Source organism: Pseudobacillus sp. FSL P4-0506 (assembly GCF_038003025.1).
Classification (GTDB): domain Bacteria; phylum Bacillota; class Bacilli; order Bacillales; family Domibacillaceae; genus Pseudobacillus.
Genome location: NZ_JBBOOI010000001.1, coordinates 3,761,545 through 3,992,230, shown reverse-complemented (window position 1 = coordinate 3,992,230; position 230,686 = coordinate 3,761,545). Strand labels below are relative to the sequence as shown.

The 230,686-nt window shown below is 40.7% G+C and carries 235 protein-coding genes and 3 riboswitches (2 of these 238 running past the window's edge); of the genes, 190 read left to right on the top strand and 45 right to left on the bottom strand.

Translation table 11 applies throughout. The annotated features are described in order from the left end of the window. The 5 genes from MKZ02_RS19755 to MKZ02_RS19735 all read left to right on the top strand — a co-directional run. A protein-coding gene (locus MKZ02_RS19755; RefSeq protein WP_340855650.1) for a phage portal protein crosses the window boundary here: on the top strand, window positions 1–1,010 show its 3' portion. Its footprint begins 331 nt before the window's first position; the window shows 1,010 of its 1,341 coding nt (coding positions 332–1,341); its start codon lies beyond the left edge, outside the window; it ends in the stop codon at window positions 1,008–1,010. Window positions 1,011–1,443: 433 nt separating this feature from the next. Next, a complete protein-coding gene (locus tag MKZ02_RS19750; RefSeq protein ID WP_340855649.1) occupies window positions 1,444–1,695 on the top strand; it encodes a hypothetical protein in 252 nt (83 codons plus the stop codon). 73 nt (window positions 1,696–1,768) lie between these two features. Next, on the top strand, window positions 1,769–2,233 hold the full coding sequence (locus tag MKZ02_RS19745) for a hypothetical protein (protein ID WP_340855647.1): 465 nt from the start codon (window positions 1,769–1,771) through the stop codon (window positions 2,231–2,233). 74 nt (window positions 2,234–2,307) lie between these two features. Further along, a complete protein-coding gene (locus tag MKZ02_RS19740; protein ID WP_340855646.1) occupies window positions 2,308–2,652 on the top strand; it encodes a hypothetical protein in 345 nt (114 codons plus the stop codon). A gap of 162 nt (window positions 2,653–2,814) precedes the next feature. Continuing rightward, complete coding sequence (locus MKZ02_RS19735) at window positions 2,815–3,411, top strand: hypothetical protein (protein WP_340855645.1); 597 nt, start codon at window positions 2,815–2,817, stop codon at window positions 3,409–3,411. 311 nt (window positions 3,412–3,722) lie between these two features. Here the strand turns inward: MKZ02_RS19735 and MKZ02_RS19730 are convergent, their stop codons facing one another. From MKZ02_RS19730 to MKZ02_RS19710, 5 genes are all read right to left on the bottom strand, one after another. Then, a complete protein-coding gene (locus MKZ02_RS19730; protein WP_340855643.1) occupies window positions 3,723–4,931 on the bottom strand; it encodes a site-specific integrase in 1,209 nt (402 codons plus the stop codon). Between the two features lie 30 nt (window positions 4,932–4,961). Then, a complete protein-coding gene (locus MKZ02_RS19725) occupies window positions 4,962–5,168 on the bottom strand; it encodes a hypothetical protein (RefSeq protein WP_340856481.1) in 207 nt (68 codons plus the stop codon). Window positions 5,169–5,292: 124 nt separating this feature from the next. Further along, window positions 5,293–6,513, bottom strand: a complete 1,221-nt coding sequence (locus MKZ02_RS19720; protein WP_340855640.1) for a type I restriction endonuclease — start codon at window positions 6,511–6,513, stop codon at window positions 5,293–5,295. A 331-nt stretch (window positions 6,514–6,844) separates the two neighbouring features. Further along, the gene (locus tag MKZ02_RS19715) at window positions 6,845–7,306 is read right to left on the bottom strand and encodes an ImmA/IrrE family metallo-endopeptidase (RefSeq protein ID WP_340855638.1); all 462 of its coding nucleotides are present in this window, start codon (window positions 7,304–7,306) and stop codon (window positions 6,845–6,847) included. 19 nt (window positions 7,307–7,325) lie between these two features. After that, on the bottom strand, window positions 7,326–7,787 hold the full coding sequence (locus MKZ02_RS19710; RefSeq protein ID WP_340855636.1) for a helix-turn-helix domain-containing protein: 462 nt from the start codon (window positions 7,785–7,787) through the stop codon (window positions 7,326–7,328). 159 nt (window positions 7,788–7,946) lie between these two features. Here MKZ02_RS19710 and MKZ02_RS19705 point away from each other — a divergent pair, with 159 nt between their 5' ends. From MKZ02_RS19705 to MKZ02_RS19540, 34 genes are all read left to right on the top strand, one after another. Next, window positions 7,947–8,183 (top strand): helix-turn-helix transcriptional regulator, encoded by a 237-nt coding sequence (locus MKZ02_RS19705; protein ID WP_340855634.1) that lies wholly within the window; start codon window positions 7,947–7,949, stop codon window positions 8,181–8,183. Between the two features lie 18 nt (window positions 8,184–8,201). Next, on the top strand, window positions 8,202–8,372 hold the full coding sequence (locus MKZ02_RS19700) for a hypothetical protein (RefSeq protein ID WP_340855632.1): 171 nt from the start codon (window positions 8,202–8,204) through the stop codon (window positions 8,370–8,372). A gap of 90 nt (window positions 8,373–8,462) precedes the next feature. Then, on the top strand, window positions 8,463–9,164 hold the full coding sequence (locus MKZ02_RS19695; protein ID WP_340855629.1) for an ORF6N domain-containing protein: 702 nt from the start codon (window positions 8,463–8,465) through the stop codon (window positions 9,162–9,164). Continuing rightward, window positions 9,164–9,403 carry a helix-turn-helix domain-containing protein gene (locus tag MKZ02_RS19690; RefSeq protein WP_340855627.1) on the top strand — a complete coding sequence of 80 codons (240 nt, stop codon included), beginning with the start codon at window positions 9,164–9,166 and terminating at the stop codon, window positions 9,401–9,403. The genes MKZ02_RS19695 and MKZ02_RS19690 overlap by 1 nt, the downstream gene beginning before the upstream one ends. A gap of 56 nt (window positions 9,404–9,459) precedes the next feature. Then, a complete protein-coding gene (locus MKZ02_RS19685; protein WP_340855625.1) occupies window positions 9,460–10,107 on the top strand; it encodes a hypothetical protein in 648 nt (215 codons plus the stop codon). Further along, window positions 10,104–10,352 carry a hypothetical protein gene (locus tag MKZ02_RS19680; protein ID WP_340855622.1) on the top strand — a complete coding sequence of 83 codons (249 nt, stop codon included), beginning with the start codon at window positions 10,104–10,106 and terminating at the stop codon, window positions 10,350–10,352. Before MKZ02_RS19685 ends, MKZ02_RS19680 begins: the two co-directional genes overlap by 4 nt. 286 nt (window positions 10,353–10,638) lie before the next feature. Further along, window positions 10,639–10,851 (top strand): YqaI family protein, encoded by a 213-nt coding sequence (locus MKZ02_RS19675; protein WP_340855620.1) that lies wholly within the window; start codon window positions 10,639–10,641, stop codon window positions 10,849–10,851. A gap of 97 nt (window positions 10,852–10,948) precedes the next feature. Then, a complete protein-coding gene (locus MKZ02_RS19670) occupies window positions 10,949–11,143 on the top strand; it encodes a hypothetical protein (RefSeq protein ID WP_340855619.1) in 195 nt (64 codons plus the stop codon). Then, window positions 11,144–11,317 (top strand): hypothetical protein, encoded by a 174-nt coding sequence (locus MKZ02_RS19665; protein WP_340855616.1) that lies wholly within the window; start codon window positions 11,144–11,146, stop codon window positions 11,315–11,317. It begins immediately after the preceding gene. Further along, the gene (locus MKZ02_RS19660; protein WP_340855614.1) at window positions 11,314–12,240 is read left to right on the top strand and encodes a hypothetical protein; all 927 of its coding nucleotides are present in this window, start codon (window positions 11,314–11,316) and stop codon (window positions 12,238–12,240) included. Before MKZ02_RS19665 ends, MKZ02_RS19660 begins: the two co-directional genes overlap by 4 nt. Continuing rightward, window positions 12,182–12,991 carry a PD-(D/E)XK nuclease-like domain-containing protein gene (locus tag MKZ02_RS19655; RefSeq protein ID WP_340855613.1) on the top strand — a complete coding sequence of 270 codons (810 nt, stop codon included), beginning with the start codon at window positions 12,182–12,184 and terminating at the stop codon, window positions 12,989–12,991. The genes MKZ02_RS19660 and MKZ02_RS19655 overlap by 59 nt, the downstream gene beginning before the upstream one ends. 163 nt (window positions 12,992–13,154) lie before the next feature. Continuing rightward, window positions 13,155–13,919, top strand: a complete 765-nt coding sequence (locus MKZ02_RS19650) for a DnaD domain protein (protein WP_340855610.1) — start codon at window positions 13,155–13,157, stop codon at window positions 13,917–13,919. Beyond that, window positions 13,804–14,709 carry an ATP-binding protein gene (locus tag MKZ02_RS19645; protein ID WP_340855608.1) on the top strand — a complete coding sequence of 302 codons (906 nt, stop codon included), beginning with the start codon at window positions 13,804–13,806 and terminating at the stop codon, window positions 14,707–14,709. The genes MKZ02_RS19650 and MKZ02_RS19645 overlap by 116 nt, the downstream gene beginning before the upstream one ends. After that, window positions 14,709–14,894: a hypothetical protein gene (locus tag MKZ02_RS19640; protein ID WP_340855606.1), complete on the top strand. Its 186-nt coding sequence runs from the start codon at window positions 14,709–14,711 to the stop codon at window positions 14,892–14,894. The genes MKZ02_RS19645 and MKZ02_RS19640 overlap by 1 nt, the downstream gene beginning before the upstream one ends. Continuing rightward, the gene (locus MKZ02_RS19635; RefSeq protein WP_340855604.1) at window positions 14,894–15,061 is read left to right on the top strand and encodes a hypothetical protein; all 168 of its coding nucleotides are present in this window, start codon (window positions 14,894–14,896) and stop codon (window positions 15,059–15,061) included. The genes MKZ02_RS19640 and MKZ02_RS19635 overlap by 1 nt, the downstream gene beginning before the upstream one ends. Window positions 15,062–15,063: 2 nt before the next feature. After that, window positions 15,064–15,666 carry a dUTP diphosphatase gene (locus MKZ02_RS19630; RefSeq protein ID WP_340855601.1) on the top strand — a complete coding sequence of 201 codons (603 nt, stop codon included), beginning with the start codon at window positions 15,064–15,066 and terminating at the stop codon, window positions 15,664–15,666. Beyond that, complete coding sequence (locus MKZ02_RS19625) at window positions 15,666–16,118, top strand: DUF1064 domain-containing protein (RefSeq protein WP_340855599.1); 453 nt, start codon at window positions 15,666–15,668, stop codon at window positions 16,116–16,118. The genes MKZ02_RS19630 and MKZ02_RS19625 overlap by 1 nt, the downstream gene beginning before the upstream one ends. After that, window positions 16,096–16,572, top strand: coding sequence for a hypothetical protein (locus MKZ02_RS19620; RefSeq protein WP_340855597.1), 477 nt, complete (start codon window positions 16,096–16,098; stop codon window positions 16,570–16,572). The genes MKZ02_RS19625 and MKZ02_RS19620 overlap by 23 nt, the downstream gene beginning before the upstream one ends. A gap of 34 nt (window positions 16,573–16,606) precedes the next feature. Then, the gene (locus tag MKZ02_RS19615) at window positions 16,607–16,753 is read left to right on the top strand and encodes an IDEAL domain-containing protein (RefSeq protein WP_340855594.1); all 147 of its coding nucleotides are present in this window, start codon (window positions 16,607–16,609) and stop codon (window positions 16,751–16,753) included. Beyond that, window positions 16,750–16,932 (top strand): hypothetical protein, encoded by a 183-nt coding sequence (locus MKZ02_RS19610; protein ID WP_340855592.1) that lies wholly within the window; start codon window positions 16,750–16,752, stop codon window positions 16,930–16,932. The genes MKZ02_RS19615 and MKZ02_RS19610 overlap by 4 nt, the downstream gene beginning before the upstream one ends. Further along, complete coding sequence (locus MKZ02_RS19605) at window positions 16,922–17,161, top strand: hypothetical protein (RefSeq protein ID WP_340855590.1); 240 nt, start codon at window positions 16,922–16,924, stop codon at window positions 17,159–17,161. Before MKZ02_RS19610 ends, MKZ02_RS19605 begins: the two co-directional genes overlap by 11 nt. 142 nt (window positions 17,162–17,303) lie before the next feature. Beyond that, window positions 17,304–17,495 (top strand): hypothetical protein, encoded by a 192-nt coding sequence (locus tag MKZ02_RS19600; RefSeq protein WP_340855587.1) that lies wholly within the window; start codon window positions 17,304–17,306, stop codon window positions 17,493–17,495. Further along, window positions 17,492–17,914 carry a YopX family protein gene (locus tag MKZ02_RS19595; RefSeq protein WP_340855585.1) on the top strand — a complete coding sequence of 141 codons (423 nt, stop codon included), beginning with the start codon at window positions 17,492–17,494 and terminating at the stop codon, window positions 17,912–17,914. Before MKZ02_RS19600 ends, MKZ02_RS19595 begins: the two co-directional genes overlap by 4 nt. A 185-nt stretch (window positions 17,915–18,099) precedes the next feature. Beyond that, window positions 18,100–18,498 carry a hypothetical protein gene (locus MKZ02_RS19590; protein WP_340855582.1) on the top strand — a complete coding sequence of 133 codons (399 nt, stop codon included), beginning with the start codon at window positions 18,100–18,102 and terminating at the stop codon, window positions 18,496–18,498. Window positions 18,499–18,573: 75 nt separating this feature from the next. Then, entirely contained in the window at window positions 18,574–19,113 is a 540-nt protein-coding gene (locus tag MKZ02_RS19585; RefSeq protein ID WP_340855580.1) for a DNA translocase FtsK, read from the top strand. Window positions 19,114–19,148: 35 nt separating this feature from the next. Further along, a complete protein-coding gene (locus MKZ02_RS19580) occupies window positions 19,149–19,304 on the top strand; it encodes a hypothetical protein (protein WP_340855578.1) in 156 nt (51 codons plus the stop codon). Window positions 19,305–19,340: 36 nt separating this feature from the next. Beyond that, entirely contained in the window at window positions 19,341–19,529 is a 189-nt protein-coding gene (locus MKZ02_RS19575) for a hypothetical protein (RefSeq protein WP_340855577.1), read from the top strand. A 1-nt stretch (window position 19,530) separates the two neighbouring features. After that, the gene (locus MKZ02_RS19570; RefSeq protein WP_340855575.1) at window positions 19,531–19,698 is read left to right on the top strand and encodes a hypothetical protein; all 168 of its coding nucleotides are present in this window, start codon (window positions 19,531–19,533) and stop codon (window positions 19,696–19,698) included. 68 nt (window positions 19,699–19,766) lie between these two features. After that, entirely contained in the window at window positions 19,767–19,898 is a 132-nt protein-coding gene (locus tag MKZ02_RS19565) for a hypothetical protein (RefSeq protein ID WP_340855571.1), read from the top strand. Between the two features lie 319 nt (window positions 19,899–20,217). Beyond that, window positions 20,218–20,412, top strand: a complete 195-nt coding sequence (locus tag MKZ02_RS19560; RefSeq protein ID WP_340855569.1) for a DUF3954 domain-containing protein — start codon at window positions 20,218–20,220, stop codon at window positions 20,410–20,412. Between the two features lie 289 nt (window positions 20,413–20,701). Then, window positions 20,702–21,085, top strand: a complete 384-nt coding sequence (locus tag MKZ02_RS19555) for an ArpU family phage packaging/lysis transcriptional regulator (protein WP_340855567.1) — start codon at window positions 20,702–20,704, stop codon at window positions 21,083–21,085. Window positions 21,086–21,262: 177 nt separating this feature from the next. Then, window positions 21,263–21,826 carry a cupin domain-containing protein gene (locus MKZ02_RS19550; protein WP_340855565.1) on the top strand — a complete coding sequence of 188 codons (564 nt, stop codon included), beginning with the start codon at window positions 21,263–21,265 and terminating at the stop codon, window positions 21,824–21,826. 62 nt (window positions 21,827–21,888) lie between these two features. Next, window positions 21,889–22,125 carry a hypothetical protein gene (locus tag MKZ02_RS19545; protein WP_340855562.1) on the top strand — a complete coding sequence of 79 codons (237 nt, stop codon included), beginning with the start codon at window positions 21,889–21,891 and terminating at the stop codon, window positions 22,123–22,125. A 232-nt stretch (window positions 22,126–22,357) separates the two neighbouring features. Further along, the gene (locus MKZ02_RS19540; protein WP_340855560.1) at window positions 22,358–22,516 is read left to right on the top strand and encodes a hypothetical protein; all 159 of its coding nucleotides are present in this window, start codon (window positions 22,358–22,360) and stop codon (window positions 22,514–22,516) included. Between the two features lie 29 nt (window positions 22,517–22,545). On the opposite strand, the gene MKZ02_RS19535 is transcribed toward MKZ02_RS19540, so the two are convergent. Next, window positions 22,546–22,818 carry a CRISPR-associated protein Cas2 gene (locus MKZ02_RS19535; RefSeq protein WP_340855557.1) on the bottom strand — a complete coding sequence of 91 codons (273 nt, stop codon included), beginning with the start codon at window positions 22,816–22,818 and terminating at the stop codon, window positions 22,546–22,548. 89 nt (window positions 22,819–22,907) lie between these two features. On the opposite strand from MKZ02_RS19535, the gene MKZ02_RS19530 reads away from it, so the two are divergent. From MKZ02_RS19530 to MKZ02_RS19375, 32 genes are all read left to right on the top strand, one after another. Beyond that, a complete protein-coding gene (locus MKZ02_RS19530) occupies window positions 22,908–23,114 on the top strand; it encodes a hypothetical protein (RefSeq protein WP_340855555.1) in 207 nt (68 codons plus the stop codon). 184 nt (window positions 23,115–23,298) lie between these two features. After that, window positions 23,299–23,961 (top strand): hypothetical protein, encoded by a 663-nt coding sequence (locus tag MKZ02_RS19525; protein WP_340855553.1) that lies wholly within the window; start codon window positions 23,299–23,301, stop codon window positions 23,959–23,961. A 1-nt stretch (window position 23,962) separates the two neighbouring features. Then, complete coding sequence (locus tag MKZ02_RS19520) at window positions 23,963–25,726, top strand: DNA packaging protein (protein ID WP_340855551.1); 1,764 nt, start codon at window positions 23,963–23,965, stop codon at window positions 25,724–25,726. Between the two features lie 3 nt (window positions 25,727–25,729). Continuing rightward, on the top strand, window positions 25,730–27,271 hold the full coding sequence (locus tag MKZ02_RS19515) for a phage portal protein (RefSeq protein ID WP_340855549.1): 1,542 nt from the start codon (window positions 25,730–25,732) through the stop codon (window positions 27,269–27,271). Continuing rightward, window positions 27,268–28,176, top strand: coding sequence for a phage minor head protein (locus MKZ02_RS19510; protein WP_340855546.1), 909 nt, complete (start codon window positions 27,268–27,270; stop codon window positions 28,174–28,176). Before MKZ02_RS19515 ends, MKZ02_RS19510 begins: the two co-directional genes overlap by 4 nt. 11 nt (window positions 28,177–28,187) lie before the next feature. Next, complete coding sequence (locus MKZ02_RS19505; RefSeq protein WP_340855543.1) at window positions 28,188–28,397, top strand: hypothetical protein; 210 nt, start codon at window positions 28,188–28,190, stop codon at window positions 28,395–28,397. An 11-nt stretch (window positions 28,398–28,408) separates the two neighbouring features. Continuing rightward, entirely contained in the window at window positions 28,409–29,056 is a 648-nt protein-coding gene (locus MKZ02_RS19500; protein ID WP_340855541.1) for a hypothetical protein, read from the top strand. Between the two features lie 17 nt (window positions 29,057–29,073). Then, window positions 29,074–30,258, top strand: a complete 1,185-nt coding sequence (locus MKZ02_RS19495) for an XkdF-like putative serine protease domain-containing protein (protein ID WP_340855538.1) — start codon at window positions 29,074–29,076, stop codon at window positions 30,256–30,258. A 15-nt stretch (window positions 30,259–30,273) separates the two neighbouring features. Further along, window positions 30,274–31,197, top strand: a complete 924-nt coding sequence (locus MKZ02_RS19490) for a P2 family phage major capsid protein (RefSeq protein ID WP_340855536.1) — start codon at window positions 30,274–30,276, stop codon at window positions 31,195–31,197. Between the two features lie 14 nt (window positions 31,198–31,211). Beyond that, window positions 31,212–31,370: a hypothetical protein gene (locus tag MKZ02_RS19485; RefSeq protein WP_340855533.1), complete on the top strand. Its 159-nt coding sequence runs from the start codon at window positions 31,212–31,214 to the stop codon at window positions 31,368–31,370. Between the two features lie 6 nt (window positions 31,371–31,376). After that, entirely contained in the window at window positions 31,377–31,766 is a 390-nt protein-coding gene (gene yqbG, locus MKZ02_RS19480) for a protein YqbG (protein WP_340855531.1), read from the top strand. Further along, window positions 31,763–32,116 carry a DUF3599 family protein gene (locus MKZ02_RS19475; RefSeq protein ID WP_340855528.1) on the top strand — a complete coding sequence of 118 codons (354 nt, stop codon included), beginning with the start codon at window positions 31,763–31,765 and terminating at the stop codon, window positions 32,114–32,116. The genes yqbG and MKZ02_RS19475 overlap by 4 nt, the downstream gene beginning before the upstream one ends. A 2-nt stretch (window positions 32,117–32,118) precedes the next feature. Beyond that, window positions 32,119–32,598, top strand: a complete 480-nt coding sequence (locus MKZ02_RS19470; RefSeq protein WP_340856463.1) for an HK97 gp10 family phage protein — start codon at window positions 32,119–32,121, stop codon at window positions 32,596–32,598. Window positions 32,599–32,609: 11 nt separating this feature from the next. After that, window positions 32,610–33,050, top strand: a complete 441-nt coding sequence (locus tag MKZ02_RS19465) for a phage portal protein (protein WP_340855526.1) — start codon at window positions 32,610–32,612, stop codon at window positions 33,048–33,050. Continuing rightward, window positions 33,047–33,253, top strand: coding sequence for a hypothetical protein (locus tag MKZ02_RS19460; RefSeq protein WP_340855523.1), 207 nt, complete (start codon window positions 33,047–33,049; stop codon window positions 33,251–33,253). Before MKZ02_RS19465 ends, MKZ02_RS19460 begins: the two co-directional genes overlap by 4 nt. Then, window positions 33,250–34,590, top strand: a complete 1,341-nt coding sequence (locus tag MKZ02_RS19455) for a phage tail sheath family protein (protein ID WP_340855521.1) — start codon at window positions 33,250–33,252, stop codon at window positions 34,588–34,590. Before MKZ02_RS19460 ends, MKZ02_RS19455 begins: the two co-directional genes overlap by 4 nt. Window positions 34,591–34,610: 20 nt before the next feature. Further along, complete coding sequence (locus MKZ02_RS19450; protein WP_223663309.1) at window positions 34,611–35,054, top strand: phage tail tube protein; 444 nt, start codon at window positions 34,611–34,613, stop codon at window positions 35,052–35,054. A 59-nt stretch (window positions 35,055–35,113) separates the two neighbouring features. After that, entirely contained in the window at window positions 35,114–35,545 is a 432-nt protein-coding gene (locus MKZ02_RS19445; RefSeq protein ID WP_340855513.1) for a phage tail assembly chaperone, read from the top strand. Between the two features lie 172 nt (window positions 35,546–35,717). Further along, window positions 35,718–39,539 carry a phage tail tape measure protein gene (locus MKZ02_RS19440; RefSeq protein WP_340855511.1) on the top strand — a complete coding sequence of 1,274 codons (3,822 nt, stop codon included), beginning with the start codon at window positions 35,718–35,720 and terminating at the stop codon, window positions 39,537–39,539. Next, a complete protein-coding gene (locus MKZ02_RS19435; protein ID WP_340855509.1) occupies window positions 39,532–40,302 on the top strand; it encodes a LysM peptidoglycan-binding domain-containing protein in 771 nt (256 codons plus the stop codon). The genes MKZ02_RS19440 and MKZ02_RS19435 overlap by 8 nt, the downstream gene beginning before the upstream one ends. A gap of 9 nt (window positions 40,303–40,311) precedes the next feature. After that, window positions 40,312–41,727 carry a C40 family peptidase gene (locus MKZ02_RS19430; RefSeq protein ID WP_340855506.1) on the top strand — a complete coding sequence of 472 codons (1,416 nt, stop codon included), beginning with the start codon at window positions 40,312–40,314 and terminating at the stop codon, window positions 41,725–41,727. 20 nt (window positions 41,728–41,747) lie between these two features. Then, window positions 41,748–42,062, top strand: a complete 315-nt coding sequence (locus tag MKZ02_RS19425) for a DUF2577 domain-containing protein (protein ID WP_340855503.1) — start codon at window positions 41,748–41,750, stop codon at window positions 42,060–42,062. A 14-nt stretch (window positions 42,063–42,076) separates the two neighbouring features. Then, window positions 42,077–42,499: a DUF2634 domain-containing protein gene (locus MKZ02_RS19420; protein WP_340855501.1), complete on the top strand. Its 423-nt coding sequence runs from the start codon at window positions 42,077–42,079 to the stop codon at window positions 42,497–42,499. Next, on the top strand, window positions 42,499–43,548 hold the full coding sequence (locus MKZ02_RS19415; RefSeq protein WP_340855498.1) for a baseplate J/gp47 family protein: 1,050 nt from the start codon (window positions 42,499–42,501) through the stop codon (window positions 43,546–43,548). Before MKZ02_RS19420 ends, MKZ02_RS19415 begins: the two co-directional genes overlap by 1 nt. After that, window positions 43,541–44,305, top strand: coding sequence for a putative phage tail protein (locus MKZ02_RS19410; RefSeq protein WP_340855496.1), 765 nt, complete (start codon window positions 43,541–43,543; stop codon window positions 44,303–44,305). Before MKZ02_RS19415 ends, MKZ02_RS19410 begins: the two co-directional genes overlap by 8 nt. A 14-nt stretch (window positions 44,306–44,319) precedes the next feature. Then, window positions 44,320–44,709, top strand: coding sequence for a hypothetical protein (locus MKZ02_RS19405; RefSeq protein WP_340855494.1), 390 nt, complete (start codon window positions 44,320–44,322; stop codon window positions 44,707–44,709). Window positions 44,710–44,725: 16 nt separating this feature from the next. Beyond that, on the top strand, window positions 44,726–45,076 hold the full coding sequence (locus MKZ02_RS19400; RefSeq protein ID WP_340855492.1) for a hypothetical protein: 351 nt from the start codon (window positions 44,726–44,728) through the stop codon (window positions 45,074–45,076). 15 nt (window positions 45,077–45,091) lie between these two features. Next, window positions 45,092–48,298 (top strand): DNRLRE domain-containing protein, encoded by a 3,207-nt coding sequence (locus tag MKZ02_RS19395; RefSeq protein WP_340855489.1) that lies wholly within the window; start codon window positions 45,092–45,094, stop codon window positions 48,296–48,298. Window positions 48,299–48,311: 13 nt separating this feature from the next. Next, on the top strand, window positions 48,312–48,506 hold the full coding sequence (locus MKZ02_RS19390) for a hypothetical protein (protein ID WP_340855487.1): 195 nt from the start codon (window positions 48,312–48,314) through the stop codon (window positions 48,504–48,506). 13 nt (window positions 48,507–48,519) lie between these two features. Further along, window positions 48,520–48,651, top strand: a complete 132-nt coding sequence (locus MKZ02_RS19385; RefSeq protein ID WP_340855483.1) for an XkdX family protein — start codon at window positions 48,520–48,522, stop codon at window positions 48,649–48,651. A gap of 94 nt (window positions 48,652–48,745) precedes the next feature. Continuing rightward, window positions 48,746–49,234: a phage holin family protein gene (locus MKZ02_RS19380; RefSeq protein WP_340855479.1), complete on the top strand. Its 489-nt coding sequence runs from the start codon at window positions 48,746–48,748 to the stop codon at window positions 49,232–49,234. Then, the gene (locus MKZ02_RS19375) at window positions 49,231–50,073 is read left to right on the top strand and encodes a peptidoglycan-binding protein (protein ID WP_340855476.1); all 843 of its coding nucleotides are present in this window, start codon (window positions 49,231–49,233) and stop codon (window positions 50,071–50,073) included. The genes MKZ02_RS19380 and MKZ02_RS19375 overlap by 4 nt, the downstream gene beginning before the upstream one ends. A 116-nt stretch (window positions 50,074–50,189) precedes the next feature. On the opposite strand, the gene MKZ02_RS19370 is transcribed toward MKZ02_RS19375, so the two are convergent. Together MKZ02_RS19370 and MKZ02_RS19365 are read right to left on the bottom strand one after the other, a co-directional pair. Next, window positions 50,190–50,672, bottom strand: coding sequence for a hypothetical protein (locus tag MKZ02_RS19370; RefSeq protein ID WP_340855473.1), 483 nt, complete (start codon window positions 50,670–50,672; stop codon window positions 50,190–50,192). A 93-nt stretch (window positions 50,673–50,765) separates the two neighbouring features. Then, entirely contained in the window at window positions 50,766–50,975 is a 210-nt protein-coding gene (locus MKZ02_RS19365; protein WP_340855471.1) for a helix-turn-helix domain-containing protein, read from the bottom strand. Window positions 50,976–51,893: 918 nt separating this feature from the next. Here MKZ02_RS19365 and MKZ02_RS19360 point away from each other — a divergent pair. Beyond that, complete coding sequence (locus MKZ02_RS19360) at window positions 51,894–54,578, top strand: lipase/acyltransferase domain-containing protein (protein WP_340855468.1); 2,685 nt, start codon at window positions 51,894–51,896, stop codon at window positions 54,576–54,578. A gap of 12 nt (window positions 54,579–54,590) precedes the next feature. Then, window positions 54,591–55,127, top strand: coding sequence for a hypothetical protein (locus tag MKZ02_RS19355; protein ID WP_340855466.1), 537 nt, complete (start codon window positions 54,591–54,593; stop codon window positions 55,125–55,127). 643 nt (window positions 55,128–55,770) lie between these two features. On the opposite strand, the gene MKZ02_RS19350 is transcribed toward MKZ02_RS19355, so the two are convergent. Further along, a complete protein-coding gene (locus tag MKZ02_RS19350; protein WP_340855462.1) occupies window positions 55,771–56,745 on the bottom strand; it encodes an S-layer homology domain-containing protein in 975 nt (324 codons plus the stop codon). A gap of 543 nt (window positions 56,746–57,288) precedes the next feature. Here MKZ02_RS19350 and MKZ02_RS19345 point away from each other — a divergent pair. From MKZ02_RS19345 to pstB, 7 genes are all read left to right on the top strand, one after another. Next, window positions 57,289–59,004, top strand: coding sequence for a DUF262 domain-containing protein (locus tag MKZ02_RS19345; RefSeq protein WP_340855460.1), 1,716 nt, complete (start codon window positions 57,289–57,291; stop codon window positions 59,002–59,004). Then, the gene (locus MKZ02_RS19340) at window positions 59,001–61,151 is read left to right on the top strand and encodes a DUF262 domain-containing protein (RefSeq protein ID WP_340855457.1); all 2,151 of its coding nucleotides are present in this window, start codon (window positions 59,001–59,003) and stop codon (window positions 61,149–61,151) included. Before MKZ02_RS19345 ends, MKZ02_RS19340 begins: the two co-directional genes overlap by 4 nt. A 236-nt stretch (window positions 61,152–61,387) precedes the next feature. Continuing rightward, window positions 61,388–62,215, top strand: a complete 828-nt coding sequence (locus MKZ02_RS19335) for a methyl-accepting chemotaxis protein (protein WP_182917104.1) — start codon at window positions 61,388–61,390, stop codon at window positions 62,213–62,215. 333 nt (window positions 62,216–62,548) lie between these two features. Then, window positions 62,549–63,391: a phosphate ABC transporter substrate-binding protein gene (locus MKZ02_RS19330; protein WP_340855453.1), complete on the top strand. Its 843-nt coding sequence runs from the start codon at window positions 62,549–62,551 to the stop codon at window positions 63,389–63,391. 61 nt (window positions 63,392–63,452) lie between these two features. Continuing rightward, complete coding sequence (gene pstC / locus MKZ02_RS19325) at window positions 63,453–64,367, top strand: phosphate ABC transporter permease subunit PstC (RefSeq protein ID WP_340855450.1); 915 nt, start codon at window positions 63,453–63,455, stop codon at window positions 64,365–64,367. 1 nt (window position 64,368) lies between these two features. Then, window positions 64,369–65,193 (top strand): phosphate ABC transporter permease PstA, encoded by an 825-nt coding sequence (gene pstA / locus MKZ02_RS19320; protein WP_120036540.1) that lies wholly within the window; start codon window positions 64,369–64,371, stop codon window positions 65,191–65,193. Window positions 65,194–65,264: 71 nt separating this feature from the next. After that, a complete protein-coding gene (gene pstB / locus MKZ02_RS19315; protein ID WP_340856462.1) occupies window positions 65,265–66,035 on the top strand; it encodes a phosphate ABC transporter ATP-binding protein PstB in 771 nt (256 codons plus the stop codon). Between the two features lie 104 nt (window positions 66,036–66,139). Here the strand turns inward: pstB and MKZ02_RS19310 are convergent, their stop codons facing one another. Further along, complete coding sequence (locus tag MKZ02_RS19310; protein WP_340855447.1) at window positions 66,140–66,940, bottom strand: DeoR/GlpR family DNA-binding transcription regulator; 801 nt, start codon at window positions 66,938–66,940, stop codon at window positions 66,140–66,142. 354 nt (window positions 66,941–67,294) lie between these two features. On the opposite strand from MKZ02_RS19310, the gene MKZ02_RS19305 reads away from it, so the two are divergent. After that, window positions 67,295–68,509 carry a metallophosphoesterase family protein gene (locus MKZ02_RS19305; RefSeq protein WP_340855443.1) on the top strand — a complete coding sequence of 405 codons (1,215 nt, stop codon included), beginning with the start codon at window positions 67,295–67,297 and terminating at the stop codon, window positions 68,507–68,509. Between the two features lie 249 nt (window positions 68,510–68,758). Here MKZ02_RS19305 and guaD read toward each other — a convergent pair whose 3' ends face one another. Further along, window positions 68,759–70,123, bottom strand: a complete 1,365-nt coding sequence (gene guaD, locus MKZ02_RS19300) for a guanine deaminase (RefSeq protein WP_340855441.1) — start codon at window positions 70,121–70,123, stop codon at window positions 68,759–68,761. 452 nt (window positions 70,124–70,575) lie between these two features. On the opposite strand from guaD, the gene MKZ02_RS19295 reads away from it, so the two are divergent. Continuing rightward, the gene (locus tag MKZ02_RS19295) at window positions 70,576–72,972 is read left to right on the top strand and encodes an immune inhibitor A domain-containing protein (RefSeq protein ID WP_340855440.1); all 2,397 of its coding nucleotides are present in this window, start codon (window positions 70,576–70,578) and stop codon (window positions 72,970–72,972) included. A gap of 76 nt (window positions 72,973–73,048) precedes the next feature. Here MKZ02_RS19295 and MKZ02_RS19290 read toward each other — a convergent pair whose 3' ends face one another. Together MKZ02_RS19290 and MKZ02_RS19285 are read right to left on the bottom strand one after the other, a co-directional pair. Next, window positions 73,049–73,222 (bottom strand): small, acid-soluble spore protein, H family, encoded by a 174-nt coding sequence (locus MKZ02_RS19290; RefSeq protein WP_340855437.1) that lies wholly within the window; start codon window positions 73,220–73,222, stop codon window positions 73,049–73,051. Window positions 73,223–73,243: 21 nt separating this feature from the next. Then, window positions 73,244–73,492: an alpha/beta-type small acid-soluble spore protein gene (locus MKZ02_RS19285; RefSeq protein ID WP_120036545.1), complete on the bottom strand. Its 249-nt coding sequence runs from the start codon at window positions 73,490–73,492 to the stop codon at window positions 73,244–73,246. A 113-nt stretch (window positions 73,493–73,605) separates the two neighbouring features. Between MKZ02_RS19285 and MKZ02_RS19280 the strand changes: the two genes are divergently transcribed. Both MKZ02_RS19280 and MKZ02_RS19275 read left to right on the top strand, forming a co-directional pair. Beyond that, window positions 73,606–73,797, top strand: a complete 192-nt coding sequence (locus MKZ02_RS19280) for a YbxH family protein (protein WP_120036546.1) — start codon at window positions 73,606–73,608, stop codon at window positions 73,795–73,797. A gap of 436 nt (window positions 73,798–74,233) precedes the next feature. Beyond that, on the top strand, window positions 74,234–74,491 hold the full coding sequence (locus tag MKZ02_RS19275; RefSeq protein WP_120036547.1) for a hypothetical protein: 258 nt from the start codon (window positions 74,234–74,236) through the stop codon (window positions 74,489–74,491). Between the two features lie 204 nt (window positions 74,492–74,695). Here MKZ02_RS19275 and MKZ02_RS19270 read toward each other — a convergent pair whose 3' ends face one another. Then, window positions 74,696–75,493 (bottom strand): DUF2268 domain-containing protein, encoded by a 798-nt coding sequence (locus MKZ02_RS19270; protein ID WP_340855429.1) that lies wholly within the window; start codon window positions 75,491–75,493, stop codon window positions 74,696–74,698. 165 nt (window positions 75,494–75,658) lie between these two features. Here MKZ02_RS19270 and MKZ02_RS19265 point away from each other — a divergent pair, with 165 nt between their 5' ends. The 3 genes from MKZ02_RS19265 to MKZ02_RS19255 all read left to right on the top strand — a co-directional run bounded on the left by MKZ02_RS19265 (window position 75,659) and on the right by MKZ02_RS19255 (window position 77,231). Next, window positions 75,659–75,883: a YppG family protein gene (locus MKZ02_RS19265; protein ID WP_340855426.1), complete on the top strand. Its 225-nt coding sequence runs from the start codon at window positions 75,659–75,661 to the stop codon at window positions 75,881–75,883. Window positions 75,884–75,964: 81 nt separating this feature from the next. Next, on the top strand, window positions 75,965–76,678 hold the full coding sequence (locus MKZ02_RS19260) for a class I SAM-dependent methyltransferase (RefSeq protein WP_340855423.1): 714 nt from the start codon (window positions 75,965–75,967) through the stop codon (window positions 76,676–76,678). Window positions 76,679–76,964: 286 nt separating this feature from the next. After that, window positions 76,965–77,231: a phage holin gene (locus tag MKZ02_RS19255; protein ID WP_120036551.1), complete on the top strand. Its 267-nt coding sequence runs from the start codon at window positions 76,965–76,967 to the stop codon at window positions 77,229–77,231. A gap of 155 nt (window positions 77,232–77,386) precedes the next feature. Here MKZ02_RS19255 and MKZ02_RS19250 read toward each other — a convergent pair whose 3' ends face one another. After that, on the bottom strand, window positions 77,387–78,028 hold the full coding sequence (locus tag MKZ02_RS19250) for an NIF family HAD-type phosphatase (RefSeq protein WP_340855419.1): 642 nt from the start codon (window positions 78,026–78,028) through the stop codon (window positions 77,387–77,389). 585 nt (window positions 78,029–78,613) lie between these two features. On the opposite strand from MKZ02_RS19250, the gene MKZ02_RS19245 reads away from it, so the two are divergent. Both MKZ02_RS19245 and MKZ02_RS19240 read left to right on the top strand, forming a co-directional pair. Then, on the top strand, window positions 78,614–79,105 hold the full coding sequence (locus MKZ02_RS19245; protein WP_340855416.1) for an RNA polymerase sigma factor: 492 nt from the start codon (window positions 78,614–78,616) through the stop codon (window positions 79,103–79,105). Beyond that, entirely contained in the window at window positions 79,105–80,016 is a 912-nt protein-coding gene (locus MKZ02_RS19240) for a sigma factor regulator N-terminal domain-containing protein (protein WP_340855413.1), read from the top strand. Before MKZ02_RS19245 ends, MKZ02_RS19240 begins: the two co-directional genes overlap by 1 nt. Window positions 80,017–80,156: 140 nt before the next feature. Here MKZ02_RS19240 and MKZ02_RS19235 read toward each other — a convergent pair whose 3' ends face one another. The 3 genes from MKZ02_RS19235 to MKZ02_RS19225 all read right to left on the bottom strand — a co-directional run bounded on the left by MKZ02_RS19235 (window position 80,157) and on the right by MKZ02_RS19225 (window position 83,487). Then, window positions 80,157–81,557 carry a S8 family peptidase gene (locus MKZ02_RS19235; protein WP_340855410.1) on the bottom strand — a complete coding sequence of 467 codons (1,401 nt, stop codon included), beginning with the start codon at window positions 81,555–81,557 and terminating at the stop codon, window positions 80,157–80,159. 268 nt (window positions 81,558–81,825) lie between these two features. After that, entirely contained in the window at window positions 81,826–82,950 is a 1,125-nt protein-coding gene (locus MKZ02_RS19230; RefSeq protein ID WP_340855407.1) for a DUF4179 domain-containing protein, read from the bottom strand. Window positions 82,951–82,962: 12 nt separating this feature from the next. Continuing rightward, the gene (locus tag MKZ02_RS19225; protein ID WP_340855405.1) at window positions 82,963–83,487 is read right to left on the bottom strand and encodes a sigma-70 family RNA polymerase sigma factor; all 525 of its coding nucleotides are present in this window, start codon (window positions 83,485–83,487) and stop codon (window positions 82,963–82,965) included. Window positions 83,488–83,982: 495 nt separating this feature from the next. Here MKZ02_RS19225 and MKZ02_RS19220 point away from each other — a divergent pair, with 495 nt between their 5' ends. From MKZ02_RS19220 to MKZ02_RS19210, 3 genes are all read left to right on the top strand, one after another. Next, entirely contained in the window at window positions 83,983–84,744 is a 762-nt protein-coding gene (locus MKZ02_RS19220) for an SDR family NAD(P)-dependent oxidoreductase (protein WP_120036558.1), read from the top strand. Between the two features lie 473 nt (window positions 84,745–85,217). Continuing rightward, window positions 85,218–86,171 carry an oxygen-dependent tRNA uridine(34) hydroxylase TrhO gene (gene trhO / locus MKZ02_RS19215; RefSeq protein WP_340855400.1) on the top strand — a complete coding sequence of 318 codons (954 nt, stop codon included), beginning with the start codon at window positions 85,218–85,220 and terminating at the stop codon, window positions 86,169–86,171. 119 nt (window positions 86,172–86,290) lie between these two features. Next, entirely contained in the window at window positions 86,291–86,542 is a 252-nt protein-coding gene (locus tag MKZ02_RS19210; protein WP_120036559.1) for a DNA alkylation repair protein, read from the top strand. Window positions 86,543–86,597: 55 nt separating this feature from the next. Here MKZ02_RS19210 and MKZ02_RS19205 read toward each other — a convergent pair whose 3' ends face one another. From MKZ02_RS19205 to MKZ02_RS19190, 4 genes are read right to left on the bottom strand one after another with little or no spacing between them, the layout of a single operon-like run. Beyond that, window positions 86,598–87,365 (bottom strand): IucA/IucC family C-terminal-domain containing protein, encoded by a 768-nt coding sequence (locus MKZ02_RS19205; protein ID WP_182917106.1) that lies wholly within the window; start codon window positions 87,363–87,365, stop codon window positions 86,598–86,600. Beyond that, complete coding sequence (locus MKZ02_RS19200) at window positions 87,349–88,176, bottom strand: ABC transporter ATP-binding protein (RefSeq protein WP_120036561.1); 828 nt, start codon at window positions 88,174–88,176, stop codon at window positions 87,349–87,351. The genes MKZ02_RS19205 and MKZ02_RS19200 overlap by 17 nt, the downstream gene beginning before the upstream one ends. 18 nt (window positions 88,177–88,194) lie before the next feature. Further along, window positions 88,195–89,250: a FecCD family ABC transporter permease gene (locus MKZ02_RS19195; protein ID WP_340855394.1), complete on the bottom strand. Its 1,056-nt coding sequence runs from the start codon at window positions 89,248–89,250 to the stop codon at window positions 88,195–88,197. Beyond that, window positions 89,247–90,251 (bottom strand): FecCD family ABC transporter permease, encoded by a 1,005-nt coding sequence (locus tag MKZ02_RS19190; RefSeq protein WP_120036562.1) that lies wholly within the window; start codon window positions 90,249–90,251, stop codon window positions 89,247–89,249. The genes MKZ02_RS19195 and MKZ02_RS19190 overlap by 4 nt, the downstream gene beginning before the upstream one ends. A gap of 164 nt (window positions 90,252–90,415) precedes the next feature. Between MKZ02_RS19190 and MKZ02_RS19185 the strand changes: the two genes are divergently transcribed. From MKZ02_RS19185 to MKZ02_RS19160, 6 genes are all read left to right on the top strand, one after another. Then, window positions 90,416–91,420, top strand: coding sequence for an ABC transporter substrate-binding protein (locus tag MKZ02_RS19185; protein ID WP_120036563.1), 1,005 nt, complete (start codon window positions 90,416–90,418; stop codon window positions 91,418–91,420). Between the two features lie 185 nt (window positions 91,421–91,605). Next, window positions 91,606–92,958 carry a glycosyltransferase family 2 protein gene (locus MKZ02_RS19180; protein ID WP_340855390.1) on the top strand — a complete coding sequence of 451 codons (1,353 nt, stop codon included), beginning with the start codon at window positions 91,606–91,608 and terminating at the stop codon, window positions 92,956–92,958. A 495-nt stretch (window positions 92,959–93,453) separates the two neighbouring features. Beyond that, window positions 93,454–94,323: an iron uptake system protein EfeO gene (efeO, locus tag MKZ02_RS19175; protein ID WP_340855387.1), complete on the top strand. Its 870-nt coding sequence runs from the start codon at window positions 93,454–93,456 to the stop codon at window positions 94,321–94,323. Between the two features lie 5 nt (window positions 94,324–94,328). After that, complete coding sequence (gene efeB, locus MKZ02_RS19170; protein WP_340855384.1) at window positions 94,329–95,600, top strand: iron uptake transporter deferrochelatase/peroxidase subunit; 1,272 nt, start codon at window positions 94,329–94,331, stop codon at window positions 95,598–95,600. A 12-nt stretch (window positions 95,601–95,612) separates the two neighbouring features. Continuing rightward, window positions 95,613–97,331, top strand: a complete 1,719-nt coding sequence (locus MKZ02_RS19165; protein WP_340855381.1) for an FTR1 family iron permease — start codon at window positions 95,613–95,615, stop codon at window positions 97,329–97,331. Between the two features lie 704 nt (window positions 97,332–98,035). Further along, window positions 98,036–98,194, top strand: coding sequence for a hypothetical protein (locus tag MKZ02_RS19160; RefSeq protein WP_182917107.1), 159 nt, complete (start codon window positions 98,036–98,038; stop codon window positions 98,192–98,194). A gap of 152 nt (window positions 98,195–98,346) precedes the next feature. Here MKZ02_RS19160 and MKZ02_RS19155 read toward each other — a convergent pair whose 3' ends face one another. Beyond that, on the bottom strand, window positions 98,347–98,901 hold the full coding sequence (locus MKZ02_RS19155) for a helix-turn-helix domain-containing protein (RefSeq protein WP_340855377.1): 555 nt from the start codon (window positions 98,899–98,901) through the stop codon (window positions 98,347–98,349). 113 nt (window positions 98,902–99,014) lie between these two features. On the opposite strand from MKZ02_RS19155, the gene MKZ02_RS19150 reads away from it, so the two are divergent. The 6 genes from MKZ02_RS19150 to MKZ02_RS19125 all read left to right on the top strand — a co-directional run bounded on the left by MKZ02_RS19150 (window position 99,015) and on the right by MKZ02_RS19125 (window position 104,588). After that, window positions 99,015–99,599, top strand: coding sequence for a LysE family transporter (locus MKZ02_RS19150; RefSeq protein ID WP_120036568.1), 585 nt, complete (start codon window positions 99,015–99,017; stop codon window positions 99,597–99,599). Between the two features lie 111 nt (window positions 99,600–99,710). Continuing rightward, complete coding sequence (locus tag MKZ02_RS19145) at window positions 99,711–100,514, top strand: VOC family protein (RefSeq protein WP_259455819.1); 804 nt, start codon at window positions 99,711–99,713, stop codon at window positions 100,512–100,514. Window positions 100,515–100,708: 194 nt separating this feature from the next. After that, the gene (locus tag MKZ02_RS19140; protein WP_120036570.1) at window positions 100,709–101,965 is read left to right on the top strand and encodes a cytochrome P450; all 1,257 of its coding nucleotides are present in this window, start codon (window positions 100,709–100,711) and stop codon (window positions 101,963–101,965) included. A gap of 150 nt (window positions 101,966–102,115) precedes the next feature. Continuing rightward, window positions 102,116–102,676 (top strand): TetR/AcrR family transcriptional regulator, encoded by a 561-nt coding sequence (locus MKZ02_RS19135; protein WP_120036571.1) that lies wholly within the window; start codon window positions 102,116–102,118, stop codon window positions 102,674–102,676. Window positions 102,677–102,777: 101 nt separating this feature from the next. After that, a complete protein-coding gene (locus tag MKZ02_RS19130) occupies window positions 102,778–103,245 on the top strand; it encodes a GNAT family N-acetyltransferase (RefSeq protein WP_340855372.1) in 468 nt (155 codons plus the stop codon). Next, window positions 103,242–104,588: an MATE family efflux transporter gene (locus tag MKZ02_RS19125; RefSeq protein ID WP_340855370.1), complete on the top strand. Its 1,347-nt coding sequence runs from the start codon at window positions 103,242–103,244 to the stop codon at window positions 104,586–104,588. The genes MKZ02_RS19130 and MKZ02_RS19125 overlap by 4 nt, the downstream gene beginning before the upstream one ends. A gap of 67 nt (window positions 104,589–104,655) precedes the next feature. On the opposite strand, the gene guaC is transcribed toward MKZ02_RS19125, so the two are convergent. Both guaC and MKZ02_RS19115 read right to left on the bottom strand, forming a co-directional pair. After that, window positions 104,656–105,639 (bottom strand): GMP reductase, encoded by a 984-nt coding sequence (gene guaC, locus MKZ02_RS19120; protein ID WP_120036574.1) that lies wholly within the window; start codon window positions 105,637–105,639, stop codon window positions 104,656–104,658. A gap of 541 nt (window positions 105,640–106,180) precedes the next feature. Further along, window positions 106,181–107,344, bottom strand: a complete 1,164-nt coding sequence (locus MKZ02_RS19115) for an acyl-CoA dehydrogenase family protein (RefSeq protein ID WP_340855367.1) — start codon at window positions 107,342–107,344, stop codon at window positions 106,181–106,183. 194 nt (window positions 107,345–107,538) lie between these two features. On the opposite strand from MKZ02_RS19115, the gene MKZ02_RS19110 reads away from it, so the two are divergent. From MKZ02_RS19110 to MKZ02_RS19035, 16 genes are all read left to right on the top strand, one after another. Beyond that, window positions 107,539–108,291, top strand: a complete 753-nt coding sequence (locus tag MKZ02_RS19110; protein ID WP_340855365.1) for an amino acid ABC transporter ATP-binding protein — start codon at window positions 107,539–107,541, stop codon at window positions 108,289–108,291. Window positions 108,292–108,309: 18 nt separating this feature from the next. Further along, on the top strand, window positions 108,310–109,158 hold the full coding sequence (locus MKZ02_RS19105) for a transporter substrate-binding domain-containing protein (protein ID WP_340855362.1): 849 nt from the start codon (window positions 108,310–108,312) through the stop codon (window positions 109,156–109,158). A 95-nt stretch (window positions 109,159–109,253) separates the two neighbouring features. Further along, entirely contained in the window at window positions 109,254–109,952 is a 699-nt protein-coding gene (locus MKZ02_RS19100) for an amino acid ABC transporter permease (protein ID WP_120036578.1), read from the top strand. Between the two features lie 26 nt (window positions 109,953–109,978). Continuing rightward, window positions 109,979–110,707, top strand: a complete 729-nt coding sequence (locus tag MKZ02_RS19095; protein WP_340855359.1) for an amino acid ABC transporter permease — start codon at window positions 109,979–109,981, stop codon at window positions 110,705–110,707. Between the two features lie 232 nt (window positions 110,708–110,939). Continuing rightward, window positions 110,940–113,876, top strand: coding sequence for a formate dehydrogenase subunit alpha (gene fdhF, locus MKZ02_RS19090; RefSeq protein ID WP_340856461.1), 2,937 nt, complete (start codon window positions 110,940–110,942; stop codon window positions 113,874–113,876). After that, a complete protein-coding gene (locus tag MKZ02_RS19085; RefSeq protein WP_340855357.1) occupies window positions 113,869–114,426 on the top strand; it encodes a DUF1641 domain-containing protein in 558 nt (185 codons plus the stop codon). The genes fdhF (MKZ02_RS19090) and MKZ02_RS19085 overlap by 8 nt, the downstream gene beginning before the upstream one ends. A 109-nt stretch (window positions 114,427–114,535) precedes the next feature. Beyond that, the gene (locus MKZ02_RS19080) at window positions 114,536–115,798 is read left to right on the top strand and encodes an L-lactate MFS transporter (protein ID WP_120036581.1); all 1,263 of its coding nucleotides are present in this window, start codon (window positions 114,536–114,538) and stop codon (window positions 115,796–115,798) included. Between the two features lie 191 nt (window positions 115,799–115,989). Then, window positions 115,990–116,235 (top strand): SDR family oxidoreductase, encoded by a 246-nt coding sequence (locus tag MKZ02_RS19075; protein WP_340855351.1) that lies wholly within the window; start codon window positions 115,990–115,992, stop codon window positions 116,233–116,235. Between the two features lie 263 nt (window positions 116,236–116,498). Continuing rightward, window positions 116,499–116,762 carry a CD3324 family protein gene (locus MKZ02_RS19070; protein ID WP_120036582.1) on the top strand — a complete coding sequence of 88 codons (264 nt, stop codon included), beginning with the start codon at window positions 116,499–116,501 and terminating at the stop codon, window positions 116,760–116,762. Between the two features lie 140 nt (window positions 116,763–116,902). Then, window positions 116,903–117,544, top strand: a complete 642-nt coding sequence (locus tag MKZ02_RS19065) for a FusB/FusC family EF-G-binding protein (RefSeq protein ID WP_120036583.1) — start codon at window positions 116,903–116,905, stop codon at window positions 117,542–117,544. 254 nt (window positions 117,545–117,798) lie between these two features. Then, window positions 117,799–119,499, top strand: a complete 1,701-nt coding sequence (locus tag MKZ02_RS19060; RefSeq protein WP_340855348.1) for a molecular chaperone HscC — start codon at window positions 117,799–117,801, stop codon at window positions 119,497–119,499. After that, complete coding sequence (locus MKZ02_RS19055) at window positions 119,499–120,992, top strand: tetratricopeptide repeat protein (protein WP_120036585.1); 1,494 nt, start codon at window positions 119,499–119,501, stop codon at window positions 120,990–120,992. Before MKZ02_RS19060 ends, MKZ02_RS19055 begins: the two co-directional genes overlap by 1 nt. 16 nt (window positions 120,993–121,008) lie before the next feature. Next, a complete protein-coding gene (locus MKZ02_RS19050; RefSeq protein ID WP_340855344.1) occupies window positions 121,009–121,668 on the top strand; it encodes a DUF1266 domain-containing protein in 660 nt (219 codons plus the stop codon). A 440-nt stretch (window positions 121,669–122,108) separates the two neighbouring features. After that, window positions 122,109–123,368: an ethanolamine utilization protein EutH gene (gene eutH, locus MKZ02_RS19045; RefSeq protein ID WP_120036587.1), complete on the top strand. Its 1,260-nt coding sequence runs from the start codon at window positions 122,109–122,111 to the stop codon at window positions 123,366–123,368. A gap of 276 nt (window positions 123,369–123,644) precedes the next feature. Beyond that, window positions 123,645–123,914, top strand: coding sequence for a hypothetical protein (locus MKZ02_RS19040; protein ID WP_120036588.1), 270 nt, complete (start codon window positions 123,645–123,647; stop codon window positions 123,912–123,914). A gap of 336 nt (window positions 123,915–124,250) precedes the next feature. Then, window positions 124,251–124,338: riboswitch (cyclic di-GMP riboswitch) on the top strand. Between the two features lie 109 nt (window positions 124,339–124,447). Further along, window positions 124,448–126,154, top strand: a complete 1,707-nt coding sequence (locus tag MKZ02_RS19035; protein ID WP_340855340.1) for a HAMP domain-containing methyl-accepting chemotaxis protein — start codon at window positions 124,448–124,450, stop codon at window positions 126,152–126,154. 37 nt (window positions 126,155–126,191) lie between these two features. Here MKZ02_RS19035 and MKZ02_RS19030 read toward each other — a convergent pair whose 3' ends face one another. The 4 genes from MKZ02_RS19030 to MKZ02_RS19015 form a co-directional block, all read right to left on the bottom strand. Beyond that, complete coding sequence (locus MKZ02_RS19030; RefSeq protein WP_340855337.1) at window positions 126,192–127,364, bottom strand: MFS transporter; 1,173 nt, start codon at window positions 127,362–127,364, stop codon at window positions 126,192–126,194. Window positions 127,365–127,695: 331 nt separating this feature from the next. Continuing rightward, window positions 127,696–128,925, bottom strand: coding sequence for a Zn-dependent hydrolase (locus tag MKZ02_RS19025; protein WP_120036591.1), 1,230 nt, complete (start codon window positions 128,923–128,925; stop codon window positions 127,696–127,698). 466 nt (window positions 128,926–129,391) lie between these two features. Then, window positions 129,392–129,781, bottom strand: coding sequence for a hypothetical protein (locus tag MKZ02_RS19020; RefSeq protein WP_340855333.1), 390 nt, complete (start codon window positions 129,779–129,781; stop codon window positions 129,392–129,394). Then, window positions 129,778–130,320, bottom strand: coding sequence for a hypothetical protein (locus MKZ02_RS19015; protein ID WP_340855331.1), 543 nt, complete (start codon window positions 130,318–130,320; stop codon window positions 129,778–129,780). Before MKZ02_RS19015 ends, MKZ02_RS19020 begins: the two co-directional genes overlap by 4 nt. 389 nt (window positions 130,321–130,709) lie before the next feature. Here MKZ02_RS19015 and MKZ02_RS19010 point away from each other — a divergent pair, with 389 nt between their 5' ends. The 5 genes from MKZ02_RS19010 (at window position 130,710) to MKZ02_RS18990 (ending at window position 136,678) form a co-directional block, all read left to right on the top strand. Next, window positions 130,710–132,095, top strand: coding sequence for an NAD(P)-dependent oxidoreductase (locus tag MKZ02_RS19010; protein ID WP_340855328.1), 1,386 nt, complete (start codon window positions 130,710–130,712; stop codon window positions 132,093–132,095). A gap of 32 nt (window positions 132,096–132,127) precedes the next feature. After that, window positions 132,128–133,396 (top strand): NAD-dependent dihydropyrimidine dehydrogenase subunit PreA, encoded by a 1,269-nt coding sequence (preA, locus tag MKZ02_RS19005; RefSeq protein WP_120036595.1) that lies wholly within the window; start codon window positions 132,128–132,130, stop codon window positions 133,394–133,396. Between the two features lie 21 nt (window positions 133,397–133,417). After that, the gene (gene hydA, locus MKZ02_RS19000) at window positions 133,418–134,827 is read left to right on the top strand and encodes a dihydropyrimidinase (RefSeq protein WP_120036596.1); all 1,410 of its coding nucleotides are present in this window, start codon (window positions 133,418–133,420) and stop codon (window positions 134,825–134,827) included. Between the two features lie 127 nt (window positions 134,828–134,954). Next, window positions 134,955–136,421 carry an NCS1 family transporter gene (locus tag MKZ02_RS18995; RefSeq protein WP_120036597.1) on the top strand — a complete coding sequence of 489 codons (1,467 nt, stop codon included), beginning with the start codon at window positions 134,955–134,957 and terminating at the stop codon, window positions 136,419–136,421. Between the two features lie 29 nt (window positions 136,422–136,450). Continuing rightward, window positions 136,451–136,678, top strand: coding sequence for a hypothetical protein (locus MKZ02_RS18990; RefSeq protein WP_120036598.1), 228 nt, complete (start codon window positions 136,451–136,453; stop codon window positions 136,676–136,678). A gap of 103 nt (window positions 136,679–136,781) precedes the next feature. On the opposite strand, the gene MKZ02_RS18985 is transcribed toward MKZ02_RS18990, so the two are convergent. From MKZ02_RS18985 to fdhF (MKZ02_RS18970), 4 genes are all read right to left on the bottom strand, one after another. Next, on the bottom strand, window positions 136,782–137,339 hold the full coding sequence (locus MKZ02_RS18985) for a hypothetical protein (protein ID WP_120036599.1): 558 nt from the start codon (window positions 137,337–137,339) through the stop codon (window positions 136,782–136,784). Window positions 137,340–137,524: 185 nt separating this feature from the next. Then, window positions 137,525–138,334 (bottom strand): ABC transporter ATP-binding protein, encoded by an 810-nt coding sequence (locus MKZ02_RS18980; RefSeq protein WP_120036600.1) that lies wholly within the window; start codon window positions 138,332–138,334, stop codon window positions 137,525–137,527. Between the two features lie 246 nt (window positions 138,335–138,580). Beyond that, entirely contained in the window at window positions 138,581–139,063 is a 483-nt protein-coding gene (locus tag MKZ02_RS18975; RefSeq protein ID WP_120036601.1) for a DUF1641 domain-containing protein, read from the bottom strand. Between the two features lie 18 nt (window positions 139,064–139,081). After that, the gene (gene fdhF / locus MKZ02_RS18970) at window positions 139,082–142,009 is read right to left on the bottom strand and encodes a formate dehydrogenase subunit alpha (RefSeq protein ID WP_340855322.1); all 2,928 of its coding nucleotides are present in this window, start codon (window positions 142,007–142,009) and stop codon (window positions 139,082–139,084) included. 310 nt (window positions 142,010–142,319) lie between these two features. Between fdhF (MKZ02_RS18970) and MKZ02_RS18965 the strand changes: the two genes are divergently transcribed. Together MKZ02_RS18965 and fdhD are read left to right on the top strand one after the other, a co-directional pair. Beyond that, a complete protein-coding gene (locus MKZ02_RS18965; RefSeq protein ID WP_041098779.1) occupies window positions 142,320–142,664 on the top strand; it encodes a DUF2294 domain-containing protein in 345 nt (114 codons plus the stop codon). 12 nt (window positions 142,665–142,676) lie between these two features. Continuing rightward, window positions 142,677–143,489, top strand: coding sequence for a formate dehydrogenase accessory sulfurtransferase FdhD (gene fdhD, locus MKZ02_RS18960; RefSeq protein ID WP_041098777.1), 813 nt, complete (start codon window positions 142,677–142,679; stop codon window positions 143,487–143,489). 99 nt (window positions 143,490–143,588) lie between these two features. Here the strand turns inward: fdhD and MKZ02_RS18955 are convergent, their stop codons facing one another. Then, window positions 143,589–144,890 (bottom strand): hypothetical protein, encoded by a 1,302-nt coding sequence (locus MKZ02_RS18955; RefSeq protein ID WP_041098775.1) that lies wholly within the window; start codon window positions 144,888–144,890, stop codon window positions 143,589–143,591. Window positions 144,891–145,148: 258 nt separating this feature from the next. Between MKZ02_RS18955 and MKZ02_RS18950 the strand changes: the two genes are divergently transcribed. The 17 genes from MKZ02_RS18950 (at window position 145,149) to MKZ02_RS18870 (ending at window position 167,997) form a co-directional block, all read left to right on the top strand. After that, window positions 145,149–145,664 carry a flavin reductase family protein gene (locus MKZ02_RS18950; protein WP_052475209.1) on the top strand — a complete coding sequence of 172 codons (516 nt, stop codon included), beginning with the start codon at window positions 145,149–145,151 and terminating at the stop codon, window positions 145,662–145,664. A gap of 77 nt (window positions 145,665–145,741) precedes the next feature. Next, window positions 145,742–147,205, top strand: a complete 1,464-nt coding sequence (locus MKZ02_RS18945) for a 4-hydroxyphenylacetate 3-hydroxylase family protein (RefSeq protein WP_340855317.1) — start codon at window positions 145,742–145,744, stop codon at window positions 147,203–147,205. Window positions 147,206–147,233: 28 nt separating this feature from the next. Further along, window positions 147,234–147,806, top strand: a complete 573-nt coding sequence (locus MKZ02_RS18940; RefSeq protein ID WP_041098769.1) for an FAD synthetase family protein — start codon at window positions 147,234–147,236, stop codon at window positions 147,804–147,806. 58 nt (window positions 147,807–147,864) lie between these two features. Further along, the gene (locus MKZ02_RS18935) at window positions 147,865–148,311 is read left to right on the top strand and encodes a RidA family protein (RefSeq protein ID WP_041098767.1); all 447 of its coding nucleotides are present in this window, start codon (window positions 147,865–147,867) and stop codon (window positions 148,309–148,311) included. 97 nt (window positions 148,312–148,408) lie between these two features. Next, complete coding sequence (locus tag MKZ02_RS18930) at window positions 148,409–149,098, top strand: DUF1028 domain-containing protein (protein ID WP_041098764.1); 690 nt, start codon at window positions 148,409–148,411, stop codon at window positions 149,096–149,098. Window positions 149,099–149,841: 743 nt separating this feature from the next. After that, window positions 149,842–151,284: an amino acid permease gene (locus MKZ02_RS18925; RefSeq protein ID WP_340855315.1), complete on the top strand. Its 1,443-nt coding sequence runs from the start codon at window positions 149,842–149,844 to the stop codon at window positions 151,282–151,284. A gap of 47 nt (window positions 151,285–151,331) precedes the next feature. Continuing rightward, complete coding sequence (locus tag MKZ02_RS18920) at window positions 151,332–152,450, top strand: class II histone deacetylase (protein WP_041098762.1); 1,119 nt, start codon at window positions 151,332–151,334, stop codon at window positions 152,448–152,450. 81 nt (window positions 152,451–152,531) lie between these two features. Then, window positions 152,532–153,902 carry a purine-cytosine permease family protein gene (locus tag MKZ02_RS18915; protein WP_340855311.1) on the top strand — a complete coding sequence of 457 codons (1,371 nt, stop codon included), beginning with the start codon at window positions 152,532–152,534 and terminating at the stop codon, window positions 153,900–153,902. A 147-nt stretch (window positions 153,903–154,049) separates the two neighbouring features. Beyond that, the gene (locus MKZ02_RS18910) at window positions 154,050–155,429 is read left to right on the top strand and encodes an aminotransferase family protein (protein ID WP_041098758.1); all 1,380 of its coding nucleotides are present in this window, start codon (window positions 154,050–154,052) and stop codon (window positions 155,427–155,429) included. A gap of 84 nt (window positions 155,430–155,513) precedes the next feature. Then, window positions 155,514–156,995, top strand: coding sequence for an aldehyde dehydrogenase family protein (locus MKZ02_RS18905; protein ID WP_340855310.1), 1,482 nt, complete (start codon window positions 155,514–155,516; stop codon window positions 156,993–156,995). A 197-nt stretch (window positions 156,996–157,192) separates the two neighbouring features. Beyond that, window positions 157,193–158,638 carry a Na+/H+ antiporter NhaC gene (gene nhaC / locus MKZ02_RS18900; RefSeq protein WP_041098754.1) on the top strand — a complete coding sequence of 482 codons (1,446 nt, stop codon included), beginning with the start codon at window positions 157,193–157,195 and terminating at the stop codon, window positions 158,636–158,638. Window positions 158,639–159,015: 377 nt separating this feature from the next. Beyond that, window positions 159,016–159,483, top strand: a complete 468-nt coding sequence (locus tag MKZ02_RS18895) for a RidA family protein (RefSeq protein WP_041098752.1) — start codon at window positions 159,016–159,018, stop codon at window positions 159,481–159,483. Window positions 159,484–160,055: 572 nt separating this feature from the next. Next, window positions 160,056–161,342: a Zn-dependent hydrolase gene (locus MKZ02_RS18890; RefSeq protein WP_052475207.1), complete on the top strand. Its 1,287-nt coding sequence runs from the start codon at window positions 160,056–160,058 to the stop codon at window positions 161,340–161,342. A gap of 361 nt (window positions 161,343–161,703) precedes the next feature. Continuing rightward, window positions 161,704–163,143: an aspartate ammonia-lyase gene (aspA, locus tag MKZ02_RS18885; protein ID WP_406908852.1), complete on the top strand. Its 1,440-nt coding sequence runs from the start codon at window positions 161,704–161,706 to the stop codon at window positions 163,141–163,143. Between the two features lie 168 nt (window positions 163,144–163,311). After that, window positions 163,312–164,979: an FMN-binding glutamate synthase family protein gene (locus MKZ02_RS18880; protein ID WP_120036610.1), complete on the top strand. Its 1,668-nt coding sequence runs from the start codon at window positions 163,312–163,314 to the stop codon at window positions 164,977–164,979. Window positions 164,980–165,063: 84 nt separating this feature from the next. Beyond that, window positions 165,064–165,150: riboswitch (cyclic di-GMP riboswitch) on the top strand. Window positions 165,151–165,199: 49 nt separating this feature from the next. Beyond that, complete coding sequence (locus tag MKZ02_RS18875) at window positions 165,200–166,102, top strand: amidase (RefSeq protein ID WP_120036611.1); 903 nt, start codon at window positions 165,200–165,202, stop codon at window positions 166,100–166,102. A 182-nt stretch (window positions 166,103–166,284) separates the two neighbouring features. After that, window positions 166,285–167,997, top strand: a complete 1,713-nt coding sequence (locus MKZ02_RS18870) for a methyl-accepting chemotaxis protein (protein WP_340855294.1) — start codon at window positions 166,285–166,287, stop codon at window positions 167,995–167,997. A gap of 390 nt (window positions 167,998–168,387) precedes the next feature. Here the strand turns inward: MKZ02_RS18870 and MKZ02_RS18865 are convergent, their stop codons facing one another. Then, entirely contained in the window at window positions 168,388–171,354 is a 2,967-nt protein-coding gene (locus tag MKZ02_RS18865; protein ID WP_340854104.1) for a Tn3 family transposase, read from the bottom strand. A 147-nt stretch (window positions 171,355–171,501) separates the two neighbouring features. Here MKZ02_RS18865 and MKZ02_RS18860 point away from each other — a divergent pair, with 147 nt between their 5' ends. Together MKZ02_RS18860 and MKZ02_RS18855 are read left to right on the top strand one after the other, a co-directional pair. Beyond that, the gene (locus MKZ02_RS18860) at window positions 171,502–172,077 is read left to right on the top strand and encodes a recombinase family protein (protein ID WP_340856460.1); all 576 of its coding nucleotides are present in this window, start codon (window positions 171,502–171,504) and stop codon (window positions 172,075–172,077) included. Window positions 172,078–172,191: 114 nt separating this feature from the next. Then, entirely contained in the window at window positions 172,192–173,037 is an 846-nt protein-coding gene (locus tag MKZ02_RS18855; protein WP_010731423.1) for an AraC family transcriptional regulator, read from the top strand. A 159-nt stretch (window positions 173,038–173,196) separates the two neighbouring features. On the opposite strand, the gene MKZ02_RS24030 is transcribed toward MKZ02_RS18855, so the two are convergent. Together MKZ02_RS24030 and MKZ02_RS18850 are read right to left on the bottom strand one after the other, a co-directional pair. Continuing rightward, window positions 173,197–173,397, bottom strand: coding sequence for a helix-turn-helix transcriptional regulator (locus tag MKZ02_RS24030; protein WP_445324332.1), 201 nt, complete (start codon window positions 173,395–173,397; stop codon window positions 173,197–173,199). Between the two features lie 116 nt (window positions 173,398–173,513). After that, window positions 173,514–173,948: a hypothetical protein gene (locus MKZ02_RS18850; protein ID WP_340855292.1), complete on the bottom strand. Its 435-nt coding sequence runs from the start codon at window positions 173,946–173,948 to the stop codon at window positions 173,514–173,516. Between the two features lie 131 nt (window positions 173,949–174,079). Between MKZ02_RS18850 and MKZ02_RS18845 the strand changes: the two genes are divergently transcribed. Further along, entirely contained in the window at window positions 174,080–175,039 is a 960-nt protein-coding gene (locus MKZ02_RS18845) for a carbon-nitrogen hydrolase family protein (protein ID WP_340855290.1), read from the top strand. 304 nt (window positions 175,040–175,343) lie between these two features. Next, the gene (locus tag MKZ02_RS18840) at window positions 175,344–176,210 is read left to right on the top strand and encodes an HD domain-containing protein (protein ID WP_120036615.1); all 867 of its coding nucleotides are present in this window, start codon (window positions 175,344–175,346) and stop codon (window positions 176,208–176,210) included. Between the two features lie 221 nt (window positions 176,211–176,431). Here the strand turns inward: MKZ02_RS18840 and MKZ02_RS18835 are convergent, their stop codons facing one another. Next, the gene (locus MKZ02_RS18835) at window positions 176,432–178,420 is read right to left on the bottom strand and encodes an S-layer homology domain-containing protein (protein WP_340855286.1); all 1,989 of its coding nucleotides are present in this window, start codon (window positions 178,418–178,420) and stop codon (window positions 176,432–176,434) included. 306 nt (window positions 178,421–178,726) lie between these two features. On the opposite strand from MKZ02_RS18835, the gene MKZ02_RS18830 reads away from it, so the two are divergent. From MKZ02_RS18830 to MKZ02_RS18820, 3 genes are all read left to right on the top strand, one after another. Next, window positions 178,727–179,062, top strand: a complete 336-nt coding sequence (locus tag MKZ02_RS18830; protein WP_340855285.1) for a hypothetical protein — start codon at window positions 178,727–178,729, stop codon at window positions 179,060–179,062. 294 nt (window positions 179,063–179,356) lie between these two features. Further along, a riboswitch (cyclic di-GMP riboswitch) is annotated at window positions 179,357–179,444 on the top strand. A gap of 443 nt (window positions 179,445–179,887) precedes the next feature. Next, window positions 179,888–181,387, top strand: coding sequence for a class I adenylate-forming enzyme family protein (locus MKZ02_RS18825; RefSeq protein ID WP_340855282.1), 1,500 nt, complete (start codon window positions 179,888–179,890; stop codon window positions 181,385–181,387). A 370-nt stretch (window positions 181,388–181,757) separates the two neighbouring features. Further along, window positions 181,758–183,200 (top strand): aldehyde dehydrogenase family protein, encoded by a 1,443-nt coding sequence (locus tag MKZ02_RS18820; RefSeq protein WP_340855279.1) that lies wholly within the window; start codon window positions 181,758–181,760, stop codon window positions 183,198–183,200. 128 nt (window positions 183,201–183,328) lie between these two features. Here the strand turns inward: MKZ02_RS18820 and MKZ02_RS18815 are convergent, their stop codons facing one another. Continuing rightward, on the bottom strand, window positions 183,329–183,745 hold the full coding sequence (locus MKZ02_RS18815; RefSeq protein ID WP_120036620.1) for a PaaI family thioesterase: 417 nt from the start codon (window positions 183,743–183,745) through the stop codon (window positions 183,329–183,331). Between the two features lie 265 nt (window positions 183,746–184,010). On the opposite strand from MKZ02_RS18815, the gene MKZ02_RS18810 reads away from it, so the two are divergent. From MKZ02_RS18810 to MKZ02_RS18785, 6 genes are all read left to right on the top strand, one after another. After that, window positions 184,011–185,081, top strand: coding sequence for a type III polyketide synthase (locus MKZ02_RS18810; RefSeq protein ID WP_340856459.1), 1,071 nt, complete (start codon window positions 184,011–184,013; stop codon window positions 185,079–185,081). Further along, window positions 185,078–185,593, top strand: coding sequence for an isoprenylcysteine carboxyl methyltransferase family protein (locus MKZ02_RS18805; RefSeq protein ID WP_340855275.1), 516 nt, complete (start codon window positions 185,078–185,080; stop codon window positions 185,591–185,593). Before MKZ02_RS18810 ends, MKZ02_RS18805 begins: the two co-directional genes overlap by 4 nt. Window positions 185,594–185,759: 166 nt before the next feature. Further along, a complete protein-coding gene (gene yyaC / locus MKZ02_RS18800; protein ID WP_340855273.1) occupies window positions 185,760–186,365 on the top strand; it encodes a spore protease YyaC in 606 nt (201 codons plus the stop codon). 153 nt (window positions 186,366–186,518) lie between these two features. Beyond that, complete coding sequence (locus MKZ02_RS18795; protein ID WP_340855270.1) at window positions 186,519–187,205, top strand: GntR family transcriptional regulator; 687 nt, start codon at window positions 186,519–186,521, stop codon at window positions 187,203–187,205. A 591-nt stretch (window positions 187,206–187,796) separates the two neighbouring features. Further along, window positions 187,797–189,248, top strand: a complete 1,452-nt coding sequence (locus tag MKZ02_RS18790; RefSeq protein ID WP_120036624.1) for a hypothetical protein — start codon at window positions 187,797–187,799, stop codon at window positions 189,246–189,248. Between the two features lie 110 nt (window positions 189,249–189,358). Continuing rightward, complete coding sequence (locus MKZ02_RS18785; RefSeq protein ID WP_340855268.1) at window positions 189,359–190,054, top strand: NAD(P)-binding domain-containing protein; 696 nt, start codon at window positions 189,359–189,361, stop codon at window positions 190,052–190,054. 72 nt (window positions 190,055–190,126) lie between these two features. Here MKZ02_RS18785 and MKZ02_RS18780 read toward each other — a convergent pair whose 3' ends face one another. Both MKZ02_RS18780 and MKZ02_RS18775 read right to left on the bottom strand, forming a co-directional pair. Continuing rightward, window positions 190,127–191,509, bottom strand: a complete 1,383-nt coding sequence (locus tag MKZ02_RS18780) for a hypothetical protein (protein WP_340855265.1) — start codon at window positions 191,507–191,509, stop codon at window positions 190,127–190,129. A 453-nt stretch (window positions 191,510–191,962) separates the two neighbouring features. Further along, the gene (locus MKZ02_RS18775; protein WP_120036626.1) at window positions 191,963–192,298 is read right to left on the bottom strand and encodes a hypothetical protein; all 336 of its coding nucleotides are present in this window, start codon (window positions 192,296–192,298) and stop codon (window positions 191,963–191,965) included. Window positions 192,299–192,554: 256 nt separating this feature from the next. Here MKZ02_RS18775 and MKZ02_RS18770 point away from each other — a divergent pair, with 256 nt between their 5' ends. From MKZ02_RS18770 to MKZ02_RS18685, 18 genes are all read left to right on the top strand, one after another. Then, entirely contained in the window at window positions 192,555–192,887 is a 333-nt protein-coding gene (locus MKZ02_RS18770; protein ID WP_120036627.1) for a 2Fe-2S iron-sulfur cluster-binding protein, read from the top strand. 69 nt (window positions 192,888–192,956) lie between these two features. Next, a complete protein-coding gene (locus MKZ02_RS18765; RefSeq protein ID WP_340855261.1) occupies window positions 192,957–193,748 on the top strand; it encodes a creatininase family protein in 792 nt (263 codons plus the stop codon). Window positions 193,749–193,932: 184 nt separating this feature from the next. Beyond that, the gene (locus tag MKZ02_RS18760) at window positions 193,933–194,661 is read left to right on the top strand and encodes a TenA family transcriptional regulator (RefSeq protein WP_120036629.1); all 729 of its coding nucleotides are present in this window, start codon (window positions 193,933–193,935) and stop codon (window positions 194,659–194,661) included. Between the two features lie 165 nt (window positions 194,662–194,826). Then, window positions 194,827–196,293, top strand: a complete 1,467-nt coding sequence (locus MKZ02_RS18755) for an aldehyde dehydrogenase family protein (protein ID WP_340856457.1) — start codon at window positions 194,827–194,829, stop codon at window positions 196,291–196,293. Between the two features lie 25 nt (window positions 196,294–196,318). Beyond that, window positions 196,319–196,798: a GlcG/HbpS family heme-binding protein gene (locus MKZ02_RS18750; RefSeq protein WP_340855259.1), complete on the top strand. Its 480-nt coding sequence runs from the start codon at window positions 196,319–196,321 to the stop codon at window positions 196,796–196,798. 107 nt (window positions 196,799–196,905) lie between these two features. Further along, window positions 196,906–197,502 carry a chromate transporter gene (locus MKZ02_RS18745; protein WP_120036632.1) on the top strand — a complete coding sequence of 199 codons (597 nt, stop codon included), beginning with the start codon at window positions 196,906–196,908 and terminating at the stop codon, window positions 197,500–197,502. Then, on the top strand, window positions 197,499–198,029 hold the full coding sequence (locus MKZ02_RS18740) for a chromate transporter (protein WP_120036633.1): 531 nt from the start codon (window positions 197,499–197,501) through the stop codon (window positions 198,027–198,029). The genes MKZ02_RS18745 and MKZ02_RS18740 overlap by 4 nt, the downstream gene beginning before the upstream one ends. A gap of 40 nt (window positions 198,030–198,069) precedes the next feature. Then, window positions 198,070–198,432, top strand: coding sequence for a GntR family transcriptional regulator (locus MKZ02_RS18735; protein ID WP_340855257.1), 363 nt, complete (start codon window positions 198,070–198,072; stop codon window positions 198,430–198,432). Beyond that, a complete protein-coding gene (locus MKZ02_RS18730; RefSeq protein WP_340856455.1) occupies window positions 198,405–198,752 on the top strand; it encodes an FCD domain-containing protein in 348 nt (115 codons plus the stop codon). The genes MKZ02_RS18735 and MKZ02_RS18730 overlap by 28 nt, the downstream gene beginning before the upstream one ends. Window positions 198,753–198,855: 103 nt before the next feature. Further along, a complete protein-coding gene (locus MKZ02_RS18725; protein WP_340855254.1) occupies window positions 198,856–199,206 on the top strand; it encodes a 2Fe-2S iron-sulfur cluster-binding protein in 351 nt (116 codons plus the stop codon). A 62-nt stretch (window positions 199,207–199,268) separates the two neighbouring features. Then, window positions 199,269–199,472 carry a hypothetical protein gene (locus MKZ02_RS18720; RefSeq protein WP_120036636.1) on the top strand — a complete coding sequence of 68 codons (204 nt, stop codon included), beginning with the start codon at window positions 199,269–199,271 and terminating at the stop codon, window positions 199,470–199,472. Window positions 199,473–199,721: 249 nt separating this feature from the next. Further along, window positions 199,722–200,738 carry an NAD(P)/FAD-dependent oxidoreductase gene (locus MKZ02_RS18715; RefSeq protein WP_340855249.1) on the top strand — a complete coding sequence of 339 codons (1,017 nt, stop codon included), beginning with the start codon at window positions 199,722–199,724 and terminating at the stop codon, window positions 200,736–200,738. A 21-nt stretch (window positions 200,739–200,759) separates the two neighbouring features. Next, complete coding sequence (locus MKZ02_RS18710; protein WP_120036638.1) at window positions 200,760–201,008, top strand: ferredoxin; 249 nt, start codon at window positions 200,760–200,762, stop codon at window positions 201,006–201,008. A gap of 24 nt (window positions 201,009–201,032) precedes the next feature. Continuing rightward, entirely contained in the window at window positions 201,033–201,515 is a 483-nt protein-coding gene (locus tag MKZ02_RS18705; protein ID WP_340855247.1) for a RidA family protein, read from the top strand. A 95-nt stretch (window positions 201,516–201,610) separates the two neighbouring features. Next, complete coding sequence (locus tag MKZ02_RS18700) at window positions 201,611–201,973, top strand: Na-translocating system protein MpsC family protein (RefSeq protein WP_120036639.1); 363 nt, start codon at window positions 201,611–201,613, stop codon at window positions 201,971–201,973. Between the two features lie 133 nt (window positions 201,974–202,106). Next, a complete protein-coding gene (locus MKZ02_RS18695; protein WP_340855244.1) occupies window positions 202,107–203,129 on the top strand; it encodes a Nif3-like dinuclear metal center hexameric protein in 1,023 nt (340 codons plus the stop codon). Window positions 203,130–203,149: 20 nt separating this feature from the next. Beyond that, window positions 203,150–204,274: a hypothetical protein gene (locus MKZ02_RS18690; protein WP_340855241.1), complete on the top strand. Its 1,125-nt coding sequence runs from the start codon at window positions 203,150–203,152 to the stop codon at window positions 204,272–204,274. Window positions 204,275–204,554: 280 nt separating this feature from the next. Continuing rightward, window positions 204,555–204,755, top strand: coding sequence for a hypothetical protein (locus tag MKZ02_RS18685; RefSeq protein ID WP_120036642.1), 201 nt, complete (start codon window positions 204,555–204,557; stop codon window positions 204,753–204,755). Between the two features lie 241 nt (window positions 204,756–204,996). Here the strand turns inward: MKZ02_RS18685 and MKZ02_RS18680 are convergent, their stop codons facing one another. From MKZ02_RS18680 to pxpB, 3 genes are read right to left on the bottom strand one after another with little or no spacing between them, the layout of a single operon-like run. Next, complete coding sequence (locus MKZ02_RS18680; protein ID WP_340855239.1) at window positions 204,997–205,749, bottom strand: LamB/YcsF family protein; 753 nt, start codon at window positions 205,747–205,749, stop codon at window positions 204,997–204,999. Next, window positions 205,746–206,750, bottom strand: coding sequence for a 5-oxoprolinase subunit C family protein (locus tag MKZ02_RS18675; RefSeq protein ID WP_340855237.1), 1,005 nt, complete (start codon window positions 206,748–206,750; stop codon window positions 205,746–205,748). The genes MKZ02_RS18680 and MKZ02_RS18675 overlap by 4 nt, the downstream gene beginning before the upstream one ends. Continuing rightward, window positions 206,731–207,477 (bottom strand): 5-oxoprolinase subunit PxpB, encoded by a 747-nt coding sequence (gene pxpB, locus MKZ02_RS18670; protein WP_340855234.1) that lies wholly within the window; start codon window positions 207,475–207,477, stop codon window positions 206,731–206,733. The genes MKZ02_RS18675 and pxpB overlap by 20 nt, the downstream gene beginning before the upstream one ends. A 182-nt stretch (window positions 207,478–207,659) precedes the next feature. On the opposite strand from pxpB, the gene MKZ02_RS18665 reads away from it, so the two are divergent. The 11 genes from MKZ02_RS18665 to MKZ02_RS18615 all read left to right on the top strand — a co-directional run bounded on the left by MKZ02_RS18665 (window position 207,660) and on the right by MKZ02_RS18615 (window position 220,982). Continuing rightward, window positions 207,660–208,088, top strand: coding sequence for a cell wall hydrolase (locus MKZ02_RS18665; RefSeq protein ID WP_340855232.1), 429 nt, complete (start codon window positions 207,660–207,662; stop codon window positions 208,086–208,088). Between the two features lie 211 nt (window positions 208,089–208,299). Beyond that, window positions 208,300–210,273, top strand: a complete 1,974-nt coding sequence (locus MKZ02_RS18660) for a methyl-accepting chemotaxis protein (protein ID WP_340855230.1) — start codon at window positions 208,300–208,302, stop codon at window positions 210,271–210,273. A 189-nt stretch (window positions 210,274–210,462) separates the two neighbouring features. Beyond that, window positions 210,463–212,061 (top strand): PucR family transcriptional regulator, encoded by a 1,599-nt coding sequence (locus MKZ02_RS18655; RefSeq protein ID WP_340855227.1) that lies wholly within the window; start codon window positions 210,463–210,465, stop codon window positions 212,059–212,061. Window positions 212,062–212,211: 150 nt separating this feature from the next. Then, complete coding sequence (locus tag MKZ02_RS18650; RefSeq protein WP_120036653.1) at window positions 212,212–213,669, top strand: CoA-acylating methylmalonate-semialdehyde dehydrogenase; 1,458 nt, start codon at window positions 212,212–212,214, stop codon at window positions 213,667–213,669. 199 nt (window positions 213,670–213,868) lie between these two features. Then, the gene (locus tag MKZ02_RS18645) at window positions 213,869–215,212 is read left to right on the top strand and encodes an aspartate aminotransferase family protein (RefSeq protein ID WP_340855225.1); all 1,344 of its coding nucleotides are present in this window, start codon (window positions 213,869–213,871) and stop codon (window positions 215,210–215,212) included. A gap of 189 nt (window positions 215,213–215,401) precedes the next feature. Further along, window positions 215,402–216,238: an STAS domain-containing protein gene (locus tag MKZ02_RS18640; RefSeq protein ID WP_340855223.1), complete on the top strand. Its 837-nt coding sequence runs from the start codon at window positions 215,402–215,404 to the stop codon at window positions 216,236–216,238. Window positions 216,239–216,291: 53 nt separating this feature from the next. Then, window positions 216,292–217,515 (top strand): YbfB/YjiJ family MFS transporter, encoded by a 1,224-nt coding sequence (locus MKZ02_RS18635; protein ID WP_340855220.1) that lies wholly within the window; start codon window positions 216,292–216,294, stop codon window positions 217,513–217,515. 150 nt (window positions 217,516–217,665) lie between these two features. Further along, window positions 217,666–218,061, top strand: a complete 396-nt coding sequence (locus MKZ02_RS18630; RefSeq protein ID WP_120036660.1) for a hypothetical protein — start codon at window positions 217,666–217,668, stop codon at window positions 218,059–218,061. Between the two features lie 271 nt (window positions 218,062–218,332). Next, complete coding sequence (locus MKZ02_RS18625; RefSeq protein ID WP_340855217.1) at window positions 218,333–219,844, top strand: glycine betaine uptake BCCT transporter; 1,512 nt, start codon at window positions 218,333–218,335, stop codon at window positions 219,842–219,844. Window positions 219,845–220,126: 282 nt separating this feature from the next. Beyond that, window positions 220,127–220,492 (top strand): YidH family protein, encoded by a 366-nt coding sequence (locus MKZ02_RS18620; protein WP_120036664.1) that lies wholly within the window; start codon window positions 220,127–220,129, stop codon window positions 220,490–220,492. Between the two features lie 136 nt (window positions 220,493–220,628). Beyond that, window positions 220,629–220,982, top strand: coding sequence for a rhodanese-like domain-containing protein (locus MKZ02_RS18615; RefSeq protein ID WP_120036666.1), 354 nt, complete (start codon window positions 220,629–220,631; stop codon window positions 220,980–220,982). Window positions 220,983–221,094: 112 nt separating this feature from the next. Here MKZ02_RS18615 and MKZ02_RS18610 read toward each other — a convergent pair whose 3' ends face one another. Next, entirely contained in the window at window positions 221,095–221,487 is a 393-nt protein-coding gene (locus MKZ02_RS18610; protein ID WP_120036668.1) for a hypothetical protein, read from the bottom strand. Window positions 221,488–221,848: 361 nt separating this feature from the next. Here MKZ02_RS18610 and gltB point away from each other — a divergent pair, with 361 nt between their 5' ends. The 4 genes in view from gltB to asnB are tightly spaced (at most 47 nt apart) and all read left to right on the top strand, a layout consistent with a single transcriptional unit that may run on beyond the window. Further along, window positions 221,849–226,363: a glutamate synthase large subunit gene (gene gltB, locus MKZ02_RS18605; protein WP_340855210.1), complete on the top strand. Its 4,515-nt coding sequence runs from the start codon at window positions 221,849–221,851 to the stop codon at window positions 226,361–226,363. A gap of 37 nt (window positions 226,364–226,400) precedes the next feature. Continuing rightward, window positions 226,401–227,885: a glutamate synthase subunit beta gene (locus MKZ02_RS18600; RefSeq protein WP_340855208.1), complete on the top strand. Its 1,485-nt coding sequence runs from the start codon at window positions 226,401–226,403 to the stop codon at window positions 227,883–227,885. A 29-nt stretch (window positions 227,886–227,914) separates the two neighbouring features. After that, the gene (gene glnA, locus MKZ02_RS18595; protein WP_340855206.1) at window positions 227,915–229,249 is read left to right on the top strand and encodes a type I glutamate--ammonia ligase; all 1,335 of its coding nucleotides are present in this window, start codon (window positions 227,915–227,917) and stop codon (window positions 229,247–229,249) included. A 47-nt stretch (window positions 229,250–229,296) separates the two neighbouring features. Next, window positions 229,297–230,686, top strand: partial view of an asparagine synthase (glutamine-hydrolyzing) gene (gene asnB / locus MKZ02_RS18590; protein ID WP_340855203.1) — the 5' portion only. The gene runs 461 nt beyond the window's last position; only the first 1,390 of its 1,851 coding nucleotides appear in the window; it begins with the start codon at window positions 229,297–229,299; its stop codon lies beyond the right edge, outside the window.

The window sequence follows — 230,686 nt, the reverse complement described above, 5'->3', positions numbered from 1 at the left end:
TGAACATGAAGATTCTCGATAAAGTATTGAAGTATGGGGAAGCGTACGAGTATTTATATATGGACAATGGAATGATTAAGAGTAAGATTATTGGTGCTGATGAAGGTTATCCATTGTATAACGAAGAGAATGAGATGATTGCATTTGTTCAAATGTTTGTGAATGATGGAATATCATACTATACAGTTTTTACAGATGATGTTGTAGAAAGATATGATAATAAAGGTGGCGAGTTAAGACTAACGGCTAGATATGCTAACTTATCAGGATTGCCAGTAGCTTATACATCTGATAATGAATTAAGTGAAACAGAAGGACGCAGCGAGTTGTCTGATTGGGTTTCTATATTAGATAATATGGAATCGTTATTAAGTAAACATACCGAAGCGACTGAAGTTTTCCTTGACCCGATATTTTTATCAATTGGACAACAGATTAAAGAATCATTGCCTGCTGATATTGTTGGGAAAGGTATACATTTAGATGACGGTGGAGAAGCAAAGTATCTTCAAGCCCAATTAGATGTAAAGAGTTTTGAGAATACATATAAGACATTACAATCAGCCCTACTTGATATTTCAAGCACCCCTGCTGTTAGTATGGGTAAGACCGACATAAGTAACCTTTCAGAAGTCAGTATTCGTTTATTGTTCTCGTTAGCTAATGTAAAAGCCGGAGTAAATGAACAGTTTATGAGAGAAGGTATTGAACAACGATTCGATAAGATTAGAACATTGTTGAAATATAAAGGGATAGAGTTTAGTGATGATGATTTTGATACGTTAGATCATGTGTATCATTATGCTCAACCTGCAAATGATAAAGAGATTATTGAGAATCTAAAAGTGTTGAAGGATATGAATAGTATTAGTACGGAAACAGTGATTAGTAAGACACCTTATATTCAGGATATTGCAGGAGAATTAGATAAGTTGAAGAGTGAAGGTGTATTGAATAGGAATGATAATATGAGTGAGGATAAAAGGAAGGATAACGCTTTAGTCAAGTAAAGGATTATATGTGATTAGTGGAGTGTGAGTATATTTGATGGAAACATTGATATGATACGCTTTAGTATAGTGAAGTATATATCACACTTCACGCACCTGTTATTATAGTTGACTTCCTTAAAAATATAATGTATTATTGTAAACTAGATGGAACGCTAAAAAGTTTGAAAAGTAGCGTCACATCAATACTTGTGGCAGTATACAAATCAACTTCTCATAACATACATTATGTAAACTAGTTGATAAAATGGTATATAATGAGTCTTATATGCCGGTTATTTTGAAATTTTACAAGTGATTATTAACCTACTGGATACCCCAATGTTGCAAAAAGTTTCCCAAACATACCAATCTTCACACCCACGAAAATTTTACTATAAATAGCAGGAAACACCTTCCAATTGTCGAACCATGATAATAGGGGGTGTTTTTTGTGTTTTATGTAGAGTTTTATGATTATGAGACAAAGCATTTATTTGCCGTTTTTCCTGACCTAACATTAAGAGAAGCATTAGATTGTATTCGTATTTATAAGCGAGAAGATCATTCATATTATGATTATGAAAAGAAAATAATGATGTGTCAGCGGTATATAAGTAGTAATCGGTTTGTTAAACGAAAGGGAGATAAAACAATAAAAGGTTTTCAATTATTCCTTGAAGCATATCCAGCACAAACTAGTTAGAAATATTATCCTCTTTTGGAAGGTATGGTTCTCCTTTGTGTCGAAAGTAATAGGAAATGAAGGGGGATTAATCATGAAAAATATGTATATAGTCATGAGTTTATTGTTTTTATTTCTTATTGCAGGATGTAATAATCAAACTAAGGAAGAAGTTAATGCAAAGGAAGAACCGAAAAAGGAAATAGTTAAATTTGAAAGTGTTGAGGATGCAGAAGCTTATTTATGGGAGGGTGCTAAAGAAAGTAAATCTTATTCAGAGATAGAAAAGATTATTGCCGACAATTCATTTGTTTCTGAATCTGACTATGACAAAGTTGTAAATTGGTATAAAGAGTTAGTAAGAATAAATGAGATAGTTAGAGCGCAGCATAAAGATTTGGCTGATTCAGAGGTAGAGGATTTAATGTTTATAAAAAAAGACGGTGGAATTATTACTAGAAGTCGATCAAATGAAACTGGTGGATTTAAAGGCTATGAACTTGAATTTATTAGTGAGGATGATACATATAAACTAGAAAAGCTTACAATGCTTCAATAAATTTTAACCGAAACTAACACTGTCCAATTATGGATGGTGTTTTTTATTTGTCTAAAAGAAAGGAATTGATATAAATGAATAATTTGCAACGGCTTCAATTAGAAACTAAGGGAATCTCTCTTGAGCAAGATGAATTAACGATTTACCTGCAAGAGAATGAATTGAAACCATTTGATGAATACAATCCTCAATCAGCAACTAATAAGAAGAGGATTTATCAATCGGCTCTATCTGTACTTGAATCTATTGCCAATAATCCTGCTCTTATGAAGTCAGTTAAATTGGATGATATGACTGTTAGTGATTTTCATGAGAATTTGATGAATCGTATAGATCAATTGGAAAGAAAGATAAGAAAACTGAAAACAGATGAACAAGTAGCCAATAATTCTAATGTATTTATTCTGTTTAATAATTAACTTTTAAAGAAAAAAGCCAAACAAAAAGCCTTCCTCTACTCACAATAGAAGAAGGCGACGCATGAAGCGTTAAGCTCACAAGGTTAGGGGATAGAAAGTTTATTCCCTAACTAATATCTAATATATACCATATCTTTTAAATATATGCAAGGAGGTATTTACATGTTTGAAATGACGGATATTGAATCAATTTTTAACATGGCAGCCGTAAACGTTAAAGTGAATGACATTGACAAGAAAGCAATCATAACTAATCCGGCAATCAATGAATTTGAAGAAAGATATATACATACTCTTGATGTTATCGGTCAGGGCGATAAAGTTACATATGAGAGTGAACATTATCTTGTAATTGCTGAAAGTGTTACTAAGCGTCATGGAAAGTTTAAAACACTTATGAGACATTGTAATCATGTGTTTGAGATTCCGGGGGAAGTAACAGAAGTTTTAGTAAGAGATGAGAATGGAAAAGTTGTTTTAGATGATTATGGTATGCCGGAATATGATTATATTCAAGGTGAGCCTACTTTAGTTCCTTCTATCATAGATAATAAAAATTTCTCTATTGATGGAAAGCAATTAAGAGTGCCAGTTAATGAGATAATCATAGTTGTTCAGGATAACGAGAAGAATCAGAAGGGTTTTGTAGTCAATAAAGAGTTTGATTTGATGGGGAAACGTTGGAAGGTGTTGAATCAGGATTATACAAAGGTAGGATTGATTATATTAACGTGTGAGAGAATTGCTTCTAAGGCATAGGAAGATTAACCACTTTACATTTCTAAATAGTCACTTTATAATGAAAACTATCAATTACTATTGTGAAGTGTATTCTATTCTATAAACATTGACTTAAATCATTGATACATAATGATTCTGATTTTAGACACCTTGACAGGGTAGAGGTCGCTGGTTCGAACCCAGTCGGAATCATACCAAAAGAAAGAGCGAGAATCCTTAGTATATAAGGGTTTTCGCTCTTTTTTGTTGCTTTGATTATCAATAATCATCAAAGAAGCACGCTTGTTTTGCCGACATTCTGCCGACCAAACGTGATAACATAATGATTTTTAATGGTTTTCTTTGGTTCCTAATAGTGCAGAATCTAATTTTTGTGTAGCAATTTCGTCGGCCTGTTTTAAGGCATGGCCATAAATATTCATTGTGGTCGTAATATCAGAATGGCCTAAGCGTTCCGAAATAATTTTTGCGTGAACACCCTCATTAATGAGAAGGGTGGCTGATGTATGTCTCAAAGCATGAATGTTAATATATTTCAACTTATGACGCTTAATAAATCGTTCCCACCAATTTTTCAAAGACTCCGGATGATACGGCTTTCCGTTTTCATCAGCCAACAAAAAATTATGTTTTCCGTCTTTCCATAGAATCTTCGCTGCAAGTCGTTCTTTCTTTCGTTGTAATTCTAAACTTTTTAAAGGCTCTATCAGAGTTTCAGATATAACAATATCCCGCTTCTTTGCGCTCCTACTGCCTTTCTTTATTTCATGAACTTGATAACCCTCTGCTTTTGAATAGGTGAGGGCTTGTCTAACATGAACGATTTTCTTTTCATAGTCGATGTGTTTAAATTCCAGGCCAAATAATTCAGATCGGCGCATCCCTGTAGTAATGGCAAGTTTAATAATAATTTGCCAATGTAGCAATTCCGCGTCTAGGCACTTTAACAATTCGCTTGCTTCTTCCAGTGTGTAAACCTCTACTTCTTTGTACTCAACTTTTGGTTTATCTATTTCTTTTACAGGTGATTTCTCAACGATCCGACATTTAACAGCAAAGTTAAAGATGTTATTTAAGATTCGATAGTTATAAAAAACTGTGGAACTGGAGAGCTTTCCTTTTTTTCCGTCCAGGCGCATACCATTCTCTTGAAGATTATGAAGAAAATCGATAACATGCATCGGTTGAATTTGATCCATTCGCAAGTATTGAAAAGCGGGAAGTATCCTGGTTTCTAAGTGTTGAAGAAATGTTGCTCTAGTTGTATGAGAAAGATGTTTGTCGGCATGTTTGGGAAGCCATTCATTTTTTACAAAGTCAACAAACATCATTTTTTTAGGCTCAAAATAATTTTCTCCTGTTACTTCTACAACGAACTTGGCTAACTCTAATTCTGCTTCTCGAGAACCCTTTGCCTGCACTGTTTTATATTTTTTATTTCGCTTCTTCTTTTTCGTTGCCGGATCAACGTAAGAGCCAAGGTCAACTTCGAGCTGCCATTTATTTTTACCTCTTGATCTAAAATGTCCTTTAGCCATATATGCTCACTCCATTCGTGAAATTAAAAATTAATCCTTACTAGGCTGAAAATCCTCAAGATTATACTCACTGAGCTTCCTTGGGATGTCCTCTCCTCTAATCTTGTAGAATAATTCGCCGTCTTTTTCGTAAATTCGTTCAAAGATCGGAATACGAATCAACTTATGTTTATTTGGATTTTTAAATGCTTTTTGCTGTAATTTGTCAGCTCTTTTAATTTCAAATTCAGACAACATATTTGAGGGCTCCTTTTATGCGAATGTATGTTCTTTTTTGTGGGTGAAAGAAAAGCCCAAAGAGGGCCAAACAACTTTCTATAAAAAATCCTTTCGATAATTCTATTTCAGATTTGAAATAGAATTATTGAATACTGTTGAAGAATGCATCGATATTCTCAACTTTTGATACAAGGTTTGGGATATCTCTAAACGAAAGATTTGTCAAACAACTCTTTAGATAGTAAGTTTTTTCATTAGTAATTTTATTTGTTCGAGACCCAAGTCGCGCATTGATAAATCCAGTTTCTTTAACCACGGGATTTTCTTCCAAAAAGTTAGCAATCTCATTAGATTTTACTGTATATAGCGTAGTGTCGGTTTGGTTATTGTAATACTGACCGATGAGATAACCGACAATTGCGTTTCCTTGTGTAAGGACTGACGAAACAAAAAAGTCACTTAAAGGATTTCCTCTTTCGACTGAGTATTCTTCTACAGGAATTTTTAGTTGGTTCCTATAAGATTCCGGATTTGGTAGCACTACCTTGACGCCTCCGAACTCTTCAAAAGTACCTAATGATTCAAGTTCTTCTGGAGAATAACGAATCTTCTTGTCTTCTTGCTGTATTTCTTCAACCTCTGGGGCTACTTCCCTCATTGCTTGGTTGACATCGAATTTTTCGCTAATGATTTCAGCTAACGATTCTTGAATACACTTTTGAACTAAGGGACGAGCAGTATTTATAAACTGTTGAGTGACTTTAAATTTGAAACGTTCTTTTATCACAAATTTAATAAAATCATCATTTGGGTTCTCAAAGATCTCCTTAATAACTGATTTGAAAGCTTGAGAGTACATCATAGACTCAGCTAGAGCCTTTATACTTTCGTAATCATATAGATTCTTAGAAAACTTAATTAGGTAACTGAAATCTTCCTCGTTGTAGTTGGTTATATTAAAAATAAAAAATGGCTTGGAATCCATTATGTTAGCATTATTTAAATCAGTAAAAAAATGATATTCTATCCCGTTTGTTAGGATACCTAGTCGTACACTAGGGAAGGTGCTGAAATATCTACTTAACTGAGGAGCGCTTTTAGTAATTTTGCTTGTGACTGGCTTAGCTTCAAGGAAAATTTTTAGTTCGCCATTTATGAAAATAGCGTAATCTACTTTCTCATTTTTTTTATGAAAATCAGCAGTGAATTCGGGTGTAACTTCTTGTGGGCTATAGGTATCGTAACCTAGCCCTCTAAGCAATGGTAAAATTAAAAATTGTTTTGTTGATTCCTCATTTTTTATTAAGTCTTTATTGTCAGTAGCAACTTTATTTAACATCTCTAGTGTTTCTTTTAAGTTCATTGTTAAATACTCCTTTCTCGTCCTCCTAGTTATTAAATGAGTGGTATGTCATGTGAAAAAAGAACCTATATGTAGGTAAAAAATTATCTTACCTAGGTAGATGAGTTGTTTTTCACTGCTAAATAGACAATTAGAAACATTAATCCTAAAATGATCACGATAGAGATTTTTCCCCACCAATAGGGCCAAAAGGCGATACTAAGGATAATAAAAATAATTAAACTTATAAAACCTAAACAACCATTAAAGCAACCAAAAAAGTACTTTGATGATCCCACCTGTGATTATCCTCCCTTTTCTTGATGTATACATATCTTGAAAATGGTACCAGTCAAAAAACGAAAAATTTTTGGTGTCCCTCTAAAGTTTTTAAGTGGGATAACTCTTTAGGAACACCGAATATTTTGCAAATTTCGCACAAGGATAGATTAGTATACTTATATTCATAGATTTTTTCATCGGGCATCAATAATTCAACAGCAAAAGTGTTAGCCTCTACTTCGATTTTATCGACAGAAAATAAAGTACCTCTTTTCAGAAAAGGGGTATTTACTCGGGGATGTAGCTCAGAGTGCCCTAACTCGTGCGCACAGGTAAAAAACTTTGATTCCTGGCGTAAGTTAGAGTTAATAAAAATAAATTTATTTCTTCTTATGTATTTGTAAAATCCGAATATACTCTCGTGAAGATTCTGTTCCATAATAATAATGTTTTTAGCTGCAGCGATCTCATACGGATTATTTGAGTTGTATTTTTTCACTAACTCTTTAGTGACTTCTTTGATTCGAGACATATTTATACCCTCCTAAAGCTTAATCTTTATCTCTATGCTTTTTGGGTATGTATTTTTTATTTGCAAGAGTAGCTATACGCTCAGCATGTTCTAAAGCTTCTAACAAGGATTCAATTGCCTCCGGGCTCATTGGTTCCCCCATATAATTTAAGCCGTCACCGTCTGCCTTTGCTTCTGTTAGGTCCTCTCTCATTTTCTTCATTCGTTTTGCGATATCGCGTTCGTCTTTCTCAGTTAATTGAGGCATGCTTTCAGGTCTATAAGAGCTAATTGACTGCTCTCCTGTTATCAAAAAGTCCGTTGTTACATCATAAAGAACAGCAATCTTGGCCAGCATATCTTTGTCTGGTTGTCTAATTCCGTACTCCCAGTTAGCATACGTAGAGACTGTTTTGATTCCTAGCCGTCTTGCTACTTCTGTTTTAGACCATCCTTTTTCTTCACGTAACTGTTGTAGTATTTTCGGAGTTATATTTTCCATATGAACACCTTTTTCCAATTTAATATCTTTATACTAACATGTTTTACACAGAGAAAATAAAAAGTTACACAAAAAGAATAAAAAATAGTTGACTTACACATAATGAGTAATGTATGATGATATCAATAGTTACACAATTTGAGTAAGGAGGTGTCAATTATGACATTAAACAAACTTCGTCAAACACGTCTATCACAAGGGAAATCGCAAACGTTCATGGCTAAAAAGCTTGGATACAAGTTCCCCAGCGGATATGCAAATATCGAGATGGGGCGAACAAAACCCTCTCTTGAGAAAGCAAAATTAATTGCCGATGTATTAGGCGTAGATGTAGAAGAACTTTTTTTTGAACAAAAGTTACACAAAAAGAGTAATAAATCAAAAGAAGTCAGCTAACAAAAGGAGGCACATCATATGGATTTATCCCAAAAATGTACCTGGGCTGAAATTAAGTTCAAGGTCCTCCAAACAGCTGTCATGCTCCAAGATGATTGCAGTAAAGAGGAAGTGCTGAAAGAACTTCTAGCAATCGTCGACATACTAGAAAATACGGAACATTTAGTGACTACAGCTAAGCTAGATTGAAAATTAATTGCTGCTTTTTTGAAATTCCACTTGGAAACGGAGTGGAGGTCGCTATAATTTCTTAAATCAAATTAAGGAGGAATTAAAGCAATGAGTCAAATTCAACCAATCATTCAAAATGACCAACTAGTTTTAACTACATTACAACTTGCAGAAGCATACGGAACGGATATTCAAATTTTAGTAAACAACTTCAATCGTAATAAAGATCGTTATAAAGAAGGTAAACATTTCATTTTACTTACTGGCGATTACCTAAGAGAGTTCAGAGCAAAAAATCAAATTGATTTTTCGCCAAACCTTAACCGTTTGTATCTCTGGACTGAAAAAGGTGCTTGGATGCACGCGAAGTCACTTAATACAGATGAAGCATGGAATGCTTACGAAGCATTAGTAGATGACTATTACACAATTAAAAATAATGTTATTCCACTTTCAAAGGACCAGGCTCTTGTAACAGTTCTTCGGACAACTGCTGACCTGGTGGAAGATACTCAAGCAATTAAAGAAGAGCAACATGAAATTCGGAAGTTGGTTACTCAGATTGATCAAAAAGTCGAAGAACAAATTACTCTTACGTCTGGTGAGCAAAGACGCTTACAAAAAGCAGTTGCCGCAAAAGTGTATGAAGTTGAATCAAATCCAGAGCACCGACCTCAGTTATTCCGTGAGTTATATCGAGAAATAAAAGACCGCTTTGCTGTTGCTTCATATAAGGATGTGAAGCAGAAAGAATTACAATCAGCGATTAGATATGTAGAAAATTGGATTCCTAGAAAGGTGGTGTCGTAATGGAAACTCTAACTACAAAAGAAGCGGCCAAGTATATCGGCGTTTCTATTGGGACAGTTAGAAAATATGTTCATGAAGAAGGGCTTCCGGTTCTTCGTTTTCCAGGTCGTCGTAAATGGCTTTTTAAGAAAGACTTAATCGATCAGTGGGTCGAAGAGAGATCGCAACCAATGATCATAAATCAACCTGCTGCAAAGCAAGAAAAAGAATATGGGAAACTAAGGGTTTTAGCTCCATGAATTAACTTTATAAATCAATTGTACCTTTGAAAACTAAATGATTGGAGGCGAACAAAGTGTCGAACACTTTAACGCAAGTATGTTTATATTCCCCCTCACAGATAGGGGAGATATTAAAAATCGCAAGAGAAAGAGCCTGTCAAGAGGAACGGCGAACGAAGCGGTTTATTTCAGAGCACTTAGGCATTACCTTGCAACGCTTAAATAACATTGAAGCGGGATATTCGAAACCGGAATTTGAACTTGCTTATGATTGGTGCCGCTTGGTTGAGGATGAAACAGCGCTGGATAAGATTAAACACATTTACCAAGTTGATTTACCAGCAACTGATCCAAGGCTTTTGGAATCAGTGGACCGCCAGTTAACAAACTTAATCGATCAGGCAAAAGGTGCAATATCTGCTGCTGAAAAACTCCAAAAAATTAGTAAAGATATGCGGCCTGGTCGGTCTTTAACAGAGCAAACCAACTTAGAAATATTGAATTTGGCAGAAGAGATATTGGATCTAAAACAAGCTGCCACTGCTACATTAACATCGATGCGAATTAATTGGGATTTGGATACTGGCAAGGTAGTGAAAAATTGGATTCAAGAGGCCTTGGCTGATCAAGTTATTGTTCCGTCTGTTAGTAAATTTGAAGAAATTCGAAGAGAGGGATTCTTTCAAACAAGATCACGTGCTATGAAGGTGGGCAGATCATGAGCAATATTATCAAACAGGAAATCGCTGAACGCAAATGCGCACATAGTCTCATTTATCGCATTGAAGAATGCGTGGTAGCAGGAGATTTAAAAGAGGCAAAGCGTTCTATAAAGGATTTGGAAAAATCAATTGAAGAACTAGAAAAGATGCAGAACGCAAAAGAGAATCGGAAACGGCTAGAGGAAGTAGTTCAACATTTGAACAAGCAAGGGGTTTTAACAGAAAGAATAATCAAGGTTGTATAGGAGGGTGAGACGTGACCACAGCATTATTAATCTTTGTAGCACTTACAGGTGGATATTATTGGGGATTAGCCAACGGGGAATCAGAAAAAGATCAAAAATAAAAGCGGCAAGCTTTGGGCAGCTCACCGCATTAGACCACTGAACAACCTTATTATAACACATTTTCCAACTGATGGGCACTTATTTAGGTGCTCATCGTCAGCGGCCAGAACGGGCTTCTCCCCCTGTGCCTGATGGTTCGGGCTGCTGACGATGGACATTAAGCCATCAGAAAGAGGTGAAGCAAATGAATATCGAACATCCAGCAATTACTCAAACTATGGAAACAGGTTATGCAAACATAATCAGTCAGCCAGAACACGTTGGCATTGATGCTATGGGCGATGAAATTCTTGCAGGAGATGAAATCATCGAAATCAACGGTGAAATCATCCTGGAAAGTAACTTGGAGGATTATCTGATTGAATATTGCGGAGCGCAGTATAAAACAGCGGAATGAAAAAGACTCGCTTAGCAGAGCGAGTCAGGTCTTTAACAAAATTAATTTATTCTATTGTACCGAACTTTGAAAATTGAATCAAGAGGAGCGAATCCAAATGAACATCTGTTTAGAGGCTCACTTTGCCAAGGTAAAGCGGACTTTTCCGGATATGGACGATAAGAGAGCGTTGGACTCTGTGTATATAGGGATAAGTCAAGCGGTTGCTGGAGTGGGTACACACGAGGATTTGAAGGAACTTGTGAAGCAATATAACGCTTTACTATCAGGAATCATGAAGGAGGCTATCTAAATGCCAAAGTTCATCATTAGTGAAATTAAAGAAACGGTTATTGAAACAGAAGTAGAAGCAACAGATGCTCATACAGCTATTTCTAGATATAAACAACGTGGCGATACAAATACACTCACTCTTTCAGAGGAAACTCACATTACTGTAAAAGAAGCGAAGGAGGATATCCAGTGAATCAGTTAACAGAACAATTTAATCAGCAGCAACAACCAAGCGTACTTGGACAAGTATCTGCATCCCGTGAAATGGAAGAGGTTAAAGGTGCGATCTTCCTAGCCAAACAATTTCCACGTAACGTTTTCCAGTCCGAACAACGTATTTTAGATTCTTGCAAGCGACCTGCCTTAGCGCAGGTTGCCATGTATCAATATCCGCGTGGAGGAACAAAGGTTACCGGACCTTCTATTCGATTAGCTGAAGTACTTGCTCAAAATTGGGGCAACATTTCATTTGGTGTGAAGGAGTTAGAACAGCGTCCAGGAGAATCAGTTGCTATGGCTTATGCATGGGACCTTGAAACAAATGTCCGTCAGGAAAAAGTATTCACTGTTCCACATTCTATGAAAGCAAAGGGATCTATTAAGAAGTTAGATGATCCACGTGATATTTACGAGAAAGTAGCAAATGACGGTTCGCGCCGCTTGCGTGCTTGCATCTTGGGAATTATTCCAGGTGACATCGTTGATAAGGCGATTGCTGCCTGTGAGGACACACTTCGAGGAAATAGCAAAGGGCCGTTAAAAGATAGGGTAGCAAGCGCGTTGAAAACTTTTAAAGAGCAACACCGTGTCACGCAAGAAATGATTGAAGATAAGTTCGGCTACAACGCAGATTCTTTCACTGAATACGACTACCTGGAACTCATTAAAATCTTTAACTCCTTAAAAGATGGAATGTCAAAAGTGGAAGACTGGTTCGATAAAGGTGCTTCTAAAAAGAATAAGCAAAGCGATCTGGCTAAGTCTTTCGAAAGTGAGAATAAGGAGACAGCCGCTTCTGAAAAAGAAGAGGCCAAACCAGAAAAAGAGGTGAAGCCAAGTGCCGAAGACACAGCAATGGACTTTGACCAAGGAGAACTATCATTCGAACAAAGCTGATCAGGAATTCTTCTCCGTTTCACAATTTAAAAACTTTGTAGAGTGTGAAGCAAAAACAATGGCAAAACTGAGTGGGGCTTATACAGAGCCCTACTCCAACGCCTTATTAGTTGGCTCCTATGTTCATGCAGCTTTTGAGAGTAATGAGGCATTTGAAAAATTTCTTGAAGAAAACAATGGAGCAATCTTCAAGTCACGTGGTGGCAAGTATTCGGACTTTGAAACAGCCGACCGAATGATTGAAACATTGAAGGCTGATCCCTTCGCTATGTTTGCTATGGAAGGCGACAAAGAAGAGATTTACACAGCTCATTTATTTGGAGCAGATTGGAAAATCAAAGTAGATAGCATTCATCATGGCCGCCGCGCATTCAGTGATTTGAAAACGACACAGGACCTTTATAAGCGTCACTGGTCAGTTAAATACGATAACTGGGTTTCTTTTGTGGAGGCCTGGGACTATGTGCTCCAGATGGCGCTGTATAGGCGTGTTTTACAGGAGGTCACAGGAACCACTTATACACCTTATATCGTTGCTGTGACAAAGGAAAACCCGCCGAATAAGGCAGTGCTACACTTCGATGCAACCCGCTTCGATTTTGAGTATGAATATATTGAAATGAAAATGGAACGGATGATTGAAGTGAAGGCTGGGAAAGCAGATCCGATTCGGTGCGAGAAATGTGATTTCTGCCGAATGACTAAGCAACTCAACGACACGATAGAGATTGGCGAGTTGATCTGGCAATGATCATACAAACCCGCGTCCTTCTTCCTCAGAGGCTATGGAATGAAGCTCAAAATAAGGAGCAGCTGAAACAATTAATCTTGCAATATATGAAAAAGTGTTACCCAAACTATGAAATTAAAAGAGTGGAGAAAGGCTTCGCTATTTGTGAAAGGAGGGAGTAAGCGTGAACTACATCAGAGAAATGAACGCATTCTATGATTGGCTCGAAATAAATGAACTGTCACCATCAGCAATTAATTTATGGTATGCACTCATGCACATAAATAATAAGGCTGGATGGGCAGAAACATTTACGGTGGCTGAATCGGTGTTATGCGTCAAAACAGGATTAACAGATCGCACCCTCCGAAAAGTGAGAAATGAATTGAAGCAAAAAGGTCGAATTGACTTTGCTTCTAGAAAAGGAAAAGCACCTACTTACAAGATCATTTCCTTTGAAAGAACGGAAAATAATTCCGAACTTCCTCAAAGGTCGGAAAATATTTCCGCACTTCGTTCCGCAGTTAGTGCCGAGGTTAGTTCCGCACCTAGTTCCGCATTAATTAAACTAAATAAAACTAAACAAAAAGATACAGAAGATGATGAAGAAGATGCGCGCGTGTCGGTTAATCCTTTTCATTTTTACGAACAAGAAGGGTTTGGCCAACTTAGCGGATTTGTAGCAGATACGTTAGGAAGCTTGATTGACGATTATGGAGAAGCTTTAGTTTTACATGCAATGGGTGAAGCAGTTTTATATGGTGCCCGCAACCTGAAATATGTGGAATCCATTTTGAAGAATCCTAACAAAAACAAAAAACGGGGTGAAGAGAGTGGCCAGAAAGTTTACCAGCATCGCAGAAGTTATGGCGGATCTACAGCAAAAGGCAAATCAACGGATGATGTCTATCGAGAACTCGAAGAATCCAGAAGAGCCTGGGGCGGATGAGTATGAATGCCCTATTTGCAAGGATACGGAACTAATTTACTACCAAAAGAAATCAACGAACAACTTGATGTATACCTTCTCTAAACCTTGTGAGTGTCAGGAGAGAAAAGCCTGGAGACGCCGGTTCAAACAGTCCTTGATTCCAGAGGAGTTTACCCAAGCGAACTTTGAAAACTATGAAACTACCTCGCCCATTCAGAACGAAATGTTGGAATTAACCAAGGAATATCGATCACTCTTTAAGATCACCAAAAACGGTGACAAGAAAGAAAAAGTGATTCCGTCTAATAATTTCGGGTTACTCGCAGTCTTTGGGGAACAGCGAATGAAAGACATGCCTGCTGCCGAACGAGCTGCCTTGAAACAAAAACATAACAATTACGGCATTGGTAAGACTCATTTACAAATTGCTTTGGCTAAACAACTGATCAAAGAAGGGTTTAATGTGCTGACAGTATCGGATGTAACCTTCATGGAAGAACTTATGCAAGCGAAGAAGATGGATGATGGTGGAGAAACGTATAACCGCCTCTTAAACGGTGCTTTATCAGCAGATGTACTCATTTGGGATGATATTGGAAAAGTCAATTGGACGGAGCCACGCGAGCGAATGTACTACACGATTATTAACGAGCGGTACCGCAAGAAAAAACCCGTGGTTTTCAACAGTAATGAAGATCGAGGGACGCTTGCTGACAAGATTGGATATGCAGGGGCCAGCCGGCTGATCGGGGAATGCGGAAAATATCTGTTGGATGCAGAAGGAATTGACTGGAGGTTGAAAAGATAATGTGTGAATTGTGCGAAGGTACTTATGTTGATAAAGGCGGCAGCGGCTCTTTGAGTTTTGTCCAACCTTGTCCGAAATGTGGACCAATGCCGAAAGAAATTCGGGAGAAAAATTGGGCTGATTTTAAAAAGAGATTTCAGGAAGCTAAGCGCCAGGCTGCACCTGCTAAGAAGGAAGTGAGCTGATGAGAACTAAAGAGAAAGTAACTGTTCAGGAATTGAAACGACAGTCTGTCATTGAACAATTACAAGACATGGGGATCAGTCAAAGTGAGGATGTTTCTATCCACGAAATGAGATACATCGAACTACGGCGATTACTTACGGTAGCGGTATTAAAAAGGGGGATTTGATTATGAATTTAGAAAAGTTGGTTGCTATGCAGCAAGAGTTGGATGCGCATATCACTAAAGAAAAGGGGCTTGAAGAAACAGGTAACACCTCGTGGAAAACACTTGCTTTGGTTGTTGAAATCGGAGAACTAGCAAACAATTGGCGTGGCTTTAAGAAATGGAGCAATGATCAGAAGCCGAGAATAGCTGTTACGAGATACGAGAGACATGGAGAGCCGCCAGTAACAAGGAACTTGCTCTTAGAAGAATACGTGGATTGCCTTAGCTTCTTCTTATCCATCGCCAATGAAAAAGGCTGGCAAGAATCCCTTTATATTCATCAAGAAGCAGTACTGGATATTCAACGTGAAGGGTTCCAGGGTGGACTGACCGGTGCATTTAATGAAATGACTTACCTTCTTCTAAAGTCGTACATGGAAATTGATCGAGATGAAAAGATCGAACAGTATTTTGCTATTACAAAGCAAGAATTTAACTTCAAAAGTGCTTGGTTCCTATTCGTTGCAATCGGGTTGGTTGGCTTTAAATTCACAGAAGAGCAGATCGAAGAAGCGTACATGAATAAGAATGCCGTGAACCATACCAGACAGGAGAATGGATATTAATGACGGTTAATCAAAAATCCAAGTACGGAAATAAGAAAGTGGAGCGAGACGGTCATGTTTTTGATAGTCTCGCAGAAGCCAAATACTATGACCAGCTGAAATGGCTGCAAGCAAATAAGCAAATTCTTTTCTTCCGGATCCAGCCGAGGTACTTGCTACAAGAAGCTTTTAAAAAGAACGGGGTAACACACCGGAAAATTGAGTATATAGCTGATTTCGAGGTCCACAAGAGGGACGGAAGTATTGAAGTGGTGGACATTAAAGGAGTGGAAACCGAAGCCTTTAAGATTAAGAAAAAACTGTTTGAGTTTAAATATCCCCACACATTGAGCCTGCTTACATACAGCCAGGACCACAAGGGCTTTTTACCAACAAAAGAGTATCAGGCTTACAAAAGAAAGAAAACGGCATCGAGAGGGGGAAGAAAGCGTGCTGCAAGGAAGGTGCGTTGATCCGGAGCTTTCCGGTGAGTTTCCTAAAACCGTGTATCTTTTTCCAAACGGACCGTTAAACTATTATGTTTCCCGCTTTCCGAACAAAGACGCTCACATGGGATGCTTTCAAGCTGACAAATTCCAGCCTTTTGAGGGATGGCCGCCTGAACCGAGTGCTGCTGATCTTCCCTCATTAGAGCCAGGCAAGATGTACAGCGCGCAATTTATCTGGAAGCCGGAGAAACAGTTTACGTATCACAAATTAAAGGATCGGTATTTTATCCTTCCGAAAGCCAATCAGAAAAACGCGACTTTTTATAAAGATCGGGAATGGAAGCAGCTGGGTGGATGTTTCCCTCTTCATTGGTTTACCGATTTTCAATTGGTTGAGGAGGAAGCATTGGAAGAGTCTTTTGAAATGAAGCTTGTTGAGGAAGAGGCAGCTAATTTTGAGCAGATGTCGTTGTTTTGATAAATAGTCTCTGAAAATAAGGGAGGGCTCACCAATGGAGAAGGAAGCCTGGAAATATACCAAGTTAACAGCAGAGGACTTAGCAGAATTGAAGCAGCTGCATATCAATATGGCACTGGATACAAATGATCGGGAATGGTTTCAGTCACTCACAAATGAAGCGTTGGAGGGGAGCAAATGAGCGGGTTAACTCCTAAACAATACATGGAACAATGGCTTGATTTAAGCAGAAAAATTAACCCTAAACCGGCACCGGAAGAGCGGGAGCGGTTACTGTCACAATACAGGGCAAAACGTAAGCGAGCAGAGTTTGAACAATGGGCTACGGAGGAAATGGAGGGGACGCAAAGTGAAACGTAAACAAACATCATGCAGCCAAGTTGCAAGGGCTGTTAAAGAGGCAGCTGCCGGAGGTAATTCATTTGCTCAGTTTCTTATCCAATCGGTGGACTACTTTAGAAAAGAGAATGAAAAGCATCGAAAAGAACGTGTGAGGGCTTCTCTAGAAAGGAAACTAGCTTATACCAAACATTCAAAGTGTCGGCGGAAGATCGAGCGGCAACTGGAAAGAATGAGGGAAGCGAAATGAAGTTACTTAAAGCTATACAGGAGTTTGAAATAACTTTGTCTGGCGGCTTTGCCCTCTATGCCCTGTATTGCATGTTATTCGTTACACTCTTAGGCATTATTCAAACTCTAAATTGGTTATTTCGATAGCAGGAGAGGATCGAATGAGGCACCTTATTGTAAAAGCTTATATGCGAGATGGTTCTGTTTATACAAATAAACATTCACTTAGAAATGTCGATGAAAATGAGTTTGAAGTGGTCGATCTTGTTGTTGAAGAGAAGGATGCGGAGCGGTTTTGTGAAATGTTCGCTGAAGCTAAGCAGCAACAGCAACTGGAGGAGGAAGCAAAATGAGAGAGATTAAGTATCGAGGGCTGGTGATCGAGCCTTTAGTAAGTGGAGAAAAGTGGATTTCATTAGATGAAGAATACCATGAGGTTTATATCAATCGAGCTGAAAAAACAGCTTATATCAACGGGCATGAAGTAGTTTATGAGTCTGTTAGTGAATACACCGGATTAAAGGACAAAAACGGTGTGGAGATTTATGAAGGGGATATTGTTTTCTTTGATTTATATGGCAACGAAGAAACAGAAAAAGGCATAATCACATTCCATAACGGTTCCTTTGTTGCTCAAACAGATTTTAGTCCAGCTCTAGATGGGACACATCTAGGTAATGTTTTAGCTTACGAATTAGGAAAACTGATTAGGAATGAGAGAGATGTTAAAGTCATCGGTAACATTTACGAAAACCCAGATTTATTGGAGTGAAAATAGATGTTCAGCTTTTTTCATAAATGGGCAATCGCAAACATAGCAGGCGCCCTCTATCTTGTCTTAGCATCCGGCCTGCTGCAGGATTGGGCGATCATGACTGCTAGTGCTGTTAAAGCTATAGGATGGGCGGTTTTGGCTAGTGAATCGCAGTAGACACAAAATGCGAAGGGGTGAAAATCGTGGATCTAAACGAGAAAATCCAGTTTTGGAAAACTGAAATAGAACGCGCAGAAGAGTATGGTTTTTTCTTTGATACTCAATCAATGAAAGAAGTCGTTAATACAGTCGAACAACAGCAAGTGGAAATAGAAAAGCTTAAACGCCAGTTTGAATGGTCTATGAGCGGATCGGCCATAAGTTTGGAAAAGTCTGTAGAACATGCTAGAGAGTGGTTTGCTAATCAAACCGAACTGGCAGAAGAGATTCACGAATTGAAAAAGCAGGTTGAACGGTATGAGCAATTCATTAGAGCCTGTCAGTATGCTGGTGAAGGTGGTCTGCCAACTCTAAGAAAGCATGCTAATCAATTATTGCGTGGGGATTTGCGAGAAGTAGATTTATCACAGATTTTACGTTGAATAAGCGCAGCATGTCTCTGCAACTAAAATACAATTTCTTTGGAATTTGGCAACCGTTGAGAAGGAGGAAGCTCAATGAATGACTTAGAGGAAGAACAATACCAAAAGGCAGTAGAGTTCTTGGCTGTAATTAAAGATTTACCGTTTACCTATCCTTCCGTATCGCTTTTCTCAAGAAAATTTAGGATTGGATATACAACTGCAGCAAGGATCGTTGAACGACTAGAAAAAGAAGGATATATCAGTGAATTCGTTGGCGGTAAGCCCCGGCAGGTCTTAAAAACAAAATTGGAGGGAAAACCCATGAAAAAATTTGAAGTAGAACTGTCTATCACTAAGACATTCACCACAAAAGTAATTGTGGAGGGTGAGTTCAAAGATAAAAGTGATCTTAGTATTGATAAAGCTGCCAAATATGCTGCAGATAACATGAATCATGAGCATTGGGACTATAACAACACTGAATTTGAAATCAACGATGTAAAAGAACTTCCTGCTAATCTTTCTTCTGATCATATTGACTTGCTAAGATGCGGTTATTCACTTGACGTGATAAAGGACTATTCAGAAGAAGATGCCCGTGCCGAGTTGGATGCTATAGCAAGTTCATTATAGGAATATTTAAGGTCACAGTTCGTGAAGGTGATGAGATGGAGAATCCTAAGATATGCAACTGCCCTTATACCGATTGGTGCCATGAGGTACGCCAATGGCTAAGAGATAAATTTCGTAAAGAGAGACAGGAAAGCAAAGTAGAGGATTGTGATTTTTATAAAATGATTCAAGAAAAAGAAGCAGAAGGTTAATGCACAGTTCGTTGGAAATGCGAAGGAGGGTTTTAAATGAGCATTTTACTAGAATCGCAGATTAAGAGCCTTCGGACTGAGGGACTAATTCTCCTGGTGGAAGATGCAGAAAGGCGTATTGGCTCTCATGTTGCCGGTGGCGATCCAGTTGAGGAGTATGTTCAAAATCAGCGTTACATATTGGACTTGGTTCAGGAAGAATTGAAAAGAAGAGGAGCGAATTGATATGTATTTAGTTATTGCCACACAGCCTTTCAGTGGCTGCAGAGTTGGAAAGTACGAAACGATAGATGAGGCAAAGGAAGTTGTAAAAGAATTAGTAGCTGCTGGACAACGGGATGTAACGATTGCTCAAGAAATTCCGATGAAACTAAAGGTGGAAGTGGAAATTTAAAATAGAAAAAAAGCCAGGGAAGCCCTGGCACAATGATCAGCCTGTATATGTTCTAAGGGGGATTACAGATGGTTGCCACTTTAAACATTATTTCCAAATCGGACGAAAATATACAAAAAAGCCGGACATTCGCCCGGCTGATCAAGGTCTATGCCATGGGTGTACACAGATATAAAAGAGAGAACCTTGATTACGATTAATTTATCCAAAGATAAAGGAAATATACAAAAAAAAGCCAGACTTTGCCTGGCTCATCAATAGTCTTATTCAATTAAGTAATAGAGGAGTACCATTGAATATAAAAACAGTTTATTCAAGGACAAAATAAATGTGAAAAAAGCCAGGAAAAGCTCCTGGCCAGTCAAGGTGTAATTCGTACAGTATGAAAGAGATGGTGGAGTGACCTTGATTGCTTATAATATACCCACAAATGAACTGGATATACAAAAAAATCCAGGAAAGCTCCCGGCCCTTTAAAAAATGCTGACAATATTATTTTAACAGATCGGGGGCGTCTTGGTGAAAGATTCTAAACTTAAAACCACAGCAGAAATCGACTTGATGGAAAATGCAGCGTATGTAGTTATCGACGGACAATTGACGAAAGTGACGCCTAAACAATTCGGAGAAGACACAATCATCTGGAAGGATGGGAAGGTGCTTGATGTGATAAGAAGCCAGCGGGTTAGGGTGTCTGGCCAGGATGTTATTTGACACAAAATGCGAAATAAGGGGGAAGCGAGATGAAATACGAAAATTGCAAGACTGTAAATCATGAAAAAGCTAATTTTTGCAAAATATGCGGCAATCCGTTAAACGAAATTGCAAGACAACATTTTCCGGAAATGATTAAACAGAAGAAAAATTAATGTTGCAGTTCGTTGAAAATATAACAGTTCAATAGATAGCCTAACGGAAAAACCGAGGGCACCAAAACTTTAAGGCAGGTTGCAGCTGCTTTATTGTTTGGTGTCCTCTTTTATTTTTATAGGGGGTAAGGGATATGGATGCAAAACAATTAAAATTCTTTAGAGATATAGATGAAAAAGAAGTACAAAACTTGATTATCGGGGAGCTGAGAGAATATCGGGCGCTGAAAGTTCAAATAGAGAATAAAAAAGAACAAGAAGCAGCCGGTGTTATTAATTTGTTTCCCTCTGTACGGCAGCAGGATCGGCTCAATGAATTGAAAGTGAAGCAAATCGAACGCGCTTTAGAGAACAGTCTGGACTTCATTGAGCGGAGAATCATTGAAATGAAGTATTTTACTTCTCAGGAGACGAAGGACATTAATATTTATCTAGAACTGGGCTTGAAGAAAGGCAAATACTATGAGAAGAAAAGAGCGGCCATATATCGACTTGCTACAGCATTGGGGATCATTTGAGGGGTGTGTTGGCTGGCCATAAAGTTATTGAACTGCCCATTTTCCGATTCACATAATTGGAGGAAGTCTTTTAAGCTTACAAAGAACTTCCTTAAATTAAGACATTATGAATCGAAGTACATTCCCTAAACATATTGCATAGAATAATTTTATAAAAATGTGAAGGGACTGGGATAAATGTTCTATACTCTTTATACGCCTCCGTATCCTTATTACGTTAACGTGCCAATGTATAGGTATGAAAGGCAGCCTGTTTACTGGCCTGTTCCTCATGAGACAGAGCATGTAAACCGATTTGCTTCTCTGCACTCTTCAAACCATGAAGGTGGCATTTTATTAAAGGATTATGGAAAAGAACCATTTGTCATTAATATCAATGAAGCAACGAAGCAAAACAATACGTACCGTTCTGCTTTATGGACAGGAACACATTTACAAGTTACTTTGATGAGTATCAATGTTGGCGAAGATATCGGTTTGGAAATACATCCTAACGTGGATCAATTCTTACGCATTGAACAAGGTCAAGGGATTGTTCGAATGGGAAAGAGTAAAGAAAATTTAAACTTTGTAAGAAATATTTATGATGATTCTGCAATCATGGTACCTGCTGGAACATGGCACAATGTAACCAATACAGGTAATATTCCACTAAAACTTTACTCGATATATGCTCCTCCCAACCACCCATTTGGTACAGTTCATAAAACGAAAAAAGATGCAATGGCAGCTGGAGATTAACTAAATAAAAAGTTTAAACGACCCTATTTTAACCCCGTCCTAAAATCAGAATGGGGTTATACATGTTGGAAGATTTAAAATTATATAATTTAATTGTCGCTGTTCTTATTGTTTTTTTGGAATGTAACCGAACAAAAACCGGACAAATTCCGGACAAAAATCGAACAAAATGGGTACCATTTTGGGTACCTTTTTATTTTTCTATTGACGGTAAGATTTTCTTATCAGCTAGTTATTTGGCTGGTAGGAGACGCATCTTTCCTTTATCAATGATGTACTCGGGTGTATCGAATGACTGAGAAGGTTGCCGGCAGAAGTTACGAGGGGAGCAACTGGAGTCTAGCTGTATTGCGTGCGATAGCCACGGGGAAGCAAAGTGTGAGATTCCTTTGCAAAACGACCGATTGTCGATGTGGACAACGACCGTTGCTGCAATCCTAGCCAGCCTCTCGGGTGATTGTGTACGAACGGGATATTTAAAAAATATAAAAGCAAATAGCATAAGGCGGTGCTTACTGAGGAGTCGATATTATGAAAGCGACAAATAACACGTCGATAGAAACGAAGAAGAAACCAGCAGCTGTTTCAAGTGAAGAAAAAGATCCTTCTTCCAGAAAGGATTGGGAAGAGCTTATGGATAAACACCGTCCTACGTTTAAACGGGTAGGCGGTAGAATGAGAAGGAAATAAAGGCTTACTATTTCAGCAAGCCTTTATTTTTACGCATTAAGGGATTTCTTCAAAGCCTCTGTGCCGCATATAACATTAATCCAAGCTGCTTCTCCACTCAATCTAGCTACGAGTAATCGGTCATTTTCATCAATAAACCTTTTTAAGTTGTCTCGAACATCGACACAGCTTTGATCATTGTTAATGACCCAGCAGGATTCGGTAATCTTAACACAGTTTGGATAACGTTTTATTTCAGCGATAAGAAGCTGATAATTTTGTCCTGGAGAATCCAAGTCGTAAGTGATAATTTTTGCTGACATGCATTCCACCCCCTTTTGTTACAATATTCAACAAGGCAGGAGGTAAAACCTCCCTATTTGTGGAAATGTAAGGAAAAGGAGGTGTTATTATGAAATTAGTTGTAAACCTTAAAGGTGATGAGAAGCAAGAAGTGGACCTCGGCACTGAAGAAGAATTAGAAAAATTTGATTATATAGTTGAGAACATTAGAACCGCAATGGTTAATAAAAGTGAATTTGAATTTAAAGGCAATCATATTAAAGAGCCTCAAATCAGAAAGTATGAGGACGTAGTGTCATTCGAAATTGTTTTATAGAAAAAATACAGGCATCCTTATGGGTGCTTTTTTCTTTGCTCTAAAACAACCTGTAACGTTACAAAAATGAGAGATAAAAACAGCTGATGAAAAAATTGCTTCATCTAATGTCCAGACAGCTGTTGCGCTTGTAACGTTAAAACTTAGCGTTACAGTCGTTACAGAAGGGGGGTGTAACGTTACAATGGCACGCCAATCAAAAATAGAGAAATTCGGATGCGAGGAAATCGTTTTGAGGGGCATCCGCTCAGATCCACCGAAGTCTACCAGGGAGATTGCAAAAGAGTGTTCTGAATGGGCGGGAGAAGCTATTTCACATACTGCTGTAGCCCGTTATGTTGAATCGCTTAATCAAATGCAGCAACAAAAGAAAGAAGTCATCAAGCAGGATCAACGGCGTGTATTGAAACATGTCAATCAAGAGTTTGATATTATCCAAATGCAATATCAGACTACTGAGCGCCTGTTCAAGCGGTTTGAACTGATAGACGATCTACCTGAATATTTTAAGGACCAGATGGATGAAGTCATTGATAAAATTGTTGAAGGCGGAGCGGACCCGGAATACTTAGAAATGTGGCGCGAAGATTTTGAAAGAGAATTAAAACGGAAAGTATATGAAATAACAACTTTAAATAGAGAACTGCGAGAAAACGGGAAATTCCTTGCAGACCTTCGAGAGAGGGCTTTTGAATTTAGTTTAGTTCAGGAGTATCTCTCTTTATTTATGGACATTTTTAAAGAGGCATCCCCGGAGGCATACACGCTTGCAATTCGAAAGATAGCAGCTAATCCCCGGATGCAAAAGATAGTGGAACAACAAGAGCTTTTAAGGGGTGACGGCTAATGTGTTAGCTAAAATTCACAATCAAATCCTAGCCGATGCAGAAATATCCGCTCCAAAAGAAGAAAATAAATGGAATGATCTTTCCTATATTCGTCTTGCACAGGAGCATGAGCGGAAACTGGCCACATTAGAGCCAGGTAGTGTTAAGGACCTGAAACTAACACTAAACGACTTTGAGCGCTTTTGTAATAAGTGCTTAAAGATCAAAACCAAAAGCGGTGAATTGCTGCCGTTCTTGCTTAATGAGGCACAGAAGAAGTTTGCTGATATCGTCCTAAAAGGATTGATCTCTGGCAAGCCTGTTCGTGTCATCATTCTTAAAGCCCGCCAAATGGGTTTTTCTACAGTGACAGAAGCCATTATTTATTACCTGTCGTCTCTCCAGGAAGCGAAAAATGCTTTCATTGTGGCGCAGGATTCAGCTGCTTCTGAAAACTTATATGATATGTTCCGTCTCTATTATGAGAATATACCGGACAACATCAAACCAATGCGTAAGCGGAACAATGCGCGTCGCTTAACCTTTGAAAATCCCTCTATTAAAGAGGATGAGCGGAAGAAGAATCCAGGATTAAAATCAAAAATCACGGTTGCATCCGCTGAAAATAAAGTTCTGGCTCGTTCTGAAACGATTCATTATCTGCATGCCTCTGAGTATGCTTTCTGGCCAGCCAGTAAAAAGAAGAAGCATTCCACTTCCTTATTTGCCGCTCTTTCTAAGGAGCCTGGCACAATAGGGATCATTGAGAGTACAGCAAATGGTATGGAAGACTTCAAACAAATGTGGGATGCAGCAGAGAAAGGCGAGAATGAATATACGCCGCTCTTCTTCCCTTGGTTTGCAATGCCGAGCTATCGGATGCCGGTACCGGACGATTTCGAACTAACAGCAGAAGAAGAGGAATTAAAAGAGCAGTACGGGTTGGACAATGAGCAGCTGCAATGGCGTCGCTATACGATTCGAAATGATTTTAACGGTGATGTCCGGCAGTTCCGTCAGGAATATCCTTCTATACCGGAGGAAGCTTTCCTTTTGTCCGGTGAAGGTGTATTTGATAACGAAGAGATTCAGCGCAAGATGAACTCAATCACTGAAGTTCCAACCCATTATGATGTTGATATACCGAAAAAGCAGGTTGCCGAAAAGAAAAAAGGTAAGTTGCTTATTTTCCGTTTGCCAGAAGAGGGAAAGCGATACGTCATCGGAGCGGATACCTCAAAAGGAACGTCTACGGGTGACTATCAAGCTGCTTATGTGATTGAATGGCGGACCGGTGAAATGTGTGCTGCTTTACATGGGCACTGGGACACTGACCAATACGGTAAGCGATTGGATGTTCTGGGTCGCTATTACAACACGGCTTTACTTGCTGTAGAGGAAAACAATACCGGCCATTCAGTGATCAACACCTTAGAAAATACATGTCAATATCCACTCATGTATATCTATAACAAGCAAGATTATGGATGGAATACAAACAAAGCAACACGCCCAATTATGATGAGTGACTTTAAGGAAGCCATACGGGATGAGCTCTATGCCATTTACGATGTGGAACTGTTTAAAGAGTGCTTAACCCTTATTGACAACAACGGCAAAGAGGAAGCAGATACCAGTTGTCATGACGACCGGATTATGGCGTATGCTATTGCTCTCCAGGTCCGCCAAGTGGCTGCAAGGTATTTTGAATGGTATGACGAGCGGTATGGAAGAAAGGAACGAGAACGGCCTAGCCGTAAGAGACCGAAAAGAGAAAGGAGGTAGGCGATGGCTAACAAAATGAAAGCCCGGGTTATTAAAGCGGAGGACGCTTCTACTACAACAAAACAGATTTATGATGATCCTTTTCAATCATCGTATGGAGACGATGTGATTGAGCCCCCTTATAATTTAAAAGAGCTGAAACTGATTGGCGAGTATTCAACCATACTGCAACAATGTGTAGAAGCATACCGCGTAAACATTTTAGGTTTTGGTATGGTGCCAGATTATCGATTTGACTACAATGCGAAAGATACGCCAGACGAACAGAAGAAAGCAGCTGATGTTGAATGGACTAGACTTGAAGAGTTTTACCGCTATCTTAATTACGACGAAGAAGCAGAAACGATTCTAGGATATGCCTTAGAGGACCGCGAGAAGATGGGTAATGGCTACGTGGAAATATTGAGGGACGGATTAAATCGACCGGCTGGCATGGAATATATAGATGGCCAATATGTCCGCGTTTGTAAGCGGACAGTGCCGGAAGAAGTAGAATACACAATTACAGAAAATGGTCAGCCGAAAAAAATAAAACGGTGGCGGACGTTTCGTAAGTTTGTCCAGATGATTAACGGAAAGAAAGTGTACTTCAAAGAGTATGGAGATCCGCGAATCATGAATTTGACCAATGGGAAGTTTGATGAAAGTACACCGGAAAACTTACGGGCAACAGAAATCATTCATTTTAAGATTGGCAGCGGCACATACGGAATTCCACGCTGGGTAGGGCATATTGTTCATCAATATGGTGCCAGGAAAGCAGAAGAGTTGAACTATCTGTATTTTAAACAAGGCAGGCACACGCCAGCAGCTATTACTATCTCAAACGGTATGCTGACAGAGGACTCTTACACACAACTCCAAGAATACATGAATGATATACAAGGAGTTGACAATGCTCATAAGTTTCTTGTGTTAGAAGCTGAGGGGATTACACAGAAGGGATTAAAGCCAGGGGATGAGTCTACTACCCCGGTGAAAGTTGAAATCAAATCTTTGGCCGAGATTCTGCAGCAAGACGCTCTTTTCCTTGAGTATGATACAAAAAGCCGTGATAAGCTGCGCTCTGCTTTTCGTCTGCCACCGATCTATACGGGAGAATCAAAGGATTATAACAAAGCGACCGCAGACACCGCTCGAAAAATCACAGAAGAGCAGGTCTTTGAACCGGAGCGGCAAGCCATTACAGGGAAGCTGAATACACTTTTTCTTCCGGATTTAGAGATTTATTATGTTAAAGCTGCGCTAAAAGGTCCAAACTTTGGTGATCCGATAGAAACAGCCAATGCATTAACCCCGTTTATTAACGCTGGAGCTGCTGTTCCTAACGATTTAAGGGACTTGCTAGGGCAAGTGTTAGGGAAAGAGCTTGAGGCGCTTCCTGACGAATATAATGTGCCATTCCCAGTGGTCTTAAACAGTTTGCAGCAAGCTCAGCAGTCGAATCCATTTATAGCCTTGGCAAAGTCGAAGGCTGCACCAAACAATGAATTAATCAACATCATGAAAGACTTACGTGATGTTCTTGAGGAAATAAAGTCATGAGCAAGGTTGATAAGTTGTTGAAAAGCCTCAATGAGTACATTGCTAAAGCCGAGGAAGACGAGGATGAAAAGCTGACGGATGTTGTTCCTGACTTCCCCGGTTTAGAAAGTATACCTGGCTATGTTGAAGATTATGAGAAAAAGATAGCTAAACTGCTAAGGAAGCAGCGGAAACACTTTCTGGATGGTGTGAAATCCTATGTAGGGAAAGATATTACATTGCAGGCTCTGCTGATCTATCTGACAGCCAATCTATTTGCAGAGGATGAATTTGCCGAAGAAATGGAGGAAGAGACATCCGCCTTTCTTCAGTTAACAGTAGCGGGATTAGCCGCCGAGTTAATGGATTCAATAGATAAAGACGTACCTTTTGAAGTGTTATCTAATCGAAGCATCACTTGGATCGAAGAATGGTCCAAGGATTTGGGCGAATTGATGAAGCTGAATACTCATGAAGCGCTTGAAAGGGAATTAAAGAAAGTTATTGAAGAAGGCGGCTCTATTCAAGATGCTGAGCTGGCCATAAAGGATTTGCCTCAGTTTGATCGGCAGCGTGCACGAACAACAGCTATAACAGAAGTATTGACCGCTTCTTCTGTTGCTCAAGTTGAGTCCTATCGTCAAAGCCCAGCGGTGGAGAAAAAACGGTGGAGACATTCAGGATCAAAGAAAAATAAGCCGCGTAAAGAACATCAAGACTTAGACGGGGAGGAAATCCCTGTGGATGAAAAGTTTGATGTAAACGGCCATGAAGCGGATTATCCAAGAGATCCCTCATTGCCAGCCAGTGAACGGATAAATTGCCACTGTGTGCTTTCGCCTGTAGTTAGCGAATCCATTCTTGGATTGAGCAAGGAAGAAAAAGAAGAGATGCGGCGGCAGGTGTTGGAAGAGTTGGATAGTTAGGAGGAGATTCAATGAGCGTTTCCGATGAGAAATTGAAAAAGATTCAGGATATACACGATTTATGGAGAGGGAATTTTATAAGAGATTATTCCGCTCTTTCACAGATCGGTGACGTATTAAAAGAAAAGCATGTTGAAATGAAAAACGTGAAACTTATGAACACAGATACTGGTGAATGTATCGCTGAATTTGAAAGCGGAATGGCCATTGTAAATCAATAAGGGGAGGGCGAATGATGTATTATACACGTAGAGTTGGAGAATGCGAGGAAACATTTGAGGGAACGCCGGAAGAGATTATTAAAATAATAAATAAGGTCGAAGGCATCAATGAGAGTGAGCAAAAAGAAGCAAAGCTTGCTGCTCATCGTTTTCTTTTATTGAATGGTTATTCTCATGCAGATATTAAAAAGCTTGAGAACGAGAAAGTTATCCCTTTGGTTGTGGCTTCTGCAGTAAATTATTTTCAGGAAGAAGTGGAGAAAACATCGAATGATAAGGAATTTCGGGCTGGCAAAATACCTCTAGAAGTAGATGTGTGGAAAGAGATAGAAGGTTATTTAAAGACGGGATTTAAGGACATTTTAAGGCTTCGTTATGATTATTCTGCAGATAAACAAAGCACAACAATCCATATCAGTCATCCCAAAGATGACAAGATTGTAAAAGAGAAGATTGAACTTGGGGCAGCAGAATCCGACGAACTAGTTATGCTGTTGTGCAAAAGGTTTAATATCCCGTCACATAATTTGTATGGCTTATTTTTTACATTAAACGCGACAGAGGTTCCTACTTTTTCGATTCGTCTTTGGCCGTATGTCGATGATGAATCAACCTTAGATAAATCTAAAAGTAGATTTGAGCCATTAACAATCGATTGAGAGGAGGTGAAAAATAAATGGGAAGAGAATTAATTAATGCTAACATCACACATGTTTCTTACGTTGACAAAGGAGCCAATCAGAAGCAATTCTTTTTCACAAAATCGGCTAAGCAGCCAGACTTCCAAAAAGAAGTGAAGCTTTTCATTAACAAAGAAGAAGAGGAGCAGCAACTTGTTTACGGTCTTGTGTACGAGCCGGACGTTGAGGATTCACACGGTGACTTCATGACCGCTGCTGAAATTGAAAAGGCTGCTCATGGATTCATGAAGGATGCTCGAAACATCGACAAGCAGCATGATTTTAATGCAGGTGTTGGGGAAGTAGTTGAGTCCTACATTGCGCCAGCTGACTTTACGATTGGAGAGCAAACAATTACAAAGGGTTCCTGGGTACTTGTAACAAAAGCATCTGATGAAGTCTGGGAAGAGATTAAAAAAGGAGCTATCACTGGCTATTCAATGGCTGGTACTGCTGAGACAATTGAAAAACAGAACGAAAAGCCCGCTGTTATCCCAGATAAAGGAGAAGCCGGGCTTTTTAATATGCTTAAAAGCTTTTTTACAGGTGAGCAGGTTCAAAAAGGCGCTGTTCGGGATGACTTTGAGCGAAAAAAGAAGCACCGGGATTTCTGGGCCGCACAAAGTAGCTTCGAAAGTGCTATCCGCTCTTATAACTGGAGAACAGATGATTTTGAATTTGAAGCAGATGAAGCAAAACTTCGCGAAGCAATAGAAGATTATGTCTCAATTCTCAACGATATTTTATTGACTGAAAATGTTGCAAAGTCCATCGGTGAACCGCCTGAGAATATCGAAAAAGCAGGTAAGAAAATCTCAGCCGCTCGCATGGATAAAATTAATGCTGCTTTTGATGCTCTTAACGAGTTAAAAGCAGAAGTGGAAGAAGAGGAGGAAGAAGAAGTGAAAAAAGAGGATATCGCAAAAATGTTAGATGAAAAGCTGTCACCGATCACGAAACGATTAGATGCAATTGAAAAAGAAGAGGGTAATGTCGCTGAACCGTCTGCTGAAGAGGAGTTGTTAAAACAGTTCTCAGCTGCATTAGATGAAAAGCTGACACCAATTACTGACCGTTTGGAAGCGGTAGAGAAGGCGCGCGGCATTTCTAAGCAGGCTAATTCTGACCCTGAGCAAGAGCATATTCAAAAGGACTCACATTATTTACAAGGGATTCTATAAGAGGAGGACTGTTCAATGACAACTAATCAACAAATTATGAAAAATACGATCACTACAGGAAGTATCACATCCGGCCTACTAAACCCGGAACAATCTCAAAAGTTTATCCAGCAAACCTTCGAATCTACTGTCCTTGGAGGACTTATTCGCAAGGAAATGCGCCGTGCAAAGACAGGTGAGATTGATAAGATCGGCATTGATTCTCGTATTCTTCGAAAGAAAACGGAAAATACAGATGACGGCTACCGCCAGAAAGCAAATTTTGACAAGGTAGAATACGCTACGACTGCTGTTCGTCTCCCTTGGGAAATTACAGAAGAATCCTTGCGTGAAAATATTGAGGGACAAGGATTTGAAGATACAGTCACAAAGCTTATGACTACTCAACTTGGTATTGATCTTGAGGATTTATATATTAACGGAGACGAAGCGACTCTCGACACAGATCCGGATTATGACTTCTTGAAAATTAATAATGGCTGGCTTAAGCAATTAACAACAGGATCGCATGTTGAGGATCGTTCCGCAAAAGAAGCCGGCGCCATTTCTCTTAATGTATTTTATGATGCATTAGCTCAAATGCCGGACAAATATAACAATGGTACCTTACGTTGGTTAATGGCTCCATCCACAAAACAAAAGTGGGAGCATTACCTGTTGAATGAAAATATTAAAAATGGTGGTGGGCTCTCTGAATCTATTTTAAATGCACCTGCCAGCATCCCGGCAGTAGCTGTTCCAAGAATGCCGAAAGATAAAATTGTTCTCACTAACCCTAAAAACTTGATCGTTGTTAACTCCTATGATGTGAAAATTCGTAAGACGGTTGAAGGTAAAGATGCGATCATGCAAGATAAGCGTTTTTATGTTGTTCATTTGGACTTTGATCCAATCATTGAGGAAAAAGATGCCGCAGTTCTTGTTACAGGCTTGGCATAAGGAGGGAGCTTTCTATGGTTAAACTAAAACTGAAGAATGCTTTATCCTACAGCGGGATTGTGAGTGCAGATGCTCGCAATCCCATTGTTGAGGTTAAAACAAAAAAGGAAGCAGAAGAAGCGGTTAAAACAGGTTACTTTGAAATTGTAAATGAAGAAAAAGAAACGGAGTGATAGCCTGTGCTGATCACTCCTGATGACGTTATAAGCTATTCAGTCTTTGAACAGGTAAAAAGTAGAGACACAAAGTTACTAGAGCAAGATATTTTGGAAGCTGAAATAGAGGTTAGAAGAATAGCAGGCCACGATTTTTCCGATTCAGAGTATACACCGCTGCCGGCAGAAGTGAAGCTCGCTTTGCAGAAGCTTGCCCAGTATTACGCGTTGGTTAATTCGGATGAATCCTTGTCTAAAGGAATCAAAAGCGAAAAGATCGGGGACTATTCTTATACTGCATCAGAGGAGAGCGGTAATGCTAAGCCGGATATATCAGCTTTGCTTTCTGCCTTTATCAAAAAGGATGAACCAGCAGATCCGGGTACTGCTCGAATGAGGTTGAGGTCCTTATGAGTTATCGTAGTCTCCTTACCCATGAATGCGATATTTACCATTTAGTGAGGGCAGAAAGTGAAGGGGCATGGGGGATACCGGGAGAGGACTTAGAAGAAGAATTCTCCTATAGCAATGTCCCAGACCTTTCCGCTGTTCCTTGCTACTTTACGGAAAAGAATCAAACCATCGTGCAAGGTGAACCGGATCCAAAGGTGATCCAATCATTCCTTATTCACTTTTTGCCGACCGCTGATGTCCGATTGAATGACAAAGTAATTTGGAACGGAATCGAATTTACATTACAGATTCCAAAAAAGATCAAGAATCATCATATCGAAGTCACAGCTATTCGGAGTGAACGCCTATGAGCATAAAGATACGCGGCTTAAAACAATTTATGAAACAGGTGGAAAAAGCAGCTGATAGGGACTTGAAAAAAGAGTTTGGCTTATGGCTAGAAGGCATGGGGATGGATTTTCTTGCTTTGATTCAGGATGAGATTATCCGAACAGAAACAGTAGATACACGAAGATTATTAAACTCTTTTAGCCGAGGGGACTCTGAAAGTGTTTGGTCCATAAATTCAGGCGGATTAACGTTGGAAATTGGAACGAACTTGAAGTATGCCGGTTACGCAAACGACGGTCACTTTCAACGAAAACGCTTTGTGCCTGGATATTGGAGAGGCGATCGATTTGTTTACGATCCAGGAGCTAATACCGGCATGATGCTAAGAGAAAAGTGGGTAGAAGGCTCTCATTATTGGGACAATGCTCTTGTTATTTTCGAAAGGATTTTTGAAAGAAGTCTGGAGCGTCGCCTGCAACAGTGGTTAGATACAACATTTTAGGAGGAGATGCCTTGAATCCGGAAGCTGCATCAATCATGGCTTATTTCTATAAGTTATTTCCCTGTAAAGTTTACACAAAAGAAGTGCCGGAAAGTTTTGCTGTTCCGAGTATGTACTTCCCTCCTCCGTTTGCTCTTAACGGTAACGACACCTTATCAACTTTTCTAAAGACTTATAGTTTGCCGGTGAAGTTGTTTCATGAGGACTCACAACAGGCAAATAACGAAGCAGAGCGAATCGCTGACGCTGTTAATAGTAAAAAAGGGCTTATACCCCTAGTTGATAAAACAGGGGCTGTAACAGGCGAATACGTGCGAATAAATCGTGCTGAAACTCGAATAGCAGATACAGGAGTAGCGATTATCCACTTAACATGGGATAGTCGCTATTTTTATGAAAAAGAAGAATACACGCCGCTTCAAAATATTGGCGTGGACAGTGGGGTGAAATGATGGCAAAAGAAAAGACAACTGAAACAGCAGGTAATGAACCTACTTTTTACTTGCACGAATTGCGAGAGCACTCTCAAAAACTATTTGGTGTAAAACCAGAAGTATTTGATGGTGCTGTTTTTGGTTTTAAGGAAATTCAAATGACAAAGAAAGAGGCTGAATCACGCATTAAGGCCTTTTTGAATAAGGAGGTTAAACAATGAATGGCGGCACATTTACACCTGGCGTAGAAAAAGAGCGGGCAGGGATTTATTTTCGCTTCACTTCCGCAGCGAATGACCGCTTGGCTGTTGGCGAACGTGGGCGTTTAGCTCTTCCGCTCACACTTGGTTGGGGAGAACCAAAGAAATTTACTGAGGTCACTAAAGCCGAAGATGTTGAGAAAAAGCTTGGATTGGATATTAATGATCCCTCACTTCTTTTGCTGCGTGAAGCTAAAAAGAAAAGCAAAACGGTTCTTGTTTATCGAGTGAATGAAGGCACAAAAGCAAAAGGAACATTAGCGACAGATATTACTGCAACGGCGGCATTTGGCGGCACAAAAGGCAATGATATCACTATCAAAATAGCAACAAATGTGTTGGAAAGTACTAAAAAAGATGTAACAACTTTTATCGGTGCAAAAGCGGTCGATAAACAAACGGTTGCCAATGCAAGCGAACTAAAAGCAAATGCTTGGGTAACGTTTGCGAGTGCTGGAGAATTAACCGATTCAGCCGGAATTAAATTAACTGGTGGATCAGACGGCGTTCCAACCAACCTAGATTACACAGATTTTCTAGACGCTGCTGAAACAGAGTATTTTGACGTCATTGCCCTTCCGGTGGATGATGAGCAGTTGAAAACAGCATTCGTCTCATTTGTTAAGCGAGTGCGTGAGCAACAAGGTGTGAAAATTCGTGGGGTTCTGGCTAATTATGCGGGTGATTATGAAGGGATTGACAATGTAACTGTAGGAGCAGTACTTCCGGAGAAAACATTAACACCAGCCGAAACAGTTGCTTGGGTGGCAGGTGCTGCTGCAGGAGCTACAATTTATCAATCATTAACATTCGTGGAATATGAAGGAGCAATCGATGTTACCCCACGGCTTGATAATGATGAGATTATTGAACGGTTGGCTAAAGGCGAATTCATGCTAACGTTTGATGCTCGTGATAAAACAGTAACAGTCGAAAAAGACATTAACTCTTTTGTTTCCTTCACCAAAGAAAAAGATAAAAAGTTCCAAAAGAATAAGATCATTCGTATTCTTGATGCAATTAATAATGATCTTACACGTGAGATCAAACAAGAAATTAAGTTAAGAAAAGAGCGCGGTACAGATATTCCAGTAAATGATGATGGTGTTCAGATTCTTAATACACTCGCAACCATTTATATGAATGCCCTCCAAGCAGGAGGCGCTCTTAAAAACTTTGATTCAAAGAATGATATTCAAATTGCTATCAATGAAGACGGCGATGGCTTCTTCATTAACATTGGTGTACAACCGACCGATAGTGCAGAGAAATTCTATTTCGGAATGGAAATCCGATAAAAAAAGGAGGGAGATAACTTATGGCTTTTCGTTCAGGTAATACAATTAGCGGAAAAGAAGGCCGCTTATTCCTAGATGGAGAGGAACTAGCGTATGTTAAGGCGTTCGAAGCAAACATTGAGAAAAACAAAACAGAAGTGCCGATAATTGGCCGCCGTATGACAGGGCATAAAACTGTCGGAGCAAGCGGTACTGGAACTTTAACTGTTTACAAAGTTACATCCAGGTTTGTCCGTCTTATGATGGACTATGTGAAAAACGGTGAAGACAAATACTTCACATTCCAGGAAGTTCTTGATGACAAATCTTCTGGCCGTGGAACAGAGCGTGTGACGATTTATGATGTGAACTTCGACAGCGCTAAAGTTGGCGGATTGAATGCAGAGGGTGAAGTGTTAGAGGAAGAGCTTCCATTCACATGGGAAGATATCGACATGCCGGAAGAATTAAGAGACGACTTTTAATAGTCGCTCTTTTTCTTTTGAAAATAAAAAATTAAACAATTAATTGGAGGAATATAAAAATGACAAAACGTGATATGAATTTCTTTATGGCAGGTAAAGCACAGGCAGTAACAGAGGAAGAAGTATTTGTTACCAAACGCTATAAGGACGATCAAGGTAAAGTAATTCCTTTTGTGATGAAGCCTATTACAACTGAGCGGATTGAAGAGCTTGAGAAAGATTGTGTTGAGCCAGTGAAAGAGAACGGCAAAAAAGTAGGAGAGCAACTAAACCGTGCTCGCTGGATCGCCCGTATGGGAGTCGAGTCAACGGTGTATCCGGACTTTAAAGATAAAGAACTCCTTAAATCCTATGGCGTAGTAGATCCAGTGGAGGCAGTAAAAAAAGTATTGTCAGTAGGTGGAGAGTTTGCAGAGTGGATGAATGCCACACAGCGTATTAATGGATACGATGAAGATTTCGAGGAGTTAGTTGAAGACGCAAAAAACTGATTGAGGATGGAGATCGCGATGCGGTCTACATCCATTTTTTGATTCACAAGAGGAATTACAAACCTCGTGATCTGCGCGACTTATGGGAAATGCCAAAGGAAAGAAAAGCATTCCTTTATGCATCAGTTGAAAAATACTTAAAAGATCATAAGCCGAAAGGAGGGTGATCGCTTTGGCCAAATTAACAGCTGTCTTTGAAATGAAGGATAATATTTCAAGAAGGTTAAGGGGGCTGCATGGCAACCTAGAAAGTATTGAATCAATCACTGAATCTACAACTACAGCTATGCGAAGACTTGATAGAGCTAGAGCGAATCCCCGCCTTGAGGTGATTGACACAGCAACAGGCACTATTCGGGTTGTAGAGAGAAGAATTTCAACACTAGACAGCACAACCGCTGCTCCAACTATAGAGGCAATTGATCGTTTGACCGGTACACTAGATCAAATAGATCGGCGGCTGGATAGTGTTGATAGCGCACGATCTACAGCAGAAATTGCAGCTGTTGATAAATTAAGCAGTGTTTTAGAGCGGATTGAGCGACGATTAGACGGCGTGGATAGCGAGCGGGCCACAGCAGAAATCACTGCAGAGGATCAGGCTTCTTCAGTAATTGAAAACATTCAAGGGCGTTTAGATCAGCTTAAGGGGACAGTTTTAACAATCGGTGCTGCAGCCGGGATTTCAGGAGCTGGTGTTCTTGGCAGCGGAAGTTCCTCTATGGAACAAAATGCTCGGACCAGTGCAGTGACGGGCATTGATGTGGCAACTATCAAAAAAATGACTAATGATATTTTTTACAAAGAAAAGGCTGGAAATTCAAGAGAAGAAGTGTCCCTATCAATTCGAAATATAGCACAACAAACCGACCTGAAAGGCAATCAGTTAAAAACTGCATCTGAAATCTCTAATAAAATCGCAATGATTCACGAAAAAGATGTTCCTGAAGTAGATCGCTCATTATCTAGTATGATGAAAAACTTCAAGATCGATTCTACAAGAGCAGGAGATAATATAGCTTATGTATTTAAAAATGCAGGGGATCAATACGAGGACCTTTTAGATACGTTTAATGAGTACAGTTCAAGCTTCGTGGACATGTCTTTAAAACCTGAGCAGGTTTCTGCGGCATTTGTGGCAGGAACAAAAGGTGGGGCCCGAAACTTTGATGACATGGCGGATGCGGTGCGTGAATTTAATATTAAGCGTCTGGAAGCGAGTGACGAACAGGTAGCCGCTTTTAGTAAAGCATTAGGGCCTGCAGAGACTAAGAAAATGTTTAAAGGATTCAAAGAAGGGGCCTACTCTGGGGAAGAGGCCTTGTATAAATTGGCGCATGGTCTTTCTAAAATTAAAGATGAAAGCAAACGCGCTGAAATGGCCACAGCTCTTATTGGCACAAAGTATGAGGATTTAAAACAACCTATCTTGGATATGGCCAGTGCAATAAATGATCCTATATATGCGACCGGTGAACTCAATAAGCAGTTCCACGATATGAGAAATAATAACCCTATGACACCGATTAGTGATGCAGGGAGAAGGCTGAGCCAAGTCATGTCAGAGATTGGAACTGGAATTATCACAAATGTAGCTCCTGCTTTTGAAAAACTCAATGAGTGGATGGATTCAAAGGAAGGTCAAGAAGCTATTGAAAATATGACCACAGCTATTAGTGACTTTGCAGAAAAGGTGGGGAGTGTCCTTGTACCGGCGATCCAATTTGGTATTGAACACTTTAAAGTAATAGCTCCTATAGTTGGAGGAGCTGCTATAGCGATCACAGGTCTAGGTGTTGCCCTTGCAACAGTTCTTCCTGCGGTTAAAGCCTTTAGATTTGCTAAAGGGCTCTTAACACGCCCGCCAAGGGATAACGGATTAGACGATATAAATGACAGCATGAGCCGCATGGATCGCCGCTCAAGAAGAGGAGCCCGCGGTATTAGAGGCTTAACAGACAAGTTAAAAGACCTCTTTAAAGTACGCCCACCTGCAGACAACCCGCTCTTTGGTGATGATACCCGGACTGGTAGAAATAGAAATACACGTTCAGGCAGACGCGGAGGAGGAAGAGGGTTAGGCGGAGCTGGCAAGGGACTCGGAATTCTTGGCACATTTGCAGCCTTCATGGCAGTAGATCAGGCAGGAACTGGTATTGGAGATTGGTTGTTCGGCCATAAAGCTGGACAGGAAAAGTTTAATGGCTTGCTCAGTAATCCTTTTAAAGATGCTGGAACATACGCGGAAGACCGACAAGGCGCCCTATCAAAACTCTTTTTCGGAGATAAAGAGAACAAGGAAAATAAACCAGCCGCACAGCCAACAGCAACTAATGATGGCAAAACTCAAGGCCAGGCTTTCGGTACAAACTTCATGGCTGGTCTAAACTCAGCGCCAATGAACGTGACGAGCTGGTTAAACGAGAAAGTCTACAAACCTGTAGGAAGTGCCGCAACTAACTCAAAGAATTTAGGCTATGCTTTTTCTGCCGGATTTGTTGCCGGTTTGAGCAGTGCTCCCGTAAATGTATACTCCTGGATTAATCAAAATATTTATGTGCCCTTTGGCAGTGCCGCGAAGAATGCTCAGCATCTGGGTTACGCTTTCTCCTACGGTTTTGTAACAGGATTAAATAGCGCTCCTGTGAATGTGTATTCGTGGATCAACCAACAGATTTATATTCCAGTAGGAAGTGCAGTGAAGAGCGCCCAGCATTTTGGCTACGCGTTCAGCTATGGCTTTGTCTCAGGAATGAAGAACAGCCCGCTGTCTGTGAGTTCGTGGGTCACTTCAAATATTTATCAACCACTTAATCAAGCAGCTGCAGGGGCAAAACTATATGGGTCTTCCTTAGTTCATAGTTTCAAAAATGGCATTAAAGCAGTGCCAGTGGGAATGAGTGTGTGGCTGAATAACCATGTAGCCCAGCCTATGTTGAAGTTTATCCCAAGCGGTCAGGGGTTCGGCCAAGGAATGATAGGCTATTTTATTACCGGTATGAGAAACAAAAAAGCGGATGTATCGGCCGAAGCCAAATCACTGGCCAAAGCAGTAGAAAGTGCTTTCCGTAAAGAACTAGGCATTCATTCACCTTCCCGTGTCATGGCTGATCTCGGTTATTGGTCAGCGATGGGAGTTGTAAAAGGGTTTAGTAGTGTGGATGTCTCTAAGATTGCTAAAAACAAAGCTGGCGAGTTGATGGGGTCATTCGGAAACTTTAGTGGCGGTGGAGCAGCAATGGCGCGCAGTGCGATTATGCAGGCGTTGCAGATCACTGGTATGCCTATGAGTTGGCTAGAGCCGCTTATGTGGGTCGCTCAAAAGGAATCTGGATTTAATCCAAATGCAATTAATAATTGGGATATTAATGCTCGGCGTGGTGATCCGTCTGTTGGTCTATTCCAGATCATCGGAGAGACATTTAAGCGATGGAAACTCCCAGGCATGAATGATAGAAGAAATCCACTCCATTCAGCAATCGCGGCCATTCGCTATATTAATGGACGTTATGGAGGAATTCAAAATCATCCGGGTGTTAAATCAAGATCCCGCGGGGGCGGTTATAAACCGTACAAGCGGGGCGGTGTTATTACGCATGATCATATTGCCCGTGTTGGTGAAGGAAATAAGAGAGAGGTCATCATTCCGCTTGAACAGTACCGTAACCGGGCCCTGGGGTTATTGGAGTATGCTCAAAATGCACTTGGTGTATCTCCTCAGCCGACTCTAGTAGGAGCAGATACTGCAGATATGGGGAACTCAGCGCCAGTTGTTCTGCCTGAAGAAGAAAAGCAAGCCGTCCGAAATGTCATGAGCCGTCCTATGCAAACAATGAAGCAGGGGATACGTGATGTTATTGTGCAGATCATGGGAGAAAGTCATTATCACAATGAAATGGACGCTGAAAAGGTTGGAAAGATTGCGGTAAAAGCGGTGGAACAACAATTAGAAGAAGAATACTTTGCTGGAGGGGAGATGGCGGTGTATGACTAAAAGTGTATATGAAATTTGGCTATCCTGGCAGAATGGAAAAGAAAAATTCCAGCTGCCTGTCCTCCCTTCTTCAATCGAGATCAGCAACTCCTCAAAAAATGAAAGTATAGACCTTGCCGGTTTTGGCGAGATAACAATATTACAGGAGCCAGCGGCGAAAACATTTCAGTTTTCGTCTTTTTTTCCGGCGAAATGGAGTCCGCTTTGCGAGGTCCGGCCAACAAAACTCTCTTTGCCCTGGAATTATGTGAAAAGGTTGGAAGCATGGCAAGAGAGTAAACTGCCTATTCGCTTTCTTGTAACCGGCACTCCAATTAATTTTGCTGTATCCATCGATGATTTTTCTTGTAAAGAAGGAGATAAAGACATTGGAGATCTTGATTACAGTATTACATTAAAAGAGTATACCTTTGTCACTTCTCGAAAGATTGATACAAAGAAGAAGAAGCCAAGTGCTAACGGGGGCAATAAGCAAAGACCTGATACGAAGCCGATACCAAAAACTTATAAGGTGAAAAAAGGGGATACTCTAACAGGAATTGCAAAAACACTTTATAAAAATAGTGCGGAGTGGAAAGCCATTTGGGAAGCTAATAAACAAATGCTCATCAAGAGGGACAAACGGAATGTAAAGCATCCGGGCCGCTATATTTATCCTGGCCAGGTCTTGCAAATTCCACAAAAGAAAACGGGTACAGGCGTAACTGGAGCGAGTCCTAGAATTGCTCAGGATGGAACTGTATCTGTAAACCTTCGCAAATGAGGTATGAGCATGATTGAATTGTTTTTAGTTAAACCAAGTTATATGATGGCCATTCCAGTTTCGACCGTCACATGGTCCGGTCAGAGGTATCAGGCAGCCCGTAAACTTGAAGCGAATATATTGTATAGCGACACAGGTCTACACTTTTATCAGCAGGTGATAGAGGGAGATACAGTGCTTTTTAAGTGGAAGGGAAATGAGTTGTTTCGCGGCACCGTTTTTAACCGTTCTCGTAGCAAAAGCGGTATGCTCACACTAACGGCTTATGATATGCTGCAATACTTTTTGGAAAATAAGGATATCTACAACTTCTCCGGAAAGCGGCTGGATGAAATTTTATTACGTATGTGTAAAGACTTCGAAGTCCCACATGGCTCTTTTGTGAATACGAAAGAAAAGGTAGGAAAGATAATTGATCAGGAAACGCCTCTTTACGATATTGCACTTCGAGCAATGATCGATACGCATAAAGCCTCTAAAAGAAAGTTTCATATCTACTCCCGGCTTGGAAAGATACACCTAACTGAATTGAAAGCACAAGACATTCAATGGGTATTAGAAGTTGGAAATAATGTGATTGATTATACTTACAATACCTCTATTGAAGAAACTGTTACTCGAGTGAAAGTAGCATCTGGAGAAGGCAGTAAAACAGTCACAGCCGTTGTCACAGACGAGGAAGGCAAAAAGCAATTCGGTGTGCTGCAGCATTATGAAAAAGTTTCTGAAACCTTAAGTAAGTCGGCCTTGATCAAAAAAGGAAAAGAGATTCTGAACGAGAAAAAAGGAGTTAAAAAGAAACTGGACTTAGAGGCTTTAGGCATTGAATCTGTAACAAGTGGTAATGCTATTTATGCCATTATTGATGACATTCGTGTGAAAAAGACCATGTATATTGATACGGATGTTCATACATTCGATAGAAATAAACACACGATGAATTTAAGTTTAATAGAAACTAATGACTTCCCTGAAATGGAAGAGTTAACTTCTTCATCATCTTCAGGTTCAAGTACAAGTACAGGTGCAACAGGAGGATCTCCGAAAGCACAAGAAGTTGTTACCCTTGCTAAAAGCTATGTTGGTCGCCTCAAATATGATTTTGGAGGAAAGAATATTGCTAGAGGAAGCGGTGACTGCTCTGGATTTACGAAGTTTATTTATAAAAAGGTCGGCATAGACATTGGGGACGGTACAGCCAATCAAGTGAAAAGAGGAAAGAAAGTTGGAGTCAACGAAGCACAACCGGGCGATTTGGTTTTCTTTAAGGGAACTTATCGGACGGGTGTTTCGCATGTTGGTATTGTCACAAAACCTGGTTATTGTGTGAGCTTAGGAAGCAGCGGATGCAAAGAACATGGATATTTACGAAGTAATAATACTTATTGGGGACCTAAGTTTATGCAAATTAATCGTGTACTTTAAAGGAGGGAGCAAGCAAGAAAATGACGTTAGGGAACACTATTAAGAAGATAGCTAATGATGCTAATAAAGCAGAGAGCCCTGTCAGGATTTTAGATGCGGATGTTATTTCCGATTCTCCTTTAAGTATCCGGCTAATGAAAAATAACAAGCTGGTTTTTTCCGAAGAGTTTTTTATCATTCCAGAATCTCTTACTGACCACACTGTACAAGTACAAACGCCCCGAGGAACAGAAACCCATACAATATTAAATGCTTTAAAAGCGGGTGACGAGCTCACTGTTGTTTCAATTCAAGGGGGTGGGTCTTATTATATTTTGGGCCGCAAAGGAAAATAAAGGTGTGGTGACGTATGGCATTATCTCCTGAAATAAATATTGAACAGACAGAAGAGATTAGTATAAATGAGCTTTTGGAATTGAAGACTTACCGTTTTGATTTTGAAACCAAACGGTTGACGAGTGAACTAATAAGCGGACTAGAAGCAATTAAGCAATTTATTCTGTTTGCATTATATATTCCACGGTATGCTCACTCAATTTATTCAAGCGAGACCGGGAATGAATTGACAGATATGTTAGCTGATAATGAGACAACCATTGCTTTTAAAATTATGGAGATTGAGCGCCTTGTGACAGAGGCGCTTATTTATGATCCGCGAATTGAACAAGTCTATGATTTCGTTATTGAGCATATTGATGACGCTTTTCATGTGAATTTTAAAGTAGATACAGCGCTTGGAGAAATAGAGATAAAGGAGGTGTTATCAGCCTGATGTTTGAACAATACACTTCTGAGTACCTTTTGCAAGAAATGATCAATGACACAAAGCCTGAATTTGATGTAAGTGAGACATCTCCTCTTTATGCATCTTATGCTGCTAGTGCCAATCAAACAGCAAAGGTTTATCGGTATTTGGAAAGAGTGCTAGAGCTGGTTTTTGCCTCAACGAGTGAGGGGGACTATCTAGAAAAGAGAACCTCTGAAATGGATGTTTATTATAGAGATGCAGTGGCAGCCATACGCAGAGGAGAGTTCAATATTTCGGTTCCCGTGGGGAGCCGTTTTTTTGTGGAAGATGTTTATTTTGTAGTATCAGAGAATGAAAACGGCATCCAGTTGTTATGCGAGGAAGAAGGAGAAATAGGAAATACGTTCCCTGCAGGAACAGAATTACTTCCTGTTGAAACAATCGAGGGACTAGAAACGGCTCTGCTGGGAGAAATCATTATTCCAGGGAGAGAGAAAGAGAAAGAAGAATCCCTATTTGTCCGGTATCAAGAGAAGGTAGCTGAACCAGCGACAAGCGGAAATATCGGTCACTATAAAGAGTGGGTGCGAGAATTTGAGGGAGTAGGCGCTGTCAGAGTATTTCCGAATTGGGATGGTCCAGACACGGTTAAAGTGGTTATTGTTAACTCTGAATTTATGCCGGCTTCTCCTGAATTAGTGCAGATGATTCAGACCGCTTTAGACCCCGTGCCTGGTCAGGGAGAAGGATTGGCTCCTATTGGTGCTTTTGTAACTGTGGAAAGTGCTCCGGCATACACCGTAAACGTTTCAGCAACAGTAGAAATTAACTCTTCTACAACAATAGAAGAGGTGAAAGTGAAATTTGAACAGTTGCTAGCAGAGCACTTGAAAACTATTTCTTTCAAAGAGGATGTTGATCCAATTGTACGTGAGCGGGTAGTTGGTTCACTATTGTTTGGAATCCCTGGGGTGATTGATTATTCCAATATATTAATTAACGGCCAAGCGGCTAATATTATTCTGTCTGCAAGTGAAGTGCCAGTTGTGGGGCAGGTGACACTAAGTGTCTAGCCAAGAAGAAATGCTTACAGATTTACCGGCTATTCTTCGTGAATCTCCGGAATTTCAGGAAATGGCCAGAGTGCAGGGGAAAATCTTTGATCGTTTGGAAGGTCATATCGATGAAGTGTTCAATAACACATTTATTGATGATGCTACATGGGGCATTACGATTATGGAAAAGGAGTTTAAGATTCCCACAGAAATCGATAAGCCACTTGATCAGCGCCGTTCTGCATTGAAAGCGAAAAAACGCGGCATAGGCAGAGTGAGCGCTAGTTTAATAAAAAGAGTAGCTGAGTCTTTTCAAAATGGTTCGGCTGAAGTAAAGGCCATAAAAGGAAAATCGAGAATAATTGTTAAATTTATCGATGCTCAAGGTTTTCCGCCTAATTTGACAGACGTACAGAGGTCTATTAGGGAAATACTACCGGCCCACCGGCAATATGTGCTAGGCTTGTTAATTCATCTTCCGATGGGCCCGGTGATGACCACGGGACAAAAGTTAAAACTAGGTTATTCTGTCGTTTACGATCAAGAGCAAACCAGCAGCATAAGAATGAAGGTACGTGCTTCCTATCTTGTGCCTAGCAAATATTCAGTAGATCCCGTTGATGGGTTATTTTTGGATGGTTCTTTTCGTTTGGACGGTCAAAATGTCCTTGACGGAAGGGCACCTGGCGGAAAGCATTACTATCTTAATCAGTCTGAGAGCTTAACGATCAAGACATATAAAGACGGTGATTTAATTGAAACAGTCACAGTATAAAGGAGGCTTTTCTTATGGCAAGCATAAAAACGAATAAAGGTCGCGAGAAGATGGCTAAAGCACATAATGGGACGGCCTCACTTCCCGCCGTAGTCACTATGGTCTTTGGTACAGGGGGAGTAGACAGCAGCGGGAAGCCCCGCGATTTGAAAGGTTCAGAAACAGCTCTTTTCTCAAAAGCAATTGAAAAGACCGGCGCACAGGTGATAAAAACATTTCCTACGCCGTACACGGCTCGCTATACGTGCACGTTGGACGCCGATGTTGACCAGTTGATCGGTAAGAATATCAATGAAGTGGGCTTGATTGATGCGGACGGTGATCTAATTGCTATGAAGACTTTTACTAATAAGGGTATGGAAACTCGTACTGTTATCGAATTTGATTATGACGCGGAATTTTAAGAAAGGGGGCTAATGTATGCCTATCGATGAAACGAAGCTGCAGCCCCTAACAGGCAGCAGACAGAACGCAGTTAGAACGACGATTGACGGCTTTACAACTTCGACGGATGCGCACGCGGATTATTTTAATCACGTTTTTCAGCAGCTTGTAGATAATGACGCGACTCTCGAAGGCGACACGCTGCAGGCGATCAAAGACCTTCGGCGGAATATGGTAGACCTGGCGCTGGAAACTGAGCTACTAAAGGGGGCTACTCTTAACGGAATGACGTCGAATATGTTCATAGAAAACTTTACGAGTGTTCTAGATATTAACCTTACAGCTGGGATTCATGACCCAGGGAATACAATGCTAGTCATTAAATAATGAGGGGGTGAGGAAGTGCCTGTAATTAAATTAGATTATAACAATACGAAAATATCGGATACTTACCTAAACAAATCCGCCCCTACTTCTCAGTACAGTACAGCGGGCGGTCTGAGTGTAGGCAAAGACGCTACAGAATCGCTAATTAAATTCGATCTAGGTCTAATCCCAAACGACGCTATTATAACGTCGGCTGTGTTAGCTATCACATCTACAAACACTAACAGGGACTTGCCGCTAAAAATACTCGCTGTGGGTCAATCCTGGGCACCGTCAACCGCTACATGGAACAATAAACCAATTTATGAGGAAACAGTATACGCGACTGCTTTAACTGTAGGATCAGGACCCTTAAACATTGACTTGAAATCTTTAGTACAAGAATGGGTAAATGGCAAACCTAACTACGGAATAGCTATATTAAACGAGTCTACTACGGGCTGGGGCTTTCATTCAAATGAAAGCTCGACTACGACAGGCAGACCAGTTTTAACGATCGAATATTCTTTACCCGAAACAAAAAAGACACAGGTCGAATTTGTAAGTATGAATAATTGGTCCCCGTCTTCTATAGGTAAAGATAACGTGGTGACTTTACCTACAGCTATTCAGGCAGGTGATGTTCTTTTTTCTTACGTAGAATACGCAGGGAATGTAAATCTAGTAATGCCAGAAGGTTGGAACTTACTTTCAGACGACATATTTGCTACTAGTACAAATCATTTCGCTATTCTGTGGAAAAAAGCGGACGGTACAGAAACTACACTGACATTATCTTTTGATGTAGCGCCTGTGCAGTTATTTTCATCACAGCACGTTTTTAGAAATGTAAGAAATGTAATCGACTTGGGGCCTGCAAACATAATTGAGTCAAGTAACTTTCCATATCCAAACCCTGTAAACGGCTTACGTAAAAAATCTTACGTACTCACAGCAACAGCACAAGCAGCGAGCGCGAACGGTTCTCCTGCGCTCAGCTTTAAAGAATTGACGGACGTCGCAGGAAGTACGCGGTCGATATATGTACAAGGAACTTACAATCATGATAAAACGAGCTATGAAAACAGTGATTGGTCTATCACTATTCCTAATACGACAACCTCAGCAAATAAGGCTATTTTATTAGAACCTATTACAAACCAGGCACCGAACACGCCGCCGATCAACAACCCGAAAGGTACACAAGCAGCCCCGGCGATTCTCACGACGTCGACACCGACGCTTGACTGGTCTTTCAGTGATCCTGATGCTGGGGACAAGCAAGGGGGGTTTGCATTACGAATTAAAAAAGCGTCGGATGGGTCAATCATTCATTACTCAGGGTGGCAGAGTGGGGATGTGACTGACTACACTGTCCCAGCTGGAATAATACAGAAAAATGTCCTGTATTATTGGGAAGTTCAAACATATGACATGATGGCCGAGCCTAGTTCCTGGTCTAGCCCTGAGTATTTTAAACTGACGGACCAGGCTATGTTAGGCGATGTGTTCACGTTTAATTACACAGGCGCAGCTCAGCCGTTTACGGTTCCTGGGAATGTAATGAAGATCAAACTAGAAGCCTGGGGCGGTCAAGGCGGCACATCTTCGAAAGCAGGTACGTTAACCGTAGGAGGTAAAGGCGGTTACGCGAAAGGTGAACTAGCCGTAAACGGCGGACAAGTATTGAACATTTACGTCGGAGGAAAAGGCGGCATCAGTCCGACAGATACAGCGATGGGCGGCGTAGGTGGATGGAACGGCGGCGGAGAAGGTGGGAGAACAGGCACAACGTCTTATGGCGGCGGTGGCGGCGGTGGCGCGTCCGATGTACGTACAGCTGCTACACTAGAAAGTCGAATACTTGTCGCAGCAGGAGGCGGCGGGGCGGCTGCTGGAACAAGCGTCACATTAAATGGCGGCGCGGGCGGCGGTCTTGTAGGAGAAACGAACCCAAATCACACATATTCAGGCTATGGGGCAACTCAAACTGCTGGCGGAGAGAAAGATGGTAAGCTAGGTATCGGCGGGTCAGGGTATAGCTCAACTGCAGGTAATACTGCAGGCGGCGGTGGCGGTGGCGGCTACTATGGTGGCGGCGGTTCTCGCAGTTCAACTTCGCCAGGCGGTGGCGGTTCATCTTACATCGGTACGTTAAGCGGCGGAGAAACGCTGTCCGGTCAACGCGAAGGCGATGGGCTTGTCAAAATTACTATTTTAGAGGTATCCAACCCGCCGACAGTCATTAATCGCGAGCCTGGAAGTCTAGATCAGCTGCAGCCAGAAGGGGCGAGCATGGCGCCGCTCTTTACCTGGGATTATTCGGGCGACTTCATTCAAGCAAAGTATCAAGTCAAAGTTTTTGACAACAAAGAGCTGCTTGTACATGACTCAGGTCTGGTCACATCGACAGAAAAGTTCTATCAAGTACCTAGCGGGACGCTCGAAGGCGGCAAGACTTACAGCTGGGAATTGACTGTAACCGATGTGAACAACGTTTCTTACCCGACCCCGCGCCTGTACTTCATTACAAACCAACCGCCGGGCGCTGTTGTTCCTGAGAACCCGGTAGACAATTACAGGACAGGCTTACGCCCTACCTTCTGGGGAACGATCGGGAACGACGTCGAAGACGACCCGCAAAAGTTCGTTATTCAGATCGCAGAGGACAGCAGCTTCACACAGAACGTCCAAGAACGCAACAGTGAAACATCTGCGGGCGATTGGCAGGTCAAAACAAAAGACGGCGTGTATGGACCTTTTCCAGCTGAGGGGGTCGGCGCTGAGTATGAAGGCGGCACCATCAAATATACTTGGTCCGCTGAGCTAACAGAAGGAAAGACCTATTACTGGCGCATGGCAGGCATTGACGCCACAACAGGCGCACGCGGTACGTGGTCCGCTGTCCGACGTATCCGCGTAGGAAATCGCATCGACGTCAGTCTTAAGAATCCGGTCACGACGACCGCCGCTATCCATAGGCTTCTCATTCGAGCACAATATACGCTGGCAACCGACGGCGCGAACCCTGCGACGGTCAAATTTGAGGCGTGTAATAATGCGTTCGACGAAAACCCGACCTGGGAAGACGTCACAGACGACATAAAAACAGGCGAGTATCACATTTTTACCAACGATCAGAAGACGGCTGAAAATTGGGGCTTTAATATTCGGGCGATCTTCGAGGCAAACGACAGCTTAGACCCGATCGAATTTTACGGCTTCGGGATTAGCTTTGATTAAGGGGGGCTTCAGGATGAAACCATTAAAACAAACTGACCTACAGGAAGTACGGCGCGAGCAGGGTATCCAAAAACAGCTTCCGAACGATGTAGAAAGTATGGGGACGGCGCTTGTAAAAGAGCGCATCGCCCGCCTGCAATCCGATAAAAAGATGGCAGAAATGGGGCAGCAGCTCGTTGATTTAAAATTAAGTATTTTATCGAAATAGGGGGCGTGCATCTATGGACTTCTGGAAATGGGCGTATGAAAATAAATATGCTGATAAAGAAGACTTAAAAATGGCGGTAATGCTGAGCGATCTTACAGAGGAAGAATACAAAACATTGACCGATGAAGAATACAGCCAGGCTTAAAGCACCTAACAGAATAGGTGTATTTTTTATGCAAAGAAAAGGGATATGTGAGGGGAACTTACGAAAGGAGTTGCCCAGAATGGGAGGAAAACGAATGCAGCACAATACAGATACTTTATGGAACACAGTAATGGGCGGCGCTTTTATGAGTGCTGCCTATTTATTTGGAGGTATTGATCATTTTGTGATTGCCTTGATCATTATTATGTCCGCTGATTATCTTAGTGGGCTAATAGTCGCTTTCTTTTTCAAGAAAAATGTGGAGTCAAAGAAAGCATTCAAAGGATTAATGAAAAAAGCAGCTATGCTCTCGGCGATTATCGTAGCTAATCAGCTGGATCTCGTTGCCGGTAGCGGCGGTCATTTTATGAGAAACGCGATGATTCTTTTCTTAATCGGAATGGAAGGCATTTCTTTTATTGAGAATCTTGGTTATATGGGCGTAAAGGTGCCTAAACAAATCAGCGATGCCTTTGCTCAGCTTAAAGAGGAAAACGAAGAGGCAGCAGTGTCAAAGTTAGAAGTTACGACAACAACAGAAATTAAGCAAATAGAGGAGGAAAAAAGGGAGGGATTGAAATGAGTTGGGCTCCAACATACCATCAACGCAATCTTGGTAACCTTGCGGATCTGGCCCCGAATACAAAAGCGGCGGCGTTGAAGTGGTACCAGTATTGTATTGACAATAAAATAGATGTTTTGATTTATGAAACCATTCGAACAGAAGCGCAACAGCGTGAAAACGTAAAAAAAGGCGCTTCAAAAACAATGAAATCCTATCATCTTGTTGGACAAGCGCTTGATTTTGTACCTATTAAAAATGGAAAAGCTTTATGGGCAAAATCAGAATACGGGAAACGACCGTTTATCGATGCGATTAAATACGCAGAGAAACTTGGCTTTGAATCAGGTTATCGATGGGGTTGGGACGCTCCGCATCTTCAGTTTAATTACAAAGGATATGGAACAGATAAACATCTAACTACAGCTGCAGCCGTCCCAGTTAACACGCTAAGTAAAGAAGAGGTAAAAGCATTACAGGAAAAACTGGTTAAGCTGGGGTTAGATACAAACGGTATCGATGGCATTTACGGCAAAGGAACAACTAATGCTGTTATGATTTTACAACGCCGGACAGGGCTTGCGGTTGATGGAATTGCAGGGAAAGCAACGCTGGCAAAAATTGATCAAGTAATCAAAGAAAAAGGAGTGGTTGGTACTCCTGGTAAGTTCCGAGTTTATACTGGGGTATTTAGCACTCATGAAAAAGCAGAAACCGCAGCGAAAGAAATTGGCTTTAATGCCTTTGCAAAAGACTTGAGAGCATGGACCGGTATCTTTACATCACTGGAAGCAGCCGAAGAGGCTTGTGCTTATATCAATGGTAAGTATGGATACAATCCGAAGGTAAGAAAAGAATAGATAACAGCAAAGCCCCTGTCCGTTTGGATAGGGGCTTTTTTATTTTGGCTCTGTTAAAGTATGTTGTTGATTTTCAAGAGAAAAAAGCCTAACGAGGTTGTATTTCCTTTACTTTTTCATTCTTGCTTTCGTAAAGGTACACCGCAAGATTTGGCTTGAATATAGTATGCTTGTTCATATGTCGAGTTCAAATACCCTACATAATACGTATTTAAGTCTATAAGGTCGTTCAGGAAATCGGGAACACTGCAACTCCAATCTATATCGTCATTTTCGTAAGGGAAGTTGTCACTGTTAGGATTAGGTGTGTGAATATACACCGCATCCTGTCCTGCATCATCCATGTGAATATAAATCCAAGATTGATAGGGTTTTTTGATGGAATCTATTTGTGCCAGAAGACTTTTGTAAAAATTTAAATGTGCTTTTACATGTTCTTTCCTGAATTTCAATCTAACGTTGCCAATTCCTTCAAAATCAAGGTGTGTGTGCCAAAAGTCAAACCAAGCATCTTTATCAAGAGTAATATAACTGGTTTGTACATTTGCCAGCTCTTGCAAATTACGAAAATAACGTCTTTTGCCTCGGAATTTTCTCATCGTCCCCTCCAAGAATTTCATTATTGTAATAATAGAAAGACTATCCAAAAAAGCAACAACGTACTTTAACAGAGCCTTTATTTTAAGAGAAAATTACTCTTCCTCTTCCGTTACTTCAAATAAATCCTCTATGGGCAAATTTAGTGCTCTAGAAATAGCAAATAAATGGGCGGCTTCATGTCGGTTATTTTTATCAAATCGGCTAATTGACCCCTGGGGAACTCCAGACATTTCAGCAAGTTTCATTTGAGTAATCCCACGATTTTTAAGAATAAAGTTCAGCTTAGGTTTAACGATCAACATAACAAAATAACACCTCCATACTAGCTATTATTTATTATACGATATCAAATAATTTTAGTCAAAAACGTTTACATATATTATACGATATCGTATAATATAATTAGGAGGTGAGGGAAATGACCGAATGGATACTACTACTGATAGCAATAACGAACCTGATAACAGCGCTAATCAACTTAGCGGTTCTGATTGCTAAAGAGACAAAAGAAAAAGACACCGACGATTAAGCCGATGTCGAACTAATCAATGAGGGGTGCGGTGATTTGACGGTCGCCAATCCCCTCGATAAAAAGTATAACATAAAAACAGGAGGTGGCGTATTATGGATGGTTTAATTATTACAATCAGCTCCATAGCGCTAATTATTTCGCTGATCACGCTCGTCCTTGCATTAAGATCCCGAAAATAACAAAAATCCATTCGGTCATTCATAAGTGAACTATAATATGCAACAATTACCTGGCCCTTTATTTGTGGTCAGGTTTTTTCTTATGTATTTACCTTACAAGAGACATGAAAAAGTCCTTTTTGTTTGAGAGAGTTTTTTATTTTTAATTAGCGAAAGTATTTTGTGATTTTATGTAGAAATGTACCTACGCAATGATAAAAGGGGAGTGGAGGGTGGCTGAACAATATGCAAAAGATGCTGCTGCATCACCAACATTCAAAGAAATTTAAAATTGGATAAAAGCAAACGGCATTTCCGACGGAACATATCCGCAATGTCGAGTGACGAGAGAAGAAGTCTGGGTTATGTTACAGCACCTGAAAAATGTGAAATAAAAACCTGTCGATGATCGCGACAAATTACCTAAAAAATCTTTGGTGAAGCTGAATATTTTAATAAATTATGACTTATAAACCATTTTTTGTGATAATGTATAAAATAATTACTATCCAGAGATTTGGGGGATTAAGATGTCAGTAACTATTTTTGTTCCTGGGATAAAAGGGACTGAGCTTTATGAGGGAGATAATAAAAGATGGTTTCCAGCAACAGCTAGAGATTTGGAAGCATTATCACTTGAAAATGAGCTAGAACCACGTGAGATATTAAGCAAAGTTAACGCTTTCTTTTTTTTGTCTGAATCCTTGTATCAAGGTGTTATCGATAGTTTTATTAATGAAGATAATTTTTTTCCTTATACGTATGATTGGAGGCATTCATTAATTGAAACTGCGAAACCTTTCGTTCGCTTTATGATCAGCGTAGCAGAAGAAAAGAAGGATGATATTGTTCTTGTAGCGCATAGTATGGGTGGTCTACTATGTAAATTGGCTATATTAGAACTGGAGAAAATTGGACGAGTAGATATAATTAATAGATTAGTAACTATAGGAACTCCTTGGAAAGGCGCGCCGGATGCGTTTAAAGTTTTAGAGTATGGAGAACCTGGAATTTATGACAAATTCTCCCAAGTGTTTAGAGTTTTCGATGATAAAAAAACACGGACACTAGCAAGAAAACTGCCTTCTGTCTATCAATTAATGCCTACTGAAGAATATTTTAAATATCCTTATGGTAATTTTATTATTAGTGCAAAGACAGATGACTATACTTACGAGGATGTTAAAAGTAAAATTCAACATATTTACGATGAAGAAAACAAAAAAACAAAAGATGAAGCGGTATTTGATGTCTGGAAGAACTATATTGATCCATTACACAAAGCAATGAGTGAGCCTCTTCCAGTAGAGCATGATTGTTTAATAGGGATAGACGAGCCAACGTTCTACACTTTCCCGGAAAAAGGGTTCAGAACACTTAGGCTTTATAAAGCGAATGCTTTAATAAAGAATGGTGATGGTGTTGTGCCATTTAACAGTGCGTTACCAAATCATAAAGCAAATATTTACTATGTTAATTCTTTGCATAGAAATCAGTGTTCGCACCCATCTGTTTTGGATTTCATAAAATGGGTAAGGGAGGGTAAAGAAGGCTCAAGACCTCTTGGAATAGGAGAATTACCTGAAACTCATTTTGAGGAAAGAGCTTTGATTGAAAACACAAAACTAAAAAAAGGCATAGTAACACATATTATGTGTCCTGTTGAAACTACGATTTTGGACAATAATCAAAATTATGTGGCCGGCGTAATTGATCCAAGCGTGTCAGATTATAGTGACTTAGCAAAAAGCGAAAATCTTCGTTATTTACAAATCGGTGAAGCCAAATATCTATATCTTAATAATGGAGAGGAAACAGAAGAACTAAATTTTGATATTAATGCATATGAAGAAGGTATAGCTGAAATTGGTGTTGAAGTATTTGGTGAAGAAGAAACAGAATTGAAATTTAATACGATAATCGTTTCTCCAGAAAAAAATGCCAAATTAGCAATACGAAATATTGACAAAGACAATCATGACATTAAGGTAGAGTTGCTATATGATAAAAAACTTCTTAAGCCGAAAGTGAGAAAGAAGGATAGAGTATCGCGGCCAAACGCCGATAGTCCAACAATAGATATAAAAATTGAAAAAGCAGAAGAAACCATAAAGGCTTCGCACCGACCAACTTATTCCGGCCCTGTTAATTTAATTGTTAAATCTGATGAGCTGAATCAGGTAGAGGAGCTTATTTATTCAATAAATAACAAGATAATTGCACCGATTACGGAAGAGAAAGTACTATTAGATTTGGCTACGGGTACGTTTGATATTCAAGTATTCGGAAAAGATATTTTTAACAGGCCTATACAAAGTAAAAAAGTGACCATTAATATCGATCGTGGCGCTCCTTTCACAAGATTGAATCTAACAGTTACCCCGGAATTCTCAAATCTTTCTTTTGATGTAGTTACAGCCAAATCTAAGGCTAAAACGTTCTATCGCTTTATAGATAATGATTCGCAGCTCGATAAGGAAACACAGGAAGTTGGATGGAATATACTTGAGAAACCTGAAGATGAAGAAGTGGATGTTCCGTATTCAGTCATTAAAAGCCTTAGAGAGAACCGAAATAAATCTGTGTCGATTCAATATTTTTCAGAGAATGAATTTGGCTTAAAAGAAGAAATTAAGTCATTTGAATTTGCGTTTAGGGATTTAGAAACATTAATGTGGAGTGAACAAACCTCGGTTGTCACTGCAAAAATGATTTTTAGAAATGTAACAGGTAATACAAAGGCTATAGACGAAGCAAATGACATACAAATTCAACAAAGAGTACAAAGCAAGTATACTCCTTTGGACCCGACCGTAGACATAGGAGATAATGTGAGGTCTGTACTTTTCTTAACAAAGGATTTTCATTTAGAAGTATTTTTCTCAGAGAAATATGCACTTTATTTCAGTGGACCACCTACAGAATTGTTAGATATCGGGCAAAAGTATACTTTTTCATTCGAATTATTAACTGATAGATCAAAAGAAAAAGTTACAACAACAAATCCAGTTGCCCGGTTAAAACCAATACGGGTTGGGAGTCAATTAAAGGAAACAAAAATCCCGTTAGAATTAAAAGACGGAGTTTTCTATGGAAGTTTCACTGTTGATGAATTGTTTAGAAAATATAAGCACAAATTAATAATAACAGACATTAAAAATATTTCTCCTCCTCTTAGAGAAAGCACCTTGTTGTTAAGGGAGGAAGATGAATAGGGTGGAATTCAAATGCCGACATGGTTGATAATTCAATTAACTGTTGGTTTTGTATGGTTTATCTTTTGGGGATTAGTATATCAATTTAGGTTGTGGAAAGTGGGATTTCCACAAACACAGAAATCAATATTGCGATTCGTGTTTCTTTTACTTTTTCCTTTGAGTTGGTTTCTTTCGTTAATAATAGAGGAATTAATCTTTATAATTAATAATGATTACTTCTTCTTATCAATAACTAGGCTATTAATTCCTATGCTTTTAGGTATAATGCTATCAGTTCAGTATTTGTATCATAAACAGGAAAACACAGCTAGAGTAGAAATTACGAAAAAAATATCTGAGAAAAGACAGGAATGTTTGAAATGGTTTAGCAGATTTCCTTTTATTGAGAAAGGAAAGATAAATGTACAAATATATAAATCAAAGGATTCAATAGTAGGTAAAGCTATTGTCAAAGATGTAACAGAAGAACAAGCGATGGAATTAAAGTTATTTGAAGAATTTTTACCGGAAGATGTTTCTCTGATGGTTATAAAAAAAAATCTTTAGATGATAAAAATAGCTTAGATAGAAACGAGAGAAATTCTACGTCTAATAATGATTAATAAAAAAGCCCTTTTAGAAAGGGCTTTTTTATTTGACCTTAATGATAGGATATTGTAATTAAATATAAAAAATCAAATTATCAGTGTAGCTCAACCCGTTCGAAAGAATTTCTATTGCTATTTGAAAAAGGACGTTAGGAGAAGAAGTTATTGTGGAGGATATGTTTCATAATAATTTTATTAATTATCTTTTAGATGTTTTTTATAAATTCCTTGCCGGCGCTTTGCCGACATCTTGCCGACCAACATAATAATTCTTGATGATTCTTAATCTGTCATAATTGTTTAGAAGTATTGCTAAATAAGGCTTTTTATCCTTTATAAATTTATGAAAAAGCCTACATTGACACCTTGACAGGGTAGAGGTCGCTGGTTCGAACCCAGTCGGAATCATACGCAAGCGTCAAAACGTTATGAAAGTAGCGTTTCTGGCGCTTTTTTATTTGTGTGGGCTTGTTTGTTGAGCAAGATTTCTCATTTAGCGCACTATGATTCTCTTGACCAATTGATAAGGTACCCGAAGAACCTGCTTACTCTTCTTTAAAAATGGAAAAGCCCGTCTGGCAGCTAACCAGCGGGCTTGTTCATTAATTGATTTTCATATGTTTAATTGCATACTCAAGTCGATCATGGATACCCATGTATGTTTTAACTTCTCTAGAGCCTTGTTTGCCTACTTCGTAATAAGGATCCTCACTTTGACCTTGGTAACAATAATAATAGTTATTTATCTTTTTAATTAGATAGTAAGGTGCATCTTCAAAGAAGTTTTTCCATAAGGAAGCAGGAATGATATGAATCGATCCAGCGAATGGTGTATAGCCAAGATGAGTATCATTATTATAATAAAAGTTAACTGAAAACACTTTATCCTCATTTATACCTAATCCATCATCAAATACGACTTGAGATTTCATGTAGTTAGGCAATTCTAATTTAAAGTGGTATTTCTCATTAGAAAAAGTAAAGGTTTTAAAATTGTCATTTAAAGCTTTGGCTAGAAAAACAGAAAATTGAGCACGTGTAAGTGTTGTACTTGGTTTAAATGTTCCGTCTGGATACCCTAGAGTAATATTATTCTCAGCTAGAGCAGAGATGTATGGATAAGCCCAATAACTTGGAGGAACATCTTTAAAGCTAGTCTTTTTCGTTGATTTTAATTTAAATCCAGAAGTAAGCATTCTAGCCATTAATTCACGAGTCATCGGTTCATTTGGTTTTAAATACGCACTTTTTGGAAAGATTCCCTCATCTACAATAGCTGCCGCATATTTATAGCCGCTATTCATGGTGGATAAGTCTTTAAAGCCTGGATTTGGTCGGTTAGATAAATCTAGATTTAGAGCCCTCGCCATTAATATCATAGCTTGCAATCGAGTAACCGGTGCTTGCGGGCGAAATGAATTATCGTAAAAACCGTTAATGACTTTTTTGTCTGTTAAGTATGTAATTTCATCTTTTGCCCAATAATCACGGCTCACATCTTTAAACGCAGCCGAAGCAAAGGTAGTGCCTGTAAAAGTTAAACAACAAACTAACAGTAGACTAAATAATCTCTTCATTCAATTGGCCCCTTTTTATTTTCATAATTAAAGAGAATAAGATAAATATTGCTTTACATTTAAGACTCTTAATTCCTTAATTTGAATTGTAATCCATTTAGTGGATGATTATAGATTTATAATACCATGAAAATAGAAGGGCGGAATAAGTGGGGCATAGGAAAACTTATAAAGAGAAAGTGCTTAGCTAATTGCAAAGAGAGTGTTTTTATAGGATACGGTTTATTTTTTTCTCGTGTATGTTCTATATTGAAGTTTTTAAGCCAGGAGCCTTCACAAAAGAACCATTCATTTAAGCTGCCAGGGGAAGAAAATCCAGCCGATGGGCTGCTCGTTATCTGCTACAAATCAGGCTTCTTTATTAAAGAGGCTGAATCAAAAGGTTGTTGAAAAGCGGTCGGCGAAAAAACAGAAGGTTGGATAGGTTTGATTAGATAGTAAAAAAATATTGAATTAATTTTACTATTTATCTGGATGTTTTTTGAAATCCATGTATGATGAATTCATATAACTCCAATAAACAGGGTAATCGAGGTGGGGGACTTGGAGACAGTTCTGCAAGCTAAAGCAATTCAAGATTTGATGGAGTCAGAAGAAAAGTTTTATATTCCTTCATATCAGAGAGGATATCGTTGGTCTAAGTTACAGGTTAGAGAGCTGTTGGATGATTTATGGGAGTTTCATGAGCAGGATCCGGCAAAAGATGAGGTGTACTGGCTTCAGCCAATTATTGTGAAAAAGAATGAAGAAACTTGGGAAGTCATTGATGGACAGCAACGTTTAACGACAATTTTAATTTTGTTGCAATACATAAAGAAGCAAATTCCTTTTTTAGTAGATCACTATTTTTCGATTGATTATGAGACACGCCCAAAGAGTTCAGATTTCTTGAGGGATATAGCTGCCGGTGAGAATATGAAGGATGATAACATTGATTTTTACCACATGTATGAAGCCTATGAGATGATTCAGGAATGGTTTGCAGAGCATAAGCCCCAGGCTGTTATGTTTATAGCACAGCGGTTGCGTGAGCAGGTCAAAGTCATGTGGTATGAAGTGGATGATTCATATGATGCAATTGATATTTTCTCACGTATCAATATTGGAAGGATTCCATTAACCAATGCGGAGTTGATCAAGGCATTGTTCTTAAGCAAAAACCATTTAAGTCAGAATGAAGGCGATGAAGATATTGTACGCTTAAAGCAAATTGAAATTTCTAATGAATGGGATCGTATGGAATATGCTTTGCAAAATGATGAGCTATGGTATTTCTTACAAAACGATACGGATTCGGATTATCAGAACCGGATTGAGTGGCTATTTGATCTTATAGCCAGTGATTATAAGATGGGAGTCGAAAAGAATATCCCTTATTATACCTTCCATGTGTTCAATGAATGGATGAAGAATCAATCAGAAGCGGATAAATCAAAGCATGCTATTATTGAGTCGATTTGGTTAGAGGTTCAACAGCTTTACATGAAAGTGACGGAGTGGTATCAAAATAGAGAGCTCTATCATTACATTGGTTATTTGCTTGCGACAAGTGTATCAATGGAGAGCATCATTCAGAAGTCTAATAACATGAAGAAAGATGCCTTTGTGGAGATTTTAAAAGAAATGATTCGCAGCTCCTTCGAGGATGTTGATATTGTTGGATTAATGTATGAGGATAGCAAGCAGGTACGCCATGTGCTGCTGTTATTTAATATTTTGACATTGCAAAATGACGTGTTATCGAATCAGCGCTTTGATTTTGAACGTTACAAAAAAGAAAAATGGGATATTGAGCACATTCATGCAGTAAAATCGAAGAAGCCACATAGTACGGAAGCGCAGTCTCAATTTCTGAACGAAGCACTTCCATATGTGAAGGATGAAGAGCTTCGCCTGGCTATCAACTCTTTTTTAGCTGCCTATGACCAAGAGCAATTCGAAGGGTTATTTGAGCGCATAGTAGATGAATTTGGGGATGATGAGACGAATAACATTTCAAATTTAACACTACTTGATGCCACAACGAACCGTTCTTATAAAAACGCCATTTTCCCTAAAAAACGCCAAATCTTAATTGAACGTGATAAAACAGGTGTTTATATTCCGGCATGCACGAGAAATGTCTTCTTAAAATACTACAACCCTGACGTGACACAAATGAATTACTGGGGGAAGAAAGACCGGGAGCATTATATCAATGCAATGGTTACGGCGCTTAGTACCGTGATACCAAGCGTGAAGGAGAGTGCGTATATATGAGTAAAGCAAAGACATATGCATTTTGGAAGCTCATTCAAGAAGAGCACATTAACCGCATTGAGATTCCAATCATCCAGCGAGACTATGCGCAGGGGCGACAAACAAAAGATGTCGAGCAGGTACGTGACAGCTTTTTGAAGGTATTATTCAAGAGCCTTGAGACGAAGGAAACGATTGAGCTGGATTTCATTTACGGTACGGTAAATGCACAAGGGGTGTTTGCCCCTTTAGACGGTCAGCAGCGTTTAACAACACTGTACCTTCTGCATTGGTATAGTGCGATGCGTGAAGGAAGAATGGATGAAGCTCGTGGCATTTTAGCAAAGTTTTCGTATGAAACTCGCAGTAGCAGCAAAGCTTTTTGTCGTATGCTTGTGCAACTAGAAGGTATTGATTTTGATAAAGCGACCATTAGCAGGGAAATTCAAAATGTACCAGATTTCTTCTTAATATGGAATCAGGATCCGACTGTGAAGGCGATGCTTGTCGTGCTTGATGCTATTCATAAGTTGTATGAGAACAAGCTGTATGACACATTGACGAATGATTGCCCTATTCAGTTTAAATTTATCGACTTGGATACATTCCATTTAGAAGATACGCTTTATATTAAAATGAATGCAAGAGGAAAGCCGCTAACACCTTTTGAAAACTTCAAGGCGAAGCTGCAGGCATACATGGAGCAACTAGTGAGCCAAGACAAAATTACCACTCATTTTTCGAAACAACTTCTGTTGAAAATGGATAATCAATGGGCTGATTTCTTCTGGGAAAGCCAAAAGAAACTTTATAATCAGGCATATTTACAGTTTATTCAAGTTGTTATTACAAATCAATTGGCCTTACACAAAGAAAATAATGAGCGGGTATCAATGCTTGTCAGCCAAGAACATGCAGTGAGCTTTGAAGAGATTGTGAAGGCACAGTTGGATGACACAGATTGGTTATATAGATTAGAAGCAACAGTGGATGCATTCATTCGCAGGGAACAAGATCATATTCCAATGGCTGTTATAGATGGCGAACAATTAGTGCGTCGTTCAATGTCTAGTGAAATTACCTATGCGGATCGTCTGCGGTTATTTGCGTTTACGGTATATGCGTCGCAAGTGTCAGATGTTGATAAGGAAACTCTCAGCACCTGGATGAGATTTATACGTAATGTGACGGAAAGTACACTTTATAATTCTGTTACGGATTACATAAACTCGGCGCGTGCCATCCAGCAGCTTGCGTCACATATCGATGACTTCTATACGTATTTAGCAAGGCCTGCAACGAAGCTTCAAGGATTTTATGGAGCGCAACTTGAACAGGAGAGAAAAAAGGCCCAATTGCTATTATCGCATGCCGATTGGGGACCGTTACTCAAAAAAGCAGAGGATTATCCTTATTTTAAGGGAGACATCGGCTTTTTACTCGGATTTGCAGGGGTAACATCCGCAGCAGAAATTGCTGAATGGAGTGAGGGAACGCATGCAACGGCTCAAAAACAATTTATATTTTACTATGAGCGTGCGGTTGCTATTTTTGGATCAGAAAAACTAAATGTTGATAAGAATTTATTCACACGTGCGCTATTAACATTCGGTGATTACACATTGAAGAAGGGACGCAACTATAGTTTCTTAACAGAAGGGTTTGATCGTGATATTAGTTGGAAACGACTGTTGCGAGAGGAGAATGTATGTTATTTGAAAGACTTGTTCGATGTAGTAGATATACATAATATCGAGGCAAGTTTACAGAGTATCATAGAAAATTCCGATGTAGAAGATTGGCGTCGTTATTTCATAAACTATCCAATGATTTTGAATGAAACATGCGGTTCGAAAAGATTTATTCGTTATAACGATGAAAATGAGATTCTTCTATTAGAAAGCAGTGCAACGAATGGATATTGCCAAGAATATTACAGCTATGCACTGCATGCGGCGTTAGAAGAAAAAAATATTAAATCTGATTATTATCATTCTTTAGGACGCGATGGTGAAAAGTATGTAAATATCCCAAAATTGGGCTGGAACATCTCCTTTGAAAACGGCAAGTTTATTTGGAGAAATGATACGGATCAAGAGTGGGAAAGTGAATCTCTAGAGGATGTTGTGTCGGAGCTTGAAAAGGAACTAAATACATTGAAGGTATAGATAAGGGAGCCTCATGTAGTTGCATGAGGCATTTTACTTTTTTCGGCATTAAAGTGGAGAAGGCTCCCCCTTTACATCTTTTCAAGGGCAACCGTTCCGCACGAAATAGCTTTCATTGTGTTCTGAGTGATTGTCATTAAAAATTTACAAAAATCGGTCAAATGCTAAATGTTTTGGCCGATAAAAGAACAGTACATTTATATGCATACATTTACAGTAACAAAGGAGAATGGGAAATGAATAGCTTAGAACAAGCTTTGTCTGTGGCACCAATACTCACACAGCTGCTTAAGGACGAAGATTTTATCGTGGCGGTTACGGATACAGAGAAATACCTTTACGCGACGCCGGGCAAGTTTTTAGATCCGGGAATCGTAAGTGGACAGCCTTTCTTCGATCACGATTTATTTGGCCAAGTAAGAGAGAAGTTGAGAAGAGTAGAAATCTTAACTCCTCCTGAATATGGGGCGCCTTTTAAAGGGATTGGCTATCCTTTATTTGATGAAAATAGAAATTTTATTGGATCATTAGGCTTTGGCATTAGTTTGAAGAAAGAGTATGCCCTCAGAGACATTATTGCCAATCTAAATGGAATATCAAATGCCATTGGAGAAAGAACCCAAAACATTACCGCCCATGCAGAGGAGCTCTCAGCTACAATTGAAGAAATTTCTGCCTCTTCAGAGAATACGATGCAGCACGCGGAAGAAATGAATGATGTGATTTCTTTTATAGACAATGTGGCCCAGCAGTCCAACTTGCTCGGTCTAAATGCCTCCATTGAAGCGGCAAGGGCAGGAGAATATGGCAAGACGTTTTCTGTGGTGGCAACGGAAATAAGAAAACTGTCCAGTAACACAGGAGAAGCCTCCAAGAAAATTGGTACCTTCTTAGAAAATATGAGGGAACAGATCACAGCCGTAACGCAAAGTATTAGGGATATTGAGAAGTCATCGACTGAATTAAGCTCCAATACGGAAACGTTTACTCAGGTTACAGAAGAACTGAACGAATTAGGCCAAACTCTTGATAGTTTTATAAGCGGCTTGTTGAAGCAAAATTAAAAGCATTACAGCGAATGCTTGGATTCCTATGATTACCTTCTAATCCATATTGAGGAAGTCAAATGATTGGAAAGTAAAGAATATACAACAAAAATATTCAAAAAAAGGAACGGCTTAACTAAGTTAAGCCGTTCCTTTTTTTGAATAGCCGTAAGAAAACAGGCAAAAATCAACGGTTTGGAAATTGTTTGTATAAAGCCCTTAATTTTCTGAACATATTTACAAAACCTTTACAAAGAGTTCAATGGAAATTAACAAAAAGACGTTATTCTTAACAAAGAATCAACATTCAACAAAATTAACTTGCCAATAAATCATCTTGGGGGTAAAAACATGAGGCTTATAAAAAAAGCAACGAATAGATTAGTAATGCTAGCCTTAGTTGCCGTTTTATCAGCGTGTGGAATACAGAAAGACGATGAAATAGCGTCGGCAAATGAAGGGAAAGCTACAATCTCTATCTCGGGGTCTACGTCTGTAGGACCATTAGCCGAAAAGTTAGCGTTTAAATATGAAGAGAAGAACGATGTCAATATAGAGATTAATCAAATAGGATCTTCTGCGGGTATCACAAATGCAATCAACGGTGTGTCAGAGATCGGCATGTCTTCACGTGATTTGAAACTGGAAGAAAAAGCTAGCGGGCTGAAAGAGGTAGTCATTGCTTATGATGGAATCGTCGTCGTCGCCCATCCTAGCAACAAAGTTAATAATCTTACGACGGAGCAAGTAAAGCAAATTTTTACTGGAGAGATTACGAACTGGAAGGAAGTTGGAGGAGAGGACAAGGAAATAGTAGTCGTTTCTCGTGAAGACGGTTCGGGCTCACGTGATGCCTTCCAAGAAATTGTCGGCTACACTTCAGGCGAATTAGTGAGAAGTGCCATTATTGCAAGCGGCAACGGCAATATTAAAACGACTGTTGCGACAAATGAGCATGCAATAGGATTTATTTCTTTTGAATATATGGATGACTCTGTTTCCTCTCTAAAGATTAATGGAGTGGAAGCGACGGCGGAAAATGTCCTTCAACAGAAATATAGTCTGTCACGCCCCTTCTTATTTGTCCATAAGGAAGATCAGCTGACGGATGCAGGACAACAATTCGTTGATTATATTTTAAGTTCAGAGGGACAAGCTATTGTTTCCGAAACAGGGGCTATACCAGTAAATTAACGTTTATAGATTTTATATCTAACATCGTGGAAATCTAAAAGTGATCTGGGAGGAATGTAGCATGACAAGCCCGCTTATGGAAAAACCAATCATAGATAACGGTAAATCAAATAAAAATAAATATGTGATGGAGAAGGTTTCATCTAGAATTTTCTTGTTTTGTGCCCTTCTATCAGTCGTCAGTTTATTGCTAATCATTGGATTCGTATTTTATAAAGGCTCCTATCCATTTATAAAAGAAGGTTATAGCTTTATAGATTTCATTTTTGGAGTAGATTGGGTACCAAGTGAAGATAAATTCGGCATATTTCCAATGATTGTGGCATCAATCTATGCGACCATTGGCGCTTTAATGATTGGTGTGCCGGTCGGTCTGTTTACAGCGATTTTTCTATCAGAGATTGCCCCTAAAAACGTAGCAAAAATTATTTCGCCGGCTGTACAGTTGCTGGCAGGGATCCCGTCTGTTTTATATGGTGTATTCGGATTGGCTATTATCGTTCCTTTGCTGCAGAACAACCTGGGGTTAGTCAAAGGGCAAAGCTTATTGGCTGTCATTCTTGTGTTAGCTATCATGATGCTGCCAACGATTGTAACGGTAGCTGAAATAGCCATTCGCGCCGTTCCAAAAACATACCGTGAGGGGTCCTTGGCTCTTGGCGCTTCAAAAATTGGAACGATTTTTAAAGTAGTTGTACCAGCAGCCAAATCAGGAATTATGGCAGCCATTGTATTGGGATTAGGGAGAGCCATTGGAGAAACAATGGCTGTTATATTGGTCGCGGGGAACAGTCTAATCGTCCCTGCAAGCTTAACAGATAGTGTCCGCCCGTTGACGACAAACATTGCGTTAGAAATGGGCTATGCATCCGGCGTTCATCAAGAGATGCTGTTTGCGACTGGTATTATTTTATTCTCCTTTATCTTGTTGTTAAACTTCGTATTAGCAAAAATCAGTGCAAAGGGTGGTAAGTAAAATGAAAAGGTGGAAAGATAACTTGCTGCATGGGCTTCTCTGGTTCTCAGCCATCTTGACTGTTGCCGTCCTTGTGGTCATTGTAGGGTTCATCTTTTACAAAGGGGTTAGGCTAATTAACTTTGAGTTCATCTTTGGTGATTATTCACCAACGGGCGGTGGCGGTATTTGGCCGATGATTGTGACAACTATGTATACCATTATTATTTCATTAGTAATTGCAACACCAATCGGGATTTTGGCGGCCGTGTATCTGCAAGAATACGCTAAACAAGGCCGATTAGTAAATGTCATTCGTTTTGCTACAGAAAGCTTAACAGGGATTCCTTCTATCATCTATGGATTATTCGGAGCCGTATTCTTTGTCACTACGTTGAAATTAGGCATGTCGATCATAGCGGCCTCGCTGACTCTGACTATTATTGTATTGCCGGTCATCATCCGAACGACAGAAGAAGCCTTAAAGACGGTACCGCAGTCATACAGAGAAGGCTCTCTCGCATTAGGGACAACGAAGCTGCAAACTTTATATAAAGTGATTTTGCCAAGTGCCATGCCAGGGATCTTATCGGGAATTATTCTCTCAATGGGGAGGATTGTCGGTGAATCGGCTGCCATATTTTTAACAGCTGGAACGGTAGCAGCCATGCCTGAAAGTATTTTCTCATCTGCCAGAACGTTAACGGTCCACTCCTATTTGGTGACACAGGAGGCCGGAGACATTGAACTGGCAGCGGCCATTGGGATTGTACTAATTGTGATGATCGTGGTTCTCAACTTTGTGGCGACATTTATCTCAAAGAAATTAAATAAAGCTGACTATTAAATGAGGTGTGATATATGAGTGTAGCAATGATGGAGCGGAACGCAGAAGTAAAGGCGGAAAGGTTCCCGCCAATGAAACAGCATTCAGAGGGAACAACGAAAATTAGTGTAAAAGATTTGAACTTATTTTATGGAGAAAAACAGGCACTCTATAATGTGTCAATGAATATTGAAGAAAAGAAGGTGACAGCCTTAATCGGTCCTTCCGGCTGCGGGAAGTCCACTTTCCTGCGAACGTTAAACCGAATGAATGATTTGATCGCTGGAGTAAAAATTAGCGGTGATATTATCATTGATCATGAAAATATATATCAATCTAACGATGTGATTAAGCTCCGCACAAAGGTCGGAATGGTCTTCCAAAAGCCCAACCTATTTCCGATGAGCATTTATGATAATGTCGCATACGGACCCCGGGCGCAGGGAGTAACAAATAAAAAAGAATTGAATCGGATTGTGGAGGAAAGCTTACGCGGTGCGGCCATTTGGGACGAAGTGAAAGACCGCCTGAAATCCTCAGCTCTCGGACTATCAGGCGGTCAGCAGCAGCGTGTTTGCATTGCGCGTGCCATCGCAATGAAGCCGGAAGTGATATTAATGGATGAACCTACTTCGGCATTAGATCCGATTTCTACGCTGAAAGTAGAAGAATTGATTGCACAATTGAAGAAGAACTATACAATTGTTATCGTTACTCACAATATGCAGCAGGCAGCGCGTGTATCCGACAAAACCGCTTTCTTCTTAAATGGCGAAATTGTTGAATATGATGTAACCAATCATATTTTTTCACATCCAAAGGATCAGAGAACGGAAGATTATGTCACCGGCCGTTTTGGGTAATTAGAGAGGGAAGAATAAATAGTGAAATTCTTAGACTGCCAAGTGCCTGGATAATGAGGACTTGGCAGTCATTTTTTTGAATAGTAAAAGGAAGAGTCAATTAATCAGAAAACGACCTTTTCATCAGTCTTTATCCAATTTAATTCTTTCGTGCTCGCATCTTTTGACCATTGAGTCGGCATTTCTTGATCTGAAATGACAACATCGATAGATGACAAGGAATCAATATGAAACAAAGCCCTTTGATTAAATTTAGAAGAATCGGCCACAACATATATTTGCTTTGATCTCTTAATGATAATGGAAGAGGCAGTGGCTTCATCCACATCGAAATCACAAATTCCCTCCTGGCTTATTCCTCCACATGAGATAAACGCTTTATCAAAATAAAAATATTCTAGCAGCTGATTGGTAATGGAGCCGCTGATCGAACGTTGCTGTGGATTAGATGTTCCTCCAAGTATGATGACTTTCCCGTTAAAAGTGTTAGCTTCTAATCGATTATTTAAGATGACAGCTGCGGCTAAAGAATTGGTTACAATCGTGACATTTCTTACGTGTTTAATCGAGTTTGCAACATGTAAGGTGGTTGAGCCGGCATCAAGAGCAATGGTTTCGCCATCCTTAATAAAGGAAGCGGCGACTTCTCCTATGAGTTGCTTCTGATGATGGGCGATGCCAACTTTATGGTTGAAATCAGGCTCATTGCTTATCCCAGCATATTTAACCGCTCCACCATGGATTCTGCGTAATTTCTTTTTCTCCTCAAGGGCACTTAAATCTTTCCGAATGGTTTCAGGTGTGACGTTTAATTTTAAAGCTAGATCCATGACGTTGACTTTTATTTTCACATCAAGTTCTCGCAGAATGATTTTATGTCTTTCTGATAGTAAAGACTTATTCATACTATTTCTCCCACACTTCTACAATTTTCTTAGTCTTTCTTAATTGTAAAAACGAATTATAAAGAAAGATTTTCAGTTTCGTTAATTTTTCAAAAATATTTAGTAAAACAAAAGAGACATCAGCTGATTTATCTGTCTTTTCGACTATGAACATGATGGTTCCTAATTCTTAGAAAGGGTGCCATGATTGGATCCATGAATAGTTTGCTTTCTTTGATGCTTTTGTTTTCTTTACTTATTTTTTGGCTTAACTTCATAATCCACCAATATTAGTAGATTAAGCTTAAAGGGAGAAAAGAGGACAGAACACTCTATCAATGACAAGCAGGATGAAAGAATGGGGAGGTATGCTAAATGAGTAATGAAGAGATGAGTAAAGGGTTAGACAGAAGAAGTTTTATTAAAATTGGTGGGATGAGTACCCTTGCCTTAACCCTTGCCTCTGCTGGGATGCCGGGAGATTTATTCGGCAATGCGACAGCATTAGCCAAAGACAATCAAGCAGCCAAATTGAAATTTAATTCTGATGGAAGGTTTAAAATTGTGCAATTTAATGATCCACAAGACGATGAACGAATTGATCGCAGAACCATTCAGTTAATGGAAAAGGTTTTAGATGCTGAAAAGCCTGATTTTGTAGTGATCAATGGAGACATGTTAGCAAGCGGGCCTGATACTCCATTGGAAGTAAAGCAAGCGATTAATAATCTTGCTCAGCCAATGGAGAAGAGAAAGATTCAGTGGGCGGTGACATTCGGAAATCATGATGAAGATGCCACGCCAAAAAATGGCCTTGATGAGGAGGATATGCTCAAAATCTATATGTCGTATCCGTACAATAGGAACCAGCCGAGTGAAAAAGGTGTAACAGGAACAGGAAATTCCTATCTGCTTATCAATAATTCTAAAGGAACGACACCTGCCTTTAATTTATGGTTAATGGATAGTGGAAGATATGCGCCAAAGGAAATCGCCGGGCAGGATTTTGAAGGCTATCCTCATTGGGACTGGTTGCGCTTTGATCAGGTGAACTGGTATTATGAAACGTCTAAGAAATTAGAAAAAAGATTGAATCGCAAAGTTCCATCCCTTATGTTCATGCATATTCCTTTATGGGAACATCGCTATATGTGGTTTGCCAGCAAAGAGGAAATGTCAGAATCAAAGCATGCGTTAGCTGTGAAAAAACATAGTATCACAGGGGAAAGAAACGAAAATGAATGTCCAGGACCATTCAATAGTGGCATGTTTTCAGCCATTTTGCACCGCGGGGATGTAAAGGGCGTCTTCTGTGGACATGACCATATCAACACCTATGCAGGGAATTATTATGGAGTAATGCTTGGCTACGCGGGCAATTGCGGGTTCGGGGCTTACGGGCTTTCCGGGGTAGAAAGAAATAGACTGCGCGGGGCCAGAGTATTCAATCTAGATGAAAAGAAAGAAAATGTTCTCATCGATACATATATGGTTTTTGCAAAAGATTATGGCATTGATTTAACGGCCAACGATCAAAGTATCGATCCATTGCCATTGAAGGATAAGCCAAAAACTGTAACAAGCAAATAAATAGAGAAATAGCTCAAAAGGGGAAGTGAGGATTCACCTTCCCTTGTTAGATAGGCCGCTTCGGGATAGATCCAAGCGGTTTGTATCATGGTCAGTTAGAAGATTTATTTTTTAATCCCATAAGAGGGGTCCCGTACAATAAAAGCACCTGGATATATTCTGTTGTACTAACTTCCACATTTAGTTTAAAGATCAGAAGGCCGATCCACTTGGATTGGCCTTCTAAACTATGTCAAGGAGTAAGCAGGATTACTTTGAATGAACCTTTTTCCCCTGAACCCAGACTTCACGGATGTTTTCCGGACGGGCGAGATACATGATTTTTTGGAAGACATTATGCAAGTCTTCATTCACGTCGAAGATAGGCAGTTTGGCAGCTGCCGCTTTCGTATCGATGACTTGTACGTCCCACACATAGTTTTCCTGCAGGCGGCCGATGGGCAAGCTTAAACTTTCGCCGCCGCCAGCTGTTGCTAAATAGAAGGCTTCATTAATCGTAATACGTGATTGCGGCACACCGCGATCTTCAGCAGGCAGAGCGGGGTTCACACCATCTTCTAACATTCGCGATGAGATGATTGCTTGCCTTACATTATCAAACAGGCTAGGTGAAAAACCGCCAGAAATATCAGATCCTAAGCCAATCTCAACGTCCTTCGAGTGAAAGTGAGCGATGGGAATGACGCTGTTGGCAAAGTAAGCATTGGATATTGGACAGTGAGCGATGGCCGTTCCTGTTTCAGCAAACAATTCTGCATCATGATCATCTAGGAAGTTACAGTGGGCCATTACCGACTTATCATGCAACAGACCAAACTCATGCAAAGCAAAGGCATCATGTTTATCAAATCGGTCTTTCACGTACCCATGCGCCCAGTCACTTTCGCTGCAGTGTGATTGGACATGTGTATCATATTTGGCCGTCAATTCCCCTAAACCTTTTAGTGTGTCATTTGTACAGCTTGGGATAAAGCGTGGGGTCACCACCGGATAAACTCCTTGCTTAGCGGTCTTTGCTAACTCCTTAACAGCTAAAATAAACTCCTCCGTATCAGCTAGTGCTGTTTGCGTATCAGCATCACGATAATAGGTCGGCGTTTGTTCAGGATTGTCCATGACAACTTTCCCGACGAGCCCTCGTTGTCCTTTCTTCGCACAGATCTCAGCCAGCAGCACACTAGCCTCTTTGTGCACAGTCGCAAAATAAAGGGCGGTCGTGGTTCCATGCGCAAGCAAAGTGCTGACTAAGTCGTTATAGACATTTTCGGCGAAAGTCAGATCTGAAAATTTGGCCTCAAGCGGAAAGGTGTATGTATGTAACCAGTCATAGAGCGGGAGATCCAGCGCCGTTCCTGCTTGAGCCCATTGAGGGGCGTGCACATGTAAATCGATAAAACCCGGCAAGAAAAACTGCCCTTCAGCTAAATGATGAAAGTGATCTTCTCCTTCATAAGCATCCACCAGCTGTTGATAGTCCGCCTCTTCCGGTGCAACAATTTTTTCAATCATGCCGTCACTGTTAATACAGAAAAGATAATCTTTTAAAACTTGAATGTCTTTAGGAGACGTACTGGAAAAAGCTGTTCCTTGAAAAATATCCATATATTTTTTCATGATTATCACCTTAATGTTCGTTTTTATAGATTCATACTAGTGATTATAAGGGAAAAAAAATAGCAGGTCTAGAAGAAAACGAAGGAACCCCTTGTTTTCTCCCAATGACTGTTCATTTTAACGAATGCTCATTATCCAACGAATTTTTTATCGGGGAGAGAGAAAAAAAGAGGAGCAACAAGGCTCATTAGAGTCATAAATACTTGATAAGTAGAGGAACGGATTTTCATTTTTTAGAGGGCTTCTATTCCTTGTAATAACCGCCATCCAGCCTATTTACTTTTTATTTTAGCTAGTATAAATACCTGAAAAAGTTCAACTCTTCTCAACTATGCTAAGTATATTTTATCATTTTTTACCAAAATATCATTTGGATATTTACACCATTTATTAACGAGTTATATAATCAAATTGTTTCGACTATCAAAATAATAGCTTACTAGGGGGTAAACATGGGGAAAAAGAAGCGGAATTCAACGTTGCTTTCAAGTTGGGCTGCCAGTGCTATTGCAGCGTCGGCCATATTTACGGGAGGTTTTGTAAGCGCTAACATTCATCCTTCAGCTGCCTCTGCAGCGGCAATCGAGTCTCCAGACATAGATGTAAATATTATTAACGAAGATCGCATTGCCAAGAGTTTAAAAGATCAGGGACTGCTGGCGAAAAATGCTTCTTCGGCAGAAACTCAGAAGGCAGTAAAGCAATATATCAAGAAAAAGCAAGGGGAAAAACAGCCTGGCAATCATAAGAAATATACAGATGAAAAACACGAAAAATTTGACAAAAAAACGAAGGATTTTTTAACAAAGCAAAAAGATAAACTCGCGAAGCAGCTTAATAAAGGCCATGAAAACTTTAAAAAAGGAAAACCAAACGGCGCCGTGAAGGTAAATCCTGCCAAACAAGCAAACTATAATGGGAGCGTCCGCCAGGATAAAGTGTTGGTTCTATTAACTGAGTTTAGCGATTTTAAACATAATAATGTCGTTCAAGAAGATGGTTATATGTTTGCGGATGATTTTAATAAAGAGCATTATGAAAAATTAATGTTTGGCGATCAGGAATTTACTTTGTTTAACGGAGATAAAGTAAAGACGTTTAAACAATTTTACGAGGAGCAGTCCGGGGGCAGCTACACAGTAGACGGCACGGTATCTGACTGGTTAACACTTCCGGGAACGGCCAAGGAATATGGAGATGATAATCCAAACGGCGGTCATGATAATATGGATCCAAAAGGACCGCGTGACCTCGTGAAAGATGCTTTAAATGCAGCGGTCGCTTCGGGTATTGATTTATCTGAATATGATCAATTTGACCAATATGATCTCGACGGAGATGGAAACTTAAATGAACCGGATGGACTCGTTGATCATTTAATGATTATTCATGCAGGTACCGGTCAGGAAGCTGGCGGCGGCAAACTTGGTGACGACGCGATTTGGTCACACCGCTGGACGCTTGATGGAGTTTATCCTGTTCAAGGTTCGCAAGCGAAGGTGGATTATTGGGGTGGAAACATGGCTGCATTTGACTATACGATCCAGCCTGAAGACGGAGCTGTTGGTGTATTCGCGCATGAATTCGGTCATGATTTAGGGTTGCCGGACGAATATGATACCCAGTATACAGGGCATGGCGAACCGATCGCCTCCTGGTCGATTATGAGCGGCGGTAGCTGGAACGGAAAAATCGCCGGTACCGAGCCAACAAGCTTTTCCCCGCAAAATAAAGAATTTTTCCAAAAAGTAATGGGTGGCAATTGGGCCAATATAACTGAAGTGGATTATAAGGATATAGACAAAAGCGGCCTGGCTTTTATTCTTGACCAGAGCGTGACCAAGTCCAAAAATCCAGGCATTGTAAAAGTGAATTTGCCACAGAAAACCGTCCAAGGCATTGCCCCGCAATTTGGTGAAAAGTATTATTACAGCACAAAGGGAGATGACCTTCACACAACGTTAACTTCACCAGAGTTTGATTTAACGGCAGCCAAAACAGCCGTGTTTGATTATAAAGCCTATTATGATATTGAATTTGACTATGACTTCTTGAATGTGAAGGCCGTTACGAATGATGGACAAGAAGTTATCATTGATACTATTGGCGATGAAGATACAGACGGCGATACCCGAGCTGAATCTTCTAAGGGACAGTGGGTGGACAAGTCTTATGATTTGAGCGCATTCGCCGGTAAAAAGGTAAAGCTTGTTTTTGAATATGTGACAGATGGCGGTTTGTCTCTTGAAGGCTTCGCTCTTGATAACGCCACGCTTACAATTGATGGCAAAGTAGTTTTTGCGGATGATGCGGAAGGAACGCCTAAGTTCACAACTGATGGCTTTGAAGTATCCAACGGAACATTCCAGAAAGCCAATTACTATTATTTAGAGTGGAGAAATTATAACGGTTCAGACAAGGCCCTGATGCACTCTCGGGGAGTAGCTTATAATACCGGGCTCGTCGTATGGTATGGGGATGACAGCTACATGGATAACTGGACAGGTGTTCATCCTGGAGACGGATTTCTCGGCGTAGTGGATTCCCACCCGGAGGCCATTGTCGGCACGTTAAACGGACAACCGAGCATTAATCAGAGCACGCGCTATCAAATCGCTGACGCGGCTTTCAGCCTAGACAAAGCACCGGGCTGGACAATCGATTCTCCAACACGGGGATTCTATCATTATAAAGGATTAAACGGTGTTCCTACATTTGACGATGCCAGAAAGTATATCAATCAAATGATTCCAGATGCTGGCCGTAACGTGCCAAACTACGGCTTGAAATTCCAGGTTATCGGCGAAGCAAAAGACAACTCGGCAGGGGCCGTATGGATTCACAAATAACTAAGAGCGGGCTGCCGTTATAGCAGCCCGTTTTTGCTGTTTAAGTGGTCTTGGGAGAGCACCCGATGTTTAAAAATTACTTTTCCTCAAGGCCCTCAATAGATACAACACGGCTGACGTCATGCGTCCCCCTTGCTTGAATGGTTGCCAGATTTGAATGTTTATCAACGCCTTCAATCCAAACAGGGATGCCACTGTAGTGAACAGGGATATCCTTCTCCGATTCTAGAACTTCAAGTACGCGTTTCATTTCCACCTCTTCACCTCATTCCTATGAACGCAGGTTCTTTTTTGCCATGTTGATCAGTTCTCGGACCATGGAACCGCCTAGGCGCCCGCCAATTTGACCGGCTTCTTCAGAAGTAAGCTTGCCATTGTATCCTTCTGTTAGCGGAACCCCTACTTCTTTTGCGGCTTCAAACTTGGCAGCTGCCGGGTCACTGGCATTTACGACTTCTGCCTTCAAGTTGTCTAGCGCTTGTTTTGCTTCAGGAACAAGAATTTTGTTTTTTCTCGACATATGCATTCCTCCTTTTAGCTGTTCAATGTTACTATGCCCGATAAGTTGTTATCGTATAGGCTAGTGTCCAGTTTGCTGGCTATACTAATGGAAAAGGAAAGGAGAGCTAACAAATGGGCGCGATTGAACGCAATGGCTATCGGTTTGTGCCGGAATACAGCGTAATTAAGCAAAATGGGGCTATTCACGTCTACCGGGAGGGAGAATTCGTAGAAGAGATTCTCTTTGATTTCTCTGGAGACTTTGCTGAACATAATCAAATAGAGGAATTAGTTAACCATTATTGCAAAGAGCATAATATTTAAAGAACCATGAGTTCATGATCCGGAGAAAATCCCTAAAAGAAGCGGTATGAATTGGTTAGTTTGATAAACTGTTTGTTTTTCATTTCTTAAATAAAAAGAGCGGGCAAATCTTCTGGGAGATTGTCTGCTCTTTTTAGATGAAGCTATGTGGAGATATCATTGGGAAGGCGAGGAAGAAATTCGCTCGGTCGATTTATTGAACTTCCTATCTTCTCCAGGTGTCAAATCAGTTAAAATCGAGAATGACTATCATGGTATAAATGAAAGCAACCCATTACCGACTCACTCAGCATCCTCATATGATGATCAATAACCGGGCGGATGTTTCCTGATTAGATAAGCTTTTTCCGCATCTATCCTATTGTGTTTGTCCACTCCAATAACTGAAGAGTGACATATACTGCCGTATAGCGTATGAGGGTATGGGGGTGAGAACATGTCAGTTGAACGTTACTATGGACTTTGCCAACGATATAGAGGAAGAGCTGTTGAGATTAGAACACATGATGGAAGAATGCACAGAGGGATTATTCAACACGCGAATAATCATAAAGTCTTTATCCGTCCTATTAGCGGTGCACGTAACTTAGGCGGTTTTGGTTATGGAGCGTACGGCTATGGTTCAGGATTTGGCTATGGAATTGCATTAGGCGCCATTGCTACTCTTGCTTTACTTCCATTTTTCTTTTGGTAATTCGATAAACCAATGCAAAAAGGTAATAAATATGTATACCGTTTTTGTTCACGGATTAGGCGGACTGCCTTGCATCAAGAAAGCACAAATAGAATGTTGTGCACATAGAGGGATTCGCTTAGCTATATGTAGTTTATGAAAAATAAGCAGGAAGGTGTCTGTCAGGCGGCATTTTAAAGACATCTTTCTGCTTATTTGGCATGTTCATTTTCTCCATAAGTCCGGAGAGATTTTAGCGATGACTTCAGAAGGAAGTTCCATTAACTCGTCAGTTGTTTGCCCGGTGTCATTAAGGTAGTTTTGCACCAAGTAATAGCCAATGCAATAACCGGCCATTTTTGGATAGAAACGAAAGCCATACAGCAGGCTGTTATGTTTGCGGTGAGACTTGGGTACATGTATGTTGGGAAGAATAATGTTCTGCCAGATTTTTTCTAACTCCTTATTTGAATAGTATGATGTCCAGGCTGAAACCAGTCCGTCTCCCAATCTCTCCCGAACAGCATGCTCCGCTAATCCTTCCATGATCATGGTATCCAATAAGCTAAAATCTTCTTCATCTTTTTTATATTTTTCTAATCGGCAAACATGGTGGTATTCATGAGTCAGCAATGCCTTTATCTCTTCTTCTGTATTGCTTTCAGAAATAAATAAAAACAATTTATCTTTAAAAGCTAAGCCGGCTTTTTCATTCGGTTTGTTTGAGTTTCTCCGTTCCTTCATGTTTAACGGCAAAATAAAGATAGGGACTTCGGGGCCCTGCCATTTTGCTTGAAGCTGCTGTTCTTCCTGTTCAACCATCTTCCATACATTATTTTTCTGCAGGCTTGTTAAAAACGCCCGATCATTTTTCACTGGTTGGCGGTACATCCCATGAAGTGTCAGATAATCATAAATTTCAGCAGCTGAAACTCCGTTAAAGTAATCCGTTATCTTCTCGCATATTTCCAGAGGTTTCTTATATGAATTTAGCAGCCACTCATCGGTTCGAATAACGCTCACATCCATTCTCCTCCAACAGTCAATTTATCTAACAAGATATGCTTGTTTTTGATAAGTGTTCCCGTTTGCCAAACTGTAATTTTTGGAACGTCGGGGTACATACCCTTTCAGAAACGAATCACTTGAATACTATGGAATAAGGCATAAAAAGGAGGTGCGATGCTAATGTTTTTTGGACCAAGACGCCCAATGGCTCCTTATTCGCCTGTTTCAAGGCGCCCGCTCGGAAGGGCTCAACAACCGCCACAACGACCACGGGGAGGATTACTGTCTTTGCTGCAGGATCAAGAGGGGAACTATGATTTTGAAAAAATTACAGCAACTGCCCGGCAATTGAATGGGATATACAGCCAAGTAAGCCCGATGATCTCTAAATTTATGAAGAAATAAGGTAGGAATATACGCTTCAAGCTAAAAAACTGACAAGGATAACAGAAGCTAATAAGCTAGCTAAAGGATGGGGGAAACGGGTTGGCTAACGCGTATCTTGATTGTCTGGCAATGTTGGGCGTAGGAGGAGCGCATCCGGGAGGACTTCAATTAACCAAAAAGATGTTGGCAAAGGTAGAGATAGATAGAACAAAGACTGTTCTTGATATTGGCTGTGGTACCGGCCAAACTTCCGCATACATGGCCGAAAAGTACAAATGCCGGGTGACGGCTGTTGATTCAAGCAAAGTAATGGTAGAGAAGGCAAATAACAGATTTTTAACTTTGGATTTACCAGTTACAGCTGAAGTAGGCGATGCACAAAATTTGCTGTTTCCTGATGCCGCATTCGATGTGATTCTTTCTGAATCAGTCATTGCTTTCACTAATCTGGGCTCAACCATTTCAGAGTTCAAAAGAGTTTTAAAGCCGCGCGGCCAATTGCTTGCGGTTGAAATGGTATGCGAGCAGCCACTTCTCAAAGAAGAGCAGCGAGAAATAACAGACTTTTATGGATTTACCGGTTTGTTTACGGAAGAAGACTGGTCGACTGCCTTTCAACAAGCTGGATTCACTCGTGTAACCATTGAAAACTACCAACCGCATGATGATGAACAGGATCTAGAACAGGCAGCTGATTTTTCACTGTCAGAACATATTGACGAGGAGTTTTTCGAGATTTTCCAAGAGCATGAGTATTTAACAATAAAGTATAGAGAAAAGCTGGGATTCCGTATGTTTATATGCGGCCTTTAAGCTGATAAAGAACCGTCTAGGTGCTATCTCTGGCTAGTAAGAGTTGACAGATATCATTTGAGGAGCAGTTGGGTAACACCAGCACATTAATATGCGTAATAAGCAAGAAATTTTGTGCTCGACATTTTTCAAACGATAGCAGAAAGCTTGCTGTTTTATGTGAAAGGCAGCTCCAACAAATAAGTTAGTTAAAATAATCATTTTAACGAAATTTCGTCTCTCCTAAGGACTCATTAATTATTCAAATTTTTTCTTGGAACATATCTTATATCAGGAGGGATGAGAAGTGATTAACTGGAAACTAAGATTTAAGAATCCAACGTGGGTCATGAGCTTTGTTGCTCAATTATTGATCGTTGCACAGCTAATTGTTGGAGGATTAAATCAAATGGGTGCTATTGATTTCACATGGACTGATCAAATAGACACCTGGCTCCTGGGAGTTGTTAATGCTGTATTGGTTGTCCTTGCCATGTTAGGGATCGTACAGGATCCTACAACCCAAGGCTACTCAGATAGCGAACAAGCCAAAAACTATAAGGAGCCTAGGTAAAGGATTCAGGCGGTTTTTGAGCCCATTATTTTAATGGGCTCTTTTTTATAGCAGAAAATGGTACATAGATGAAAGGGGAAGAAGCTTTTAAAAAGCAGTTTTCTTCCATGATTGAAAACCATTCCATAAATTTTTAAAAGTAGACTTGTTCATTTCTACATTTCTAAGTCTAACAGCTCTTTCAAACTATTAATCACTTGATCAGCTTGCTTTAATTCAGACGGATGAGCAAAGTCAAAATTCACACCAATGGCTAGGAGGCCATTGTCTTTTGCTGCCTGGATATCCGATAACCGATCTCCAACAACTACTCCGTTTTTAATTCTGTTTTCTAAAATGATTCTTTTAACCAAGTCAGATTTATGTCCGGACGGGATAGATTGGATGCTATATGTATGTTTAATGAATCGGTTTAATTTATAGGTATCCGTAATGGCTTGTAGATATTCTTTTTGGCCGTTGCTCGCTATGTATAAAGTATATTTTGTACTCAATGCTTCCAAAATGTCTTCAGCATCAGGGTAGAGGGCTCCCTTCTGGCCTTTTATCAGTTCGATAAGCTGAAGATGGAAAAATTCATTGCTTTGCCGATGGGTTTCTATAGAGTGATGGGGACAAAGAGTTTCCCATACAACGGGCAGGGGGACACCCATAATCTCACGATATTGCTCAATCGGTGTCTGACCAGTCCACAAGCCATTTTTACGAAGTTCTTCAAAAACTTTTTCCAATGCTCCTTCTAAAATTAAATTAGTTTGAAACAAAGTGCCGTCCATATCAAATATCATTGCCTTCATTGGGAGTCTCCTTTTCACCATAATCATAAGTTTTGCTGCCGTTATTTAAAAGGGTTTCTCCCTTATCCTACATCATTAACAGTTAAAAAGCTTTGAGGAGTTTTATAGTCAGGAGGGGAAGTTTTTAATTGCAATAGCAAAGAGTGTAGGGGACACATTGGATAGACATCAGCACAATGGTAGTAGACTTTTTAGCCAACCCGCGATTGGCGGATTATGATATTTCTTCTCTAGAAGTGAGTGCCAGTGGTTATTGGCGAGCGGCTTTATGAACGAACAGGGCAGCGTTATGCGGAGGAATATGGCTTATCAGAAATCATGGTACTTTAATCCGCCAGACAGGACAAGGAGGAGAGCTCGTTGTTTGCGGTTCGCGAGTATTTTTCGATTACGATAATCGCCCCGATGAGAATAAACAGGTGCACATGAAACTCGATGGGGAATGCTTCTTCCGCACCGGTGACATCGAATTATATAATATAGCCCCATAGCCTCCATTGATAAATCAAAAATTTTTCTTTACTTCATTTAAGTGTATACATTTATTATTACTTATTCGTTGTATAAGTATAGGGAGGACAAAAGATGAAAAAAGAAAATATGTTAGCCTCCTATCTTATCAATTTAGGAGAGGAAGTGTTCGATTTATTACTAGCGAAAGGAGCTAAAAAAGAAGATGCAGAAGATATCATTCAAAACACCTTTTATAAAGTTTACACATTGCTGGATGACCTAACAGAGGACAATATCCGTCCCTGGTTCTTTAGAGTAGCACTCAATGAATACATTGACTTGAAAAGGAAAAAGGAGCAACAAAACATCTATTTAACCGAGAAGATTTATTTAAAGTTACAACATACAGATCATGAATTTGATGCCATTTTAAATAAGGATGATATTTTCTATTTACTAAAAGACATAAAAAAGGAATATAAAGAAATTTTCTTTTTAAAGTATTACTATGGTTTTTCCTATGAAGAAATTGCTCCTATTTTAGACATTAAAGTAGATAGTGTAAAGCAAAAATTATATCGCGCACATAAATTTATTCACTCAAAAATAGGAGGAAAATATTAATGGATAGTTCGTTAAATGGAGCTTTAAAAAGAGCTAAACGAAAACAACTCTTAAAAATTATCATTACCTCAATTATTGTCGTACTCATTTCATTGCCCATTCTTTATAAAACGGGGAATTACTTTGCAGCAAAAAGTTCTGAAAGACTTCATGACGAGCTTTTCTTACATAATGCCATCGCTGAACCCAATATTCAAGTCGATTCTCAGGTAACGAGCAATTCATCCATGTTTGGTGGTAACATTGTGACAAATCGTTCTAAAAATATTAATGGCTATTTAGTTCAATGGAGCACACTTACAAGTTCGTATGATTGGCTTCGTACCAAAGTTGATTACAATGAGTTAATACCAGGATTTTATTGGTCTGACAGAGAGTTCTATGAGTATGATAAACAAACAAAGAACAAAGTTGCGACATTTTATCATCCATCTATTCAAAAGTATTATGATGGAGTACAAAATGAACTAGGGGACATTTCACGAATGAAGAACTATGTTGCGGAAGTTGCCATTTCCTTTAATCAGCCTTATACCTTGGAAGAAATTCAAGCAAAAATTCCTGATAATTTAAACATTGTATGGTTGTATATGACATCACCAATGGTAGATGAAAGTAAAGGGCCTGCTGGCATGCCAGTTTATGGGTTTGACCCATCTAATTCACCGGAAGAGGCATACAACAGCTTTATTGATTCACTCAAAAAATACGATGCAGCTGGAGATAACAAAACAATCCAGAAGTTTTTAAATCTAAATAAAAATAAACAGTTTGATGAAGTGAAAATTTTAGGAGCAATGCTGACGGGGCAAACCCAAAATTTCAAGGCTTTGGAAAATCAAGATTTTATTCGAGGTGCTTCTGTAGGGGCTACTGCGCAAATCGTCCCGTATATTAAACCGAAGAAATAATAGGAAAGAGACCAGAAGGATATCTGGTCTCTTTTTTTGTTAATCTGTCCTTTCGTAGCTGGACGAAGACCTTATAGGCGGCTTCGCCCAGCTATTTCTCTTATCAGACAGTACAAGTATTCAATTATTAACTGCTTGCTTTATCGTGCAAAAAATTGATCGATCCACTCGCTTGTCCTTCCTAATGGATATTTTTTTCTGTACGCGACCCGCAAAGCGTTGTTATTGTCAATGACTCCATTGCCATAGTAGATCTTCGGACGGGTTTGTTCTGCCTGCTGTGTTGTTTTTGTCATAATGTTCATTACTTCTGTGTTTCTCAAATTGGGATCAATGGAGCGAATCAGCCCTGCTAAGGCACTTACATGTGGAGCAGCCATGGACGTACCTGACAGGCTGGCGTATTGTCCCTGAGAAAATGTACTGGCAATGTGGACACCAGGTGCTGCTATGTCAATATAATCTCCATAATTTGAAAAGGGAGCACGGTTGCCTTCCCAGTCTACGGCAGCTACACCAATCACACCGGGATAAGCAGCCGGAAAACTCGGCTGGCTGGAGTTATCATTTCCAGCTGCAGAGACAACAACGATATTTTTTTTCAAAGCATAGCGAATGGCTTCTTGCATAACAGTGGAAGGCTGGTAATTCCCAAGGCTTAAATTAATTACGTCGGCCCCATGGTCTGCTGCCCATCGGATTCCTTGGGCAACATCAAAGGAGCCGCCCAACCCATCGGAGTTAAGCACTTTTACGGGGATAATCGGGTTATACCATGTAATCCCTGCGACCCCTTCAGCATTATTCGGGATAGAAGCGATAATTCCGGCCACATGGGTACCATGCCCATTATCATCATTTGGTGGATCATCATGAGAGAGCGCATTGTAGCCCTTCGTCAACCGGTGAGAAAGATCAGGGTGATTCAGGTCTACGCCGGTATCCACAACGGCAATTTTTATTTTTCTGGAGCCCCGAGTAACATTCCACCCAACTTCTGTCCGAATAGCGGGCAGATTCCACTGGTAGTTTTGGTAATAGGTATCGTTCACTTCATTTTGCAAGAAAATATAATGGGGCTCCGTATACGTAACATTCGGGCTTTGCTGGAAATACTCCATCAATTCAGCCGGTGTTTTACTGCTGGATTTGAAAATATAGACGGAATCCAGCTGCTCTTTCAGCTCGCCGTCAATATCGCGAGTGATTTTCGCTATATCGGCTTCACTCGGAGAAGCATTAAAGTCTACAACTACCTCATTGTCATAATAGTGGCTTTTATCCTGCTTGTTATGATGGATCAGCTTAACAGAAGGGTCGTTATCCAGCTTTTTTTTAGTAATATCATTGGCGCGAATGGCATTTATTTTTAAAATGCGCGGGTTGTCCTGCTGCAAGTTCTGCACTTGCATTTGCCGGACATTTTTTTCGCTGTTAAAGCGGGCCGCCTCGTCTTCCGGCTGTCTGTTAAAGCTTAATACTGCTATCGTTGCAAGGCCCAAAACCAAGACAGATAATCCAATTATTCCTTTTCTTTGCATGCTGGCACCTCAAGTTGTATTTTTCATTTTCTTTAATGGAGCATTTCTATCATTTACTGCCTTGGAAATTCACTGCACCGTAGCGAGTGCAGAATCATTTCCTTTTTAAAGAAATTTAAACTATCGGTTATTATCCCCCGGTTATGCTTAATTTATTTGTGTATAGAATGATTCAATCCATTACAAACAGCGAGCAGTGTTAGACACGCTCGCTGTGTAAAAAATATAGGGTAAGGAAGAAATGCCAAACAATGAACAGTTCATTTCCTTACTGCTTTGTTACATCTACTTCAAACGATTGATCCTTCAAAGGCTGTTGAGATTCTGTCTTATAATTAAAGATACTTGGGGTGATGCTAATTTTACGAATATTATGGTCTAATTCAATCTCTTCACTCATTTCGGATAGGGTGAGTGAGCTTTCTCCCGTTCCGCTTCCTAGAAGAAGCTTGCCTTTTTCATCTTTAAGAATAAGGTGGATAGCGTGGCTTTCACTTGTACCTTTCTTATATTCAAACGTATGATGTATTTTTACAGAGACAGGGGATACGCGGATTTCTTTTATTTTCAACGTTCCTTCAATGCCTTTTTCATTAATATTTATTTCTTTATCTACACGATAAACGGTTGTGTCAGACTGAATATTGGCGCCGTTGACCGTCGTTTGGAAGGCCCAGTGCCCTTTAATTTCCCCGAACGAATCAGAATATTTCCCAGACTTAGTGCCATGTTCCTTTTCATATTCCATCGTCTGAAAAGTAATCGTTACAGGATAATCTTTTTGTGAATCCATATAATCGAGAATTTGGAAGGCTTTGTCATTCACGCCGTCTCCATTTGTGTCGATATGATCTAAATCAAAGGAGTATAAGTAGTTCCAGCTGCCGTCTTCTGTCTCTTTATTCTCCCTATGCAGAGTATAAGCGGCATTGGCGAATGCCAGCTCTCCGATTTTTACTTGAAGTTCTCCTGGCTGAATAGGGGTCTTCCTATTCGGGTCTGTTGACTTTATATTCAGACTGAGCAGGATTTGGCCGTCATCAAGCATTAATTCATTTAGTGTAACGTGGACATCTTGGTCTGCAGCTGTTTTCTCTATCATTTGTTTATAGCCGGTAAACTCATTTTCTGGTTTGTTAAAAAATAATTCAATCTGCTTTCCAGCTTTTGATAGAGAGGCCCATACTTGATCATTGCTCAGCATAAGAGGGCCTGCTGTTACCAATATAAAAGCAGCTGCAAGTAAAAGTTTTCGATTTTTCTTTTTTAGAGGCTTGATTTTTGCTTGTAATGATTGCTTTAGTCTCGTTTTCTCAGCCGCATTTAATTGTACTTCTTCGTATTGCTCTGATCTGCTATCAACTTGGTTTAACAATTCATATGGATTTTTCATCATGGCACCACCTTATCTCATAATTTCTTTCAATTTTTTTCGTCCTCTTGATAGCCGGTTATACAAATTATCTTTCGTCGTCTGAGTGTGGCTGGCGATCTTCTCCAAACGGACATCTTCTAAGTAATATTGTTTAAACAAATGCCGGTCTTTTTCATTCAAATGGCTGAGTAACTCCTCGATTTCTTCTTGCAATTCATGCTGCAGGAGAAGGGAGTCTGCAGAGGCCGGGGGATCGACTTGTGATAAGCTAATATTTTTCCTTTCTTTCATATACTTGCGCTTATAATCAATCGCCTTATATTTAGCGATAGCCCCAATCCAGTTTTTAAACGAATTTTGTTTTTGGTCAAAGCTTTCAATGTTGTTCCAGACAGATAACAACACATCATTGATGCACTCTTCCTCATACATATTCAAACCGCTTAAGTGTTTTCGAACGATAGCGGTGATGAGACCGGCATAATGATCGATTAACATTTCCAAACCTATGTCTTTTTTACGAGTAATTTGCTTAACGATGATCCTATCATCCATTGGTTTACCACCTTTCTAAAAACATTTTCACTGATTAATACGGAAGAAAGGGTCATTTCCTATCATTTATGAAAGAATCTTTTTAGTAACAGGCTCTGTTACACTTGGTTGTTGCTTTTCTCTGCCGGTAGACGCTTTTCGTGGGCGGTCCGCGAGCCTCCTCGCCTCATATGCTCCTGCAGGTCTTATCAAGACTCGCTTTTCCAGCCGGAATACTGTCTTCCGTTCGAATCAACTATTAAAAAAACAACATGGCTCTTTAACAAACCCTGGCAATAAAAAATGCATCATTCGTGCAGGAAGCATAAAAATTGGGCTTAATAAAATATAGAAACGTCAGTTCAAAGTATACAGTAAGAGGAGGGGACTTTTATCAATGATGTATAGGAAGAAGACAAGCGCTATCAATGTAAATCAGTCGCTGACACAGGTATAATGAAAACAGCTAGCATACATAATCGTTACTTAATATAAAAGCAAAGAGGAGTGAGATGGGTGGATTTGCACTTACAAGGAAAGAACGTACTGATCACCGGGGGCTCGAAGGGAATTGGAAAAGCCATTGCCCAAGCTTTCATACGTGAAGGAGCGAATGTTTCGATCGCCGCCCGTGGCATAGAATCATTGAAAAAAGCACAAGAAGAGCTGGATCATCATGTCTCTATTTTTCAAGCGGATATTTTAAATCCCGAAGAACGGGAGAAGCTCATGGAATCTTTTATGGAGCAAAAGGGGAAAATTGATGTTCTGGTCAACAATGCAGGCGGCAGCAACGGGGGAAGGGCAATGGATACGGAGATGGAGCTGTTCCATGAAGCGCTGGAGCTGAATTATTTTTCAGCTGTTCATTTAAGCAAGCTAGCAGCCGATCATATGAAGAAGGAAAAGAGCGGGGCGATCATCAATATCACATCTGTATATGGAAGAGAGAGCGGCGGCAAGGTGACATATAACAATGCCAAATCAGCTTTGATCAGTTTTACAAAAGCTTTTGCAGACGAAGCCATTGCTGATGGGATTCGTGTAAACAGCGTGGCACCGGGAAGCATACTCCATGAAACCGGCAACTGGAAGAGACGGCTTGAAGAAAATCCGGAACAAATTAAAGCGTTTGTGAAAAATGATATTCCGGCGGGGCGTTTCGGCACTCCAGAAGAAGTGGCTAACGTCGTTGCTTTTCTGGCATCTGACAAAGCTTCATGGATCGTGGGAGCAAGCCTTAATGTAGACGGCGGCCAATCTAAAATGAATTTCTAGAAAGGCCGAACAGGAGAATATGAAGATGGAAGCATAGATATTACAATCATCTTGATGGTGTACAAGCTAGAGTTTTTCTATAATCGGCGCCGTCCTTATCAAAGGACGGCTTATTTCCTGTTCAACGAGTAAACAGTGAAGCCGATCAGCTTTTTGGTAAAATGGACGATGGAAAGAAGTAGTCTGTTCCTTAGACACGAAAAGAAAAAGTTAATGATAAGTATGAACGAATCGGCGACTATAACTGTAATGAGCCGTCTTTATTCAAACACCAGAAGCTTATGGGCTAGATGAAAACAAATGCCGTGGAGACAGAGGGCGATAAGTTAATCTCACGGAGTCAATACACTAAGCTTATTTAAAGAGGAAGGATTAGTATCAATAAATTCCACTTGCAGTCAGCCTATTTAAGGAGTATATTGCTTAGTGTATTTATATCCTGCAAATATAAATAGATAGGTGGCAGAAATAAGATGAATGATGTTAAACCATATAGAATATTGCTGTATTATATGTACGTTCCCATTGAGAATCCTGAAGAGTTTGCCAAGCAGCATTTGAAGCTTTGTGAGGAGCTTGGTTTAAAAGGCCGCATTCTCGTAGCGGCGGAAGGAATTAACGGAACGGTTTCCGGAACAGTTGAGCAAACAGAACAATACATGCAAACGATGAAAAAAGACCCTCGGTTTGCAGAGATGATATTTAAAATAGATGAAGCAGATGAACATGCTTTCAAAAAAATGCACGTTCGTCCGAGAAAAGAAGTAGTGACACTGCAGCTTGATGATGACGTGAATCCGCAGGAGCTGACGGGAAATTATTTAAGTCCAAAAGAATTTTTTGAAGCGATGCAAGAAGAGAATACAGTCATCATCGATGCAAGAAATGATTATGAATACGATTTAGGGCACTTCCGAGGAGCTCTTCGTCCCGATATTCAGGCATTCCGCCAGCTTCCCGATTGGGTACGCGAGCATAAAGACGAGTTGGAAGGGAAAAAGATTCTAACTTATTGTACAGGCGGCATTCGTTGTGAAAAGTTTTCCGGCTGGCTGAAGAAGGAAGGATTTGAAGATGTAAACCAACTTCACGGGGGGATTGTGACGTATGGAAAAGACCCCGAAGTGCAGGGAAGGCTATGGGATGGACAGTGTTATGTTTTTGATGACCGGATTGGTGTCCCCATTAACCGTGTCGAACATGTGATAGTAGGACGGGATCACTTTACCGGTGAACCGTGCGAACGTTACGTCAATTGTGCCAACCCTGAATGTGATAAGCGGATTTTTTGTACGGAAGAAAACGAGCATAAATATTTGCGCGGATGTACGCATGAATGCAGAACACATCCGAATAACTTGTATGTAAAAGAACAAGGGTTAACTGAGGAAGAAGTAAAAAGCAGATTAGAACAAATTAACGAATAAATAGAGAACAACGAATAAGAGGATCTGACAGGATCCTCTTATTCGTTGTTCAAGCGGATGAATAATAGAAACTTCTTATGGACATGATAATTGACATAATTATGCATAGGAGGGTTCTTATGAGTACGCGTTATTGCTGTCCAAACTGCAGGACGAACCGTTCCAGATTCAACATTGTCGAACAGGTCGCTCATGGAGTCAAACTAGATCCTCAGACAGGAGAGGTGATTGAACGGTTCGAAGGCTCAAGTGATCCTGGTCCTTTCCATGCAACCTATAACGGTCCCGAACGCAGAATTCATTGTGCGGTCTGCAATTTAGTTGAAGATGAAATGATGTTTATTAAGTTTGGGGAAAAGCAACAGAGTTAAGAGGAGGACTATTAAAAACAGCCAGTTCATGTTTCATGAACTGGCTGTTTTTGCGTTATTTAGATGTACAATCAATCGGGCATACGCTGCAACGCTTGCCTTTCGATCCCGCTAAATAAGAAAGACAGCAGGTTTTGCGCTTCTGAATGACTGTTCCATTTTTTTCAACGCGCTGTTGTGAACTCTCGCATCTTAACAATGGATTTTGATGGTAAGAGCCGAACAGTGATCCAGCTCCTTCTTTAACAAGATAATGAAAATCATTGGCAAGAGTCTCATGTTGGCCATGATACTCTGGGGTGTTTAGCAGGCTTTCGTACATCCAGCGAATATAAGTATAGAGATTTTCCCACATAATTAACTTGGACAGACGGCTTTGCCTTTTTACATGAGTGAACAATAGATCAATATGGCCTCCGAATATTTGCTGAATGGCCTCTTCTCTCCATTTCACACGGTCGACATTGCCCGGTTCATCGGCGGCTAAATGAGAAAACCTGAAAGAAGGCAGCCATAATGGCTCTTCTTCATCCAACGTTTCAATCCATATATTACGAAAGGAAAAGTCCAGTCGCTTATTGAGAACGCTCATCGAATAGAGGGCAATTAATATAGCAAAACTGTACCTCTTGATAAAAAGAGAAGCAGCCACAGTCGTGTTAGCTGCTTTGATTTTATCTTTGACTTGCAGTAAATAAGAGCATAGTTGTTGATCATCGAGTAGACCGTTTGCTTGAATTGTTAAGGAGGAAGAAGCAGTCCGTGTGGTTAAGCGATACTTCTCTTCTAGAACAGCCAATTCTTCATTAGTAAATGAGTTCATGGTCTTTCTTCTCCTCGGCCGCCACATATCTCCCTTTTCCATGAGGGATGCACATAGGAGTCCCGAAAAGGGGATCGACGGTTATCTCGCAATTCATATTAAAGACGGTTTTCACTAATTCAGGGCTCATGACATGTTCTGGCTTTCCATGAGCATAGACTTTCTTGTCTTTTACAGCAACGAGGTGGTGGGCATAACGGCAAGCAAGATTTAAATCGTGAAGCACCATGACAATGGTACGTCCTTCTTGTTCGTTGAGCTCGAATAAGAGATCAAGAATTTCAATTTGATGAGTCATGTCCAAATACGTTGTCGGCTCATCAAGCAAGATGATGTCGGTGTCCTGCGCTAACGTCATTGCAATCCAGGCACGTTGTCTCTGGCCTCCCGACAACGAATCGACTAAACGGTCAGATAAAGCTTCCATTCCCGTTGCTTGCAGGGCATTATGGATGACCCTCTCATCTTCTTCAGACCATTGGCGGTACCACTTTTGATAAGGGTAGCGTCCTTGCTTGACGAGTTGTAAAACAGTCAGCCCTTCAGGAGCCACAGGCCCTTGAGGCAAAATGGCTAACCGCTTGGCAATTTCTTTTGTAGGAAGACTTGATACCATTTCTCCTTCGATCAAAATAGAACCGGACTGCGGTTTCAGCAAGCGAGCTAACGAGCGAAGAAGCGTAGATTTCCCACACCCATTGCTGCCGATAAAGACCGTAATTTCACCTTTAGGAATGTGTAAATCCAATTCATCAATAATGATTGTATCTCCATAAGACAATGTAAGCGACTTCGTTTCTAGTGCTGGCATATACTTTCCGCTCCTTTGTTAAGCATTTCGCTGCCTATATAAAAGATAAATGAAATAAGGGGCTCCAAGAGCTGCAGTAAACACGCCTGCCGGAACTTCAACAGGGAGGAAAAATGTCCGCCCGATTGAATCCGCCATTAAGACTAATATGGCTCCAATAATAGAGGATAAAGGCAGCAACGCTCCAAAAGAGGAGCCGACAAGTCTTCTGGCGATGTGGGGAGCCATCAAGCCAACAAAGCCGATACCGCCTCCAAACGCAACTGCGCTTCCGGTTAAAGCAGAACTGATCAGCAGCAAAAGAAAACGCTGCTTTTGTACATTCGTTCCTACTCCTGTGGCGATCTCTTCCCCAAGGTCTTGAATGTTAATGTTTCTAATCATTACAAGCACAATGATCAGAAGGGAAATGGTGATAGGTGCCAATATCCAAACATTTTTCCAGTTTGATCCGTAAACAGAGCCTGTAATCCAAACATTTGCCTGGCTTGCCTGGTGAATAGGCCCCAAGATCATAAATAAAGTAGTCAACGATTTCATCAATGCCCACATTCCCACTCCGACTAATACAAGGCGGACTGGAGATAGACCGTCCTTCCATGCTAGTAGATAAAGGAGAAAGGTCACGACGGCTGCACCGATAAAGGCGCCTAGCGGCAGCCAATGGATGCTGACTGTCAGAGCATTGCTTCTATCAGTAAAGAGGACTAAAAAAAGAACAACAGCTACAGACGCTCCGCCGGTTACCCCGATAATATCAGGAGAGGCTAAAGGGTTTCTTACAACAGCTTGTAAAATAGCCCCTGCCGCCGCCAGACTCATGCCGACGAGAACAGAGATCAGAATCCTGGGCATACGGAAGGAATTAACGATCAGCTGCTCAAAAGCATCTCCTTGTCCGAGCAGTACATTGAGAACACGCCATGGCTGGAGAAATTGCTCTCCCATTCCGGTGCTGACAAGAAATACAGCCAGCAGTAAGAAAATAAAACCAATATTGATCCAGAGTGCTTTCCAGTCAAGAAGCAATGAAATGTTTCCTTTGCCTAAGCGAAGCGGAGAATATTTCTTCATGAGGCACGGCCTCCTTTACGTGCAATGTAGATAAAAAAGGGTGTGCCAATAAAAGCGGTCATTACTCCGACCGGAACTTCCTCTGGCATGATAACATAGCGGGCACCGATATCAGCCACCAAAAGTAAAATTCCGCCTATTACACTGCAATAAGGCAATACCCAGCGATAATCATTGCCCACTAATGAGCGAACAATATGAGGAACGATAATACCAATAAACCCAATCGGGCCAGCTACAGCCACAGAGCCGCCCGCGAGCAGGATGAAGGAAATGGCAACAATGAGTTTCACTGCGCCTGTCTGCTGGCCAAGTCCTTTCGCTACATCTTCACCCATCGTTAAGATGTTAATCTTCTGAGCCATGAAAAAAGCAACGATCGTAGCTGCTGCAAGATAGGGAAGAACAGAAAGAAGAATTTCTAGTTTTCTACCTTGTACAGATCCGGCAAGCCAAAATAAGGCTTGATCAAGAGCCGACTCATCCATTACCAGCAGCCCCTGGGTTAGAGAGGAAAACAGCGCTGCGATGGCCGCGCCTGCAAGCGTCAATCTCATGGGGGTAAGTCCGCCGCCTCCTGTCCCGCTGAAGAAGTAGACGATAAAAGCAGCAGATGCCGCTCCGGCAAATGCTATCCATGTAAATGCATGAAGAGAGTTAACGGAAAACACCATCAATGCAACTACAATAAAAAAGCCGGCCCCTGCATTGATTCCAAGAATATCAGGAGAAGCAAGCGGATTTTTCATTAATGCCTGCATCAACGCCCCCGCTATAGCCAGGCTGCTTCCTACGGCAGCAGCGATTAATGCCCGGGGAAGACGTACATTTTGAATAATAATATGTTCATTTGAGCCATTGAAATGCTGAAATGCTTGAACAGCTGTTTTTATGCTTGTATTTGTATAGCCCATGACGATGCTAAGACCGATACAAATAAGTAATATTCCTCCACTAATTATCAGTCCAAAGGCTTTTCCCTCCGTGTGTCTCAACAGCATCTATTTTTCTCTCCCAATATACCTATTTTTCTTTAAGTGTAAGAGATGAGAAAAGCACTGTCAATGATCTTGATAATCATTTTCAATTATTCATTGACAAAACATTTCCCATCCCATAATATCTACATGTAAATGAAAATCATTTTCATATAGGGGGAAAATATATGCATACATATTTTACACGCAACCGCTTTTCATCGCTGTTGGCAGCATTCATGCTAGTCATTGTTTTTGCACTGGCGGGCTGCGGCAATGAAGAAAAGCAACCTTCGAAAGATAATAAAGCGTCGAATGAAGCAAACACAACTGAGAGCAAACCTTACACCGTAGAACATGCCATGGGAAAAACAGAAATCAAAGGTAATCCTAAACGTGTTGTCATTCTGACAAACGAAGGCACGGAAGCCCTTTTGGCATTGGGAGTAAAACCTGTAGGTGCTGTACAATCATGGACAGGCAACCCTTGGTATAAACATATTGAGGATGACATGAAAGGTGTTAAAAGTGTTGGGAATGAAGGTGAACCAAGTGTAGAAACTATTGCTTCATTGAAACCGGATTTAATTATCGGCAATAAAATGCGACACGAAAAAATTTACGAGCAGTTAAGCGCGATTGCTCCGACGGTCTACTCAGAAACGCTGCGCGGTGATTGGAAAGAAAACTTTAAACTTTATGCGAAAGCAGTAAATAAAGAAGAAGAAGGCAACCAAGTAATTACTGACTTTGACAAGCGCGTCCAAGAATTAAAAGGCAAGCTTGGTGACAAAGTGAACCAAAAAGTTTCTATTGTCCGTTTCATGCCTGGTGATGTTCGGATTTATCACAAGGATACTTTCTCCGGCGTTATTTTAGATCAATTAGGCTTTGCCCGTCCGAAGGGCCAGGAGCAGCCGGATTTCGCTGAGAAAAATGTAACGAAAGAGCGTATTCCTGCAATGGATGGAGACATTCTTTTCTACTTCACATATGACCCGGCAGAAAGCAAAGGGGAGGCACCGAAGTTAGAAGAAGAATGGGTTAACGATCCGCTATTCAAAAACTTAAATGTCGTAAAAAATAACAACATCCATAAAGTGGACGATGCTGTCTGGAATACAGCGGGCGGCGTAGTAGCAGCTAATTTATTCCTGGATGATATTGAGAAATACTTTTTAACTGAGAAGTAAGCTTTTTTCAAATGATATAGCCAGGCTTTGTCTATAAAAACCTCCTTATTAAAATAAGGAGGTTTTTTGTGCAGACAAAAACTTTATTTTTTAACTGTAAGGAAGGAGATGTTCTGTGTTAAGATAGTCATTAAGTTCCATTATAAGGGAATGGGTTAGGTTAAAAGACACGAAGGAGGGAAGGGATGGAACCGAATTTATCACCTATCAGACCTAGTTTTAAACCAAAAGCTAATCATTTCTACATATCTATTAAGATGAAATTCTGGATAAGCCATGCTGTTTCTGTTGGATGGATGCTTTTTTCTATTTATCTTTCATTGCCTTGGCTGGAGAACTTGTCTTCCATTGTTTCTTTTCCTGTAGCTCTTTTCATTATTGGAGGAATCGCTTACGTTCCAGGTTACATGAATGCCTTTCTAATAATGAGCTTATTACTAGACCGGCAGCCAACATTAAAAGATGAACATCCAACTGATGCGGTAACCTTGCTTATTGCCGCTTACAATGAAGAAGCGACGATTTTTGACACCCTTCAATATGTAGCTAATCAAGATTATGATGGAGAAATCTATACGGTTGTCATCAATAATAACTCAACAGATCATACCTGCCAGGAAGTTATGAGGGCGAAGAAAGAGCTGAATTTAAATCTTACCCTCTTGCATGAGGCTAAGCCTGGTAAGTTCCATGCGTTGAATAAAGGATTGCAGTATGTAACCACGCCTTATGTTATTACTCTTGATGCAGATACGCTGCTCCATCCATCAGCTATTCGTTATCTAGTGTCAAGGATAGAAAGCAGCCCTGCCAATGTAGGTGCAGTAGCTGGATCGATGCTTGTTCGCAATAGCCGAGAAACAATTTGGACGAGAATACAGGAGTGGGATTACTTTCTTGGAATTGCCTCAATAAAGAGATTGCAAGGGTTATATCAAGGTACACTCGTCGCACAGGGGGCTTTCAGCTTGTATAAAACAGAATGTGTGCGAGAAGTTCAAGGGTGGCCTGATGCAATTGGCGAAGATATCGTATTAACTTGGAGGCTGTTACGTAACGAGTGGAAGGTGTATTTTGAACCTTTAGCTGTAGCTTTTACAGATGTGCCTCCTACGTTTAATCACTTTGTTAAGCAGCGTTCTAGGTGGGCAAGAGGGATGATCGAAGGACTAATTGAAGTGAAGCCATGGAATCAGCCACAATTATATACCAAATATTTAACGGGAATTAACTTGATCATGCCTTATTTAGACTTCATTTATACATTTTGTTGGATTCCTGGATTGATTTTAGCCTTTTTTGGTTTTTACTGGATTGTGGGTCCTATGACTTTATTCGTTTTACCTTTAACTATTGTCAGTTACGGCTCATTGTACATTTACCAGAAACAGTATGTATTTAAAAATCTTCATTTAAGAGTAAGAAAAAACAAGAGAGGATTCATTTTATTTATTCTCTGTTATCAAATGATTATGTCTCCAGTTTCTGTATGGGGATATTTGCAAGAGCTTTTTAAGTTAAAACGTGTGTGGCAATAAGTGGACTTCCATAAAGCCACCGTACGGTTTTTAATGCGGAAGAGGGTTTTTTCCAACTCTTTGATAAGAAAGAAGGATGTTTGGATAACCGGCAGCAAGCAGAAAAGGAGACTTCTCTGTTTGCTGCTTTTTCATTTTCTATTACTTGTACGCATGTGTAATATTTAAAGCTCTAAAGTTAGCCCATAGTATAGAAGAAGGGAGCAGCAGCTGGGATAAACGATTCCCAATGAAGACTCGAACGGGTGCACGAGACGAGGAGGCTTACGGACCGCCTGTCTGCAGTGAAAATCAACACTCAAGTATATAATAAGTGGACTGTTGCCCTCCTTTTTTAAGTGGCTGACCCTATGCGAAGAGAGGAAATTAAAGAGAGAATGAGATAGATTGTTTCCTTTAAAATAACCGGTAAAAAACAACATTGACAACATAATTGACAATGATTATCATTAATAATCATCAGAATACAAAAATACAAGATTAGGGGTCTCACAAATGAATCAAATAGTCCGAAATGTAGGGATTTTATTGCTGTCAAGCAGTCTTTTAGTTGGGTGTGGAGATGCCGGGTCAAAGGACTCGGAAAGCAAAGAAGCGAGTCAAGGCTCGAAAGCAGAGCAAGCGAACAAGCTGGATAAAGAAGTCAATACTTACAAGGAATTTGCTTCAGAGCAGCTGGACCAATTTGTTATTCAGACAGAAGCGTTTGCAGAAGCAGTCAAAGCAGGTGATGTAGAGAAAGCGAAAGAGCTGTACGCACCAGCAAGGATGTATTTTGAACGTTCAGAACCTATTGCAGAGAGTTTCGGCGATCTGGATCCACGCATTGATGCTCGTTTGGCAGACGTGAAAGAAGAGGGGCAAGGAGAAGAAGAGTGGTCCGGCTACCATAAAATTGAAAAAGGTCTTTGGGTTGACGGAACGACTAAAGGATATGAGGCCGTGGCCGATCAATTATTAAAAGATGTAAAAGAGCTTCGTGCAAAAGTTGAAACAGTTGATGTAACACCGGATTTAATGATTACTGGGGCCGTTGATTTATTAAATGAGGTCTCTACATCAAAAATTACAGGGGAAGAGGAAATTTATTCTCATACTGACTTGTACGACTTTAAAGCCAACGTTGAAGGCGCTGAGAAAATTTTCGGGATTTTCAAGCCGAAATTACAAGAAAAAGATGCTGAGCTTGCTAAAACATTAGAAGAAAACTTTGGAACATTAAATGGATTACTAGCTAAGTACGAAGATGGAAAAGGCGGATATGTGTCTTACGAAACATTAACGAAAGAAGATACGAAAGCATTATCGGAAGCTGTCGATCATTTAGGGGAACCTTTAAGCCAAATGGCCATTGTTGTGGAGTGAGATAAATGAGCAATCAAGAGGAAAAATCCATCTTGCAAAAAGAAGTGTCTCGGCGTGACGTGCTAAAGTTTGCCGGAATCGGGGGAGCCGGGGTCATCCTCGGCGCTTCTGGTCTGACAGGGGCGTTAACGGCTTTTGGAGCGAACCCGTTTATTGATGACGATCAAACAGCAGCTAATAAAATTAATTTTTACGGTAAGCACCAGCCAGGTATTTTAACGAAGAATCCGGAGCATGTCTATTTTGTCTCGCTGAACTGCACCGCGAAGTCTAAAAAAGAATTGAAGGAAATGTTTCAGCTATGGACAAATTACAGTGTTCAATTAATGAATGGCAAACTGGTGGAGCCTTATACGGCGAATAAGCTGCTTCCTACAGCAGATACGGGAGAAGCAGCAGGGCTTAATGCTTCCCATCTTACATTGACATTCGGGGTAGGACCGAGCCTGTTTGAGAAAAAAGAACTCGGGTTGAAACAGATGAAGCCGAAAGAACTAGTGGACCTCCCTCATTTTCCAAAAGATCAGTTGGACCCAAATTATGTCGGCGGTGACATCTGCATTCAAGCATGTGCAGACGATCCACAGGTCGCTTTTCATGCGGTGCGTAATTTAGTCCGCGCAGCAAGGGGAAAAGTAACGATGCGCTGGTCGCAAACGGGATTTAACTCTTATGAGATGAAAAATAAGAAGAAACTAACGCCGCGCAACTTATTTGCGTTTAAAGATGGCACTGGTAATCCAAATGTGGACAATGTGAAAGAAATGAATGAAGTCGTTTGGGTTCAGCCGGGAGAATCAAAAAGCTGGATGGCCGGGGGGACTTATTTAGTAGCGAGACGAATCCAAATGCATTTGGAGACGTGGGATCGCACGGCTTTATCGGCACAAGAGGCCACATTTGGCAGGCACCGTGACACAGGCGCCCCGCTTGGGAAAGAGGACGAATTTGAAGATATGGGACTTGAACGCAAAGAAAACGGCGAGCCTGTTGTTCCTGTTGATTCTCATGTATATCTGGCAAGGCAAGTGAAGGACCGTCTATTGCGACGTTCATTCTCCTACTCAGACGGAATCCATCCGAATACGGGGGCGTTCGATGCGGGATTGTTGTTTATATCGTTTCAAAAGCATCCGAAACAATTTATTAATATCCAAAATAGTTTTGGCCGAGCGGACAAATTGAACGAATATATTACGCATCGTGGAAGTGCACTATTTGCCTGTTTTCCAGGCGTGAAAAAGGGGAGCTACCTTGGAGCGGAGTTGTTTGGTTAAGGAGAGGGTTAGATGAAAAAGATTGTTATCCTATTCGGTTTGCTGTTGTATATGCTTTCTCCTATACAACCCGTACACGCCGAGGAGAGTTACAGCGATTTATTTATCTCAGTCGGCGATGCCATGATGAAAACAAAAGCAGAGGACTGGAAAGCGGTAGATGCACTTGTTGCTCAATTGAATAAAGATTGGAAACAAGTAGATCAAACGGACAGCAAGGAAGCAAAAAAAGTAGATAAAGCCCTTTTGCAGGTAAATAAAGTAGCAGGCAAACATAAAAAAGAACCGATGCTCGCTGCTTTATCCGATATGTCGCATGCGCTAGTAGCGTTTGATAAGGAACAAAACCCAGTCGATGAAGAAGAACAGCGACTTGAGGTGAAGTCGGCATTTATGCCTGTTTTAGCTGATTTACAAACAGCTATTAAAAACAAAGATGCAGAGGAAGCCTATGCCCAATACCAAAAGTGTTTGTCGACATGGAACCGGAACGAAAGTATTGTGCGCGAACAAAGTATTGCTTATTATGGGCAAATCGAAACCCAGTTGGGCTTTCTCCGAATAGCACTGTTACAAGATGAGAAAGACTTTGAGCAAATTAGTGGCATCTACGACAAGTTGGCAGAAGCGGTAGATGGATTTGTCTCTGGCAGGGAGATAAAAGCTAACAATAACAATTACTCTTTACACACATTAGTTGATTTGTTAGGGAAAGCAGATCAAGCCATTGATAATAATCAGCCTAAAGAAGCTGTTTCTTTCTTGCAGGAGTTCTTAACAGTTTGGCCGTCAGTTGAAGGGGACGTTCGAACGCGAAACGGCGGTTTATATACCAAGCTGGAAAGTGATATTCCGATCATTGCCGGAAAGCTTTCTTCTTCTGATGCAAATGTGGTGGAAAAACAGCAAAAGAAGATCAATGAGTACAAGCAATCGATTGAGCTATTGCAGGGGAAAAGTTACACCATGTGGGATGCTGCATTGATTATGCTTCGTGAAGGATTGGAAGCACTGCTGATCGTAGCCGCTTTGATTGCCTTTTTACGAAAAGCTAATGCTTCGCAACATCAAAAATGGATTTGGCTCGGTGCTCTTGCAGGAATCATTATGAGTGTTGTAGCTGCTGTAGTCATTAATATTATGTTTTCGGCAGCCACAGCAGGGGCTAATCGGGAAACGATTGAAGGAGTAACTGGAATTATAGCCGTTGTTATGATGATCGGTGTCGGTGTCTGGCTGCATCAAAAATCGAACATGAAAGCATGGAACCAGTATATCCAAAAGCAAATGGGAACCGCTCTTTCAACAGGAAGTATTATCTCGATGGCGTTAGTCAGCTTCCTGTCGATTTTTAGAGAAGGAGCAGAAACGGTTATCTTCTACATGGGGATGGCCCCATCAATAAGTACAGGCAAATTGCTTGCCGGTATTTTGCTTGCTCTTGTTATTTTGAGTGTATTCGCCTTTTTGCTCATCCGTTACAGTACAAAAATTGCTGTTGGCCCTTTCTTTAAGATTGCCACCATTTTAATTTATTTCCTGGCGTTTAAGATATTAGGTATGAGCATTCATGCTTTACAGTTAACCGGCCATATTGGAACGACACAAATACACAGCTTGCCGATTGTTAGCTGGATCGGCTTTTATCCGACATGGGAAACGATTATTCCCCAATTGGTACTTCTCGCTATTATAGCAATGACTGCTATGTGGATGAATAAGAGAGCATGAATCAAAGAAATATAGTTTTAATCTAATTCTTAGTTCCTTGCGTTCCTGTTTATCAAGGATGATGTTTACGATGACCGCAATGCCTTTTACAAGGTGTTGCGGTTTTTGATATGGCACTTAACCTATTAAAATTGACTGTTAAGTAGCTCTGTAAACCTTCTGGTTAATTTCAGCCTTTATTGCCTAATGTAAAATAAGGTGCGATTAAGGTACTCTATTATTTGGAGAAAGGGCTGAGCGAATAAGAGAAAGGAGTTTATCTTGAGAGGGGCCGGGTATAAGGAAGTGTTAATAAAAAGTAAAGGGGAGAAGAAGAAAAGCAGGAAATGATGGAAAAATATAAATTAAGGCGCTGGACAACCTATTGTCCGTGTGTCGGGCAGCTTGTTAACCAAGAATTATCGTACACTGGCCAGGCCTCGGGAAAGAAAGACGTAGTCACTACATGCACAGGCATTGAAGATCAATGTTCTTCTTGTATATTTTTAATGGGTTCCAACATTTATAAATAAAGAGCAAGATGTACGAAGGCCTAATCATTATTTGAATTGAGAATGACTCATCCATTATTTCATATAAAACAACTAAAAGATGAACAGGTTTATCGCCCAGACAATGTGGAGCGATTTTTTTATTTGTATAGGTCCATCCTTGCAAATAATAGGCAATGTAATATGAAAAACGCTAGTAGCTGGAATCAGGGTATGCTCTCACTTCAAGCTAGTAACGTAAACGCGAAAGAAAAGACATCGAATAAACAGTCTTTTCAAGAAGCAGAGAATAGAAAGAGCAGGGAGCTGGAGTCATGGTTCAAGAAAGGGATCGTTGCTACGCTTCCTGATAAAGGGCTCATCCCGTTGTGATATTTGCGGAAAAAGACGTTGAGCAAATAGAACAGCTAGGAGTAAAGGAATCATAAAAATTTAATCAAAAGCCTTACTTTCATTTAGAGGAAGTAAGGCTTTTTTGGGTGGTTATATTTTTTGTTGAGCAAGAGAAGAAGAAGAGAATTTGCTCAGTTTGGATAATAGATAGTCATACTTAATCGGGTTAATGCTTCTCCAGAATTATAATAAGTATGCGGCTTATCAGCTCTAAATCTGATTGAATCGCCGCTTTTTAATTTATAGCTTTTTTCGCTGACACAAATGGTTACTTCTCCATCGAAAACTGTGATAAACTCCTCGGTTCCTTCTTTGTGAGCCTGAGAATTTAATCGTCCTTCTTTTTCAATCTCAACAGAGTAAACTTCAAAGCGCCTGTCCTCTTGAAAGGGGAAGGATGGGTATACTCTATATCTGCCGTTGTCCTCATCCAGCACTTGAATATCACTTCTTAAAACTACTTTAGTATCAGGCTGCGGATTATTAATGAGAGAGGTAAAGGAAACCTTTAATCCGTTAGCAATTTTCCAAATCGTTGTTAGTGTTGGGCTTGACTCTCCTCTTTCAATTTGCCCGATCATTGTTTTGCTTACTCCGCTTAATTGAGAGACTTTTTCCAAACTTAATTTTTCTTTTTCCCTAATAGCCTTTAAATTTTTTGCAAGAATAAGATGAATTTCCTCCATCAAATCCCTCCTATATATTGTGCTTTATAACGTTTATTTTGTATAATAAAAAGCACGACGTTATATTGTCTGTTTCAGACATTATAACATATATCGTGAAAGGGGAGCTTGAAATGCCTGTATTTTCCTTCTTGCTATTTGTGATTATTACCAGTTTTACCCTGGGACCTAACAATTTTATGGCAATGGCGTTTGCCAATAAACATGGAATGAAAAAAACAGTTAAATTCTCTTTAGGAGTAGGTGTTGGGTTTTTTATTATCGCGTTATTATGTAGTTGTTTTAATCTTTTTCTTACAACTGTCATGCCAATCATTGAATTTCCTTTAACTATTTTTGGTGTAGTCTACATGCTATATTTAGCTTTTAAAATACTTACGAGTAAGGGAAATACTAATAGTAATAATCAAGATAAACAGAACTTTTTCTTGATAGGCGTCTTGGTGCAATTTGTCAATCCGAAAGGCATCCTTTTTGGTATTACAGTCGTCTCCACCTTCATTCTTCCTTACTACACTTCCTACTCCAGCTATTTTCTTTTTTCATTGTTTTTAGGAATGGTCGGTATAGTGAGCACATTTAGCTGGAGCCTGTTTGGTTCGGTTTTTCAAAAGTTCTTGGTAAAATACAGACGATCATTTAATGCAGTAATGGCCGCCTTATTGGTATACAGTGCTTTTTCTATTCTTGTTAAATAGAGTCATGAGCAGAGGGGGATTTCAAGCAGGAAAAAACCATCTGTTTTTCTAAAGCAGTATAATAAAGAAAAGCTCTGATTGGGATGAAAAGGAGGAATTACCGTGAATTTTATGTTTGATCATCTTGTTCACTTTGTGGAAGAGCCAGAGAAGGCGATCGCCTTTTTGAAAGAGAAAGGAATTGCAGCTGTTGAAGGCGGGGTGCACGAAAACAGGGGAACATACAATGCGGTCAGTTATTTTGATTTAAGCTATATTGAACTTTTAAGTACATATGACAAAGAGCTTGTGCGGCAAACGCAGCACCCCAGACATAGCTTCCTTGAAACAGTTGCCGAAGAACAATTCACTGAAGGCTTTTCCCGCATAGCCATTCGAACAACGGATATTGAAGGCGCAGCAAAGCACTTCAAGAACAAAGGATTAACGATTTATGGTCCAGAGTCTTTTAGCCGCAAGCGCCCTGATGGCAGCCTTGTTGAATGGCAGCTTCTTTATATAGGGGATCCGGCCGGCGGGATGGAGCTGCCGTTTATTATTCAATGGCAAGAGGAAGACGCCGAGAGAAAGAAGGAGCTGATAGAGAGGAAGGTCATCCAGCCGCATCCTTCTAAAGCTGTACTTTCTCATGTTACATTTGCTGTCCGTGACTTGGAAAAAAAGATTGGACAATGGGCGGAGTGGCTGAAGCTAGAAGCTGGCGAGGTCTTTATTGATGAGGTCTTACAGGCAAAATGTCAGTCATTAGAGCTTCAAGGCGGGCGATTAGTTTTTGGAAGCCCGATCGGTGAGGGAATCGTGGCAGATGTCCTTCGCCAGAGAGGAGAGAGACCGTTCCAAGTAGCCCTTTCCAGCCCAATTAAGAGCGAGTCATTTAGCTTATTTGGCGGCATTTATCAGATCGAGAAAATTTAATGGGTTAAAAGAGATGTAGAAGCTCAGCTCTCTACGTCTTTTTTTATTGGCGGGAACCTTCGTTTTATCAAGAAGAAGTCAGGGTAAGATAATGCTTAAGCTGCTTTTTTGTAGAGCTGGCAGCTTGTTTACAGAGAAGAAGGCTGTTTGTGCATCAAGAAGGTACATAACTAATTTTAAAGGAGCTGATCTTAATGGCATCCAGTCGTTCAATTCCTAAAGAAAAAGGGCTTGATCATACACTCGCTCTATTGGCGGAAGGGTATGAGTTTATTCCTGAAAGACGCAGCGAGCTGCAGTCTGATATTTTTCAAACACGTATTCTTGGACAGAAGGCCATCTGCATAGCTGGCGAGGAGGCCGCTGCTGTTTTTTATGATGAAAATTTGTTTACACGAAAGGGAGCGGCACCAAAGCGTGTACAAAAAACGTTGTTTGGGGAGAAGGCCATTCAAACAATGGATGGAGAGGAGCATAAACAGCGAAAGCGGATGTTTCTATCTATGATGACACCTAAACGTCTCGATGACCTCGCAAACATTACTAAACAGCAGTGGCAGGCGAAAGCCCCTGAATGGAAACAGAGAGGCGAAATCGTACTGTTTCATGAAGCAGAGGAAGTGATGTGCCGGATTGCCTGCGAATGGGCAGGAGTGCCGATTACAGAAGTAGAAGTGAAGCAGCGAGCGGCTGATTTTGGAATAATGATTGATACTTTTGCCGCTGTTGGTGGAAGATATCGGGAGGGAAAGCAGGCGCGTGCGAGATCAGAAAAATGGATTGAAAAGGTGATTAAGCAAATTCGCTCTAAAAAGTTGCAACCTCCTGAACATACAGCGGCTTACATTATCGCTTGGCATCGGGACTTAAATGGGAAAATGCTTGACGATCGAATGGCCGCCATTGAACTGATCAATATCTTAAGACCTATTGTTGCGATCGGTCGTTTCGTTACGTTTGGAGCTCTTGCTTTGCATGATTATCCGGAAGTAAGAGAAAAAGTAAAAGCGGATAAAGACAATTACAGCCACCTGTTTGTTCAGGAGGTCCGCCGTTTCTACCCGTTTGGCCCGTTTGTGGGAGCAAGGGTGAGAGAGGACTTTAAGTGGAAGGATTACGAGTTTAAAAAAGGAACATTGGTACTGCTTGATATTTACGGAACAAACCACCATCCAGATCTTTGGGATCACCCGGAAGAGTTCCGGCCAGAGCGATTTGCAGAGTGGAAGGAGAGTCCATTTTCCTTCATACCGCAAGGCGGAGGGGACCATTATATGGGACATCGCTGTGCGGGAGAGTGGGTTACTGTTCTTGTAATGAAGGAAAGTCTGAAGTTTTTAACGAAGAACGTCGCATACGATGTGCCAGAGCAGGATTTAACTTATGATATGAGCAGAATTCCATCCCTTCCTGAGAGCCGGTTTATCATCAAGAATGTCCAGCTTGTCTAAGAGAAAAACTTCTACAAACGATCCTGACATTGTGTGAGGATCGTTTGTAGGAATAGTGATTCATTGCATCTTCCGAAAGGATGGTTTATACTATTTTTAAACGATGAAAACTTTTTTTGTTTTTTTAGTTTCTTGTAAGGAGGATGATAAATGAAATCTCGTATTATGAAAGCTTTTCTTGAAGAGATTCATGATAAAAGCATGAAATTCACGATGGATGATTTAGCAAAAAGGCTAGGTATTAGCAAGCGCACGCTGTATGAACATTTTTCTTCAAAAACGGAAATTTTAGATGCAATCATTGATTCTACTTTATTTGAATTTGATGAAAAAACCGAAGCCATTGTTCGCGATCCAGAATTGTCACTCCTGGAAAAAATAAAAGGGGTTATTACTGTCGTTCCTAAATATAATGAATTTTATGACTGGAAGATTTTAGATCAAATGAAGAAGTCTTATCCAGAGCAATGGGAAAGAATTCATACTGCGCTTAACCAGTGGGATGCGCTCCGTCAATTGATTGAACAAGGGATTCGCGAAGGGTTGATTATTGATCAAAATGTCTCTTTGCTTATTAAACTGATTATTGATGCAACAAACTCTACTCTTGACCGTCAATTTTTCTTGGAAAATAGTATAACGGTTACGGAGGCGTTAGACTCCATTGTGGATATTTTATTATTTGGCTTAGTTAAAAAAGATCGAGCATGAAGAATCCGGCTTTTTAGTCCGGTTTTTTTCCTCCCATAAAAAACTAATAAAACAAAAATAGTTTTGTTGTTTTACATTTATTTTGAAAGCGAGATGGAAGTATGAGCCTCCGTATATGTGAGGTAACAGCTGATAACTGGATGGAAGTAGCCTCCTTATCAGTTAATGATCATCAAAAAGATTTTATTGAAAGTAATTTGTTTTCTTTGGCTCAATCTAAATTTGAACCGCATTGGAAGTCTGTCGGCTTATATGATGGTGAACGGCTTGTTGGATATGCCATGTACGGGCGTGATAAAACAACCAGACGTGTATGGCTCGACCGCTTTATGATTGATCAAAAGTATCAGGGCAGGGGATATGCAAGCCGCTTTCTTTCACCTTTAATTAAAGAAATCCAACAGCACTACCATTGCGATCACATATATTTAAGTGTTTATCCCGGAAACACAAAAGCCCGTTATTTATATGAAAAGTTTGGTTTTACATTAAATGGAGAAAAGGATGAAGCCGGTTTAGTTTGTGGACTTGTTATGGAACTTAACGTAGTAAGGAGAAGCATAGAATGAGCTCATCAACCTCTGCATTTCATCAGTTAGATACACAGCCTGTCGGACGCATATTTCTGCGTTATTTGCTTCCGTCTATGATTGGCATGCTATTGATGGCTGTTAATATTGTGGCCGATGGAATTATGGTAGGAAACAGGCTGGGACCTGAAGCTTTAGCGGGAGTGGGAATTGCTGCTCCTGTTTACACAATCTTCGTAGCGCTGTCTCTTTGGATTGGTATTGGAGCAGCCACGAAGTATTCCATGGCTATGGGAGCAAAAAGAGTAGCAGAGGCCCGGGTAATTTTTACACATGCTCTGTTTTCAATCTTTCTATTTACGCTGCTAATTGGATTGGCTGCTTTTTTACTTCGCGATCCTCTTGCCTATGCGCTTGGTGCGAATCAAGATACCTTTCCATATGTGTCGGATTATTTATATGTCATTTTATTGTTTGGTTTTGTATTTACTATTGAAAATACGTTTAGTGTGTTTGTCCGTAATGATGGGGCGCCAAATCTTTCGATGGCTGCGCTTGTCGTATCGGCCTCTGCAAACATTATCCTTAATTATATATTTTTATATATTTTCGACTTTGGAGTGGCAGGTGCTGCTTCCGCCACCATAATCGCAGCCTTTCTTGCTATTCTCGTGCTGGCTAGCCACTTTTTGAAGAAATCAGGCAATTTAAGAATCGTGCGCTTTACCTTTGATAAAAAGCTGTTTTGGCTGATTATTGTGATCGGCTTTCCGAGTTTTCTGTCTGAAATAGGTATCTCAGTTTTTACTATTTCCCACAACGTTGCTTTTGAACGGACTGCCGGGACAGACGGTGTCGCCGCTTTTTCTATCCTTAACTATGTGCATAGTGTCATGCTGATGATGTTTCTCGGGATGGGATCGGCGATACAGCCGCTCATCAGTTATTACCATGGGGCTGATAATCAAAGGCGAAAGCGAGAAACCGTTCAAAAAGCCAGTTTGACTGCTATATTGGCAGGCGCTGCTTTTTTCTTTATTGGTCAGTTGGCGGCCGGGCCGATCGTTTCAATATTCGGTGATTTTTCCTCCGATGTAACAGCTCTTGCGACTCTGGGCATCCAATTATTTTTCATTGCCTATCTTTTTACAGGAACGAATTTTGTAATGATGACGTACTATCAATCTGTCGGCAATGTCCGCATGGCTATATGGATTACAGCTGCCCGCGAAATTGTTGTGATGTTCGTCTTTTTGCTCATTTTGCCGCCGCTTTTAGGAGTGAATGGTATTTGGCTCGCCATTCCAGCATCTGAATTTTTGGTCTTTGTCAGCATTTTATTGTATCAGCGAAAGGCGCAAGTAAGGGCCGTGCAAAGATAAGATGAAACAATGAAAAGCGGCTCTCCTTAGATAGGGAGAGCCGCTCTTGGCCCTATATAAACGCTAATTAGTAAACTTTGTCACCGTTGAAAATAGAGTTTTTAACAACGACGTAATCCACATTGCGAATAGCTTCCAGCTTCGTTCCTCCAGCATAAGAAACAGAGGATTGAAGATCTTGTTCCATTTCAGTTAACGTATCTTGTAAAGGCCCTTTATATTCTACAAACATCTTCTTGCCTTCTACATTTTTCTTTTCACCTTTTTGGAATTCTGAAGCGGACCCAAAATATTCTTTATAAACCTTTCCATCTTGCTCGAAAAGTTCTCCTGGAGATTCTTCGTGTCCGGCAAATAATGAGCCAATCATTACCATGGATGCGCCAAATCTAATAGACTTAGCGATATCCCCATGGGTACGGATTCCGCCGTCAGCGATAATTGGCTTGCTTGCTGCTTTTGCACACCAGCGCAACGCAGCCAATTGCCAGCCGCCAGTTCCAAATCCAGTTTTAATTTTAGTAATGCATACTTTACCTGGTCCAATGCCAACCTTTGTTGCATCTGCACCAGCGTTTTCTAACTCTCTGACCGCTTCTGGTGTGCCGACGTTTCCTGCAATAACGAAGCTTTCAGGCAAATGTTTTTTGATATGCTGGATCATTTTTATTACCGCATTAGAGTGGCCATGGGCAATATCAATCGTAATATACTCTGGTATAAGCTGTTCTTCAGCCAACTGTTCAACAAAACTGTATTCTTCTTCTTTGACGCCTACGCTAATAGAGGCAAATAGTCCACGTGAATGCATGTCTTTAATAAAAGCTGGACGCTCCTCTGGCTTAAAGCGGTGCATAATGTAGAAGTAACCGTTTTCGGCTAAGTAAACAGCGATTTTTTCATCTATAATTGTCTGCATATTGGCAGGCACGACAGGCAGCTTAAATGTCCGCCCGCCAAAGTTGATAGTTGTATCACATTCTGAGCGGCTATTTACAACACATTTTGCCGGAATTAATTGAATATCTTCGTAATCAAACACATTTTCCATGATTAACACCCCTAAAAACGAATATTAAATATTTTTGTTAAAAAAATGTTCGTCCAAAAGGTAATGTACCTCATTTTTGAGGGGATGTCAAAGCTTTTATCTGAAAGAGATGTGAAAAGCGGCATCTTTCTAAAAAATCAGAGAGAAAAATCGTTTATAAAGATAGACAGGGGGAAGGGCGGAGTGACATGCCAAAAGTAAAGAAACAGAAGAATACATAGAGCTGAAGGCCGGAAAGTACGGACTGTTTTTTAATAGAAATTATCACTTGATTTTATTAGCAAATGAAATCATGATTGGTATTTGATTTTTGGTAGGAAGTATTCTTTTTCTTTAGGAAACAGCTAAATTAGCAGGCACAATTTTGTTTATTATTCGCTGTGCACGATTACTTATTCGGCCCATTTTGAAGATTCTTCAAGCGGTTACTCTGAGAAGAGACGAGCAATTATCCTGGAAGGAGAATAAATCATACCCCCAATAAAAACAGGCAGCTGAAGCCTAGTTTTTCCACAGACTTAGCTGCCTCGAGAAGGACGGTTTATTTATTTTCTGCTTCTTTAATAGCGGTTTGCGCCAGTTTTGAGATCGTCATGTCATCCATTGGCGGGTTATGAAGCCCAGCTCTTACATCCCGATAATATCTTTGGAGTGGGTTAGACATTTGCAGGCTTTTAGCACCGACTAGTCTCATGGACAAATCAACGATCGTAATAGCTGAATTTGTTACAATATGCTTGGCAGCTGCCAGTTCATTCGTTATATGAGACCGGCGCTCAGCATCGTCATAAGCTTCCGCTACGCTGTAGAGGAAATGGCGTGCTTTCATTAGTTCCAGATCAATGCGACCGAGCAAACTCTGCACGTTTGGCAGCTGGCTGATCGATCCGCTAATGCTATTTGGTGAATGTTCCACAGCGAATTTCAGTGCATAATCACGAGCGGATTGGGCGATGCCTAAATAACAGGCGGGGATATGCAGAATCCAGCCATTTATCTTGTCACCTCTTGGTCCGTGATTTAATTCTACGAAGTTTTCCTCCACCACTTCTACATGATCCAATACAAGGTCGTGGCTTTCAGAGCCCCTCATGGCGATGACATCCCAGGTTTCTTTGATAGACAACCCTTTGGAATCTCTCGGAATAAGGAAAAAGCCAATTCCTTGTTTTTCTTCGACCCATGCGGATACGAGAAAATGCGTTAATACAGGTGACATTGTTGTAAAATTCTTTTGTCCGGAAATCACCCATTTGCTGCCTTTTTTCACTGCATTAGTTCCAGGACGGCCACCACGGGTCGGACTGCCGGTTTGCGCTTCGCTTACTGCCCTGTTCACTAAAGCGCCGTTCAACACTTCTTGAGCAAAGGACTTTAGCTTTTCTTTTTCCCAGAGTTTTTTTTCATACAGCTCGCCAACAACCCCTTGATGCCAGCCGATCGCCAATCCTGTTACACTGTCCAAGCTCGCGATGGTTTCCTGAAGAAGTACCATGTCAGTCACCCTGATGCCCTCGCCCCCATATTCGACAGGCAAGGTTAATTTTGTATAACCCATTTCAACCAGCTTGTTGACATTTTTTTTAGGAAAGGATGATTGTTTATCGTTTTCCTGTGAATCTTCTTTAAAATCTTTCTCATACTTCAATAATTTTTCCAGCCACTCTCTTTGCAGGCTTGTTCTAATAAATAATTCCTTGGACACATTCCACACTTCCTTAATAAAATCGGTTAACTTCAATTACTTTCCATTCAAGACCTATTCGTTTCCTACGTCAAGCAATTAAATTCCCAATTATTCTACAATTCTATTATAGATTTTAAAAACCAACTTTACAACCCGGAATTGTTATGTTAATGTTTGGATATATTCATTGAGCTGATAGAGAGGGAGTTAGATTGGTTGAATTAACTAATATTAAAAAGAGCTTTAAAAAGAATGTTGTTTTAAGAGGGATCGACCTACAAGTGAATAAAGGGGATGTATTGGTTATTGTCGGGCCGAGCGGATCTGGGAAAACAACTCTTCTCCGTTGCATTAATTATTTAGAAAGGCCAGATGAAGGGACCATCTCTGTCGATGGGTTTTCAATTGAAGGAAAAAACGCTTCAAGAAAAGACATTTTGACGTTGAGACGTAAAACAGCCATGGTTTTCCAGCACTATAATTTATTCAAAAATAAAACTGTTCTGGAAAATGTAATGGAGGGGTTAATTGTCGCAAAGAAAATGAAAGCCACAGAAGCCCGCGATCTCAGTGTTAATTTGCTTCAGAAGGTAGGTCTGAGTGAGAAGATAAATGATTATCCGGCCCAGCTTTCCGGCGGACAACAGCAGCGGGTCGGCATTGCCAGGGCACTTGCCTTAAACCCTTCTGTTATCTTGTTTGACGAGCCGACATCTGCTCTTGATCCTGAGATGGTCGGTGAAGTGCTCTCTATTATGAAAAAAATCGCCAGTGAGGGAATGACGATGGTCATTGTCACTCACGAAATTGATTTTGCCAGAGAAGTAGCTGATCGTGTTGTTTTTATGGCTGACGGGGTGATTGTCGAGCAAGGAACGCCTGATGAAGTATTAACCCATCCAACGCATGAGCGAACAAAGCAATTTTTGAAAAGGCTTGTCAGAGAGCCAGAATATGAAATTTAATAGGGGGAATACATAGAGATGAAGCGCATTTGGTTGACAGTTTTTTTAGCAGCCGTTTCCGTTTTTGTGATTGCTGGCTGCTCCAACAGTGAAAGTGGAAAAACGAAAGATGGAAAACAAATTATTAAAGTGGCATTAAGTGATGAGGTCAATCCGCCGTTTTTATATACGGATGAATCGAATAATCCGATCGGCTACGATATGGATTATTTAAAAGAAATAGAAAAAAAGCTGCCACAATATAAGTTTGAATACACCTTTGGTGAAGAAGAGTCGAATTTAGTCGGCGTTGATACAGGGAAGTTTGACTTTGCGATTAATTGGTTTTTTAAAAATCCGGAAAGAGAACAAAAATTCCTTTATCCGCAGCATGAGTACGGCTACTCTCTTACCACGCTAATTACAAAGAAAGATAGAAAAGACATTAAGACAATGGATGATATGGTCGGTAAAAAACTCGCGCCTATGTCTCCAAGCGGCGGACTGCGCTCGATCTTAAACGGTTATAACAAGAGCCATCCAGAACGCCAGGTGACAATTGAAAGCATCGATCATCCTTCAAATGCGGATAACCTAAAGCGTGTAGCAGCTGGAAAAGCAGATGCAGTGTTTCTTAATAAAACTACATTTGATGCGGTTCAGGAAGATCTGAATTTGGATTTAAAGGTGGCAGGAGTTGTTTCTAAAGAGCCGATTTATGTTGTGTTTGATTCAGAAAATAAAGAATTGGCTAAGGAAATGGATAAAGCGACAGAGGAACTGATTAAGGACGGCACCCTTCCTAAGCTTGCCGAGAAGTGGTTCGATATCGATATTTTTAAGGATCTTGAGTACATTAACGAAAAAGGCTTTGAATATAAAAAATAATCATTTCCGGAATGAGCGATTGCCGCTTACTCCGGAAAATTATATTTGTGAATTTTATCTTATTAATTTAATGATCTGTTTAGGTGGAGAGAAAGATGAGTACAAGCTTGCAAGATTGGATTGATTTATTTACTAAAGTGCTGGACAAGCTTCCCTTAACGTTATTTATGATGGGAGTTTCATTGATTTTTGCTTTAATTTTAGGCGTACTGATAGCCATTATCCGCATACAAAAGCAGCCCGTTCTCTATCAAATCGCCACTTTTTACTTATCATTTACCCGATGCACGCCGCTTTTGGTTCAGTTGTTTCTTATTTACTTCGGGCTTCCGCAATTGCTGCTAGTATTTAATATTGATATTAACAGCTGGGATCGTCTAATCTTTGTGATTCTTGCTTTTTCACTTCATACGGCTGCTTATTTATCAGAAGTGATCCGTTCAGCTTACTTAGCTGTCGGTGAAGCACAGTTAGAAGCAGCTTATAGTGTGGGGATGAGCTACTCGCAAGCTTTAAGAAGAATTATTCTGCCGCAGGCGTTTGTGATCGCTTTACCGAACCTAGGCAACAACATAATTGAGTTATTAAAAGATACGTCACTTGCCTTCACAATTGGCATCATTGATATCATGGGGCAGGTGCGCATCATTTTGGGGAACAATCACGGGATGGGAATGTTTGAAGTATATATCGTCATTTCTCTCGTTTACTGGGGAGCTTGTATTGTCATCGAAATGATTATCAGCTTCGCCGAAAAAATGTTTAAAAAAGGACATGTCGGTTTATCAAAGTAATATTTTTCTAAGGAAAGTGATGAGTTGTGGCTATTATTGACTTTAAATTTGCTTTAGAGCAAGTGCCCGCTGTATTAAAAGGAGTACCGTGGACATTGACGATAGCCATCGTTGCCATGGCATTAGGGCTGCTGTTCGGTTTAGGAATCGCTCTTTTGAGAATATACAAAGTACCTGTGTTAAATCAGCTATCTATTCTTTATATTTCATTTATAAGAGGAACTCCATTAATCGTTCAGCTGTATGTCTTTTTTTATGGTGTTCCGGTGCTGCTCGATTATTTGAATCCTCGTTTTGGTTGGGAATTGAACGCGGATAATATTTCCCCGCTCATTTATGCATTGATTGCTTACACAATCAATACGACAGCCTACCAGGCCGAGATTTTCCGGGCGTCCATTAATGCAACAAGCGCTGGACAAATGGAAGCTGCCTATTCGGTTGGAATGACGACAGCCCAGGGGTTATATCGGATCATTCTTCCTCAGGCATTTCTAGTCGCTTTGCCAAACATGGGCAACCTGTTTATTAATTTGATTAAAGCAACTTCTTTAGCCTTTGCAGTAAAAGTCATGGAGATTTTGGCGATTTCGAGGATCATTGCCAATGATGGCTATCGCTTTTTGGAGATGTACTTGGTAGCATCTATCATTTATTGGACAATTTGTTTAGTATGTGAAATTGCTTTTTCAAGACTTGAAAGAAAAATGAGTCGCTTTGAAGCGAGAGCAGATTTGAAAGCCGCCACTTTATAAGTGTATACGAGACAGCAATTGTTCGCCTTTTTCAGAAAGGCGGGCAATTGCTGTCTTTTTTGTTTATTGCTTATAAAAGAGGGTACTTTTAAAAAAAGTATGGGCAAAAAACAGAATGTTTGTTCTGTTTTGACTTATTTATTTGCTTGACCATTCGTCAGCAATAAAGGGACATTCGCAGCAAAATCATAAAAAAGAGGGGGTTCTTTCTGTGGGGAATTATGTAAATATTATGCTTAATGATCAGAATGTAAGCATACCAGGAGAAATGACCATTATGGAAGCGCTTAAGAAGCAATCGGTCGATATACCGAGTGTTTGTTATCACCCTTCCCTTGGGCCTATTGAAACTTGTGATACATGTATTGTGCAAGTAAATGGAGAATTTGTCCGGTCGTGTTCTACTTTTATTCACGATGGAGATGTGATCAATACGGCTTCTGAAGAGGTAAAGAAGGCACAAGACCTCGCAATGGATCGTATTTTATATAATCATGAGCTGTACTGCACGGTGTGTGATTATAATAATGGCCGCTGCGAAGTACATAACACGGTAAAACAAATGAAAATTGAACATCAGAGCGAGCCATTTACGCCAAAGCCCTATGAAGTAGATAACTCAAATCCTTTTTATCGCTATGATCCGGACCAGTGTATTTTATGCGGGCGCTGTGTAGAGGCCTGTCAGGATGTCCAGGTAACAGAAACGCTATCGATTGACTGGAGCCTCAAACGTCCGCGCGTTATTTGGGATCACGGTGTTGATATTAACGAGTCATCCTGCGTATCGTGCGGGCATTGTTCAACGGTGTGCCCTTGCAACGCCATGATGGAAAAAGGAATGGTTGGCGAGGCAGGTTATTTAACAGGCCTTGCGAAAGATACGCTCCGCCCAATGATTGAACTAACGAAAAATATAGAGACGAGCTATAGCTGGATCATGCCGGTTTCTGATATGGAATCAGCTATGAGAGAGGCCCGCGTGAAAAAAACTAAAACAGTTTGTACGTATTGTGGGGTCGGCTGCAGTTTCGATGTCTGGACAAAAGGGCGGGAAATTTTGAAAGTTGAGCCACAGGTAGAAGCACCGGCCAATGGGATTTCTACCTGTGTGAAAGGGAAGTTCGGCTGGGATTTTGTAAACAGTAAAGAGCGTCTTACGAAGCCGCTTATTCGAGAAGGTGATACATTCCGTGAAGCAGATTGGGAAGAGGCGCTTCATTTAATAAAGAGAAAATTTACAGAAACAAAAGAAATGCACGGACCGGATTCTTTTGCTTTTATCAGTTCATCTAAGTGTACGAACGAGGAATCTTATTTAATGCAAAAGCTTGCCCGTGGTGTTATTGGAACCAATAATATCGACAACTGTTCACGCTATTGTCAAACACCGGCAACGATGGGGCTTTTCCGAACGGTTGGCTACGGCGGGGATTCAGGAACAATCAAGGACATTGAGAGAGCTGGTCTGGTTCTAATTGTTGGGTCAAATACGGCTGAATCGCATCCGGTACTTGCAACAAGAGTGAAGCGGTCGCACAAGTTAAAAGGGCAGAAGTTAATTGTATCTGACTTGCGTGAGCATGAAATGGCGGAGCGCTCTGATCTATTTATTCAACCAAAAGCAGGAACGGACCTTGTTTGGATTTCAGCGGTTACGAAATATATCATTGACAAGGGATGGGCAGACAAAGAGTTTATCAAAAAACGTGTAGATGGTTGGGAGGAATATATTAAAAGCCTCAAGCCATACACAATGGAATATGCTGAAAAAATTACCGGTGTTCCAAAGAAACAGATCATCAAGATTGCTGAAACCGTTCATGAAGCCTCCTCCACCTGTATCCTCTGGGCCATGGGTGTCACTCAGCATCTTGGCGGAAGCGATACGAGCACAGCTATCTCGAATTTATTGCTTGTAACCGGTAACTATGGAAAGCCAGGAGCAGGAAGCTATCCTTTACGTGGACACAACAATGTACAAGGAGCGAGCGATTTCGGCAGCATGCCAGAAAGATTCCCAGGCTATGAGAAGGTAGAGGATGATGCAGTTCGCGCTAAATATGAGAAAGGGTGGGGCGTAAACCTATCGGCAAAGCCAGGCTTGAACAATCATGAAATGGTAGAAGGGATTCATAACGGAAACGTCAAAGTCATGTATATAAAAGGCGAAGAGATGGCGATGGTTGATTCTAACATAAACCACGTGCATGCAGCGTTTGAGAAACTAGATTTCTTCGTTGTTCAAGATATCTTTCTTTCCAAGACGGCTCAATTTGCGGATGTTGTACTCCCTGCCGCTCCTTCTTTTGAAAAGGAAGGTACATTTACAAATACAGAGCGCCGCATCCAGCGGTTGTATCAAATATTTGAACCACTTGGTGAGTCAAAACCGGATTGGCAGATTATTATGGAAATTGCTAACTGTCTCGGCGCTGGCTGGGAGTATAATCACCCAAGTGAAATTATGGCAGAAGCTGCAAGCTTAATGCCACTTTACGCAGGAGTGACCTATGAACGACTAGAGGGATACAATACGCTGCAATGGCCGGTAGCAGCTGACGGAACAGACACTCCGCTCCTTTTTGAAAAGGAGTTCCCGTTCCCGAATGGAAAAGCGAAACTCTTCCCTGTACAGTGGACTAAGCCGATAGAATATGAAGAGGAATATGATATTCAAGTAAATAATGGTCGACTCCTTGAACATTTCCATGAGGGAAATTTAACGTACAAATCAAGAGGGATTTCATCCAAAACTCCAAGTGTCTTCCTGGAAGTGTCACCAGAGTTGGCCAAAGAGCGAGGACTTGAGAATGGAACAGTTGTCCGTTTAACATCACCGTACGGAAGTGTGAAGGTGCCTTGCCATGTGACCGACCGAGTAAAAGGAAAAGAAGTGTACCTGCCAATGAATGATTCAGGGGAAGGCGCCATTAACTACTTAACGAGCAGTCGGGCCGATAAAGATACGGACACACCAGCCTATAAAGAAGTAAAAGCTAAAATGGAGATTATCCAACAAACAGGCGAAGATCCACTTCCGCGTATCAATCACCGACGAGGCAATCCAAACCCGCAGATTGGTGTAGAAGTAGAGAAAAAATGGGCACGTCCTGATTATATCTTTCCTGGCGATCTCGTAAAGAAAGGGGTGCTAAAGCGTGGCTAAAGCAATTACTCAGATCCGACGCATGGAGCTAAGTGAAGAAGAGCAGCGGCAGCGAGATTTACAGGAAATAGAAGCGATGCTGATTGAGCATAAAGAGGCGGTTCAGGCCTTTATGAATGTATTGGATAAAGTCTATAAAAGCGGCGGCATGGATTTAGCGGTTGGCCTATTTGATCAAGGGGACAGAGTGCTTGATGTGCTCGTCAAGGCAATGGATAATCCGGGAGCGGCAAAAACGCTAAAAAACGGGCTGCTTTTAATTGGTACGCTCGGTCAGTTAAACGTTGAGAAGCTTGGCCCTATCATTGAAAGACTGAATAGCGGTTTGGATGAGGTAGCGGAATGGAGTGAGGGAGACCGCTCTCTCGCTCAGCTTTTTAAACAGACAAATTGGAAAGAGTCGCTGCTCTTTTTGATTTCTTTTTTAAAAGGAGCAATGGAAACGGAGAAAACACAAAAGCAAAAAAAAGGACGCAGTAGATGGTTGGCGACTGCTGGCTTATCTCTAGCGGGATTTCTAATCTTAAAGAAAAAAGGATGGTTAAATTAAAGAAGGGCAAGCCGGTACTCCGCTTAGCGAGTGTACCGGTTTGTCTCGTTTTTTGCTCATAAAATAAAAGCGCTTTAAATACAATTGGGAAGAAAGGGGGAATAGGGGAATGGAAAAAGTAAAAAATCGGTGGTTGATCGCCGCTGCAGCAGTCGGTATTCACATTTCAATCGGATCGGTTTATTCTTGGAGTGTCTTTACGAATCCGCTGAATAAAGAACATGGATGGGGACTAACAGAGATTTCACTCACATTCAGTATCGCTATTTTCTTTCTAGGGTTATCAGCCGCCTTTATGGGCCATTTTGTCGAAAAATATGGACCTCGAGCTTCTGGGTTAATTGCAACAGCTTTTTTTGTTATGGGCATGATTGGAGGCGGATTTGCCAATAGCATTGGATCACTTTATTTACTTTATTTTTTTTATGGGATAATGGGCGGCATTGGGCTTGGAATTGGTTATATTACACCGGTATCCTCTCTTGTTAAATGGTTTCCGGATCGCCGTGGGCTTGCAACCGGACTTGCCATTATGGGCTTTGGCTTTGCTTCGTTAATTGCAAGCCCCATCATTGACCAGCTTATTAACGCGGTTGGCATCAGCAATACTTTTTACCTCTTAGGGACGGTTTATTTTCTTCTTATGATTTCATCTTCTCTGTATTTGTCTCCTCCTCCAGCGGGATGGCTCCCGAAAGGAATGGAAAATGTACAGAATGAGAGCAGATGGAAAACCGCCGATTTGTCCGAGTTAACAGCCAATGAAGCAGTAAAGACCATGCGATTTTGGGCGCTTTGGTCTATGCTATTTATTAATGTAACATGCGGAATTGCCGTTATTTCTGTTGCTTCACCGATGGCGCAGGAAATTGCTGGTTTATCGGCTGCTGCAGCTGCCACTATGGTTGGGATTATGGGATTGTTTAATGGCTTTGGCCGGATTGGGTGGGCGACTGTATCTGATTATATTGGCCGTCCGAACGTCTATACAACATTTTTCGCTATCCAACTGATTTCCTTTCTGCTTCTTCCAAATGTAACAAATCCTCTCTTATTCCAGTTAATGATCTTTATTATTTTATCCTGTTACGGTGGTGGCTTTGCCTCTATTCCAGCTTATATTGGAGATCTATTCGGCACAAAGCAGCTCGGTGCCATTCACGGTTATATATTAACCGCATGGGCAGCGGCCGGTCTCGTTGGTCCGGTAGTTGTTTCGAATATCCGTGAAGTGACCGATAGTTATTCATTGACTTTATATATTTTTACCGCTGCTTTTGCTGCAGCACTTCTGATTTCTTTATTAATCCGTATAAATATCCGAAAGGTACGGAAGGAAAATCAAGTGTTAGGAACAACACTAAAAGCATGATGTATACTCATTAAAAATGATAGCTAAAATAGCTATCATTTTTAATGAGTAAAGAAAGTGGGACGTACATCCATAAACAATTAACCATAATTTTTGCTCAAGTATACCTCCTCACTTATATTTTATCTGTAGTCAATTTAGCGGTTATATATTTCAAAAAAGGTCCAATCAATTTAGAAAAGGTGATCATTATGAGACGGCTTGAAAACAAAGTAGCGATTATAACTGGAAGTGCAGCCGGTATCGGCAAGGAGATTGCTTTCATGACGAACGTTGATGAGTTCGGCATGAAAGTAGCCACACGTGGTGTGAATTTAATGCCGAAAGCTGGAACAACAGAGGATATCGCTAATATTGCTTTATTTCTGGCCTCTAATGAATCCGCTTATATTAACGGAGTAGCGATCGCTGCAGATGCTGGCTGGAGCGCCTATTAAAAAATTTCTTGTAAATGAACATGAAAGGCTGGCATGAAACTGTACAAAGGATTTACAATAAATAGCAGGGAGGTGATGGTATGGCGATCGAGAGCAAATTGCCAAAGTTTGCAGCGTCTCATGCAAAGCCTGGGTTTAGAAAGGGCGATACTTTGCATGGGGTGATTCTTTAAAATCATCGCCTGAGTGAGTTGCCGTATTTCTATCTTCCTTTGGCTTTGCACCTTATTTTATTTCTAAAAAAGAATAAGGAGCTGGCAAAAGTGAAATATGTAAAAGCAACTGCTATTTTACCAGAACAATTAATCATTGAAATTCAAAAATATGTGCAAGGGGAAACCATTTACATTCCAAAACCTAAAACGGCGTATCAAAAATGGGGATCCCGTTCTGGAGGAAGGAAGTTTATTGACGATCGAAATGCTGCTATTCGGCGAGCATTTCAAAATGGAGAGATGATTGAACGATTGGCAGATGAGTATTGTCTTTCCGTTGAAACCATTAAGAAAATCGTCTACTCTAAATAATGCACTTCAGGAAAGCACTGACTATCTTTTAGATAAATCAGTGCTTTTTTATGGCAAATTTGTTTCCTAGTCATTCTTTGCCTTTCAAAAAAAAGATGAATCGTTTAACGTAGAAAGAAGAATGAACAGGAGTGAAGAACATGGAAGCTTTCATAAGAAATGACCAATATAATTTAATTAAAAGACAGGCTAAAAACCTTGTTAATGGCCATGCGGCTGCTCAACATGAGGGAGTATTAAAGGCATTAAAGGCGATGGCTGAAGAAAATATAGCTGAGGCATTTACCGATCTCACTGAGGAACAGCGACAGCTGCTCAGTCCTATTACAGGGGTGGAAAACAAAGAGCAGGCAGAGAAGTTCTTAGCGGGGATCAAGCCTTATGTGATTCCTTTTAAGAAAATCACAGAACAGAGCTTGAAAAAATTGTTTCCTAAAGCAAAGAAGCTGAAGTTGCCGGACATGGAAAACATAGATCTAAGGGAAATTTCCTACCTTGGATGGTACGATAAAGGATCAAACAAAAAATATTTAGTAGCCTATCATAATGAAAAACTTACGGGGGTGCAAGGTACCTTTACTCCTGCCAATCAAAAAGGCATTTGTGCATTGTGCAACGGCTATGAAGAGACCGGTATGTTTATTGCTGAAGTAAAGAGAGCAGAAAAAGGAACATTCACAAAAAGGGGCAACTATATTTGCCGGGATAGCGAAAAGTGTAATCAAAACTTAACGACGCTCGATAAACTGCAAGAATTTATTGATCGGCTGAATCATCAATAATAATCAAAAGGAAGACAAAGGTTTGCAACTATCCATCCGTTGGCCATCATCTAAGGCATGCTAAGATCTAGCATGCCTTTTGTTTTTGATTCAAGAAGCTTTTAGGTAAAATGATCTATTTTGTTATATTTCTGGTCCATTCGTATGATAAATCAGGTATCAGTTGTTATTCATTAGGCTGTTTTTTATAATTATACTAAATAATGTAAAGTATAATTAATAGTGGAAAAGCTGTTGGAAAGAGGGAAACATATATGGCAACGATTGGCATTGACTTGGGGACTTCTAATAGTCTCGCTGCTTACTGGTCTGACAATGGCCCGGTAATCATTCCAAATGTACTTGGAGAACACCTTACTCCATCCATCGTTAGTGTGGATGATAACGGTGAAATACTAGTTGGACAAATTGCTAAGGAGCGTCTGATTTCGCACCCGGATTTGACTGCTTCTATTTTTAAAAGATACATGGGTAGCGAGAAAGCTTATTCATTAGGCTCTTACACGTTCTCTCCAGAGGAGCTCTCGTCCTTTATTTTAAAGTCTCTAAAAAGTGATGCTGAGGCATTTCTTGGCGAGCCGGTAACTGAAGCCGTTATTAGTGTGCCAGCTTATTTTAACGACAGGCAGCGTAAGTCTACGAAAAAAGCTGCGGAACTTGCCGGTCTAAAAGTAGACCGGTTAATTAGTGAACCAACTGCTGCGGCTCTCGCTTATGGTCTTCATTTAGAAGAGACAGATACAAAGTTTCTTATATTTGACTTAGGAGGCGGCACCTTTGACATATCTATTTTAGAGCTTTTTGAAGGCATCATGGAGGTTAAATCGATCGCGGGAGATAACTTTCTTGGAGGAGAAGATTTTACAAGTTTACTATTCTCCTATTTTATCGAAATGACAAAACTAGACCTGAATGCATTAGATGCAAATGCTCGCTCCGTTTTATTTAAACAAGCGGAGTTGTGTAAACGTGCGCTCGGCCAGGGGCATACAGGAAGAATGAACTATACATATAACGGCAAGGAGTACGAAATTGCAGTCAGCCGCAGTGAATTTGAAAAGCTGGCTGCTCCGTTAATTTTAAGACTCCGGCAGCCCGTTGAGCGTGCGTTGAGAGACGCTTCCCTTCACATAGATGAAATTGATGCGGTGATTCTTATTGGTGGTGCAACAAGAATGCCTATTATTAAGACGATTGTCAGTAAGATGTTCGGACGGCTTCCTTTCTCCACTATTCATCCGGACGAAGCAGTTGGAATGGGAGCAGCCGTACAAGTGGCTCTTAAAGAAAGAAATGAAGCATTGCAAGAGTTGATCTTAACAGATGTTTGTCCGTACACATTGGGAACGAGTATATCTAAAAGGATCAGTCATCAGCAAATAGAGGATGGTCACTTCAAACCTATTATTGAGCGTAATACTCCAATACCGGTCAGCAAGGTAGAACGATTTTACACCATGCATGATTTACAAACAGAAATTCTTGTGGATGTTTATCAGGGAGAGAGCCGCCGTGTAGAAAATAACTTAAAGCTTGATGAACTAAAAGTAAAGGTTCCTGCCGCTGCCGCTGGTGATCAAGCAATAGATATTCGGTACACGTATGATCTGAACGGTTTACTAGAAGTCGAAGTCACGATCATCAGTACGGGTGAAAAAAAGACGATGCTGATTGAGCAGAATCCTGGACATCTGACCGAAGCAGAGATCGAAGCGAGAATGGAAGAGCTAAAATCGATTAAAATTCATCCTCGCGAGAGAACCGAAAATAGGCTGCTGTTGGCTAAAGGAGAAAGGTTGTATGAAGAAGCATTAGGAGATAAGCGAGAGAAAATTGCCTTCTTATTAGAAAGATTCGAACAGGTACTTGCTTCACAAAATGAAATAGACATAAAAAAAGCGGCGCAAGTTTTCAAGGCCGAATTAGCTTCCTTTGAAAGGTGGACTGATTATTGATGACAGCATGGGACATGCTAGGGATTGAACCGACGGATGACCTGACTGTCATTAAAAAGGCCTATGCTAAAAAGTTGAAAGTGCATCATCCCGAAGAGGATCCAACAGGATACCAAAAGTTAAGAGAAGCCTATGATTGGGCGGTGAAGCATCAGAAACAAATAGCATTCAGTCCCCAAGGAACAGCAGTGCAGGAAGACGAGAGATGGCTAGGGAATGAAGAACATGAATGGGAGGACAGCTACGAAGAAGAGAAGGTGTATGTGCAGACTCCCCCATGGATCGATTGGAGAGATTCGCAAACTCATTTTCGTAGAAATGAAGAATTAGTAGAGAGTTTTCTTGAAAAGGCTGAAGAGTTATATGAAAATTTCTCTGACCGTATAAGTGTAGATAAATGGACAGAACTATTAAATTCTGATGTCATTTGGAACCTGGAGCTTAAAGAAGAAGTGAGTGACCGTTTGCTAGATTTTTTACACGAGCACCCCTACTTGCCAAATAATATTTGGCAGCTTATTGATAATAGCTTCCAATGGAGTCATGAAATAACAGAAGACGAAGAAGATTTTCAAGAAAGAACCTCTAGTTGGTTTACTTCTTATTATAAAAAACAGCTAGCCGATTTTTATCCAAAGCTTTCTTACACATGTTTGCTTCAAGCCGGTGAGATGAATTACGATGCGTATCTTTCCTACAGGGAATTGGCTGTGGAAGAGTTCATGGAAAATAAGCTAAAAAAAGCAGAGGAATGGTTTGATAAGGCTTATGCGATTTTTTCGGATGATCCTGAACTTCTCCGCTTACAGGGAAGTCTATTTTCTCGGACGGGCCGTATGAAGGAGGCCATAGAGGCACTTGCCCGGGCGGTGAAGATCAGCCCTGATGATATAGACGCACAGGTGATGCTTGCTTACGTTCTTTATGAATCAAAGCATTTGCAAGAAGCCGCTGCACAATGCGAAAAAATTCTTTCTTTCCTGCCAGATCATCTTGACACACTTAGTATCTACGGCAAAAGTTTGTACGAACAGGGAAAGCTGAACGAATCAAGAGATATATTTAAACGAATAAAGAAAAAGGAAGCTTATGACAGCGAAGCGATCTCTTATTTAGCAAGCATTCATGCCTTCATGGCAAAAGAGAACAAAAGAGAACAAAAGAGGAGGCAGCGCCCTTCTGCAAGGGAACTGAGCAAAGAACTGAATAAACCTAGTTTGCTCAAAAACATCTCCTTCCTTTTCCTCTACCTTCCTAAAATTAAAATTCTGTTTCTTCTTGGCCTGCTGGTCTATAGTTGGCTAGAACTTGAAAATGCTGTATACATAAATCCTTTATTATTTACCTTGGTGTTTTTTTTCTCTCTTTTTACAGACAGTATCGACTTAAGTTTTCTTGATTTTCGAGCCTATGCATGGTTTGCGTTTTTTATTTGGACAACATGGCGAGTTGTAAGAGAATTATGGAAGTCCTGGCGGGCCGCCCGTTATTGAGAGGAGAAGGGGAAAGATGGTATTGCGTATTTCAAGACAACAAAGAAGGACTCATCGTTACTTGTATGCACTGACGGCTGTATGTTTCAGTGGAAAGTTTGCTTACTATTACGCGATTAATCAAAGGTATGGGTTCAAAAAGAGGGAAATGAGAAAAACGTTGGAACAATGGGATGTCAGCGACCATGAAAGCATGAGGAGAGTGCTTGACTGGCTAATAGATGCTGGGAGAAAAGAGGAGTTTAGCCAGCTTCAAAATCAATTGACCATTTTTTCGGAGGACAATCGCCAGCCGGGTATCCATTCACTACCCGATGACGGAGAGTTGAAGAAACAAGCAGATTTTACTAATAAATATTTTAGAAGAGTGTCACCTCAAAATATAGCTGCCTTTGATTATGCCTTTTGTATTGTGTTAAGCAGATTTGGCTGGAAAGTGGGTTATCTAGATTCAGAAGAAGCTTACGACTATATGTTGAAAGCTGCACGTCTCGCTCAATCTTCGTATTCAAGCTGGCTTGAATACATTACGGCTTATACGATTGGTGTACAATTTGTGGACAGTGCTCAATTAAAGAATCCACAGTATATTATGGTACAGGAGCCTGCGATCATAAAATTGCTCTCCTCTCGGCATAGTCCCTTTCAAAAGGTTAAGTGGGATACGAAAATTTGAATAATAAATAAAGAAAGGCTGCCCCAAAACAAGGTGTTGGGCAGCCTTCTATTTATTCTGTAATGAACACAGTGAAATAACTTCCCAAGAATCATGACAGAAAGAGAGTAAAAGTAACCAAAAGTGACAAAAAATATGAAGAAATGAATTATTTATGCATGAATTCATAAAAAACACTCAAAAAATGAAAGCGCTATTTTGTCTATTATTAAAAACTTTTAGAAGCAGCTGCTGTTGAACAACGCCTTCTTTACTGATGATTTAAGAAATGAGGGGAGGAATAGAAGCGAAAAAGAAACAAAAATTAACTAAATTTTGTCTTTTTTGTGAATTCAGGCATAAAAATTGCAAATATTAAAAAAGCATTTTTATGTATTTATTTTACTGGTGTGGAAATTTTTAACCGCACGACCACTTTGCAACTGAAAGGGAGAATGTCTATGGAGCATCTCGGTACTTATGTGATTTATGTAATTATGGCCTTTGTTATTATCGGAGCGATCGCAGCTGTGCGCAACGAAGAAGAAGGAATGGGCAAAGAGTTCATTCAGGGGATTCACACAATTGGACCGATTTTTATTCCGATTGCTGCTACATTAGCATCAATTCCGTACTTATCAAAGTTTATTGAATTTGCTTTTGGTCCACTCTTTTCTGCAATTGGGGCTGATCCAGCTATGGCCGCCACTACCCTTATTTCAAGCGACATGGGGAGCTATCAGCTGGCTGATGTGCTGGCTAGTGATCGTGAAAATTGGATTATTGCCACTGTTAACGGCATTATTATGGGGCCTCATATTATTTTTACTATCCCTGTTGCACTTGCTATGTTGCAAAAGCGCGATCATAAATATTTAGCGCTTGGAATGATGTCCGGCGTTTTGACTGTACCGATTAGCGTTTTTATTACAACGAGCATTTTGGCACTGACAGAAACGAAGATCAGGGACACAATCAGCACGACGGCTGAGCCGACCTATCAATTGTCCATGTCTATTGGGACAATTTTAATTAATCTTATTCCGTTAACGGCGGTTGGAATATTTATTGCTGTCGGTTTGAGAATGTTTCCTAATCTGATGATCAAAGGCTTTATGGCCATTGGGTGGTTTATGAGCACAGCTATGAAACTCGTACTGGCATGTACGATCGTCGAATATTTTACCGGCGTATTTACTGCCATATTTGGCCATTGGGGATTCGATCCAATTATTGCCGATGCAAAAGATCAATTTAGAGGACTGGAAATTGCCGGTTATATCGGTATTATGCTTGCAGGAGCTTTCCCGATGGTTTATGCCATTCAAAAGTATTTGGCAAAGCCGCTGCAATTCTTCGGCAAGCTGCTCGGTTTAAGCAGCATCGGCAGCGCAGGGGTAATTGCAGCCACAGCCAATCCTCTGGCACTTTTTAAAATTATTAAAGACATGCCAGCAAAAGATAAAGTATTAACGATTGCTTATGCCATTTCAGGTGGATGGATGATCGGGGATCAATTGGCATTTCCAGCTAACTTCCAGCCGACAATTATTATCCCAGTAATGCTCGGTAAGTTTCTTGGTGCTGTTTTGGCGATTCTTCTATGCTACTGGATTTCTATCCCGAAAGCATTGGAGATTGAACGGCTGGAGAAGTTAGAGAACAAGACAAAGAAACAACAAAATACAGCAGCTGAAGATCCACTTGAAGCAACTAGCTGATGATTCCATAGAGGTGCAGGATAAAGACTGCATCTCTATTTCTTTGTCTTTATATGTATAAGAAAAACTTTTACAAGGGAACAGTTATAAGGGGATTAAAAACAAGGCTGTCAATGAATTGTTCAATAGAAGCATGAAATATAATAGCCAGGTTGTCATTGAAAGCGCCAGCTGAATATAATAGTGTAAATCATGTTTTCGTTTGTGCTGCTCATCATGTCGCGGGAATTAGACGGGAAAACAAACTCGCGGAAGGCGGGGTATGGGGGCATTAACTTGTATAAAGCAGGAGCTTGGGTAAAAATCAAAAACAGAAATGCCGTTGGATTTGTATTGGAAGCAAGCTACCATGGTGCGATGGTGTTTGTGATCAGAAATGGAAAGCCAGTTGGAGAACACAGATACAGCTATCATCAGTTGACACTGATGAATGACGATTTAACAGCGGATGAACTTCTTGATTTAGCTAGACTAACAGTGGATTTAAATCAGAAAGAATGGTTTATGGAAGTAACAGAACGGATGAAGGAGATATCTGGTGGATAGCGTGGAATCATTTACTATTTTGTTGTGTAAGGAAATAATATTACGAGAGAAAAGGTTCAGCTAATAATGATATGCTGAACCTTTTTTATTATCCACTCTTCATTTTATCTCCTTTTGTAACTGATTTAGTAATTTATACTCATATGCATGTACTTATATAAATTGGTTTTTGATTGGCGCTGTTTTTCGCAACTATCTCACTTGATTAGATTATATAGTGGATGGAACTACCACATTACTTATGAAAAAGACAGAATAGAACAAATAGTTATAATTGCTTAAATTGGTAAAATTATGTATGATTGAGAAAAGGGATATGTGACTATTTATCTATATTATCTATACTGGCAAACTCGATGAAAGTCGGGGACGCAAAGCCACAGGTCTAAAACATGGAATGTACCATGATGGCCGGGCTGCCGAACTGTTTTTTTACAAAGAGCTCTTCTGGCCGTCCGCGTAAAGTTATTTTTGGATTTACGTTGACGAAAGGAGCTCTTTTATTTTTGTAAAGACAGAAGGAGGGGGAAGTCTTGGTATCGAAGCTGCTAAAAAATTTAAGTATTGGAAAAAAGTACGGATTGGCTTTAGGAGTGGTTATTCTACTTTTCTGTCTCTCTGCCATAGTTGTTTACGTAAAGCTGGTAGATGTTAAAGAGAATATTGCCGCTCTTGAGCAAAAGGGAGACCGAGCTATCAAAATGACAAAAATGGCTTCGTTATTCAGCGAACAAGACATTCGAATTGCGGATTATATTAATCACCCTGACGAGCGGTTTGTCAAAGGATTTGAGGAAAGGAAACAAGCCTTTACTAAGCTTGAAAAAGAATTAGAGGCAGCAATTAAAACAGAGAAAGAAGAAGAGGTTTTTGCGTGGATTAAAGGAAATAATAAAGAAGTAAGTAAGGTTTTCCATGATAAAGTTATACCTGCTGTCAAAAGTGGAGATGAATTAGAGACATTGCTCGCCAGACAAAGAACACAGGCTTTGAGAAGTGAAACGGTCGAAAAGCTGGCAGAATTGGAAAGCATGATTAATGAACAGCGAAAGTTAGCGTCTAATGAAGCAAAGCATAGTTTGAATGAATCGATTACTGTATTAATTTTCTCCATTATTTTATCTGCAGCCATTGGCTCGGCAGCTGTTTTTATGATCAATCGTCTGGTGAGACATCACTTGAACCGGGTGGTTGAGATGGCCGACAGTATTTCGGAGGGGAATCTACAGATCAAGAAAAGTAATTATGAAGGGGAAGATGAGATTGCCCAGCTCAGCTCGGCTATGAATCAAATGCTCGAGAGCTTACAGGATATAATCCAGAAAATTACCGTTACATCTGAAATAGTAACCAGTCAAAGTGGAGAGCTGACCGAGGCGGCTAGTGAAGTGAAAGCGGGCAGCCAGCAGGCAGCAGCTACTATGCAACAACTTTCGGCGGGAGCCGAATCCCAAGCCCATGAGGTAAATGACCTTTCAGAGGTCATGGCCAGCTATATTGAAAGGGTTCAAGAAGCAAATAGCAGCGGCGAACACATTTATATAGCCTCAAAAGCTGTTTCAGAATTAACTACTGAGGGAAAACGCTTAATGAGTTCCTCTGTCAATCAGATGAGAGAGATTGACAAAATTATGCAGGCTTCTGTTGAAAGAGTAAGAGGACTTGATCGTCAATCACAAGAAATTTCATCATTAGTAGCAGTCATTCAGGCCATTGCTGAACAAACGAATTTATTGGCGTTAAATGCTGCGATTGAAGCAGCAAGGGCAGGTGAACATGGAAAAGGGTTTGCTGTTGTTGCAGCTGAGGTACGCAAATTAGCCGTCCAAGTCTCTCACTCTGTAAAAGACATTACAGCTATTGTTTCAGATGTTCAACAAGAGTCATCTGAGGTTGCTCATTCCTTGGAAGCTGGTTACATAGAAGTTGGGAAGGGGATGGGTCAAATTCAGACAACAGGAGCAATGTTTGAAAAAATTGATGCTTCTATTTCTGAAATGACAGAGAGAGTCCAATTTGTTTCCAAAAATTTGAACCAAATAGTAACGGGCAGTGAACAGATGAACAGATCGATTGAAAATATTGCGTCGGTTTCTGAAGAATCGGCAGCTGGAGTTGAACAAACTTCTGCCTCGATTCAGCAAACGAGCAGCTCAATGGAAGAGATTGCTGAAAATGCCGTAAAGTTGTCAAAACTGGCTGAGGACCTTAATGGCTTAGTGTGTAAATTTACTGTTTAAAAGAATATGCCCTCCTTGAGGAGGGCATAGAGATGATTTAAGCCGATACATTTTGTTTTGCGCGAGCAAATTGCCTTGTAGCAAATAAAACAACAGATGCAAAAAGGAAGGCAGCAAAAAGAAATTCCACTCGGTTCCCCATTTTATAAAATACTGCACCAATCATGGGACCAGCTGCCATGCCGAGGTAGCGAAAAAAATTATATGTCCCAATCGCTGTCGCCCGATTATGGAGAAAAGCGAGGCTTAGTAAGGTGGTTTGAACAGGGAGAGAAAGCCCTAGACAAAGACCGAATAAAGTAATGCTACCAACCAATAGCGGCAGCGAGACGGCAGCTATGATGACAAAGAGGATTGTAGCTGCAACATTTAATGAAGAGCTGAAAATAAGAAACTTTTTTGTATTAAAGTGCTCCTGCAAACGACTGCCTGCAAAGCTGCCGATAACAACACCTAGCGACATAGGAAGAAAAATAAGTCCTTTTTCGCTTGCGGATAATTGATAAAAGTCAGAAAGCAGGTGAGGCATAAACACCAAAAAGTTATAAAATGTAAAGTACTGAACAAACCCTAGAAGAATAACGACAGAACCGATCGGGTGTTTTAAAATAAAATAAAAGTCTCGGGGAGAAATTCTCCCACTTTCTTCTCCCGCTATCTTTGTTTCGGGTAAGAACTTATATGTCAATAGCCACATGATAACTCCAGTAGCAGCAAGTACCCAAAAAACCCCGTGAAATCCAGAGACCTCACCAACAATTCCCCCAATTACTGGGCCTACAACGGGACCAAGAGATACCATCATTTGGAAAGTCCCCATTGATCTTCCCAGTTGTTTCCCGGTAAATAAATCCCCAATTACAGTAGTAGCTACGACAGAGCCGACTGCAATACCGGCTGCCTGAACAGCGCGAAAGAAGATAAGAGATGGAATAGAAGGGGAAAGAGCCGCTCCAATCGATGCAGCTATGTAAATTAAAATTCCCGGCAACATAATCCTTCGTCTCCCCAGCTTGTCTGCAAGAGGCCCATAAACAATTTGCATAAGAGCTAGTACGAGAGTAAAAATAGAAATAGTTAAATTGATTACAAATTCAGAGGTATGAAACTGTTGCTGTACTTCCGGTATGAGTGGTGCATAGATGGTTTGTGTAAAAGGACCGAAAAAAGCAGCAAAAGCTACGACGTATACAATTAATTTTTTATTCAACCCGCATGACACCTTTCTTCAGCAGAAATTATTTCATATGTAAGAGCGCTCTCCAGGTACGGAACAGCAGGAATAACTATACATATATGAAAAGCACGAGTATATTGATGATAATTACTTAGGTAATTATATAGTTGCATATTGAAAATGTCTATACGATGATGGAGGCAAAGAATGAGCCTTTCCTTTTCAATAACAGCATCATTATAGAGAATATCCTTTGCGAATAAGGCTGAAACAGATGTAATCCTTTGCTTCCCGGGAAATAAATAATTAAGAAAAAAGCAGAGTCACGATTCGTGACTCTGCTTTTTGAAAGTGATTATGCTAATTAAGACTTTAATGTCAAAATAGTTTCGAGCAGTACATTGACACCTTTTTCACAATCTTCCCACGTAGTTAACTCATCCTCAGAATGACTTTTCCCCTTGATGCTTGGAACGAAAATCATGGCTGAAGGGATATAGCTGGCAATAAATTGCGCATCATGGCCGGCGCCGCTTACCATTCGTTTAAATGGATAGCCAAGAGATCTTGCAGATTGTTCGAGCGCATGACAGATACTCTCGTCAAACCAAACGGTATCTCGCCCCCACAATTTTTCAGCTTTAACGGTGCAATCTTGTTCTGAAGGCAACTGGGTTAAATCTCGAATAATGGCTTCCACCTGCTTAATAACGGTGGGATCTTTATGTCTAGCTTCCAAAGAAAAAACAACTTTGTCTGGGATGACTGTGTGTATATTAGGGGTTATATTCATTCTTCCTATGGTGAATACAAGTTCTTTATCAAGAGAGCTAAGTTTTTTGCGAGCGTTCGCTATAAGGTCATTGGCCGTAAAGAGAGCGTCTTTCCGCATGTTCATAGGGGTGGTTCCAGCATGATTAGATTCTCCTGTTACTTCGATTTCATAACATACCATTCCAACCACACACTCAACGACACCAATTGTTAATGATTCTCTTTCAAGAATCGGCCCTTGTTCAATGTGTAATTCCAAAAAAGCCGTGGCTTCTGTTAATCGGTATTTTCTATCGCCTGCATAACCAATAGAATGGAGGGCTTCCTCAAAAGTCATACCCTCTGTGTCTGTCTTTTTCATCATTACAGCTTTTTCAAATTTTCCTGAAAGAACCCCTGAGGACATCATAGAAGGCTCGAAGCGAGCTCCTTCTTCATTGGTAAAGTTTACTATAGTAAGAGGGACTTGTGGCTTTATATTATTCTCTACTAAAGTTCGGGCAACTTCTAAGCCGGCAGCAACCCCGAGAATCCCATCAAAGCGGCCGCCTTTTTTTACGGTATCCATATGTGAACCAACAACGATTGGCGGTTTGTTTTCGATGCCTTCTAAAGTAGCATACATGTTGCCCATATCATCAATCTGGACAGTCATATTTAATTCTTCACAGCAGGAACGAAAATAATCCCTGGCTAAGCGGTCTTCTTCAGATAGAGACAGACGGGTTACTCCATTGTTTTTTGTGCGGCCGAAATCCGCAAAATGTTCAAGTGTTTCTTTTAAGCGTTTTCCATTAACCGCTATCTTTTGTTTATACACATTGCTCACCTCTCTGGTTATATTTGTCTCGAAAATGATATCAGTAAATAAATGATTCTAATATTGATTTAATTATTCTATTAAATACTAAATATTCCTTCTTTTTAGACAATTTAACGAAATCTTTGTTAAAGGGCCATGTTGATTGTTATAGAGTTAACTGGGATTAAAAGCCGCGCAGAATCCCGTAGACGCTTAAGGAACGAACAGCAACGTTTTTAGCTAACAAGGTCTAAGTAAAAGAAAAACAAGCATAACATTTACAATTGCTGCACTTAATTTAGAAAAAAGAGAGGTGAGAGATGTAGCCGTTTTTTTAGGAGAAAAAGAATATTTATCTTTTTTACCAGTGAGGAGAGGGCTGCTGACAGTAGACTTCATGCGATAGTTCTTCTGGACAAAAGCAGCCCATAAGGCAGAGTGGTGAAAATAAGTTAAGGGAGAGAAGGTACACGGCTGTTTTTTCTTATGAATTCTCTTTATTGTACTGATCCAATCCTTTTTTGAACAAATCAAGGATAATATCATGCTGGGTTTTACTCATTACGTGGTTTTTAATTTCGTTTAACTCAGCCACTAACTCTGCATCCAAGTGAAGGTTAATCGTTTTTCCTTTATCTTTCGGTCTGACTTCGTAGCCCTTTTCCGTTTCTTTTGTCTGACCTTCTATAACCATGTCATCAGAAAGCCAAGACTTGTCAGGAATAAATATGAAATCTCCTTCAAAAAAAATTTTGGATAAGTCCTTTTCAAAGGAAATATCGAGCGTATTGTTGGCTGCCTGGTTAGCTTGTTTAATCTTACGGGCGATCTCCTGATTTTGCACGGTGTTTAGCAGGCTGATTTTCGCTTTCATTCGCTAATCAACTCCTCCGATACTTCTGTCAAATGACTCTCTTTTACATCTTTCATGAGTTCAAAAGATCCTTCAATTTGAATAGTATAAAGAAACTGTCCCTTGCTTAGCTGAGAATCAATAATAATTCCAATAATTGGATCATTAGACTGCTTTTTTACAAGAACACGGTCAAGCACTTCAAATTCAGGAAGCAGATAACCTTTTTCATATAAAAAGTGATACGTATTGACTTTAGGGTAAAGAAATCTTTTCTTTCCTTGCTTAGAGTGCAACGCCCAAAATTTCTCTTTTTCGTCGATGACTTCTCCCAAGTACCCTTCATCTGCCCATCTTTTGATGGTGGACATGTTAATTGTTTTGCCAATTTTCTTGAAAATTAGGTCAATAATTTCCTTGGAAGAAATATAATTTTCTCGTTCCTTCTCTTGCTTATCCAACGCTTCTAAGCGTTTAGACAAGTCTTTAAGAAGCAGTTGCTGTTCTTGTATTTTTTCCTCTGTTCTCTTTAGCAGTGCTTCTAACTCTGTTCTTTTCAAAAACTTTCCCGCCTTCCTTTCTCATGATGCTAGACAATTCAAATATATTTTTATTTTACACTATTTTCATGTAGTAAATGAATTAGATTGAGTGAAAAAGAAGAGGATTTTATTGAATTAAAATGTCATACATTCTATTTTGCTTGCATTATATTAAGAGTAAAAAATGCAATCAATATATTGACATGAACTTTTTAATATCATACCATTGTTTTAGGAATATTTAGAATATTGATATTTTTGATCATCTTGCTAAATCTTCAATCTAAGATTGAGGGGGACCGAAGAAAATAAGGGATTTTTATCATCTTATTTTTGGTTAAGGAAGTGGATGCCGCATAAAACGGTATAAGTGAAGACGTGTGGAAATAAGTGAGGGGGTAATAGGCATGCATTTGAACAGGGTAAAGAACAAAAAAATTTCGTTGGACAACTTACGATTGAACTTTCAGGAAATTGAACCGGATTTAACTGCAAAGGAAGCTGTCGAGGAATCCAATCGCTGCCTTTACTGCTACGACGCACCTTGCATTAAAGCCTGCCCAACAGGCATTAATATACCATCATTTATAAAAAAGATTGCCTCTGGAAATTTGAAAGGATCAGCCCGTGTCATCATGGAGGCAAACCCAGTAGGGGCCAGCTGTGCCCGTGTTTGTCCGACGGAAGAATTATGTGAAGGGGCCTGTGTGCTAAATGATGCTTCTTTGCCGATTATGATTGGTAACTTGCAGCGCCACGCGACAAATTGGGCTATCCGCAATAATGAGCAACTGTTCCAGGCCGGTGAAAAAAATGGGAAAAGGGTAGCGATTATCGGAGGAGGACCAGCAGGATTATCCGCAGCCCGCGAGCTGGCTCGACTCGGATATGAAGTAACCCTTTTTGAAGCGAAGGAAAAAGCGGGGGGATTAGATACTTATGGGATTGTCTCGTTCCGTCTTCCTCAAGAGGTCTCTTTATGGGAAGTTGAGCAAGTGGAGAAGCTAGGGGTGAAAATTGAAACAAATACAAAGATAGGGAAGGACATTCAGGCAAAAGAAATCATTGATCGCTTTGACGCTGTTGTCTTAGCTATAGGCATGTCAAAAGTGCCAATGCTAGGCATTGAAGGAGAGGAGGCAGAGGGTGTATTTGATGCGATTGATTTCGTGGAAGGCACAAAAACTCCGCCTCTTGACCAGCGATTTATCGGAAAGAAAGTAATCGTTATTGGAGCGGGTAATACAGCGATTGATGCGGCTACGTGCTCGGTTCGTTTAGGAGCGGCTGATGTGAAGATGGTCTATCGCCGAACGGAAAAGGAAATGACGGCCTATGAGTTTGAATATGAGTTTGCCAAGCAAGACGGGGTGGAGTTCAGGTGGCTGACACAGCCGAAAAAAATTATTAAAGATGAAGCCGGAAAAGTAACAGCTTTAGAATGTGTCCGTATGGAGCTTGGGGAACCGGATGCTTCCGGACGTCGCCGCCCGACCCCTGTTCCTGGCTCAGAATTTACTATGGAAGCGGATGCTGTTGTGAAAGCGATCGGTCAAACACGTTATGTTCCTTTAATTGAAGAATTGGGGGTGGACCATCGTAACGGAGTTGTCAAAATTAATATGAATACACATCAAACCTCGAACCCGAAAGTATATGCTGCCGGTGATGTGATTTTTGGAGACGGCCAAGGAGAGGCGATGGTTGTAACGGCTGCCCAGCAAGGGAAATTGACCGCTCATGCCATTCATAAACAATTCATTGCTGATAAAGTTACGCTGGAACGCGTATAAATAAATCCATAATTGGGACAGGAGGAATTTAAATGGCAGACTTGCGTGTGAACTTTGCAGGGATTCAATCACCTAATCCTTTTTGGCTGGCTTCTGCCCCGCCAACAAACTCAGGATATCAAGTACAGAGAGCATTTGAAGCTGGATGGGGCGGAGCGGTGTGGAAAACTTTGGGAGAACCGATTTTAAATGTATCCTCCCGTTTTGCAGGGACTCATTTCAACGGCCAGCGGGTGATGGGATTCAATAACATTGAATTAATCACTGACAGGCCGCTTGAAGAGAATCTAAAGGAAATCTATGAAACGAAAAAGAAGTTTCCGAATCATGCGGTAATTGCTTCCTTGATGGTGGAGCCTAAACAGGAAAAGTGGCATGAAATTGTAAAGAGGGTGCAAGCTGTTGGCGTGGATGGCTTTGAATTAAACTTTGGCTGTCCGCATGGCATGGCAGAGCGCGGCATGGGCTCTGCATCAGGGCAAGTGCCGGAGCTAGTTGAAAAACAGACATATTGGGCAAAAGAAGCGGCAGAAGTGCCTGTTATTGTAAAGCTGACCCCCAATATTACGGATATTACTGCGACTGCCTATGCAGCTGTGCAAGGCGGAGCAGACGCTATCAGTATGATTAACACGATCAACAGCTTAGCTGGTGTTGACATCGATTCATGGCTGACGATCCCGCATGTTGCCGGAAAGGGAGCACATGGAGGTTATTGTGGTCCGGCCGTTAAACCGATTGCTTTGAACATGGTTGCTGAGTGTGCACGGCATCCTGAAATTAATGTTCCAATTTCAGGAATCGGAGGCATATCAACATGGAGAGATACAGTGGAATTCATGCTGATGGGAGCAGGAAGTGTTCAAGTATGCACGGCTGCTATGCACCATGGTTTCAGTATTGTTGAAGACATGATTGATGGTTTGAATAATTATCTGGATAGCAAGGGGATTGCTTCTCTTGATGGTCTTATTGGCCAGTCCGTTCAAAAATATTCCGATTGGGGAAATCTGGATCTCAATTATAAGATTGTAGCTCGTATTAACAACGATGTTTGCATTAATTGCAATAAATGCCATATTGCTTGTGAGGATACGTCCCATCAGTGCATCGACATGCTGACAGCAGAAAATGGAAATGCTTATCTTGAAGTTCGCGAAGAAGATTGCGTAGGCTGTAATTTATGCTCTATTGTCTGCCCGGTTGACGGAGCGATTGACATGGTCGAAATACCGAACGGAGAGCCAATGACATGGAACGAGCGTCAAGCAGCTATTAAACTGCCGATCTGCCATTCATAGATAAAGAGGAGGAAACAATGAATGAAGAAATTAATAAAAAATGGAACAATTGTGACCGCAACAGATCTTTATGAAGCAGATATTTTAATTGAAAATGGGAAAGTAGCTGCCATTGGCAGGAATTTAAGTGAGGGCGCAGCTGAAATCATTGATGCCCAGGGAGCTTACGTATTTCCTGGAGGAATTGATCCCCATACACACTTAGATATGCCATTCGGTGGGACAGTTACAAGCGATGATTTTGAGACAGGGACTATCGCAGCAGCTTATGGAGGTACCACAACGGTTATTGATTTTTGCTTAACGAACAAAGGGGAACCGCTAAAAAATGCTATTCAAACATGGCATAAGAAATCGCGGGACCGAGCGGTTATTGACTATGGGTTCCATCTTATGATCAGTGAAGTCAATGATCATGTGCTCGAAGAAATTCCACGTGTCATTGAGGAGGAAGGGATTACATCATTTAAAGTATTTATGGCTTACAAAAATGTATTCCAGGCCGATGATGAAACTTTATTCCGCACACTCCTGACTGCCAAAGAGCATGGCGCACTTGTTATGGTGCATGCAGAGAATGGAGACGTCATTGACTTTTTAGTAAATAAGGCGTTAAAAGAAGGAAATACCGATCCGATTTACCATGCGTTAACCAGGCCGCCGGAGGTAGAAGGAGAAGCTACAGGAAGAGCGGCACAGCTGACAGGACTGGCTGATTCTCAGCTGTATGTTGTTCACGTGTCCTGTGCTGAAGCGGTGGAAAGAATTGAAGAAGCCAGAAAGAAAGGCTACCAGGTCTGGGGAGAGACGTGCCCGCAATACCTGGTGCTTGACCAGTCGTATTTAGAAAAACCAAATTTTGAGGGAGCAAAATACGTCTGGTCCCCGCCTCTTCGTGAAAAATGGAATCAAGAAGTGCTGTGGAACGCTCTGAAGAATGGACAGCTGCAGACCCTCGGTTCCGATCAATGCTCCTTTAACTTTAAAGGGCAAAAGGAGCTGGGACTGGGAGACTTCACTAAGATTCCGAATGGAGGCCCAATCATCGAGGATCGGTTCAGTCTTCTTTTCTCGGAAGGTGTCAAAAAAGGACGGATCTCAATTAATCAATTTGTTGATATTGTATCAACAAGAATCGCCAAGCTGTTCGGTCTTTTTCCAAGAAAAGGAACGATTGCTGTGGGAAGCGATGCTGATATTGTCATTTTCGATCCGAACAAGGAAAGAGTAATATCAGCTGAAACTCATCATATGAATGTAGATTACAGCGCGTTCGAAGGAATGAAGGTAACAGGAGAACCTATTTCTGTTTTATCGCGAGGCGAATTTGTCATTCGTGAAAAGGAGTTTGTTGGGAAGCCGGGGGCAGGCCAGTACTTAAAGAGAGATCGTTTTGGAAGTAAGAAGAAGAAAGCAGAGCAAGTACTTTAACTACAGATAAATCTCTCGCTCCCTCATTTAAAAGCTAATTGACAATTAAGGAAGGGAGGCGTTCTCTCTCTTCCTTTGCCATCACTGCTATTCCTGAAACTCAGATAATGAATCGAGGAGATATGTGATGAAAAGAAATAGTGAGTATTTAAAGTCTCCGGATCTTCTTCCTATTGCTCATTGTGATAGAAAAATCGGTACGCTTGGATTTTCAGTAATGTGGGTAGGTATGGCAGTTGTACTGGCAGCCTTTGCGATTGGCGGAGCGGGAGTACAATCTATGCCGCTGACATGGGTTTTGCTAGCATCTTTTGTCGGATGTCTCATAATTGGTTTTCTCATTACTCTTATAGCAGACATAGGCATCGAGCATGGAATTTCCTTTCCTATTTATTTAAGAGCGCCTTTTGGCACATTAGGAACCCATTTTCCTTCTCTTCTTCGTGGAATAGCCGCTTCTATTTGGTTTGGCATTAACTCCTATTTTGGCGCCGCGGCCATTAATGGCATTTTAAACATTCTGATGGGGTTCGACAATTGGTTTATTTGCTTGCTTTTATTTGTAGCAGCTCAGGTCATTAACACATCTATTGGAATTAAAGCGATAGAAAAATTTGCGAATTTGGCAGCCCCGACTATTATTTTGATTTCCATTTGGATGTATTATACTTTAGCTGATCGAGCGAGCGCTGCAGATAAGAACGTATGGACATGGATTGAAAATCCTGTATCAGGAACTGCACTATTCGCTGCTTTCTTGACGGTAGTATTGGGAAATATGGGATACTGGTCTACACTGTGTGCAGACATCTCTTCGATTTCCAGGTTTATTAAAGCTCCGAAATATGAAAAAAACTGGTTTAAGAGAAATAAAGGGGCTTTAGTTGGGAGTATGATCGCCTTGCCACTGACACAAACATTTGTTGTTGCGATCGGGGGAGTGGCCTACATTGCTGTAGGTAATTATGATCCAATTGTGGCGTTGCAGGAAGCTGCCGGCGGGCTCATATTGGGAGTTTTGTTGTTGATGATTATTTTCGCCCAATGGTCGACTAATACGGCAGCTAACTTAGTACCGGCAGCTACTGTTTTCTCTAATATTGGCGGGCCGAAAGTGCCTTTTTATGTGGGGGTTATTGCAGCAGGGATTATCGGAATGGTCACGCAGCCATGGAATCTTTTTGATGCATTAATGCCTTTTCTGCTGATTAGCGGTGGGCTGCTGTCCGCCATCGTTGGTATTTTGTTTGCGGATTATTATGTTATCCGCAAGCGCAGAGTAAATGTGCCCGATTTGTATGAGCAAGCAGGTCAGTATAGTTATCATATGGGGATAAATTGGGCAGGAGTTATTGCTTGGGCAGTAGGAGGAGGAGCTTCGGTTATATTTTCGGAGTATTCCTTTATCGTCGGTTTTTTGCTTTCGGCTGCTAGTTACTATGTATTGTCAAAATATTGGTGGTTCCAAAAATACAAACAGGCTGAACTGGAGGATCCAAGCGATGAGAAATATTTAGGCATTACTGCAGGACGCGATTGGGTCATTGCGAACGGAGAGGATGACCGGACAGATGAGGAGCAAGCCACTATCTAAAGGACATTAGCGAGTTGGGAGGAGAACCAATGTCATCTTATAAAGAGTTTGTAAAGGAAAAAGAGAAGATTGATGAACTTTATAAAAATGGATACACAATCACCGGTGTAGAGGAAAACTTAAGCGGGGCTTTTTTGACATTTGAACGGTCATCTCTAGATTTAAAGAATACAGAGAAAAAGGTAAAGCTGCAAATTTTGACAGCGGACGCTCGAAAGTATTTTTCCAATTTGATTATGGCCAATCAGAAAGGTTAGTGTAATTGATCAATTAGGATGTAACGATCAATCAATATTTCCCCGCCGGATTAGATATAGATTTGTTGTTTCGGCGGGGAAATACTTAACAGCAGATTAATATCTAAAGAGGAAGTTTATTTCCCCGTTCTACTTCGTGGGGTCTTTGAATATTGAAGATTACCTCTACGTCTATGTCTTTGATCTGTCTTTCTTGATTGTATAAAACATAATAAATAATTTCATCATCAATGTGATAAATAATGCCATCGTTGGAGCGGGATAAAAGATAGTCCTTTACGCTGTTTCCGATTTGTCTAGAGAGCTCTAATGAACTGCGGAATTCTTGATGATCCGGAAAATGTTTCCCTGCATATTTCCAGCGGAGAGCTTCCTTTCTTAAGCGGGCTTCGCTGAATTGGTAGTTTAAAATGAAGGGATTTTGGAAAAAAATCTTTTGGTTTAATACGACAGCTGTTTCATCGCCTTCCACTTCTGCATGACAAAAGGCATACTGTGCCGCCAGGCCGAGATCGTTAATCAGATAAATACCTTGTCCGAATAATGAACGAGCAGCTACTCCATTATTAAAAGCCCGCCACTCCCCACGCTCATATTTTTGATTGAGTATGACTCTTTTCGCTTCTCCATAACTGACTCCTCGGTAAGCTTTTCTTTCCAATTAAAACCCTCCCTCTATAAGTGTTCATTTACACAAAAAAATTAACAGTTGATTATGGTTTGGGATTTTTAGTTAAGGTAAAAAGAAGGAAATTAAGCGCTTACATTCATGGTGGACGTCTATGGACACTTCCAGTGGAAGATCCATAGAAAAAGAAGTTGATTGATTGCAATCTGCTAATCAATTCATATTTTGTTCGTTGACTTAATATGAATCCAGGGACGTTCATCCTCCCAGTCCAATGAGATTGGGAGACGGAAAGTTTTGCTGAGCAGCTCTTCGGTTAAAACTGTTCTTTTAGGGCCGGCGGCAACAATATTTCCCTGATTAATTAAGAGGGCATGTGTAAAAGACGGCATAAGCTCTTCAATGTGATGAGTCACATACAAAAGAGTTGGGCCTTCAGATGATTGGCTCATATGTTCAATCGCAGAAAGCAGTTCTTCTTTTGAATATAAGTCCAATCCATTGCAGGGCTCGTCTAGGATAAGCAATTTTGGAGACGGCATTAGTGCCCGGGCAATCATCGTCCTCTTTTTTTCTCCTTGTGATAGGGAATAGAAAGCTCGGTCAGCCAAGCTCTCGATTCTGAATTGTTGAAGAAGGTTGTTGGCTTTTTTAATATCTTCTTCGTTTATCTCCTCATACAGGCCGACAGAGGCATTTTTTCCGCTTAAGACGACTTCAAGGACAGAGTCATTTGGTCGGGAATGAAATTTTTCTTCCAGTGAGGAGCTCACCCAGCCAATGCTTTTGCGAAGCTCAGGAATATTCGTTTTGCCAAATAAGTGTCCTAAAACAGAAATTTTTCCTTTCGTTGGCCATTGATAACCAGTGATGATTTTCAGAAGGGATGTTTTTCCTGAGCCATTTAATCCAAGGATGGCCCAGTGTTCTCCTTTTTTAACACTCCATGAAATGCGGCTGAGTATATTGTTCTGTTCTCTTTTCCAGGTGACTTCTTCCAGTTCAATTACTTTATTCTCTTCCATCATTTATAAATCCTCCTGCAAATAACTTGCTGCTTTTAAACATATAATCTATATATTTATAGTTTATATGAAAAATTCCTCTTTTTATTATTCTTAATTCGTTAAATCTCTCTATACTTTCTTTGTGAACTTGCATGCAGAGGGAGGGAAGAAGAGAACAACAAAAAGTGTTCCAATGGTTTTTGGAACACTTTTTGCGTTATATAAAGTTAGTAGTTGAATGTCCTATAGACAATAAAATACAATCAATTATTCTTCTTTCAATTCTTTTCCCATGCCTTTAAGGAAGTGCATGCCAAATCGGATCGCCCGATTGATGTCGGGATCCTTCAATACTTTCAGTAAATCCATCACACCAATTGTTTTACTGCTGTGAAGATGTTCGTTGGCCTCCTCCACGCCAGCTGTGATGCTTCCTGTCAGCTTTTTTATCATGTCAGGATCTGTGCTGGCCAGTGTGTCCGCTACACTGAGAAAGTGATTCATAAGATTGGTTACCGGCTCACGGGAGACTTGATGAATGGCAATGCTAGCGACGCGTTCTTTTGCCTGCAGCAGGGAGTTGGCTGCTTCCAGTGCCCCCATGTCATTTAATTCACTGATAATGTTCAGAATGCTGTTTAAGGCATTTTCATTCTCTGCCAACAGCTTTTGCAAGTCAGTCAATTTCTGCTGGGCGCGTTCTTCTTCAGTCTGCTCTTGTTTCCTGATCGAAGTAATCGGTGCTGCCATAAATGTATCTCCTTTCTATTAGTTAGTCGTTAAGTGAACATATCCAGGGCGTTTCCATTTGCGTTGTACTTCCACACCGTTTTGAGGATGCCGCTTTTTGTTGCGAGGATTTGTTCTTGGCAATGGTGTTTCCCCGCAGTTGGTGAGCACTTCCATTCTTACTTTTGTCTGCTTATAAGCAGGGGTATTTGTACGCTGGTCAACAGCAGGCCCTGTCAAAAAGTTAATGGCTGAGTCCTTATCAACAGAATTCATCGGCAAGAATAACTCATTTGCTTTCACACGGCTGGTAATTAAAACAGGCAGCTTTAATGCTCCAAAAGGAGAAACAAGACGTACAAGCGCTCCATCTTTTATTCCTCTCTCGTCGGCAAGTTCAGGGGATACTTCTACAAAAATTTCCGGTACCTTTGATTGGATACCAGTTGATTTATTCGTCATGTTGCCCTCATGGAAATGCTCTAGCATCCGGCCATTGTTAATATGAAGGTCATACTCCTTTGGAAACTCAACAGGCGGCACCCAATCCGATAAAGCAAAACGCGCTTTTTTATCAGGGAAGTTAAAGCCATCTGTATAAAGAAGAGGAGTGCTCGCTCCGCTATGGCTTCCCCAAAGAAAGCTTTGCCATCCTTCTAATTTGTCATAGCTTGCCTGGCTGAAAAGGGGAACGAGGCCTGTCATTTCATTAAATATATCGCTTGGACCGCTATAGTTCCATCTCGCGCCAAGGCGGTTCGCAATTTCCTGTACGATCCACCAGTCCGGTTTGGATTGGCCGAGAGAAGGGAGAACCTGGTACAGACGCTGGACACGGCGTTCGGTGTTGGTGAACGTTCCCTCTTTCTCCAGAGATGGGGAAGCCGGCAAAATGACATCTGCGTACTGGGCTGTTCTAGAAAGGAACATATCTTGAACAACAAAGAAGTCAAGCTTTGATAAAACGTCGTGTACATGATTGGCGTTGGAATCAACAAGCGCCATATCTTCACCTACAAGATACATTGCTTTCATGTTGCCAGCCTCAACAGATTTTAACATATGGATATTATCAAGCCCCGGAACAGCGGAAATTTTCACCCCATAAGCCTTTTCGAACTTTTCGCGGGCGGCATCATCTGTAACATGCTGGTAGCCAGGAAGCCAGCCAGGAAGCGTACCCATGTCGCAGGCTCCTTGAACGTTATTATGGCCCCGGAGCGGATAAGCGCCAGCGCCCGGCCGGCGATAGTTGCCTGTAGCGAGCAATAAGTTTGAAATCGCTGCAGATGTATCGGAACCTCCTGTATTTTGCGTGACACCCATTCCCCATAACACACAGGTGCCATCTGCATCCCGAATCATCTGGGCTACACGGATAAGAGTATCCGCTGCAATGCCGGTTACCTTTTCTGCATACTCAAGCGTATATTTTTGGAGGACTTCTTTATATTCGTCAAAGAAATTAACATTTTCTTCAATGAATGATTGATCATGCCAACCTTGATCGATCATATACTTTGTGACAGCCATTAGCCATACTTGATCGGTTCCTTGTTTTGGGCTAATGAAAATATCCGAGCGTTCAGCCATTTCGTGCTTGCGTACATCGGCTACGATAAGCTTTTGACCATGAACCTTGTGGGCACGTTTCACACGTGTAGCAAGAACTGGATGTCCTTCAGCAGGATTGGCCCCAACGATAATGACGAGTCCTGCTTTAGCGATGTCTTGAATCGTGCCCGCATCGCCGCCCATGCCGACTGTCCGGAACAATCCGTCTGTCGCAGGGGATTGGCAGTAACGGGAGCAGTTATCCACATCGTTCGTTTCAAATACTTGCCGAGCTAGTTTTTGAATAAGATAGTTTTCTTCATTTGTAATTTTAGAAGAAGAAATAAATCCGACAGAACCCGGGCCGTGCTCCCGCTGAATGGTGCCGAGTCTGCTTGCAACGAGTTCTAATGCCTCTTCCCATGTTGCTTCCACAAACTCATCATTTTTACGGATTAAAGGCATTGTCAGACGTTTTTCCGAATTGATGAAGTCCCAGCCAAATTTTCCTTTTACACAGGTAGAGATAGCGTTTACTGGTGCGTCAGAAGTCGGCTGAACTTTAAGGATTTTACGCCCTTTTGTCCAAATTTCAAATGAACAGCCGACACCACAGAACGTGCAGACAGTCTTCGTTTTTTTCGTGCGCGTTTCCCGCATGGCCGCTTCTGCTTCAGACACGGCAAAAATACCGCTGTATCCTGGCTCAACCGTTTTGACGAGATCAATCATCGGAGTGAGGATTTCTTCCTTCATTCCGGTCATAAAGCCGGCTTCGCCGAGCATAGATTTTTCCATTAAAGCATTACAAGGGCAGATGGTTACGCATTGCCCGCAGCTAACGCAGGAGGAATCATTAATTGAGCTTCCTTTATCCCAGAGAACACGTGGCCGCTCAGCTTCCCAGTCAATCGACAAGGTTTCATTTACCTGCAGATTTTGGCATACTTCCACGCACTGTCCGCATGCAATGCACTGATTCGGATCATAGCGGTAGAACGGATGAGACATATCGACCTCACAAGCAGGCACTTTTGGCTCGTAAGGATATTTTTGATGTTCGATTTCCATCTGTTGGACTGTATTGTGCAGCTTACAATTACCGTTATTGTTATCACAGACCGTGCAATAGAGCAAATGGTTTTCTAAAATACGATCCATCGCCTCTGTTTGAGCTTCTTTAGCGAGAGGAGAGGAAAGTTCAATCTTCATCCCCTGCTGCACTACGGTTGAACAGGAGCGGACGAGCTTTCCATCAACTTCAACAATGCAAGTGTCACATGTTTGAATAGGATCTACTTCAGGGACGTAACAAATTTGTGGGTGAGGGATATTCTGTTGATTAACAGTCTCCAGAATAGTTGACCCTGGCTCTGTTATGTATTCTTTTCCATTGATCATAATTGTTACCATAATGTTTCCTCCCTTTCTTAGAAATAAAAAAATCCACCATGAAATTATGCCTGGTTAATAGACATAATATGCTCATGGTGGAATAGTTATTTAGCAGTTCTTACTAAACAGCCAATCCAGTTAAATGTTAAAATAGAAAGAGCCAGAACAATTGTCAATATTCTAAGTCCTTCTTAGCTATTATAGTGTTTAGAAGAAAAATAAACAAGATGCACTATTTTGTAACAAAAGCATGATGGAAGGCTGTACGAGATCATTGGGAGCATATTAATTGCTCAGTTAAAAAGTGAATGGCAGGGAGATTAAAGGTATGTCTAAAAAAATCCATGAATTTAATGATATCATTCGCAAGCTGCGTAAAGATTTATTGGGAAAAGGACCAGATCGCATTCATAGTGTGTTCGTTGAAAATATGGCTATTTCTACTTTATACGGCAATCTGACGCCAACAGAGAAATTCATTGCCAAAACACCAGAGGGAAAAGAGATGGTGCATGCAGCCAGAACAAAGTTGATTCAAGAAGTATACGCAGCTAATCCACCCGAGGGATTGGAAGAGCTGATTGGAGCAAAGCTCGTTCATTTGTTTTCTGATATTAAGGTAGAAGAAGATATTGCTGTTTCTGTATTTGTCTTTGATAAAAATATTATTTAGAAGGTGAAAGCAGTGAACAAAACAGAGGTGAAACGAAAGATTCTCCGTTTTGCAAACGGACAGGCAGAGCAAGTCGAGGACCGCATTGTGACCGAATACCCTGTGACGATCAAGATGAACGGAGAAGAGTTCGTAACGATGGTTTGTACTCCTGAGTATATTGAAGACATGGTAATTGGCTATTTGGCGTCAGAAGGAATTGTCCGTCGTTACGAGGACATTAAAGAGATGAGAGTCCAAGAGAAGGAAGGCTATGTTCATGTGGAAACGGATAAGTTAAATCCTTACTCGCAGCGCTTTCAGAGCAAACGGTACATTACTTCCTGCTGCGGCATGAGCAGACAAGGATTTGTTTTTGTTAACGATGCGTTAACCGCTAAGAAAATGAAGGGGATTCACGTCACTCTCACGCCTGAGGATTGTTTTCGCCTCATGAATGAAATGCAGGAGTCGGCCGCTCTCTTTCAGGAGACAGGCGGTGTTCATAACGCTGCTTTATGTAATGAAGATGGAATAATACTAAGCCGAATGGACATTGGCCGCCATAATGCGCTTGATAAAATTTATGGTTATTGCATAAGAAATGAAATTTCTATTAGCGATAAAGTCCTTGTATTCAGTGGCCGTTTATCTTCGGAAATCTTGTCGAAGGTAGCCAAAATCGGCTGCGAAGTCGTCTTGACAAAGTCGGCGCCTACAGAACTCGCTTTACAATTGGCCGAAGAATTAGGGATTACAGCTGTAGGATTTGTCCGCAATCAATCGTTCAATGTGTATACGTGCCCGGAGAGGATTAACATGAATGCATCCTCTGCCGGCAAATAGACTATAAAATCCAAATTTTTCATAGAGAAGGTTTTTCACAAATCGAGATTAGATTTGTGAAAAACCTTTTTCCGTTCACAGACGAGTGGGAGAGTCGTTCTACTCCATACTCACCCGATATATTTTTCTTGGACGTCCCTTCGATGTAGGGGCTTCTTCACCAATAATTTCTGCGATTCCTTGATCTACCAAACCATTAAGAATCCGACGTGCATTTCTTGGTGTCATTTTTAACCACTCTGCAACATTGGCAGCAGTGATGGAATGATTCCCCATTCTTTTTTGTACAGACAAAATTTTGTTAAACGTAGTAATTGTTACTCCACAGCGTGTTAGCTTTTCACTAATCTCCTTGTTTTCTGTACGGTATCCAAACGAGATATTTTCTCTTTCCTTAAGTGGACCTTCAATTGTCCCATTGTTGTCAACGAGAAAAGCGCAAAATGCGTCGTAATTTTGGGCATGATTTAAGGCAAGCCGGGCATTTTCCTCTGCTACAAGTGCTGTGTCTCCATAGCCAATGCCTATATTAGACGGCAATTCCGTAATTAATGCTAACCTTTCTAACAGGGCACCGATTTGTTGTTCTGAATCCTGCAAGGAACCTCTCGTCGAGAAAATGATAAAGACACCAACACCGAGAGACATGAATGATCCAGATATCGATTCTGAAAAATTCAATACGGCCGATTGCAGTTCTAAATTTAAGCGATGCTGATCGTATGATACCATATGGTAATCTGCTTTTTTCTCCATAATCTCTACCTTTACGAGCAACGCAGCTATTTGTGACTGCTTAAAATGCATAGTCTCCCATTTTTGAATCGCCTCTGTTAAGGTATCGCGAATATTACTTCGTGTCGGAGTCACCCAGTAGGCAGGAATCCCCTCTAAACACAAATCTTCATATATAGAACGCAAACAAGTAATGCAAATCTCTACTTTCTCTTCCTTAAATAGCTTTTTATGAAAAGCTAGAAGGTCTGCAATGGGAGTATCATGTGAATATTCATGAACATAGACATGCTCAATAGGGATATTAAGGTCTCGGTAGGTTTCATATACATCACGCTTTGATAGCATATCAATACTTACATGCTCGAGGCTCTTCTTATCTTTATAGCCAATCTCCACAAGCGTTTTCGTAAGACTCGATCCGTCCAAATGAAGATAGAAAAACGGCTGCTTCGCTCCGCTTTTCCGGGAAGGGGTATAGAGGGCGGGACCCGCAAATACCCACAGATCCGCCTGGTCTTGGTTTTCTTGTAAAATATGAGTGGTTTCTTCAGTGTTTTGATAAACAAATGGAATAGGAAGGAGTTTGTCGCTGTATTCTTCTGCAATGTCAGATATAAGCTGGACAGAGTTGCTCGGTCCGACGATGCCCGCTCTTGGTTTCATATTTGCTACCACCTCGTTCAAAATTATGTATATTTACTCTTCTTTAATTATAACAACTACGGGAACTATTAGCATAAACGTTTATGCTTTTCAACTATTCCTTCTTCTTTCTGGACATTCGACAAAAAGTCTAGATTTTAAAAAGAAAATGGAAATAGAATTTTTAGAAAATTTCGTTGACTTTCTAATTGAAACTCTATATATTTTAATTAAGGAACATATTAAGAATAATTCCTTAATTAAAAAGGAGGCAACAGAATGAGTACACTTTCTTCCAAAGAGAATAGTTCTAAGCGGTTAGTAAGCTCTGAAGAGTTTAGGAATGTAATTGGCCATTTTACTAGCGGTGTATCGATCATTACCGTAAGAGACGAGGAAGTGGATTACGGCATTACAGCCAGTGCGGTAAGTTCTGTCTCGCTAGATCCACCAATGCTGCTTATCTGCGCTAATAGAAGCACTGGTACATGTCACGCCATTTCTAAAAAAGGCTCTTTCACTGTAAATATTCTTGCAGAGCAGCAAAGTGAGCTGGCAATGCAGTTTGCAAAAGCAAATACAGAGAAGTTTAAAGGTGTGGAGATGTCCTATGGTGAACTTGGAAATCCGGTGTTGAATGGCACGCTGGCACAAGTTGAATGCCGGGTAGTCGAAGAAGTAGCTGGCGGCACCCATTCCGTTTTTCTTGCGGAAGTTCAAAAAGCCAATGCAGAAGACGGAAATCCATTAGCTTATTTCAGAGGAAAGTTCGGCAAATTTAAACCTGCTGAATAGCAGTGTGTTAAATATTTTAGGATCTATAAGTCTTTTTAAAGAAGATTAAAAGCTAAATATATAGGGAGGAAAAAAATATGGCCTTAATGACGGGCAAACAATATCGTGAATCACTGAATGATGGCCGGGAGATCTACATTGATGGTGAGAAGGTTACAAATGTGGCAGAACATCCATCGTTTAAGCCAATTATTGATGTGAAAGCCAGAATGTATGATATGGCTCGTGAAGCGCAATATAAGGATATTTTAACAACGACACTGGAGGATGGAGAAGTTGTTTCTCGTGCATATAAGACACCGAAAACAAAAGAAGATTTAACAGCAATCCGTACCCACGTGGAAACTGTACTGGATGATCTTGGCGGGGTCGTTTACCGTGTCGGTGATGAAACGATCGGTGAAATGTGGTCTTTATACGATGCGAAGGACAAATTGAATGAAATTGACCCTACGTATGCAAAGAACATTGATTATCATATCGATCGCGTGGCAAGAGAGGATTTATTCCATGTTTCTGCTAATACAGATCCGAAGGGCGATCGCAGCAAGCTGTTCAGCGGAGAAGACGGCGGCACTTTGCTTCATGTTGTTGAAGAAAACGACAGAGGTATTGTCGTAAAAGGAGCTAAATTCGAAACAGCAGCTGCTTACGCTCACCAGGCTTTCGTTAAACCAACCATCTTGGATTGGAATGCAGGGTCAGAAAAAATGGCTCCTTTCGCGTGCGGATTCATTTGTGACATGGGAGCGCCTGGATTGAAGCACATTTGCCGTTCTTCGCTCGGCACCAATAAAAATGAAACAGATTATCCAATCGCAACTAAATTTGAAGAAATTGATACGCTACTTATTTTCGATAATGTGCTTATTCCATGGGAAAATGTGTTGTTTCACCGTTCTTTAGAATCAGCTGCTTACATCCGTTCAACATTGCACCGTTATTCTGCCTTTAACTATACACTCAGAATGCTGCGCCGAGCTGATTATTTAATTGGAGTAGCTTTGCTTAACGTAGAACAAACAGGACTTACTCAACTCCAAGCAGTAAAGGAAAAAGTTTCGCAATTAATCAATTACCGTGAAAGTATCAATGCTCACTTAACAGCGGCAGTGGCCAATGCAGAAGTGAGCCCGGGCGGTTTAATGATGCCGAATCAATCTCTGCTTTACACTGGACGTGTGTTTGCCTTGTCGAACTTCCCGGCCATGGCTCATTTAACGAGAGAGCTCGTTGGTGGGCAATTAGCTGTAACACCGGATTCAACAACGATGGCTGATCCGTCAGTCCAGGAATATATCGATAAGTATTATTCTGTTGGTGAATGGAGTCCGGAAGAGAGAGGGAAATTACTGTACTTTGCAAGGGACCTTTTAAATTCTTCCTATGCAGGGCATAGAACAACGTTTGAATTGTTTGCACAAAGCCCGCCGTTCGCTCAGCAAATGGCTGTTTTCAGCAACTTCGATGCAGAAAACCAGCGTGAGCTTGTTCGTAAAGCAGCCGATTTGAAGCCCTCCATAGCTGTTACTAATTTGTAATCTTAAAAATAGAAAGGGGAAGGTTTCATTGGATATTCATACACCAGGTACGTTGAAGCTGCCTGCATCTGTTCTGACAATCGGCGCTCTTGATGGGATTCACAGGGGACATCAGGCCTTATTACTAAAAGCAAAAGAACGGGCTAAAAAGCTTGAGGTACCTTTTGTTGTCTATACCTTTGATCCTCCTCCCAAAGTGTTTTTTACAGGCTGCCAGCTCTTAATGACAGTAGAAGAAAAGTTGCAGCGGCTTGACATGCTCAGGGTTGACCATGTGATTGTCGGCCCGTTTAATGAGGCGTTCATGAAACAAGAAGTACCAGATTTTATTGAGGAAATACAAGAAATGAATCCCCTTGAAGTATGGGAGGGCCCAAATTTTCTCTTTGGTAAAAATAGAAAAGGCACAATCGAAGTGTTGCGCCGTTACTTCAATATAGGTATTGTACAGCCGTTAACATGTGAGCAAGGAGAAATGATTTCTTCCACCCGGATACGCGGCCTGTTAAAGCAGGGGAAATTCTCTCAGGCAGCAAAGCTGCTGGGGGAAGAGCGCTTTAATGGATCTATTTTGGAAAAATCTTATGTTGCAAATTCATAAAGGTCAAATTTCATTTTTTTGTACTAATTTATGTTAGAAGCAAAGGAGAAGGAAAACGATGAAAACTGAGACAGTGGAAATTAAAAGATTTCGCAAGTTTGAAACAAACAAGTTTTATCCCTCTCATATGGGAGAAGAATCTCATCATGTAGCCAATGAGTTTTCAATGGTTGTTCGTGCTGGGAACCGCATATTCATGAGAGGCCAGACAGCATTTGATTTAGACGGGAATTTCCATGGAGAGAACGATGTTATTGCCCAAACAGAAAACGCTTGTCGCTGCATTAAGCAGCTTCTTGAAGAAGCTGGGGGAAAGATGACAGACGTTTGTAAACTCACAACCTATGTAACGGACCGGAATTATCGGAAAGATGTTTACAGTGTCATTGCTAAACATTTTAAAGGTGTATACCCGGTAAGTACTGGGTTAGTTGTTAACGGGCTGGCTCTTCCTGAAATGCTTGTGGAAATTGATGTAGAAGCTATCATCAGCGACGATAAGTAAGCCAAGCAGTCTTGCTTCACTATAATTGCATGGCTGGAGCAGCAACATTAGGAAGAGCTATATTTGTTGCTCCTTATCTTTTAAGGAGGAAATCAAAATGAAGATAACGAGTACATTTTCTGTAGCGGGACGTTGTGCAGCAACAGGAGCCTTAGGAGCGGTCGTAACTTCCAGCAGTCCATCTGTTGGGGCAAGGTGTCCCTGGGTCAAGTCGAATGTAGGAGTTATTCTCACGCAGAATGTAACCGATCCACGTCTGGCAGCTATCGGGCTATCTGCTATGGAAAAGGGATATAATGCACAAGCAGCGATCCGCACGATGATGGCTGCTTCGGACTTTCCAGAATTCAGACAGCTGGCTGTTGTCGATGCAAAAGGTGGATCGAGTGTATTTACAGGTGAAAAAGCGCTCGGTGTGCATGGAGAGTTTTATGCCGAGGACGTAGCAAGCATTGGTAATTTGTTAAGCGATCCATCTATTCCAATTGCAATGGGCCAGCGCTTTATGGATCGTAAAGATCTTCCATTGCCTGAGCGCTTAATTTCGGCGATCGAACTCGGATTTAATATGGGCGGGGAATTAGATGATGAGCATTCTATTGCTCTTTTAGTCTATCATCCAGATGCGCCGTTTGCTTATGTTGATCTACGGGTGGATTACAGTGAAGATCCGCTTCAGGATTTGAAGAAGCTGTGGGAGATTTACAGTCCGCAGGCAATGGATTATAAGATTAGAGCCATTGAGCCGGAACGCGCACCTTCTTATGGAGTAAAAGGTGACGAATAATTGCAAAGAATCCATATGAGTGGTTAAAGAATTGAAAAGTATAGATCTGGAAATAATTAGGAGATATGCTGTGAATACTTAGAGCCGGCTAAAATAAAAGAGTCGGGAAAGAAGTAAGGCAGCGGGGCAGATGGAGGTCTTGGTAAACTATCAATGGTAGAAGAACGGTAAAAAGAGATATCTAGTAGAAAAGCGGTCATGTTATTGTATTCTGCTTCTCATTTTAAATAGGAAGGGAGCTGGTATATTGGATGAAAAACCAGCTCCCTGTTTTTAGTATCTTTTTAAAATACAAAAAACAGGATGGGATAAAGATGCTAGAGAATAAAGTGCGAATAGAGGAGCCTAATTAACCGAGGAGTTAGATATTATTTTAAACCCTTGTGAAATGACTGAACCATGAATTTCCAAAGCAGCGCTGCTTAAGAAAAAAATTTAGCATTATATGAGACAACAATACGCAAGTTTAAGTTTTTATAATATTCAAATAAATATTGACACCGCTAAAAATGGGATGTATGATTTTTATAAGGAACATTTAAGGATTTATTCCTTTATTAAAAACTCAATTAAAAGAAGGGAGAAGAGAAGTAATAAATCAAGAGCCTCAGGAAACTTACTGTCTTTGATTTAGACTGAATATTGTTTTTTTTTGACTTAAATATTGTAAGCGGATTCTTCCATGCAGAATATGAAGAGAGTGAATTGTTTGATTAAATAAGCTAGAGAAAAGAGGGGGAGTAATGGAGAACAATCGTATCCAGCAAGACCTCCATACAGAAGGACAGCTGCAAAGTACGTTAAAGAACCGACATGTAACAATGATAGCGCTCGGCGGGATCATTGGGGCTGGGCTTTTTGTTGGAAGCGGAGCAGTGATTAATGCCACCGGACCAGCAGCAGTTGTTAGTTATATCCTATCTGGCGGGCTGTTATTTTTAGTGATGCGTATGATTGGTGAAATGGCGGTGGCCTATCCGACTGCCGGTTCTATTTCCGAATACGCCCGGGCAGGTTTAGGAAACTGGGCGGGGTTTAGTGTCGGCTGGCTTTATTGGTATATGTGGGTCATTGTAGCTGCGATTGAGGCGGTAGCAGGGGCTGGCATTCTAGTAAACTATTTTCCGAATATACCTCCTTGGTTTCTATGCTTCATACTGTTAGTTGTTCTTACCTTAACAAACCTTTATTCGGTGCGTTCTTTTGCTGAAACTGAATTTTGGTTTGCCTCTATAAAAATATTTGCGATTATTTTCTTCATTTCACTTGGTGCCATCTATCTGCTTGGATTATGGCCTGATGAATCACCAGGTCTTTCAAACTTATACTCTGCGGGAGGTTTTTTCCCTAACGGAACTGTTGCTGCATTAGTTGGAAGTGTGACAGTGCTCTTCTCAATGGGAGGAGCTGAAATTGCTACTATTGCAGCTGCAGAATCTGACCAGCCTGCTAAGTATGCTGCAAAAGCCACTAATCAAGTCATGTATCGTATCTTTTTCTTTTATGTAGTTTCTGTCTTTTTTATTGTAGCCATTGTGCCATGGAACTTTAAGTTTGCCGGCGTTGCTATTCAAAGTCCTTTTGCTATTGCATTAGAACAATTAGGTATTCCTTTTGCTCCATTCATTATGGAGGCGGTTGTTTTAACTGCTGTGCTTAGCTCGCTCAATTCTTGTCTTTATATAACTTCTAGAAGCTTATTTGCTCTAACTAAGAAAGGAGATGCTCCGAAGTTCCTTGTCAAATTGAATAAACGGGGAGTACCGGTAAGGGCCATACTTGCCGGCACGGTTTTTGGCTATGTAGGTGTTGTCTTAAATTACTTCTTTCCTGAAACTGTATTTCTGTTTTTGATTAATTCAGCGGGAGCCATTTCGCTGTTCTATTACTTAATACTTGCTTTTGCTCAAATTCGTTTGCGGCGTAAACTGGAACAGGAAGCACCTGAGAAATTACAGTTGAGAATGTGGTTATTTCCTTATTTGTCTTATATAACTATTGCATGGATGTTGACAGTGGTTGGAGCGATGATATGGATCTCAGGTACACGTTCACAAGTTTTCCTAAGCCTGACCAGCTTTGCGACAATTCTGATAGCTTATATGTTACGCAGTAGGTATAGCAAGCAGTCAGAGAGCTCCCCTATGGAGCAAGAAGCAGAATATGTGGACGCATCTAAGGGGTAAAGAGCCCGTGGGCTTAAATAGAATAATAAGGTTTGAGGGGTGTGAAAATGAAAACAGGATATATTTATGATGAGAGTTATTTCTGGCACGATACGGGGAGTGGCACATTATATTTGCCCTCTGGCGGCTATTTAGAGAAGGATGTTTTCTCCGAAGATCCTGCAACGAAGAGACGGGTGAACAATTTACTAGAAAGATGCGGATTGATGAAAAAGCTAAATAAAATTGAACCGCGGTCAGCCACTAAACAAGAGATTGAATTGTTTCATACAACGGATTATATAAATAAGGTTAAATTGCTGAGCGATACGACAGGCGGAGATGCAGGAGACCATGCCATCGTTGGAAGAGGGTCTTATGAGATTGCCCTGCTTTCTGCAGGCGGCGCATTAACAGCAGTTGATGCGGTTATGAGGGAAGAGGTGGAAAATGTTTATGCACTTACCCGTCCGCCGGGACATCATGCTGAAGCAGACAAAGGAATCGGGTTTTGCCTCTTTAACAATGTAGTAATCGCTGCAAAATATGCAAGGGAAAAATATGGACTAAAAAGAATCATGGTTCTTGATTGGGATGTCCATCATGGAAACGGAACAGAAAAGGCATTTTATGAAGACTCTGGTGTTTTGTTTATTTCTGTTCACGAAGACCTAAACTTTCCGAGTAATACGGGGTATGCCACAGATGTCGGAGAGGGACAAGGACGCGGCTATAATGTGAATATCCCTTTGCCCCCGGGGATGAGCAATGCTGGTTACCTAAGTGTTTTTGAATCGATTATTCGTCCGTTAGCAGACGAGTTCAAACCGGAACTAGTCATTGTCTCAGCGGGGCAGGACCCAAGCATATTTGATCCGCTGGGAAGAATGAGGGTGACGGCCGAAGGATTTGGAAAAATGACGGAAGTAATGAAGGAGATCGCTGCGAAACACTGTGGCAAAAAATTAGTTTTTTGTCATGAGGGCGGATACAGCAATGCTTATGTTCCATTTTGTACACTCCGTATTATTGAAGAGTTAAGTGAAATACAAAGCAATGTAGAAGATCCTTTCATTGCGGGGTCAAACGGATATCCTGATAAAGTATATGATCATCAAAAAGAAGCGATCAATCATGTTATCGATATTCAGTCAGAATTTTGGAGTAATCTTCGAGTTCAGGTGTAATAATTGCTGTGCGAATGAACTTTAAAATAATTAGTGTCTCTATATTGTGGACAGCTTTTAAAGCGATGGGGGGAATGATAGGTGAGTGCTAACTCTAATTCAATAGAGCAGAAAAGTTATGAATATGTTTCGTTAGACGAAAGAAGAGGAAATCCGAAAGAGCTGTTTTTTGTTTGGTTTGCTGCGAATACAGTTTCGACTACCCTCATAACTGGAGCTCTAGCAGTTATTGTTGGCTTGAATTTTTGGTGGGCTGCTCTGTCGATTTTATTAGGGCATGCCATTGGAGCAACAGTAATGGCGCTTCATTCCGCTCAAGGGCCAAAGCTGGGCATTCCCCAAGTAATGCAAAGCAGAGCACAGTTCGGATATTTTGGGGTTATTCTGCCGATGCTGATCATTTTTACGATGTATTTAGGATATGGAGCAAGCAATACAGTATTAGTAGGGCAGGGAATTTACGAGACGCTTGGCCTTCCTCTTAATTTAACTGTTATCATCAGTTTAATTCCAATGGTGCTGTTAGCGATCTACGGCCAGCGATTAATTCAGAAATCGATGAAGTTGTATACCATTGCTTATACGGTGATTTTTGGGGCACTGACGATACTTGTAGTCAGTCAAGTATCTATGGAAATGCTTAACCGGGGAGGCTTCTCCTTTAGCGAGTTTATTTTGGCTACCTCGATCTCAGTTACTTGGCAGATTACTTATGGTCCCTATGTTTCTGATCACTCCAGATATATGCACCCGAGTGAATCTAAAAAAACCTTTGTCTATACTTACTTAGGGAGTTATTTGAGTTCTGTCTGGCTGATGCTTCTAGGGGCAGCCCTGGCAAGCATGGTTGCAGATGGAAACGTAATGGCCCAAATAAAGGAATTGGGTGATGGCATTGGCATAGTGATTGTTATTTTGCTATCTCTTGGATTAATTGTTATTAATTCATTAAATATTTATGGGGCGGGAATTATTGCCTTATCAATAGCAAGTAACTTCTTCAAATTTGCAACTACCATTAAAATACGTGTGTTTACTTGTATTATCGTTGGGGTTCTTCTTGCCCTTGCAGCTACTGTTGGGGCGGGGAACTTTATGAATAACTTTCAAATCTATTTAGGGTTTATTCTCTTCTTCATCGTGCCATGGAGCGTTATTAATTTAACAGATTTTTATTTGTTGCGGCGTCAGGACCATAAACCGGATGAATTTATGGATAAAGAAGGGCCATTTAGAAAGTTAAAAATCAGCTCATTAACTATTTATCTAATAGCTATTGCCTGTCAGATCCCATTTATCAACAATGGAATCTATCAAGGGGCTATATCTAAAATGATGGATGGATTAGATGTTGCCTGGTTAGTAGGAATCCTCATCTCCTTTAGTTTGTATTACACTTTTGAGAAGGTTAAAGATCATTCTTCACCGAAATCAATTAAGAAAGCGATATAAGAAATATAGGAAAAAAACTCTTGACACTTATCTGAAAAGTCTGTATTTTCTTATTAAGGAATTATTCTTTATATATTCCTTTAAAATTCATTAAGAGAGCAGTTTACTTCTCTCATTCTATTTAATATTAGAACTGGAGGCATAAACATGGTTATTTCTCAAAAATTATCAAGCGTTGAACAGTTAATTGAAGCAGACAAGAAGCATTATTTACACCCAACGACAGTTCCAAAAACATTTATTGAAAACGGTCCTAAGATTATTTTCGCTGAGGGCCAAGGAATCCGTGTAAAGGATATTAAAGGCCAATCATATATTGATGGCGCTTCTATGCTTTGGAATGTTAACTTAGGGCATGGAAATAAAGAAATTGCCCAGGCGGCTTACGATCAAATGTCTACTATTGCCTACAGTTCTTCTTTCTACGGTTATTCTAATGAAAAGGCAGTACGCCTCGCGGAAAAAGTAGTATCCCTTGCACCGGGGGATTTAGAAGCTATCTTCTTTACTTCCGGCGGATCTGAATCGAATGATACAGCATTTAAATTGGCGCGTTTTTATTGGAATTTAAAAGGCCGTCCAGCCAAGAAAAAGATCATTTCCATTAGCCGCAGTTATCATGGTGCTACAGTTTCAGCCGGCACTGCTACACGCATTGACGGTTTCCATAGTTTTTCAGGTTCAAAAGACCCTGATATGGTAAGAGCGAAATCACATTTAACGAATTGTGAGCTAGGCGATACGAGCGATCCAAATTATGAAGGGTGTATCCGCGATGTGATTGCGAAAGAAGGAGCTGACACTATTGCTGCTCTTATTCTTGAGCCAATTCAAGGTGCAGGTGGTGTTCATGTCTCTCCTGATGGTTATTTAAAAGCAGTGAAATCACTTTGTGAAGAAAATGAAATTTTAATGATTTCTGATGAGGTGATTTGCGGATTTGGCCGAACAGGAAAAATGTTTGGTGTGGATAACTGGGATGTTGTTCCTGATATTATGAGCGTAGCGAAAGGGATTACTAGTGGCTATGCCCAGTTAGGCGGAGTATTAGTGAACAAGGAGATTAGAGACACGATCGTCCAATACGACCAGATTTTGGGACACGGCTTTACGTACAGCGGACACCCGACAGCTTGTGCCGTAGGATTAAAAACAATCGAAATTCTTGAACGCGACAACATTCTTGAAAACGTAAACAATATGGAAAAAGAGCTGAAAAAAGGCTTTGAATATTTAACAGATAAACATCGTTATTTTACAAAAACAAGAGCGGTTGGGCTGCTTGCCGGGTTTGAGCTTCAGCAAGACCGTGATGCAGATATCCCGTTTGCAGAAACAGTCAGACCGGCGTCCTATGTTGTCGAGCAGTGCTTCCAGCGCAACTTAATTTTAAGAGCGGCAGACTTTGAAAAAGGCAAAGATATTGTTGCTATTGCGCCACCGCTTATCATTAACAAAGAAGAAGTTTCAGAGATGATTAATATTATTGATGCAGCAGTAACTCAGTTTGAAAAGACAATTAAGTAATACATGATGACAGCATGACAGAGAATATACCAGCTTAGCAGCTCTCTGTCATGCTTATTTTTTAACTAAGGAGGAAAGGTTAAAATGACCAATCAGATGTTGGAAATAAGCAGCAGAGTAAGCGAATTTTTAAAGGGAACAAAAAAGCTATTTATCAATGGGGAATTTGTGGAATCTGCGTCTTCACGCACATTTGAAACAGTTAATCCGGCTACAGGTGAAGTACTGACAACAGTGTATGAGGCGGGCGAAAAAGACATTGACTTTGCTGTGAAAGCAGCCAAAAAGGCGTTTGAAGAAGGTCCTTGGTCAAGAATGAGTGCAGCTGAAAAAGCTAAGCTGCTTTTTAAACTAGCTGATCTTATTGAAGAAAACAAAGAGGAGTTTGCACAGCTGGATACGCTGGACAATGGAAAGCCAATTAGTGAATGCAGGACAGTTGATATACCAGGTACATTCGAAATGTTCCGATATTTTGCAGGCTGGACAACAAAAAACATGGGACAGACTATTCCTGTTTCCGGAAACTTCTTAAATTATACACGACATGAACCTGTTGGTGTAGTCGGGCAGATTATTCCATGGAACTTCCCTGTTAATATGCTCTCGTGGAAAATTGCTCCAGCGTTAGCAGCAGGATGTACAGTTGTATTGAAACCTGCCGAACAAACACCACTTTCCGCTCTGTATTTTGCCGAGCTTGTTCACAAAGCAGGATTTCCAGCTGGTGTAGTGAATATCGTCCCTGGATTTGGCCAGATAGCCGGACAAGCGCTTGCAGAACATCCAGATGTAAACAAGCTGGCGTTTACTGGTTCTACTGCTGTTGGCAAGCATTTGATGAAACAGGCTGCGGACACGATGAAGCGTTTGACGCTTGAATTAGGTGGAAAGTCCCCTAATATTATTCTTCCAGATGCCGATCTCTCAAAAGCGATTCCAGGTGTATTTACCGGAATTATGTTTAATCAGGGAGAAGTGTGCAGTGCCGGTTCAAGAGTATATGTTCATAAAAGCCAATATGAAGAAGTTATTTCTGGCATGGTTGCTTTGGCGAAAGAGGTTAAGCTTGGAAACGGACTTGATGAAGAAACAACGATGGGACCTCTTGTATCTAAAAAGCAACAAGACCGGGTGTTTGAGTATATAAATATTGGAATCAAAGAAGGAGCGAAATTAGCTGCAGGCGGTGGGAAGAGGGAAGAAGGTTTCTTCATTGAACCGACAATCTTTACAGATGTAGAGGAGCATATGACGATTGCCAAAGAAGAAATTTTTGGACCGGTCGTTGTTGTTATGTCTTACGATTCGGTAGAAGAAGTGATTGAACGGGCAAACAGTTCAGCCTATGGGCTAGGTGCCGGTGTTTGGACAGAAAACTTAAAAACAGCCCATAATATAGCGAATCAATTGAAATCAGGAAGTGTTTGGATTAACTGCTATGATGCGATCGACCCAGCCTCTCCATTTGGCGGGTATAAGGAATCGGGATTCGGAAGAGAGATGGGTTCTTATGCACTGGAAAATTACACAGAAGTAAAAAGTGTATGGGTAAGTCTAGATTAATAAAAAGATAAATTGGATAAGACAATTTTATGGAAAGAGTATGAAATGGAAAAAGCTGTTCCGAAGAACTGTTCGATAGATGTTCTTTAAACAGCTTTTTATCCCGTTTAATTATTATGGAAACGTTTTCCAAACGGAGCGTTTTCTGAAGAAACGGTTGCCAGGAGCACAATGAAAATAAATGGAGAGTGAGAACAATGAATCAAGAAAGTAATAAGAACACGACAAAGGACCCTTCTGTCTGGATCGCATTAGTACCGATTATATTTATGGCTTGTGCTCTGGCAATAGGGATCGGAGTTTTTGGCACTGATCCGCATGTTCCTCTTCTATTAAGTACGGTGGTTGCAGTAATTGTTGCTTTAAGGCTAGGACATAAATGGAATTCAATTGAAGAGCACTTAACAAAAACAATTAGTGTATCAATCAAGGCCTTGCTTATACTGGTGATTATCGGAGCGTTTATTGGTTCATGGGTAGCTTCTGGTATTGTTCCTTCAATGGTTTATTATGGTTTAGGGATTCTGTCTCCAACGTATTTTTTGGTTACTGCCTGCCTGATTTCAGTGCTTGTCAGTATAGCAGGAAATGCCTGGTTTGCCGCTGGCACCATTGGTGTAGCCCTGATGGGAATTGGTCATGGCTTAGGGATTCCTTTACCGATGGTTGCCGGAGCAGTTGTCTCGGGTGTATATTTTGGCGATAAAATGAGTCCGTTGTCAGATGTAACAAATTTCACTTCAGCAGTTGTAAATGTAGACCTCTTTGAACATATTCGGAATTTAATGAACACTACAGTTCCTACTCTTATTATCTCGCTTTTAATTTATACATTCCTTGGATTTAGATTTCGTGGAGAAAGTACCGATTTAACACAAGTTGTCAAAATCAGAGAAATTCTTTCTGATCAGTTTGTTATTTCACCGTTTTTATTGCTTCCGCTTTTAGTTATTGTATTAATTTTTGTATTAAAAATACCAGCTATTCCTGGTCTAACTGTCGGCGTTCTTGTTGGTACATTCTGTGCTCTTTTTGTCCAGCACATTTCACTGGGAGATATAATCACCGTCATGAATTCCGGTTATACTGCCGATACAGGATATGATATAACCGATGAATTATTAAACCAAGGCGGCATTCAGGCAATGATGTATACGGTTTCTCTTATTCTGATTGCTTTATCATTTGGTGGCGTACTTGAGAAAGCAAAGATATTGGAAGCGATTCTCGGCCCGCTGCTTAGTAAAGTCAAGCGAACGGGCAGCCTAATAGCGGCCACTGCAGGTACATGTATTACCTCCAATATTGTCGGCTGCGATCAATTCATGTCTGTTATTATTCCGGGACGCATGTATTTAAATGAATATAAACAGCGAGGGCTGCATCCCAAGCTGCTTGGACGTACGTTAGAAGATTGCGGAACAGTAACAGCCTGTCTTATGCCTTGGACCACTTGCGGGATTTTTATGTTCTCTGTGCTTGGCGTTTCTGCAGTTGAATATGCCCCTTATGCATTTTTTTGCTATATCAGTACTTTCGTAGCAATTATTTTTGGTTATTTCAATATAAAGATTAACCGCCTGCCATTAGAAGAACAAACGAAAGAAATAGATGTTAACGTAAAAAAAGCAATTGATATCTAAATGTCGGACAGATTTTCAGCTTAAGTGAAACATAATTGATTCAATGAAAACTTCCCATAGAGTAACGCAGATATTTGAGTAACGTATTAAAAGTCTTGTTTAACAATGGGAGGATTACTAAACAACTAAAAAGAAAGATAGGCTTGGCGGCGGCTGTTGCTGGTCGGGGAGTTATATTAGCCATAGGTGTAGTATTATTTCTCAATCTTTGTATTGCCTTTTCCTTAGATCGTTGAATACTTTTAAAAGTTAAGAATTCTGATTGTTTGAAATATTTTATAACATTGTTGACCGCTGGATGAATTGATAGTATATTTTAAATAAGGTTCATTTAAGGAAAAATTCCTTAATGACTAAATCAGGAGGGATAGGCAGTTATGTCATTACAAGGAGAGGTAAAAAGCCCAGCGATTAAAAGATTTAGAAAGTTCAAAACAGACCAATATTATCCTTCCACTTTAGGGAAGCCGGAGCATCATATTAAAAATGAGTTTAGTATGGCTGTACGGGCGGGAAATCGTATTTTCCTAAGAGGACAAACTGGCTTTGATTTAGAGGGAAACTTCCATGGAATTGGAGACGTGGCGAAGCAAGCAGACCAGGCATGTAAGTGCGTCAGACAACTGATTGAAGAAGCGGGCGGCACGGTTAATGATATTTGCAAGATTACTGTATATTTACTCAAGCGAGAAGACCGCAGTAAAGTCTATCCAGTAATAGCTGAACACTTCAAAAATGTTTATCCTTGCAGCACTGGTTTGATTGTCAGCGGTTTTGCGATGCCCGAAATGTTAATGGAAATTGATGTTGAGGCTGTGATTAGCGAAGAGAGCAATGAAGGCTAATAGGATAACGTAATCCTGATCAAAAGGAATAGCAAAACCGCAATACTCTAAAATATAGAGATTTGCGGTTTCTTTCATTTATTTGAAAAACAATAAGAAGTGAGATGATTTTCGATAGAGGGTGGTATCTCAATAAATCAAATAAGGAATTATATGATGAATTTAACGCCAAAAGTAAATGTAGGGCAGGTTCATGGTATGTAAAATCGGTAAAGGAATTTTAGTCCTCTGCTAAACAACTGTTTGTATCGATTGATGAGGCGACAAAACACCGGTTGTCTTTGCACTTAGATGGAACGGATTACAAATACCAGTTTGTATGATTACCTGATGTAATCGCAAGGTTTGAAGAGGAATACGGAAGTTCCCTATTGTTGCGAAAACAAAGAAAAAAGACTACATCAGCAATCGGTGATAATTATCCGATGACAGCATATTTTCATTGGCTCGGCGGATAACAGGCAAAAGAGAGACTAGAAAGCCCAAAAGAATGGCAGCAGCATTTGCGGCGTTTATGCAAATAAAAAGATTTACATATTCAATTGAAAAAGAAAGTGAGGAACAGAACGAACATGAAAATAAATATAAGACGCTTATTAAGCGATATCGAAAAATACGCCGAATACGGAAAAAACGACAAAGGAGGTATCACGAGACCGAGTTTTTCAAAGGCTGATTATGAAGTGAGAGAAAGATTTATTAAAGAACTGAAGGATATGGGACTAATTGTCACCATTGATGGAGCCGCTAACATTTGGGGAAGAAAAAAAGGAACAGGAAAAAAACAAGGCACGATTGTGATTGGCTCACATTTAGATTCTGTTCCAAACGGCGGAAAATATGATGGTCCATTAGGAGTCCTTACAGCGAAAGAGATTATTAAGACTTTGATAGAAAATAATATAACTTTAAATCATGACTTAGAAATTGTCTCATTCACTGCTGAAGAGTCAAACGACTTTAATTTATCCACATTCGGAAGTCGATCGTTTGCCGGGAAATTAACGGCCGATATGTTGGAGAACGTGAGTGATTCAAATGGAGTCCTTATTAAAACAGAATTAGAGAAGGTTGGCGGAGGGTTGGATAAATTCCCTGAAATGAAGCAAATAGCAAAAGAGAAAAAGGTATTTATAGAGCTCCATATTGAGCAGGGCAAGAGATTGGAAAGCCGAGATCTTTCTGTAGCTGTGATTAATAAATTTGTTGGCATGTATCGCAGTTCCGTCCGAGTAAGCGGACAAGCAAATCATTCGGGTACAACAATGATGGAACATCGCAATGATGCCCTAACTGCTGCTGCTGAAATGATTCTTGAAGTGGAGCGGTTATGCCGGGAAGACCAAACAGATTTAGTCGGTACAGTTGGCAAGTTGATGGTTTTCCCGAATGCTACAAATATCATCCCAGGGCAGGTTGAATTTAATTTTGAAGTTAGAGGAGAAGACGGCAAAAAAGTTCGGGGAATTGTAGAAAGTATTCGGGAAAGTTGGCGGGGGATTGCCCAAAAACGGCAAGTCGAGGTTGACGAGAATACATTTCTAGATCAGAATCCGATTGATCTGGATCAAAGTATCGTCAAAATCTTACAGCATACTGCTGAGGAAACAAATGAACCACATATCACCATGGCAAGTATGGCCGTTCATGATGCTGCCCATATGGCTGCTGTTGCAAAGTCAGCAATGATTTTTGTAAAGAGCATAGACGGAAAAAGCCATTGTCCCGAGGAAAATAGCCTGGCTGAAGATATTGAAAAGGCAGGAAACTTAATGTTACAAGGTATTATAAACATAGATCGAGAGCTATCACAAAACAATATAAAAGAGGGAATATTTAGCGAAGCCGCTAACAGATAATAGCATTTTGTTTTATAACGGGGCAGGCTCTTGCAAGTGGCCAGCTCCTTCTTTTTATATTTTTTAAATGATATAGATAGATAAGAATATGCTATAGTTGGATGTGGAGCGAAATTTTCATAAAGCCCAAAAATATTTTTCTAGGAACATTGACTTATACATAATCCGGTTGTATTCTTAATTAAGAATATTTTAGGAATAATTCCTTAAAATGGTAGTGAGTCGACTGTTCTAAAAAAGAAGGTTGTTTATGATGTAAAGAATGTATATTTTATTTCAGACATTTTTTTAGAATCAATGATGAGAACTACTCTAGGTACAGCATGTCAGGAGAAATGTTTCTGAAAGGAATGGAATGATAATGATAAAAGATAAAGTAAGAATTGAAAAAGATTTTTTAGGTGAAAAAGAGATTGCAGCAGATGCATACTATGGCATTCAAACAATGCGCGCTTCCGAAAACTTTCCTATTACTGGTTATCACATTCATGGATCTTTGATTAAAGCATTAGGAATAGTGAAAAAAGCCGCTGCCTTGGCAAACATGGAAACGGGCCGTTTACATAGAGAGCTTGGTGAGGCCATTACACAGGCAGCGGAAGAAGTAATAGAAGGAAAATGGAATAACCAGTTTATTGTAGATCCGATTCAAGGCGGGGCCGGTACTTCGATCAATATGAACGCCAATGAAGTGATTGCCAATCGTGCCCTGGAATTGTTAGGGTACGAAAAAGGCCACTATAGCTATTTAAGTCCTAATAACCATGTAAATATGTCGCAGTCAACAAATGATGCTTTTCCTACTGCTATTCACATTGCTGTATTGGCATCACTAGAAAGTTTGCTTGTGACAATGAGCAAGATGCATAAAGTATTTGAGGAAAAAGCGGCGGAGTTTGACCATGTGATAAAGATGGGCCGTACCCATCTCCAAGATGCTGTTCCTATTCGCCTGGGCCAGGAATTTAAAGCTTATAGCAGTGTCGTAGAACGTGATATGGAAAGAATTCAGCGATCACGCACGCACTTGTATGAAGTCAATATCGGGGCCACAGCTGTAGGAACAGGGTTGAATGCCGATCCTGACTACATAAAAAACGCGACTAACTATCTTGCGGAATTGAGCGGATTTCCTTTAATGAGTGCGAGACACCTTGTTGATGCCACTCAAAATACGGATGCGTATACGGAAGTGTCTGCCGCATTAAAAATTTGTATGATTAATATGTCTAAGATTGCCAATGATCTTCGGTTGATGGCTTCGGGTCCGCGCGCAGGGCTTGCTGAGATTAGCCTGCCGGCACGTCAGCCTGGCTCATCGATTATGCCTGGAAAGGTCAATCCGGTCATGGCAGAAGTGATCAATCAAATCGCTTTTCAAGTGATAGGTAATGATCACACGATTTGTTTAGCTTCTGAAGCAGGACAGTTTGAGTTGAACGTTATGGAACCTGTGTTAGTTTTTAATTTACTTCAATCTATCAATATCATGGAGAATGGATTCCGTACCTTTACAGACCGTTGTCTTTCTGGCATTGAGGCCAATGTGGCTCGCTTGGAAGAATACGTAGAAAAAAGTGTGGGAATCATTACAGCGGTCAATCCTCATATTGGATATGAAACAGCTGCACAAATTGCCAAAGAAGCGATCGCGAGCGGAAAATCGGTTCGTGAATTGTGCTTGCAGCAGGGAATTTTAACAGAAGAAGAGATTGAGCTTATTTTAAATCCTTTTGAGATGACTGAGCCAGGCATTGCTGGGGCTGCTTTTTTACGTGATAACGCTGTCGCTAATAAATAACAATTAATATAAAAGAGCTTCCGAAAAAACATGGGAATGGTCCATTTTCGGAGGCTCTTTTCTTTACTGAAATAACAAGCGTCTGATGAAATTCTCTTCCCTGCATATATTCCTCGACGTACGTGCAAATTAAGGAAACCTGAACCGTCATAAATTGGAGGAATAATAATGAACCTTGCAGATTTTTTAATTATTTTAGGATCCGTGCTGCTGGCCGTTATTTTCATTATATTTATTTCTTTTCTAGTGTATATGATGTTATTTGATCGGAATCAGAAAAGCCACTCCATTTTAAGGAATTACCCACTTCTTGGAAGAATTCGTTATTTTTTTGAGAAGATTGGACCGGAAATGAGACAATATTGGTTCAATAGTGATACGGAAGGCCGGCCTTTCTCTAGAGAGGATTACGAACATATTGTTAAAAGTGCAAAATACAGCCGTGATGTTGTCGGATTTGGATCAAAACGTGACTTTGAGGAAGAGGGATTTTTCATACGAAATGATATGTTTCCGAAGCTGACAGAGGAACTGAAAGTAGACAGAAAAGAAAAAGTGTTAACAAAAAAATATATTTTATTAAAAGATCCTCTTTTTATGCAAAGAGAGGAAAAGCGGGAGGATGAAGAGGCACTCGCTTATTTGCTGGATGATGAGGAGGCTGTGGTGATTGGCCCAACTACTAAGCATCCGTTTATTTTAAAAGGACAGATTGGCATGTCAGCCATGAGTTATGGATCATTGGGAGACAAGGCTATTACCGCTTTATCCGAAGGGTTAGCTTTAGGAAAAGGATCTTGGATGAACACGGGAGAAGGCGGATTATCCCCTTATCACTTAAAAGGCGGAGTCGATATTATTATGCAGATCGGTCCTGGTTTATTTGGCATACGCGATAAACAAGGAGCAGTCGACTGGGAAGAATTAAAGAAAAAGAGTGAAATTCCGCAAATTAAAGCGTTTGAGATCAAATTGGCACAAGGGGCAAAGGCGCGAGGCGGACATATTGATGCCGAAAAAGTAACACCCGAAATTGCCGCTATACGTAAAGTTGAACCTTATAAATCAATTGATAGTCCAAACCGTTTTCGGGAATTTAGCGATGTGCCCTCCATATGTGAATTCATTGAGAAAATTCGCCACCATACTGGGAAACCAGTGGGAATGAAGATTGTCGTCGGCAGCAATAACAGTGTAGAAGAATTGGCTAAATATATGAAGGAAACCGGAAAAGGACCTGATTTTATTACAGTGGACGGAGGAGAAGGGGGCACAGGAGCTTCGTACCAGGAACTGATTGACAGTGTAGGGTTGCCGATTAAATCCGCTTTGCCTATTCTTGTAGCTACTCTTCAGAAATATGGGGTGCGTGACCGGGTAAAGATTATCGCTTCCGGCAAGCTGTTTACCCCTGACCGGATTGCAATTGCTCTTGCGATGGGGGCTGATCTCGTTAATATTGCGCGTGGATTCATGATTACAGTAGGATGCATTCAAACATTGAAGTGTCAATCGAATATTTGTCCGGTTGGAGTGGCCACCACTGATCCAGATCTACAAAAAGCACTTGTCATTGATGAGAAAAAATACCGGACAGCCAACTATTTGATCACCCTTCGGGAAGGATTATTCCGTCTTGCAGCAGCTGCCGGCTTAGAGTCGCCTGTACATTTTAAACCTCAACATGTTGCATACAAAGACGATAAGGGGGTTGTTACGCCACTTGCCGACATCCTCCGGGAGGTGGAGCAGCAAATAGGGGGGGATCAGAAACTAGACAATCATCGGGAAGAGCCGTTGCGAAAGTCGCCTCCTCTAGGCACAGAGCTTGTCTAAAGTGGGTGTCACACAGTGAGTTTTAGATAACTAATTGCTTTTGCTACATTTCTTAAACATTCCTTTCTTCTCCACCGATAATAAAGGTGTAAAAGGCAAACCTGGCGAAAGGCAGGGACGCAAAGCTACGGACCTAAGCAGCAGAGACTGTATGGCCGCCGGGCTGCCATTCTCCTCAGCATTGAAGAGCAATGGCTTTCAACAAAAGGGGGAGAACGGTGTGTACAGCGTAAAGAATGTGTGTTTGTTGATAGTGATGGCATTCATGGCAGGAAGTGCAGTATTTCTGATGACAAGTGACAGAGCGGCAGCAAATGAAGTGACGGAGCCGCGGTCAACTTGGCTATGGGATACACAGGAAATTGTTACAAGCAAAGATAAACTGCTTGCGTTTATGCAGGATCGTCAAGTGGGACGAGTATATTTGCAGATTGATCAGAGCATTTCAACAGAGCATTATAAAGAATTTATTAAACAGGCAGCAGCAAAAGGAATTCAAGTGCATGCGCTGGACGGTGCTCCTTCCTGGGTTTCCAGCAAGGGGCTTGCCCAGCAGCGAAGTTTTTTCTCCTGGGTAACCAATTACCAGGTGAAAGCATTGCCGGAAGAAAAGTTTAAGGGAATTCATTTAGATGTGGAACCGTATTTATATGAGGGATGGAACAGTCAATATAAAAAAACAGTTTTAGCTTATCAAACACTTTTGATAGAGGCCCATCAATCCGCCCAGCGCTTAGGTCTGCCTCTTGCAGTAGATATTCCATTTTGGTTTGATGAAAAAAATTACAGCAACACTTTAGGAAAAGGAAAGCTATCAGAGTGGGTCATTGCAAATACGGATGCCATTACCATTATGGCTTATCGGGATACTGCTGGCAGCCCGAACGGAATAATGGAGCTCGTTCGAAATGAGATGAATAACGCTGCAGCAAAGAATAAAAAAGTTTCTGTTGGAGTGGAAACAGTTCCTTCCACGGAAGCTGACTTTGTTTCTTTTTCTGAAGAAGGCGAGACATATATGTGGGAGCAATTAGCGATCGTTAAGTCTTATTACGGCAATCTTTCAAGTTTTGAAGGTTTCTCTATTCATTCCTTGCAAAGCTGGATGGCATGGCAGTCATGAAAATATCAAGCGCAACTTTTCTAGTTGCGTTTTTTTAGTTGTTTTAGATGTCTTTTACTGAATTTGTGTCATGTTTTAAACATTCCCAAAAAAATTTTTTTTATAGACGAGACTAGCTCTATATTTAGATGATAAATGTCCGATATAACTTAATAAAAACTTTACAAAAAAGGGGCTAGACAATGAAGATTCTACATGATTTGAAGATATCACAGAAATTATTAACCCTGATTATTCTCTTTGCTGTTATTACAAGCATTGTCGGTGTAGTGGGATATAAAAATATGAAAGAGATGGCTCATGGTTCAGAGATAATGTATAAGGAGCACTTGCAGCCGCTTGATTGGCTTGGGAGGATAAATGCCAATAACCGTGCAATCGATGCTTTCACCTTGGAAATTATGGTCACTAAGGACCCGGCCAAATACGAAGAGTTGATGAATAGCATTAATCGAGCAATAAAGGAAAATAATGCATGGATGGAGCAATACAAAAAAACAGAATTATCCTCCGAAGAGAAAGAAGGATTAGCAGTTTTTCAGAAAAGATTGCTTGAATTTCGAGAGCTGAGGCAAAAAGTGCTTGATTTGGCTGCTCAAAATAAGAACGATCAGGCATATGCTCTTTATAATCGAGAAGCTTCTCAGAAACGCCAGCAAATCAATCAGGCAATTAATGACCTTCAAGATTACAATGAGCAATTAGCGAAGAGAATTAAAGAGAAAAACAACGAGAAATTGGGAACAGCTAGGCTGATCTTAATTACAGTTAGTTTGTTGGGAATCGTTATTTCGATTTTCATTGGGCTCATGATTACGAAAATTATCGTCAATCCGATCAAACAAATCCAATCTTTAATGTCCAGGGCGGAAGACGGAGACTTTACGGTTGAAGGAAACTATCGCTCTAAAGATGAAATCGGCCAGCTGGTGTCCTCTTTTAACAACATGATTAATGGCTTAAAGCAAATTATTAAAACAGTGAGCGAAACATCTGAGTTGGTTGCGGCTTCTTCTGAAGAATTAAGCGCAAGCGCCGAACAAAGCAGCCGCGCTGGCGAGAGCGTATCTACTAATATTGAAGAATTGGCTAAAGGATCAAGCCGCCAATTAAGAAGTGTGGAAGAGAGCACAAAAATTATTAATGAGATGGCAGGTTATGCAGAGAAAATCACTGTTCATGCTGAGCAAGTGTCACAAAAAGTTTCCCAAACGTCTGATATGTCCTCTGAGGGAAAGCAGTCGATTGAAAAAGTTATGCAACAGATGAATTCCATCAATGAAAATGTTACAGGGTTAGGAGTTTCGATTAAAGAACTTAGCGAAAGCTCAAGTGAGATTAGGAGAATTAATGAGGTGATTACAGCGATTGCTGCTCAAACCAATCTTCTTGCCTTAAATGCTGCCATCGAGGCAGCAAGAGCAGGAGAAGCAGGCAAAGGGTTTGCTGTAGTTGCTGATGAAGTACGGAAGCTTGCTGAACAATCAGCAGCCTCAGCCGAGCAAATTACAAATTTGATTCAAATCATTCAAAGTAACACAGGACAAACCTTACAATCTATGACCTCTGCGGCAACAGAAGTAGAAGCAGGCCTTAATGTAGTGCAGGAAGCCGGAGAATCATTTGAGAAAATCGAAATTTCCATTCATGAAGTCGTCTCCCAAATTAAAGATGTTGCTAGCGCGATTAACCAACTATCTTCAGGTACTGTTCAAGTTGCCGATTCAATGAATGTCGTTAGAAATGTAGCTGAAGAGTCAGCGGCAAGCAATGAAAGCGTCTCAACAGCAACAAAAGAACAATTAGTTTCGATGGATGAGATTTCCACAGCTTCTGCGACTCTAGCAAAGATATCCGAAGAACTGCAGCAGTTGATTATGAGGTTTAAAGTGTAAAGGATGGAGACAGAGGAAGGCTTCTCGTTTTTTGCAGGTTTGAACAATCTGTTTCATCCGTTAATTGAAAGAACCCCCGAAAGAAGACATTTTCTTTCGGGGGTTTTTGATAGGAGCCTGACAGTTACAGTCACGAGTAAATTAGATCTTAATTGTTTTTCTGAACATCAAATGTATGAGCGCAGAAAACAATTGAAGAGGTGACGCTTCGTAATTACAAGGAAAATTTCGTGATTGTCAAGGTGAAATAGTGAGATTGAAGGCTTGACCGTCTTTCTACAGGAGGACGGTTTAGCCGATTGTCATTATTCATATAGGGGTACCGTCAGGAAAATGCGGATTTACAACGCTAAGCACATTTTCGGGACGATTCCCCCATTTTTTACAACGTTAAGAAAGTTTCAATGGTCTTAAAGAATCTAACGAGACCACTTTCTCCAAATTAAAATGATATTCCCCTAGTAAATTAATATGTTCCCAACCTAGAGGCGACATATGGTGCAATAATTCTTCATTAAAACGACCAGACCGTTTTTGATATTCAACTGCTTTTGTTAGATGTAAAGTATTCCAAATACTGATGGCATTGATGATTATGTTTAGAGCACTGGCCCTTTGCAATTGATGCTGTATGGTTCGTTCCCTAAGCTCACCTTGCTTTCCAAAGAAAATAGCTCTTGCTAATCCATTCATGGCTTCGCCTTTATTCAATCCTCTTTGTATTTTTCTTCTTAATGATTCATCCGATATATAATTCAAAATAAAGATCGTTTTTTCTATTCGGCCCATCTCACGTAAGGCCGTAGCCAAGCTGTTTTGTCTTGAATAGGAACCTAGTTTTCCCATAATAAGGGATGCTGAAACTGTTCCTTCTCTTATAGAATGAGCTAATCGCAAAACATCCTCATAATTTTCTTTAATGACCTTTGTATTTATTTGTCCACGTAAAATGGCTTCTAATTTTGGATATTCACTTGCTTTATCTATTGTAAATAATTTTGAGTCTGATAAATCTCTTATTCTAGGAGCAAATTTAAATCCTAATAAATGAGTCAGCCCGAATATTTGGTCTGTGTAACCAGATGTGTCTGTATAATGCTCTTCTATATTTAGATCCGTCTCATGGTGCAACAATCCATCTAAAACATGAATCGCATCTCTTGAATTTGTATGAATAATCTTTGTGTAGTAAGAAGAAAATTGATCACTAGTAAAACGATAGATAGTTGCTCCTTTTCCAGTCCCGTAATGAGGGTTTGCATCTGCATGCAGTGATGAAACACCTAGCTGCATTCTCATACCATCTGACGAGGATGTTGTACCGTCACCCCAATAGGAGGACAACTGTAATTTATGATGGAAGTTTACTAAAATGGCTTGGGCTTTATTCATTGCATCTTCATACATGCGCCATTGAGATACATTGGCTAATTGCTTATATGTAAGTCCAGGTGTGGCTTCGGCCATCTTGCTCAAGCCAATATTCATTCCCATTCCTAAAAGAGCAGCCATGATAATGATTGTTTCTTCCTTATCTGGTTTTCGATTATTGGAAGCATGAGTGAATTGCTCATGAAATCCTGTTATATGAGCCACATCCATGAGTAAATCAGTTAATTTTATTCTTGGTAGCATCTGATACAGGCTTGCACTAAATTTCTTTGCTTCTTCTGGAACATCTTTTTCTAATCGTGCAAGTGACAGCTTTCCTTTTTCAAGAGAAACTCCATCTAACTTGTTGGAATTAGCAGCTAACCACTGTAACCTCCCATTAAGGCTGCTAGTTCTCTCTGTAATATAATCCTTGAATGATAAACTAACCGATAATCTTGTATTCTCCTTCGTTTGATTCCATGTATCTTCGGAAAACAAATATTCCTCAAAATCTCTATATTGTCTACTGCCCACAATAGAAACATCACCAGCCCGAATATGCTCCCGAAGTTCTGTTAAAACAGCCATTTCATAGTAATGCCGATTGATTGTTGTACCATCATCCTCGTATAAATGCTTTTTCCACCGTTTTGAAATAAAATCCAAAGGTGAGTTATCAGGTACTTTTCGCTTCCCAGATTCGTTCATTCCTCGTATAATCTCTACAGCTTGTAAAAGTGGCTCATTCGCCTTTGTGGAATGAAATTCCAATACCCTTAATAGGGTTGGCGTATATTTTCTAAGAGAATAAAATCGTTTTTGCAGTAAGTCTAAATAGTCATAGTCGGCAGGACGTGCAAGCTCCTGAGCTTCTTCGACCGAAGAGACAAAAGAATTCCATTCGATAACGGATTCTAAAACCTCAAAAACGTCTAATTTTTCCTTTTTTGCTTTGATTAAAGCTTGTCCGATGTTCGTAAAGTGTATAACTTTCTCATTCAGCTTTTTACCGTTTTGTTTCTGAATTTCCTCTTGAGCCTTACGGCCTTTTGATAACAGACTAAGTATTTGTCTATCATGAATTTCAAAAGCTTTATCCGTTAACTCTTGAGTAAGATGTAATAAATAGACGGTTAATATCGAATATCGCTTATTTTCTTGAAAGTCACGGAATGCATATGGCTCATATCTTGAGCCTAAGCGAGATAGTTGAAACAGGCGATTGCGATGCAAATGACTAATTTGTACCGTTTCTAATTCCATTCCTCGTATGTATTCGAGTCGTTCTATTACTTTTAGAAATGTTTCGGGTGAAGGATGACCCGGCGGTTCCTTTAACCAACCCAATATCGTTTTATTGGATTCGGATGGATGCTGCGAAGTAATGATCTCTTCAAGCTTTCCTTTTTGTTCATTTGTAAGAGATTGACTAACAGTATTAAACAGTTTCTTTTCAGCCATTGCCCTTGCCTCCCACACCATTCTTTCAAGTGTAGTAATAGCAGGCAGTATGATTTTGTTTTTTCTTAGAAAATCTATACATTCATGTAGTAGATGTATGGCATCGCCATTTTCAAAAGCTAATTGATGAAGATGCTTAAATGCTATTCGATATTCTCTTAGAGTAAAAGTTACAAAGTCGTATTCACTTCGAAGTTCTTTCAAATGATCCCAAAGTGTATTTTCTCTTTGAGGATAAAGACTAATCGAAGATGGAGTGGCACCGATTTGTTTCGATATATAATGTATGACTGATTCCGGGATGCTTTTGATATGAGTGTATGGCCAACCGGGATACCGAAGAACAGCTAATTGAACAGCAAACCCTAAACGGTTTTCTTCTCTCCTTCGCTTATTAACTATTTCTAAATCCCGTTTGGAAAAAGTGAAGTAGGTCCCCAATATCCATTCATCTTCAGGGATTTGCATAAAATCCTGCCTCTGTTCCAGTGTAAGCAATTCTCTACCTCTCGCAATTTTCATTCAGTATCATCCCATTTCCATAATTATTCAGTTAATTAGTTCAATTATATATCAATAGAGTGTACTCTATTGATACAAGTGTAGTAGACTGATAAAATCATAGTTAAGAGTGTCTCATAAGACTTGTCTCAAAAACGAGGTGATATTTTGCGAAAAATCGGTTATATACGTGTCAGTTCGACTAGCCAAAATCCTTCAAGACAATTTCAGCAATTAAACGAAATCGGTATGGATATTATTTTTGAAGAAAAAGTTTCTGGGGCAGCAAAGGATCGCGAGCAACTTCAAAAAATGTTAGAGGATTTACAGGAAGGAGACATTATTTATGTTACAGACTTAACTCGGATCACTCGGAGTACGCAGAACTTATTTGAATTGATTGATTTAATACGCAGGAAAAAGGCAAGCTTAAAATCACTCAAGGATACATGGCTAGATTTATCAGAGGATAATCCATACAGCCAATTCTTAATTACAGTAATGGCTGGTGTGAACCAATTAGAACGAGATCTTATCCGTATGCGTCAACGAGAAGGGATTGAGCTGGCTAAGAAAGAAGGGAAGTTTAAGGGTCGTTTAAAGAAATATCATACAAATCACGCAGGAATGAAATATGCAGTAAAACTATATAAAGAAGGCGGTATGACTGTAAATCAAATTTGCGAAATTACTAATGTGTCTAGGGCTTCATTATATAGAAGGCTATCGGAAGGAAACAAATAGTTTGTCCTGATTCTATCAAAAGGTTTATTTTTTGATACCAACATTTTTAGGCATGAAATGTCGGCAATTATTATCTATTTTGTTTTAAAGTAAATATTGAAAGGGAGTAAACTTATGGATTGGCTAGAAAGAATGAACAATGCGTTAAACTACATTGAAAATAGCTTGAATGAAGAAATAGACTACAAAGAGATTGCAAAAGCAGCTAATTGTTCTGAGTTTCATTTTTCAAGAATGTTCTCTTCAATCTCAGGTATATCGCTATCAGAATATATTAGACGTAGACGGTTAACACTCGCAGCATTTGAAATTCAAAAAAGTGATATTCGGATCATTGATGTGGCAATTAAATATGGTTATGTTTCTTCTGATACTTTCTCACGTGCTTTTCAAAAAATGCATGGAGTAACCCCTTCCAATGCTCGTAATAGAGGGGTACAGTTAAAAGCCTTTCCCAGAATTTCCTTTCAAATTTCTATTAAAGGAGATACCGAGATGGAGTACAGAATTGAAAACCTTGATTTTGAATTAAGAATTGTTGGAAAAAGTAAGCCAGTAAAAACAAGCAGAGCATTTAAAACAATCCCTACGCTTTGGAACACTGCGAAAAAAGATGGATTTATGCAAGAACTAGTAGATATGTCATGGGAAAATCCAAAATGCACGCTTGAAAGCCTTCTGGGGGTTTGCGGAAAAGAAGCTGCCATAACAGATGAACAATTTTCCTATTTCATGGGCGTAAGATACGATGGGGAATCCCCAGAAAATATGGAGACGCTTATTATTCCCGCAAGTACATGGGCAGTTTTTCCGAACATAGTGGATGCATGGAAACGTTTATATTCCGAGTGGGTCCCTACCTCCGAGTATGAACTTGCAAATTTACCGTGTATAGAATGTTATTACGGTCCGAAGCATAAACCAAGACACGAACTCTGGGTCCCTGTTATCCCGAAGTAAATTACATATTCAGTAATAGAATGCTGTTTATGGAGTAACGAAAAAAGAGCCTAATTTCTCAATTTAGGTGATGGGAAATCAGGCTTTTTATATTGGAAATTCCTTATCGTTGTAAATCCGCATTTTCCTGACGCTACCCCATATAGAAGGAAAATATCCCTATGATAAACTTTTATGCATGATAAAGGATAAAAGGCTTGTTCTGTTTGTTACACCGAGCTTCTTATAAATATTTTGCAGATGCTTTTTTATCGCATGTAAGCTGACAAATAAATGGTCAGCCATTTCTTGATTCGTGAGACCCGTTTGTAAAAGTTTGCAAACTTTTTCTTCACTAGGTGTTAAATGTACATCCTCCATCGGAATATTCCTAAAGGGGTGTTTCAAAATGTAGTAAAGCTTCATCGAGATAAAGTGTGAAAGGAGATCGATGCTTTTGGCCGCTTCATCCTTAAAGCCCGCGTTTTCTTGTTCTCCTACAAAAGAGATTCCGCCGATTGGCCGCCGATTGGCTTGTTTTGATTCATCAAATAAACGCCCATTTCATGATAAATGTTACCGGGCTTCATGAAGTCATTATAAAAAAGACTATTTTCATATTCTTGTTTAGATACCATATCTTCTATTCTTAGCACTCTTGTATTGGATAGCAGGGAAGATACACGTATAGGCAATAGAAGGTCCTTGTCGGAATAGTCACTCATATATTGGCGAAGGGATTGTTCGGGTGTATTTCTAGTGACAGGACTGTAAATCTCTCCTTCCTCCCTGCATAGCCAGAAAATTGAGCGTTCGAGCCCAAAATATTTATCGAATAAAAATAGTACCTGTTCCCGGAATTCTGAGAGTGTCTCCAGATCATCCAACTGAAGCAGCATATCTTTACAAGTGCTGAACAGTATTTCTCCCATGTTCTCACCTCGTTAAATTCTGTACATTCCTACTAAATCCGTTGTTGATATAACAGAAGGAATATTACACTTTCGAATAATATTCATACTATTCTATCTATTTTATGATAAAAAAGAAGGGAGAGGATAGAATGAGTTATTTAAATATGGCAATCATTCAAGTAGCCTCACCAAGTGTGAGCTCTGATCCAGGAGAGAAAAAGAGAGAAAATCTAGAAAAAATGATGTGGCACATCGATCAAGTTTGTTTTATAAACCCGACTATTGATCTGATCGCTTTTCCAGAACTGTATTTGAGTGGAGTAGAACCTATAAAATGGAGAAAAATGGCAGAGCTAATACCAAATGGCCCGATTGTACAAAAGCTGATAGAAAAAGCGAAACAGATAAACAAATGGCTCGTTCCAGGTTCCTTCTTTGAGCTGGGTGAAGATGAAAAAGTGTACAATACAATGATATTAATTTCTCCTCAGGGAGAGATTGTTCCCAAGTATAGAAAGGTATTCATTCCTTACCCGTTAGAGCCGTCTTCTCCGGGCAACGAATTTCCTGTATTTGAAATCCCTCACATTGGAAAGATCGGCTTTTTGATTTGTGCGGACGGTCATTATCCAGAATCGGCGCGTAACCTTGCTTTAAAGGGAGCAGAAGTGATTATTAAGCCTACTCTTCAAGGAGAGTGGATTGGCGGGTTGCGAAATCATACACCGGTGGCGATTACCCGGGCAATTGAAAACCAGTGTTTTGTTGTCAGCATTAATCAGCCGTCACCGGTTGGGATGGGGAATTCAGTAGCAGTTGATCCAGAAGGAAGAATCATTGAAGAGTTAGGCATTGCGGAGTCTTTTACTTTCGTTCACTTAAACTTAGAGGAAGTGAGACGTGTGAGAGAAAATGGTTCCTGCGGGATGTTTGGTTTTCTAAAAATGTTAAAGGAATTTAAAGAAGAGGGATGTAATGTGGACGAATGTTATAGAAACGGCATTGAGAATGCAGACGTATATAAAAATCTTTCCTTTCCTCATGCAAAGACGCCGGACCAGATTACTCGCTATAAAGGCCCAAAAGAATTAAAGACTTCGTCTCACTAATTAATCAGTTTGGACACAGGCAGCTGTTTAAATGATAATCTGTCAGCTGTTTGTTAAAGTGAGCTGTTGAAACAGGCATGGCAATGATAATAGTTGTTCTGCCATGTCTGTCAGCGGCCGTTTACCTCTCTTCTTCTTCTCCATTCACCTCGCAGAGTATTTTCAAAATTCCTCTGAACTGTATCTGTCTCTTTGAAACGGAAGGTTTATAATGAATAGATCAAGGTCTTCTTCCTGAAAAATATCGATTGAATAGGGTATAAGAATAGAAAAGTGAAATCTTTCAAAAGGTGGGGGAAATACAATGGAACTTATTGAAAAAGCTATCAACTTTGCTGCAATCGCTCATAGGGAGCAAGTGCGTAAAGCGGCTGCTATTCCTTACATTGCTCATCCATTTGCCGTGGGGATGATGCTGCAAAAAGCAGGCTGCTCTGAGGGAGTCATTGCAGCAGGAATCCTTCATGATACTCTGGAGGACACAGAGACCACGTATGATCAGCTAGTCACAGAGTTTGGTAGACGGGTAGCGGATATTGTGAGAGCAGCTTCAGAGCAGGATAAATCCTTATCTTGGGAAGAGAGAAAACAGGCAACGATTGCTGCTTTGCCGTTTATGTCGAAAGAGGCACTTCAAGTTATTGTCTGTGACAAGATTCATAATGTCCGCAGCATTCACAAGGTAATGGAAGAAGAAGGAGCGAAAGCATGGGAGCATTTTAATCAAGGAAAAAGCAATCAACACTGGTACTATTCAAATATTGTAAAACAGCTTAAGCCACGAAGAGGGGAGTTTAAGCTGATTCGTGATTTGGAAAAAGATGTGAACCGGCTATTCATTGGTAGAGAAAAACTTACAAATGAAACCATTGATTTGTTATTTGATGTACCTTACCAAGTGATAGAGGAGGAAATTCCACTTTTAGAAAAGGCTGAACTTTTGGAATTTGTTAAAGAAGTACATGCAGAAGTAGATTTTTATTATCGAAACGGTCGAATGGACTTTGCTCTTCCGCTAATGGAAGCTTTTCAAAAGCGAGGGACCGAATTTCAAAGTAATTCGGATGGGCCGCTCCTTTTAATGCTATACACAGCCGTTTTGCAAAAGCGGCTCGCCTGGTCTGATGATGAAGTTTATCGGTATTTTAAACGCAATGAAAAAAAGCTATAAATGATGCTGGCGATCAAATTTAGGCACTTTATATATGAAAGGCGCTGTTCAAATTGAGCAGCGCTATTTTTGTTTGGAAAATGGTTCAGTTCCTTTTTCAATTTCTATCTAGAACAAAAGGTATATCGTAATAATGAAGGAAAGCCTCCAATAAAACATTTACAAAGAAGCGATAATGGCAAAACAACGGTACGCAAATGAAAAGCGTACCGTTGTTTTATTTAACGGGCAATATTAATTTTTTTAATATAGTCCGAATGAATATAGGAAAATTCATTTTCCAAACTATCGGATAGAACTTTATACCAGGTTGATCCATCTGTTCCTTTAACCGTGTCAACAATGACGACTGAATAGCCGGCTGAAGGGTAAGTGAACTGCTTGGCAAAGCTTGTTCCAGCTCCGCTTCTCACATTTACCAACTGTGTGGTCAATCCGATTGAATATGGAGCAGGATTGTTAACAAAATCCTTGCCGCCCATTGCCTTATCCAGTGTATACATATGACCGGCTGCTTTGTAGCCCCAGTTTGTATCAGAAGCGTATCTTACGTTGATTCCGCTATTTTTATTGCCAAGGTGAGCGCCATTTTGATAAAGTAACCGGCCATCTTGTGGGATAGGGATATATTTTTTATTCAAGAAATTATTGGCAAAACTATTGATGCTGTCTTGAGGCGTTTTAAACGCATCGCCGTTCTCCGGATTATTATCCGTTACGTTCAGGCCAAACAGGTTATTTTTTTGCAACGCATTGCCGCTCATGCCGAATTGGCTTTCATTAATAGAGATACCAAGCATTAGCAGGGCGTTAATCTTGTATTTTTGCTCGGCTGCTTTAAAATAAGAGCCCATTCCTTTTAGTTTGCTAAGCTTTGTGGCGTCCTTATATGTAGAGCCTGGCAGTTGTTCTCTTCTTGCTAACTCCTGATCAATATACCGATCTAAGTCAGCTGCAGTATAATTTGTTTTAGCACGGGCAGATAGCATGTTGAAATATTGATAAGCTGCTCCTGCTTCCCCTTGCTTCGTTCTAAAATGAACACCATCCCAGCTGTAATATTCCACCCCAGAATTCATGAATGAAGGGGCAGGGCCTACGCTGTATGTAACAAACTTATCTGTATTAAAGTTATATAAATGATGAACCAATTGGCCGTTGTTCTCTTTTGAATAATAAGCTCGACGCTTAATCATTGGTTGAGGCAAAAGGTAGGCATCGCTGTGCTTGACAAAACCTGTTTTTCCAGCAATTTTGATTTCTATTTTTTCTGCATCCGATGTGACGTATTCCAATTCAGTTGGAGGAGTACCATAAGCTCCGGCGTCCACATTGAAATAAAAGTTTTTTAATGAAGAATCATAGATTAATGTGGCCGCATGTTCAACGGTCGGTTTAGCAACGACGATGCCGGCATTCATTTTAACGATTTGGTTGCCGGACATAATAACTTGTGCCGGATCATTTGCCATAGCCGCTGCGGCTTTTTCGTATGTATCAAAGCTTTTAGCGCCGGTATTCAGGTTGCCGTTTGCGTCCACTGTTCCCACTCTAAATGGCCCATCCGGCTCGGGCTCTTCTTCTTTTTCAGCAACCTTAAGCATTCGATAAATAAAAGCCGCCGCTTGTTCGCGTGTTGTGTGGCTTTTCGGTTCAAACCTAAGGGTTCCGAGATTGTTATTGTTTTTATCAACATTTGGAATGCCAGCGGTAATATTAAGTCCTACCATGTGAGCAATAGCTAACCGGAACATAGAGGAGGTGATTTCATTGGCGTCAGTAAAATCAAGCGATCCTCTTATTTTCGATACTTTAAGAAAATCAAGCGAATTGTCGATCATGACGGACATTTGTTCCCGGTTGATAAAGTCATCAGGACCGAATTTCCCGTTTGAATAACCAGAAATGATCCCTGCTTGGGCTGCTGCATTGATGCTTGGTGCCAGTGTTAATGTAGGGGGAACATCAGAAAATGTTGTCGTTCCGCCACTTAAATGAAGAGCTCGCGCTAAGAAAGCAGCGAATTGTCCTCTTGTTACTTTTTCCTTTGGGGCATAGCGTCCTTCTCCGTAGCCAGAGACAATTCCTTTCTCAACCATCGCTCTCATTTCTTTTTCTAATGCACCGCTGATGTCATCTGCGGCAGAGGGAGAGGGTATAATCGGGAGAACCAACAAAAGAGTGAGGAAAAACGCAGTTAGTTTTCTCATAATAGACTCCTTTCTTTCAAAAAACTTCCTATGATTTTTGTAATCTTCCATAATATGATAGTTTTTCATCTACCGATTAATCGTAACAGAAAATAAAGAACAAGATAAGGGGTCCATTCTACTATAGAAGGAAAAAGATTTAAGAAAATACAGCAATCTTTTTTTCTGTTACGGTAAAAAATAAAAGATGTTACTCATTTTTTATTTCCATGTAATTTCATAGAAAAGAAGATGAAAAGTTCAATTGCTACAATGAAAGGTAGCAATAAATAAGATACATACTATGACGGATAAAGGAGTCCACACATGGAGGAACATGTAAAGAAGTCTTTAGAAGAATGGAAACGCGAGATTGGCGAATTGTTAAAAGATATAGATAAGGAATACGAGGAAATCAAGCGGGAACTACAGGTGTATTCTTATAAATTCAGCATCACTAAACAAGTGATTCAGTCAACAATTAACGAAGACATTATTCGCAATATCCGTGAGCTTTATCATACCCCTTTTGAAAAGAGGTTTAATCAGCTAAAGGAAGAAATCAAGGATTTGGAAGAAAAGAAAAAAGTGTTTCAAATGTTCATCGATAAGATTGACAAAGTAAAGGGAAAAGAGAGTGTGCAGGAAACTGCTCACTCATAGGCTGAGAAGACGTACCGGAGTTTTTCATTCTTTCTACCATTCATCACTCGTTAATGAATGTTAATGAAAGAGCCTATGTATTTTGGGGGCTTATAAGCTAAGTGAGCGTCGATGATAAAAGAGCTTGCTACGAAGAAATATGAAGTAAGCAATAACTATAATTGGTCTTTTCGTCAAATATGAACAAGAAATGGTTAATTTATACATTGATGTTTACATTTACTTTTAGAACGATTATCATAACCATGAGAAGGCTCTGTGACTTAAGATTTGTCAGGAATAAGCTGTATTTACAAACGAGGATGGAAAGCTTGTCCAGAGATAAGGACGCAAAGCTAAGGGCCTGCGGTTATTTTTTAGCTATGGCCTCCTGGTTACAGAAAGAGGATTGGGCAAAAATCAGGGATGCTCTTTATGAGAGTACCCTGATACAAAAAGGCCTGCCAATCTTTGGCAGGCCTTTTTGTATGACTTTCACTAAATTGTAGGGGGAAGATGCGGAATATTAAGAGGGAATTTAATTTTTAATAGATAAGTTAACAAAAACTCTCTAAGAATAGAAGCGTTCATGCAACTATTTATCGAAGCATCAAAAAATATGTTTTTTTAAAAGGCGCCCTCTTTGTTAAGCTGCTCTGTTAAAGTTAATTATAGAAAGCTTGCTTAAAACTTATGTTACTAATAAAAATTCAACGTAAAACAAGAGTTGTCTAATGTGCTTGATGGTCTAAATTTAAAGGAAATTGAAAGCAGCGTTCATTCTTTTTGATACATGCTATACATGTTAGAAAAGATGGCACGTTTTCTTACGAAAGGAAGGTCCGTATGACGGATTTATATAATTGGATTTTTTGTGAAGAAGCAGATTTATCTAAAAGAGCTCTAATTACACAAACAGGGACGTACACGTTAGGAGACCTAAAGAAAAGTGTCAAAGAATATCATTCAATTTTGAAAGATATGGGTGATATCAAAGGGAAAAAAGTAGCGATCATTGTACCAGGGGTGGCTACTTTTTTAAGTATCTTACTCACGGTGAACAAGTTAGGCGGAACAGTTGTCCCGATAAGCCCACTCTTAAGAAAAGAAGATTTAACTCAAATCCTATCCTTTATTGATCCGCATATCGTCTTTACAGTCAAGGAACACAACGGTTTCTATTTAGAAAAAACTGTGCGGGCATGGGCAGGCTCTGTGGGTGAGGAGGTTGCGATCATTGAATCAGCCGATGGTCATGAATGGAAAACGGAGATCATTGCTGGGAAACCAAAACGAAGGGAAGCGGACCACTCGCCTTACATCATCGGGTGCACATCCGGCAGCACGGGAACACCAAAGGGAATAATAGTTGATAGAGCCTTTTTTGAGTTTGCCGAAAGGGCACTAACTAAGGGGGCTAGCCTCTCAAAAGAAGACAAGGTTTTCCTGGTGGTTCCAACATCGGTGTTGTATGGGCTTTGCTGGCTGCTGGCGGGGCTTCATTCTCAAATCACGATTGTTGCTACTGAATCATTTAGTTTTCCGGCAATTTTAAAACTAATGAAGTGGAATCCTGCGAATAAACTAGTGACCAGTCCTTCGTTATTCAAAGCTTTATGTATGTTTGACAAAGTTAGTGATATATCTGTGCTTAAATCGCTAACGGAAGTAAGCTTGGCTGGGGAAATGATTACGGCCGAATTTTTTGAAGGACTTGACCCCTTACATCATTGTAAAATCACTAGTATGTATGGTCTCTCGGAATTAGGAGCCCTTATGTACACAGAGTCTGATATTCGGGAGGGAGTAGAATGGTCGTTAACACCTGGAGTGGCGTATAATTTGGAGAATCTATCCAAAGAAGGCGTAGGTGAATTACATTTTAAAACACCTTGTAAATTTCTTGGCTATTATAAATGCCCGGAGCTAACAGAAGAACTGTATAAAGAAGGCTGGTTTAGTACAGGAGATTTGGCGAAAATCACGAGTGAGCAAAAAATTAAAGTCGTTGGTCGAAAAAAAGATATGATCAAGAAAGGCGGACAACAGGTTATCCCGGGCGAAATTGAACAAATGCTAACGAAGCATGAAGCAGTAGAAAAAGCAGCGGTTTTAGGAATGCCTCATGCCATCTTTGGCGAACAAGTCATTGCTTTTATTATCAAAAAGAAAGAAATTCCATTAAGCGAGATTTACAATTATTGTAGAGACCGTTTGGCCAGTTTCAAGGTTCCGGATAAGATTTTTATTTTGGAAGATATTCCTTTAGTTCAAGGAAAAGTGGATAAAGTGACCTTAAAGCAAGAGGCGCAAAAATTAATTGCGAATATTGAAGAAAAGAGTTAATTCTTTTACATGGTGAGACGGTTTATCTTAATAAAAGCATTCCTTTTAAAAAGCTCATACATAGCTGAAGAGGAAGGAAATCAGAATGAAGTACAGGTCTCTGAAAAATCATCTAACATTTGATTGCAAGACAACCATTTCGCTATTTCTAATAACTGAAAATATGCTAAACTAAAAAAAGTTCCACTATTCACGACACTTTTACCAAATGTAGAATCCGCATTCCCTCTCACTTTTCGGCATAGTCTGGGGAAACATTGCCACTCATTTGCGAGTGAACGATAGATAGACAAACTGATAGGAACAGATGCCCGATTGCTTTTTTGATAAAGCAGTATAAGTGATTATTGTTGAAAGAGGAGGAGAAACAATGCGTTATTTAAATTACATTAATGGACAGTGGAAAGAACCAATTACAGGGGAATACAAAGAAAATACAAGTCCTCATAATGGAGAAATTCTAGGGGAATTTCCTTCTAGCTCAAAAGAGGATGTTCAAGAAGCAGTAGCAGCAGCGAAGGAAGCGTTTTTGTCATGGAAAAAATGCTCTTCCCAAACACGGGCATCCTATCTGCGTAAGGCAGCAGCGATCTTAAGTGAAAATATAGAAGAAGTAGGGCGGGACTTGGCGCTTGAAGAAGGTAAAACACTTGCAGAATCAATTGGAGAGACACAGCGTGCCATTAGTATTCTAGAGTATTACGCAGCAGAAGGTCTTCAGCCAATCGGTGACGTGATTCCATCTGCCAATGCAGACACACTTTTATATACGAACCGTGTCCCACTTGGCCCAATTGCATTAATTACTCCTTGGAACTTTCCAATCGCTATTCCAGTTTGGAAACTCGCACCAGCTCTTATTTATGGAAACACAATAGTGATTAAGCCAGCAGATCTTACTCCGAAGTCTGTTTATCACGTCATGAAAGCCTTTGACGAAGCTGGGATGCCAGCGGGTGTTGTAAACTGTGTATTCGGAAGAGGGTCGGTAGTCGGCAATGAGCTTGTAGAAAACCCGGGAATCAAAGCTATTTCTTTCACCGGCTCTAATCAGGTTGGTTTGCAAATTCAAAATCAAGCAACAGCAAATGGGAAAAAGGCGCAGTTAGAAATGGGTGGAAAAAACCCATTGATCGTACTCGCAGATGCTGATGTAGAAAAAGCTGTGAGTATTGCTATAAATGGCGCTTTTAAATCTACCGGACAAAAATGTACGGCAACGAGTCGTGTGATTGTCGAAGAGGGAATCTATGAAGCATTTCGTGATCGTTTAGTTGAACGTACGAAAGAATTAAAAGTGGGAAATCCCCTTGAAGCAGATTCATTTATGGGACCGGCAGTATCAAAAAACCAAAGAGACGGCGTGCTAGCTATGATAGAAGCTGGCAAGAAAGAAGCGACTCTTCTGTGCGGAGGCGAGATGGCAGCGAATGAAGAGCTTGCCAGCGGTTTTTATGTGCAGCCAACCATTTTTGAAAATGTATCTCGGAATGCTCGAATTGCCAGGGAAGAAATTTTCGGACCTGTCATTGCCTTATTCAAAGTAAAGAGCTATGAACAGGCAATTGATATGGCTAATGATACAGAATATGGTTTAAGTGCAGCTATCTGTACAAATAATCTTACCTTTGCTCATCGCTTTGCGGATGACATTGAAGCAGGGATTATTCATGTAAATTCAGAAACAGCTGGTGCTGAGCCGCAAGTTCCGTTTGGCGGCTGTAAAGCATCCAGCACGGGTTCACGCGAACAAGGCAAAACGGCAATTGAGTTTTATACACAGGTTAAAACGGTTTACATGGATCGAATGTAATTTCTTCTTATTAAAAGAACAAGGAACAGCCCCTCTGACAGCTTCGTCAAAGGGGCTGTTATGTCGTAGAAATAGACCTCGCTTGTTTAAATCATATCGCTAGTAGCAGGTAAATAGGTAATTGATTTTCACTTTTTCTCCATGATCATAACAGAAGAAGTCACACTTGCAGTCAATTTCCCATTTTGTTTTAATTCTGCAGTCAGATAGGAAACCGTGCGACCGAACTTCTCTACCTTGACTTCGATGTCCACTTCGCCGGTAAAGGTAGGGCGGTGAAAAGTTGTTTGCAAGTTAATTGACGCAAACGTTTGGTTTTCATGCAATAACGGAGTAATGGCATAAGCCATCATAATATCAGCCGCCGCTGCTACGAAACCTCCCATGATGACACCATTCCCATTTAGCAGCCGGTCCTCAATCGACCAGGTTCCTTTTGAATACCCTTCCCCTGCTTCCACTACTTTTACACCAAGTGTTGTATCGCAGGCCGGTGGAGCACTTTCCCCGCGGATCACTTCATTTAAATTAATCGTCTTAATCATTCTTATCCATCCTCCTATATAAATAAGCGCTTTCAAAACAATAAATAAACTATTCGTCAACGTATGCTAGATCTCCTGCATTAACATTAAATGAACGATCGTAAAAAGAGTGTTACATTGAATTTATACACTAGAAGGATAAATTAATGTGGCGGCACAGAGGATGAACAAACTCTTCAAAAACCAATACAGACGGGTGTATGAGCCATTTAAAGAGGGAAAGATACAAGTAAATTATTTAGTTGGCAGAAGGGATGAGAAAGAGATGCCGTTTATTCGGAGTGTAGTGACTGAGAATCCGCCGTATCGTTTTGATCAAAAAGAAGTAGTAAAAGTTGTAAGGAGTTTGTTTGGAGAGCATTACACCGATATTGAGCGACTATTGCGGGTATTCGGTAACGGACAAATTGAAAGCCGATATTTTGCAGCTCCATTATCATGGTTTGAGAAAGAGAGAGGATTAGAGGAAAAAAATCAGAAATATATTGAAGAATCTGTCCGTCTCGGAAGCAGAGCTGTCACAAAGTGCTTGCAAGAAGCCAAGATCAATAAAGAGGACATTGATGCCTTAATTTTTGTCTCCAGCTCGGGAATGGCGACACCGACTATTGATGCCCGTATTATGAATGAACTAAAATTTCCTGCTCATATAAAGAGAATCCCACTTTGGGGACTCGGTTGTGCAGGTGGTGCAGCAGGGATCAGCCGGGCACATGATTATTGTCTTGCTTATCCGGGCGCTAAAGTGCTCGTACTCTGCGTCGAATTATGTAGCTTAACTTTTCAGCATGCTGATATGTCAAAAAGCAATTTGATCGGCACGTCCTTATTTGCCGATGGTGCAGCGTGTGCGCTAGTTACTGGTGAAGAGGCACAAGTTGAGGGAGCAGGATTCTTTACTAAAGATACACAGTCCACACTAATGCCTGATGCTGAAGACGTTATGGGCTGGGATGTAAAAGAAGGAGGGCTGCACGTCGTTTTCTCTAGGGATATTCCGAATATTATTGAAAACTGGTTAAAGCCCAATGCCGCTCTTTTTTTAGGTAAGCTCGGCAAAGAATTAATTGAAATCGACCACTTTATTGCCCATCCAGGTGGAAAAAAAGTAATTGATGCCTACGAAAAGTCACTAGGATTTCCAAAAGAGAAAACGGCCCCATCAAGAAACGTGTTAGCCTCTCATGGGAACATGTCCTCTCCGACAGTGCTATACGTTTTAAAGGAAGTGATGAGTCAGCAGCCTGCTTCTGGTGAACAGGGACTACTCACGGCGCTTGGACCGGGGTTTAGTTCAGAGATGATCTGGATGGAATGGGGAGAGAAGCAATCATGAACTTTTTTTTTATCCTATTCATTTTTGTTGTTATCCAACGGCTGTTGGAAGTTATTTATGCTCGCTCCAATGAAAAGAGAATGAGAGCTCAGGGGGCTATAGAAATAGGAGCGGATCATTATAAATGGATTGTATGGCTCCACATCCTATTCTTTGTTTCTTGGCTAGCAGAAGCCCTTTATTTGGGAACAGAGCTGGCATGGGGGTGGCAGTGGTATTTTACTGTTTTTTTAATTGCTCAAGTACTTCGTATCTGGTCTCTTGCGTCTCTTGGTCCATTTTGGAATACAAAAATTCTTGTTCTTCCAGGAGCATGGAGAGTAAAACGTGGTCCATACCGCTGGATCTCCCATCCAAACTATGTAGTAGTAGCTACTGAGATTGTCACACTTCCGCTCATCTTCGGAGCATGGAGAACAGCATTAATTTTTTCTGTTGCAAATGCACTGTTATTGCTTTTCGTACGAATCCCTGCAGAAGAAAAGGCACTGCAAAAATTGAAAAGAATTTAAAGCAGCCGATATTTTCTTTTATTACCCCCTTTCTATCATAAGAATAAGATGAACAATCGTTGAACAAGGAGAGGAAGGATGTGAAAAATAACAAATACCTGATAGAATAGAACATAAGATTTTGATTATTTTTACTACGACACCTATATAGATAGAGAGGATAGGGATGAATATGTGGCCTTTTCCCAAGCGAAAAAAGAATGAAGTAAAGGCAAAAAAAGGATACTACATGGCTGCCAAAGACCAAATCGATGAGAGGGAAATAGAGATTTTGTCTAGTAAAGTAAGATGGGCTCTGCAGCATTCAGTTAATAAAGAAATTATTTTTTTATGCATCGGGTCCGATCGTTCGACAGGAGATTCGCTCGGCCCTCTCGTTGGAACGATGCTGAAAAAAGAAAAAATTCCCTATCCTATATACGGTACGCTGGAAGAGCCTGTCCACGCTTTAAATTTAGAAAAGGTTTTAAAGGAAATTTATAAAACACATAGTGATCCATTGGTGTTTGGAATTGATGCTTGTTTAGGGGATGAACATCAAATTGGCTTTATTCTCTTTAAAGAAGAACCGTTTATCCCGGGAAACGCTCTTAATAAAGCTTTGCCTCAAGTAGGGGATTTGCATTTGAGGGCAATAGTGAATTATTTAGATCCGCTATCACCTGCACAGTCTTTAAATAACACCCGGCTTTACACAGTGATCAATCTTGCAAAAGCAATTACGAAAGTGATCACTAAGACACTTTCTACTGAAAGGATTTCATTAACATAAAAAGTAAAAATTTTTTGGCTCTGCAAAATCGCTATTCTTTCTATTTATCTGTACTTTTCCAGTGTAATAGAAGGGGTTTGATCTTTACAGAAAGAGTAAGTTATAATTTTTATAAGGTATACGATATACAATAAAGGGAAGAGGGATGGACAATTGGCAAACAATTGGTCAGAGGAGAATTTGCTCTCTATACGCGAAAGAGCATATTTGTACTTAAAAGACTTAATATTGGACGGTGAGCTTAAGACGGGAGATCGTCTAGTAGAGAGGGAGCTGGCTGAAAAACTAAATATTAGTCGCACACCGATCCGTGAAGCCTTATTCAGATTAGAGTCACAGGGTTTTGTAAAAACAGTGCCAAGAAAAGGTGTTATTGTGGCAGATATTTCAGATAAAGAGATTATTGAAGTATTCACTATCCTTTCTTCTTTGGAGGTCTTGGCTGCGAAGTTAGCTGTTCAAAAGCTTGACGATGAAACGAAGCAAAAGTTTGCTCACTATATAGAAGAGGTAGAAACACAGCTAAAAGATGAGAAAGAATCAGATTTTTCGGACTTGCATACCGAATTAAATTACTTGTTATACAGTTCTGCAAAAAATGCCAAACTACATGAAATGCTAAGCAGCTTAACCGATTACATAAGGGCTTTTGCAAAAACAGGATTTAAAAAGTCGGGAAGACCCAGACAATCTATGGAAGAACACCTTAATATTATGAAGGCAATCATTAATCAGGAAGCTGAAATGGCAGAGTATTTAACCAAAATCCACATTGAAAATTCAAAAAAAGCTTATATAGAGGCAGTCAATCAAGACAAAAAAGCTAAAGAAAAACTCTAAAAGATCAGGAAGGACATAGAAGTCCTTCTTTTTTCATTCATTTGAAATGAGGAGAAGCTACATCATTCCTATTATATAGCCAATGTATGAGGACTATCAGACTTGCAAACGGAGGAACAGGAATAGTTTGTTGAAATTGTCTAAATTTTTAAAATCATTTGACTAAAAACTATCTTTAGTGATATATTGATTTTAATCTTTTTGACTTGTTACTAGAGATACTAAAAGAAGGAGGGATAAGATGAAGGGATTTGGATAGTAGACAGAGAATAAAAAGCCGATTGAGGGAATTCTTGTCCATCAGCCTGTTGGAGATTAGGCTGAAAAATGGCAAGAAATAATTTTTCGGAGATATTGGTATACAATGCACAGTATACAAAAAGATGAAAAACAAGATTAAAGAGAGAATACTATCTCTGTAAAAAAATAAAAGCGCTTTCTATTTGCTGTTTTTGTCTATAAAAGGAAAATATAATGAGTTGCTTTTGTACAAGTATTTTTTGCTGCTCAACTCTTCCTTCTTGCCAATGAGTATGAAATAAAGCATTGATTTGCCTGGCTTTTTATCTTATTAAACATTGGAGGAAAGATATGGAACTAACATTAGCTCACTGGCTTTATGCGCTTGTTACTGTGGCAGTTATTTCTACAATGCTCTTTAGAAAAGGGGTTGTTTTGCCTGTTATCATTGGTACATTTTTAGTAGCTATTGTATATAAAGGCAATGTTATTTCTGGATTTCAAGCAGTTTTTAACGCGAATCTTGTAGCAGCTAAAGAACTTTTCAGCATCTTTCTTATCATTTCTTTAATGATTGCTCTCCTCAATTCTTTAAAGGACTTAGGAGCTGATAAGAAATTAATTGCTCCTATACAAAAAGTAATGGTAAACGGACATGTCTCTTATTTTATTTTAATTATTATCACTTATGTTATTTCACTCTTTTTCTGGCCCACTCCTGCTGTGCCGCTCATTTGTGCTTTGCTCGTACCAGCAGCTGTCCGGGCAGGCCTTCCATTGATGACTGCCGGAATGGTTATTGTCATTGCAGGGCAAGGAATGGCGCTTTCTTCCGATTATATTATCCAGGTCGCCCCTATGCTCAGCGCAAAGGCAGCGGGAATTGATAAACTATTGGTTACTGATAAAGTGTTGGTTCTTTCCCTTGTGACTGGCTTGAGCGCCCTTTCCATTGTTTATATGAAAGCCCGAAAAGCGATTTCACAAAATTCAGCTGCTAGATCGGAAGCTGATTTTAATGAAGAGGAAAAGGCTTACTTCAATGTCGCTGATGAACTAGCTGCAACGGTAGATGAAAATGCAGAAATCGTTCAACGAAAACAAACATGGGGGAAAGTATTTGCAGTAATCGTTCCTTTATCAATGTTAGCGGTTATGATTTATATGTTTTCAACAAAGCTTGTTGGCGGTTCTGGATTTGAAGGAACAGACGGAGCGGCTTTTGTCGGAGGGGTAGCGACTATCCTATTAATATTAGCTACGATTGCTTTTAATCGCATTCATGCGCTTGATAAAATTAGTGACCATTTAACAGAAGGATTTGTCTTTGCTTTTCGAGCGATGGCTCCTGTTATTCCGATTGCTGGCTTCTTTTTTATGGGTAGTGGAGAATTCACAGGCTCGATCCTCTCTTTAAAGGAAGGAGCTGCTACGCCAGCCTTTCTCTTTGATATGGTACAGGCAGGTCAAACTTTTATTCCTCAGAACGCTCTATTTGCTGGGATTGGTATTCTTATTGTAGGTTTAATTACTGGATTGGATGGTTCTGGATTTTCTGGTCTTCCACTAACAGGGGCATTGTCTGGTGCATTAGCAGATGGAGTAGGGATGGACCCGTCAACGATGGCCGCGATTGGACAAATGGGAGCGATCTGGGGAGGAGGAACCATTGTTGCCTGGTCTTCACTTGTAGCTGTAGCAGGCTTTCTTCAATTGTCGCCGATTGAACTGGCCAGAAAGAATTTTATCCCGGTTATAGTTGGGTTATTCATTGCGACATTGCTGGCTATTGTAATTTGGTAATGACAGCTTCAAAGGCGATTGTTTAGCACGCAGGACGACCTGAAAGACAGAAACCAACTGTTCTTTTGGATCGTCCTGTTTTAAAGTAGGAAAGAAAGGAGAGTGAGATTATGAGAGTTGGTTTGATAGGGATAGGAAAATTAGGCATGGCCATGATGAAGCATTGGTCTGACAGCAATCAAACAGTAGCAGTATATCACCCAGACAAGTTGAAAGCAGAAAAGTTTGTTCAACATTATCAACACGGACAGGTACTCATGGAGAAAGATCTTCTAAACTTAGATATTCTTGTTCTAGCTTTGCCGGCGAAAGAGGTCATTCCGTTTATTGAGCAATTTATAGCTAAAGAAATCGGTACTTCCAGCATGCATGTCGTTAACATGGCTACCACTCTTTATACGAAAGAAGTAAAACACAAATTTCCCCACTTATCCATTTATGGGGTAAAGTTTATGGGCCATAGCAGAGAGTTACTGGAGCGGGGGAATGGCCTATTTATTGCAGAGTCCCCATTGCCATCTAGCATCCAAAAAATATTTCAATTTCTCGGTGAAATCAAGCAGGATAGTGAAGAGCGGCTAGTTCAAGTGAATAAATTAGCAACTTATCATGCAGTTAAAACAGCCTTAGACATTGAACGTGAATTCACAAAGAAAGAACTTGATATAAAATATGTCGAACGAGCGTTAACTTCCATTGCTCCCGAAGTGTTGCGTTCTTACAGTGAAGGAACACTTGGTCATTTCGGGAGAGAGGTCGCAGCTGAATTGCAGAGGGAGCGTAGAAGTATTCTCGACAGGACATAAAAGGGAAGGCATAAAAGAAAGGCTGGCCCATATGTGAAGTTTATTTGCATACGAGCCAGTCTTTTTGAATATTTAGGGGGTCAGTAGCTGCAACATAAATAGGTATATCGCCACACACCCAATATAAAGGAAGGTAAACCCAAGATTCCAATTAGATATCTTGTAGGAGCTTTCTTTTGCAATATTGGACATCAAACCAATCGTTGCATTATACGGTCCTACTAAGAATGCAGACACCGCCCCAGCAAGCATGGCAACAGTCAGAACGGCTGGAGAAATTCCAATGACATCAGGAGCTAAAGCCTCTGCCATTAGAGCGAGCGTAACAGCAGGATGCAAACCGATAAAGGCAAAAGCCAAAGGGATAAGAGGCAGCAATATTAAAAAGAATTCTACGCCAATGACATTGATCAGGCTTGTAATCCAATCATATAGCAATTCATTGGTATGAGAGATTTTGATGGTTGAAATGAAAAAACCAGCAGACAGGTAAATAAAAAACTGATCCTTCATGCCAATAGAAAAAGCTCTAAAATGCTCCAATAATTGTTTGCCAAATGCTTTTCCTTTCCTTAATAAGAGCGACCAGACAAACGCAAAGGGAATAACTGCTAATGATACAAGAGTTAAAAAGGAATAAGAGAATTGCAGTTCAGCGATAGAAATAGTTACATTGAAAATAAGAATAGCGATCAAAATTTGCCATACCCGGCCCGCACGACTCGCTGGATGTTGTTCTACACTGACAGCCATTTCATGCATCGAGATACTGTCAGAAGAGAGGGGCATCTTTTTGGCTTTGCGGGAGCCTATGTACCAATCCATCAGCAATCCAAATAAGCTTAATGGAATAAGGTAGGGAAGAACAGAAACCCAGCTTACACCTGTCATTACAATTACAATTCCAACGATAGGGGTTACTGGTGCCCATGTTAAAGGCATGGCAAACCCGCGTGTAATTGCCCGGCTCATAAAGCGCTCTTTATGCTGAACAGGGAAAATGCTGAGGGCGGGCCTAATGGAATGATAAGTCATTGGCAAAGTAGCTAAATTCATAAAAATACTAAAAAAATAAGAGATACCAGAAGTAAGCATATAAAGGTGTCCAGGTGTTTTTACCTTCTTCTGAATAAGAGACTGAATACTGCTTCCATATTCACCAAGTCGAATAGGTATGCCTAATATAGGAATAAGTACAAACATGGTTAGCAAGTCGAGCATCGGACCGAAAGAGAGAAGGTATTCCTGCCAAGATGCCCCGCTTGTCCAAAGCAGCCATAGGCCAGAGGCTAGAAAAATACTTCCCAATATTTGAACGAATTTTTTGGTTGCCCAAAATGTAATTGCCACCGCCGTAAGACAAAGAACAGAGAGAAGCGGCTGGATATCCCACTGGGGGAAGAGAGCAGAGAATAAATAGAAAGTGATAAGAACCAAAAACAAAAATCTGAGCATATGATCACCTAGCCTTTAATAATAGAGCGGACCCCGGTGTAATGTGAATTCGAAACACCACTCTTTTAATCGTGGAACGTTCTTTTATAGAAAAAGGTATACCAAAAAGGGCTGTTCAAGCAATGTTTTCTTAGTTTTTTCATAATTATATAATAATTTTGGTATTTGGTATACAATTTTATTGTTTTTTTTAATATTCATAGTATAATAAAACTAATTAATCAGTGGAGGGGTCAAAATGTATAACTTTTTATTTGGTTCTAAAAGAGCAATGGAGAAAGCAGAAAAAAAATTATTGAGATTGAGAAAAACACTTAATTTCTAAAGAATTGCAGGGCTATTCCATTGAATAGCCCTATTTTTATACATAGATGCTTCAAAAGAAGGTAAATAAAAAAGTCGGAGAGAATAGTTTTTCTCTCCGACTGGGAAGCCGATTGTCTACACGATTAGCTAAACAGCTACATGTTCTGATTTAACAAGTTTAGAATGCATCGAATCGGTACTATTCCCAGAAGCTTTAACAATTTCATCTAATTCTTCACGCGCTGCTTCAATGCTTTCAAATTTCTCAAAAAATTTAATGCCAATGTGATTGACGTATTCTTTTCCTTCATATTCTTCAAACAACTGAATTTTCATATCGTCATCTAACACTTCCGCAATGGTATACTTAGCCTTTAGATTATCAAAGAAATAAAAGTGATAAGTTTCAACCGGTTTTAATCCTTCATTATCGAGTACGGTTTGGAACGTATCTTTATTTGTTAATACTACATATTTTCCCACTTTCAACACTCCTTCATTAGATTAATTAATTTAAACTACTCTTGGAAAGGAAGACAAAGAAAGGTAACTATCTTTTTTTTTGGTGTTTTGTATACCAAATAATTCTATATCCCAGTCTAAACGATATTTTTCAAAAGTTCAAGATGTATTCTAAATATTTTAATAATTCTAATATATATTTGCTTTTTTTCTTTGGAAAGGCTATAATTTGGGCAGATATCCATTTTCATTTAATAAACAGAAAAGGAGCAGTGCTATGCCGAAAGTCAAACTTCATGTAGATGGATCCATTGTAGAACAAGAAGTAAAGGACAATGCTAATTTAGTCGTTTTGGCAGCGATCAGACAATTTCCTAAATTAAAGTATGGTTGTGGGATGGGTAGATGCACGAAATGCACCTGTCAAGTGATTGAAGGTACAGAGTCTCTCGGACCGCCAAACTGGAAAGAAGAAAAAATGCTCGGTGACAAAGTAAATGAGGGTTACCGGCTAACTTGTCAGTTAACAATCACAGGTGATGTTGAATTGTCGCAAGAAAACATTTCAATAAAGCCGCCCAAAAAACGAACCACTGCTACGATGAAGTAGTTTTTATTTTTTAACAATAAAGGTATACAAAATGCCAAAAGTCAAAAGCTGTTCAGGAGTTGATTGGCAATGAAGTGTTACAACTTAACGAAAATGACGTGGGAAGAAGTGGAGTCAGCGTTAGAAACTGTTCAGCTTGCAGTTGTACCTGTTGGTGCTCATGAACAGCATGGACCGCATATGACAGAAAGCTGCGATGCTGTACTGGCAGAGAAAATGGCTGAGCGGCTCGGTGATAGGATGTTTCCTTACGTGCTGATTACTCCAACAATTAGTATGGGCGTATCGCCACATCATTTGAATTTTCCTGGGACAATTTCTCTGCAGCCAGATACGTTAATCGCTATTTTAAGAGATGTTGTCTCGTCTTTACAACATCACGGTATTAAAAAGTTCTTGTTTTTAAATGCGCATGGTGGAAATATGGCTACCCTAAATACAGCATCCGCACTTTTGTCTAAAGAATTTGAAGTGGAAGTTTATTATGCTAAAACGACTGCTGCCGCAAAAGAATCTATAAAAAGTTATATTTCTTCTCCATTATTTGGACACAGCTGTGAGAGAGAAGTGTCCGAAGCCCTTTATTTAGCTCCAGAACTTGTACGTAAAGATAAGATAACAAAGGGAGAGATTCAAATTGAGGGAAGGTGGCGGCAGCTAAGGCCCGGCGGTGCTATTCAAGGCTTTTATCGTTATGAGGAGATGACAAAAAACGGCTGTATTGGAAATGCCATGGAGGCGAGTCGTGAAATAGGAGAAAAGATTGTCGAGGAGGCGCTTAACCGTTTGACGGAAGAGCTTTTGGAGTTGTTAGATTTAGAGAGAGTGAATATCAATGAGTTAAATTTTAAAAAAATTTGAAATATTATGTTTACAAATAAAGTGAAATAGTTTAGTATCAGTTCTAGAGGTATACCAAATAGTTTAATATAGTTCAAAAAGAGAGGGATAGAAGAGCCAATCTTTTTATTTTTAAACATATTTGGTATACAAAATATCAAATACCAATTTAAGTGCACCAATAAACCTAAGGAGGAGATTCATTATGACAGGTTTGTTATCGAAAGACGAATTTCGGAAAGAGTTAGAAGAAGCGATCAAGGGCAATCACAGCCAAAAGGCGCCATTCACTATTGCTTGGGCTGAAGGAAAATTGGAAAGAAAGCATTTTGCTAAATGGGCTGAAAATCACTACCATTACGTCGGGCCGTTCGCGGATTACCTGGCCTACATTTATCACAATACTCCTGATAATCCCAAATACACTTCTGCAAAAGACTTTACTTTACAAAACATGTATGAAGAAGAAATCGCTGCTGATCGCCATACTGATTTGCTCATTCGATTTGCAGAAGCTTGTGGAACAACGGGCGAACGCGTAATGGATCCAAATAATATGGCACCTACTACATTGGGCCTCCAAAGCTGGTGCTATGCAGTAGCGGCTCGTGAACATTTTGTTGTTGCCACTGCAGCTTTAGTTGTCGGTTTAGAATCTCAAGTTCCTGATATTTATAGAAAGCAAACACCAGCTTTACGTGAGGCATACGGATTTACAGATGAAGAAATTGAATTCTTCGATTTGCATATTGTATCGGATGAGATTCATGGAGAGCGCGGTTACAAAATTGTACTCGACCATGCCGATACACCTGAACTCCAGCAACGTTGCCTAGAAATCGTTCGTGTAGGGGCAAAGATGCGGCGGATGTATATGGATGGCTTATGGAGAGAGTATCTGGAGAAAGATCTTGGAGCATTAGTCCAATCTTAATGAACAATTAAACAATCAGCTCAATAAAGAGGTTTTAACTGGATGAGCATTTATAGCGGACCGTCAAATTTAATCTTGTGAAATCGAGGTTGTGAGTGACGGTCCGTTTTTCTTAGGGAATTTGTTTTCGCAAGAAAGGAAAGACATTAAGAAGAAAAGGTGATAATTGTGTTGACAACCAAAGTAATTACGTTCAGCAATTACATTAATGGCCAGTGGACAGAGTCTACAAGCGGCCGAACATTCGATAGTCTTAATCCTGCTAATAAAGAAGAAATCGTTGGTACGTTTCAAGCCTCAAACGATCAAGATATACAGCTTGCTATTGAAGCGGCCAACCGAGCTTTTCCGCAGTGGGCACAGACAGCTCCTTCCAAGCGGGCAGCTATCTTGAATCAAGCAGCAAGTATATTGGAAGAAAATGCAGATAAGCTGGCGGAGGAGTTAACCCGAGAAGAAGGAAAGCATATTAAGGATGCCAGAAATGAGGTCATAAGATCCGCACAAACATTTCGCTACTATGCGGTAGAGGGGCAGAGCTTTACCGGAGAAACCTTTCCGAACGATGATCCTCATATGAACGTGTCAACGGAAAGGGAACCGCTTGGTGTGGTTAGTGTGATTACTCCATGGAACTTTCCGCTTTCTATTCCCGCTAGAAAGATTGCGCCAGCTTTGATTACTGGAAATACGGTTGTATTCAAGCCTTCATCTGATACCCCGCTCATTGCTTTGCGTCTCGTTGAGGCATTACATAATGCCGGCATTCCTGAAGGCGTTATTAACTTCGTTACAGGAAAGTCATCGGACATAGGCAATCTGCTTGTTACCCATCCTTCGGTAAAGGCGGTTACTTTTACAGGATCAACGGCTGCAGGAGAGGATATTCACCGGAAATCATCCTTTACTACCCGGACACAAATGGAATTGGGAGGAAAAAACCCGATTATTGTTATGGATGATGCCGATATTGAACTAGCAGTGAACTTAACGATTAATGGTGGATTTTCCTTAACCGGACAGGCGTGCACTGGAACGAGCCGAGTGATTGTTCTAGAGGACGTGAAAGAAAGCTATATTCAAAAGCTAATTGAGAAAACAAGTGAGTTGAAAATTGGCAGTGGTTTTGAGGATGGAGTAAAAATTGGACCGCTCGCCAATGAAAAGCAGCTTAAAAATGTTTTGAAATACATTTCCTATGGAAAAGAAGACGGCGCTTCTTTAGTGTATGGCGGTGAACAGCTGACGGGAAAAGAATATCGTAATGGGTTTTATGTGCAACCGGCTGTTTTCACAGATGTCAGGCCGGATATGCGAATTGCAAGAGAAGAGATTTTTGGACCTGTTGTGGCGGTTATAGCAGTAGAAACATACGAAGAGGCTATAGCAATTGCCAATGATGTCGAGTATGGGTTATCAGCATCGATCGTCACAAATAACCTGAAGATTGCCCATCAATTTACAAAAGAAATTCAAGCGGGAACAGTCAAAGTAAATCGAACAACCACCGGTAACTTAATGAATGCTCCTTTCGGAGGCTTGAAAAAATCAAGCACCTCTACATTCCGTGAATCGGGTAGAACGGGGTTAGAATTTTTCACTCAAGTGAAAACAGTTTATATCGGCTATTAATAAAGAAAAGTAGAGGAGAACATAAATGAAAAAAGTATTAAAGCTAGAATTAGAAGAAGCGAAATTAATGATTGAAGCAGCAAAACAAAAATCAGAAGAAATACAGGTGCTCGAAACCATTGCCATAGTTGATGACGGAGGGAATCTTCTGGCCCTTGAACGGATGAATGGAGCGAGAATCACTGGACCGGAAATCGCCATCGCAAAAGCTTATACGGCATCCGGTCACAAGCGGTCTACCCATCTATTCAATAAAGAACCAAATGGACCTGCTCTTCCGGGAAATGAAGCATTTGGCATTCAATTGATGATCCCGGGTAAGTTTGCTGTATTTGTCGGTGGTTTTCCAATAGTGGTGAACGGTGAAGTAATTGGTGGAATCGGCATTAGCGGAGGGAATGGAGAACAGGATACGGCGGTTGGAACCGCTGCTTTGCAAGCCTTGCAGCAGCACCTTGAAAAAGACGGCTTAGAGGTAATCACAGAAGCTGATATAAAAAAATAAACATAGCGGGGACCTCATTCATAGTACCTGTCCAGGGTGGATGAGGTCCTTATTCGCCAATGGCTGAAGGCCCCATTCATTTTTATTAGAGAGAAAGGAAGATTTATTTGAAAGCTTATGTGGATTTAGCTATTGGGTTTGCCCGAACTGGTGTAACCGGCTATGGAGGCGGTCCTTCTACTATTCCGCTAATTGAGTACGAAGCAGTAGAAAAGTACAAGTGGGTGACAGAAGAGGAGTTTGGAGAAATACTAGCGCTTGCTAACACGTTACCTGGACCGATCGCTACGAAAATGGCAGCCTATATCGGGTTTAAAGTAAAAGGAAATTTAGGAGCAACTGTGGCGATTCTTACGCATATTGTACCATCTATTGTGGCGATGATTTTCTTATTGGGAGCACTGTATACTTTTCGACAGTCGCCAATAGTGAGCGGGATGGTTCAAGGCGTGACTCCAGTGATTGGATTTATGCTTGCAGAAATGGCTTATCGTTTTTTTGAAAATGGACGCAAGGGGCTAGGGCTATCAAGAATGCTTATATTTTCTATCGCTTCCCTCATATTTGTAGAACCGCTTGGCCTGCATCCCGGTATCTTAATCGCTGTTTTCCTCGCTACCGCTTTCTTCATTGCCTCCTACAAGGAAAAGGAAGCAGCTCGTGCGAATGAAAACAACATGCAAAGAAAGGAAAAAAGCTTATGATCTATTGGGATATTTTTTGGGCATTCTTCATTGCTAATTTGCTTGGCTACGGAGGCGGGCCATCAACCATTCCGTTGATTCAAAATGAAGTGGTTGAAAATTACGACTGGATGTCATTATCAGACTTTGCCGATGTGTTAGCGATTGCCAATGCGCTGCCAGGCCCCATCGCAACGAAACTGGCAGGCTTTATCGGGTATGATTTAGGGGGTGTTCTTGGTGCCGTGATAGCACTAGCGGCGACAATCCTTCCTTCTGCTATTGCCGTTATTATTTTATTTAAGTTTATAAACTTATTTAAAGATTCCCCTAAGGTTAAGTTGATGACAAAATCAGTTCAGCCAATTATTGCTGTATTACTCGCAGTGATGGCTTATCAATTTTTTTTAACGGCTTTTGAAGATAGCGGGGTATTCCACCTTTTATTATTGACGTTAGCCAGTTATTTGACACTTGGAAAACTAAAGGTCCATCCGTCATTAGTCATCGTTTGTGCTCTTTTTTACGGGGGATTTTTTTTATCATGATGGAGAGTAAGGAAGCTTGAAATAAAAAGCGGGTGATTATATGGAGATGAATTGGAAAGAGGAAAGTTTTTTATCCATACGGGAGTATGCCTATTTATATTTAAAAGAACGGATTCTTGAAGGGAAATATAAAGCAGGGGACCGTCTAATTGAAAGAGAGCTTGCTGCAAAGTTAGCCATTAGCCGTACACCGATCCGTGAGGCTCTATTTCGTCTCGAATCTCAAGGGTTTGTTCAAACAGTGCCAAGAAAAGGTGTTGTCGTTTCAGAGATTTCTGAAGAAGAGGTTATTGAAGTATTTACCATTCTTTCTTCATTAGAAGTGCTTGCAGCAAAATTAGCCGCACAGAGGATGGATGAAGAGACACAAAAAGAATTAGACGAAAAATCCAACAGTTATTAAAGCTAGAAGAACAAGGGGAAGAAGATTTTAATAGTGAACACATCCAGATGAATCATCTTCTTAATAAGGCAGCCAAGAGTCCAAAATTATTCGAGATCTTATCGGGTTTAACAGATTATATTCATATGTCAGCAAATATGGGGTATGAAACGCCCGGAAGAAGAAAGGAGTCCTTAAAAGAACATCTTGATATTATGAAGGCTCTACGCAATAAAGAAATAGAAATGGCTGAATACTTAATGAGAATACACATTGAAAACTCTAAAAAAGCATATATCAGCTATATTCAACAAGTGAAAGAAAAAAGAACGAAAAACTAATAGTGTATAGACAGTTTATACGTAAAAATTCTGACATTTTTATATTGTTAGAAAATTGGTAATATGGTATATTGTATACCAAACAAAAGAGGAGGAAGAAAAAATGCCTAACATTCATTTTATTAATAGCCAAAAAACATTGGAAGTTCCGGAACACTCTAATATTTTAAGAATGTCTCTCCGCTATGATGGGGAATTGCCAAATCGCTGCGGCGGCGGAATTTGTGGTACCTGTGTATTTAAGACAGAAGAAGGGGTCGAATTTCTCGATAACGTAAAAATACAGGAAAGAAGAAAATTAGGAGAAGAGTGGCTGGAAAAAGGCTATCGATTAGGATGCCAGACATTTGTGACTACAGGTGATATTGCTGTTTCCTGGGATGAGGAAGTCACTCAACAAGTGAAAAAGAGAAAACCAGATAAACTGAAAAAAGAAGTATCCACGACTAAATAAATGCTTTTATCCAATTACTTCTTGAGAATCCCTGACAAAATCAATTTATAAGAGGTGACAGCATGTGGGTCTGCAATAGTCATATGAAAGAAGCGTTAACATTATTAGAAGCACCTCATATCAGTAAAACTCCTTATCAAATTAAATGTTCTCTTTGCAATGATCGCGCAGTGGCCAAAATCTATTATGCACATGAGCCTCTTAGCTATAAACGCAAGCAAACACTCTATTACTTAACAAAAAGTGAGCCAAAACAATCTGTTTAAAATAATGTCCCTGTTAAAGATAAACGTTTTTTAACAGATCATTGGAGCGAAAGGCGGCCATTGCCCCTATAGGAGCGCACGTGACACAGAGGATGATGGATTGCTGCAGGGAAAATCAACAATTAAGTAGAACAGAGTCAACATACTAATTAGGCAGCGATGAACGTTCATTCGAAAAGTTTTTTTAAAGTATAAACACTAATAAGAAGTAAACAGTCATTCAAATCATTATTATAGGAGGATCTTTCGGTGAACGATCACCAGAACAAATTATATGATATCACGGTAATTGGCGGAGGGCCTGCTGGACTTTTTACTGTTTTCTATGGAGGAATGCGCCAGTCTTCCGTTAAAATCATTGACAGCATGCCTAAATTAGGCGGACAATTAGCCGCACTCTATCCCGAGAAATTTATTTATGATGTAGCAGGATTTCCGAAAATTCGTGCTCAAGAGCTTATTGATGCTTTAAAGGAGCAAGCTCTCTTATTCAATCCGGCTGTTGCACTTGAAGAGTGTGCGCTACATGTTGAAAAACAAGTGGATGGCTTTAAAATTACAACGGATAAAGCCGTCCACTTCTCAAAAACAATTATTATTACAGGCGGAGCAGGAGCTTTTGAACCGAGACGCTTGCCGCATGAATCAGCTGGTTTATATGAGTCGAAAAACCTTCATTATTTTATTAACGATCTTCATCAGTTTGCTGATAAGAAGGTTGTCATTAATGGCGGAGGAGACTCGGCTGTAGACTGGGCATTAATGATTGAACCGATTGCCAGAGAAGTAACTCTTATTCATCGGCGAGATAAGTTTCGTGCTCATGAACATAGCGTCAATCAATTGAAACAATCGAGTGTCAATATTTTAACTCCTTATCAGATTAAAGAGTTAAGAGGAAAGGGAAAATTGGAAAAAATTATTGTTGCTAATAACCAAACATCTGAAGAAAGACTAATAGAATTAGATGATTTAATCGTAAACTTTGGCTTTATATCAAGTCTGGGAGAAATAAAGAACTGGGGGCTTGATATTCAAAAGGGGAGTATCGTTGTGAATTCCAAAATGGAAACAAATATTCCGGGGATTTATGCAGCAGGAGATATATGCACATACCCTGGCAAAGTAAAGCTGATAGCAGTAGGTTTTGGTGAGGCTCCGACGGCAGTTAATAATGCAAAGGCTTATATGGATCCACAGGCAAGAGTGCAGCCGCTTCACAGCACATCCATAGGGCTGCCTGAAGCAGTCCTGATAGGAAAATAGATAAAGGGAAGGAGATTAAGGGTGGCCAAATATACAATTGTGGATAGAGAAACTTGTATTGCATGCGGATCTTGTGGGGCAGAAGCACCAGAAATTTTTGATTATGATGAAGAAGGAATCTCCTACGTCTTGTTAGACGATAATCAAGGAACAACTCCCATACCAGATAATTTAACCGAAGGGCTTGAAGATGCATTTGATGGCTGTCCAACGGAGTCTATTCGGATTTCTGATGCATCGTTCGACGGGGATCCAAACAAGTTCGAGTAATGAAAGCAGGAGGGCGGAATTGTCATGATGAACAAAGGAGTAAAAAGTAACATTGAAAAAAGATTGCAAGAATTAAATATTCAACTGCCTGATGCGCCATCTAATCCACACCCATTTATTCCTGGTGTAATTTCAGGAAATACGGTTATATTGTCAGGACAAACCCCAAAGATAGATGGCCGTCAAAAATATGTTGGGGTGGTCGGTACGTCAGGCATCAGCATGGAGGAGGCGCAGGATGGGGCAAGGATATGCGTAGTGAATTTACTAGCTTCCTTAAAGGAAATTCTCGGGAACTTGAATAGAGTGACAAAAGTACTTAAAGTAAATGGATATGTGGCGGCAGACAGCCAATTTAAAGATCATCCCCTAGTGATTAATGCAGCCTCTGACTTGCTGAACGATATTTTCGGAGAAGAAAATCAGCATGCGCGTATAGCCGTTGGAATGTCCTCATTGCCTGGAGGAGCGCCTGTAGAAGTAGAGATGATAGTAGAATTTGAATAATTTCTATGAAAGGGTTTACATTGTTGTGTAACTGTGCTAAATTAAAACCATCGAATAATTCAGATTATTTCGAAAAAGAAGGGATGAGTAGTTAGATGATCTGGACGGCTGGTCCCTTTAAGCAGGAGCTCATCAAAGACTATAACAATATTAATCTTCGGATGTTTGACATTGGAGTTAAACGTCAAAAGGTTGATATTATGGGGGATAAAGTATTGATTCTCGCCTATCATAAGAGAATTCCAACTCTTAAATTTTTGGACGAGACCAATCGCTCGATTACCCGGATGACAGATATGGCTATCATTGATGCTTACAAGGAGCACCTGAAAAAAATCATTGAAGAAAAGTACGGAATGAAGGTACTTTCCATTTTAAAAGATTATGATCCTTTCACTGAACTTTCAGCTACAGTAATTATCCTTGACCAAGATGTCAGTTTTTACATGTCAAAATAAACAGTTTAATAGGATGACTGGTAAAGTGAACTCTTAAGAGCGCATAAAAACCGTCAGTACATTCATGTAGATTTAGGTCTGCATGATTTGTATTGGCGGTTTTTTTATTATAAAAACTAGAGGGGGCAATGGAATGAAAACAGTAAAAGACGTATTGCATGCTTTGGATGAGATGACTGGAGGGAGAGTAGTAAAGTCATTATCAGACATTACGAGGGGAGAGCATCCTTTTGTTGTCATGAAATCTTCTAATCTCCCAGGGAAAGAAGTAATTGAGACACCAGGCCTTGTCTACGGTGATTTAGAAAGAGAAGTAAAAAAGGTTGCTGTAACCATGACAATGACAGAAGGAAGCATTGAACTGGCTGGAGCTACTGGAGTAGATGCGATTGTTGCTCATCATCCCATAGCAGAAGCGGCCAACTCAGGTGGGGTTACATTAAAAAATTATTTGGATCTCTACAATGTGGCTGCATTCGAATTGCACGAAGCTTTTCACGGGCTTCATCCAGGCATCTCTTTTCTGCATGGACATGAAGTTTATCGGACCGAAATCAATTATGGGGGCATTCATGGAAACGTCTTATTTGTAGGAAAGGCTTTTCCTGAAGTACAGACACTCGGTGATATGCTAAATCGACTAGATAATTTTATGGGTTTGCAGCATGAAGAGGATCTTTTATTCACAGAAAAAGAAGTACGCGATACTCCCTCATTGACTGAAACGAGTGTCGTTACGCGAGGAAGGATTATATTGGGGGATGAACATACGTCGGTAAACAACATTTTGCATATTTTTCCCCACACAGGGTTTTCTCCTGAACATTTGCGGCAAGCAGCAAAAGAACATCCTGAAGCAGATACAATTCTCGCTTCCATCAGCCGGGTTTATGATGGCCACGTACTGATTGAGATGGCAAAGGAACTCGGACTGAATTTTATCATTGGGAATTGCCACGTATTAGAAATACTTGAAAATGGCCTGCCGTTAGCTTATGCCTTAGATCAACTGCTGACGGATGTAGAAATAGTCGTTTTTCGGGAGCGAGTAACGAGTACTGCCTTGCATGAAATGGGTACTCTGCCAATGAAACAATACGCAAAACAAATGGCCGGCAAGTATCTTGTAAATAAAAAATCGGTGCAATTATCTTAGTAAGATAAGGAGATGAAGATGTGAGTGAAGTAAAAAAAGTAGCTGAAGATGTTATCGCTTTAGATGCTGAAACAGTCATTCCCACTCCTGACAGGAGAAAATGGTCAAGAATTGAATTTATAGGCTTAGCCTTAGTCGTTGCTTCACTGCTAGTCATGCTAGTGTCTCCAAGCACCTTATCGGGTCTGTTTAATTCTATCGTTGATCAAGTATTTTCAGTTGTTGTCAATGTGTTTTTAACAGGGACTGTCGGCGTTACTATTATCGTCAGCGTAATCATAGGGAGGACGTTAGAAAGACTGGGGTTTACCGATGCATTGATTCGAGTCTTTGTGCCAATTACTAAGCTGTTAAAAATCAACTCAGCCGTTGTTATTCCGAGCATTTACAATATTTTAGGTGATATTAATGCAGCCGGGAAGATCGCTGGTCCAATCTTGGTTAGATCCGGAGCGACAAAGGATGAACAAAAAATTGCTGTGGCCACAATGGTGCAATCCCAGCAATCGTTTTCTACATTTATGTTAGGAATGATGGCTTTAACTGCCGTTGGAGCAAATGCTTTTGCAGTAGTAGTGTTAGCTGTATTTATGCCGGTCATTATCGTGCCTTTCATCCTCTCTAAGACTCTCTACCGTGATACGAAAGCTGTTCAACTTGAGAGCTTACCCAAGTTTACTCCTAATACCGGCGCTTTGCCGACAGTATTCAATGCTGCTCGTGAAGGAGCGGAACTCGTTTTCCTTCTGATCATTCCGGCTGTCGCTGTTGTTTTTGCTATGATTGGGGTTTTAGAATATGCTGGTATTTGGTCATCTGTTGAATCAGGGCTATCGACAGTCTTGCTAGCTTTAAGCATTCATCCTGAAACAGGCATTCTTTCTATTCTGGCTACCCCGACACTTGCTATGGCCCAGCTATCTGAAACTGCTGCTTCCATCGATCCTCGCCTTGTCATTGGCTCGTTTATTTTGGCTTCTTCCGGGCTGCCTTTAGCTACCGTATTGGGACAAGTTCCAGTTATATGGGGGACTCATTCCGACTTAAGTGAAAAGGAAGCATTGGGGGCTGCTGTTTTAGGAATTGCGATGCGAATCGTAACTGCTTTTCTAATTGTTTATTTCTTGACTCCCATATTAACTTAAGAAACAGGCGAAGAAGAGTTGTATTATAGAGAAGAGTGAAGGTGCATGAATTTCTTTCTGCTTTGCACCTTCTTAATTCCATGCTGCTTAATTACCAGTGTTTATTAGTGAGAAAAGAGAGGTCGATCAAAAGGTTGCATGGTTGCTTTTTTTTGACAGATTGGGGATCTAAATAGATAGGGATTCGTTCGATAGAATGGTCGTCTTTTCGTAAGAAGCACAAGCTAATGCTTTGTTCAAGCACTCCCATCAACCGTTTATTTGATAAGAAGACTTCAAGATGAAGAGAGAATGGACGATCAGCAGGACACTGGATAAGCAGACAGGGGGAGGTTTGCCAAGACTGAAAAGGCATGCTGGTTTTTGTAGGGAAGTGATGGATCCTGCCAGTTGCCGCAAAGGGTTTATTGGGCAGGATAAGTCCCTGTTCATGATAGCGGTCTTTCCCAATGGAAGAGGAAATTTTTTTTTCATTCCATAAAATAGACGTATGAAAAGTGTCATTAGGCAATATGGATAACGATCTCAAGGATATTAACTCAAAGCCGATGAAGGACAAATTACATCAACTCCTTGCTGCCTCATAGTAATCAGTATGATGAAGAGAAGGAATTCATACATAACAATCGAACGATCAAACGTGAATATAAAAAGCCACTAAATGTCGCAAGATAGGGATCTTTTAGTGGCTTTTTAAATGAAAAGTCATCTGGATAAAGCTGTTAGACAGTGGCAATGTTAATGCCAACCGCTTGCAACCTTCGGTGAATAAAACGGGCAAAGGCGACTGCCTGCTCACTATCACCATGAAGGCAAATGGTATCTGCCTCCAATTGAATATCAGTGCCATCTGTTGTCTGAACGGCATTATGCTTTACAATCCGAATAACTTGGTCAGCAGCGGCTTCCGCATCTGTCAGAAGTGCATTTGGCAGACGACGTGGTGTTAAAGTACCGTTTGGTGCATATGTGCGATCGGCAAAGACCTCATTAGCCGTCGTTAAGCCGACTGCTTTTCCGGCTGCAATTAATTCACTTCCCGCAAGGCCGTACAAAACAAGGGAAGGATCGACATCGGCCACTGCCGTGGCGATTGCCCGGGAAATCTCTTTGCTCATTGCCGCCTGGTTGTAGAGCGCTCCGTGAGGCTTTACGTGATGGAGGGCCCCCCCTTCTACTTTCGCAAAGGCAGCTAGCGCGCCAATTTGGTAGACAACGAGTGAATAAATTTCTTCTGGCGTCAACGACATTTCTCGCCTTCCGAAGCCTGCTAAATCGGGATACCCTGGGTGAGCGCCAATAGAAACACCATGCTTAATAGCAAGGCCGACTGTGCGTTTCATCACTTCCGGGTCACCAGCATGAGCACCACATGCAATGTTTGCTGAAGAGATATAAGGCATAATATCTTCATCCCGGCCGAGAGAATAGATCCCAAAACTTTCTCCTATATCACAATTTAAATCAATTTTCATTTGTCTTCTCCTCTATGCAATTTTAATGCTAGTCCTATCTGTAGCTGACGAATCTCATTTTCTCGTTTGATGTATAACTGTTCGGCTTCCTCTAATGTGATCTCTTGGAAGCGAAGCCTTTTGCCGGGGATTAGTTGAGCAACAACCGGCAAATCGATAGAAGCTATTTGAGCAATACGTGGATAGCCACCTGTTGTTTGTCTATCCGCGAGCAGCATAATGGGCTGACCATTTTCGGGCACTTGAATCGTTCCGTTTGTGACTGATTCTGAAAGCATGTCAAACGGCTCATCAAGTGCGAGAGTCGGGCCGGCCAATCGATACCCCATCCGATCAGATTGTGGTGTAACGACAAATTCCTTGTTAAAAAACTGCTTTCGGCTGTTGTCTGAAAATTGATCAAACTCCGGTCCTTTCATTACCCTCACGATAGCGACGTGATCTGCATTTGTGAAGGGAGCTGCGGCAATCCGCCAACCAGCTGCTGCAAATGGAAAAGTATCCGTATGGTTAGAAAGCGGAGGGCAGGCAAGGGAATGTTCAAATATAAGTCGGTCACCCGCTCGGAGTGCGCGCCCTTTATATCCACCGATAGCTCCGCGCAGATAGGTGCTTTTGCTGTTCATAACTTTTGAAATACGGAAGCCTCCGGCAATAGCTAGATAGGCTCGACAGCCGGACTGACAAGATTTAAACTCGAGTAGCGCTCCTTCTTTAACCATAACCGGCCGCCACATTGGTACTGTCTTTCCGTTTATTTGAGGAGATAAGTTTCCTCCAGTAATAGCTATTAGTGCTTCTTTTTCAAATTGCAGTGAAGTTCCCGTCATCGTTATTTCAATAGCAGCGTCGCCTTCCTGATTGCTGACTAATAGATTAGATAGACGGAGGGAAAGGGGATCCATTGCTCCGCCAACGACAACGCCGTGCTTTTGAAAGCCGAATCTTCCCAGATCTTGGAGGCTGGCGAGCAGGCCGCCTTTAATTACTTTCAAGCTCATAAAATCGCCTCCTTAACATGTATTCCTTTTCAGAAATAGGGATGAACTTTACTATATCTCCTGCTTGAAGAAAGGTAGGTGGTTCGCTATTCGGCGTGAAAAGCGGAAGGAAAGTCCGGCCGATTAGCTGCCAGCCCCCGGGAGTTTCAAGCGGATACACGCCTGTTTGGCTTCCAGCTATACCGACTGAACCGGCAGGAATGGACACACGGGGAGAAGAGCGCCGGGGAGTGGCGATTTTTTTTGAAAGACCGCCCAAGTATGGAAAGCCTGGAGCAAAGCCAATCATATAAACCAAATATTCTACACTAGAATGAATACTAATTACTTCGTCCACAGATAACTGATGATAATCTGCTACATATTGCAAGTCAGGTCCAAGTGTACCACCGTAGCAAACGGGAATTTCCCTAATCTGCCGTGTTGGAGCATCTTCTTTCTGCAAATGCGACACCATATCTGCAAGAATAGAATAAACAGCTTGAGAAGGAGAGCCGCCAAAAGCTTGGTAAACGACAAGAGGATCGTAGAAAATGGTGACACTTGCAAAAGCAGGAATATATTCAATAAACCCTGGGAATGAATGATTGTTCAATTTAGAAGAGAGCGCTTTTACCTTTTGATGCAAGTCAGGTGTAATATCAGTTCCAAACTGAACGGTCATAGCTGTATCGCCAAGTGGCTTTATCATTATATTTTCTTGGTTTAAAAATTCCGGATGGCTCATCGTTTCGCTCCTTACACTTAGTGTGACCGATTATTCTTTATTTTCTAACATATTGTTATTTTATTGGCCGGTACCATTGAAATCAAGAAGCTTTACCTGGAAAAGCATTATTTACCGCCTGATTTTCATCATTTGAGCAATGAAGAATATAATACAAAGAAAGAGTTGCCGGAGGTGAAGAGATGGCAGTCGTAAAACATAGATCATCGGATGTTGATTTGCTAGCGAGGCTTCTGCGGGCGGAAGCGGAAGGAGAGGGTGAACAGGGAATGATGATGGTTGGAAACGTTGGAATCAACAGAATCAGGGCGAACTGTTCTGATTTTAAAGGATTGCGCACGATTCCACAAATGGTGTACCAACCACATGCATTTGAAGCGGTACAAAAAGGATATTTCTACCAAAGGCCGCGAGAAAGTGAGCGAAGGTTAGCACGACGGGCTATAGCTGGAGAGAGAATTTGGCCTTCTAAATATGCTTTATGGTATTTCAGGCCGGAAGGAGATTGCCCGCCAACGTGGTATGATCAACCGCTAGTTGCCCGTTTCAAGCTTCATTGTTTCTACCAACCAACGGGTGAAGAATGTGAAAACGTTTATCGGCTGTTTTAAGAAAGAGATAACGATGAAAGATCATTTATTACTTGTCAGGGAGCTGTTTTTTTACAGCTCTTTTTTTGGTTGGTCAAAGCAATACGTGGATTATTAAGTTTTTGTAAATAAAAAGACCTATACATATGAATGTTCTAGATCTTAAGTTATAATATTTTCGGTTTGTTATACTAGTAAATTGTTCCTTGGGGGGAACGAGGAGGAAAAAGACTTGTCTAAGCTGAGGATGTTAAGCACTAAGTTATTTATTATTTTATTGGCAGTTTCTATTATTCCATTATTGCTTTTAAGTGCTATTTTACTTTATCATTCGACTCAAACTTTTTCGACGCTTATTCAACAAAGCCAGCAGTCGATGGAACAGTCGGTAGTCCGTAGCCTGGAGCTTACTTCGACTGAACTGTTGGATCTGACAAAGAGATACAGCGAGGATAAAGAGCTAATCAGTGCTTTTCAGACGAATAACCGCGAAATCCTTTCGGCAAAAGTGTTGCCGGTCTTTGAGCGCCTGGAAAAAGAACATCACATTAGTGTACTTGAATTTGGAAACAAGGATGGCACCGTCTTTTTAAGAGGCCATAGTCCCGAAAAATATGGAGATGATAAAAGTGGTCTTCCCGCTGTCCAGAATGCCTTAAATGGGAAAGAAGTATCGGGATTTGAATTTGGCAGCAGCGGCCTGGCCGTTCGAGCATTCGCCCCTCTTAAAGTAGATAATAAGATTGTAGGAACAATTCAGATGGGGATTGATGGGAGCTTTTTAAAGCAATTAACAGAGACGGCTCAAGGTGTTGAGCTTAATTTATATAATTCGTCTGGTGAAATTGTTGTTTCATCTGTCAAAGATAACATTGGCGGGCAATTTGATGAACCAAAAATTATGAATAAAGTGCTCTCGGGAAAGAAAGCTTCCGCAAAGGAAGGAGAGTCCTTGCAAATGTACATACCGATATTTGATCCTACAAAAACGGAAGTCATTGGCATGATGGAGATGTCTCAGAATATATCCGTCATCGCTCAAGCGGATCAACGAATGATTTTTCTAACGTTAATTATTGGTGGAATTACATTGTTATGTTTAATCACGGTTGCGTTTCTTTTCAGTCGTTCTATTTCCAAGCCTATTAAACAGGCTGCTTATTTTATGGATGAATTTGCTCGAGGCAGGCTAGATGTAACATTTGAAGGGAAAAAGAGAAAAGATGAAATTGGGCTATTAATGCACTCTATTGTTGCCATGCAAAGTAATTTTAAAGAGATGGTGACACGCATTTCTGATACTACGCACATCGTTACAAATCAGAGCAGCATTTTGCAGAACATTTCTAATGAGGTTAGTGAAGGAAGCAGCCAAATTGCAGCTACTATGCAAGAGCTATCCAGCGGAGCAGAAACACAGGTGCATTCATCTACAGGGCTTGCCGAAAAGATGGAGAAGTTTTCAAAAAGCATCCAGGCTGCTTACCATAATGGAGAAGAAATGACTGAGACAACTGAGCAGGTGCTAGCTTTAACAGGTGAAGGAAAGTCATTAATGGATGCTTCTGTGCAGGATATGCATACAATCCGCGAGATTGTTAAAGAATCGGTGCTTAAAGTGAAAGACTTAGACGGACAGGCGAAGCATGTTTCGGTAATGGTAAAAGTTATTCAGGATATTGCAGAACAGACCAATCTCCTGGCACTCAATGCAGCAATTGAAGCGGCAAGAGCGGGAGAACATGGAAAGGGCTTTTCTGTAGTCGCTAGTGAAGTCCGCAAGCTTTCAGAACAAGTTACGGATTCTATTAGCGGTATTACGCATACGGTTGATGGAATCCAGCAAGGCTCCAAAGAAGTTGTGGAATCCTTGCAAGCGAGCTTTGAAAAGGTAGAGGCGGGAGCAGGCCAAGTCCAAATGACGGGTATGACATTTGAGGATATAACAGAAGCCATTTCAGCTCTCGTGCAAAAAATCAGCACTATTTCATCTAATTTAAAGCAAATACATGGAGAAACAGCTGATATTCAATTGATCATTGAGAATGGCGCCGCTATATCTGAGGAGTCGGCTGCCGGCATTGAGGAAACATCGGCTGCAGCTCAACAGGTCAATAGCTCAATGGAACATGTAAAGAGCCAGGCGGACACATTAGCCACTATCGCCGGTGAATTGAATGGTTTGGTAAGACAGTTTACATTGTAATGAATCGTTAAGTGTAACTACTAAAATGTTCTGGTAAAAACTATTTTGTATACGAGTCTCAAAACCTGAAAAAATCTTTTTCAGGTTTTTTGGGCTGTGTGAATCTTCTTCCATATAATTGAATGTTGCTAGATTTGATATTAAACTGGATAAAAATAGAATCAATTTTTGGGAGTGCGAGGTGGCGAAGTGAAGAATGAGATTAAATTATCAGTCCAAGAGATTTTGGAGCTGGACCATTTTCGACAGGCAAATATGGTAGCTGGAAGAAATGGCCGGCATCGGGCAGTGAAATGGGTTCACGTCATGGAAGTTTCCGATGTCAGCAACCTTCTTAATGGGGATGAATTGATTCTTTCTACAGGCGTAGGGTGGAAGGCAGGGAAAGAAACGCTGATGCTGCTCGTACAGCAGCTAATTGATTGCCGGGCAGCAGGGCTTTGCATAGAATTGGGGAAATATATGGATGAAATTCCTGAAGAAATTCTCGAGCTTGCAGACCGTCATGACTTTCCCATTGTTGTCTTTCAGGAAGAGGTGCGGTTCGTCGATATTACAGAGAGTGTCCATACACTTATTGTAAAGAAGCAATATCAAATGATTGCAGATTTAGAAGACTATTCTCGCCGAATAAATGAAGTGCTGCTGGAAACAGAGCCAAGAGAGAAAGTGCTTAGGCTAATGCATAAACAAATTCGACTGCCTGTCATTTATCTTCCAAGAGAAGGGAAACCGGAGATTGTGTCTAATAAGACAAAAAGAGAGGAGCGCGAGCTTTTTGAAGCAGTGAGCCGAAATAAATTAGGCACAGGCTATCACCATGCACGCCAGCCTATTCATATATGGAGCCAAAGCTTCGCAGAATTGATCATCGTTTCTGAAAAAGAAGAAATGACCGAGTTTGAAACACTTATTCTAGATCGTACAGCTACCGCTCTTGCCCAAGTTATTTTGCGCGAGTTATGGACCGAGGAGCGCAGGAAGGCAAAGGAAGCTGACTGGATTCAGAAATGGTTGAACGGAGAGCACACTGAAGAGCAGGTTAATCGGTTTTTGAAAGAGATTGAGCCGGGATTAAAACCGAAAAGAGCAGTGGTCTTTTTGCTTCAGGCAAATAAGCTTGATACGGAAAGTTCGAGCATGACGTATTTAAAGATGCTGCTGCAGTCTATTTTTCAAGAGCAAGGTTTCTTTCTGCTATCGACAGTCTCTAAAAACGAAGTAATTTTTATCCTGCTCGATAAAAGAAAAGAAGATACATGTAAACAACGAATACAGATGGGCATCGATCATATCAAAAAATCAGATTATATTATAAACTACTCATCTGTACCCGTGAAAATCAGTGCCGGAACGATCGTTGATAAATTGACGCAGGTAAAACGCAGCTATGAAAAAGCAAAAATAGCAGCTGCTATAAAGGAAAAAATTTCTCATAGAATACCTGGTTATTTTTATGAAGATTTACATATATATAGATTGATTTATGCAGTCCAAGAACAGGGAATGCTTCATGAATTTGTGGCGGATTATCTCAGGCCGGTTCTTGCGTACGACAGCTTTCAGCAAGCCAAATTGATGAACACGCTAAAAATCTACCTGGAGTGCAACGGCTCGAAAAAAGAAACAGCAGAACGGCTGTATATTGTTAGACAAACACTTTATCACCGGCTGGAAAAGTTATATGAGCTGCTCGGAGAGGACTTTATGGAACCGCCAAAACGCCAGGCGATTGAGTTTGCTGTTGCTGCCTATGAATATCTTGAAACAGTCAATCAAGAAGCTTGAGCAGAGACAAAATGTAAGAAAGAAACTGACAACCAGTCAAAATGTAGAAAGAATATTCTAAATAATTTACTTTTTGTCTAATGAAAGCGTTCCCTAATGACTCTATAATGAAGCTACTCACATAGTTTAAAAAATTCAGGAGGGCTTGCGATGGTAGTTATGAAAGATGTTAAGACGGTAAAAAATTTTATTAATGGACAATGGATAGAGTCATCGAGTCAAAAAGTAGAAGAAGTGCCCAATCCAGCAACGGGAGAAGTGATTGCAAAACTTAAAGTCTCGACTAAGGAAGATGTCGATCAAGCAGTGGCAGCCGCTAAAGAAACTTTTCAATCATGGAAGAAAGTAGCGGTACCTCAGCGTGCCCGTATTTTGTTCCGCTATCAGCAGTTGTTAGTTGAGCATTGGCAAGAGCTAGCCGAAATTGTGACGCTTGAGAACGGAAAAAGCTACACAGAAGCGTATGGGGAAGTTCAACGTGGCATTGAATGTGTAGAGTTTGCTGCTGGAGCGCCGACACTGATGATGGGCAGCCAGCTGCCGGATATCGCTGCGGGAATCGAATCAGGGATGTACCGCTATCCGATCGGTGTAGTCGGCGGTATTACGCCGTTTAACTTTCCGATGATGGTGCCGTGCTGGATGTTTCCGCTTGCTATTGCCTGTGGGAATACGTTCGTCTTAAAGCCGTCGGAGCGGACACCGCTTTTGGCGAATCGTCTAGCTGAGCTGTTCAAACAAGCAGGTCTCCCTGATGGGGTATTAAATATTGTTCATGGGGCGCATGATGTTGTCAATGGAATACTAGAACATAAAGATGTCAAGGCGATTTCCTTTGTTGGTTCTCAGCCGGTAGCTGAATATATTTATAAAACGGCAGCTGCCAATGGTAAGAGAGTGCAGGCGTTGGCAGGAGCGAAAAATCATTCCATTGTTTTGCCAGATGCTGATTTAGAGAATGCGGCCGCTAACATTACGAGTGCTGCCTTCGGATCAGCTGGTGAACGGTGCATGGCCGCTTCTGTTGTTGTAGCAGTTGGTGACAGTGCCGACAAGCTTGTCAGCCTTCTGAAACAAAAAGCTGATGAAATTAAAATGGGCAACGGCATGGACAAAGATGTGTTTCTTGGACCGGTGATCCGCGAAGCGCATAAGGAGCGGACAATTGGCTATATTGACAGCGGTGAAGAAGAAGGAGCTGTGCTTGTTCGCGACGGCAGAAAAGAAGGAGAGAATGAAAAGGGGTATTTCATTGGTCCGACGATTTTTGATCACGTAAAAACAGACATGAAAATTTGGCAGGATGAAATTTTCGCTCCAGTGCTTTCTATCGTTCGCGCCGAGAGCCTTCAAGAAGCAATTGCCATCACAAATGAATCCGAGTTTGCGAATGGAGCCTGTCTGTATACAGATAGTGCAAAAGCGATCCGGGAATTTCGTGAAGAAATCGACGCGGGCATGCTCGGTATTAATTTAGGTGTGCCAGCTCCAATGGCTTTCTTTCCGTTCTCCGGCTATAAAAATTCCTTCTATGGAGACCTTCATGCGAATGGGAAAGATGGAGTGGAGTTTTATACACGTAAAAAGATGATGACCGCCCGTTATTAAGTGAATGGCTCTGTTGAAGTGAATGTTGTTTTTTCAATGGTTGATCGCAACGGAAGGCGGCGACTCGAGCGGGAAGAGCGAGTCCTAGCGAGACTCCGCAGAAGTGCAAGCGACGGGAAGGCTCAAGGACGGATCGCGGAAAGCGTCCGCCTGCAGTGAAAAAACAAAGTCAAGTGAATAAAAAAGGAGGGGAAGAGGCATGCAGGTAACACACAAAGAACAGGATTTACAAAAAAAGGATGAGCGCTTTGTCTGGCACGCAATGAGAGGATCAGCTCCTGCCCCCGCGAATCTGATCGTACAGAAAGCGGAAGGAGCCTGGGTGACAGACATAGACGGCAATAAATACTTGGATGGTTTATCTGGACTATGGTGTGTAAATACTGGTTATGGGAGGAAAGAACTAGCAGAAGCTGCTTACGAGCAATTGCTGGAAATGCCTTATTTTCCAATGGCCCAAAGTCATATTCCTGCTATTAAATTAGCTGAAAAGCTAAATGAATGGCTTGGTGGAGAGTATGTCATCTTTTTCTCCAACAGCGGTTCTGAAGCGAATGAAACAGCTTTTAAAATTGCCCGCCAATATCATCAGCAAAAAGGAGAGCACGGTCGGTATAAGTTTATTTCTCGCTACCGTGCTTACCATGGCAACTCAATGGGAGCCCTTGCAGCGACAGGCCAGGCAGAAAGAAAATATAAGTACGAGCCGCTTGCTCCCGGATTTATCCATGTGAACCCGCCGGATATGTATCGCCGCCCTGATGATGAGCAGACGCTCGAGAGTGCAGAAGAAGTGGACCGAGTGATGACATGGGAGTTAGGCCAAACCGTGGCAGCTATGATTATGGAGCCGATCATCACCGGAGGAGGCTGCCTCATTCCGCCGCAAAACTACATGAAAAAGGTAAAGGAAATTTGCGAAAAGCATGGTGCCCTGCTTATTTGCGATGAAGTGATCTGCGGTTTCGGTCGGACAGGGAAGCCATTTGGTTTTATGCATTATGACGTAAAGCCCGATATTATCACGATGGCCAAAGGAATTACAAGCGCGTATTTGCCGTTATCTGCCACAGCGGTAAAAAGAGAGATCTATGAGGCTTATTGTGGCAGCGGCCAGTACGATCGTCTCCGTCACGTTAACACATTTGGCGGCAATCCGGCAGCTTGTGCGCTGGCGCTAAAGAATATGGAAATCTATGAAAAAGAGAAATTAATTGAACGTTCGCAAGTACTTGGAGAGCGGATGCTTAAAGAGTTAGAAGAAATTAAGGATTTGCCATTTGTCGGAGATGTACGGGGAAAAGGGCTTCTCATCGGTATTGAATTAGTGGCAGATAAACAAACGAAAAAACCAGCAGACTCTGATCTGGTAAATAAAGTGATCGGGCTCTGCAAGGAGAAAAAATTAATCATCGGCAAAAACGGCGACACTGTAGCCGGTTACAATAACATATTGCAGCTTGCTCCGCCATTAAGCATCACTGAAGAAGATTTTACTTTTATCGCTCAAACTCTCAAAGAGTGCTTACGTGCGGTGCAATAATAAGGAGAAGCTGTGTTGGATAGTCCAACACAGCTTTTTCTCGTTTAGAAAAATAATTTGTTTTTTGACAATTTAGAAAATTTTCGTGTTACACTAATGGAGTATGACCCTCAAAATTTATATTACTAAAATTTACCGAGGTAAATATATATAACATATAAAAGGTTAACAGTTTCAGGAGGGAGAAATATGGAAAGTGAGATTCAATTTCTCGGAAAGACCATCATCGAAAGAACAAAGGCACTTGCCGAGGAAATACATAATGAAAGGCTTGCGGGGATAAGTGAAATTGAAAGAGAACAGTTGGCGTTTGTAGAAGCTGAAATTTTAAGAATGCGGGCTGAGTTTATCCAGTTGTTTGGTGAAGCTCTTCTTAATTCTTTTGATGAAGCATCGCTTCAACAAAGAATGGCTAATTGGGGCAAAGAAATAGGGGAAATCATTTTTCAAATGGGTATACCGCTTGATGAAGCATTGAGAGATACTAAATTTTATCGGACGTTTATCTGGAAAGCAGTGAGAGAAGAAGTGGAAAAACACCAGATGGCCATCAATACGGTTTTTGAAGCCAGTGCCATTATTGATACGCTTTTAGATGAAGCGGTTTACTATGTTAGTTTAACCTTTGTCAAATTTCATGAGCGGATGCTTGACGAAGCGAAAAGGGCATTTATAGAGGTATCTGCACCAGTGGTCCCTGTCACTAAAGAGATTGCGGTTCTGCCGTTGATTGGAAACGTGGATACGGAGCGCGCTCAGCTATTAATGGAGACAGCTCTCATTTCAGCGAAAAAATTGCAGCTTTCCCATCTGGTATTAGACTTATCCGGTGTCTTGACCGTCGATACAATGGTAGCTGATCAAATTTTTAAAATTGTTAGCGCCTTAAAGCTTCTTGGAGTGAAAGTAATTATCACCGGTATCCAGCCAGAAACTGCTCATACATTAGCCTCTCTAGGGGTTGATTTTAAAACTATCCAGACAAAAGCTGATTTGCAGCAAGCGCTAGTAGATCTTCATAATTAATCTTTTTATAGCTGGACATGCCCAGGAAATAGCAATAATGAAGGAGGGAGCGTATGGAGCAGGAGCGGCAGATTTGGAAATATGCCTTCACATGTGTAGCGGTAACTATTAGCACGCTGGGCTTTGGCCGAATGTCTTATGGGATTTTGATGCCTTTTATGAAAGAAGATTTATCGCTTACATATGAACAGGCAGGAATACTTGGTACGGCTACTTCGGTAGGATATTTGGGATTGGTGCTCTTTGCTGGCATTATGGCTGCAAAGTGGGGATCAAAGCGGTTAGTAGTGATGGGGATACTGCTTGTCGCCGCCGGTTTGTTATATTTGTCCTTTGTACGGGACTTCTTTTCCTGTATGGCGGGAATGATTAGCCTGGGGATCGGCACTGCTTTTACATATACGCCTCTCGTGAATATTGTCGTAGGGTGGTTTCCGAAGCAGAGAGGCATGATGATTGGCTTTCTCGTCAGCGGTCTGGGATTAGGCACATTGATTTCCAGTGCACTGATCCCGCTTTTTACTGCCTGGTTTTCGATGAATGGCTGGAGATATCTATGGGGGCTGTATGGACTTCTCTCTCTGCTTTCCGCTCTTGTGGCTCATATGGTTCTGCGTGATCCGCCGATTTCTGCTCCTAAGAATTTACAGGCAGAGGAATCGCTTTTCCGGGAAGTATATTTGCATAAGAGAGTCTTACTAGTGGCCTTTATTTACGGATTGATAGGCTTTGCATATTTAATCCCGCAAAGTTTTTTATTTAGCTTTATGCTAGAATCACACATTAATGATTATACAGCTGGCCAGATCATGGCTGTCGGGGGCTTGCTTTCTATTTTTAGCGGGCCGCTGTGGGGAGCGATTTCAGATAGGATTGGCAGGAAAAAGTCTTTGCTTATCACTCTTTTGATCGGCGCCGTTTCAATGGCTGTTCCCATTGTTTTACCTGTTTACGGCGGATTTATCATCAGCCAGATTCTTTGGGGAACGACAGTTGTTGGCATGCTGTCGCTTATTCAAGCGTTGTCAACGGAGCAAATCCATCCATCTTATGCACCTGTTGCCCTTGGCTATGTAACGGTATATTTTGCATTTGGCCAGCTGCTTGGTCCAGGCCTTGGCGGATGGATGGTTGATCATGTTGGTGGAATTCCCTCTTCCTTTATGCTTTGCAGTGGATTGCTGCTCTTAAGTTTTATTTTATCCGTACGGCTGCACAAGCAAGCCGCATTGGAGACAGCAGTTGTGCCAAAAGAGCAACGTACGACAGGTGGATGAATAAGAGCGGAAATTATATAGGTGATTAAGGGGCGGAAACATTTCTCTCTTTCTTTCGTCCTATGAAATATAGCGAAAAAGGTACCGGGGGTTCTTGCAGGAATCTTTCTCTTTTTGTCGAATAATAAAAGGATAAAGGAGGAAATGAAAATGGAAACATTAACAGAAAGAGAACAAGTCACCCTCGCTTATTATGTTCAATATTATTTAGGAAATGATCCAAATGATATATCGGAACTGCACAAAATTATGACAGAGGGGATGCCCTCATACCCATCCATAATGGAGCAATTGACGAGAGAAGGACTGCTAAATGGAACAGATGCCATTCCTTCTGCTCCGGTAGAAAACGGTGGAGATAAAATTACGAAACCGATGATTACCCACAAAGGGATTCTTTATATTGACAACATTTTAAATATCCAGTCCTATGCAGTGGAAGGGGATAAGCTGTCCTATATAAAGAACAGTTTATTAACAAACAACCTGCAGCTGTCCGTTGGTGTTATTGCTGCATATGTTAAAACAGCAGTTGGTATCGAATAAACAGTGTATAGATTTAACAGGGAGCTTTTCCAAAAGTGAGCCAATAGGCCGCTTTAGGAAAGCTTTTTTGCTTGCTTTTTATAAGGAAGCTTATTAGAGAAAATAGAGAAGGCCTCTGCCTGATTCTCAATGATCTGATAAGGGTTTTTGCCAAATCATTTCTCTCTGCGGGTTTGAAAAAGTAAACGAAGTATGTTTACACTTATATAGGTGAGCGGGGACTAGGTTGTGTGATTCGTTTTTTTATTTAGGAAATATAAGGGGGAAGATCGTGAAAAAAACAACATCTATTTTTTGGATTTCCATAGGAATTAGTCTATTATTCGTCACATGGGGTGTAGCAGCACCGGATCATTTAATGGCTGTCATGACTTCAGCAGAGAGCTTTCTATTAGACCGCTTCGGCTGGTTTTATCAGTTTTCAGCCACTTTTTTCTTGATTTTTGCTTTATGCCTTGCTTTTAGCCGCTTCGGAAACATTAAGCTTGGGCAACCCGATGATAAGCCCGAGTTCAGTACACCTACTTGGTTTGCGATGTTATTTAGTGCAGGAATGGGAATTGGGCTGTTATTCTACGGAGTTTCTGAACCGATTTCTCATTATGCTTCTCCTCCATATGGAACATCTCAATCGATTGAATCCGCAAAAATAAGCTTGGAACATACGTATCTGCACTGGGGATTTCATGCTTGGGCTATTTATGCAGTCGTAGCGCTTGCCTTAGCTTATTATAAATTCCGTAAAAACATGCCTGGCTTAATGAGTGCCACCTTGTATCCGCTCATTGGCAATAAAGCGAAAGGGCCGATTGGACATGCGGTTGATATTATTGCTGTATTTGCGACTGTATTTGGTGTTGCTGCGTCACTAGGGCTTGGCGCTTCTCAGATAAATAGCGGGTTCCACTATTTATTCGGTATGCCTATCAGCTTTAATATTCAACTCGTTATTATCGCTTTCACAACCATCCTATTTATTATTTCTGCTGGAACAGGTGTTTCAAAAGGGATTAAATATTTAAGTAATACGAATATGGCACTGGCTGTTATTTTATTTGTTTCTTTTCTCTTTCTTGGGCCAACTCAATATTTATTAGAATTGTTCTCTACTACATTTGGTAGCTACTTGCAAAATCTTCCGAGCATGGGGCTGCGGTTTACCCCGTTTGATCAGGAAAGCAATCAATGGATTAAAGATTGGACGATCTTTTATTGGGCCTGGTGGATTTCATGGACACCCTTTGTAGGAACATTTATCGCACGTGTTTCTAAAGGGCGCACTGTCCGTGAGTTTATTATGGCTGTCTTGATTGTCCCGACAGTTGTCTGCTCGCTATGGTTTGCTGTTTTTGGAGGAACAGGCATTTACTTTGATTTTGTAGAAGGAGCGAATGTAGCTGCTCAAAGTATTGAAACTTCTTTGTTCTTTGTATATAATCACATGCCTCTCGGAGGAATGCTATCAGCTGTCTCAGTGGTTCTCATTCTAACCTTTTTTGTCACGTCGGCCGATTCTGCCACGTTTGTTCTTGGTATGCAAACGACGAACGGCAGTTTAAATCCGCCATTCTTTGTCACGCTTAGCTGGGGAGTAGTTCTGGCGGCCATTGCGTCGGTTTTACTTGCATCAGGCGGGCTAGCTGGAATGCAAGCTGCTATCATTGTCAGTGCTCTGCCTTTAGGTATTGTCCTTTTATTTATGTCCTATGCCTTAATTAAATCGTTTCGGCAGGAACGATCCTTAAGCAATCAGAAAGTGCAGCAGCATAAAAAATCGGCTTAAAAGTTTAAAAATAAATAGAGTCCTTGGTTAGTCAAGCTCAATTCCCTGCCGTGATCTTCACTAGCTAAGGAAAGGGATCATTTATTGTTTTACTTGTTTTTTATATCCCCGCTTACAAGCTTTGCCTGCTCTTAATTGTTGCTAGAGCAGGTTTTCTTTATGATCTTTTCTATAGAAAAACGAGCAGGCAGAGAGTTTGCAAGTTAATTTCATAAAGGTAAAATGGAATTAGAGAAAGAGGAGGCAAGGCAGTGAAAGAAATTTAATCGTAAGGAGATCATAATGACAAGACAAAAAATGGATGAGTCTAAATACATTCAGCAGCACTTAGCTAATGAACGGACTTTTCTTGCCTGGCTACGCACAGGCATTGCTGTGGTAGGCATTGGTTTTTTGGCGGTAACACTGCACTTTAATTATGAAGCGAAGGTGAGCAAAGTAACTGATGAAATATCTTTGCTTATGATGATATTTTCGATAACTGTCGGCCTGGCTATCTTGTTTACGGGGGCATTTAGCTATTTTATTAAACGGAAAGAAATTAACGCGGCCTCTTTTCGCTCATCAGCCATAATGATTGCTATTGTCACTGTTGCTGTCAGCATCCTCGTTTTAATGCTTGGTGTCTATTTTATATCGCTATTATGAGCTGCCAAATAGAAGAACGGCAAAGCTCTTGACGAACTATTTCATTTGTCTTAACATACATATGGGGGTATGCGGTGTGCTGAACGGCTATTAACATTCCCTTAAAATATACGTATCAACTGAGCTGGAGGGAACTATGGTTATTTTTCTAGGCGTGATCATGTTGCTGATGCTGCCTGTACTATATAAGCGTTACGTACCGGTTGCCGGAACAGAAGAGGTGAATGAGTGTACTAAAAACGAGAATGTCTTATTGGTTGATGTTCGCGATTTTCACGAAGCCAATCGAAACCCGGTTTCGTCAGCTGTTCATATTCCTTTGCCTTATTTAGCGCGGCAGCACAGGGAGATTTCTAAAAAAGCAGTAATCGTTATTGTATCGGATAAAGTGCTCCGTAATTTAAGCATTCGACAGCTGAAAAAATATGGCTTTGAAGTGAAAGGGTATTGCTGCAAAAAGAATGCTGCTTATTCTCCGCTATCGGCGTAGTATATTTATATTTTCCAATGACTGAAATGCAAGTTTCAGCTCGTTAAAGATTTTTTCCTGTTGGAGCACACAATTGAACAGTCCCAAGTCCATGTGAATTAAAAAAGCAGGCTCATTGTGCAAATGAGCCTGCTTTTTTATTGTTTTTAAAGTGAATTATTTGAGAAATAGAAGGAATAGATGTATGCAGATCAGGACGATTTTTGTACGAGCGATAGGCGAGAAGTTCACCGTTCCGATTAGTAACATCCAGCTGCAGGAGGTAGGAATCTCTCTTCTCCATATAATAGGAGGCCTGTTTGTCCTCTAACCTATAAAAGCTAAATGTGGTTCCTAGCCATGTTTTGGTAGTTATTTTCGTCTCAGGATGTGTGGAAATATACTCTTCCAGTTTGGCAATAGAAGTAGCGGGCGGGTTAGCTAACTCTATTGCTTTTTCTTTTACGTAATCTGCCGCCTGACTGAATGTATCTTTCGCTTTCTGAATGAGTTTATTTTTTTTCATTTGAAAACTCCTCCTTGTTTTTTATCTATATTCCCGTTTTTCTGATAGATTATCAGGAAACAAACTTCTGTTTGTTTAAAAAATTTTAATGAATGTGTATCAGGCCTGCGTGCTTGTCAAGGTTTGAGGTGAATGTGGCACAATTAAGGCTTCTATCTAGGATCACAAAATTTTCGAGAGCTTTTTAAAAGAAGGGTTTCTATTAATCATTCTCAAAAATAGATTAATTATATCCAAACAATATATTGTTTGGATTGATCGTTAGCACATACAATAATTATCAAGAAGAGACAAAATATTTTCTAAAGCAGTTTGAAATAATCCAACAGAAAAGAAAATAAAATATTAACTAGCGGAAAGGGTGAAATGGATCGTGCTCCCACCAAAACAAGGACTTTATAACCCAGACTTTGAACATGACGCATGCGGCATCGGGTTTGTTGCCCATGTTGAAGGAACGGCTTCCCATAGTATTGTTAAACAAGGTTTATCGATGCTTTGCCGCCTAGAGCACCGTGGCGGCCAGGGAAGTGATCCACTTACAGGAGATGGAGCAGGGATCATGGTCCAGCTTCCACATGAATTTTTTCAACTAGCTTGTTCACAACTGAGCATACCGAATAAAGGAGAATATGGTGTTGGAATGCTCTTTTTGCCAAGAGAGTCTGAAAAAAAGAGAAAATATGAAAACATGTTGAATGACATTGTTGCAGAAGAAGGGCAGGAGGTGCTTGGCTGGCGCACGGTACCTGCTGATGGCACTGCGCTTGGAGAAAAAGCAAAGAGAAGCCAGCCCGCTATTCGACAAGTTTTTATAAAAAAATCAGACAGCGAAATGAATGAGCAGGACTTTGAACGCAAGCTGTATGTAATTCGCAAAAGAGCAGAAAAAGCTGTTAGGGAGAAAGAAATGCCCTGTAACGAAACTTTTTACTTTTCCAGTCTGTCTGCCCGGACAATTGTTTATAAAGGCATGCTGACGCCGGATCAGCTTCTTGCCTTTTACTTGGACTTACAGAATCCTATTTTTCAATCAGCATTTGCACTTGTCCACTCCCGCTTTAGCACAAACACGTTCCCGAGCTGGGAAAGAGCCCATCCCAACCGCTACTTGATTCATAATGGTGAAATTAACACGTTAACAGGCAATGTAAATTGGATGAGAGCGCGTGAACAGCTCCTGACAGCAGACCCGTTTGGCACAGATATAAGCAAAGTTTTACCGATTATTGATGAAGATGGAAGCGATTCGTCTGCCTTTGATAATTGCCTGGAATTTTTAACCATATTCGGCCATTCCCTCGCGCATGCTGCCATGATGATGGTTCCGCAGCCGTGGGAAAAAGATGAGTCCATGGATGACGCATTAAGAGCTTTTTACGAATATCACAGCCATTTAATGGAGCCGTGGGATGGCCCGGCCGCCTTTGCTTTCACAAATGGGCTTCAGATTGGAGCGATGCTGGACCGTAATGGTCTGCGTCCAGCCCGCTACTATATAACAAAAGATAATATGATCATCTTTTCTTCGGAGGCCGGTGTGATTGAAATAGAAGAGGAGAAGATTAGCAGAAAAGAAAGACTGAGCCCGGGGAGTATGTTGCTTGTTGATTTAGCAGAGGGGCGGATTATAGAGGACGAGGAAGTAAAACGACAAGTTTCGGCGAGTGGTCCTTATCGTGAATGGCTTAATAAGGAATGTCTCAACATAGAACAGCTACCGGCCCCTCGCAAGCAGCCCGTTCTGTCTACAGCTGACCTCTTACAACTGCAACAGGTCTTTGGATATACGTATGAAGAACTGGTCAAACACTTAATTCCAATGGCAGTTGAAAAGAAAGAGGCGATTGCCTCCATGGGCAATGACACTCCTTTAGCCGTACTCTCAAACGCCCCCCAGCTTTTATATAACTATTTTAAACAACTGTTCGCTCAAGTGACGAATCCCCCTATCGATGCGATCCGTGAAGAGTTTGTTACTTCTACAATGACCTTTCTTGGAGCGGAGGGAAGCTTGCTTGAAGCGCAATCGAAAAGTTGCCGTCATATCCGCCTAAAAACACCTATTTGTTCAAATGAGGAATTGGCAAAGCTGCGTGATAACAAGATGAAGTCCTTTCAGGCCAAAACTTTCCCGATGTTATTTGAAGCAGAAGGAGGAACAGGAACATTACAAAAGGCATTACACACACTATTTCATTCTATAGACCAGGAAATTGAAAAAGGAATAACACTTGTTATTTTATCCGATCAGCCTGTTAGTAAAAATCTAGCACCGATTCCGGCTTTGCTGGCGGTTAGCGGGCTGCACCAGCACTTAGTGCGCCGGGGGACGCGCGCAAAGGTCAGTATTATAGCTGAAACCGGTGAAGCGCGTGATGTCCATCAGTTGTGCCTGCTGATTGGCTACGGGGCAGATGTGGTTAATCCATATCTCGCTTATGCCTCTATTAAAGAAATGGTAAAGCAGGGCGAGATTCAACAGATTAGCTGCACTGAGGCTGTTGAGAACTATATTCAAGCAGCTACAAGTGGGATTGTAAAAGTGCTGTCGAAGATGGGGATTTCGACGATACAGAGTTATCGGGGAGCCCAGATTTTTGAAGCTATCGGTGTTCACAAGTCTGTTATTGAGCACTATTTTACAGGTACAGCCGCCCGGCTTGGGGGAATCAAAATAGAAACGATTGCCGCAGAAACACTCATGCGTCATGAAAAAGCATTTTGCAGAGAGCAAAGTGAAACGCTTGAATCCGGGAGTGATTTTCAATGGCGCCATGGTGGTGAGGCTCATGCCTTTCGTCCGACGACGATTCATCTGCTGCAGCGAGCTTGTCGGGCGAACGACTATGAGTTGTACAAAAAGTATGCAGAGAAGGCGAATGAAGAGCAGCTTGTTTTTCTTCGCGGATTGCTCCAATTCAAAAAAACCTCCCCTATCCCAATTGATGAAGTAGAGTCCGTTGAGGCGATTTGCCGCCGTTTTAAAACAGGCGCGATGTCCTATGGTTCATTAAGTGAAGAGGCGCATGAAACGCTGGCTATTGCGATGAATCGGATTGGCGGAAAAAGCAATAGTGGAGAAGGTGGCGAACACGCCCGCCGGTTTGTTCCTGATGAAAACGGTGATTTGCGTCGCAGCGCAATTAAACAGGTTGCATCCGGCCGGTTTGGTGTAACGAGCCATTATTTGATGAATGCGGATGAAATTCAAATCAAGATGGCCCAAGGAGCCAAACCAGGAGAAGGTGGACAGCTGCCGGGAAGTAAAGTGTATCCGTGGATTGCGGAGGTGCGCGGCTCTACACCTGGAGTGGGGTTAATTTCTCCCCCTCCCCATCATGATATTTATTCGATTGAAGATCTTGCCCAACTCATTCATGACTTAAAAAGTGCAAATCCTTATGCGAGGGTCAGCGTGAAGCTTGTAGCCAAAGCAGGTGTGGGAACGATCGCTGCTGGGGTGGCAAAGGGATTAGCGGATGCGATCCTGATTAGCGGTTCGGAAGGCGGAACGGGAGCGGCGCCGCGCACGAGTATTAAACATGCGGGCATACCGTGGGAAATTGGATTGGCAGAAACGCATCAAACTTTGCTGTTGAACGATCTTCGCGATCGGGTGGTAGTAGAGGCGGACGGCAAGTTAATGACTGGCCGAGATGTCGTAATGGCCACATTGCTTGGTGCTGAAGAATATGGCTTTGCAACCGCTCCTCTCGTCGTTCTTGGCTGTGTACTTGTTCGTGCCTGCCATTTGAATACCTGCCCAGTTGGAATTGCGACGCAAAATCCTGCCCTGCGTGAGCAGTTTCTTGGGAAGCCAGAACATGTTGAAAACTTCATGCGTTTCATTGCGCAAGATGTCCGGGAAATCATGGCAGAGCTGGGGTTCCGAACGATTAATGAAATGGTCGGCCGGACAGATGTATTAATAAAAAGTGAAAGGGCCAACACTCATTGGAAAGCGAAAGATCTTGATCTATCAGCGCTTCTCTATACCCCTTCTTCTGCAAAAGCTGTTGCTATGCACAATTGCCGTACACAAAATCATCGTCTTGAGCAGTCGCTTGATTACAGGGAGATGTTACGAGTTTGTCAGCCAGCTCTTGAACAGCAGAGGCCAGTCAAAGCCAGTTTCTCCATTCAAAATGTTGACCGGACAGTGGGGACAATGTTAGGCAGTGAAATAACAGAGCGATACGGAAAAGAAGGGCTTCCCGCAGATACGATACAGCTGAAATTTACTGGATCAGCTGGCCAAAGTTTTGGGGCCTTCCTGCCGAATGGCGCCACGATGACGCTGGTGGGGGAAGCGAATGATTATGTTGGCAAAGGATTGTCAGGCGGAAAAATCATTGTAAAAACATCTGAAAAATCAATTTTTGTTCCTGAACAAAATACGATTATTGGCAATGTTGCTTTTTATGGAGGAACAGCAGGAGAAGCTTATATCGGCGGCTTGGCGGGCGAGCGTTTCGGGGTGAGAAACAGCGGTGTGAGTGCAGTCGTTGAAGGGATAGGCGATCACGGATGTGAGTACATGACCGGAGGGCGGATCGTCATACTTGGATCTGTCGGCAAAAATTTTGCAGCAGGGATGTCGGGAGGAACGGCTTACGTCTATGTAAAACAACGAGCCACTTTCTTGAAAAACTGCAATCAGGAACTTGTTTATCTTGAATCGCTGCAAGTGAATGAAGAACAAGAAGAAGTAAAGCAGCTTATTTTGAACCACTATCATTATACCAATAGTTCAAGTGCCTGGCGTATTCTGCAAAATTGGGAGAAACATTTAACAAGATGGGTGAAAGTCATTCCGAAAGAATATAAGCGAATGATCGAAGATGGGGAATCGCCTGTTGCGCTGACGCGTTAGCATCTGGAGGACTGAGCCCACGGAAAGGAGCTATGATATGGGAAAGGCGGCAGGATTTATAGAGTATAAACGTGAAGTGCCGGGCGAACGGGATCCAGGCGCTCGGCTAAGCGATTGGAAAGAATATCAACAATCGCTGCCAGAGGGAACATTGCAAAAACAAGGGGCTCGCTGTATGGACTGCGGCACTCCCTTTTGCCATACGGGGGTCCAATGGTCTCATTCAACAATTGGCTGTCCTCTATACAATTTAATCCCGGAATGGAATGATCTTGTATACCAAGGGCGTTGGCAAGAAGCGCTGAATCGTTTGGTAAAGACGAATAATTTTCCGGAATTTACTGGGCGAGTATGCCCCGCTCCATGCGAGGGTTCTTGCACAGCGGCCATTAGTGATTCGGCCGTAGCGATCAAAAGTATTGAAAAAGCGATTGTTGATAAAGGCTTTAAAGAAGGGTGGATCATTCCGAAGCCGCCAAGATTTCGAACAGGAAAAACAATTGCAGTGATCGGTTCCGGTCCCGCGGGGCTTGCCTGTGCTGATGAGTTAAATAAAAAAGGGCATTCTGTTACTGTTTTTGAGCGTTCTGACCGGGTTGGCGGCCTGCTTACGTACGGCATTCCAAATATGAAGCTTGAAAAGGAAGTGGTAGACCGCAGAGTGCGACTGCTGGAGGCGGAAGGGATTCAGTTTGTTACGAATAAGGAAGTAGGAAAAGATATGAGCGTTAAACAGCTGCAAGAACAATATCATGCTATTGTTCTGTGCACCGGTGCTCAAAAACACCGTGATTTGTCGATAGAAGGCAGGGGGCTGGCTGGGATTCATTTTGCAATGGATTATTTAACGAATGCAACGAAGAAACTGCTGAATGAGCGCTCTTTAAAGGAAAAGGCTATTTCAGCGACAGGAAAGGACGTCATTGTTATTGGAGGGGGAGATACTGGAGCAGATTGCGTGGCAACCGCTTTGCGTCAGCGCTGTAAAAGCGTGGTTCAATTCGGCAAGCATCCGCAGCCACCCACAACACGGCCAGCGGGCAATCCGTGGCCAGAGTACCCTCATATATTTTCCCTTGATTATGCCTATGCAGAAGCGAATGCTCAACTGGGAAAAGACCCGCGAGAGTATTCTATTCTTACTAAAAAGTTTATCGGGGATAAACAAGGACGCGTCAAAGAGCTTCATACGGTTCAAGTGCAAAAAGTAACCGATGGAAAGGGTCAGCTCATTCTTCGGGAAGTACCAGGAAGTGAGAAGGTATGGCCAGCGCAACTTGTATTCATTGCCGTTGGTTTCAGTGGACCTGAAGAAGACGTTATTCAGGCCTTTCAATTGACACAAGATAAGCGCAGCACAGTGCAAACACCGGCAGGAGGATACTCGACGAATGTGAAGGGAGTATTCGCCGCTGGGGATGTACGCAGAGGACAAAGTTTGGTTGTTTGGGCTATCCAAGAAGGGCGCAGTGCAGCCTGGGAATGTGATCGCTATCTGATGGAAAAGGCAGCACAACTATAAATAAAATGCAACGTGAGGGAGAGAAGAATATGGCGCAGTTTAGCAAAGAAGAGATTTTTAGATTAGTTCAGGAAGAGAATGTGAAATTTATCCGTCTGCAGTTTACAGATATTTTGGGTACGATTAAAAATGTGGAGATTCCTTCATCGCAGCTAGAGAAAGCGTTGAGCAATAAAATGATGTTTGATGGTTCCTCTATTGAAGGATTCGTCCGAATTGAAGAGTCAGATATGTATTTGTATCCAGATATAGATACATTCGTTATTTTTCCTTGGACGGCCGAAAAAGGGAAAGTTGCCAGATTTATTTGCGACATTTATCATCCGGATGGCACGCCCTTTGAGGGAGATCCCCGCAGCAATTTAAAGAGGATACTAAATGAAATGAAAGAATTAGGGTTCACCAATTTTAATGTTGGGCCTGAACCAGAATTCTTTCTGTTTAAGTTGAACGAAAGAGGAGAACCAACACTTGAATTAAATGACAGTGGCGGCTACTTTGATCTTGCTCCTACAGATTTAGGCGAAAACTGCCGACGTGATATTGTGCTTGAGCTGGAAGAAATGGGATTTGAGATCGAAGCTTCCCATCATGAAGTCGCACCTGGCCAGCATGAAATTGACTTTAAGTATACCGATGCTGTGAAAGCTTGTGATGATATACAAACATTCAAATTGGTTGTCAAAACGATTGCCCGTAAGCACGGTCTGCATGCGACGTTTATGCCGAAGCCACTGTTCGGTGTGAACGGCTCTGGGATGCACTGCAACTTGTCTTTATTCAGGGATGGGGAAAATGCTTTTTACGATAAAAATGGAGATTTGGAGCTGAGTGATACTGCCAGACAATTTGTGGCTGGGATTTTGAAGCACGCTCCAAACTTCACTGCTATCACCAATCCGACAGTTAATTCATATAAAAGATTAGTTCCTGGATACGAAGCTCCTTGTTATGTAGCTTGGTCAGCTAGAAATAGAAGTCCCTTGATTCGCATTCCTGCTTCCCGCGGAATGAGTACACGGGTAGAGGTGCGCAGTGTGGATCCTGCGGCTAATCCATATTTGGCAATGGCCGTCCAGCTTGCAGCCGGATTGGATGGTATTAAAAATCAATTAACACCACCGGAAGCTGTCGATCAAAATATTTATGGAATGTCCAAAAAAGAGCGGGAAGACAACAATATTGTTGATTTGCCGGCTACTCTTGCCCAGGCAATTAAAAATTTTCAAGGGGATGAGATAATGACCAAAGCTTTAGGTCCTCACTTGTGTGAGCATTTCATTGAAGCGAAAGTAATTGAATGGGATTTGTTCCGTACGCAAGTGCACCCATGGGAGCGCGAACAGTATATCACACAATATTAAAAGTGGGGATTGTCCCCGAAAAACTTCATAGAAGAGAGTGATCACGAGTGTGTGGGATAACAGGATGGATTCATTGGCATCAGGATTTGACAACTCAAGCATTCATCGTGGAAAAGATGGCACATACATTGGCGAGACGCGGGCCAGATGCTTCGAACGTGTGGAGCGACCGTCATGTGTCTTTCGGTCACACTCGGCTTATTGTTGTAGATCCTGCTGGCGGAAGCCAGCCGATGGCAAAAGAGGTAAATAAGAAAAACTATACAATCGTTTACAATGGAGAGCTTTATAATACAGAAGACCTTCGTAAAGAATTAGTGAAGACAGGTCATGTTTTTCGCTCTCATTCCGACACGGAAGTGCTGCTGACGGCTTATATAGAGTGGGGAGAGGAATGTGTAAATTATTTAAATGGAATTTTTGCTTTTGCTGTTTGGGATGAAGAAAAAGAGCAGCTTTTTATTGCAAGAGATCGTCTCGGAGTGAAGCCGCTTTTCTACAAGGAAGGGAATGGATCATTTTTATTCGGTTCTGAATTGAAAGCGATTCTAGCCCATCCGGAAGTGAAAAGTGAGGTAGACAGAGAAGGCCTTCAAGAGGTGTTTGGGTTAGGACCGTCCCACACTCCAGGTCAGGGGGTTTTTCGCGGAATCAATGAGCTAAGGCCAGCCCATGCGCTTACTTATTCCCGGAGAGGATTGAAGATCTGGCGATATTGGAATGTAATGAGTAAAAAACACGATCAATCATTAGAAGAAACAGTGGAACAAGTTCGATTCCTTGTAAAAGACGCTGTTGAACGGCAATTGACAGCTGATGTACCGGTTTGCACGTTTTTATCTGGTGGAGTCGATTCGAGTGCAATCAGCCAGTTTGCGGCCGACTTTTTTAAAGAAAAGGGCGATGGGGCACTCCATACGTACTCGATTGATTATGTTCATAATCATCATTACTTCCAATCAAGCACTTTCCAGCCTGATGAAGACAGACCGTGGATTGAAAAGATGCAGCAGCATTTAGGAGCGGTCCACCATGCGGCTGTCATTCAAAACGATCAGCTGGCTGACTATTTAATGGATGCTGTAAAAGTGAGAGATTTGCCAGGAATGGCGGATGTTGACTCTTCCTTGTTATGGTTTTGCGAACAGATTAAACCGCGATTTACGGTTGCTTTATCCGGTGAGTGTGCAGATGAAATTTTTGGGGGGTACCCATGGTTTTATCGAGAAGAGTTGCTGAATGATAAAGGATTCCCGTGGATGAAATCACAAGATGAAAGGCAGCAATTGCTTCTTCCGCATTGGCAGCAGCGACTGGATCTCACAAAGTATGTAAGAGACCGGTACGAAGAGACTGTTCGGGAAACACCTCAGTTAGATGGAGAAAGCTCATTGGAAGCACGCCGCCGGGAAATGTTTTATTTGAATATGACATGGT

Excerpts from the sequence above, each read along its gene's own strand:
- MKZ02_RS19745 (WP_340855647.1), top strand. The coding sequence starts at position 1,769 with ATGAAAAATATGTATATAGTCATGAGTTTATTGTTTTTATTTCTTATT.
- MKZ02_RS19740 (WP_340855646.1), top strand. The coding sequence starts at position 2,308 with ATGAATAATTTGCAACGGCTTCAATTAGAAACTAAGGGAATCTCTCTT.
- MKZ02_RS19735 (WP_340855645.1), top strand. The coding sequence starts at position 2,815 with ATGTTTGAAATGACGGATATTGAATCAATTTTTAACATGGCAGCCGTA.
- MKZ02_RS19730 (WP_340855643.1), bottom strand. The coding sequence starts at position 4,931 with ATGGCTAAAGGACATTTTAGATCAAGAGGTAAAAATAAATGGCAGCTC.
- MKZ02_RS19725 (WP_340856481.1), bottom strand. The coding sequence starts at position 5,168 with ATGTTGTCTGAATTTGAAATTAAAAGAGCTGACAAATTACAGCAAAAA.
- MKZ02_RS19720 (WP_340855640.1), bottom strand. The coding sequence starts at position 6,513 with ATGAACTTAAAAGAAACACTAGAGATGTTAAATAAAGTTGCTACTGAC.
- MKZ02_RS19715 (WP_340855638.1), bottom strand. The coding sequence starts at position 7,306 with ATGTCTCGAATCAAAGAAGTCACTAAAGAGTTAGTGAAAAAATACAAC.
- MKZ02_RS19710 (WP_340855636.1), bottom strand. The coding sequence starts at position 7,787 with ATGGAAAATATAACTCCGAAAATACTACAACAGTTACGTGAAGAAAAA.
- MKZ02_RS19705 (WP_340855634.1), top strand. The coding sequence starts at position 7,947 with ATGACATTAAACAAACTTCGTCAAACACGTCTATCACAAGGGAAATCG.
- MKZ02_RS19700 (WP_340855632.1), top strand. The coding sequence starts at position 8,202 with ATGGATTTATCCCAAAAATGTACCTGGGCTGAAATTAAGTTCAAGGTC.
- MKZ02_RS19695 (WP_340855629.1), top strand. The coding sequence starts at position 8,463 with ATGAGTCAAATTCAACCAATCATTCAAAATGACCAACTAGTTTTAACT.
- MKZ02_RS19690 (WP_340855627.1), top strand. The coding sequence starts at position 9,164 with ATGGAAACTCTAACTACAAAAGAAGCGGCCAAGTATATCGGCGTTTCT.
- MKZ02_RS19680 (WP_340855622.1), top strand. The coding sequence starts at position 10,104 with ATGAGCAATATTATCAAACAGGAAATCGCTGAACGCAAATGCGCACAT.
- MKZ02_RS19675 (WP_340855620.1), top strand. The coding sequence starts at position 10,639 with ATGAATATCGAACATCCAGCAATTACTCAAACTATGGAAACAGGTTAT.
- MKZ02_RS19670 (WP_340855619.1), top strand. The coding sequence starts at position 10,949 with ATGAACATCTGTTTAGAGGCTCACTTTGCCAAGGTAAAGCGGACTTTT.
- MKZ02_RS19665 (WP_340855616.1), top strand. The coding sequence starts at position 11,144 with ATGCCAAAGTTCATCATTAGTGAAATTAAAGAAACGGTTATTGAAACA.
- MKZ02_RS19640 (WP_340855606.1), top strand. The coding sequence starts at position 14,709 with ATGTGTGAATTGTGCGAAGGTACTTATGTTGATAAAGGCGGCAGCGGC.
- MKZ02_RS19635 (WP_340855604.1), top strand. The coding sequence starts at position 14,894 with ATGAGAACTAAAGAGAAAGTAACTGTTCAGGAATTGAAACGACAGTCT.
- MKZ02_RS19630 (WP_340855601.1), top strand. The coding sequence starts at position 15,064 with ATGAATTTAGAAAAGTTGGTTGCTATGCAGCAAGAGTTGGATGCGCAT.
- MKZ02_RS19625 (WP_340855599.1), top strand. The coding sequence starts at position 15,666 with ATGACGGTTAATCAAAAATCCAAGTACGGAAATAAGAAAGTGGAGCGA.
- MKZ02_RS19615 (WP_340855594.1), top strand. The coding sequence starts at position 16,607 with ATGGAGAAGGAAGCCTGGAAATATACCAAGTTAACAGCAGAGGACTTA.
- MKZ02_RS19610 (WP_340855592.1), top strand. The coding sequence starts at position 16,750 with ATGAGCGGGTTAACTCCTAAACAATACATGGAACAATGGCTTGATTTA.
- MKZ02_RS19600 (WP_340855587.1), top strand. The coding sequence starts at position 17,304 with ATGAGGCACCTTATTGTAAAAGCTTATATGCGAGATGGTTCTGTTTAT.
- MKZ02_RS19595 (WP_340855585.1), top strand. The coding sequence starts at position 17,492 with ATGAGAGAGATTAAGTATCGAGGGCTGGTGATCGAGCCTTTAGTAAGT.
- MKZ02_RS19585 (WP_340855580.1), top strand. The coding sequence starts at position 18,574 with ATGAATGACTTAGAGGAAGAACAATACCAAAAGGCAGTAGAGTTCTTG.
- MKZ02_RS19580 (WP_340855578.1), top strand. The coding sequence starts at position 19,149 with ATGGAGAATCCTAAGATATGCAACTGCCCTTATACCGATTGGTGCCAT.
- MKZ02_RS19575 (WP_340855577.1), top strand. The coding sequence starts at position 19,341 with ATGAGCATTTTACTAGAATCGCAGATTAAGAGCCTTCGGACTGAGGGA.
- MKZ02_RS19570 (WP_340855575.1), top strand. The coding sequence starts at position 19,531 with ATGTATTTAGTTATTGCCACACAGCCTTTCAGTGGCTGCAGAGTTGGA.
- MKZ02_RS19565 (WP_340855571.1), top strand. The coding sequence starts at position 19,767 with ATGGTTGCCACTTTAAACATTATTTCCAAATCGGACGAAAATATACAA.
- MKZ02_RS19555 (WP_340855567.1), top strand. The coding sequence starts at position 20,702 with ATGGATGCAAAACAATTAAAATTCTTTAGAGATATAGATGAAAAAGAA.
- MKZ02_RS19550 (WP_340855565.1), top strand. The coding sequence starts at position 21,263 with ATGTTCTATACTCTTTATACGCCTCCGTATCCTTATTACGTTAACGTG.
- MKZ02_RS19545 (WP_340855562.1), top strand. The coding sequence starts at position 21,889 with ATGTTGGAAGATTTAAAATTATATAATTTAATTGTCGCTGTTCTTATT.
- MKZ02_RS19540 (WP_340855560.1), top strand. The coding sequence starts at position 22,358 with ATGAAAGCGACAAATAACACGTCGATAGAAACGAAGAAGAAACCAGCA.
- MKZ02_RS19535 (WP_340855557.1), bottom strand. The coding sequence starts at position 22,818 with ATGTCAGCAAAAATTATCACTTACGACTTGGATTCTCCAGGACAAAAT.
- MKZ02_RS19530 (WP_340855555.1), top strand. The coding sequence starts at position 22,908 with ATGAAATTAGTTGTAAACCTTAAAGGTGATGAGAAGCAAGAAGTGGAC.
- MKZ02_RS19525 (WP_340855553.1), top strand. The coding sequence starts at position 23,299 with ATGGCACGCCAATCAAAAATAGAGAAATTCGGATGCGAGGAAATCGTT.
- MKZ02_RS19515 (WP_340855549.1), top strand. The coding sequence starts at position 25,730 with ATGGCTAACAAAATGAAAGCCCGGGTTATTAAAGCGGAGGACGCTTCT.
- MKZ02_RS19510 (WP_340855546.1), top strand. The coding sequence starts at position 27,268 with ATGAGCAAGGTTGATAAGTTGTTGAAAAGCCTCAATGAGTACATTGCT.
- MKZ02_RS19505 (WP_340855543.1), top strand. The coding sequence starts at position 28,188 with ATGAGCGTTTCCGATGAGAAATTGAAAAAGATTCAGGATATACACGAT.
- MKZ02_RS19500 (WP_340855541.1), top strand. The coding sequence starts at position 28,409 with ATGATGTATTATACACGTAGAGTTGGAGAATGCGAGGAAACATTTGAG.
- MKZ02_RS19495 (WP_340855538.1), top strand. The coding sequence starts at position 29,074 with ATGGGAAGAGAATTAATTAATGCTAACATCACACATGTTTCTTACGTT.
- MKZ02_RS19490 (WP_340855536.1), top strand. The coding sequence starts at position 30,274 with ATGACAACTAATCAACAAATTATGAAAAATACGATCACTACAGGAAGT.
- MKZ02_RS19485 (WP_340855533.1), top strand. The coding sequence starts at position 31,212 with ATGGTTAAACTAAAACTGAAGAATGCTTTATCCTACAGCGGGATTGTG.
- MKZ02_RS19475 (WP_340855528.1), top strand. The coding sequence starts at position 31,763 with ATGAGTTATCGTAGTCTCCTTACCCATGAATGCGATATTTACCATTTA.
- MKZ02_RS19460 (WP_340855523.1), top strand. The coding sequence starts at position 33,047 with ATGATGGCAAAAGAAAAGACAACTGAAACAGCAGGTAATGAACCTACT.
- MKZ02_RS19455 (WP_340855521.1), top strand. The coding sequence starts at position 33,250 with ATGAATGGCGGCACATTTACACCTGGCGTAGAAAAAGAGCGGGCAGGG.
- MKZ02_RS19450 (WP_223663309.1), top strand. The coding sequence starts at position 34,611 with ATGGCTTTTCGTTCAGGTAATACAATTAGCGGAAAAGAAGGCCGCTTA.
- MKZ02_RS19445 (WP_340855513.1), top strand. The coding sequence starts at position 35,114 with ATGACAAAACGTGATATGAATTTCTTTATGGCAGGTAAAGCACAGGCA.
- MKZ02_RS19435 (WP_340855509.1), top strand. The coding sequence starts at position 39,532 with ATGACTAAAAGTGTATATGAAATTTGGCTATCCTGGCAGAATGGAAAA.
- MKZ02_RS19430 (WP_340855506.1), top strand. The coding sequence starts at position 40,312 with ATGATTGAATTGTTTTTAGTTAAACCAAGTTATATGATGGCCATTCCA.
- MKZ02_RS19425 (WP_340855503.1), top strand. The coding sequence starts at position 41,748 with ATGACGTTAGGGAACACTATTAAGAAGATAGCTAATGATGCTAATAAA.
- MKZ02_RS19420 (WP_340855501.1), top strand. The coding sequence starts at position 42,077 with ATGGCATTATCTCCTGAAATAAATATTGAACAGACAGAAGAGATTAGT.
- MKZ02_RS19415 (WP_340855498.1), top strand. The coding sequence starts at position 42,499 with ATGTTTGAACAATACACTTCTGAGTACCTTTTGCAAGAAATGATCAAT.
- MKZ02_RS19405 (WP_340855494.1), top strand. The coding sequence starts at position 44,320 with ATGGCAAGCATAAAAACGAATAAAGGTCGCGAGAAGATGGCTAAAGCA.
- MKZ02_RS19400 (WP_340855492.1), top strand. The coding sequence starts at position 44,726 with ATGCCTATCGATGAAACGAAGCTGCAGCCCCTAACAGGCAGCAGACAG.
- MKZ02_RS19390 (WP_340855487.1), top strand. The coding sequence starts at position 48,312 with ATGAAACCATTAAAACAAACTGACCTACAGGAAGTACGGCGCGAGCAG.
- MKZ02_RS19385 (WP_340855483.1), top strand. The coding sequence starts at position 48,520 with ATGGACTTCTGGAAATGGGCGTATGAAAATAAATATGCTGATAAAGAA.
- MKZ02_RS19380 (WP_340855479.1), top strand. The coding sequence starts at position 48,746 with ATGCAGCACAATACAGATACTTTATGGAACACAGTAATGGGCGGCGCT.
- MKZ02_RS19375 (WP_340855476.1), top strand. The coding sequence starts at position 49,231 with ATGAGTTGGGCTCCAACATACCATCAACGCAATCTTGGTAACCTTGCG.
- MKZ02_RS19370 (WP_340855473.1), bottom strand. The coding sequence starts at position 50,672 with ATGAGAAAATTCCGAGGCAAAAGACGTTATTTTCGTAATTTGCAAGAG.
- MKZ02_RS19365 (WP_340855471.1), bottom strand. The coding sequence starts at position 50,975 with ATGTTGATCGTTAAACCTAAGCTGAACTTTATTCTTAAAAATCGTGGG.
- MKZ02_RS19360 (WP_340855468.1), top strand. The coding sequence starts at position 51,894 with ATGTCAGTAACTATTTTTGTTCCTGGGATAAAAGGGACTGAGCTTTAT.
- MKZ02_RS19355 (WP_340855466.1), top strand. The coding sequence starts at position 54,591 with ATGCCGACATGGTTGATAATTCAATTAACTGTTGGTTTTGTATGGTTT.
- MKZ02_RS19350 (WP_340855462.1), bottom strand. The coding sequence starts at position 56,745 with ATGAAGAGATTATTTAGTCTACTGTTAGTTTGTTGTTTAACTTTTACA.
- MKZ02_RS19340 (WP_340855457.1), top strand. The coding sequence starts at position 59,001 with ATGAGTAAAGCAAAGACATATGCATTTTGGAAGCTCATTCAAGAAGAG.
- MKZ02_RS19335 (WP_182917104.1), top strand. The coding sequence starts at position 61,388 with ATGAATAGCTTAGAACAAGCTTTGTCTGTGGCACCAATACTCACACAG.
- MKZ02_RS19330 (WP_340855453.1), top strand. The coding sequence starts at position 62,549 with ATGAGGCTTATAAAAAAAGCAACGAATAGATTAGTAATGCTAGCCTTA.
- pstC (WP_340855450.1), top strand. The coding sequence starts at position 63,453 with ATGACAAGCCCGCTTATGGAAAAACCAATCATAGATAACGGTAAATCA.
- pstA (WP_120036540.1), top strand. The coding sequence starts at position 64,369 with ATGAAAAGGTGGAAAGATAACTTGCTGCATGGGCTTCTCTGGTTCTCA.
- pstB (WP_340856462.1), top strand. The coding sequence starts at position 65,265 with ATGAAACAGCATTCAGAGGGAACAACGAAAATTAGTGTAAAAGATTTG.
- MKZ02_RS19310 (WP_340855447.1), bottom strand. The coding sequence starts at position 66,940 with ATGAATAAGTCTTTACTATCAGAAAGACATAAAATCATTCTGCGAGAA.
- MKZ02_RS19305 (WP_340855443.1), top strand. The coding sequence starts at position 67,295 with ATGAGTAATGAAGAGATGAGTAAAGGGTTAGACAGAAGAAGTTTTATT.
- guaD (WP_340855441.1), bottom strand. The coding sequence starts at position 70,123 with ATGAAAAAATATATGGATATTTTTCAAGGAACAGCTTTTTCCAGTACG.
- MKZ02_RS19295 (WP_340855440.1), top strand. The coding sequence starts at position 70,576 with ATGGGGAAAAAGAAGCGGAATTCAACGTTGCTTTCAAGTTGGGCTGCC.
- MKZ02_RS19290 (WP_340855437.1), bottom strand. The coding sequence starts at position 73,222 with ATGAAACGCGTACTTGAAGTTCTAGAATCGGAGAAGGATATCCCTGTT.
- MKZ02_RS19285 (WP_120036545.1), bottom strand. The coding sequence starts at position 73,492 with ATGTCGAGAAAAAACAAAATTCTTGTTCCTGAAGCAAAACAAGCGCTA.
- MKZ02_RS19280 (WP_120036546.1), top strand. The coding sequence starts at position 73,606 with ATGGGCGCGATTGAACGCAATGGCTATCGGTTTGTGCCGGAATACAGC.
- MKZ02_RS19275 (WP_120036547.1), top strand. The coding sequence starts at position 74,234 with ATGTCAGTTGAACGTTACTATGGACTTTGCCAACGATATAGAGGAAGA.
- MKZ02_RS19265 (WP_340855426.1), top strand. The coding sequence starts at position 75,659 with ATGTTTTTTGGACCAAGACGCCCAATGGCTCCTTATTCGCCTGTTTCA.
- MKZ02_RS19250 (WP_340855419.1), bottom strand. The coding sequence starts at position 78,028 with ATGAAGGCAATGATATTTGATATGGACGGCACTTTGTTTCAAACTAAT.
- MKZ02_RS19245 (WP_340855416.1), top strand. The coding sequence starts at position 78,614 with ATGAAAAAAGAAAATATGTTAGCCTCCTATCTTATCAATTTAGGAGAG.
- MKZ02_RS19240 (WP_340855413.1), top strand. The coding sequence starts at position 79,105 with ATGGATAGTTCGTTAAATGGAGCTTTAAAAAGAGCTAAACGAAAACAA.
- MKZ02_RS19235 (WP_340855410.1), bottom strand. The coding sequence starts at position 81,557 with ATGCAAAGAAAAGGAATAATTGGATTATCTGTCTTGGTTTTGGGCCTT.
- MKZ02_RS19230 (WP_340855407.1), bottom strand. The coding sequence starts at position 82,950 with ATGAAAAATCCATATGAATTGTTAAACCAAGTTGATAGCAGATCAGAG.
- MKZ02_RS19225 (WP_340855405.1), bottom strand. The coding sequence starts at position 83,487 with ATGGATGATAGGATCATCGTTAAGCAAATTACTCGTAAAAAAGACATA.
- trhO (WP_340855400.1), top strand. The coding sequence starts at position 85,218 with ATGAATGATGTTAAACCATATAGAATATTGCTGTATTATATGTACGTT.
- MKZ02_RS19210 (WP_120036559.1), top strand. The coding sequence starts at position 86,291 with ATGAGTACGCGTTATTGCTGTCCAAACTGCAGGACGAACCGTTCCAGA.
- MKZ02_RS19205 (WP_182917106.1), bottom strand. The coding sequence starts at position 87,365 with ATGAACTCATTTACTAATGAAGAATTGGCTGTTCTAGAAGAGAAGTAT.
- MKZ02_RS19200 (WP_120036561.1), bottom strand. The coding sequence starts at position 88,176 with ATGCCAGCACTAGAAACGAAGTCGCTTACATTGTCTTATGGAGATACA.
- MKZ02_RS19195 (WP_340855394.1), bottom strand. The coding sequence starts at position 89,250 with ATGAAGAAATATTCTCCGCTTCGCTTAGGCAAAGGAAACATTTCATTG.
- MKZ02_RS19190 (WP_120036562.1), bottom strand. The coding sequence starts at position 90,251 with ATGCTGTTGAGACACACGGAGGGAAAAGCCTTTGGACTGATAATTAGT.
- MKZ02_RS19185 (WP_120036563.1), top strand. The coding sequence starts at position 90,416 with ATGCATACATATTTTACACGCAACCGCTTTTCATCGCTGTTGGCAGCA.
- MKZ02_RS19180 (WP_340855390.1), top strand. The coding sequence starts at position 91,606 with ATGGAACCGAATTTATCACCTATCAGACCTAGTTTTAAACCAAAAGCT.
- efeO (WP_340855387.1), top strand. The coding sequence starts at position 93,454 with ATGAATCAAATAGTCCGAAATGTAGGGATTTTATTGCTGTCAAGCAGT.
- efeB (WP_340855384.1), top strand. The coding sequence starts at position 94,329 with ATGAGCAATCAAGAGGAAAAATCCATCTTGCAAAAAGAAGTGTCTCGG.
- MKZ02_RS19165 (WP_340855381.1), top strand. The coding sequence starts at position 95,613 with ATGAAAAAGATTGTTATCCTATTCGGTTTGCTGTTGTATATGCTTTCT.
- MKZ02_RS19160 (WP_182917107.1), top strand. The coding sequence starts at position 98,036 with ATGCTCTCACTTCAAGCTAGTAACGTAAACGCGAAAGAAAAGACATCG.
- MKZ02_RS19155 (WP_340855377.1), bottom strand. The coding sequence starts at position 98,901 with ATGGAGGAAATTCATCTTATTCTTGCAAAAAATTTAAAGGCTATTAGG.
- MKZ02_RS19150 (WP_120036568.1), top strand. The coding sequence starts at position 99,015 with ATGCCTGTATTTTCCTTCTTGCTATTTGTGATTATTACCAGTTTTACC.
- MKZ02_RS19145 (WP_259455819.1), top strand. The coding sequence starts at position 99,711 with ATGTTTGATCATCTTGTTCACTTTGTGGAAGAGCCAGAGAAGGCGATC.
- MKZ02_RS19140 (WP_120036570.1), top strand. The coding sequence starts at position 100,709 with ATGGCATCCAGTCGTTCAATTCCTAAAGAAAAAGGGCTTGATCATACA.
- MKZ02_RS19135 (WP_120036571.1), top strand. The coding sequence starts at position 102,116 with ATGAAATCTCGTATTATGAAAGCTTTTCTTGAAGAGATTCATGATAAA.
- MKZ02_RS19130 (WP_340855372.1), top strand. The coding sequence starts at position 102,778 with ATGAGCCTCCGTATATGTGAGGTAACAGCTGATAACTGGATGGAAGTA.
- MKZ02_RS19125 (WP_340855370.1), top strand. The coding sequence starts at position 103,242 with ATGAGCTCATCAACCTCTGCATTTCATCAGTTAGATACACAGCCTGTC.
- guaC (WP_120036574.1), bottom strand. The coding sequence starts at position 105,639 with ATGGAAAATGTGTTTGATTACGAAGATATTCAATTAATTCCGGCAAAA.
- MKZ02_RS19105 (WP_340855362.1), top strand. The coding sequence starts at position 108,310 with ATGAAGCGCATTTGGTTGACAGTTTTTTTAGCAGCCGTTTCCGTTTTT.
- MKZ02_RS19100 (WP_120036578.1), top strand. The coding sequence starts at position 109,254 with ATGAGTACAAGCTTGCAAGATTGGATTGATTTATTTACTAAAGTGCTG.
- fdhF (WP_340856461.1), top strand. The coding sequence starts at position 110,940 with ATGCTTAATGATCAGAATGTAAGCATACCAGGAGAAATGACCATTATG.
- MKZ02_RS19080 (WP_120036581.1), top strand. The coding sequence starts at position 114,536 with ATGGAAAAAGTAAAAAATCGGTGGTTGATCGCCGCTGCAGCAGTCGGT.
- MKZ02_RS19075 (WP_340855351.1), top strand. The coding sequence starts at position 115,990 with ATGAGACGGCTTGAAAACAAAGTAGCGATTATAACTGGAAGTGCAGCC.
- MKZ02_RS19065 (WP_120036583.1), top strand. The coding sequence starts at position 116,903 with ATGGAAGCTTTCATAAGAAATGACCAATATAATTTAATTAAAAGACAG.
- MKZ02_RS19060 (WP_340855348.1), top strand. The coding sequence starts at position 117,799 with ATGGCAACGATTGGCATTGACTTGGGGACTTCTAATAGTCTCGCTGCT.
- MKZ02_RS19055 (WP_120036585.1), top strand. The coding sequence starts at position 119,499 with ATGACAGCATGGGACATGCTAGGGATTGAACCGACGGATGACCTGACT.
- MKZ02_RS19050 (WP_340855344.1), top strand. The coding sequence starts at position 121,009 with ATGGTATTGCGTATTTCAAGACAACAAAGAAGGACTCATCGTTACTTG.
- eutH (WP_120036587.1), top strand. The coding sequence starts at position 122,109 with ATGGAGCATCTCGGTACTTATGTGATTTATGTAATTATGGCCTTTGTT.
- MKZ02_RS19020 (WP_340855333.1), bottom strand. The coding sequence starts at position 129,781 with ATGAAAGCGAAAATCAGCCTGCTAAACACCGTGCAAAATCAGGAGATC.
- MKZ02_RS19010 (WP_340855328.1), top strand. The coding sequence starts at position 130,710 with ATGCATTTGAACAGGGTAAAGAACAAAAAAATTTCGTTGGACAACTTA.
- preA (WP_120036595.1), top strand. The coding sequence starts at position 132,128 with ATGGCAGACTTGCGTGTGAACTTTGCAGGGATTCAATCACCTAATCCT.
- hydA (WP_120036596.1), top strand. The coding sequence starts at position 133,418 with ATGAAGAAATTAATAAAAAATGGAACAATTGTGACCGCAACAGATCTT.
- MKZ02_RS18995 (WP_120036597.1), top strand. The coding sequence starts at position 134,955 with ATGAAAAGAAATAGTGAGTATTTAAAGTCTCCGGATCTTCTTCCTATT.
- MKZ02_RS18990 (WP_120036598.1), top strand. The coding sequence starts at position 136,451 with ATGTCATCTTATAAAGAGTTTGTAAAGGAAAAAGAGAAGATTGATGAA.
- MKZ02_RS18980 (WP_120036600.1), bottom strand. The coding sequence starts at position 138,334 with ATGATGGAAGAGAATAAAGTAATTGAACTGGAAGAAGTCACCTGGAAA.
- MKZ02_RS18975 (WP_120036601.1), bottom strand. The coding sequence starts at position 139,063 with ATGGCAGCACCGATTACTTCGATCAGGAAACAAGAGCAGACTGAAGAA.
- fdhF (WP_340855322.1), bottom strand. The coding sequence starts at position 142,009 with ATGGTAACAATTATGATCAATGGAAAAGAATACATAACAGAGCCAGGG.
- MKZ02_RS18965 (WP_041098779.1), top strand. The coding sequence starts at position 142,320 with ATGTCTAAAAAAATCCATGAATTTAATGATATCATTCGCAAGCTGCGT.
- MKZ02_RS18955 (WP_041098775.1), bottom strand. The coding sequence starts at position 144,890 with ATGAAACCAAGAGCGGGCATCGTCGGACCGAGCAACTCTGTCCAGCTT.
- MKZ02_RS18950 (WP_052475209.1), top strand. The coding sequence starts at position 145,149 with ATGAGTACACTTTCTTCCAAAGAGAATAGTTCTAAGCGGTTAGTAAGC.
- MKZ02_RS18945 (WP_340855317.1), top strand. The coding sequence starts at position 145,742 with ATGGCCTTAATGACGGGCAAACAATATCGTGAATCACTGAATGATGGC.
- MKZ02_RS18935 (WP_041098767.1), top strand. The coding sequence starts at position 147,865 with ATGAAAACTGAGACAGTGGAAATTAAAAGATTTCGCAAGTTTGAAACA.
- MKZ02_RS18930 (WP_041098764.1), top strand. The coding sequence starts at position 148,409 with ATGAAGATAACGAGTACATTTTCTGTAGCGGGACGTTGTGCAGCAACA.
- MKZ02_RS18925 (WP_340855315.1), top strand. The coding sequence starts at position 149,842 with ATGGAGAACAATCGTATCCAGCAAGACCTCCATACAGAAGGACAGCTG.
- MKZ02_RS18920 (WP_041098762.1), top strand. The coding sequence starts at position 151,332 with ATGAAAACAGGATATATTTATGATGAGAGTTATTTCTGGCACGATACG.
- MKZ02_RS18910 (WP_041098758.1), top strand. The coding sequence starts at position 154,050 with ATGGTTATTTCTCAAAAATTATCAAGCGTTGAACAGTTAATTGAAGCA.
- MKZ02_RS18905 (WP_340855310.1), top strand. The coding sequence starts at position 155,514 with ATGACCAATCAGATGTTGGAAATAAGCAGCAGAGTAAGCGAATTTTTA.
- nhaC (WP_041098754.1), top strand. The coding sequence starts at position 157,193 with ATGAATCAAGAAAGTAATAAGAACACGACAAAGGACCCTTCTGTCTGG.
- MKZ02_RS18895 (WP_041098752.1), top strand. The coding sequence starts at position 159,016 with ATGTCATTACAAGGAGAGGTAAAAAGCCCAGCGATTAAAAGATTTAGA.
- MKZ02_RS18890 (WP_052475207.1), top strand. The coding sequence starts at position 160,056 with ATGAAAATAAATATAAGACGCTTATTAAGCGATATCGAAAAATACGCC.
- aspA (WP_406908852.1), top strand. The coding sequence starts at position 161,704 with ATGATAAAAGATAAAGTAAGAATTGAAAAAGATTTTTTAGGTGAAAAA.
- MKZ02_RS18880 (WP_120036610.1), top strand. The coding sequence starts at position 163,312 with ATGAACCTTGCAGATTTTTTAATTATTTTAGGATCCGTGCTGCTGGCC.
- MKZ02_RS18870 (WP_340855294.1), top strand. The coding sequence starts at position 166,285 with ATGAAGATTCTACATGATTTGAAGATATCACAGAAATTATTAACCCTG.
- MKZ02_RS18865 (WP_340854104.1), bottom strand. The coding sequence starts at position 171,354 with ATGAAAATTGCGAGAGGTAGAGAATTGCTTACACTGGAACAGAGGCAG.
- MKZ02_RS18855 (WP_010731423.1), top strand. The coding sequence starts at position 172,192 with ATGGATTGGCTAGAAAGAATGAACAATGCGTTAAACTACATTGAAAAT.
- MKZ02_RS24030 (WP_445324332.1), bottom strand. The coding sequence starts at position 173,397 with ATGGAGGATGTACATTTAACACCTAGTGAAGAAAAAGTTTGCAAACTT.
- MKZ02_RS18850 (WP_340855292.1), bottom strand. The coding sequence starts at position 173,948 with ATGGGAGAAATACTGTTCAGCACTTGTAAAGATATGCTGCTTCAGTTG.
- MKZ02_RS18845 (WP_340855290.1), top strand. The coding sequence starts at position 174,080 with ATGAGTTATTTAAATATGGCAATCATTCAAGTAGCCTCACCAAGTGTG.
- MKZ02_RS18840 (WP_120036615.1), top strand. The coding sequence starts at position 175,344 with ATGGAACTTATTGAAAAAGCTATCAACTTTGCTGCAATCGCTCATAGG.
- MKZ02_RS18835 (WP_340855286.1), bottom strand. The coding sequence starts at position 178,420 with ATGAGAAAACTAACTGCGTTTTTCCTCACTCTTTTGTTGGTTCTCCCG.
- MKZ02_RS18830 (WP_340855285.1), top strand. The coding sequence starts at position 178,727 with ATGGAGGAACATGTAAAGAAGTCTTTAGAAGAATGGAAACGCGAGATT.
- MKZ02_RS18825 (WP_340855282.1), top strand. The coding sequence starts at position 179,888 with ATGACGGATTTATATAATTGGATTTTTTGTGAAGAAGCAGATTTATCT.
- MKZ02_RS18820 (WP_340855279.1), top strand. The coding sequence starts at position 181,758 with ATGCGTTATTTAAATTACATTAATGGACAGTGGAAAGAACCAATTACA.
- MKZ02_RS18815 (WP_120036620.1), bottom strand. The coding sequence starts at position 183,745 with ATGATTAAGACGATTAATTTAAATGAAGTGATCCGCGGGGAAAGTGCT.
- MKZ02_RS18810 (WP_340856459.1), top strand. The coding sequence starts at position 184,011 with ATGCCGTTTATTCGGAGTGTAGTGACTGAGAATCCGCCGTATCGTTTT.
- MKZ02_RS18805 (WP_340855275.1), top strand. The coding sequence starts at position 185,078 with ATGAACTTTTTTTTTATCCTATTCATTTTTGTTGTTATCCAACGGCTG.
- yyaC (WP_340855273.1), top strand. The coding sequence starts at position 185,760 with ATGAATATGTGGCCTTTTCCCAAGCGAAAAAAGAATGAAGTAAAGGCA.
- MKZ02_RS18790 (WP_120036624.1), top strand. The coding sequence starts at position 187,797 with ATGGAACTAACATTAGCTCACTGGCTTTATGCGCTTGTTACTGTGGCA.
- MKZ02_RS18785 (WP_340855268.1), top strand. The coding sequence starts at position 189,359 with ATGAGAGTTGGTTTGATAGGGATAGGAAAATTAGGCATGGCCATGATG.
- MKZ02_RS18780 (WP_340855265.1), bottom strand. The coding sequence starts at position 191,509 with ATGCTCAGATTTTTGTTTTTGGTTCTTATCACTTTCTATTTATTCTCT.
- MKZ02_RS18770 (WP_120036627.1), top strand. The coding sequence starts at position 192,555 with ATGCCGAAAGTCAAACTTCATGTAGATGGATCCATTGTAGAACAAGAA.
- MKZ02_RS18765 (WP_340855261.1), top strand. The coding sequence starts at position 192,957 with ATGAAGTGTTACAACTTAACGAAAATGACGTGGGAAGAAGTGGAGTCA.
- MKZ02_RS18760 (WP_120036629.1), top strand. The coding sequence starts at position 193,933 with ATGACAGGTTTGTTATCGAAAGACGAATTTCGGAAAGAGTTAGAAGAA.
- MKZ02_RS18750 (WP_340855259.1), top strand. The coding sequence starts at position 196,319 with ATGAAAAAAGTATTAAAGCTAGAATTAGAAGAAGCGAAATTAATGATT.
- MKZ02_RS18740 (WP_120036633.1), top strand. The coding sequence starts at position 197,499 with ATGATCTATTGGGATATTTTTTGGGCATTCTTCATTGCTAATTTGCTT.
- MKZ02_RS18735 (WP_340855257.1), top strand. The coding sequence starts at position 198,070 with ATGGAGATGAATTGGAAAGAGGAAAGTTTTTTATCCATACGGGAGTAT.
- MKZ02_RS18725 (WP_340855254.1), top strand. The coding sequence starts at position 198,856 with ATGCCTAACATTCATTTTATTAATAGCCAAAAAACATTGGAAGTTCCG.
- MKZ02_RS18720 (WP_120036636.1), top strand. The coding sequence starts at position 199,269 with ATGTGGGTCTGCAATAGTCATATGAAAGAAGCGTTAACATTATTAGAA.
- MKZ02_RS18705 (WP_340855247.1), top strand. The coding sequence starts at position 201,033 with ATGATGAACAAAGGAGTAAAAAGTAACATTGAAAAAAGATTGCAAGAA.
- MKZ02_RS18700 (WP_120036639.1), top strand. The coding sequence starts at position 201,611 with ATGATCTGGACGGCTGGTCCCTTTAAGCAGGAGCTCATCAAAGACTAT.
- MKZ02_RS18695 (WP_340855244.1), top strand. The coding sequence starts at position 202,107 with ATGAAAACAGTAAAAGACGTATTGCATGCTTTGGATGAGATGACTGGA.
- MKZ02_RS18685 (WP_120036642.1), top strand. The coding sequence starts at position 204,555 with ATGAAGAGAGAATGGACGATCAGCAGGACACTGGATAAGCAGACAGGG.
- MKZ02_RS18680 (WP_340855239.1), bottom strand. The coding sequence starts at position 205,749 with ATGAAAATTGATTTAAATTGTGATATAGGAGAAAGTTTTGGGATCTAT.
- MKZ02_RS18675 (WP_340855237.1), bottom strand. The coding sequence starts at position 206,750 with ATGAGCTTGAAAGTAATTAAAGGCGGCCTGCTCGCCAGCCTCCAAGAT.
- pxpB (WP_340855234.1), bottom strand. The coding sequence starts at position 207,477 with ATGAGCCATCCGGAATTTTTAAACCAAGAAAATATAATGATAAAGCCA.
- MKZ02_RS18665 (WP_340855232.1), top strand. The coding sequence starts at position 207,660 with ATGGCAGTCGTAAAACATAGATCATCGGATGTTGATTTGCTAGCGAGG.
- MKZ02_RS18650 (WP_120036653.1), top strand. The coding sequence starts at position 212,212 with ATGGTAGTTATGAAAGATGTTAAGACGGTAAAAAATTTTATTAATGGA.
- MKZ02_RS18645 (WP_340855225.1), top strand. The coding sequence starts at position 213,869 with ATGCAGGTAACACACAAAGAACAGGATTTACAAAAAAAGGATGAGCGC.
- MKZ02_RS18640 (WP_340855223.1), top strand. The coding sequence starts at position 215,402 with ATGGAAAGTGAGATTCAATTTCTCGGAAAGACCATCATCGAAAGAACA.
- MKZ02_RS18635 (WP_340855220.1), top strand. The coding sequence starts at position 216,292 with ATGGAGCAGGAGCGGCAGATTTGGAAATATGCCTTCACATGTGTAGCG.
- MKZ02_RS18630 (WP_120036660.1), top strand. The coding sequence starts at position 217,666 with ATGGAAACATTAACAGAAAGAGAACAAGTCACCCTCGCTTATTATGTT.
- MKZ02_RS18620 (WP_120036664.1), top strand. The coding sequence starts at position 220,127 with ATGACAAGACAAAAAATGGATGAGTCTAAATACATTCAGCAGCACTTA.
- MKZ02_RS18615 (WP_120036666.1), top strand. The coding sequence starts at position 220,629 with ATGGTTATTTTTCTAGGCGTGATCATGTTGCTGATGCTGCCTGTACTA.
- MKZ02_RS18610 (WP_120036668.1), bottom strand. The coding sequence starts at position 221,487 with ATGAAAAAAAATAAACTCATTCAGAAAGCGAAAGATACATTCAGTCAG.
- MKZ02_RS18600 (WP_340855208.1), top strand. The coding sequence starts at position 226,401 with ATGGGAAAGGCGGCAGGATTTATAGAGTATAAACGTGAAGTGCCGGGC.
- glnA (WP_340855206.1), top strand. The coding sequence starts at position 227,915 with ATGGCGCAGTTTAGCAAAGAAGAGATTTTTAGATTAGTTCAGGAAGAG.